The 229,183-nt window shown below is 67.8% G+C and carries 197 protein-coding genes, 4 tRNA genes and 7 pseudogenes (2 of these 208 cut by a window edge); 98 read left to right on the top strand and 110 right to left on the bottom strand.

Annotated features, from left to right (window positions below; genetic code table 11):
• From OVA30_RS21715 to OVA30_RS21700, 4 genes and pseudogenes are all read left to right on the top strand, one after another.
• A protein-coding gene (locus OVA30_RS21715; RefSeq protein WP_268176862.1) for a histidine phosphatase family protein crosses the window boundary here: on the top strand, positions 1-579 show its 3' portion. The gene continues 207 nt to the left of window position 1, outside the view; 579 of the gene's 786 nt are visible here — the last part of the coding sequence; the start codon falls outside the window, past its left edge; its stop codon occupies positions 577-579.
• The gene (locus tag OVA30_RS21710) at positions 576-1,364 is read left to right on the top strand and encodes a TIGR04290 family methyltransferase (RefSeq protein ID WP_268176861.1); all 789 of its coding nucleotides are present in this window, start codon (positions 576-578) and stop codon (positions 1,362-1,364) included. The genes OVA30_RS21715 and OVA30_RS21710 overlap by 4 nt, the downstream gene beginning before the upstream one ends.
• Positions 1,361-2,299, top strand: a complete 939-nt coding sequence (locus tag OVA30_RS21705; RefSeq protein ID WP_268176859.1) for a beta-xylosidase — start codon at positions 1,361-1,363, stop codon at positions 2,297-2,299. The genes OVA30_RS21710 and OVA30_RS21705 overlap by 4 nt, the downstream gene beginning before the upstream one ends.
• Positions 2,300-2,361: 62 nt before the next feature.
• Positions 2,362-2,490 (top strand): annotated as a pseudogene (locus tag OVA30_RS21700) (IS3 family transposase); the annotation flags it as partial.
• A gap of 113 nt (positions 2,491-2,603) precedes the next feature.
• On the opposite strand, the gene OVA30_RS21695 reads toward OVA30_RS21700, so the two are convergent.
• The gene (locus tag OVA30_RS21695) at positions 2,604-3,965 is read right to left on the bottom strand and encodes a TAXI family TRAP transporter solute-binding subunit (RefSeq protein ID WP_268176858.1); all 1,362 of its coding nucleotides are present in this window, start codon (positions 3,963-3,965) and stop codon (positions 2,604-2,606) included.
• A gap of 209 nt (positions 3,966-4,174) precedes the next feature.
• Here OVA30_RS21695 and OVA30_RS21690 point away from each other — a divergent pair, with 209 nt between their 5' ends.
• Positions 4,175-4,408, top strand: a complete 234-nt coding sequence (locus OVA30_RS21690; RefSeq protein WP_012778958.1) for a hypothetical protein — start codon at positions 4,175-4,177, stop codon at positions 4,406-4,408.
• A gap of 248 nt (positions 4,409-4,656) precedes the next feature.
• Here the strand turns inward: OVA30_RS21690 and OVA30_RS21685 are convergent, their stop codons facing one another.
• From OVA30_RS21685 to OVA30_RS21630, 11 genes and pseudogenes are all read right to left on the bottom strand, one after another.
• Positions 4,657-5,403, bottom strand: coding sequence for a response regulator (locus tag OVA30_RS21685; protein WP_268176856.1), 747 nt, complete (start codon positions 5,401-5,403; stop codon positions 4,657-4,659).
• Positions 5,400-8,117 (bottom strand): sensor histidine kinase, encoded by a 2,718-nt coding sequence (locus tag OVA30_RS21680; RefSeq protein WP_268176855.1) that lies wholly within the window; start codon positions 8,115-8,117, stop codon positions 5,400-5,402. Before OVA30_RS21680 ends, OVA30_RS21685 begins: the two co-directional genes overlap by 4 nt.
• Before the next feature lie 10 nt (positions 8,118-8,127).
• On the bottom strand, positions 8,128-8,733 hold the full coding sequence (locus OVA30_RS21675) for a K(+)-transporting ATPase subunit C (RefSeq protein WP_268176854.1): 606 nt from the start codon (positions 8,731-8,733) through the stop codon (positions 8,128-8,130).
• Between the two features lie 23 nt (positions 8,734-8,756).
• Positions 8,757-10,847: a potassium-transporting ATPase subunit KdpB gene (kdpB, locus tag OVA30_RS21670; RefSeq protein ID WP_268176853.1), complete on the bottom strand. Its 2,091-nt coding sequence runs from the start codon at positions 10,845-10,847 to the stop codon at positions 8,757-8,759.
• 59 nt (positions 10,848-10,906) lie between these two features.
• Positions 10,907-11,068 carry a hypothetical protein gene (locus OVA30_RS21665; RefSeq protein WP_442786120.1) on the bottom strand — a complete coding sequence of 54 codons (162 nt, stop codon included), beginning with the start codon at positions 11,066-11,068 and terminating at the stop codon, positions 10,907-10,909.
• A gap of 28 nt (positions 11,069-11,096) precedes the next feature.
• Entirely contained in the window at positions 11,097-12,812 is a 1,716-nt protein-coding gene (gene kdpA, locus OVA30_RS21660) for a potassium-transporting ATPase subunit KdpA (RefSeq protein WP_268176850.1), read from the bottom strand.
• 21 nt (positions 12,813-12,833) lie between these two features.
• Positions 12,834-12,923: a K(+)-transporting ATPase subunit F gene (locus OVA30_RS21655; RefSeq protein ID WP_012778951.1), complete on the bottom strand. Its 90-nt coding sequence runs from the start codon at positions 12,921-12,923 to the stop codon at positions 12,834-12,836.
• A gap of 486 nt (positions 12,924-13,409) precedes the next feature.
• The gene (locus tag OVA30_RS21645; protein ID WP_268176848.1) at positions 13,410-13,976 is read right to left on the bottom strand and encodes a cytochrome b; all 567 of its coding nucleotides are present in this window, start codon (positions 13,974-13,976) and stop codon (positions 13,410-13,412) included.
• Positions 13,973-15,085, bottom strand: a pseudogene (locus tag OVA30_RS21640) (catalase family peroxidase). Before OVA30_RS21640 ends, OVA30_RS21645 begins: the two are co-directional and overlap by 4 nt.
• Positions 15,086-15,092: 7 nt before the next feature.
• Positions 15,093-15,860, bottom strand: a complete 768-nt coding sequence (locus OVA30_RS21635; protein WP_268176847.1) for an anti-sigma factor family protein — start codon at positions 15,858-15,860, stop codon at positions 15,093-15,095.
• Between the two features lie 2 nt (positions 15,861-15,862).
• Complete coding sequence (locus OVA30_RS21630; protein ID WP_268176846.1) at positions 15,863-16,393, bottom strand: RNA polymerase sigma factor; 531 nt, start codon at positions 16,391-16,393, stop codon at positions 15,863-15,865.
• Between the two features lie 266 nt (positions 16,394-16,659).
• On the opposite strand from OVA30_RS21630, the gene OVA30_RS21625 reads away from it, so the two are divergent.
• Positions 16,660-16,944 carry a hypothetical protein gene (locus tag OVA30_RS21625; protein ID WP_268176845.1) on the top strand — a complete coding sequence of 95 codons (285 nt, stop codon included), beginning with the start codon at positions 16,660-16,662 and terminating at the stop codon, positions 16,942-16,944.
• 17 nt (positions 16,945-16,961) lie between these two features.
• Positions 16,962-17,271, top strand: a pseudogene (locus OVA30_RS21620) (IS3 family transposase); the annotation flags it as partial.
• 176 nt (positions 17,272-17,447) lie between these two features.
• On the opposite strand, the gene OVA30_RS21615 reads toward OVA30_RS21620, so the two are convergent.
• From OVA30_RS21615 to OVA30_RS21535, 17 genes and pseudogenes are all read right to left on the bottom strand, one after another.
• The gene (locus OVA30_RS21615) at positions 17,448-17,750 is read right to left on the bottom strand and encodes a cytochrome C oxidase subunit IV family protein (RefSeq protein WP_268176844.1); all 303 of its coding nucleotides are present in this window, start codon (positions 17,748-17,750) and stop codon (positions 17,448-17,450) included.
• Positions 17,747-18,436: a cytochrome c oxidase subunit 3 gene (locus tag OVA30_RS21610; RefSeq protein ID WP_268176841.1), complete on the bottom strand. Its 690-nt coding sequence runs from the start codon at positions 18,434-18,436 to the stop codon at positions 17,747-17,749. Before OVA30_RS21610 ends, OVA30_RS21615 begins: the two co-directional genes overlap by 4 nt.
• Positions 18,433-20,124: a cytochrome c oxidase subunit I gene (gene ctaD, locus OVA30_RS21605; RefSeq protein WP_268176839.1), complete on the bottom strand. Its 1,692-nt coding sequence runs from the start codon at positions 20,122-20,124 to the stop codon at positions 18,433-18,435. Before ctaD ends, OVA30_RS21610 begins: the two co-directional genes overlap by 4 nt.
• Positions 20,125-20,155: 31 nt before the next feature.
• Positions 20,156-21,244, bottom strand: a complete 1,089-nt coding sequence (gene coxB, locus OVA30_RS21600; RefSeq protein ID WP_268176837.1) for a cytochrome c oxidase subunit II — start codon at positions 21,242-21,244, stop codon at positions 20,156-20,158.
• Positions 21,244-21,765, bottom strand: coding sequence for a hypothetical protein (locus OVA30_RS21595; RefSeq protein WP_268176836.1), 522 nt, complete (start codon positions 21,763-21,765; stop codon positions 21,244-21,246). The genes coxB and OVA30_RS21595 overlap by 1 nt, the downstream gene beginning before the upstream one ends.
• The gene (locus OVA30_RS21590; protein WP_268176834.1) at positions 21,758-22,714 is read right to left on the bottom strand and encodes a hypothetical protein; all 957 of its coding nucleotides are present in this window, start codon (positions 22,712-22,714) and stop codon (positions 21,758-21,760) included. Before OVA30_RS21590 ends, OVA30_RS21595 begins: the two co-directional genes overlap by 8 nt.
• The gene (locus OVA30_RS21585) at positions 22,711-23,238 is read right to left on the bottom strand and encodes a c-type cytochrome (protein WP_268177524.1); all 528 of its coding nucleotides are present in this window, start codon (positions 23,236-23,238) and stop codon (positions 22,711-22,713) included. Before OVA30_RS21585 ends, OVA30_RS21590 begins: the two co-directional genes overlap by 4 nt.
• Positions 23,235-23,753 (bottom strand): DUF3341 domain-containing protein, encoded by a 519-nt coding sequence (locus OVA30_RS21580; protein WP_056114195.1) that lies wholly within the window; start codon positions 23,751-23,753, stop codon positions 23,235-23,237. The genes OVA30_RS21585 and OVA30_RS21580 overlap by 4 nt, the downstream gene beginning before the upstream one ends.
• A 4-nt stretch (positions 23,754-23,757) precedes the next feature.
• Positions 23,758-25,119, bottom strand: a pseudogene (gene nrfD, locus OVA30_RS21575) (NrfD/PsrC family molybdoenzyme membrane anchor subunit); the annotation flags it as partial.
• Positions 25,116-27,926 (bottom strand): 4Fe-4S dicluster domain-containing protein, encoded by a 2,811-nt coding sequence (locus OVA30_RS21570; protein WP_268176832.1) that lies wholly within the window; start codon positions 27,924-27,926, stop codon positions 25,116-25,118. The gene OVA30_RS21570 and the pseudogene nrfD, both read right to left, overlap by 4 nt.
• Entirely contained in the window at positions 27,914-28,573 is a 660-nt protein-coding gene (locus tag OVA30_RS21565; protein WP_147019315.1) for a cytochrome c3 family protein, read from the bottom strand. The genes OVA30_RS21570 and OVA30_RS21565 overlap by 13 nt, the downstream gene beginning before the upstream one ends.
• A 733-nt stretch (positions 28,574-29,306) precedes the next feature.
• Entirely contained in the window at positions 29,307-30,704 is a 1,398-nt protein-coding gene (locus tag OVA30_RS21560; RefSeq protein WP_268176830.1) for an FAD-binding oxidoreductase, read from the bottom strand.
• Between the two features lie 15 nt (positions 30,705-30,719).
• A complete protein-coding gene (gene serA / locus OVA30_RS21555; protein WP_003605631.1) occupies positions 30,720-31,970 on the bottom strand; it encodes a phosphoglycerate dehydrogenase in 1,251 nt (416 codons plus the stop codon).
• Positions 31,971-32,201: 231 nt separating this feature from the next.
• A complete protein-coding gene (locus OVA30_RS21550) occupies positions 32,202-33,209 on the bottom strand; it encodes an SLAC1 anion channel family protein (RefSeq protein WP_268176826.1) in 1,008 nt (335 codons plus the stop codon).
• A 10-nt stretch (positions 33,210-33,219) separates the two neighbouring features.
• The gene (locus OVA30_RS21545) at positions 33,220-35,478 is read right to left on the bottom strand and encodes a xanthine dehydrogenase family protein molybdopterin-binding subunit (protein WP_268176824.1); all 2,259 of its coding nucleotides are present in this window, start codon (positions 35,476-35,478) and stop codon (positions 33,220-33,222) included.
• Between the two features lie 10 nt (positions 35,479-35,488).
• Positions 35,489-35,935 carry a (2Fe-2S)-binding protein gene (locus OVA30_RS21540; RefSeq protein ID WP_003605635.1) on the bottom strand — a complete coding sequence of 149 codons (447 nt, stop codon included), beginning with the start codon at positions 35,933-35,935 and terminating at the stop codon, positions 35,489-35,491.
• Between the two features lie 193 nt (positions 35,936-36,128).
• Positions 36,129-36,917 carry an SDR family NAD(P)-dependent oxidoreductase gene (locus OVA30_RS21535; RefSeq protein WP_268176821.1) on the bottom strand — a complete coding sequence of 263 codons (789 nt, stop codon included), beginning with the start codon at positions 36,915-36,917 and terminating at the stop codon, positions 36,129-36,131.
• A gap of 127 nt (positions 36,918-37,044) precedes the next feature.
• Here OVA30_RS21535 and OVA30_RS21530 point away from each other — a divergent pair, with 127 nt between their 5' ends.
• Positions 37,045-38,001, top strand: coding sequence for a GlxA family transcriptional regulator (locus OVA30_RS21530; protein WP_056457848.1), 957 nt, complete (start codon positions 37,045-37,047; stop codon positions 37,999-38,001).
• Between the two features lie 41 nt (positions 38,002-38,042).
• On the opposite strand, the gene OVA30_RS21525 is transcribed toward OVA30_RS21530, so the two are convergent.
• The 8 genes from OVA30_RS21525 to OVA30_RS21490 all read right to left on the bottom strand — a co-directional run bounded on the left by OVA30_RS21525 (position 38,043) and on the right by OVA30_RS21490 (position 49,636).
• Entirely contained in the window at positions 38,043-40,739 is a 2,697-nt protein-coding gene (locus OVA30_RS21525) for an excinuclease ABC subunit UvrA (protein ID WP_268176818.1), read from the bottom strand.
• Between the two features lie 164 nt (positions 40,740-40,903).
• Entirely contained in the window at positions 40,904-42,013 is a 1,110-nt protein-coding gene (locus OVA30_RS21520) for an HD domain-containing phosphohydrolase (protein ID WP_012252022.1), read from the bottom strand.
• Positions 42,014-42,700: 687 nt separating this feature from the next.
• Positions 42,701-43,369 (bottom strand): class I SAM-dependent methyltransferase, encoded by a 669-nt coding sequence (locus tag OVA30_RS21515; RefSeq protein WP_268176817.1) that lies wholly within the window; start codon positions 43,367-43,369, stop codon positions 42,701-42,703.
• Positions 43,370-43,413: 44 nt separating this feature from the next.
• Positions 43,414-44,469 (bottom strand): glycosyltransferase family 4 protein, encoded by a 1,056-nt coding sequence (locus OVA30_RS21510; RefSeq protein WP_268176816.1) that lies wholly within the window; start codon positions 44,467-44,469, stop codon positions 43,414-43,416.
• Positions 44,466-45,407, bottom strand: coding sequence for a glycosyltransferase family 2 protein (locus tag OVA30_RS21505; RefSeq protein ID WP_268176814.1), 942 nt, complete (start codon positions 45,405-45,407; stop codon positions 44,466-44,468). The genes OVA30_RS21510 and OVA30_RS21505 overlap by 4 nt, the downstream gene beginning before the upstream one ends.
• A gap of 50 nt (positions 45,408-45,457) precedes the next feature.
• Positions 45,458-46,606: a glycosyltransferase gene (locus OVA30_RS21500; RefSeq protein WP_268176812.1), complete on the bottom strand. Its 1,149-nt coding sequence runs from the start codon at positions 46,604-46,606 to the stop codon at positions 45,458-45,460.
• A 63-nt stretch (positions 46,607-46,669) separates the two neighbouring features.
• Positions 46,670-47,524: a glycosyltransferase family 2 protein gene (locus OVA30_RS21495; protein WP_268176811.1), complete on the bottom strand. Its 855-nt coding sequence runs from the start codon at positions 47,522-47,524 to the stop codon at positions 46,670-46,672.
• A gap of 57 nt (positions 47,525-47,581) precedes the next feature.
• Complete coding sequence (locus OVA30_RS21490; protein ID WP_268176810.1) at positions 47,582-49,636, bottom strand: HAD-IIB family hydrolase; 2,055 nt, start codon at positions 49,634-49,636, stop codon at positions 47,582-47,584.
• Positions 49,637-49,693: 57 nt separating this feature from the next.
• On the opposite strand from OVA30_RS21490, the gene OVA30_RS21485 reads away from it, so the two are divergent.
• Both OVA30_RS21485 and OVA30_RS21480 read left to right on the top strand, forming a co-directional pair.
• On the top strand, positions 49,694-50,734 hold the full coding sequence (locus tag OVA30_RS21485) for a glycosyltransferase family 4 protein (RefSeq protein ID WP_326493638.1): 1,041 nt from the start codon (positions 49,694-49,696) through the stop codon (positions 50,732-50,734).
• Complete coding sequence (locus OVA30_RS21480; RefSeq protein WP_268176808.1) at positions 50,734-51,918, top strand: glycosyltransferase family 4 protein; 1,185 nt, start codon at positions 50,734-50,736, stop codon at positions 51,916-51,918. Before OVA30_RS21485 ends, OVA30_RS21480 begins: the two co-directional genes overlap by 1 nt.
• A gap of 19 nt (positions 51,919-51,937) precedes the next feature.
• On the opposite strand, the gene OVA30_RS21475 is transcribed toward OVA30_RS21480, so the two are convergent.
• Complete coding sequence (locus tag OVA30_RS21475) at positions 51,938-52,921, bottom strand: hypothetical protein (RefSeq protein WP_268177522.1); 984 nt, start codon at positions 52,919-52,921, stop codon at positions 51,938-51,940.
• Positions 52,922-53,027: 106 nt separating this feature from the next.
• Here OVA30_RS21475 and OVA30_RS21470 point away from each other — a divergent pair, with 106 nt between their 5' ends.
• The 4 genes from OVA30_RS21470 to OVA30_RS21455 all read left to right on the top strand — a co-directional run bounded on the left by OVA30_RS21470 (position 53,028) and on the right by OVA30_RS21455 (position 55,138).
• Entirely contained in the window at positions 53,028-53,663 is a 636-nt protein-coding gene (locus OVA30_RS21470; protein WP_268176807.1) for a hypothetical protein, read from the top strand.
• A gap of 10 nt (positions 53,664-53,673) precedes the next feature.
• Positions 53,674-54,318, top strand: coding sequence for a hypothetical protein (locus OVA30_RS21465; protein ID WP_268176806.1), 645 nt, complete (start codon positions 53,674-53,676; stop codon positions 54,316-54,318).
• Positions 54,319-54,532: 214 nt separating this feature from the next.
• Entirely contained in the window at positions 54,533-54,772 is a 240-nt protein-coding gene (locus tag OVA30_RS21460) for a hypothetical protein (protein WP_135300083.1), read from the top strand.
• A gap of 9 nt (positions 54,773-54,781) precedes the next feature.
• Positions 54,782-55,138 carry an MmcQ/YjbR family DNA-binding protein gene (locus OVA30_RS21455; RefSeq protein WP_268176805.1) on the top strand — a complete coding sequence of 119 codons (357 nt, stop codon included), beginning with the start codon at positions 54,782-54,784 and terminating at the stop codon, positions 55,136-55,138.
• A gap of 7 nt (positions 55,139-55,145) precedes the next feature.
• Here the strand turns inward: OVA30_RS21455 and OVA30_RS21450 are convergent, their stop codons facing one another.
• Positions 55,146-56,768, bottom strand: a complete 1,623-nt coding sequence (locus tag OVA30_RS21450; RefSeq protein ID WP_268176804.1) for an ABC-F family ATP-binding cassette domain-containing protein — start codon at positions 56,766-56,768, stop codon at positions 55,146-55,148.
• 382 nt (positions 56,769-57,150) lie between these two features.
• On the opposite strand from OVA30_RS21450, the gene OVA30_RS21445 reads away from it, so the two are divergent.
• Positions 57,151-58,848, top strand: a complete 1,698-nt coding sequence (locus OVA30_RS21445; protein ID WP_268176802.1) for a methyl-accepting chemotaxis protein — start codon at positions 57,151-57,153, stop codon at positions 58,846-58,848.
• A gap of 114 nt (positions 58,849-58,962) precedes the next feature.
• On the opposite strand, the gene OVA30_RS21440 is transcribed toward OVA30_RS21445, so the two are convergent.
• Positions 58,963-59,181, bottom strand: coding sequence for a hypothetical protein (locus OVA30_RS21440; RefSeq protein WP_003600683.1), 219 nt, complete (start codon positions 59,179-59,181; stop codon positions 58,963-58,965).
• Between the two features lie 327 nt (positions 59,182-59,508).
• Here OVA30_RS21440 and OVA30_RS21435 point away from each other — a divergent pair, with 327 nt between their 5' ends.
• Complete coding sequence (locus OVA30_RS21435; RefSeq protein ID WP_268176800.1) at positions 59,509-59,766, top strand: hypothetical protein; 258 nt, start codon at positions 59,509-59,511, stop codon at positions 59,764-59,766.
• A gap of 5 nt (positions 59,767-59,771) precedes the next feature.
• On the opposite strand, the gene OVA30_RS21430 is transcribed toward OVA30_RS21435, so the two are convergent.
• The 4 genes from OVA30_RS21430 to OVA30_RS21415 form a co-directional block, all read right to left on the bottom strand.
• Positions 59,772-60,386: a DNA-3-methyladenine glycosylase family protein gene (locus OVA30_RS21430; RefSeq protein ID WP_268176799.1), complete on the bottom strand. Its 615-nt coding sequence runs from the start codon at positions 60,384-60,386 to the stop codon at positions 59,772-59,774.
• Positions 60,387-60,493: 107 nt separating this feature from the next.
• On the bottom strand, positions 60,494-61,213 hold the full coding sequence (locus tag OVA30_RS21425) for a cytochrome c biogenesis CcdA family protein (protein WP_268176798.1): 720 nt from the start codon (positions 61,211-61,213) through the stop codon (positions 60,494-60,496).
• A 179-nt stretch (positions 61,214-61,392) separates the two neighbouring features.
• Positions 61,393-63,159 (bottom strand): monovalent cation:proton antiporter-2 (CPA2) family protein, encoded by a 1,767-nt coding sequence (locus tag OVA30_RS21420; protein ID WP_268176797.1) that lies wholly within the window; start codon positions 63,157-63,159, stop codon positions 61,393-61,395.
• A gap of 102 nt (positions 63,160-63,261) precedes the next feature.
• Positions 63,262-64,200 (bottom strand): pirin family protein, encoded by a 939-nt coding sequence (locus tag OVA30_RS21415; RefSeq protein WP_268176795.1) that lies wholly within the window; start codon positions 64,198-64,200, stop codon positions 63,262-63,264.
• A 739-nt stretch (positions 64,201-64,939) separates the two neighbouring features.
• On the opposite strand from OVA30_RS21415, the gene OVA30_RS21410 reads away from it, so the two are divergent.
• Complete coding sequence (locus OVA30_RS21410; RefSeq protein ID WP_238506209.1) at positions 64,940-65,080, top strand: hypothetical protein; 141 nt, start codon at positions 64,940-64,942, stop codon at positions 65,078-65,080.
• A 429-nt stretch (positions 65,081-65,509) separates the two neighbouring features.
• On the opposite strand, the gene OVA30_RS21400 is transcribed toward OVA30_RS21410, so the two are convergent.
• Positions 65,510-65,584: transfer RNA gene (locus tag OVA30_RS21400), tRNA-Glu, on the bottom strand.
• Between the two features lie 147 nt (positions 65,585-65,731).
• Here OVA30_RS21400 and rlmB point away from each other — a divergent pair.
• The 9 genes from rlmB to OVA30_RS21355 all read left to right on the top strand — a co-directional run bounded on the left by rlmB (position 65,732) and on the right by OVA30_RS21355 (position 74,468).
• Positions 65,732-66,538: a 23S rRNA (guanosine(2251)-2'-O)-methyltransferase RlmB gene (gene rlmB, locus OVA30_RS21395; RefSeq protein WP_268176794.1), complete on the top strand. Its 807-nt coding sequence runs from the start codon at positions 65,732-65,734 to the stop codon at positions 66,536-66,538.
• A gap of 414 nt (positions 66,539-66,952) precedes the next feature.
• The gene (gene rpsA, locus OVA30_RS21390) at positions 66,953-68,665 is read left to right on the top strand and encodes a 30S ribosomal protein S1 (protein ID WP_003600675.1); all 1,713 of its coding nucleotides are present in this window, start codon (positions 66,953-66,955) and stop codon (positions 68,663-68,665) included.
• Between the two features lie 92 nt (positions 68,666-68,757).
• Complete coding sequence (locus OVA30_RS21385; protein WP_268176793.1) at positions 68,758-70,083, top strand: putative sugar O-methyltransferase; 1,326 nt, start codon at positions 68,758-68,760, stop codon at positions 70,081-70,083.
• 260 nt (positions 70,084-70,343) lie between these two features.
• Positions 70,344-71,309, top strand: a complete 966-nt coding sequence (sppA, locus tag OVA30_RS21380) for a signal peptide peptidase SppA (protein WP_268176792.1) — start codon at positions 70,344-70,346, stop codon at positions 71,307-71,309.
• 41 nt (positions 71,310-71,350) lie between these two features.
• Entirely contained in the window at positions 71,351-71,659 is a 309-nt protein-coding gene (gene ihfB / locus OVA30_RS21375; RefSeq protein WP_012251998.1) for an integration host factor subunit beta, read from the top strand.
• A 225-nt stretch (positions 71,660-71,884) separates the two neighbouring features.
• On the top strand, positions 71,885-72,253 hold the full coding sequence (locus OVA30_RS21370; RefSeq protein WP_268176791.1) for a LapA family protein: 369 nt from the start codon (positions 71,885-71,887) through the stop codon (positions 72,251-72,253).
• Between the two features lie 23 nt (positions 72,254-72,276).
• The gene (locus OVA30_RS21365; protein WP_268176790.1) at positions 72,277-72,924 is read left to right on the top strand and encodes a phosphoribosylanthranilate isomerase; all 648 of its coding nucleotides are present in this window, start codon (positions 72,277-72,279) and stop codon (positions 72,922-72,924) included.
• Between the two features lie 122 nt (positions 72,925-73,046).
• A complete protein-coding gene (trpB, locus tag OVA30_RS21360) occupies positions 73,047-74,288 on the top strand; it encodes a tryptophan synthase subunit beta (protein ID WP_268176789.1) in 1,242 nt (413 codons plus the stop codon).
• A gap of 103 nt (positions 74,289-74,391) precedes the next feature.
• Positions 74,392-74,468: transfer RNA gene (locus tag OVA30_RS21355), tRNA-Met, on the top strand.
• A 140-nt stretch (positions 74,469-74,608) separates the two neighbouring features.
• Here OVA30_RS21355 and OVA30_RS21350 read toward each other — a convergent pair.
• From OVA30_RS21350 to OVA30_RS21340, 3 genes are read right to left on the bottom strand one after another with little or no spacing between them, the layout of a single operon-like run.
• The gene (locus OVA30_RS21350) at positions 74,609-75,109 is read right to left on the bottom strand and encodes a hypothetical protein (protein ID WP_268176788.1); all 501 of its coding nucleotides are present in this window, start codon (positions 75,107-75,109) and stop codon (positions 74,609-74,611) included.
• The gene (locus tag OVA30_RS21345) at positions 75,109-75,633 is read right to left on the bottom strand and encodes a GspMb/PilO family protein (RefSeq protein ID WP_268177521.1); all 525 of its coding nucleotides are present in this window, start codon (positions 75,631-75,633) and stop codon (positions 75,109-75,111) included. Before OVA30_RS21345 ends, OVA30_RS21350 begins: the two co-directional genes overlap by 1 nt.
• Positions 75,634-75,635: 2 nt before the next feature.
• Positions 75,636-76,727 (bottom strand): hypothetical protein, encoded by a 1,092-nt coding sequence (locus tag OVA30_RS21340; RefSeq protein ID WP_268176787.1) that lies wholly within the window; start codon positions 76,725-76,727, stop codon positions 75,636-75,638.
• Positions 76,728-76,918: 191 nt separating this feature from the next.
• On the opposite strand from OVA30_RS21340, the gene OVA30_RS21335 reads away from it, so the two are divergent.
• Genes OVA30_RS21335 through OVA30_RS21325 form a run of 3 tightly spaced genes read left to right on the top strand, consistent with a single transcriptional unit; the run spans position 76,919 to position 79,865 of the window.
• Complete coding sequence (locus OVA30_RS21335; protein ID WP_268176786.1) at positions 76,919-78,652, top strand: GspE/PulE family protein; 1,734 nt, start codon at positions 76,919-76,921, stop codon at positions 78,650-78,652.
• Complete coding sequence (locus tag OVA30_RS21330; protein ID WP_268176784.1) at positions 78,652-79,632, top strand: type II secretion system F family protein; 981 nt, start codon at positions 78,652-78,654, stop codon at positions 79,630-79,632. Before OVA30_RS21335 ends, OVA30_RS21330 begins: the two co-directional genes overlap by 1 nt.
• The gene (locus OVA30_RS21325; RefSeq protein ID WP_268177520.1) at positions 79,620-79,865 is read left to right on the top strand and encodes a type II secretion system F family protein; all 246 of its coding nucleotides are present in this window, start codon (positions 79,620-79,622) and stop codon (positions 79,863-79,865) included. Before OVA30_RS21330 ends, OVA30_RS21325 begins: the two co-directional genes overlap by 13 nt.
• 31 nt (positions 79,866-79,896) lie before the next feature.
• On the opposite strand, the gene OVA30_RS21320 is transcribed toward OVA30_RS21325, so the two are convergent.
• Both OVA30_RS21320 and OVA30_RS21315 read right to left on the bottom strand, forming a co-directional pair.
• Entirely contained in the window at positions 79,897-80,373 is a 477-nt protein-coding gene (locus OVA30_RS21320; RefSeq protein ID WP_268176782.1) for a prepilin peptidase, read from the bottom strand.
• The gene (locus tag OVA30_RS21315; RefSeq protein WP_268176780.1) at positions 80,363-81,259 is read right to left on the bottom strand and encodes a hypothetical protein; all 897 of its coding nucleotides are present in this window, start codon (positions 81,257-81,259) and stop codon (positions 80,363-80,365) included. The genes OVA30_RS21320 and OVA30_RS21315 overlap by 11 nt, the downstream gene beginning before the upstream one ends.
• A gap of 197 nt (positions 81,260-81,456) precedes the next feature.
• On the opposite strand from OVA30_RS21315, the gene gspG reads away from it, so the two are divergent.
• From gspG to gspD, 9 genes are all read left to right on the top strand, one after another.
• On the top strand, positions 81,457-81,900 hold the full coding sequence (gspG, locus tag OVA30_RS21310) for a type II secretion system major pseudopilin GspG (RefSeq protein ID WP_076641577.1): 444 nt from the start codon (positions 81,457-81,459) through the stop codon (positions 81,898-81,900).
• 487 nt (positions 81,901-82,387) lie between these two features.
• On the top strand, positions 82,388-86,260 hold the full coding sequence (locus tag OVA30_RS21305; protein ID WP_268176779.1) for an RICIN domain-containing protein: 3,873 nt from the start codon (positions 82,388-82,390) through the stop codon (positions 86,258-86,260).
• A gap of 225 nt (positions 86,261-86,485) precedes the next feature.
• Positions 86,486-86,755: a hypothetical protein gene (locus OVA30_RS21300; protein ID WP_268176777.1), complete on the top strand. Its 270-nt coding sequence runs from the start codon at positions 86,486-86,488 to the stop codon at positions 86,753-86,755.
• A gap of 107 nt (positions 86,756-86,862) precedes the next feature.
• Positions 86,863-87,507 (top strand): SCO family protein, encoded by a 645-nt coding sequence (locus OVA30_RS21295; RefSeq protein WP_268176776.1) that lies wholly within the window; start codon positions 86,863-86,865, stop codon positions 87,505-87,507.
• Entirely contained in the window at positions 87,504-87,977 is a 474-nt protein-coding gene (locus OVA30_RS21290) for a pilus assembly FimT family protein (protein WP_268176775.1), read from the top strand. Before OVA30_RS21295 ends, OVA30_RS21290 begins: the two co-directional genes overlap by 4 nt.
• A complete protein-coding gene (locus OVA30_RS21285) occupies positions 87,974-88,369 on the top strand; it encodes a type II secretion system protein (RefSeq protein WP_268176774.1) in 396 nt (131 codons plus the stop codon). The genes OVA30_RS21290 and OVA30_RS21285 overlap by 4 nt, the downstream gene beginning before the upstream one ends.
• A complete protein-coding gene (locus tag OVA30_RS21280; RefSeq protein WP_268176773.1) occupies positions 88,362-88,973 on the top strand; it encodes a prepilin-type N-terminal cleavage/methylation domain-containing protein in 612 nt (203 codons plus the stop codon). Before OVA30_RS21285 ends, OVA30_RS21280 begins: the two co-directional genes overlap by 8 nt.
• A gap of 14 nt (positions 88,974-88,987) precedes the next feature.
• Positions 88,988-89,860 carry a general secretion pathway protein GspK gene (locus OVA30_RS21275; RefSeq protein WP_268176771.1) on the top strand — a complete coding sequence of 291 codons (873 nt, stop codon included), beginning with the start codon at positions 88,988-88,990 and terminating at the stop codon, positions 89,858-89,860.
• A 91-nt stretch (positions 89,861-89,951) separates the two neighbouring features.
• Complete coding sequence (gene gspD, locus OVA30_RS21270; RefSeq protein ID WP_268176770.1) at positions 89,952-92,342, top strand: type II secretion system secretin GspD; 2,391 nt, start codon at positions 89,952-89,954, stop codon at positions 92,340-92,342.
• 137 nt (positions 92,343-92,479) lie between these two features.
• On the opposite strand, the gene OVA30_RS21265 is transcribed toward gspD, so the two are convergent.
• Genes OVA30_RS21265 through mdcA form a run of 7 tightly spaced genes read right to left on the bottom strand, consistent with a single transcriptional unit; the run spans position 92,480 to position 98,509 of the window.
• Complete coding sequence (locus OVA30_RS21265) at positions 92,480-93,403, bottom strand: acyltransferase domain-containing protein (RefSeq protein WP_268176768.1); 924 nt, start codon at positions 93,401-93,403, stop codon at positions 92,480-92,482.
• Positions 93,400-94,260, bottom strand: coding sequence for a triphosphoribosyl-dephospho-CoA synthase MdcB (gene mdcB, locus OVA30_RS21260; RefSeq protein WP_268176767.1), 861 nt, complete (start codon positions 94,258-94,260; stop codon positions 93,400-93,402). Before mdcB ends, OVA30_RS21265 begins: the two co-directional genes overlap by 4 nt.
• Positions 94,257-94,916, bottom strand: coding sequence for a malonate decarboxylase holo-[acyl-carrier-protein] synthase (gene mdcG, locus OVA30_RS21255; RefSeq protein ID WP_268176765.1), 660 nt, complete (start codon positions 94,914-94,916; stop codon positions 94,257-94,259). The genes mdcB and mdcG overlap by 4 nt, the downstream gene beginning before the upstream one ends.
• Positions 94,909-95,625 (bottom strand): biotin-independent malonate decarboxylase subunit gamma, encoded by a 717-nt coding sequence (gene mdcE, locus OVA30_RS21250; RefSeq protein WP_268176764.1) that lies wholly within the window; start codon positions 95,623-95,625, stop codon positions 94,909-94,911. The genes mdcG and mdcE overlap by 8 nt, the downstream gene beginning before the upstream one ends.
• Entirely contained in the window at positions 95,612-96,544 is a 933-nt protein-coding gene (locus tag OVA30_RS21245; protein ID WP_268176763.1) for a biotin-independent malonate decarboxylase subunit beta, read from the bottom strand. Before OVA30_RS21245 ends, mdcE begins: the two co-directional genes overlap by 14 nt.
• A 2-nt stretch (positions 96,545-96,546) precedes the next feature.
• Positions 96,547-96,855 carry a malonate decarboxylase acyl carrier protein gene (gene mdcC, locus OVA30_RS21240; RefSeq protein WP_268176762.1) on the bottom strand — a complete coding sequence of 103 codons (309 nt, stop codon included), beginning with the start codon at positions 96,853-96,855 and terminating at the stop codon, positions 96,547-96,549.
• A gap of 7 nt (positions 96,856-96,862) precedes the next feature.
• On the bottom strand, positions 96,863-98,509 hold the full coding sequence (mdcA, locus tag OVA30_RS21235; protein ID WP_268176761.1) for a malonate decarboxylase subunit alpha: 1,647 nt from the start codon (positions 98,507-98,509) through the stop codon (positions 96,863-96,865).
• Between the two features lie 353 nt (positions 98,510-98,862).
• On the opposite strand from mdcA, the pseudogene OVA30_RS21230 reads away from it, so the two are divergent.
• From OVA30_RS21230 to OVA30_RS21220, 3 genes and pseudogenes are all read left to right on the top strand, one after another.
• Positions 98,863-99,153: pseudogene (locus OVA30_RS21230) on the top strand (malonate transporter subunit MadM); the annotation flags it as partial.
• Between the two features lie 5 nt (positions 99,154-99,158).
• Positions 99,159-99,845 carry a GntR family transcriptional regulator gene (locus OVA30_RS21225; protein WP_076644374.1) on the top strand — a complete coding sequence of 229 codons (687 nt, stop codon included), beginning with the start codon at positions 99,159-99,161 and terminating at the stop codon, positions 99,843-99,845.
• 122 nt (positions 99,846-99,967) lie between these two features.
• Complete coding sequence (locus OVA30_RS21220) at positions 99,968-100,966, top strand: SDR family oxidoreductase (protein ID WP_268176759.1); 999 nt, start codon at positions 99,968-99,970, stop codon at positions 100,964-100,966.
• A gap of 30 nt (positions 100,967-100,996) precedes the next feature.
• Here the strand turns inward: OVA30_RS21220 and OVA30_RS21215 are convergent, their stop codons facing one another.
• Entirely contained in the window at positions 100,997-102,202 is a 1,206-nt protein-coding gene (locus OVA30_RS21215) for a DUF2252 family protein (RefSeq protein ID WP_268176758.1), read from the bottom strand.
• 385 nt (positions 102,203-102,587) lie between these two features.
• On the opposite strand from OVA30_RS21215, the gene OVA30_RS21210 reads away from it, so the two are divergent.
• The 3 genes from OVA30_RS21210 (at position 102,588) to OVA30_RS21200 (ending at position 107,353) form a co-directional block, all read left to right on the top strand.
• Positions 102,588-104,114 (top strand): ATPase domain-containing protein, encoded by a 1,527-nt coding sequence (locus OVA30_RS21210; RefSeq protein WP_042508595.1) that lies wholly within the window; start codon positions 102,588-102,590, stop codon positions 104,112-104,114.
• A complete protein-coding gene (locus tag OVA30_RS21205; RefSeq protein ID WP_056500332.1) occupies positions 104,114-106,159 on the top strand; it encodes a hybrid sensor histidine kinase/response regulator in 2,046 nt (681 codons plus the stop codon). The genes OVA30_RS21210 and OVA30_RS21205 overlap by 1 nt, the downstream gene beginning before the upstream one ends.
• Before the next feature lie 357 nt (positions 106,160-106,516).
• Positions 106,517-107,353, top strand: coding sequence for a hypothetical protein (locus OVA30_RS21200; RefSeq protein ID WP_268176757.1), 837 nt, complete (start codon positions 106,517-106,519; stop codon positions 107,351-107,353).
• A gap of 27 nt (positions 107,354-107,380) precedes the next feature.
• Here OVA30_RS21200 and OVA30_RS21195 read toward each other — a convergent pair whose 3' ends face one another.
• From OVA30_RS21195 to OVA30_RS21155, 9 genes are all read right to left on the bottom strand, one after another.
• The gene (locus OVA30_RS21195; RefSeq protein WP_003601032.1) at positions 107,381-107,596 is read right to left on the bottom strand and encodes a hypothetical protein; all 216 of its coding nucleotides are present in this window, start codon (positions 107,594-107,596) and stop codon (positions 107,381-107,383) included.
• A 185-nt stretch (positions 107,597-107,781) separates the two neighbouring features.
• Complete coding sequence (locus tag OVA30_RS21190) at positions 107,782-108,666, bottom strand: SMP-30/gluconolactonase/LRE family protein (RefSeq protein WP_268176756.1); 885 nt, start codon at positions 108,664-108,666, stop codon at positions 107,782-107,784.
• A 108-nt stretch (positions 108,667-108,774) separates the two neighbouring features.
• A complete protein-coding gene (locus OVA30_RS21185) occupies positions 108,775-109,677 on the bottom strand; it encodes an NAD(P)/FAD-dependent oxidoreductase (protein ID WP_268176754.1) in 903 nt (300 codons plus the stop codon).
• A gap of 72 nt (positions 109,678-109,749) precedes the next feature.
• Entirely contained in the window at positions 109,750-110,085 is a 336-nt protein-coding gene (grxD, locus tag OVA30_RS21180) for a Grx4 family monothiol glutaredoxin (protein ID WP_003601035.1), read from the bottom strand.
• Between the two features lie 73 nt (positions 110,086-110,158).
• Entirely contained in the window at positions 110,159-110,395 is a 237-nt protein-coding gene (locus tag OVA30_RS21175) for a BolA family protein (RefSeq protein WP_003601036.1), read from the bottom strand.
• 27 nt (positions 110,396-110,422) lie between these two features.
• Positions 110,423-112,648: a phosphoribosylformylglycinamidine synthase subunit PurL gene (purL, locus tag OVA30_RS21170; RefSeq protein ID WP_268176753.1), complete on the bottom strand. Its 2,226-nt coding sequence runs from the start codon at positions 112,646-112,648 to the stop codon at positions 110,423-110,425.
• 190 nt (positions 112,649-112,838) lie between these two features.
• On the bottom strand, positions 112,839-114,023 hold the full coding sequence (locus OVA30_RS21165) for a hydrolase (protein ID WP_268176752.1): 1,185 nt from the start codon (positions 114,021-114,023) through the stop codon (positions 112,839-112,841).
• A 143-nt stretch (positions 114,024-114,166) separates the two neighbouring features.
• Entirely contained in the window at positions 114,167-116,368 is a 2,202-nt protein-coding gene (gene recD2 / locus OVA30_RS21160; protein WP_268176751.1) for an SF1B family DNA helicase RecD2, read from the bottom strand.
• Between the two features lie 106 nt (positions 116,369-116,474).
• Complete coding sequence (locus OVA30_RS21155; RefSeq protein WP_003598308.1) at positions 116,475-117,161, bottom strand: hypothetical protein; 687 nt, start codon at positions 117,159-117,161, stop codon at positions 116,475-116,477.
• 315 nt (positions 117,162-117,476) lie between these two features.
• On the opposite strand from OVA30_RS21155, the gene OVA30_RS21150 reads away from it, so the two are divergent.
• Entirely contained in the window at positions 117,477-117,815 is a 339-nt protein-coding gene (locus tag OVA30_RS21150) for a hypothetical protein (protein ID WP_268176748.1), read from the top strand.
• A 55-nt stretch (positions 117,816-117,870) separates the two neighbouring features.
• Here OVA30_RS21150 and recQ read toward each other — a convergent pair whose 3' ends face one another.
• Positions 117,871-119,718: a DNA helicase RecQ gene (gene recQ / locus OVA30_RS21145; RefSeq protein ID WP_268176747.1), complete on the bottom strand. Its 1,848-nt coding sequence runs from the start codon at positions 119,716-119,718 to the stop codon at positions 117,871-117,873.
• Between the two features lie 96 nt (positions 119,719-119,814).
• Between recQ and OVA30_RS21140 the strand changes: the two genes are divergently transcribed.
• Complete coding sequence (locus tag OVA30_RS21140) at positions 119,815-120,054, top strand: type II toxin-antitoxin system VapB family antitoxin (RefSeq protein ID WP_268176746.1); 240 nt, start codon at positions 119,815-119,817, stop codon at positions 120,052-120,054.
• A complete protein-coding gene (locus OVA30_RS21135) occupies positions 120,054-120,458 on the top strand; it encodes a type II toxin-antitoxin system VapC family toxin (RefSeq protein WP_056115190.1) in 405 nt (134 codons plus the stop codon). The genes OVA30_RS21140 and OVA30_RS21135 overlap by 1 nt, the downstream gene beginning before the upstream one ends.
• 3 nt (positions 120,459-120,461) lie before the next feature.
• On the opposite strand, the gene recF is transcribed toward OVA30_RS21135, so the two are convergent.
• The 4 genes from recF to rpsT all read right to left on the bottom strand — a co-directional run bounded on the left by recF (position 120,462) and on the right by rpsT (position 125,683).
• Complete coding sequence (gene recF, locus OVA30_RS21130; protein ID WP_268176744.1) at positions 120,462-121,616, bottom strand: DNA replication/repair protein RecF; 1,155 nt, start codon at positions 121,614-121,616, stop codon at positions 120,462-120,464.
• A gap of 40 nt (positions 121,617-121,656) precedes the next feature.
• The gene (gene dnaN, locus OVA30_RS21125; protein WP_012251831.1) at positions 121,657-122,778 is read right to left on the bottom strand and encodes a DNA polymerase III subunit beta; all 1,122 of its coding nucleotides are present in this window, start codon (positions 122,776-122,778) and stop codon (positions 121,657-121,659) included.
• 321 nt (positions 122,779-123,099) lie between these two features.
• On the bottom strand, positions 123,100-124,605 hold the full coding sequence (gene dnaA / locus OVA30_RS21120) for a chromosomal replication initiator protein DnaA (protein WP_012251830.1): 1,506 nt from the start codon (positions 124,603-124,605) through the stop codon (positions 123,100-123,102).
• An 811-nt stretch (positions 124,606-125,416) separates the two neighbouring features.
• A complete protein-coding gene (gene rpsT / locus OVA30_RS21115) occupies positions 125,417-125,683 on the bottom strand; it encodes a 30S ribosomal protein S20 (protein ID WP_003598297.1) in 267 nt (88 codons plus the stop codon).
• A 282-nt stretch (positions 125,684-125,965) separates the two neighbouring features.
• Between rpsT and OVA30_RS21110 the strand changes: the two genes are divergently transcribed.
• The 3 genes from OVA30_RS21110 (at position 125,966) to OVA30_RS21100 (ending at position 130,389) form a co-directional block, all read left to right on the top strand.
• A tRNA-Thr gene (locus tag OVA30_RS21110) sits at positions 125,966-126,040 on the top strand.
• A gap of 80 nt (positions 126,041-126,120) precedes the next feature.
• Complete coding sequence (locus tag OVA30_RS21105; RefSeq protein WP_442786118.1) at positions 126,121-127,467, top strand: tyrosine-type recombinase/integrase; 1,347 nt, start codon at positions 126,121-126,123, stop codon at positions 127,465-127,467.
• Positions 127,468-127,869: 402 nt separating this feature from the next.
• Positions 127,870-130,389, top strand: coding sequence for a hypothetical protein (locus tag OVA30_RS21100; RefSeq protein WP_268176741.1), 2,520 nt, complete (start codon positions 127,870-127,872; stop codon positions 130,387-130,389).
• Positions 130,390-130,534: 145 nt separating this feature from the next.
• Here OVA30_RS21100 and OVA30_RS21095 read toward each other — a convergent pair whose 3' ends face one another.
• From OVA30_RS21095 to OVA30_RS26040, 4 genes are all read right to left on the bottom strand, one after another.
• Entirely contained in the window at positions 130,535-131,104 is a 570-nt protein-coding gene (locus OVA30_RS21095; protein ID WP_268176739.1) for a recombinase family protein, read from the bottom strand.
• 218 nt (positions 131,105-131,322) lie between these two features.
• Positions 131,323-133,380 carry a helicase HerA-like domain-containing protein gene (locus OVA30_RS21090; protein WP_268176738.1) on the bottom strand — a complete coding sequence of 686 codons (2,058 nt, stop codon included), beginning with the start codon at positions 133,378-133,380 and terminating at the stop codon, positions 131,323-131,325.
• Positions 133,377-134,612: an SIR2 family NAD-dependent protein deacylase gene (locus OVA30_RS21085; protein ID WP_268176737.1), complete on the bottom strand. Its 1,236-nt coding sequence runs from the start codon at positions 134,610-134,612 to the stop codon at positions 133,377-133,379. The genes OVA30_RS21090 and OVA30_RS21085 overlap by 4 nt, the downstream gene beginning before the upstream one ends.
• Positions 134,613-135,834: 1,222 nt before the next feature.
• Positions 135,835-136,083, bottom strand: coding sequence for a hypothetical protein (locus OVA30_RS26040; protein WP_442786117.1), 249 nt, complete (start codon positions 136,081-136,083; stop codon positions 135,835-135,837).
• A gap of 310 nt (positions 136,084-136,393) precedes the next feature.
• Between OVA30_RS26040 and OVA30_RS21075 the strand changes: the two genes are divergently transcribed.
• Together OVA30_RS21075 and OVA30_RS21070 are read left to right on the top strand one after the other, a co-directional pair.
• Positions 136,394-136,591: a hypothetical protein gene (locus OVA30_RS21075; RefSeq protein WP_012255907.1), complete on the top strand. Its 198-nt coding sequence runs from the start codon at positions 136,394-136,396 to the stop codon at positions 136,589-136,591.
• A gap of 326 nt (positions 136,592-136,917) precedes the next feature.
• Positions 136,918-137,091 carry a hypothetical protein gene (locus OVA30_RS21070; RefSeq protein ID WP_268176735.1) on the top strand — a complete coding sequence of 58 codons (174 nt, stop codon included), beginning with the start codon at positions 136,918-136,920 and terminating at the stop codon, positions 137,089-137,091.
• 125 nt (positions 137,092-137,216) lie between these two features.
• Here OVA30_RS21070 and OVA30_RS21065 read toward each other — a convergent pair whose 3' ends face one another.
• From OVA30_RS21065 to OVA30_RS21050, 3 genes are all read right to left on the bottom strand, one after another.
• Complete coding sequence (locus tag OVA30_RS21065) at positions 137,217-137,390, bottom strand: hypothetical protein (protein ID WP_268176734.1); 174 nt, start codon at positions 137,388-137,390, stop codon at positions 137,217-137,219.
• Positions 137,391-137,472: 82 nt separating this feature from the next.
• On the bottom strand, positions 137,473-138,579 hold the full coding sequence (locus OVA30_RS25960) for a hypothetical protein (RefSeq protein ID WP_326493623.1): 1,107 nt from the start codon (positions 138,577-138,579) through the stop codon (positions 137,473-137,475).
• 417 nt (positions 138,580-138,996) lie between these two features.
• Positions 138,997-139,590, bottom strand: coding sequence for a PAS domain-containing protein (locus OVA30_RS21050; protein ID WP_268176732.1), 594 nt, complete (start codon positions 139,588-139,590; stop codon positions 138,997-138,999).
• 103 nt (positions 139,591-139,693) lie between these two features.
• Between OVA30_RS21050 and OVA30_RS21045 the strand changes: the two genes are divergently transcribed.
• On the top strand, positions 139,694-140,029 hold the full coding sequence (locus OVA30_RS21045) for a hypothetical protein (protein WP_268176730.1): 336 nt from the start codon (positions 139,694-139,696) through the stop codon (positions 140,027-140,029).
• Between the two features lie 906 nt (positions 140,030-140,935).
• The gene (locus OVA30_RS21040; protein WP_268176729.1) at positions 140,936-142,867 is read left to right on the top strand and encodes a LuxR C-terminal-related transcriptional regulator; all 1,932 of its coding nucleotides are present in this window, start codon (positions 140,936-140,938) and stop codon (positions 142,865-142,867) included.
• 38 nt (positions 142,868-142,905) lie between these two features.
• Here OVA30_RS21040 and OVA30_RS21035 read toward each other — a convergent pair whose 3' ends face one another.
• The gene (locus OVA30_RS21035) at positions 142,906-143,778 is read right to left on the bottom strand and encodes a Crp/Fnr family transcriptional regulator (protein WP_268176727.1); all 873 of its coding nucleotides are present in this window, start codon (positions 143,776-143,778) and stop codon (positions 142,906-142,908) included.
• Positions 143,779-144,141: 363 nt separating this feature from the next.
• Here OVA30_RS21035 and OVA30_RS21030 point away from each other — a divergent pair, with 363 nt between their 5' ends.
• Genes OVA30_RS21030 through OVA30_RS21020 form a run of 3 tightly spaced genes read left to right on the top strand, consistent with a single transcriptional unit; the run spans position 144,142 to position 147,532 of the window.
• Positions 144,142-146,040, top strand: coding sequence for a sensor histidine kinase (locus tag OVA30_RS21030; RefSeq protein WP_268176726.1), 1,899 nt, complete (start codon positions 144,142-144,144; stop codon positions 146,038-146,040).
• Positions 146,041-146,042: 2 nt separating this feature from the next.
• Positions 146,043-146,489, top strand: a complete 447-nt coding sequence (locus OVA30_RS21025) for a response regulator (RefSeq protein WP_015952952.1) — start codon at positions 146,043-146,045, stop codon at positions 146,487-146,489.
• A complete protein-coding gene (locus OVA30_RS21020) occupies positions 146,486-147,532 on the top strand; it encodes a response regulator (protein ID WP_268176725.1) in 1,047 nt (348 codons plus the stop codon). The genes OVA30_RS21025 and OVA30_RS21020 overlap by 4 nt, the downstream gene beginning before the upstream one ends.
• 220 nt (positions 147,533-147,752) lie before the next feature.
• On the opposite strand, the gene OVA30_RS21015 is transcribed toward OVA30_RS21020, so the two are convergent.
• Both OVA30_RS21015 and OVA30_RS21010 read right to left on the bottom strand, forming a co-directional pair.
• On the bottom strand, positions 147,753-148,019 hold the full coding sequence (locus OVA30_RS21015) for a hypothetical protein (protein ID WP_003598276.1): 267 nt from the start codon (positions 148,017-148,019) through the stop codon (positions 147,753-147,755).
• Between the two features lie 154 nt (positions 148,020-148,173).
• Positions 148,174-150,135, bottom strand: a complete 1,962-nt coding sequence (locus OVA30_RS21010) for a cytochrome C oxidase Cbb3 (RefSeq protein ID WP_326493622.1) — start codon at positions 150,133-150,135, stop codon at positions 148,174-148,176.
• 287 nt (positions 150,136-150,422) lie between these two features.
• Between OVA30_RS21010 and OVA30_RS21005 the strand changes: the two genes are divergently transcribed.
• Positions 150,423-151,169: a sigma-70 family RNA polymerase sigma factor gene (locus tag OVA30_RS21005; protein WP_003598272.1), complete on the top strand. Its 747-nt coding sequence runs from the start codon at positions 150,423-150,425 to the stop codon at positions 151,167-151,169.
• 148 nt (positions 151,170-151,317) lie between these two features.
• Here OVA30_RS21005 and OVA30_RS21000 read toward each other — a convergent pair whose 3' ends face one another.
• The 4 genes from OVA30_RS21000 to ilvN all read right to left on the bottom strand — a co-directional run bounded on the left by OVA30_RS21000 (position 151,318) and on the right by ilvN (position 155,555).
• Positions 151,318-152,157 (bottom strand): class II glutamine amidotransferase, encoded by an 840-nt coding sequence (locus OVA30_RS21000; protein ID WP_012255895.1) that lies wholly within the window; start codon positions 152,155-152,157, stop codon positions 151,318-151,320.
• Between the two features lie 155 nt (positions 152,158-152,312).
• Positions 152,313-154,082, bottom strand: coding sequence for an N-acetylglutaminylglutamine amidotransferase (locus OVA30_RS20995; RefSeq protein ID WP_268176721.1), 1,770 nt, complete (start codon positions 154,080-154,082; stop codon positions 152,313-152,315).
• 223 nt (positions 154,083-154,305) lie between these two features.
• Positions 154,306-154,950, bottom strand: a complete 645-nt coding sequence (locus tag OVA30_RS20990; RefSeq protein WP_268176720.1) for a glutathione S-transferase family protein — start codon at positions 154,948-154,950, stop codon at positions 154,306-154,308.
• A 62-nt stretch (positions 154,951-155,012) separates the two neighbouring features.
• The gene (ilvN, locus tag OVA30_RS20985; RefSeq protein WP_003598264.1) at positions 155,013-155,555 is read right to left on the bottom strand and encodes an acetolactate synthase small subunit; all 543 of its coding nucleotides are present in this window, start codon (positions 155,553-155,555) and stop codon (positions 155,013-155,015) included.
• A gap of 106 nt (positions 155,556-155,661) precedes the next feature.
• On the opposite strand from ilvN, the gene OVA30_RS20980 reads away from it, so the two are divergent.
• A complete protein-coding gene (locus OVA30_RS20980; RefSeq protein ID WP_268176719.1) occupies positions 155,662-156,573 on the top strand; it encodes a methyltransferase domain-containing protein in 912 nt (303 codons plus the stop codon).
• Between the two features lie 60 nt (positions 156,574-156,633).
• Here the strand turns inward: OVA30_RS20980 and OVA30_RS20975 are convergent, their stop codons facing one another.
• From OVA30_RS20975 to OVA30_RS20965, 3 genes are all read right to left on the bottom strand, one after another.
• Entirely contained in the window at positions 156,634-158,409 is a 1,776-nt protein-coding gene (locus OVA30_RS20975) for an acetolactate synthase 3 large subunit (RefSeq protein WP_056464365.1), read from the bottom strand.
• Positions 158,410-159,073: 664 nt separating this feature from the next.
• A complete protein-coding gene (locus OVA30_RS20970; RefSeq protein WP_268176717.1) occupies positions 159,074-160,567 on the bottom strand; it encodes a protein adenylyltransferase SelO in 1,494 nt (497 codons plus the stop codon).
• A 188-nt stretch (positions 160,568-160,755) separates the two neighbouring features.
• On the bottom strand, positions 160,756-161,259 hold the full coding sequence (locus tag OVA30_RS20965) for a YciE/YciF ferroxidase family protein (RefSeq protein ID WP_268176715.1): 504 nt from the start codon (positions 161,257-161,259) through the stop codon (positions 160,756-160,758).
• Positions 161,260-161,539: 280 nt separating this feature from the next.
• Here OVA30_RS20965 and OVA30_RS20960 point away from each other — a divergent pair, with 280 nt between their 5' ends.
• Positions 161,540-162,874, top strand: a complete 1,335-nt coding sequence (locus OVA30_RS20960) for an MFS transporter (protein WP_268176713.1) — start codon at positions 161,540-161,542, stop codon at positions 162,872-162,874.
• A gap of 441 nt (positions 162,875-163,315) precedes the next feature.
• Positions 163,316-164,287, top strand: coding sequence for a PAS domain-containing protein (locus OVA30_RS20955; protein ID WP_245296477.1), 972 nt, complete (start codon positions 163,316-163,318; stop codon positions 164,285-164,287).
• 74 nt (positions 164,288-164,361) lie between these two features.
• On the opposite strand, the gene OVA30_RS20950 is transcribed toward OVA30_RS20955, so the two are convergent.
• Positions 164,362-164,742 carry a hypothetical protein gene (locus OVA30_RS20950; protein WP_268176711.1) on the bottom strand — a complete coding sequence of 127 codons (381 nt, stop codon included), beginning with the start codon at positions 164,740-164,742 and terminating at the stop codon, positions 164,362-164,364.
• Positions 164,743-165,692: 950 nt separating this feature from the next.
• On the opposite strand from OVA30_RS20950, the gene OVA30_RS20945 reads away from it, so the two are divergent.
• A complete protein-coding gene (locus OVA30_RS20945) occupies positions 165,693-166,148 on the top strand; it encodes a hypothetical protein (RefSeq protein ID WP_265223673.1) in 456 nt (151 codons plus the stop codon).
• Positions 166,149-166,574: 426 nt separating this feature from the next.
• Positions 166,575-167,276 carry a GntR family transcriptional regulator gene (locus OVA30_RS20940; protein ID WP_003598245.1) on the top strand — a complete coding sequence of 234 codons (702 nt, stop codon included), beginning with the start codon at positions 166,575-166,577 and terminating at the stop codon, positions 167,274-167,276.
• 4 nt (positions 167,277-167,280) lie between these two features.
• Here the strand turns inward: OVA30_RS20940 and OVA30_RS20935 are convergent, their stop codons facing one another.
• A complete protein-coding gene (locus OVA30_RS20935) occupies positions 167,281-167,691 on the bottom strand; it encodes a nuclear transport factor 2 family protein (RefSeq protein ID WP_268176709.1) in 411 nt (136 codons plus the stop codon).
• A gap of 210 nt (positions 167,692-167,901) precedes the next feature.
• Here OVA30_RS20935 and OVA30_RS20930 point away from each other — a divergent pair, with 210 nt between their 5' ends.
• The 5 genes from OVA30_RS20930 to ggt all read left to right on the top strand — a co-directional run bounded on the left by OVA30_RS20930 (position 167,902) and on the right by ggt (position 175,204).
• Complete coding sequence (locus tag OVA30_RS20930; RefSeq protein WP_268176708.1) at positions 167,902-169,092, top strand: ABC transporter substrate-binding protein; 1,191 nt, start codon at positions 167,902-167,904, stop codon at positions 169,090-169,092.
• A 46-nt stretch (positions 169,093-169,138) separates the two neighbouring features.
• Entirely contained in the window at positions 169,139-170,008 is an 870-nt protein-coding gene (locus tag OVA30_RS20925; protein ID WP_268176707.1) for a branched-chain amino acid ABC transporter permease, read from the top strand.
• A gap of 2 nt (positions 170,009-170,010) precedes the next feature.
• Positions 170,011-172,482 (top strand): branched-chain amino acid ABC transporter ATP-binding protein/permease, encoded by a 2,472-nt coding sequence (locus OVA30_RS20920; RefSeq protein WP_268176706.1) that lies wholly within the window; start codon positions 170,011-170,013, stop codon positions 172,480-172,482.
• Positions 172,479-173,417 carry a polysaccharide deacetylase family protein gene (locus OVA30_RS20915; RefSeq protein ID WP_268176705.1) on the top strand — a complete coding sequence of 313 codons (939 nt, stop codon included), beginning with the start codon at positions 172,479-172,481 and terminating at the stop codon, positions 173,415-173,417. Before OVA30_RS20920 ends, OVA30_RS20915 begins: the two co-directional genes overlap by 4 nt.
• A 170-nt stretch (positions 173,418-173,587) precedes the next feature.
• On the top strand, positions 173,588-175,204 hold the full coding sequence (gene ggt / locus OVA30_RS20910) for a gamma-glutamyltransferase (RefSeq protein WP_268176704.1): 1,617 nt from the start codon (positions 173,588-173,590) through the stop codon (positions 175,202-175,204).
• 307 nt (positions 175,205-175,511) lie between these two features.
• Here the strand turns inward: ggt and OVA30_RS20905 are convergent.
• Positions 175,512-175,587 (bottom strand) — tRNA-Lys (locus OVA30_RS20905).
• Positions 175,588-175,782: 195 nt separating this feature from the next.
• On the opposite strand from OVA30_RS20905, the gene hemC reads away from it, so the two are divergent.
• Positions 175,783-176,712 carry a hydroxymethylbilane synthase gene (gene hemC / locus OVA30_RS20900; protein WP_268176703.1) on the top strand — a complete coding sequence of 310 codons (930 nt, stop codon included), beginning with the start codon at positions 175,783-175,785 and terminating at the stop codon, positions 176,710-176,712.
• A 144-nt stretch (positions 176,713-176,856) separates the two neighbouring features.
• Here the strand turns inward: hemC and OVA30_RS20895 are convergent, their stop codons facing one another.
• Positions 176,857-177,918 carry a GSCFA domain-containing protein gene (locus OVA30_RS20895; RefSeq protein WP_268176702.1) on the bottom strand — a complete coding sequence of 354 codons (1,062 nt, stop codon included), beginning with the start codon at positions 177,916-177,918 and terminating at the stop codon, positions 176,857-176,859.
• A 47-nt stretch (positions 177,919-177,965) separates the two neighbouring features.
• On the opposite strand from OVA30_RS20895, the gene OVA30_RS20890 reads away from it, so the two are divergent.
• The gene (locus tag OVA30_RS20890; protein WP_268176701.1) at positions 177,966-178,988 is read left to right on the top strand and encodes a WcbI family polysaccharide biosynthesis putative acetyltransferase; all 1,023 of its coding nucleotides are present in this window, start codon (positions 177,966-177,968) and stop codon (positions 178,986-178,988) included.
• Positions 178,989-179,083: 95 nt separating this feature from the next.
• Here OVA30_RS20890 and OVA30_RS20885 read toward each other — a convergent pair whose 3' ends face one another.
• Positions 179,084-179,482 carry a response regulator gene (locus OVA30_RS20885; RefSeq protein ID WP_268176699.1) on the bottom strand — a complete coding sequence of 133 codons (399 nt, stop codon included), beginning with the start codon at positions 179,480-179,482 and terminating at the stop codon, positions 179,084-179,086.
• A 102-nt stretch (positions 179,483-179,584) separates the two neighbouring features.
• Here OVA30_RS20885 and OVA30_RS20880 point away from each other — a divergent pair, with 102 nt between their 5' ends.
• From OVA30_RS20880 to OVA30_RS20830, 11 genes are all read left to right on the top strand, one after another.
• A complete protein-coding gene (locus tag OVA30_RS20880; RefSeq protein WP_003601508.1) occupies positions 179,585-179,938 on the top strand; it encodes a hypothetical protein in 354 nt (117 codons plus the stop codon).
• A 383-nt stretch (positions 179,939-180,321) separates the two neighbouring features.
• Positions 180,322-180,834, top strand: a complete 513-nt coding sequence (pal, locus tag OVA30_RS20875; protein WP_056116883.1) for a peptidoglycan-associated lipoprotein Pal — start codon at positions 180,322-180,324, stop codon at positions 180,832-180,834.
• A gap of 173 nt (positions 180,835-181,007) precedes the next feature.
• The gene (gene ybgF, locus OVA30_RS20870) at positions 181,008-182,033 is read left to right on the top strand and encodes a tol-pal system protein YbgF (protein WP_268176696.1); all 1,026 of its coding nucleotides are present in this window, start codon (positions 181,008-181,010) and stop codon (positions 182,031-182,033) included.
• Complete coding sequence (tilS, locus tag OVA30_RS20865) at positions 182,030-183,058, top strand: tRNA lysidine(34) synthetase TilS (protein WP_268176695.1); 1,029 nt, start codon at positions 182,030-182,032, stop codon at positions 183,056-183,058. The genes ybgF and tilS overlap by 4 nt, the downstream gene beginning before the upstream one ends.
• A gap of 137 nt (positions 183,059-183,195) precedes the next feature.
• Positions 183,196-185,124 (top strand): ATP-dependent zinc metalloprotease FtsH, encoded by a 1,929-nt coding sequence (ftsH, locus tag OVA30_RS20860; protein ID WP_003601516.1) that lies wholly within the window; start codon positions 183,196-183,198, stop codon positions 185,122-185,124.
• A 112-nt stretch (positions 185,125-185,236) separates the two neighbouring features.
• Positions 185,237-185,986: a sulfite exporter TauE/SafE family protein gene (locus OVA30_RS20855; RefSeq protein ID WP_268176694.1), complete on the top strand. Its 750-nt coding sequence runs from the start codon at positions 185,237-185,239 to the stop codon at positions 185,984-185,986.
• 186 nt (positions 185,987-186,172) lie between these two features.
• Complete coding sequence (gene glmM, locus OVA30_RS20850) at positions 186,173-187,513, top strand: phosphoglucosamine mutase (RefSeq protein ID WP_003601519.1); 1,341 nt, start codon at positions 186,173-186,175, stop codon at positions 187,511-187,513.
• A 278-nt stretch (positions 187,514-187,791) separates the two neighbouring features.
• Positions 187,792-188,655 carry an outer membrane protein gene (locus tag OVA30_RS20845; protein WP_268176693.1) on the top strand — a complete coding sequence of 288 codons (864 nt, stop codon included), beginning with the start codon at positions 187,792-187,794 and terminating at the stop codon, positions 188,653-188,655.
• A gap of 180 nt (positions 188,656-188,835) precedes the next feature.
• A complete protein-coding gene (locus OVA30_RS20840) occupies positions 188,836-189,693 on the top strand; it encodes an outer membrane protein (protein ID WP_268176692.1) in 858 nt (285 codons plus the stop codon).
• Positions 189,694-189,930: 237 nt separating this feature from the next.
• Positions 189,931-190,830 (top strand): outer membrane protein, encoded by a 900-nt coding sequence (locus tag OVA30_RS20835; protein WP_268176691.1) that lies wholly within the window; start codon positions 189,931-189,933, stop codon positions 190,828-190,830.
• A 26-nt stretch (positions 190,831-190,856) separates the two neighbouring features.
• Positions 190,857-191,114, top strand: coding sequence for a hypothetical protein (locus tag OVA30_RS20830; RefSeq protein ID WP_268176690.1), 258 nt, complete (start codon positions 190,857-190,859; stop codon positions 191,112-191,114).
• Positions 191,115-191,121: 7 nt separating this feature from the next.
• On the opposite strand, the gene OVA30_RS20825 is transcribed toward OVA30_RS20830, so the two are convergent.
• Positions 191,122-191,670 carry an HNH endonuclease gene (locus OVA30_RS20825; RefSeq protein WP_003601528.1) on the bottom strand — a complete coding sequence of 183 codons (549 nt, stop codon included), beginning with the start codon at positions 191,668-191,670 and terminating at the stop codon, positions 191,122-191,124.
• A 712-nt stretch (positions 191,671-192,382) separates the two neighbouring features.
• Between OVA30_RS20825 and OVA30_RS20820 the strand changes: the two genes are divergently transcribed.
• Positions 192,383-195,112, top strand: coding sequence for a DUF3772 domain-containing protein (locus tag OVA30_RS20820; RefSeq protein ID WP_268176688.1), 2,730 nt, complete (start codon positions 192,383-192,385; stop codon positions 195,110-195,112).
• A 124-nt stretch (positions 195,113-195,236) separates the two neighbouring features.
• Positions 195,237-195,743, top strand: coding sequence for a CAP domain-containing protein (locus OVA30_RS20815; RefSeq protein ID WP_268176687.1), 507 nt, complete (start codon positions 195,237-195,239; stop codon positions 195,741-195,743).
• 21 nt (positions 195,744-195,764) lie between these two features.
• Here the strand turns inward: OVA30_RS20815 and OVA30_RS20810 are convergent, their stop codons facing one another.
• Together OVA30_RS20810 and OVA30_RS20805 are read right to left on the bottom strand one after the other, a co-directional pair.
• Positions 195,765-196,598, bottom strand: a complete 834-nt coding sequence (locus OVA30_RS20810; RefSeq protein WP_003603020.1) for an OmpA/MotB family protein — start codon at positions 196,596-196,598, stop codon at positions 195,765-195,767.
• A 14-nt stretch (positions 196,599-196,612) separates the two neighbouring features.
• Positions 196,613-197,386, bottom strand: coding sequence for a motility protein A (locus OVA30_RS20805; protein ID WP_003603019.1), 774 nt, complete (start codon positions 197,384-197,386; stop codon positions 196,613-196,615).
• Between the two features lie 270 nt (positions 197,387-197,656).
• On the opposite strand from OVA30_RS20805, the gene OVA30_RS20800 reads away from it, so the two are divergent.
• Entirely contained in the window at positions 197,657-199,429 is a 1,773-nt protein-coding gene (locus OVA30_RS20800) for a glucan ABC transporter ATP-binding protein/ permease (protein ID WP_265223692.1), read from the top strand.
• Positions 199,430-199,541: 112 nt separating this feature from the next.
• On the opposite strand, the gene OVA30_RS20795 is transcribed toward OVA30_RS20800, so the two are convergent.
• The 11 genes from OVA30_RS20795 to OVA30_RS20745 form a co-directional block, all read right to left on the bottom strand.
• On the bottom strand, positions 199,542-200,108 hold the full coding sequence (locus OVA30_RS20795; protein ID WP_268176685.1) for a hypothetical protein: 567 nt from the start codon (positions 200,106-200,108) through the stop codon (positions 199,542-199,544).
• A gap of 113 nt (positions 200,109-200,221) precedes the next feature.
• Positions 200,222-200,953, bottom strand: coding sequence for a 6-phosphogluconolactonase (gene pgl / locus OVA30_RS20790; RefSeq protein WP_268176684.1), 732 nt, complete (start codon positions 200,951-200,953; stop codon positions 200,222-200,224).
• Positions 200,950-201,942, bottom strand: coding sequence for a phosphogluconate dehydrogenase (NAD(+)-dependent, decarboxylating) (gene gnd, locus OVA30_RS20785; protein WP_015824827.1), 993 nt, complete (start codon positions 201,940-201,942; stop codon positions 200,950-200,952). The genes pgl and gnd overlap by 4 nt, the downstream gene beginning before the upstream one ends.
• A gap of 174 nt (positions 201,943-202,116) precedes the next feature.
• Positions 202,117-203,712, bottom strand: coding sequence for a c-type cytochrome (locus tag OVA30_RS20780; RefSeq protein WP_268176683.1), 1,596 nt, complete (start codon positions 203,710-203,712; stop codon positions 202,117-202,119).
• Between the two features lie 43 nt (positions 203,713-203,755).
• The gene (locus OVA30_RS20775; protein WP_268176682.1) at positions 203,756-204,121 is read right to left on the bottom strand and encodes a hypothetical protein; all 366 of its coding nucleotides are present in this window, start codon (positions 204,119-204,121) and stop codon (positions 203,756-203,758) included.
• A gap of 3 nt (positions 204,122-204,124) precedes the next feature.
• The gene (locus OVA30_RS20770) at positions 204,125-204,634 is read right to left on the bottom strand and encodes a TspO/MBR family protein (RefSeq protein WP_268176681.1); all 510 of its coding nucleotides are present in this window, start codon (positions 204,632-204,634) and stop codon (positions 204,125-204,127) included.
• Positions 204,631-205,824 carry a geranylgeranyl diphosphate reductase gene (locus OVA30_RS20765; protein ID WP_268176679.1) on the bottom strand — a complete coding sequence of 398 codons (1,194 nt, stop codon included), beginning with the start codon at positions 205,822-205,824 and terminating at the stop codon, positions 204,631-204,633. The genes OVA30_RS20770 and OVA30_RS20765 overlap by 4 nt, the downstream gene beginning before the upstream one ends.
• A 4-nt stretch (positions 205,825-205,828) precedes the next feature.
• Positions 205,829-207,208 carry a BCD family MFS transporter gene (locus OVA30_RS20760; RefSeq protein WP_268176678.1) on the bottom strand — a complete coding sequence of 460 codons (1,380 nt, stop codon included), beginning with the start codon at positions 207,206-207,208 and terminating at the stop codon, positions 205,829-205,831.
• A complete protein-coding gene (chlG, locus tag OVA30_RS20755) occupies positions 207,205-208,092 on the bottom strand; it encodes a chlorophyll synthase ChlG (RefSeq protein ID WP_268176677.1) in 888 nt (295 codons plus the stop codon). The genes OVA30_RS20760 and chlG overlap by 4 nt, the downstream gene beginning before the upstream one ends.
• A 122-nt stretch (positions 208,093-208,214) precedes the next feature.
• Positions 208,215-209,675 (bottom strand): transcriptional regulator PpsR, encoded by a 1,461-nt coding sequence (ppsR, locus tag OVA30_RS20750; protein ID WP_015824820.1) that lies wholly within the window; start codon positions 209,673-209,675, stop codon positions 208,215-208,217.
• Between the two features lie 27 nt (positions 209,676-209,702).
• Positions 209,703-210,590, bottom strand: coding sequence for a cobalamin B12-binding domain-containing protein (locus OVA30_RS20745; RefSeq protein WP_268176676.1), 888 nt, complete (start codon positions 210,588-210,590; stop codon positions 209,703-209,705).
• Between the two features lie 256 nt (positions 210,591-210,846).
• Between OVA30_RS20745 and bchF the strand changes: the two genes are divergently transcribed.
• The 14 genes and pseudogenes from bchF (at position 210,847) to hemA (ending at position 226,459) form a co-directional block, all read left to right on the top strand.
• Complete coding sequence (gene bchF, locus OVA30_RS20740; RefSeq protein WP_268176674.1) at positions 210,847-211,350, top strand: 2-vinyl bacteriochlorophyllide hydratase; 504 nt, start codon at positions 210,847-210,849, stop codon at positions 211,348-211,350.
• The gene (locus OVA30_RS20735; RefSeq protein WP_268176673.1) at positions 211,347-212,615 is read left to right on the top strand and encodes a ferredoxin:protochlorophyllide reductase (ATP-dependent) subunit N; all 1,269 of its coding nucleotides are present in this window, start codon (positions 211,347-211,349) and stop codon (positions 212,613-212,615) included. Before bchF ends, OVA30_RS20735 begins: the two co-directional genes overlap by 4 nt.
• Positions 212,616-212,620: 5 nt before the next feature.
• Positions 212,621-214,215, top strand: a pseudogene (gene bchB / locus OVA30_RS20730) (ferredoxin:protochlorophyllide reductase (ATP-dependent) subunit B).
• A complete protein-coding gene (locus OVA30_RS20725) occupies positions 214,190-217,906 on the top strand; it encodes a magnesium chelatase subunit H (RefSeq protein WP_268176672.1) in 3,717 nt (1,238 codons plus the stop codon). Before bchB ends, OVA30_RS20725 begins: the two are co-directional and overlap by 26 nt.
• Positions 217,903-218,796, top strand: a complete 894-nt coding sequence (gene bchL / locus OVA30_RS20720; protein WP_268176671.1) for a ferredoxin:protochlorophyllide reductase (ATP-dependent) iron-sulfur ATP-binding protein — start codon at positions 217,903-217,905, stop codon at positions 218,794-218,796. The genes OVA30_RS20725 and bchL overlap by 4 nt, the downstream gene beginning before the upstream one ends.
• Positions 218,796-219,527 carry a magnesium protoporphyrin IX methyltransferase gene (gene bchM / locus OVA30_RS20715; protein ID WP_268176670.1) on the top strand — a complete coding sequence of 244 codons (732 nt, stop codon included), beginning with the start codon at positions 218,796-218,798 and terminating at the stop codon, positions 219,525-219,527. Before bchL ends, bchM begins: the two co-directional genes overlap by 1 nt.
• Positions 219,524-220,969, top strand: a complete 1,446-nt coding sequence (locus tag OVA30_RS20710; protein ID WP_268176669.1) for a BCD family MFS transporter — start codon at positions 219,524-219,526, stop codon at positions 220,967-220,969. The genes bchM and OVA30_RS20710 overlap by 4 nt, the downstream gene beginning before the upstream one ends.
• Before the next feature lie 14 nt (positions 220,970-220,983).
• Positions 220,984-221,757, top strand: a complete 774-nt coding sequence (puhA, locus tag OVA30_RS20705) for a photosynthetic reaction center subunit H (RefSeq protein WP_268176668.1) — start codon at positions 220,984-220,986, stop codon at positions 221,755-221,757.
• 11 nt (positions 221,758-221,768) lie between these two features.
• Positions 221,769-222,473, top strand: coding sequence for a photosynthetic complex putative assembly protein PuhB (puhB, locus tag OVA30_RS20700; RefSeq protein ID WP_268176667.1), 705 nt, complete (start codon positions 221,769-221,771; stop codon positions 222,471-222,473).
• 15 nt (positions 222,474-222,488) lie between these two features.
• Entirely contained in the window at positions 222,489-222,959 is a 471-nt protein-coding gene (gene puhC, locus OVA30_RS20695) for a photosynthetic complex assembly protein PuhC (protein WP_268176666.1), read from the top strand.
• Positions 222,959-223,285, top strand: coding sequence for a hypothetical protein (locus OVA30_RS20690; protein WP_268176665.1), 327 nt, complete (start codon positions 222,959-222,961; stop codon positions 223,283-223,285). The genes puhC and OVA30_RS20690 overlap by 1 nt, the downstream gene beginning before the upstream one ends.
• Positions 223,282-224,376 carry a magnesium-protoporphyrin IX monomethyl ester (oxidative) cyclase gene (acsF, locus tag OVA30_RS20685; RefSeq protein ID WP_268176664.1) on the top strand — a complete coding sequence of 365 codons (1,095 nt, stop codon included), beginning with the start codon at positions 223,282-223,284 and terminating at the stop codon, positions 224,374-224,376. The genes OVA30_RS20690 and acsF overlap by 4 nt, the downstream gene beginning before the upstream one ends.
• A gap of 1 nt (position 224,377) precedes the next feature.
• Positions 224,378-225,186: pseudogene (puhE, locus tag OVA30_RS20680) on the top strand (putative photosynthetic complex assembly protein PuhE).
• A gap of 55 nt (positions 225,187-225,241) precedes the next feature.
• Positions 225,242-226,459, top strand: a complete 1,218-nt coding sequence (hemA, locus tag OVA30_RS20675; protein ID WP_268176663.1) for a 5-aminolevulinate synthase — start codon at positions 225,242-225,244, stop codon at positions 226,457-226,459.
• A 12-nt stretch (positions 226,460-226,471) separates the two neighbouring features.
• Here hemA and OVA30_RS20670 read toward each other — a convergent pair whose 3' ends face one another.
• Positions 226,472-226,744 (bottom strand): hypothetical protein, encoded by a 273-nt coding sequence (locus OVA30_RS20670; protein ID WP_015824806.1) that lies wholly within the window; start codon positions 226,742-226,744, stop codon positions 226,472-226,474.
• 135 nt (positions 226,745-226,879) lie between these two features.
• Positions 226,880-229,183, bottom strand: partial view of an ATP-dependent Clp protease ATP-binding subunit ClpA gene (gene clpA / locus OVA30_RS20665; protein ID WP_268176662.1) — the 3' portion only. It continues 180 nt past the right edge of the window; only the last 2,304 of its 2,484 coding nucleotides appear in the window; the start codon falls outside the window, past its right edge; its stop codon occupies positions 226,880-226,882.

Raw genomic sequence — 229,183 nt, 5'->3', positions numbered from 1 at the left:
TGGGAGGAGCCGGAGGTGGCTCAGGACGAGGCGCCCCGGTACCCACTGCCCGCCCCTGACTCGCCGGGAGGAGGGGAGCGCACGCGTCTCGCCCCGGTGAGCGATGGGGAACGAACGCCCCGAAGCGGCATCCGAGTCTTCTCGAGCCCGCAGACCCGCACGCAGGAAACCGCCGCGCCGCTCGCGCAAAAGCTCGGCGCCGCGATCGAGACCGCCGACGAGATCGACGAGATCGAGTTCGGCGCCTGGACCGCTCGCGCCTTTGCCGAGTTCGCCTCCGATCCCGCTTGGGTCGCCTGGAACGCGGAACGCGCCACCGCCCGCCCGCCGGGCGGCGAGAGCATGGGCGAGGTGCAGGCGCGCGCCCTTCGCCTGCTCGACCGCCTCGGCCGCGAGGAGGCCCCGCCCGCGATCCTCGTGAGCCACGCCGACACGATCCGCGCCGCCTTGCTCGGCGTGTTGGGGCTCAGCCTCGACGCCTATAACCGCCTCGTCGTCGCCCCGGCCTCGTGGAGCGAGCTCGCGCTGTGGCCCGGCGGCGGCCGGGTGGTCTCGATCAACGAGCGGGTGAGCCCATGACGCGTCTTGCGACGGATGCCGCCAGTTCCGAGGCATTACGCCGGGAGGCCGACGCCCTCGGGCCCTGGTTCCACAACATCGACCTCGGCGGGGTCTGGACGGCGCCCGATCACTTCCTTGGCGATTACCCAGGGCTGAAGTGGCGTCGGTTCGCGTCCGCGCTTCCCGCCGACCTCGCCGGCAAGTCCGTGCTCGATATTGGCTGCAACGGCGGCTTCTATTCGATCGAGATGAAACGTCGCGGTGCGTCCCGGGTGCTCGGCCTCGATTCCGACGAGCGCTACCTCGCGCAGGCCCGCTTCGCGGCCAGCCACCTTGGCCACGACATCGAGTTCCGCAATCTCTCGGTCTACGATGTCGGGGCTTTGGCCGAGCGCTTCGACGTAGTTCTCTTCATGGGGGTGCTCTACCACCTGCGCCACCCGCTGCTGGCCCTCGACCTAATCCACGAGCACGTGGCCGGTGATCTCCTGGTGTTCCAGTCGATGCTGCGCGGATCGTCTCAGGTCGAGCCGGTCGCGGACGATTACGACTTCTGGGACATGGATCAGTTCGAGCGGCCCGGTTACCCGCGGCTGCACTTCGTCGAGCATTCCTATGCCCATGACTGGACGAACTGGTGGATCCCCAACCGCGCGGGGATGGAGGCGATGCTGCGCGCGACCGGCTTTACGATCGAGAGCCGGCCGGAGGCGGAGGTTTATCTCTGTCGGCGGGCACCCGCACCGACTGGGGCAGAAGCCGTCTATCCGGCACGCGGGATCAACGGGAGGGAGGGCCGATGATCGAAGCGGTCATGCTCTGGAACGAGCCCAACAACAAGTCTCACTGGGATCCGGAGATCGACCCCGACTGGTTTCTGTTCGGCGAGATGGTGAAGGAGGCCTCCCGCGCGATCCGGGCGGAGGCGCCGGACCTGCCCCAGGTGCTCGGCGGCATCTCGCCGATCGATCCAGTGTTCATGCAGCACATGCAGGCCCGAGGCGTGCTCGATGGGCTCAATGCGGTGGCCGTGCATGGCTTCCCCCTCGACTGGAACCTGTGGCCGATCCACGACTGGCCCCAGAAGATCGCCGAGATCCGCGCGGTGACCCACCTACCGGTCTGGGTCTCGGAGGTTGGCGTGTCGAGTTTCGGCGCCGAGGAGGTCCAGGCCTGGGGCTGCCGCCGCACCGCGGAGCTGCTGCGGGGGCAGGCCCCACGTATCCACTGGTACAGCCTCTACGACCTGCCGCGGGAATGGGAGGCCACCACCCGCCACCGCGAGGCGGAGGGCTCCTCCTATTACCGCCACTTCCACATGGGCTTGCTGCGCCAGGACGGCACGCCGAAGCTCGCGCTGGAGGAATTCGTCCGCTGCACTCCCGATTTCGGGCTGTGCCAGTGGTTCCACTACCAAGATCATCGCTTGGACGAAGCGGTAGCCTGGATGAAGCGCCTTGGCGTCACCTACCTGCGCACCGGCCTGTCCTGGGCCGACAGCTTCCGCCCCGACGCCCTCGACTGGTTCGACCGGCAGATGACGGCTCTGCAGGACTTCAAAGTGACGGTGACCTTCTGCTTCACGCCCGAGCATCGCGGCATCGCCGCCCACCACACCAGCCCGCCGCTGGTTCGAGAAGAGTTCGCAGAGTTTTGCGCCGCGATGGTGCGTCGATACGCGGATCGCCAGCCCGTCCAAGTCGAGGCCTTGCCGGTGCCGGAGATGCCGTTTCTCTAGTGTAAGGAAATTTTCGCCGAATCGAGTAGCTTCGGACTCCATCAATCGACCTCGTTGTGTCGGCTGCGAGCTACGGCCGCGACGGCGATCGCAAGATCAGCGCTTGGCTGAAGGCGGTCGGCTGGCGGGTCAACGACAAGCGGGTCGAGCGGATCTGGCGGCGGGAAGGCCGGAAGGTGCCGGCCAAGCGAACCGTCGTGCAAAGACCGACCCTGTACTGACTTCGAAGTCGGACCACCGCGTGGGGACCGATCAGCAGAGCTTCATATTGGCGTCGCCGAACCTCGCTCGGTCGTCCGGGCGGTCAGCCGATTGGGCTACCCGCACCGCTGAGTGCCCGCTTGAGTGTCGAGCGTGCCGCGTCGATGGCGACGGTGGCAGCACTCAAGGTCCGCGGTTCGGTTGGCTTGTTCAGGGCGTGGCGTGCGATACTGCCCGCGAGGTCATCCACCTCGCCTGCCATCGCCTCCAGACGCTCGCGGTCGGTTTCGCGGCGGGCTTCGGAGCGCAGTTCCAGCAGGCGTGCGGTGGCGACCTCGATCCGCTCGCGGCGCTGGCGCCCGATGCGCTGCCGAAGCCAAGCTGCTGTGGAGCCCAAGCCGCCCCCCAGGATGGCCACGAGGTAGATCCAGCTCTCGTAGCGTTCGATCAAGGTCTCCTGCTCGCGCTCGTAGTAGTCGAGGGCGCCCGGATGAATGGGCAGGCGGGCGCTGGTCGCGTCGGCCGTGTCCTCGTAATCCGGGTGGCTGACGTCCTCCGCGGCGGGGACCGTCTCAGCCAGGGCCGCGCGCATCTCGAACAGGTGCTGCGTCACCTCCGCGGCCACGCTCCGCGACAGGTCGGCCCGCGCCATCAGGCGGTAGGACGAGCCTACGGTCGCGACGTCCTCGGCCGGCAGGCGGGGATTGCCGCCGTACAAGGCGGCCGGCACCGTCACCGGCTGCAGGCGCGGCCGCCGCGCCAGCACCGCCGCGGTATCCGGCAAACCGATCAGCGCGACGTCACCGCCATCGCTCGCCTCGCCCACCAGGGCGACCACCCGCCGCGCGGCCGGGGAACTGGGCGTCGTCACGAGAGCCATGGCATCGATGCGCCTGTCGCGGAGCGCCGTTGCGACATCGGCCTCCTCAATCGGGACCAGCACCACCGCGGTGTTGTTCACGGCCCCGGCCGGAGCATCGGTCAGGAGTTCGAACCCGTAGTGGCCGACGAGGTCGTGGAGCAGGGTCCGGTCGGCAGTCCGGCTCGCGAGCATACCCAGCCGTTTGCCCGCCAGATCCGGGATGTCCTTGGTGCCGGAGGCACCTGGCGCGGCGACGAAGGCGGCGAGGGTCCGCAGGACCGCCAAGGTCAGGCCGTTGCCCGGCATCGCCACGTCCGGCCGAACCACCGCAAGGTCGGCCTTGCCGGCCTTCAACGCCTCTGCGCTCTCGCGCACCCCGGCGAAGGATACGACCTTCAGCCGGATGCCGAGGTTCCGCCGGGCGAGCTCGTTGGCGTAGGCCCGCAACAGCGCCGGCTCGGTGCCGCCGTTGGGGGCGACCGCGATGGTCAGGGTTGTGGGACGCGTGAGATGGAACGCTGCGACGGCTCCGAGTACGAGCAGAAGCGCCAAGCCGAGGGGGAGAAATACCTCGCGAACACTCGAAAACCCCAACCGACGCACGCACGCCCCTCGCTTGCTCTGGGCTGGTTCGGCCCTGCTGCCCAGGTGGGCGACGCGCCGCCGGTTTTCGAGGGGATCGGCCTGCCCGCCACGCGGAATCCTAACGAGACGCTTATGGGATCGGCCCCGCGACCCGCTCGAACCCTTACGCACCTTGGTACAGCTTGAGAGCGCGGTCCCGTGAGGACTGCGTGAACCCCAGACATACGATGTCGCCCACACTCCAAGTCGCCGCCATCCACGCTGACGCTTCCGCCACGGACGCCGACCGGTTCATCGTCGGTCAGGACCCCGCGGGTCACTGGGTGGCGATCGAAATCCACGGGCGCGCCGGCGGCCTGTTCCGGAGCCGGAAGGACGCTGTCGACTACGCCGAGGACGAGACCGACCACCGGCCCGACGCCGTGCTCCTGTCCGGCGCCTGCATCGAGCTGCGCATCTGAGCCTGCGGGCGATGGTATGGGGCGGCCATGCCCGGTATCTAAATCCCCCCCTTCATCAGCCGTGGGGGTTTTCAGCATCCACCCGTTCCGTCCGAGCTGGCCGCTGGGCTCCGGATGCTGCATCGACTGATCACCTGCTCGGTCGGCGCACGGCCGTTCCGGTCCTCCCCAATGAGCGCGCGACCACTGCCGAATCGAGGAACGCGTCGAGGGACATCGTGCCGGTCGATGACGTTCGGAGATCGCCATCAAGGGCCTGCCTCCGTCACGGCCGGCTTGCCGTCCTTCGCCGCGCGCAGCTTGAGGTTCAGTTCGTCGTCCGGAGCCCGCAGGCGATAGCCGACGCCGGTCTCGGTGAGAAGGATGCGCGGCCGCTCCGGATCGGCCTCCAGCTTCTGCCGGAGCTGGCGCATGTAGACGCGCAGATACTGTGGGTCCGACGAGACCGAGACCTCATGCATGAGCTGGGCGTGGGTGAGCACCTTGCCGGCATGCAGCACCATGATGCGTAGGAAAGCGTATTCGCGCGGCGTCAGCTTCACCTCGACGTCGTCAACCTTCACGATGCGCCGGACGAGGTCGACCGAGAGCCCGTCGACCCGGAAGACCGGCCGCTCGCCGCGGGCGGCCAATTGGTGCCGGAGGGCCGCGCGCAGGCGCGCGAGCAGCTCCGCCATGCCGAAGGGCTTGGTGATGTAGTCGTCGGCGCCGAGATCGAGCGCCTCGACCTTACCGCCCTCGTCGTCCCGGCTCGACAGCACCACGACTGGAAGGCCGGGATGGCTCGCCCGGATCGCGCGGAGCAGGTCGTGCCCGCGCATATCGGGAAGCCCCAGGTCGAGGATGACGAGGTCCGGGCTGGCGCGGCCGAGCACCTCCAGGGCGGTGGCGGCGTTCGGCGCTTCCAGGATGGCGTAGCCCTGGGTGGCCAGCCCCATGCGCAGCAGCTTGCGGATCGGCGGCTCGTCGTCGATGACGAGGATGGTCGGGCTCATGCGGCGATATCCCTTGGCGTGGTCCGCGCCGGAACCGGGAGCGTCACGGTGAAGGCGGCCCCCAACCGGTCCCGGCGGTTGCCGGCGGTGACCGTGCCGCCCATGGCTTCGACGAAGCCGCGCGAGATGGCGAGGCCGAGTCCGGTCCCGGCCCGCACCCGGTCGCTCTTCCGGACGCGGTAGAACTTGTCGAACACGCGCTCGACGTCGGCCTCCGGGAGCCCGAACCCCTCGTCCAGAACTTCGATGCGCACGGTGCGGCTGTCCTGCCGAGCGCGCAAAGTGACGGTCGAGTCCTCGGGTGCGTACTTCGCGGCGTTGTCGAGCAGGTTGACCAGCACCTGCTCGAACAGGACCGGATCGAGCCTCAAGGTCGGCAGGTCGGGTGCGACCTCGACCGCGACCCGGTGGCCGGTAAGGATCTTCTGGGTCCGCCGCAGGGCGGTGTCGATGGTCTCGGCGACATCTTGGAGCCCCAGATTCGGTGCCACGGCTCCGGCCTCCAGCCGCGTCATGTCGAGCAAATTCACGATGAAGCGGTTCAATCGCTCCGATTCCTCGATGATGGTCGTCAACAACTCCGCCTTGGCCTCGAGGGGGAGGGCGCTGTCGAGGTCCCGCAATGTGCTGGCCGCGCCGAGCACGGAGGCGAGCGGTGTGCGCAAATCGTGGCTGATCGAGGTCAGCAGCGCCCGGGCGAGGCGGTCGGTCTCGGCGGCACGCTCGGCCCGGTCGAGATCCTCCACGAGGCGCACCCGCTCGAGGGCGAGCGCGCCCATATCAGCGAGCGCGTCGAGCAGGCGCCGACCTTCCGGCGTCAGGATCGGTCCCGTGCCGTCCGCATCAAGGCCGATCACCCCGATCGTGCCGCGCCCGGTGCGCATCGGCAGGAACAGGCGCTTGGCCCCGGGCAGAGTGTCGGCGCCGCGCCCGGCCGGGCGCTCGTTGTCGAAGGCCCACTGCGCCGCCGCCAGGTCGGCCTCGTCCAGCATATCCTCCGGCGGGTAGCCGGCACGGACGGCGACGGTCTGAGCATCCGGCAGGAGAAGGACGACGCGCACCCGCAGCATGGCCGCGACCTGCGCGGAGGTCGCCCAGAGCACGTCGTCGAGGGTCCCGCAGGCCGCGAGCTTGCGCGAGAATCCGAACAGCCGCTCCGTCGCCTTCGCGCGGCCCTGGCTGACCACCGCGCTCAGGCGGGCGCGGGCGGCGAGGTTCGAGACCAGCACCGCCACCAGCGTGAAGAGCAGGAAGGCCGCGACGTTGGTCGGGTCGGCGATGGTGAAGGTGTAGACCGGCGGCAGGAAGAAGAAGTTGTACGACAGCGAGGCCGCCACTACCGCGGCGAGCGAGGGCCCCAGGCCCCAGCGGACGGCCACCGCCACGACGGCGGTCAGCAGCATGAGGTCGGCGTTCTCGACGCCCGTCGACGGCTCCAGCAGCAGGGCGAGCCCGAGCCCGGCACCGGTCACGAGCAGCGCCAGGGCGTAGGACCGGGCATCGAAGGTGGCGGGCGGAGCGGCGGTGGCGACCGCGCGCCGGGACGCCGTCTCGGCCGGCGCGACCTCGCCCGGCACCACGTGGACGCTGATGTTGCCGCTGCGGCGGACGAGGTCGTGCACCACCGAGCCGTTCACCAGCTCGAAGATCCAGGAGCGTGTCGCCTTGCCCACCACGATGTGGTTCACGTTGGCGGAGCGTGCGTAGGCGAGGATGTCGTCGGCGATGCGCCGGCCGCCCGGCAGGGTGACGGCGTCGCCCCCGAGCCGGTCGGCGAGCCGCAGGGCCTCGGCCACCCGGTCACGCGCGGCCTCGCTGAGCGAGGCGGCGCGCGGTCCCTCGACCACCAGGGCGGTCCAGGGGGCGTGGAGGCGGTCTGCCAGCCGCTTGGCGTAGCGCACGAGGCCTGCCGAGCGCGGATCCTCGCTCACGCAGACGAGCACGCGCTCGCCCGCTGCCCAGGGGCCGGGAATCGCGTTCGCCCGCATGTGGCTCAGGAGTTCGTCATCGACCCGGTCGGCCGTCCGACGCAGGGCGAGTTCCCGCAGCGCCGTCAGATTGCCGCGCGAGAAGTAGTGCTTCAGTGCCCGCTCGGCGTTCGCCGGCACGTAGACTTTGCCCGCCTTCAGGCGCTCGATCAAATCGTCCGGGTTGAGGTCGACCACCTCGATGTCGTCGGCCCGGTCGAGGATGCTGTCCGGCACGGTTTCGCGCACGCGGATGCGGGTGATGGAGGCCACGACGTCGTTGAGGCTCTCGACGTGCTGGATGTTCAGCGTCGTCAGGACATCGATGCCGGCGTCGAGCAGTTCCTCGACGTCCTGGTACCGCTTCGGGTGGCGCGAGCCGGGCGCGTTGGTGTGGGCGAGCTCGTCGACCAGCGCCAGGGCCGGGCGGCGCGCCAGCAGTGCGTCGAGGTCCATCTCCTCCAGCACGGTGCCACGGTAGGGCACGGCCCGTCGGGGAATGGTCTCGAATCCGTCGAGCAGAGCCTCGGTCTCGGCCCGGCCATGGGTCTCGACAACGCCGACCACGACGTCGGCGCCGGCGGTGAGCCGGGCGCGCCCGATGGTGAGCATCTCGTAGGTCTTGCCGACGCCGGGGGCGGCGCCGAGGAAGACCTTGAGACGGCCGCGCGTCCGCTCCTCCCGGCGCGCCGCTTCGAGCAGCGCGTCGGGCGAGGGGCGGTTCGGGTCGCGGCCGGTTCCAGGCATGGTTTGCTCTTTAGCGCTTGGCGAGGTCGTCCAAGACAAGATTCAGCGCGAGCACGTTGACGCGCGGTTCGCCGAGCAGTCCGAGGGTACGGCCGTGGACCTGACCGGCGACGAGGTCGCGGAGCCGATCCTCGGGCAGATTGCGGGCCCGGGCGATACGCGGCACCTGGAACAGGGCGGCTTCAGGCGAGACGTCGGGGTCGAGACCTGAGCCGCTCGTGGTGACCAGGTCGATCGGCACAGGCCGGCCCGGGTTCTCGGCCTTCAGCGCGGCGAGGTCACCCTTCACGCGCTCGGCCAGCGCCGCGCTCGTGGGCCCGAGATTCGAGCCGGCGGAGTTGGCCGCGTTGTAGGGGGCCGGCACTGTCTTGGAAGCATCCGCCGGATCGGCGGCGGTGGTGGCCGAGGGCCGGCCATGGAAGTAGCCTTCGCCGGTGAAGCTCTGGCCGATCAGGCTGGAACCGACGATCCTGCCGTCGCGCTCGATCAGGCTTCCCGCGGCCTCGGCCGGAAAGAGCGCCCCGGCGACGCCGGTGACGGCGAGGGGGTAGGCGAGGCCCGTGACCGCCGTCAGCGCGACGAGCAGCACGAGGGCGGGACGAAGCTGGTTCAGCATGGAAGGTCTCCGGGACCTGTCGTTCAGGCGAGATGGAGGGCGGTGACGGCGAGGTCGATGGCCTTGATGGCCACGAAGGGCACGAGGATGCCGCCGAGGCCGTAGATCAGCAGGTTGCGCCGCAGGAGCGAGGCCGCGCCGACCGGGCGGTAGGTCACGCCGCGCAGGGCCAGCGGGATCAGCGCGACGATGACGAGGGCGTTGAAGATGATGGCGGAGAGGATCGCGCTCTGCGGCGAGGCCAGCCCCATGACGTTGAGTGCTTGAAGCTCCGGGTACAGCGTCAGGAACATCGCGGGGATGATGGCGAAATACTTGGCCACGTCGTTGGCGATGGAGAACGTCGTCAGGGCACCGCGGGTCATCAGCAACTGTTTGCCGATGCCGACGATTTCGATGAGCTTCGTCGGGTCGGAATCGAGGTCGACCATGTTGCCGGCCTCGCGCGCCGCCACCGTGCCGGTGTTCATGGCGACCCCGACATCGGCCTGAGCCAGCGCCGGCGCGTCGTTGGTGCCGTCGCCGCACATCGCCACGAGCTTGCCTTCGGCCTGCTCACGCCGGATCAGCGCCAGCTTGTCCTCGGGGGTCGCCTGGGCGAGAAAGTCGTCCACGCCCGCCTCCGCGGCGATGGCGGCTGCGGTCATGGGATTGTCGCCCGTGATCATCACCGTGCGGATACCCATGCGGCGCAGCTCCGCGAAGCGCTCGCGGATCCCGCCCTTCACGATGTCCTTCAGGGCAACGACGCCGAGCAGGCGTCCGTCCTTGGCCACCGCGAGCGGCGTGCCGCCGGCCTTGGCGATCTCCTCCGCGATGGCCCGGATTTCGGCCACCACCTCGGTCTCGGCGGCCGGGCGGTAGGCGAGCGCCACACTGGAGCCGCGGGTGGCCATCGGCGGCTCGGAGACCGAGGCGATGACGGCGTCGACCGCGCCCTTGCGGATCGACGAGCCTTCAAGGTCCACACCCGACATCCGCGACTGCGCGGTGAAGGGCACGAAGGCGGCGTTCAGCCCGACTATGTCACGGGCGCGAATGCCGTAGGTCTCCTTGGCGAGCACGACAATGGAGCGGCCTTCGGGCGTCTCGTCGGCCAGCGAGGCGAGCTGCGCCGCGTCGGCCAGATCCTGCTCGGTGACACCACGGACAGGGCGGAACGCGGTGGCCTGGCGGTTGCCGAGCGTGATCGTGCCGGTCTTGTCGAGGAGCAGCGTGTCGATGTCGCCGGCCGCCTCGACGGCGCGGCCCGACATGGCGAGCACGTTGAAGCGGACCAGACGATCCATGCCGGCAATGCCGATGGCGGACAGGAGCGCGCCGATGGTGGTCGGGATCAGGGTCACGAACAGCGCGACCAGCACGATCACGGGGATCGAGCCGCCGGCATAGCTGGCGAAGCTCGGGATGGTCGCCACCGCGAAGACGAAAACGATGGTCAGCCCGGCGAGCAGGATGTTGAGCGCGATCTCGTTTGGGGTCTTCTGGCGCGCGGCGCCCTCGACGAGGGCGATCACGCGGTCGACGAAGGTCGATCCGGCCGCGGCCGTGATGCGGACCTTGATCTCGTCCGAGAGCACCTGCGTGCCCCCCGTGACCGCCGAGCGGTCGCCGCCCGACTCGCGGATGACCGGGGCCGACTCCCCCGTGATGGCCGCTTCGTTCACCGAGGCCACACCCTTGATGACCTCGCCATCCGAGGGGATGAGGTCGCCGGCCTCGACGAGCACCACATCGCCGACCTTGAGGCTGGTGCCGGGCACGGTCTCGTAGGCCCGGCCCTGGCCGGTGAGCCGCTTGGCGGTCATCTCGGTGCGGGTACGCCGCAGGCTGTCGGCCTGGGCTTTGCCGCGGCCCTCGGCCAGCGCCTCGGCGAAGTTGGCGAAGATCAGGGTGAACCAGAGCCAGAGGATGATCTGGCCGGAGAAGAACAGGTCGCTGCCTCCAGTGACGAGGTCGCGGAGGAACAGCACCGTGGTTAGGGCCGCCACGACTTCGACCACGAACATGACCGGGTTGCGGATCATGGCGCGGGGGTCGAGCTTCCTGACGGAGCCGAGGAGCGCGGGCCCGACCAGGGCGGCGCTGAACAGCGATGAGGTCTTGCGGGACATGGGTTCGGGTGTCCGGAGAGGGCGAGGAGGCCCGGCGGGCGACGCCGGGCCTTGCCGGTTCAGGAGGCGGTCGCGCCGGCGGCCAGGGTGAAGGCCGCCGCGAGGACGAGGCCGCCGAGCAGCGCCACACCGAGGAGGGCCAGCACGAGGTCCGAGGTGCGCGCGGGCTTGGCCTCGGCGCCGTGGGACCGGTGGTGCGGCATCGGGTGATGGCGCGGCATACGCCGGTTCGGGACAGGGTGCGGCATCTCAGCCCCCGGTCGCGAAGGTCTGGCCGGCCGACCCGGCGAAGTGCTCGACCACCGGGCCCAGCGCCAGCGCCGGGAAGAAGGTCAGGCCGCCGATGATCAGCACCACGCCGACGAGGAGGCCGACGAACAGCCCGCCATGGGTCGGGAACGTGCCGGCGGAGGCCGGAAGCCGCTTCTTGGCGGCGAGCGAGCCGGCGATGGCCAGAACCGGAATCTTCACGAAGAAGCGGCCGACGAGCATGCCGATGGCCAGCGTGGTGTTGTAGAACAGCGTGTTGGCCGTCAGCCCGCCGAAGGCCGAGCCGTTGTTGGCGGCGGCCGAGGTGTAGGCGTAGAGGATCTCCGAGAAACCGTGCGGGCCGGCATTCGCGGGCCCGGCGAGACCGGCCGGCACCACCGTGGCAAAAGCCGTGAAGCCCAGCATCATCAGCGGCAGGCAGAGGATGCCGAGCATCGCCATCTTCACCTCGCGCGCCTCGATCTTCTTGCCGAGATACTCGGGAGTGCGTCCGACCATCAGGCCGGCCACGAAGATCGCGACCACGACGAAGACCAGCATGCCGTAGAGGCCCGCGCCGACGCCGCCGATGATGACCTCGCCGAGCTGCATGTTGAGTAGCGGAATCAGCCCGCCCAGCGCGGTAAAGCTGTCATGCATGGCGTTGACCGCACCGCAGGAGGCGGCTGTCGTGATCACCGCGAACAGCGCCGAAGCGGCGATGCCGAAGCGGACCTCCTTGCCTTCCATGTTGCCGCCGGTGAGGCTGAGGTTGGCGAGGACGCCGTGGGCGTTGGCCTCGGCCCAGTAGGTCACGGCCACGCCGGCGATGAAGAGCAGGCCCATCGCGGTGAGGATCGCCCAGCCTTGCCGCTCGTCCCCGACCATGCGGCCGAAGACGTTGGTGAGCGCGGCGCCGATCACGAAGATCGAGAGCATCTGCAGGAAGTTCGAGAGCGCGGTCGGGTTCTCGAAGGGGTGCGCGGCGTTGGCGTTGAAGAAGCCGCCGCCGTTGGTCCCCAGCATCTTGATGGCGACCTGGCTTGCCACCGGCCCGACCGCGATGGTCTGCTTCGCGCCCTCCAGCGTCGTCGCCTCGACGTAGGGCGAGAGCGTCTGCGGCATGCCCTGGGACACGTAGAACAGGGCCAGCACGGTGCAGAGCGGCAGCAACACGTAGAGGGTGGCGCGGGTCATATCGACCCAGAAGGAGCCCAGCGTCTTTGTCGAAGCCCTGGCGAAGCCGCGGATCAGCGCGACCGCCACCGCCATGCCCGACGCCGCCGAGACGAAGTTCTGGTGCGTCAGCCCCAGCATCTGGCTAAGGTAAGTCAGAGTGGTCTCGCCGCCGTAGGACTGCCAGTTGGTGTTAGTGACGAAGCTCGTCGCGGTGTTGAAGGCGAGGTCGGGCGCCACCGCGGCCTGCTCGGCTGAGTTGAGCGGCAACAGCGCCTGCAGGCGCAGGAGCGCGTAGAGCAGGACAAAGCCGGCGACATTGAACAGGACCATCGCCCCTGCGTAGCCGAGCCAAGTCTGCTCCTGGCGCGCGTCGATGCCGGAGACGCGATAGAGCCCGCGCTCGATCGGGGCGAGGGCGGGCGAGAGAAGCGTGCGCTCGCCGTCGAAGACGCGGGTCATGTACCCGCCGAGTGGCCGCACGAGCGCCAGCACGACCGCGCCGTACAGCGCGATCTGCATCCAGCCGTTGAGTGTCATGGAGGTTCGTCCTGGGGCCGCTCAGAACCGCTCGGGGCGGACGAGGGCGTAGGTGAGGTAGACGAGGAGCCCGGTCGTTACGAGGGCGCCAAGGGCGAGGTCGAGGGTCATGGCGGCTTGCCTTAGAGACGCTCGCAGAGCGCGGCATAGCCGGCGACCAGGCCGAAGAAAGCGAGGCCTCCGAGCAGGAAGACGATGTCGAGCATGGTGTTGTCCGTATCCGTTCGGTCCGCCGGCCGCGGGTGCCCCGCGGCTGGCCTGGGCCTATCCGGAATGTGGACGGGAACCGCGTTAGGGTTCGAGAGGGAAAGGAATGCGATCTTATAAGGATCGCATGAGGATCGGCCCGATTCCGGGTTCACCGCTCTTCTGCTGCGCGTGCCTGGCCGCCAGGCGGCCTGCCGCTCCTGGCAGGCGCCCGAGGCGCCGAGAAGCCTCGCCCTGGGACAGGCGGCGCTGCTGCTCACCTTCGTCGATCAGGGCGACACCGGCGAAAAGCCGGCCACGGCCGCGCGCAAGCACGGTATCGAGCTGGAGGTCATGAAGCAGCCCTCGGCCCGCCTTTGCGGGGCTGCGCAGCTTGAGACCGAGGCGCGATCAGGTCCCTGCTCGCGGCGCCGCAGGCGAGCGAACCCCTGACGGGAATGCCATGCTCGCGAAGACACCATCACGCCGGATCAGCGCATGCAGCAGCGCCGCTCCGATATGGGCGAGGATCGTGGCGAACAGCCCGTAGGCCAACACGGTGTGGAGCTCGCGTAACCAAGCGTAGACCATCGGGCTTTGCGGCAGGATCGGCGGCAGCACGAACGGTCCGACAAGCGTTACGGGGTAGCGGGCCGCCGACAGCATCGCCCAACCGACGAGCGGCATGGCCAGCATCAGCCCGTAGAGGACGATGTGTGAGGCATGTGCGGCCCGGCGCTGCCAGACCGGCAGATCCCGCGGCAAGGGCGGCGGTGGACGACGCCAGCGGTTCGCGAGCCGCAGGACGGCAAGGAGCAGGATCAAGAGGCCGAGCGGACGGTGCAGCGCGACCAGCGCGTGGTAGTCGGCGAGCGATGTCACCATCGCGACGCCGATCAGCAGCATGGTCAGGATCAGTGCCGCCATGCTCCAGTGGAGCAGGCGTGCCGGCAGATTGAAGCGGGTGCTGTCCGTCACAGTGAGGCTCCATCCGGTGATGTGCCGGCCACGGCGCTGGGCACCTTTTCCTCACCGGCGCGCCGGGTGAAGGATCGGGCATAGGCCGCCGAGCGGGCGCTCAGCAGCGGATCGTCGGAGGGTGCGATGCCGTCCGGCAGGACGAGCGGATCGAAGTTGATGTCCCGGCAAGTATCGGCTTCCTCCGGCGCTGTGCCGGTGAGGGTCAGCGTACCCACGTCCACACTCTCGCGGTCGGAGGGCTACGGGAGAGTCGCGTCGTCGGTGGCGTCACTCGCCTGACCCAGGGTCACGACAAGGTGCCAATGCAGCGGTTCCTGCCGAAGCTCGGCCGCGAGGGTGTCGAACAGGACATTCTTGGCGGCTTGCGCCTCCTGGGCGGCGGATCCCGGTTCCGGTCGCCGCTCCGGCACGAAAGCCCATCGCACCGGTGTCGTACGGCCATCGCTCGCCACGAACCGGAAGGCGTTCAGGCTCCGGAAGGTGCTGTCGGCAAAGCCGGCGGTGATCGTGCGCGCCTTGATCAAGGCTGCCGCCTTCGCACTCTCAGGATGCATGGCGAAGAACGCCTTCAGGCGCTCAGGGTCGGGCTTGCCGGTGGCCGGATCCGGCTTGGCGGCGAGCAACTGCTCGTAGAAGGCCTCCGGCGTGCGCACCGGGAAGACCGGGATGTTGTTCATGCCTGTGCGCCACTCCTCGCCCTCGGGCAGCCGGAAGCGCACGGCGAGGCTGCGCACTGTGGCTGCGGTATCGGCCGCGTAGGGCTGCCCGCCCGCGAGCGCGACCCGTCCCTCGACCGGCGTCACCCGCCCCGCCGAGAACACGCTGGCCTTCGAGAGACGGGCTCCTGCTCCGTTGCTGGCGAAGTCGCCGGCCACGCACAGGCCCTTGGCATGGTTGCGCCGGAAGCCGGGATGCGGACCGTTCACCTGCTCGAAGCGGTCGACGACGCGCGCCGGGGTCAGTGCGTCCGATGACAACCAGCCGCCCGCGTAGGTGAAGGCTCCGGCCGTTCCGGCGAGCACCGCGCCGATGCCAGCGAGGCGCAGCATCAGGGCGCGCGTGGTCATTCCGGGAGGAGCCCCGGTGAGGTGGTGCAGCAGGGTCATGGATGCCTCAGGTGTTCGTCGCGGTCGTGCGGCGAATCTCGTTGGCCAGGGGATGAAGGACGGCCGGATCGCGTGCGCCTACGAGGCTGTAGCCGAGCCCGTCCTGGGCCCAGGCGTAGCCGGCGGCGGACCCGGACCGGTGCTCACGCATGGGCGCATCGCCCGGCTGGGCCATGGGCCGCATCAGCATGACGAGGCGCGTGCCATGATGGTCGTCATACATCAGCAGACCTGCCGGACCGTGCGGCGTGGCAACCAGCCGTCCGCCCATCAGCCGGTAGCCGGAGGAAGTCAGGTCCGGCACGCCGACCCGGCGGTCGAGCCGGGCAGAGAACCAGCGGGCGAGTTCGTCACTGTCGCTCGCCGCGAGTTCGACCGGGCGCAGGCGGTCGGGGGCATAGACGGCGTAGTTCGCGCTCGCCTCCTGGGCCAAGGCATCGACCCCGGTCATCGGCGAAGACAGGGTTCCGCGAAGACCCCAGCCGCCCAAACCTCCGAGCGCGAGCAGGACGGCGGCGGCCGCAGCCTGCCAGGAGGGCAGACGCGGGCGCCGCCGTGCCTCGACGAGGTGTGCAAGGTTGAGCTGGGCCGGTACGGGTTCGGCGGCCACTGGGCCGAAGGCTCCGCGCAGGTCGTCACCGAGTGCGCGCATGCGCTCGACGCGTCGGCTGAGATCGGGATGGCGAGTGAGATAGGATTCGACCTCGGCTTTGCGCGCCGCTTCCAAGCGCTCGTCGACGAACGCCTGCAGGTCGTCCTCGGTAATCGGGCGCATGGTCACTTCACCCTCCTGAGCAGCGGACGCTTGACGGGAGCGGACGCGCTCTCACCGTCGATGAGCTGGATCATCCGGTCGCGCGCGCGCGACAGGCGCGACATCACGGTTCCGATGGGGATGGCGAGCACCTGCGCCGCCTCGGCGTAGGAGAGCCCCTCCACGCTCACGAGCAGCAGCACGCCGCGCTGCTCCTCCGGCAGAGCGTCGAGAGCCGCCGTCACGTCGCGCTGGAGCAGGCCATCGTCCTGGTTCGGGGCGACGGCCAAAGTCGCCTCCGGCGCATCCTCGACGGTCATGTACGAACCGCGGCGCGCGCGCTGGCGCATCTGGCTGACGGCGAGATTATGAAGAATGGCGTAGAGCCAAGTGCGCACGTCCCCGTCGGCCCGGCGCTGATGCCACCGGCCGATGGCGCGCTCCAGACAATCCTGAACGAGGTCGTCCGCATCGGTCGGGTTGTGCAGGAGCGCGCGGGCATAGCGGCGCAGGGCCGGAATGAGCGGCTCGATGAGGCGGATCATATCGCTCACGGCCATCCTCCTGACACGCGCGGACTTCGTTCGACCGCTCCGCCCGCGGCAAGCGCGCCCGGCGACGGTACGGGGACAGAGACGCCGTTCCCCGACGTTTATTCCGGAGCCAGCCTGATTTTTTTGGGTCGTATGTCCTGGCGGATGTCAGACGACGAAACCGCAATTTTTTGGGACCGAGCCCGGAATATTTCGCGGAAGATGGCGTCTGTCAGGTCGTTGCCGGTCCGATCGAAGTGTTCGGCAGCGAACCAGAGGAATCTGACATGTACAACATCAAGCACACCGCTCTCGTCCTGTTTGCCGCCGTCGGTGCTCTTGCCGCCGTCACCACGGGTGCAAGTGCAAAGGCCGTCGCGCCGGCTCAGGCCTGCTCAGGGAGCTGCACCTCGTCAATCGTCTCCGCCTGGACGGCCGGTGCAATGCCGGGCGACGAGTTCTTCGAGAGCGACACCGACTCCGCCAACGCCAACAACCCCGCCCTGCCGCCCTATGCCCGCGGCCGGGGCCAAGAGGCGGGTGGGCCCGCACGAGAGCTGATCCCGAACTGAACCGGCGCAAGCGTTCCCGCCTCTTGCAAATCCTGAGGTCGATCGAAGAGCACAGCCGGGCCTGCCTACGGCTGAAGGCGGCACGGCACATCAACAGCGTCGGCGTGATTAAGGCAGTAGCCGACGCCCTGTGCCTGCATGGCATTCCGGAACACATTTGCCGCGACAATGGCCTTCGGATGATCCCGAAGGCACGGCGCAAATGGGCCGCAAAAGCTGGTGCGCAGATCTATTACATCGCACCAGGATCGCGTTCGACTGCACTCGTCGCTCGGCGATCGGCCGCCCGCGCCGGTCACCTTCCCGGATCGGGCGTTCGGCACCCCATCGCGGCTACCATGCACCGGCCTCGCAACTGACTCGGTCCAAAATAAGGGGTCGGGTCAAGGTGATGATCATCATCAGGAACCGACAAAGCGGGGCCACACGAGGCACCGGCGCTGACGTCGCGGCGGGCGTCGTTCAAATGCGAGCGATCATCGCTAGCGCTGGCACACAAGATGTCAGGTGTTGGCGAGGCGGCTCAGCGTGTCGGTCAGCGTCAGGGCGAACAGGATCGCGAGCCAGAACAGGCCGCACGCGGCGGCGAGACGCACAAGGTGGTCGGCGCGGTTCAGGCGCATGAACAGCAGGGCGACCAAGCCGGCTTGTGTCGCGGCGAGGCCGAAATTCACGGCTGGAGCCCAGGGAGCATTGAGGTGGTAGGCGGCGAGCAGGCTTGCCGTCAGGAGCCCCAGCAGCAGAAGCCAGACGACGAGGCCGCGCAGCCAGATCGTGCCGGCCCTCGTCCGAAGACGCGCGCTCATGCGCTCCGCCCATCGAGGTAGAGCATCGGGTAGAGGAAGATCCAGACCATGTCGACGAAGCCCCAGTAGAGTGTCGCCACCTCCACCTGCGGGCTCGCAAGCAGGAAGCCCGGTGCGCGCCACTCCCGCCAGATGAGGCGGGCGATGAGGCCGACGCCGATCGACAGATGGATCGCGTGGACCGAGGTCGAGAGCCAGTAGAAGCCGAAGAAGAGCTGCGTGGCCGGCGCCTTGAGGGCGAAATCAGCGCCGGGCACGAGATGCTTCTCGATATCCTCGCGGTATTCGAGGCCTTTGACCACCAGGAAGGCAAGACCGAGCAGGACGGTCGTCGTAAGGCAGAACAGGGTGAGGCGGCGCAATCCGTCCTGCTCCGAGGCCTGCGCCGCGATGGCCGCGGTCAGCCCGCTGGTCAGCAGCAGCGCGGTGTTGAGGGTGCCGTAGACGATGCTGGTCTCGCGGGCCGCGGTCGCGAAGTCCGTCGCGTGCTCTAGGCGCAGCACCGTATAGAGCAGGAACAGCGCGCCGAAGAACAGCACTTCGCTGGCGAGGAAGACCCACATCCCGAAGGTGGCCCCGGCGCGCTGATACGCGAACGCGCCCGTCTCCGGCAGCCTGAGCCCGCCCCAGGGCTCGCGCAGATGGCGGCCGGCGGTTGGCGGCGTGATGTCACCGCCCGGGCTCACGTCAGCGCTCCTTGCTCGGCGATGCGATCGTCCTCGGCCGGCGCCGCGCTCTCGGGGTGATAATCGTAGGGGCGGCCGAGCACTTCCGGGTTGCCGAAGAAGTTCTGGCGCGGCGGCGGAGACGTCGTGCGCCATTCGAGCCCTGAGGCGTTCCACGGGTCGTTGAGGGCACGACTACCATAGAACAGCGACCAGGTGAGGTAGCCGAGCGGCATGAGGTAGGCCACCGCGAGCACGGCCGCGCCTGAAGACGACAGTACGTTCCAAACCTGGAACTCCGGAGGATAGGCGTAGTAGCGCCGCGGCATGCCGAGATAGCCGGCGATGAATTGCGGGAAGAAGGTCAGGTTGAAGCCGAAGAACATCAGCAGCGCGGCAAACCGCGCCCAGCTCTCCGGATACATCCGCCCCGTCACCTTCGGCCACCAGAAATGCAGGCCGGCGAAGTAGGCCGAGACCGAGGCGCCGACCATGATGTAGTGGAAATGCGCGACGACGAAGTAGGTGTCCTGCACGTGCACGTCGATCGGCACGGAAGCCAGGAACAGGCCGGTCAGGCCGCCCATGGTGAACAGGCCGAGGAAGCCAAGCGCGTAGAGCATCGGCGATTCAAAGCCGATCTGGCCGCGGTAGAGCGTGGCAGTCCAGTTGAACACTTTGATCGCCGAGGGCACCGCCACGATGAAGGACAGGAACGAGAAGACCAGGGCGGCAAACGGCGACATGCCCGAGGTGAACATGTGGTGGCCCCAGGTGAAGAAGCCGATCACCGCGATCGCCACCAGGGCGTAGACCATGAACGAGTAACCGAAGATGCGCCGCCGCGCGTAGCAGGTGATGACTTCCGAGATCACGCCCATCGCCGGCAGGATCATGATGTAGACGGCCGGGTGCGAGTAGAACCAGAACAGGTGCTGGAACAGGATCGGGTCGCCGCCCCGCGCCGGATCGAAGATCGGCAGGTTAAAGGTGCGCTCGGCGATGACGAGGACGAGCGTCAGGGCCAGCACCGGCGTGGCGAGCACAAAGATCAGGCTCGTCGTGTACATCGACCAGACGAAGAGCGGCAGCCGGAACCACGTCATGCCGGGCGCCCGCAGGTAATGCACCGTGGCGATGAAGTTGACGCCCGTGGCGATGGTCGAGAAGCCCGAGACGAACACGCCGAGCACGGCGAGCGTGACGAAGGTGTTCGAGAATACGGTCGAGTAGGGGACGTAGAAGGTCCAGCCGGTGTCGATACCCCCCGCCAGCACGGCGGCGAGCGTCAGCAGCCCGCCGGCCATGTTGAGATACCACGAGATCAGGTTGAGCTTGGGGAAGGCGAGGTCGCGCGCGCCGATCATCAGCGGCAGCAGGAAGTTCCCCATCGTCGTCGGGATCGACGGGATGAGGAAGAACCAGACCATGACGATGCCGTGCAGCGAGAACAGCTTGTTGTAGGTGTCGGCGCCGACGACGTCGCCCTGCGGCGTGAACAGCTCCAGCCGCACCAGCGTGGCGGCCGCGCCGCCGATGAAGAAGAAGAACGTGATCGACAGCACGTAGAGTATCGCGATGCGCTTGTGATCGGTGGTGAACAGCCAGGAGGCGACGGAATGGCCCTCGCCGAGATAGCTGACCGGCAGGCCGAGATCCAATTCGCGCGGATTGGCCAGCGTCGAGGCATCGGAAGAGGCGCCGCTCATCGGAGGCTTCCTGCGGAAGAGGGATGATGCGTCATTGCGGCGTCTCTCCCGAAGCGGGCGCGCCGGGCACCATGGCGGGGCTGCGCAGGGTCTGGTTCGCGGCGCCGTCCTGCGGGGTCTGGCCGGGCGCGCAGATGTTCTGCGCGGTCGCAAGGTTGAGCGAGCCGATCAGGTCGAACCGGTCGGTGCCGTGGCGGATATAGGCGGTGAGCGCCTGGATCTCGCCGTCGGAGAGCTTGCCCTCGTAGCTCGGCATGATCGGCTCGTAGCCGGCGACGACATCGCGCTGCGGCTGGAGGATCGAGTCGCGGATGTAGGCTTCATCCACGCTTGCCATGCGTCCGCCTTCCAGCGGCACCGACTGCCCCCAGATCCCGGCGAGCGAAGGCGCGTGCACCTTCGAACCGGCGTTATGGCAGCCGGAGCAGCCGCGCGCGGAGAAGAGCCGTTCGCCGAGTTCGGCGAGGCCGTCCCGCTCGGGCTGCCGTGTGAGCCACTGTGCGTAGTCCTGCGGCTCCATCACGATCACCCGGCCCAGCATGCGCGAGTGGTCGGTGCCGCAATACTCGGTGCAGAGCAGGTGATAGGTGCCGGTTTTGGTCGCCTGAAACCACGTCTCGGTCTGCTGGTAGGGCAGGGCGTCGCGCTTCAGGCGGAAGGCCGGGACGTAGAACGAGTGGATCACGTCCTGCGAGGTCAGTAGCAGGCGCACCGGCGCGCCGACCGGGACATGCAGCTCGTTGATCTCGCGCGTGCCGCTCGGCCCTTGCGTCTTCCACATCCATTGCTTGCCGACGACGTGGATCTCGATCGCATCCTTCGGCGGCGAGAAGGCGACGATCTCGACCGACGCCGCCCACCAGAAGATGAAGACGAAGATGAACAGTGTCGCGGCGGTCCAGCCGATCTCGAATTCGCGGGAAACGACGCTCGGCATCTCGCCGCGCTTGGCCGGGGAGCCGCGGCGGAACCGGATCGCGAAGGTCAGGACGAGCCCGACCACGAGCAGGACGATGGCCGAGGAGATCAGCAGGAGGCCGACGAAGATCGTATCGACCTTCGCCGCCTGAACGGAGGCCGATTCCGGTCGCAGGAACGCGGGGATCAGGGAATCGAGCATCAGCGCGCGCCTATCCCCGGACCGGTGCTCACGGGCGTGCTGACCGCGCCCGGCCCGGCGCCGGGCGAGAGCACGCGGCTCGACGCACCGCCGCGGCTGCCGAGCGCGGGCGTACGTTCCGGCTGGAGCGGGGCCGCGTAGGCCGCGTTGCCGCGCTCCGCGAGGCGTCGCATCGCCTCCTCGATCGGCATCCGGGCGATCCCGTTCGCGCGGTCGATCCAGGCGTAACCGTCGAGCTTGGCCCGCTGATCCCTGAGCATTGCCGCGAGGTCGGCCGCCGGGCTCTGTTGAAGCCGGGGCGCCGGAAACATCCGCGCCGTCTGAACCAGGGGGCCGAGGCCCTGGCGGTTATAGTAGTAGCGAAGCCCGCCGATGGTGACGGCGGTGAAGACGACGATGAACAGGCCGGTCAGCAGCAGCGGCTTGAGCCGGATATCGGGCGCCTCGGTGCCGGGCGGGGCATGGCCGACGACATCGTCGTGAACCCGCGTATGGAGTTGACCGCGCGCCGCGTCAGACATGACGGAGCCTCCCGGCACGCCGGATGATGAGCCGAGAGGCGAAGCGGGACAGGAGTACCAGCACGACGAGGGCGACCACGGCCGCCGCGGCGGCGGAGCCGGCCTCGTCGCCGTAAGCCGGGAGAACGAGCCAGGCGAAGTGAACCGCCACGCCGATCAGCACGAGCAGGCCAACGCCGCGCATCAGCGCCGGACTGTTCCGAACGGCGGAGAAGAGCAGGGCGAGGAAGGGTAGGATCCCGCCGAGGATCAGGCTCGCCACGAGGACGCCGCCCCAGGGGCTCGCGCCGCGCTTGAGATACCACGCCGCCTTGGGCGGAAGGTCGCCGTACCACGCCACAATGTAGGACATCAGCTCGAGGTAGATCACACCGAGGAGCGTCGCGAGCATCAGGCCGGCGAGGTCGGAGGCGCCGCGCGCGTCGAGGCTCGGCGGGCTGACCAGAGCGGCGAAAGCAAGTGCCGCGAGGATCTGATGGAGGGCGACGTCGGCGGGAAAGGCCGAGGCGTTGAAGCCGGGCTCGACCGAGAGGATCCAGTCGACGGAGACGAGGCTGATGCTCAGACCATAGAAGGTGAGACCGAGGGCGGCGGCGAGCGTGCCGGCGCGCCCGGACAGGAACAACGCTGCAAGCGCCGACCAGCCGAGCAGGGTTACGGCTGCACGGACGAGGAACAGCGTCGGATCGAGGTAGAGGCGCAGGACGTCCGGCTTGGCGCCAGTGCCTGCGGCCCAGGGATAGGCGGCGTGTAGCCCGAGGGCGACACCGAGGAAGGTGACGGCGGCGAGCGGCACGAGGGTGGTCGCCGGCCGCAGCACCGGAGCGAGAGCCTCGCCCCAGCGCCCGCCGGTCACCCTATGGATCATCACGAGGACGAGGGCACCGAAAGGCACCGCGCTCCACACGATCCAGGCCAGCAGCCAGCCGCGGGACAGGGCATCGCTCACGGCAGCTTCTCCGCGAGATCGGGCGCCTCGGCGACGCGGGCGCCCTGCGAGAGCTGCAACGCGCGGATATAGGCGGCGATCGCCCAGCGGTCGCGCGGCTCGACCCGGTTGGCGTAGGCGTACATCACACCGTAGCCGCGGGTGATGACATCGACGAAGTAGGCGGCCGGCGCCGCCCGCAGGCGGTCGTCGTGATAGGAAGGCGGGGCGGGAAAGCCGCGCTGCACCACCATGCCGTCGCCATGGCCGGTATAGCCGTGGCAGGGCGTGCAGATCGCGTCGTAGCGCTGGCGACCGCGCTCCAGCAGTGCCGCATCCACGGGCGGCGGCTCGCGCAGGGCGGTCTCGCGTTCGAGTGCGCCGATCGCGACCGTGCCCTCCGGCGGGCGGCGCGCCTCCGCGTGATCGGGGAAGAGCGGGGCCTTGCCATAAACCTCGTAACGCGCCTGCTGGCGCATCGACTGGTCCTCGCAGGCGCCAAGGGTGAACAGCAGCGGCAGCAGCAGGGGGAGGGCGCGCCTCACGGGTGCATCTCCGCGACGAGGAGGGCGCCGGCCCGCTCCAGGCTCTCGCGAAGCGCCGTCGCGTCGGTGTCCTTCGACGCGACGAGGAGCAGGAAGCGGTCCTGGCTCGCGCGCTCGAATTGCGGGATCGCGAAGAGCGGATGGTGCAGGCGCGGCAACCCGCAGGTCCAGAACAGGGCGATGAGGCCCGTGATCGCCGCGATCAGCACGCCGAATTCGAACGGCACCAGCAGGAAGACCGGCCAGGAATGCAGCGGACGCCCGCCGGTGTTCAATGGGTAATCGATCACGGAGGAGTACCATTGCAGGGCGTACATCGCCGCCGCCGCGCCGAAGCCTGTCAAAGCCATCACCGGCCGCACGAGGTTGCGCGGCGGCGCGAAAGCGTTCGTGAGATCCGGCACCGGGAAGGGCGTGAAGGCGTCGAGCGCGCGGTGGCCGTCGGCGGCGGCCAGCCGCATCGCCCGTACCAGCGCGTCGGGGTTGTCGAACTCGGCGAGCAGCGGGGCGCTCATGCCGTCCCCCTTGCGCCGCGCCCTCATCGTGGGCGAGCTGGCTGACCTCGTGGATGGAGACGATGGGGAAGATCCGCGCCAGCACGAGGAAGCCGAAGGCGAACAGCCCGAGCGGCGCGATTAGGATCACCACGTCGTAGAAGCTGACGTGATAGGTCCGCCACAGGCTCACGGCGTGGCCGTGCGAGAGCGTGTTCCAGACGATCAGAATGCGCTCGAGCCACATGCCGAGATTGATCACGATCGAGATGATCGCGAGCGCCCATAGGTTGAGGCGCACCCGGGCGAACCAGAGCGCCTGCGGCACGAGGCAGTTGCAGAACAACAGGCTGTAATAGAGCCAGCGATAGTCGCCGGTGAAGAAGTAGGCAATCACGGCGCGGTCGGCGTGATCGCCGCCATACCAGCCCATGAACCACTCCGTGGCGTAGGAGAAGGTCATGACGACCGAGGCGAACAGCATCACCTTCGCCATGGCGTCGAAATGGGCCGGGGTGATCACCGCCTGAAGGTTCAGGCCCCAGCGGATGATGATGGCCAGCACCACCACCATGGCGAAGCCCGAATACATCGCCCCGACGACGAAGTAGGGCGGGAAGATCGATTCCTGCCAGCCGGGCATCAGGCTCGCGGCAAAGTCGAGGCCGACGATGGAATGGACGGAGCAGACCAGCGGGACGGCCAAAGCCGCCATGGTCTTGTGGAAGGTCTCGTAGACCGCCCAGTGCCGGGCCGAGCCGCGCCAGCCGAGCGCCAGCGCGCCGTAGATCTTCCTGCCGAGGCGCGATTGCGCCCGGTCGCGCATGGTCGCGAGGTCGGGCAGCAGGCCAGTGAACCAGAAGATCAGGGAGAACAGGAGGTAGCTGAGGATCGCCCAGAAATCCCAGACCAGCGCCGAGCGCCATTGCGGCCAGAGATCCATGGTGTTGGGGTAGGGGGCGAGCCAATACGAATAGAGCGGCCGCCCGAGATGGATGATCGGGAAGATGCCGGCGATGGCGGCCGCGAACAGCGTCATCGCCTCGGCGAAGCGGTTGATCGAGGCGCGCCAATGCTGGCGCGTCAGCAGCAGCATCGAGGAGATCAGCGTTCCGGCATTGCCGATGCCGATCCACCAGACGTAGTTGGCGATCGAGAAGCCCCAGACCACCGTGGTGTTCACCCCCGAGAGGCCGATGCCGACGGTGAGCACCGCGCCGATGGCGATCACGGTGGCGAGCACCAGCGGCAGCACGCCGACGAAGGCGATGACCCAGGCCCGTCCCGGCCCGCGCCTCTGGATCGGATCGGCGACCGCGGCGCAGATCTCGCCATAGCCGAGACGCTCGCGGGCGATCCAGCGATGGGGCTGGGCATGCCCGCTCACGCGCGATCCTCCTTCAGATCCGGGTTCGGGGAGCGAAGGTTCGCGAGGTAGGTCGTGCGCGGGCGGGTGTTCAGCTCCTCCATCAGCGCGTAGTGGCGCGGGTCCTTGCGCAGTTCGGTGATGGCGTTGCCGGACTTTGCGAGGTCGCCGAACCGGATCGCCCGCGTCGGGCAAGCAGATTGGCAGGCGGTGACGACCGCGCCCATCTCGCGCCCGTCGCGCTCGGCCGCCTGCCGCTCGGTGGCGATGCGTTGGATGCAGTAGGTGCACTTCTCCATCACGCCGCGGGCGCGGACGGTGACGTTGGGGTTGCGCTGGGCCTTCATCGATTCCGCGCCGAGATTGGCATAGGGCTGGCCGTCGGCGTAGCCGAAGAAGTTGAACCGGCGGACCTTGTAAGGGCAGTTCGCCTCGCAGAAGCGGGTGCCGACGCAGCGATTGTAGACCTGAAGGTTCAGGCCCTCGCCGTCATGGACCGAGGCCGCGACGGGACACACCGGCTCGCAGGGCGCGTGCTCGCAATGCATGCAGGGCACGGGCTGGAACCCGGCGCGCGGCGCCTCCGGGCTGCCCTCGTCGTAGATATCGACCCGCAGCCAATGCATCATCCGGCCCCGCGCGATCTCTTCCGGCCCGACCACGGGCACGTTGTTCTCGGACTGGCAGGCAACGACGCAGGCGTTGCAGCCGATGCAGGCATCGGTGTCGATCACCATCGCCCAGGCATGGCCGTCGGCATCGCCCTTCCACGGATCGAGCAGGGACGGCTGATCCGCGCCGGCGCCCTTCGGCTCGGCACTTGCCAGCGCCGCGAGATCGATCTGCCGGAACAGCTTTTTAGTTTCGCCCTCGATCTCGACGTAGTTCTGCGTGCGCAGGATCGTTTCGGTTCGGTCGGACTTCGCGAGATCGACGCCGGTCACGAGCCAAGGCGACGCCTGCGTCACCAGCCCGTAGGCGTTTGCACCGATACCGTTGCCGATGGCGCCGGCCCGCTCGCGGCCGTAGCCGAGTGTCAGCACGCCGACACCCTCGGCGACGCCGGACTCGGTGATGACCGGCACCTCGATCGAGCGCCCGCCCGCGCTCGCGCGCACCACGTCGCCGGCCGCCAGCCCGCGCCGCCGGGCTTCCGCGCGTGAGAGCGCGAGCGCGTTGCCCCAGACCTGCTTCGAGATCGGCTTCGGGCATTCCTGAAGCCAAGCATTGTTGGCAAAGCGCCCGTCCCAGAGGCACGGGTCGGGACGCAGCTCGACCGTCAGCCCCTCGGCCTGGCGGGTCTCGGGAAGGGTCGGCAGGCGCGGCTCGCCGGGATCGACGATGGGCGCGGCGCTGTCCGCAACGATGCCGTCATGCAGGCAGCGGCGCCACCAGCCCTCGAAATCGGCGCCGCCGCGCTCCCGCCATGTCTCGCGCACGAGCGCATAGCCCGAGGTCGCGCTGCGGCCGGTGAACAGCGGGAGGATCTCGTGGAGCGAGCGCCCGTCGTAGAGCGGGCGCAGCAGCGGCTGTACGAGGCTGACCGTGCCATCCGTGGCGCGAAGATCCGACCAGCTCTCCAACTCGTGCGTCAGAGGCAGGTGCCAGTGGGTCGCTCCCGCGGTCTCGTCGCCGTGCAAGCCGGCATGGACGCTGAAGCGGGCGCGGGCGATGCGCCGGGCAAGATCGAGGTCGGCCGGTGCCGTCGCGACCGGATCGCCACCGAGGATGGCGAGGCAGATCACGCTGCCGCGGTCGAGCGCCTGGGCGAGATCGGCGAGCGTCGCCGGAGCACGACCCTCGATCCGGTCGGGCGGCGCGATGACATCGACCGGCGCGCGAAGTCGCGCGTTGATCCAGTGGGTCAGCGCGTGCCATTCCGGCGGGAGGGCGGGGCCGGCGAGCACTAGAGCGCGACCCTGATGCGCCGTCAGATCGGCGGCGGCCGCTTGTGCGAAGCGGCGGGCCGCCTCGGGCAGATCGGGCGCGGCCAAGCGGGCACCGAGCGCGTTGGCGACGCTCGTCAGGATCGCGGCCTGTTCGAGCGGCGTCACGGCGCGCCGCGCATCCGCCTTGACGCCCGTGAGCGTCAGCGCCGACTCGGCCACGTAGAGGCGCCCGAACCGGGCCGGATCGCGGCGGCGCTCGGCGAAGGCGCGCGCCAGGCGGATCTGGTCCGGCCCGGCCCCGAGCGGGTCTGCGCCGACGCACAGGATCGTCTCGGCCCGATCGAGCCGCGGCAGGGCCCGCAAGGGGCGGCCGAAGGCGAGTTCGGCTCCCCGCTCGGCATTCGCCTCGTCGATCGCCTCGTGAACATGCCAGACCGCCTCCGGCAGGGCTTGCAGCAGGGCCTCGATCTGGCGGGCGAGCGTCGGCGAGGTGACGCGGCCGGTCACGAGGTGCAGGCCACGTCCGCGCGCGCCGCGCACGGTGGAAAGCGGCCCGCTCAGAGCGCGCTCGAACATGTCCCAGGAGGCGATGCCGTTGACGCGCTCGGTCACCGTGCGCGAGCGGTCGGGATCGTAGAGGTCGAGGATCGCGGCCTCGGCGAACACGTCGGTCGCCCCCAGGCTGCTGGGATGGAGCGGATTGCCCTCGATCTTGATCGGCCGTCCGTCGACGGCGATGGCGTGGACGCCGCGGGCCCAGCCACTCAGGGACAGAGTCGTGGCGTAGCGCACCGGTACGCCGGGCAGAAGCTGCTCGGGCGCGCGGACATAGGGCACGATCTCGTCGACCGGCTTCGAACAGCCGCCCGCGGCGAGCGTGATGCCCGCTCCGAGAAGTCGCAGCGCCTCGCGCCGGGAGGGCGGGGTCAGCGGTGGCATATCGAGCACTCGCTCAGCCGCTCGGCTGACTTGATGTGGCGCTCTTCCATGAAGCGCGCGCCGATCGCCGCCTGATCGGCCGGCGGCTTCCAGTTCATATCGAACACCGCCTCATGCGGACGCAGGTTCGGCGCCGGATCGCGGTGGCAGTCGAGGCACCAGCCCATGGTGAGCGGCGCGGCCTGCCGCATCAGCTTCATGGTCTGGACTTCGCCGTGGCACGTCGAGCAACCAACGCCCTTAGCCACGTGCACGGAATGATTGAAGTAGACATAGGCCGGGAGGTTGTGAACGCGGTTCCACTGAAGCGGTCTCTCCTCGGCGAGGCTCTGGCGCACGGGCGCAAGCATCGGAGCGTTGGTCCATTCCTGCGAATGGCAGCTCATACAGGTCTCGGTCGGGGGAATGCCGGCGAAGGCCGCCTTCTCGACCGAGGTGTGGCAGTAGCGGCAATCGATCCCGAGCCCGCCGACATGGTGCTCGTGGCTGAAGGGAACGGGCTGCTCGCGGGTCACGTCCTGGGCCGTGGCGTAGGGCGAGCGCCAAAGCGCGTAGGCGAGCCCCACCGCCAGGACCGGCGCAGCGCCGATCGAGGCAAGAACGACGCGGGCGACCGTATCCGCTCCTGGATGAAATACCTGAACCATCCCGCGCGGGCAGCCTTCCGTCCGTCACCGTTCATATCTTCGGGGATTAAGGCTGGCCGATATTCGTTCTTTCCGCAAGAAAGCCGCTGAGATATCGACCTAAATTGTTTGTCATCGCCCTAATACAACGGTACCGACGCGTCTTATTATTCACGCCTTGCTTACAGGGCGTGCTCTTCTTCTTTCTCGGTGGCGATCAAAACGCGATGAGTTTTGCGCGCTCGCCTTCGCTGGATCTTCTCCGGCGGTCAGAACGGATGGGTGGCTCGTCTGTCGTGCATCCTCCCTCGCGACACGCCCGGCTCGGCGCCGTCGCATCGGTCACGCCTTGATGGCCGGGAAACCTCGGATGCCGGAGAAAGATCAATCGGAAATGTCGAGCTTCGTCGCTCCTCGTCACCGACGGACTCGACCGAATGGTCGACGCGTCGAAGGACGGGACGAGTTGTTTGTTGGTTGATCGACGTGTCGTGAACGAGAAGGCGTCTGATCCGGTGCAGCGGTACGCATACGGTAAACCGGAACGTCGAGCCGCCTGCGACGGACGCGAAGCCGGTCTCCCCGGACATTGGCTCGAAGAAATGTCAGCGATGGGGACGAACAGCGCAGCTGCTGCCTCGTCTGCCTCTTCAACGGGCGACGCTTCGTCCGCCGCCATGGCCTCAGGGTCGAACGCGTGGTGAACGACGACGCCTCGGCCTCGCCGAGGACAACCTCTCGAGCATCCGCAGGATCAGACCCGCAGAACCTTACCCGGGTTGAGCAGGCCGTCCGGGTCGAGCGCCCGCTTCAGGCGAAGCGCCAAAGCCATCTCCTCGGGCCGGCGGCGGCGCGCCAGCTCGTCGACGCGGTACTGGCCGATGCCGTGCTCGGCCGAGATGCTGCCGGCGAACCGATCGACCACGTCGTGCACGAGCCGGTTGATCGCGGCGCTGTCGTGCTCGGGCCCGATCAGCACGTTGTAGTGCAGGTTGCCGTCGCCCATGTGGCCGAACACGTTCGGGACGGTGCCGGGCGCGCCCTCGGCCAAGGCTCGGTCGGCGGCCTCAAGAAAGGCCGGGATCGCCGGGATCGGCACCGAGACGTCGTGCTTGACCGACTTGCCCTGGTGCGCCTCGCATTCGGTGATGCGCTCGCGCAAACCCCAGAGGCCGGCAGCCTGCGCTTCCGATTCGGCGAGCACGCCGTCCACGGCGTCGCCTCGCTCCAGAACTTCGCCCAGCGTGCCTTCAACCGCGTCCCGGAGGCCCGATAGGCTCGATCCCGCCTCCAGCAGGATGCACCAGGGGGAGGGCGGCAGCGGGCTCGGCAGGCCGGCATAGCGCTCCAGCAGGTCGAAGGAGCAACGCGAGATCAGCTCGAAGGCCTGAATGGTGTCGCCGAGGCCGTCCTGCGCGGCGGCCAGCACTCGGAGCGCCGCTTCCGGGTCGGGCACCGCCAGCAGGGCGGTCTCGGTGTGGCGCGGCCGGGGAACGAGGCGCAGCACCGCCGCGGTGACAATGCCGAGCGTCCCCTCGCTGCCGATAAAGAGCTGCTTCCAGTCGTAGCCCGCATTGTCCTTGCGCAAGGCGCGCAGGCCGTCGACGACGCCGCCGTCGGCGAGCACGACTTCGAGACCGAGCACGAGGTTGCGGGTCATGCCGTAGCGCAGCACGTTGATGCCGCCGGAATTGGTGGCGATCATGCCGCCGACCATGGCGGAGCCTTCCGCGCCGTAGCTCACCGGGAACAGCCGCCCGGCGGCCTCGGCCGCCGCTTGCACCGCCTGGACGACGCAGCCCGCCTCGACCTCCAGGGTGAGGCCGACCGGATCGATGGCGCGGACCGCGTTCATCCGCGCCAGCGAGAGCACGAGTTGGCGCCCCGAGGCGTCGGGGGTGGCCCCGCCCGCGAGCCCGGTATGGCCGCCCTGGGGCACCAGGGCGATGCCGGCCTCGCGGCAAAGGCCGACAACCGAAGCGACCTGCGCCGTGCTCGTTGGCCGCGCCACGGCAGCGGGCCGGCCCGGGAACAGGCGGCGCCAGTCGATGGCGAAGGGCGCGCAATCGGCATCGTCCGTCAGCAGGCCGCCCGGTCCCAGCAGACCGTCGAGACGGGCGAGAAGATCGGGGGGGAGACCGGTCGCGCTCATGGCTCGAAGGATTCCTTAGGCGATCCGCGCCTGGATCAGGCGGGTGCGCACGGTGCCGTCGATGGCGTCGAGCTCGGCGAGGATGCCGGCGCGATCGGCGGGCGCGGCGTCGGCTTCCACCACGACGTAGCCCAACTCGCCTTCGGTCTGAAGGTACTGCGACGCGATGTTGACGCCGCGCCGGGCGAAGGCTTGGTTGACGTGGCCGAGCACGCCGGGGACGTTCCGGTGCACGTGCAGGAAGCGCACGCCGCCGATGCGCGGCGGGATCTGCACCTGCGGGAAGTTGACGGCACCCAGCGTCGAACCGGTCTCGACGTAATCGACGAGCTTGCGCGCGACCTCCGAGCCGATGCGGTCCTGCGCTTCCTCGGTCGAGCCGCCGATATGCGGCGTGAGGATTACGTTCGGGATGCCCTGGAGCGGCGAGACGAAGCGCTCGTCGTTGGAGCGCGGCTCGACGGGGAACACGTCGACCGCCGCGCCGCGCAGGCGGCCCTCCTTGAGCGCGTCGGCGAGAGCGTCGAGATCGACCACGGTGCCGCGGCTGTTGTTGATGAGGTAGGCGCCGGGCTTCATCCGGCCGATGCGCTCGGCGCTCATGAGCCCGTGGGTGAGCGGCGTCTCCGGTACGTGCAGGCTCACCACGTCGCTGGCGGCGAGCAAGGCGTCGAGGCTGTCGGCCGGCTCCGTGTTGCCGTGGCGCAGTCGGTCGGTGAGATCGAAGAAGATCACCCGCATGCCCATCGCCTCGGCGAGGTTCGAGAGCTGCGCGCCGATATTGCCGTAGCCGACGATGCCGAGCGTCTTGCCGCGGACCTCGTAGGAATTCTCCGCCGACTTGTCCCAGCCGCCTTCATGCGCCGAGGCGGAGCGGGGCGTGATGCGGCGCAGCAGCATCACGATCTCGCCGATCGTCAGTTCGGCGACGCTGCGGGTGTTGGAGAAGGGCGCGTTGAAGACCGGGATGCCGCGGGCGCGGGCCGCTTCCAGATCGACCTGGTTGGTGCCGACGCTGAAGCAGCCGACCGCGACGAGGGCCGGAGCGGCGTCGAGCAGGCCGGTCGTCACCTGCGTGCGCGAGCGGATGCCGAGGACATGCGCCCCGGCGAGCACATCGGCATCCGCCGAGCCGATCGCGCGCGGCAGGCGCCGCACGTGGTGGAGGCTCGCCCGCGCGAGGACCTCGACCGCCGACGGCGCGATATTCTCGGCCAGGACGATGTTGACCTGATCCTGAAGGGTGAAGCTGTCCGTGCCCGGCATGGTCCTGCCTGCGCCTCTCGTCGTTGAGCGCCCGCCACATACACAAATGTTGCGGTGCGGCAATCGCCGGCGGCTCAGTGTGAGCGACGACTGGGGCGAATCGTGACGCGTTTCTCGCGCAAAGCCGGCCGGACCATGGCGTCCCGCCGATTCCCCGTCCTCGTCCTGGATCGCGACGAGAGAGCGCTTGCCTCCGTCGCGCGGTCGGCGGTTGCGCGAAGAAAGGTCGTGTCAGCCAGCAAGCCGGCGCAGCTCGCCGCGGGCGATGCCGACGAGGGTTCGAGTTGCGAGCGCGGCGATGCCGGCCGTGGCCAGGGCGAGCAGCGCCAGCGCCAGGACGTCGGCGGGGACCGCGCGGACGTGTTCGGCGTAGCGCAGGGCCGCCACCGCCATAGCAGCGAGCGGGAAGCTCACCGCCCACCACGAGACGCGGAACGGGCAGCAGCGCGGCAGGTCGCGCAGGCGGCCGAGGAGGACCACGAACATGAACAGGCCAACCAAGAACAGCGCCTCGGCGAAGGCGTCGATCCGCCCGAAGGTCGCCGTGTAGCTGGAAAAGCCGACGGCGAAGGGCGCGACCAGGATCATCAGCGTCGGCCGCTGGGCCGGCGGCAGCGGCTCTTCGAAGACGAGGCGGGCGAAGACCAGGGTGAAGAGCGGGCCGGCGAAGAACAGGCCGATGCTCAGCGCGGCCATCGCCAGCGTCTGCGTGTGGGGCAGGCCCAGTGCGGGAGCAGCGAGGGGGATGTCGAGGAGGCCGACCACCGGCACCATCCAGGCAGGCGTCGCGTGGGCGAGCTGCTGGCGGCTGCCCATCCAGCGGCTGACGATGAGGACGGCGAACAGGGCCATGCCACCCGTGCCGACGATCCAGGCCGCGGCCGCGAGCGCCGGGCTGAGGTCGTGCAGCACGAAGGGCAGGAGCAGCAGGCTGATCAGGACGGTGCCGAACAGGTTGCCGGCGATCGGATGGCGGAACTCGGCCGTCACCGCCGGCCAGGCCGTGACCGCCTTCGCGCCGTAGGCCAGCGCGAGGGCGAGGGAGGTGAGGACGGCGCCCCAGCCGATCGCATCGGCAACGAGGGCAGGCAGGCCGTACCGCGCCGCCGCGAGGCGCCACGCGACGCTCAGGCCCGTCAGCCCCATCACGGAGCCGAACAGGGCGACCGGAAGGTAATCGAACCGCGGCACCGGGACGGCGGGCGCCTCCGTCGCCGCCGGCGCCAGGGGAGCGGCCATACCGCCGCCGTCAGACACCGGACAGGCGCGTCTTGGCGAGCGGCAGGCTGCGCACCCGCTGCCCGGTGAGCACCGCGACCGCGTTGACCACCGCGGGCGGCACGCCGGGCAGGCCCGGTTCGCCGATGCCGCCCATCGGCGCCCCGCTCTCGACGATGGCCACGTGGACCCTCGGCATCCGCGTGCGGTCGAGGATCGGGTAGGTGTCGAAGTTCCGCGCCTGCCGCTGCCCGTTCTCGTAGACCACCTGTTCGAGAAGCGTGGAGGAGAGGCCGAGCGCCGCCGCGCTCTCGACCTGCCGCTTCACGATCGCCGGGTTGACGACACTGCCCGGATCGATGGCGATCCAGAGGTCGTGCACCCGCGCCTCGCCGTCCTCGAGCGAGACCTCGGCGATGGTGGCCGTCTCCGAGCCGAAGGGCGAGGCCATGGAGACGCCTCGCGCCCGGCGCGTGCCGTCCTCGGCCACGAAGGGTCCGCGCCGCCAGCCGCCTGCGAGTTCCGCCACTTTCCGCAGCAGGGTGGCGTGGCGCGGGCTGTTCGCCAGCAGTGCCATGCGCAGGTCGAACGGGTCCCGGCCCCCGGCTGCGGCGATTTCGTCGAGGAAGCTCTCGTAGAAGTAGTCGTTCATCGAGTGGCCGACCGAGCGCCAGAAGGCGATCGTGACGGGATGGGCCACCCGCACGTAGTCGAGGCGCCGGTTCGGGATGGCGTAGGGCTTCTTGTCGAGCCCCTCGACGACGGATGAATCGACGGGCGACGTGAACAATGCGCCGAACCAGCGGCTGATCGGGCCTTCGCCCACGGCGGTGGTCTGGAGCGCCACCGGCATCCCGTCGGGCCCGAGCGCGGCTCTGAAGCGGGCAAAGCTCAGGGGCCGCACGGCGTCCATGCCGAACTCCTCCTCGCGCGACCACAGCACCCGCACGGGCCGGCCGGTCGCCTTGGCGAGCAGGATCGCCTGCGGGAAGGGGTTGGCCGGGCCGTAGGCGAAGTGGCGCCCGAAGAAGCCCCCGAGCATCGGCGAATGGATGCGCACCTGCTCCGGGTCGAGCCCCGCGGTCTTCGCGGCGATCTGCTGGAACAGCTCCGGCATCTGGTTGGGCACCCACAGATCGAGGCTGCCATCCGCCGTGAACCGGGCGACCGCCGAGGGCGGTTCGAGCTGGGCGTGGGCGAGGTAGGGCGCGTCGTATTCCGCCTCGATCACCTTGGCGGCATTCGCGAAGGCCGCTCCCGGGTCGCCCTCCTGCTCGGCCGGGAGGCCGGGCTCGGTCGTGCTCTTCAGGGCCGCCAGCATCGCCGCCGAGGAGAAGGTGGCCGAGACCGTGGCGATGCCCTCCGGTGCGGGCTCGCTCCAGGTCACTTGAAGCGCCTCCGCACCCTTGCGCGCGCGCCACCACGAATCGGCGAGCACCGCCACGGCGCCGGGCAGGCGATGGACCGAGTGGACACCGGGCATCGCGCGGACCTCTGCCTCGTTGGCGACCGCTCGCGGCTCGGTGCCGAGATGCGGCGCGTGCTGCACGGCGGCGTGCAGCATCGCGTCGAGGCGTATGTCGATGGCGTAGGTCGCCCGGCCCGTCGCCTTGTCGCGCATATCGAGCCGGGCCACCGGCCGGCCGATCCAGCGGAAGTCTCTCGGGTTCTTCAGAGCAACGTCGTCGCGCGGCAGGAGCGCCAGGGCAGCCTGTGCCACCTCGCCATAGCCGAGGGTCCGGCCGGAGGCGGCGTGAATCACGCGCCCGTCATCGGTCGTCAGGCTGTCCTGCGGCACGGCGAGCCGGGCGGCGGCGGCGCGTAGCAGCATCTCGCGGGCGGTGGCGCCGAGACGGCGCATCGCCTCGAAGCTGGAGCGGGTCGAGAAGCTGCCTCCGGTCATCCGCAGGCCGTTGACGACGGCGTAGTCGGGGCCGGGCGGAGCGCATTCCACCGTGAAGCGGGCGGGGTCGAGGTCGAGTTCCTCGCCGATGGTCTGGGCGAGCCCGGTATTGATGCCCTGGCCGCCCTCGACGAAGGGGCTGAGCAGGCGCACGCCGCCATCCGGACGGATTTCGAGGAAGGCGGCCACGCGGGTGCCGGGCTTTGCCGCCACCGCCGCCGGACCTTCCGCGCGAGTCTGCGCCGCGGCGTCCTTCGACAGGTCGATGCCGAGCAGGAGGGCGCCCGAGGCGATCCCGAGGAAGCCGCGCCGCGAGAGGTTGCGCACCGGCTCCGATTGAGGCCGGGGGGCGATGCCGAGGCGGTGGTGGGGCGTGAGGTCGTTCATCCCCGCCTCCTCAGGCCGCGGCCTGCCGCACAGCGGCGGCGATGGCGTTGTAGGTGCCGCAACGGCACAGATTGGTCATGGCTGCGGCGATCGCGTCCTCGGACGGTTTCGGCGTTTCCTTCAGGAGCCCCGTCGCGGCCATGACCTGGCCCGACTGGCAGTAGCCGCATTGCGGCACCTCGATCCCGACCCAGGCCGCCACGACGCGGGCGCCGACCGGATCGGCCTCGATCGCCTCGATGGTGGTCACCGTTTGCGCACCGACGCTCTCGACCGGCATCTGGCAGGATCGGATCGCCTGCCCGTCGATGAGCACGGTGCAGGCACCGCATTGGCCGATGCCGCAACCGTATTTGGTGCCGGTGAGGCCAATCGTGTCACGCAGCACGAACAGAAGCGGCGTGTCCGGCTCTACATCGATCGAATGTTGATGGCCATTGATCGAAAGGCTTATCATCAACCGACTCCCTCGAGTCTTCGCGTTTCAATATCCATGCTCGTCGGCGGCTTGGCAATTGGCAACGCCGTAAACACGGCAATTCCGGCCATCGAGGCGCAAAGGTCCGTCCGACGCGCGGTCGGCGCGGGGGCGTTCGGGCTCCGCCCCGCCCCCGGAGAAGGACTTGATCCTTCCGAAACCCGACCGTGGCTCAAGCTGCGCGGTAGCGCGCGGCCGGGACGGCGCTCGACAGGTGCGGCAGCATGATCGCGCGTGCGGCCTCCCAGGCATCCCACTCGGCCGCGTCCTGAAGCGAGGGGATGGTGGCGAATTCGCCGCGGTCGAGGCCGGCCAGGGCTGCATCGACCAGATCTTCGGCCGACATCACCCACTCCTTCGGCAGGTTGCTCGCGGGCAGGCCGGCGACGTCCCAGAACTCGGTTCCGGTCGCGCCGGGCAGCACCACCTGCACCGCGACCCCGGTGCCCGCGAGCTCCTTGCGCAGGGCGTGGCTGAAGCTGAGGACGAACGACTTCGAGCCGCCATAGACGCCGTTCAGGACCTCCGGGCCGATGGCGACGATCGAGGCGATGTTGATGATCGTGCCCTGTCCGCGGCTCGTGAAAGCCGGCACCGCCGCGTAGGTCAGGCGCATCGGCGCGGTGACGTTGATGGCGATCATCCGCTCCATCTCATCGACCGAGGCCGAGGCGAGCGGCGCGGCGGAGCCAAAGCCGGCATTGTTGACGAGATGCGTGATGTCCGCCTCGTCCTTCAGGATCGCCTCGACCGCGGCGAGCTCCGCCCGGTCCGTCAGATCGGCCTCGACGGTCCGAACCGACACGCCGTGGCGGCGGGTGAGATCCTCGGCGACGGCGTCGAGCCGCGCCTTGTTGCGGGCGACGAGGATGAGGTCGTGGCCGCGCCCGGCGAAGCGGTCGGCGTAGACGGCGCCGATGCCGGAGGAGGCGCCGGTGATCAGCACGGTTCCCTGGGACATGATCGTGGGTCCTGTCGTGAAGCGCGACCGGACTGCCCGGCGCTGGCGATGGCATGACCCTACGCCTGGACGGCGATGTCCTGAATGACGTATAAACGTCAAAATAGGACATAGGGTGGAGAGCCGGATGCGGCAGGTCGGGTTCATCCTTGAGGACGGATTTCAGGTGATGGGGCTCGCCGCCCTGTCGGCGTTCGAGTTCGCCAATACGGATCTCGGCCGCGAGGCCTATGGGCTGCGCGTCATGTCGGAGCGGGGCGGCACCGTCCGCTCCTCGCTGCGCATCGGCATCGAGACCGTGCCTCTGGCCGATGCCCCCGACACGCTGATGGTCGTCGGCGAGTTGCAGCCGCGCCCGCTCTCGCCGGGCCTGCGCGCTTACATCGCCGAGGCCGGCCGGACCTCGCGGCGTGTCGCCGGGCTCTGTACGGGCGCGTTCGCGCTGGCCGAGGCCGGGCTGCTCGACGGCCGGGTGGCAACGACCCATTGGGCCCATGCCCGCGACATGCAGGCGCGCTTCCCCCTGATCCGCGTCGATGACGACCGCATCTTCGTGGCCGACGGGAATGTCTGGACCTCGGCGGGGATGAGTGCGGCGATCGACCTGACGCTGGCGCTGATCGAGGACGACCACGGCGCGGAACTCTCCCGCGCCATCGCCCGCAAGCTCGTCGTCTACCACCGCCGCCCCGGCGGTCAGTCACAATTCTCGGCCCTGCTCGAACTGGAGCCCCGCTCCGATCGAATCCGCCGTGCCCTCGTCTACGCCAAGGAGAACCTGCGCCGCCCTCTGACCGTCGAGGAGATGGCGGAGGCCGCGCGCGTCAGCCCGCGCCAGTTCAGCCGGGTGTTCCGCGAAGAGACGGGTCAATCCCCGGCCAAGGCCGTGGAGCGGCTGCGGCTCGAGGCCGCCAAGGCCATGCTCGAGGACGGCCGCCACTCGCTCGATGTGGTCGCGCGCGATACCGGCTTCACCGACCGCGACCGCATGCGCCGCGCTTTCCTGCGCGCCTTCGGCCACCCGCCGCAGAGCCTGCGCCGGAGCCTGCGCCTGATCGAGGGCGGCGACGAAGCGGCCGGGTGACGCCCGCGGCGCACCGAAACACGGCGCGGGCCGCCGGTCGCTCAGCCGGCAAGCCGTGGTGAAGACTCCTGGCCCGCATAGGCCATGAGTTCGTCCCGCAGATACGGTGCCGTGCGGCTTGCCCGTGCCCCGGCGACCGCTTCGGGAGGGCCAGCCGCGACGACAGTGCCGCCGAGGTTTCCGGCGCCGGGCCCCACATCGATGACGTGATCGGCCCCGGCGACGACGCGCATGTCGTGCTCGACCATGACGACCGCGTTGCCCGCATCGACGAGGCCGTTGAGCTGGAGCATGAGGCGGTCCACGTCGGTCGGGTGTAACCCCGTCGTCGGCTCGTCGAGGACGTAGAGCGTGCCCCCGCGCTGGCCCCTCTGAAGCTCCGTGGCGAGCTTGATGCGCTGGGCTTCGCCACCGGAGAGTTCGGTCGCCGGCTGGCCGAGGCGCAGGTAGCCGAGGCCGAGATCTCGCAGCACGGCCAGGGGTCGCAACACGGACGGCTCGTCCGCGAAGGCGTCGCAGGCGCGCTCGACGGTGAGCCCGAGCACGTCCGCGATGGTCAGCCCGTTCCAGGTGACCTCCAGCGTCTCGGGCGCGTAGCGGGTGCCGTGGCAGGTCGGGCAGGGGGCGTAGACGCTCGGCATGAACAGGAGTTCGACGCTGACGAAGCCTTCGCCCTCGCAGGCCGGGCAGCGGCCCTTCGCGACGTTGAAGGAGAAGCGGCCGGCGTCGTAGCGGCGCTTGCGTGCCTCGGGTGTGGCGGCGAACAGCTTGCGGACGGCGTCGAACAGGCCGGTATAGGTCGCGAGATTCGAGCGGGGCGTACGCCCGATCGGCTTCTGATCGACCTTCACCAGACGCCGGATCCCGTCCATGCCGCCGACGATGCGCCCCTCCGTCGGGCCCGGCGCGTCGTCGAGCGGGTCCTCCGGCTCGTCGTCGATCTCGACGGGCCGTCCGAGGCGGTCGCCGACGAGCTCCAGCAGGGCTTGGCTCACGAGACTCGATTTGCCGGAGCCAGAGATGCCCGTCACGGCGGTGAGACAACCCAGCGGGAACGCGGCCGAGACCCCGCTCAGGTTGTTGCGGACGATGCCCTCCAGGCGCAGCCATCCCGACGGCTCCCGTCGCGGGCGCTGCGGCGGCTCGGCCATGCCGAACAGGTGGAGGCGCGTGCGCGACGCCTCCACGTCGCGCAGGCCTTCCGGCGGCCCGCTATAGAGCACAGTGCCGCCGTGCTCGCCTGCGGCCGGTCCGACATCGACGAGCCAGTCGGCGCGGCGCATCGTGCCGATGTCGTGCTCGACGACGAACAGCGAATTGCCCGAGGCGAGCAGCCCGGCCAGCGCGTCGTGCATGGCATCGCCGTCGGCGGGGTGCAGCCCGGCCGTGGGCTCGTCGAGCACGTAGGCCACGCCGAAGAGTTGCGAGCGGAGCTGGGTGGCGAGGCGCAGCCGCTGCAGCTCGCCCGACGACAGGGTCGTGGTCACCCGGTCCAGCGACAGGTAGCCCAGACCCAGCTCCGTCAGCGTTCCGATGCGGTCGATGAGGTCGGCCGCAAGGCGCTGAGCGGCCAGCCGCTTCTCGATCGAGAGGTTGGGCGTCGCGCGCACGTCCGGCGCGCCCGCATGGGCCGACGCCCCGGACGCGGCGCGCCGGGCGCGATCCTGCCGGCCCGTGTCGCGGCCGAGGGTCTCCGGCGCGGTGCCGTCGGCATCGTCGGGCAGCAGGTCCTCGGCGGCCGGCCGCATCGCTTCGGCCAGGTCGGCGAGCGGCATGCGCGACAGCTCGCCGATATCCAGCCCCGCGAAGGTGACCGAGAGCGCTTCGGGCTTCAGGCGCTTGCCTTGGCAGACCGGGCAATCCTCGCTCACGAGGTAGCTCGCTGCCCGCCGGCGCATGAGGGCGCTTTGCGAGTTGGTGAAGGTGCCGAGCACGTGGCGGCGGGCGCTCGTGAACGTGCCCATGTAGCTCGGCTCCAGGCGACGCCGGCGGGCCAGCCGCGTCTGCTCCGGGGAGAGCCCGGCATAGACCGGCTCCTGCGGCTGGTCGTCCGTGAACAGAATCCAGTCGCGCAACGCCCTCGGCAGATCCTTCCACGGCGTGTCGACATCGACGCCCCGGCTCACCAGGATGTCCCGCAGGTTCTGCCCGCCCCAGGCTTGCGGCCAGGCCGCGACGGCGCGTTCGCGGATCGTCAGCGAGGGGTCGGGCACCATCGACGCTTCCGTCGCCTGATAGACCCGTCCGAGCCCGCCGCAGGAGGGGCAGGCGCCCTGGGGCGTGTTGGGCGAGAAGTCCTCCGCGTAGAGCATCGGCTGGCCCGGCGGGTAGGTGCCGGCGCGCGAATACATCATCCGCACTAGGCTCGACAGGGTGGTGACGCTGCCGACCGAGGAACGTGCGCTCGGCGTTCCGCGCTGCTGCTGGAGGGCGACCGCCGGGGGCAGGCCCTCGATGGAATCGACGTCGGGTACCCCGACCTGATCGATCATCCGGCGCGCGTAGGGTGCGACCGATTCGAAGTAGCGCCTTTGGGCCTCCGCGTAGAGCGTACCGAAGGCGAGCGAGGACTTGCCGGAGCCCGAGACGCCGGTGAACACCACGAGCGCGTCGCGCGGCACCTCGACGTCGACGTCGCGCAGGTTGTGCTCGCGGGCGCCCTTTACCGTGACGTAGCCTGGGCGTCCCGCGCCGGCCCGGGCGATCCTGACCCGTTCCTTGGGCTTGGCTTGGTCCATCGGCATCCCTCTCGGCGCCTCCACGCGGGGGCGCCGGACGCCCCCGCGCCGACTAGAGGTTCGAGCGCGCGGAAGCTACCCGTGTGAGGGAATGGTGATCGGCGGCGTTGCGTGGAGAAAAGCCGGTGGCCAGCTATCCATCCCGGCTTGCATCCGGGCTTGCATCAGGACTTGGCGATCTCGCGAAGCAACATCGGCACGCGCGCCCACGGTTCCGTTGCCTGCTGGTTGTGCAGACGACCGAGCGCATCGTTCTGCCCGCCGACGATGAGGATATCCGGCCACCGCGAGCAGAAGGCCTCGACGCAGGCGGGATCGAAATGCCGTCCGCTCTCGGCCCGAATGCAGTCCAAAGCGTCGTCGAACGACATGGCGCCCTTGTAGGGACGCTGCGTCGTGAGGGCATCGAACACGTCCGCCACGGCCACGATGCGAGCCGAGAGCGGAATATCGGTCCCCGCAAGCCCCTGCGGATAGCCGCTGCCGTCCCACTTCTCGTGGTGCGATTCCGCGATTTCGGCAGCGAGGCTGATCAGCTCGGAGGAACTGTCGCCGAGAATACGCTTGCCGATCGCGGCATGGGTCCTGACGAGCGAAAACTCCTCCGGATCGAGCCGACCCGGTTTCAACAGGACTCCGTCCGGAATCGCGACCTTGCCGACATCGTGCAGGGGTGCTGCGAGATAGAGGTTCCGGCAAACCTCCGGTGCAAGGTCGAGGGCCTCGGCCACGATCTGGCTGTAGCGCGCCACGCGCCACGTGTGATCACCGGTGTCGTTGTCACGATACTCGACGGCAAGCGACAGGCGGAAGATGATTTCCTCCTCGCGCTCGCGCAAATGGCGCAGGGCCATTTCCACCTCGCCGTCGAGCCACGTGGCCTGCTCCGCCAATTTCCGGACGGCTTGGGCCAACCGGATGAGGTTGCGCAGCCGGACGGTGAGTTCGATGCCGCGCATGGACTTGTCGATGAAGTCGGTCGCACCGGCATCGAGCGCGGCAAGACGCACCGAGTCGGAGACATCGCTCGTCACCATGACGATCGGGACAAGACTGTAGTGAGGGACCTTTCGCAAGCTTTGGATGAACTCGATCCCATCCATGGCCGGCATGTGATAATCGACCACGACAAGGTCGAAGGCGCGCATCGTCGCCTCCAACAGCCCCGCCGCCGGATCGGCATGGTCCGTCACCGCCACGTCGGGCTCGGCCTCCAGAAGGCCGCGTAGGCGCAAGCGCATGGTCGCGCTGTCATCGACCAGCAGTGCGTCCATCCTCGGATCTCCTAATCGGGGCGCGCGATTGCAGAGCTGGGGTGCAAAGCATCACGCACAGTTTTCATGTCGGCCGGCACGCACGGACCAACGCATAGCCATCAAATGGTAAATAATTTTGCCAAATTCGCCTGTTAGCGGTCGTCCGGCGAACGTTGTTCGCGGCAGTTGCACCCCGGTTTTTCGAGCATTACACAAATGATTTATCAGTAATGCGCAATTACTGTCTTTGATTACACATGTGAAATGAGGATAAACCGCGAAATCTGTATCAATTAGCACACTGACGCAGACTGAACCGGCCGGCGTCGTCCCCGCCTGCAGCCGGCTGGATGGCGGCCACGTGAGCGGCGCCAAGCATCGACGCGTCAGGGGCAGAGCATGTGTCAGGACCTCGGGAAACAGGCGCTGCCAGTCTCCGGGCTCGATCTCCGAATTGACCGGTGGGCCGTGCGCCAGGGCCTCGACGTCGGCAACGGGCTCGGTGCGGTCATCCGCAGCGACAACAATCCGCTTGCAATCGGCGACTACATCACTCTTCAAGGCGGGGCGGTGTGCCGGAACGGGTCATACGGAAGACCACGTAACGGTCGGCGATCCGTTCTTAGATCGGCTTTCCCGCCCTCGATTGGCACTCGAAAGCGCGATTCAGCGAGTTGATCGTTTCATAGCCCCGTAAAAATTCAATCAACCAAGCTTGATGAACTTGGCTTTGCCTTGGAACGACCAGGGCCCTTTCACGCCGAACTCGGTGCAGAAGGCGTCCACGGCGCGCGTAACGCCGGGAAAGCTGCCTCCGAGACGGTCGTAATCGTCGGCGATGAACAGGCCACCGGGCCGCAGCACCGGCCACCAGGCCCGGAGGTCGGCGGCGACGGATGCTTCTTCGTGGCCGGCATCGAGATGGATCACGTCGGCGGTCACACCGCGCAGGCGCATCAGCTCGGCGGCATTCACCGAGTCGAGCGGCAGCGGCACCACCCGGTCGGCAAGCCTTTCGTGCAGAACATTGGCGAGGAAGGTGCGGTAGAGGCTGGGAAAGCCGTGTTCGGTGGCGAGTTCGGTGAAAAGGCTCTCGTCCATCCAGTGATCGACGGCGCCGAGCCAGGTATCGACCGCGACGACGGTGCCGTCGATCCCGTGCTCGGCCATCGTGCGAGCGAGGTAGAGCGCGCTCGCCCCCTTCCAGGTGCCGATCTCGATGACCACGCCGGGGCGGTGCTGGATCACCGCCTCCTCCAGATAGGGATGAACGCTGCGCCAGCCCTGAAGGTCGAGGGGCCTCAGGGTGTCCGGGGGATCGGCGAAAGGATCGCGCCCGTGCCAGAGAGCGGCGATGATGTCCTGTCGGGTCATGTCTTCGGCTCGGGAGAAAGGCGGGGGATCAATAGGAGGCAGAGTCAGCCGGCACGGGCCCCTGCGTAGAGGGCCTCGCAGCGGTCGAGCCATAAGTCGCGGGTGAACAGGTGGCGGACGCGCGCATGCGGCGCCGTGCGGGGGATCATCAGCGCCGTGCTGATCGCCTGGGCGAGGGCGGCCTCGTCGTCAGGTGAAACGAGGCAGCCGGCCTCGCCGACGACCTCCGCAGCCGCGCCCCTGGCGAAGCCGGCCACCGGCAGGCCGCAGGCCATCGCCTCGACCGCCACCAGCCCGAACGGTTCGTCCCAGCACGGCGTGAACAGGAAGACGGAGGCGCGGCCGACCTCCTGCGCCAGCGCCGGGCCGCCGAGATGGCCGCCGTAACGGATCGGGCCGCCAATGAGCGGGGCGACCTGCGTCTCCCAGTAGTCAGGCTCCTCGATCGGGCCGAACAGGGTGAGGGGCAGGCCGGCCTGCCGCGCGGCTCGAACAGCGAGATGCGTCCCCTTGATCGGCGCGACGCGCCCGCACCAGACGGCGCTGCCGTCGCCGTGCGCTTGATAGGGCCAAAGCGCGGGATCGATCCCGTTATGCAGCACCGAGACCTCGGTCGGGGCCCCGTCCGGCCACCAAGCCTGGGCCTGCGCCTCCGAGGTCACGGTGATCCGGTGACCGGGGGTGACACTGTCGTGCACGCACCAGCGCAGGGCATCGTAGGGCGGGACGTGCAGCGAGGTCACCGTCGGAACGGCGGCCGTGCGGCGGCGCTCGAGCGGCAGCCGGCTGAGGCTGTTGTTGTGCAGCACGTCGAAGCCACCGGCCGCGATCCGGTCGCAGGCGGCGGCGTAGCCTGCATCGACATGCGCCTTCAGCCCCGGATCGCCCCGGTGCTCCAGCCCCGGAAAACTCCGCTCGTGATGAACCGGGATCACCGGGTCGATCGAAAAGCGCGGGTCGCTGTCGCCGGCGGCGAACAGCACGACCTCGTGGCCGCGCGCCGTCAGCCCCTCGGCGAGGTGCCAAGTATAGGCTTCCAGCCCACCGGCGAAGGGCGGAGCGATCGGGTGGCGCAGATGGGCGAGGAGCGCGATCCTCACGCCGTCACCGGCACGGAAGCCGGTGGCACGTTCCGTTCGCGTGCGCGCGCTTCCAGATGCCGGATGACCGAGGCGGAGTTGGTGTAGGGCTGGTGGCTCTGCTGCCCGGTCAGCGCGAGATCTTCGGCGTCGGGCCGGCGCAGGATGCGGATCGGCTGCTCGGGCGTGTCGTCGATCAGGCCCATCACCTTGAAGGCGTGAAGCCAGTGGCCCATGGTGCGGTAGCCCCACTTGGCCTCGAACAATTCGGCGTTGCGCACCACGCTGTCGAGGTGGTGGATCGGGGGCATGTGGTGCGGGTGGTACTGGTGATAGGCCAGCGCGCCCTTCATCCAAGCGATGGGTAGGCCGCACTGGTCGAGGATCTTGCCGAAATCGGTGTCCTCGCCGCCATAGCCTGTATACCGCTCGTCGAAGCCACCGACCGCCTGAAACGTCGCCCGCCGGATCGCGAAGTTGAGCGACCAGAAGCAGCGGTAATCGTTGCAGATCTCGATGCCCGCAGCCGGCGGACCGCGGCGGTCGGAATGCTTTTCCGCCACCGCTGCGAGGTCGGCGTAGCGCCAGTCGCCCGCGGTAGCGTGCTCGGGCAGGTGCAGAACCTCGCCCATCAACAGACCGTCGAGTTCGGACAGCGCCCGTGCATAGTCGGCCACGAGGTCGGGCGCCGGGATGCAATCGACGTCGAGGAAGACGATGTTCTCCCCGCTCGCCGCGGCCACGCCGCGGTTGCGCGCGGCCGCGAGCGGCAGTTCGGCGCCCGATACCAGGATCTGGCGGACCGGGAAGGCGGTCTCGGGCAGGTCGTAGGGCGCGTCCTGCATGACGGCGATGATGAATTCGGCGGGCGGCCGCGTCTGGCGTTCCAGCCCGAGGAGCACGTTGCGCAGATGGGCGGGCCGTCCTTTGGCCAGGGTGACGACGGAAACGGTGGACATGCGGGGGGACAGGCTCCGGCAATCGGGAATTGTGGATCGGGGCGGGTCGCTCAGCCGGCAACGACGCGCAGCGGGACGGCATCCAGCTCCTGCGCGGCCGATCCGCCCTGCCAGAGCGCGTCGGTCAGCCCTTCGAGCCAGCCGGCCGCGCGCGTGGCCGCGTCCGGTGCGTAGAGGCTGCGCAGGATGGTCCCGTCGAGGCTGCGGGCGCGGTCGAGAAGATCGCGCCATCCGTGAAAGTCGCCGGGCCAATGGGGCGCCTGCACGGCGGCGCCGAGGCGGATCAAAGCCTCGGCCTTGCGGGTCTGCTCGCCGAAATAGCGCCATTCCGGCATGACGATCAGGCGCCCCGCCACGCGCGCGACTTCGTGCACCGTGTTGTCGCCCGCTGAGGCGACCACGATGTCGGCCGCCGCGAGATAATCGGTGACCGACGGCACCCAGCCGAGTTCGCGCAGGTTGGCGAAGTCGGTCTCGTGGCCCTCGCGGTGGGTCGGACCCAGGGTCAGCCAGAGTGCGTCGGGCGCGGCGCGGGCGGCGACCGTCAGCGGCGCGTAGGGCGTGCCGCTTCCCCCGCCGCCGGTGACCGCGACGACGATCTCGCGCTGCGGGTCGAGGCCGAGCCGGGCCCGCGCCTCGGCGCGATCCGGCACGCGATCGACGCTGGTGCAGAGCCCGCCGCTATAGAACGTCTTTCCGCGCAGATGGGCCGGGTAGTCGTCCTGCTCCAGCCGCTCGTCGAAGGGGGCGAGCATTCCGACGCAGGCCTCGTAGGCGCCGATATGGGCGATGTCGTTGCGGTCGCCGTGCATGCGGATCTGGACGGCGGGGACGCTGGCGATGCGCGCGAGCATCGCGATCTCCGCCGACACATCGACCACGAACAGTCCGACCGCGCGCTCGTCGAGATGGTCGAGGATCTGGCGCATGGTCCGGCGCATTTCGGCGAGCCCCAGCGGCACGCAGTGCATCACCGGCGGCGTCGGCTCCGCGTAGAGGCGTGGGGTCGGCACCATCGCGCCGATCATGTTCGGCAGCGTCACGATCTCGATGTCGCGCGAAAATCCGTCGAACAGGTGCGGGCCGGCGGTCAGCACCGAGACCGGACGGTCGCGGGCGAACTCGGCAGCCACCGCCATGGTGCGGTTAGCATGGCCCCGGCCCTGATGATGGACAAAGAACGCGATCGGTTTCTTCATGGCGCGTGGTTTCGAGGCTCGGATATGGAGAAATTGAAGGCGAGGGGCAAAGCGACGGGACGATTAGGAGAAGAGGGCCTGGGGCCGCAGGGCGGCGGCGATCTCGGGCGCGCTCGGCTGGCGCAGAACGCGGATCGCCGCGGCCTCGGTATCCCAGGCGATCAATCCGGCCGCGCGGAACTGTTCGAGCCAGTACGTCATGCACCAGCGCCCGTGCCGCGCGTGGAAGCGCGTCGCGTTGGCGAGGATCGGCGCAAAGTGCTGGAGCGGCGGCACGTGGACCGGGTGGTGCTGGTGATAGGCCCGCGCGCCCGCAACCCAGAAGGTCGGTAGCCCGGACCCCGCGAGGCGCGCGGCAAGATCCGTCTCCTCGCCGCCATAGCCGACGTAACGCTCATCCATGCCGCCGACCGCGTGCCACGCCTCGGCGGGTAGGGCGAAGGACAGGCCCCAAAGCTGCCCCGCATCGGGCTCTCGCCGCAGCCCGGTCTCGGGCAGGGGAGGCCGGGCCGGATGAGCGCGGCCGAGGCGGTCGAGCGCGGCGGGATCGGGAGCCGGGCCGCCCGCGATGGCATCCGGCGGCAGGTAGAGGACTTCGCCGAGGAACAGGCCCCGCTCCGCAGCGTCAGCGTTCGCATAGGCGGCCACCAGGGTCGGACCCGGGATGCAATCCACGTCGAGAAAGACGAGGAGATCTCCGCAGGCCGCGGCCGCCGCCCGGTTGCGCGCGGCGGCGAGCGGCATCGGCTCGCCGGGCACGTGGAGGTGGCGCACCGGGCAGCCGGGATCAGGCAGATCGGGCGCCGGGTCCAGCTGCATCCAGGCGATCACCAGTTCGCGCGGGCGCAGGGTCTGGCGGGCGAGCCCACGCATCAGGTTGCGCAGGCGGTCGGCCCGGCCGCGGACCAGGGTGAGCACGCTCGGCGCTGGACGAGGAACCGCGTTGCCGGTCACGTGGACGCGCCGAAGCGGGGGCTACGACGCATAGGCCAGCGCCCGGCGGAAATGCAGGACGCCTTCGATGATGCCGCGGGCATGCGAAGTGCGTGCGACGTAGGAGTGCTTGAGCGCGGCGTTGCTGGCCAGCCCGTCGGAGTAGTTCGCGACGATGATCGCCTGCGTCCGGGCCCGCAGCATCTCGACGTCGTTCCCGGAATCACCGGCCACGAACACGGCCTGCTCGGGCAACCCGTAGAGGGCGCGGACGTGATCGACCGCCGTCCCCTTCGAAGCCGTCGCGGGCAGGACGTCGAGGTAGCGGCCGTGGCTGTGGATCACGTTCGCCGGGAGACCCGCCTGCACGAGGCGATCGCGCACCCGATGGGCCGTCGCCTCGTCGCCGAAGAAGCTGAGCTTGTGCGCGCGCTGCTCGAGGGGGCCCTGCGGGACGAGCCCGTCGAGTCGGCCCAAAGCCGCGCCGACCGCCCCCCGGTCCCAGGCGTCCGAGACCGCCTCGCGCCACGCGGCGTCGGCCGTATAGGTCACGCCGTTGGCATCGAGATGGTAGATCTCCGAGCCGACCGAGGTGATCATCACCTGCGGTCGCGGGCTCGCCTGCTGCTCCAGCACCGCCATCGCGCTGTGGAAGGAACGGCCGGTGGCGACGCCGAAGGCCAGTCCGGTCTGGCGGCTGCGCCAGCGCCGGAACGTCGCCAGCGCGGATTCACATCCCACGAGCGTGTTGTCGATATCGCAGATCAGCAGTTGGCGCGGGGTCCGCAGGGGCGGGTTTCGCGCGAGCAGCGCGCCGAGCAGGTCGTGATAGCGGGCGGCATGCCGGTCCCAATCATAGGCGGCCGCCGCGCGGGCGCCGCCGGCGACGCAGCGGGCGCGGAAGGGGGCATCCGTGAGGATGTGCAGGCAGGCGGCGGCGATCGTCGCGGGCGCACGCGGATCGACGAGCAGCCCGTTGCCGCAGGTCTCGACGATGTCGTTGGGGCCGCCGCTGTCGGTGGCCACCAGCGGCAGGCCGGCGGCGGACGCCTCCAGAAGCGTGAGGCCGAACGGCTCGTTGAGCGCCGGGTTGACGAAGACGCCGCCGCGCTCCCGCGCATAGGCGTAGATCGCCGGCACGTCCTCCGGGCGGTGCGTCTTCGGATAGGCGACGCGGCCGTAGAGGTCGTAACGGTCGATGAGCACGAGGAGGTCGCGCATGGTCGCCGCCATGTCGCCGTCGAGCCGGTCGATGTCATCGCGGGTGCCAGCGACGATTACGAGGTTGGCGCAAGCCTGGAGGTCCGGGCTCTCGCCATAGGCCTGAACCAGGGCTGCCAGATTCTTGCGTGCCACCGGCCGGGCCAGCGCCAGCACCGCCGGCTTGCCGGGATCGTGGAGGAACCGGTCGATCGCCGCGTCGATCCGGGGATGCGGGCGGCTCTGCGCGAAGCGGGCGAGATCGCTGCCCGGCGGCAGGACACGGGCGCGGCCGGGATCGTAGGCGGCATAGCCGGCATATTGCACCTCGGCCTCGTCGCGCGACGAAGCGATGACGAGGCTCGCCCGCGCCAGGGCCGCCTCCTCGGTGACGATCCGGCGCGACAGTTCGGGGTCGTTCGCGGCGCCGTCGCCGACCATGGCCGCCTTCACCCGCCCGAGCGAATGGGCCGTGAACACGAAAGGGATGCCGAGTCGGTCCTCGACGATCTCCGCGACCGCGGCGGCATCCGCGTAATGCGCGTGGATGATGTCGGGCGCACGGGGCTGGCGGCCGATCCAGGCGATGAGATTCTCGGCGTAGCTTTCGACCTCGCCGTGCATCGCCTCCTTCGAGCGGTAGCCCGGTGACGCGCTCGCGAGCCGCACGAGCGCGACCTTGTCGGAGATCCGCTCTTCGGGCACGGCGTAGTCGGGGCCGGGCGGGCCTTCGAACCGACGGGTCGCCATCACGATCCGCGCGATTCGCGAGTCTTGGGCCGAGGCGGCGACCAGATCGAGCAGGTATCGGATATGCCCGCCGGTGTCCGAGGTCAGGCCATACACGACGTCACGGCAGCGCAGGCAGCCTTGTAGAGCAATGTGCAGAACGAACATCAGGCGTTCGTCGTGCCGAGACGATCGAAGCCGGATGTATTGAGTAAGGTGCAACACGTGATCCGCGTCGCCCAAGTCGCTCCGAACATTTTCCCCGTTCCCCCCGAACACCATGGCGGCACCGAGAGGATCGTGCACGATCTGTCCGTGGCGCTGCGAAGCTTAGGTATAGACGTAACGCTGTTCGCCTCATCGGACAGTGCGACAGACTTGCCGCGCGTCGGCGATCATCCGAGCCTTGCGGCTCTGCAACATCGGAACCGGCAGGTCCCCCCCGGGGTTCCAGCGGCCCTCGATGCGTTGCAACTGGAAGCTTTGCGCCAGCGGCTCGACCAGTTCGACATCGTGCATTGTCATGGCGAGTTTGCCCACGCGGCCCTGCTGGGCCCGCGCCGGCGACAGAGCCTGACGACGGTGCATTGGCGGGTGGACGAACTCGACCGGGCGCTGTTCTTCGCAGGCTTCCCCGATCTGTCGGTCGCGGCGATCTCGGCGGCGCAGGAGGCCGGCATCCCGGCCTCGAACCGGGCGGGCGTTGTGCATCACGGGATCGCCAGGGACCGCTACACGTTCCGGCCCGAGCCCGGCGCGCATGTCGCCTTCGTCGGCCGGATGACCGACCAGAAACGCCCGGACACCGCGATCCGAGTCGCCCGCGCCGCCGGCCTGCCGATCCGGCTCGGCGGCACGATCGATGTCGGCAATCCGGACTATTTCGAGCGGAGCGTGCGCCCCTTGCTCGGGCCCGACGCGACCTATCTCGGGCCCGTAGATGATCGGGCGAAAGGCGATCTGCTCGGCGGCGCGCGGGCGCTGCTGTTCCCGATCGATTGGCCCGAGCCCTTCGGCCTCGTGATGATCGAGGCCATGGCCTGCGGCACGCCGGTGATCGCCTGGAATCGCGGTTCGGTGCCCGAGATCGTCGAGGACGGGGTGACGGGCTTCATCGTCACCTCGGAGGCCGAAGCGGTCGCGGCGCTGGCGCGGATCGGGCAGCTCGACCGTGCAATGGTGCGTCGCCGCTTCGAGGAGCGGTTCACCGCCGAGCGCATGGCGCGCGACTACATCGCCCTCTACCGCCGCCTACTCGCCGCCTGATGCGCACCGCTCTTCTGGCCTGGGACTATCCGCCTGCGCCGAGCGGCCTCTCGACGGCGGCGCGCGAGATTGCCGAAAGCCTCGCCGCGGCCGGCGCCGAGGTGACCGTCTTCACCCTCGACCGCTCCGGCCGCGAACGGGTCGGCGGCGTCACGGTCGAAGGGCTCGCCCTGCCGCCCGGCGGCGGCCTGGCGCGCCTGCGCCTGTGGGGCTCGGCCGGGCATCTGGCCGCGCCGCTCGCGTTCCGGCGGGCGGTCCTGGCCGCCCATGCTCGAACGCCCTTCGACGTCATCGAGGCAACGAACTGGTACGCGCCCGCCGTGCTGCTTGCCCGCCGTCGTGACCTGCCGCTGGTGACGCGCAGCTCGACCCCGGCCGCCTTCACCCGTGGGCCCGGCGCCACCCTGCGCGACCGCCTCGACGGACGCACGGCCGATGCGCTCGAGCGCGCTCAGGCACGGGGCAGCGCCGGCCTCATCGCCAACACGGCCGAGCACGGGGCGGTGATCGCGCGGGCCTATCGCCTTTCCGGGCGGCAACCCTCCGCCGTGATCGGCCTCAGCCTGCCGCCGGAGATTTTGAGCAGCGCCCGCGCCGCGCCCTATCCGGAGACGGATTCCCCTGTGCGCCTGCTCTTCGTCGGGCGGGCGGAGGCGCGCAAAGGGTTCGACGCGCTGCTCGACGCCGTCGCGATCCTCGCCGCGGAGCAGGAGGCCGGTGCCCTGCCGCCGTTCCGGCTCGATCTCGTCGGAGTGCCGCCCAACGACCTGCCGCCGGATCTGCCCGACGCCGCGCGGCAGCGCATCTCTGCCCGCGGCCGTGTCGATGCGGCGGCGCTGGCACAGGCCTATGCGGACGCCCACGCGGTGCTTGCGCCATCGCGCTACGAGAGCTTCGGCCTCGTCTACCAGGAGGCCATGGCCTATGGCCGGCCGGTGGTGGCCTGTGCGGAGGATGCGAGCGCCCGCGCCTTCGTCGGCGCGTCCGGGGCGGGGCCCCTGGCGCAAACCGCAACTGGGCCGGCGCTCGCGGATGCCCTGCGCCCGCTCCTCCTCGATCCCGGCCTGCGCCACGCCTACCGCATGCGGGCTCTAGCGGCGGCCGGGCGCTTTGATAGGACGAGCCTCGGGCGGGAAACCCTCGCGCTCTACGAGGCCGCGATCGCGGCGGCCCGACGCGGGTGATCGGCGGTGCCGACGAAATTCAGTCGCGGTACGGCCGCAGCAGCGCATCTTCCTCTTCCGGGCGGCCACGGCCGGGATCCAGGGCCTCGTAGCGGCGCGAGCGGGCCGCGACATGCGCACGGCTCAGGCGGTGCTCGATCCCGCCGTGGAGGCTGATGAAACTCTCGGGCCAGCCGCCCGCGAGCCGCGGCCGCTCGTGCACCCGGCCGGCATAGCGGACATCGCTGCGGTTCAACCGGTACTGCACGTCCGGGTACACATCCGAGAGAACGCCATCGACGCGGTTGAACCGCGCCAACCCGATCGAGCGGACGGTGCCGGCCTCGGCGAGCACTACGAGCGCGGGCAAGAGGCTGCCGGTGGCCGGATCGAGGGTCTCGTCGGCGTCGAGCTGGAGCATCCAGGCATGGCGAGCCAGAGCCTGGAGCGCGTTGCGCTGCGCGGCGAAATTGCCTTCCAACGGCCGGGCGGCCACGCGCACCGCCCCCGCCGGAAACCCGGCGACTGACACCGCTCCGGGCGGGGTGATGTCTGAATCGAGCTGGATCGTGATGTCATCGGACCAGCCTGCTTGCGCCGGCAGACTCGCGAGGACCGCATCGACCTCGGACGGACGGCAGAGCAGGCCGAGCGAGACGGGGCATTTGTCCGAACCATCGAGGGCGTAGAGGGCGGCACGCGCGGCGTGCCCGTCATGGGGATGGCGCAGGGCTGCGCGGCCCACGGCGTCGAGCGGGCGGATGCCGCGTCCGAGCCCTGTGGCGGCGGTGCGGAGGGTGTAGAGGTCGAGCCCGTAGGGCGCGTCCGGATCGGGTACGAAAACCTGCGCCGCGAGAGCCTCGGCCAGATGCGCGCGGCAGCGGGATGCGTCCGCCCCGCCTTCGAGCAGGACGCCGCAGGAGGCACAGGCGAACGGAAACAGGCGCCGACGCCCAACCGGGTAGATCAGGTGCCGTTCGCTCGGCGCGAGCATGTCGGCCGCGCAGACGAAGCATCGGCGCATGGTCATCACTCCGGCATCCTCGAATCGCGGCGAAGCTCTGGTTGCTCCGGGCCGGCGCCTTACCTTCGCTGTTCCGCGAGCTTCAAACCCCGAGCCCCTGCCGCAAGTGCCCGCCGACTTCGATCTTCCCGAAGCAGAACGCTTCGCTTTGCCCCCCGCCACGTCCCTGGCCATCGTCGGCAATGCGCCGGAAATCGGCGCGTCGGCGCGTGAGATCGATGAAGCGGACTGCGTCGTGCGCTTCAACAACGCGGAGGGTTTTGGGGGCCGCACCGGCTCGCGGGTCACCCATCTCGCCCTGGTGAATCGCGGCGGTCAGATGCGGGAATGGCTGGCGGACCGGGCCTTTCTCGAGCGGCCGGCGGTCCGGGCGGCGCAGGCCTTCATCCTGCCGTTCCCATTGCTGCCGGCGGAGGAGAACGGCCCCGAGCCGATCTGCTGGACCCGCGAAGCCTTGGCGCTGCTGCGCCCGACGGGCCGACCGATCCACATCCTGCCCGAAGATCTCCACGAGCGCGGACGTCGCTTGCTGGCGCCCCGCACGGCCGGGCGCCCGAACCCGAGCACCGGCTTCCTCGTAACGCTTGCGCTTCTGAACGACCGCCCTCTCGAAGCCGCTCCGGCGCAGGCCTACGGCTTCGGGTTCGCTGGCTGGCCCGGACATCCCTGGGCCGCCGAGCGCGCGTGGTTCGCGGAAGCCCAGGCCGCCGGGCGCGTGCGCCTGCACCCTCTCGCAGATTGATCCGCTCATCATGTCCACGCTGATCACGGTGCTGAAGAGCGGCGGCCGCTACAATGCGGTCTGGGTCGAGCGATTGGCCCGCGGCGTGCGCCGCCACGCACCGGCCTTCGACCGGATCCTCTGCCTCACCGACCTGCCGCTCGCCGTCGAGGGTGTGGAGCGCGTGCCCCTACGCCACGATTGGCCGGCTTGGTGGGCGAAGATGGAAGCATTCTGCCCCGGCCTCACCGAAGGCACGACGCTGCTCTGCGACCTCGACACCGTCTTCACCGGTCCGGCCGGCGCCCTGGCCGAGCCCGGCCTTGCGGCGATGGAGGACTACTTCCACAAGGGCCGCCTTTCCAGCGCGCTGCTGCGCTGGTCCGGGGACGAGCTCGCCGGGCTCTACGAGCGCTTCGCGGCCGAGCCCGAGCGCTGGATGACGGCTGGGTCCTGCGGCCCGGTCCCCAACGCCGTGCACGGCGATCAGGTCGTCATCGACCATCTGCTGCGCGAGGCGGGGTTACGCCCGAGCTTCTTCCAAGACATCGCACCGGACCTGCTCGACTTCTACGATCCCCGACGCGCCGCTCACGGCCCTGTCGTGATCTTCATCGGTGAATCCAAGCCGGACACCGTCCGCGGACCGGTCCACGCGGCCTGGGCCGGCGCTTGAGGCCCGCAGCTGAGTCCGAACGGCGCCCCGACCGGGGTGACAGCCGATTGGCGTCTGGCGAATGGTGATCCTTCTTCCATCATCAACAGCAGGCCGCCGAATGAGATTTGGACGCTCACCGTTCGGCCGGACCAGAATCCGGGGGACCCTCAATGATCCCTTCCGCCGCGCGGGCGTTGATCGGTTCGTGTGATGTGGCGGGAGGATACGAGCCATGACGAAGCTTTTCATCGCGCGGGTGCGCAACGCTGGCGGTGAGCGCCCGCTCGTGACCGTGCGGGCCGCGGCGGAGGGCGAGGCGCGCCTGTTCGTCGAGGCAGCCTACCCCGAGGACGAGATTGTCGAGATTGCCGAGCCCGGCGAATGGGTGAGCGACAGCGACACGGGTACGAAGAACGGCGATGTGCGCGAGCATCCGGGCACCGCGTGGCAGGCGCCGACGAGCCGGGCGTAGCGCGCAGCCATGTCCTGCCTGGCCGAGGATGTGCGCGCCCTCGCGCTGATGCTGCCGGAAACGGTCGAGGGCGCGCATCAGGGCCATCCGGATTACCGGGTCGGCGGGCGGATCTTCGCCACGCTCTGGACCGATGAGGCGCGGGTGGTCGTGCGGCTGACGCCCGAGGCGCAAGCCCTGTGGCTGGACGCCGAGCCGGACGCGTTCGAACCTGTGCCGGGCGCTTGGGGGGCGCGCGGCTGGACGAGCCTCGAACTCGATCTTGCCGAAGAGGAGACCTTGCGGGGCGCGCTTCTGACCGCTTGGCGGATCGTCGCGCCGCCCGGTCTCGTTGCCCGCTACGAAGGTCTCGCGCTCGATCCGTGAGTGCGGATCAGCTTCTCAGCCCCGGCGCTTCCTGACCGGTGCTCGCCACGTATTCCGAGTAGCCCCCGCCATACTGGCGGATCCCGTTCCCGGAGACTTCGAGCACGCGGTTCGAAAGGGCGGCCAGGAAGTGCCGGTCGTGGCTCACGAACAGCATCGTGCCCTCGAAGCCCGCCAACGCGTTGATCAGCATTTCCTTGGTGGCGATGTCGAGGTGGTTGGTCGGCTCGTCGAGGACGAGGAAGTTCGGCGGGTCGTAGAGCATCTTGGCCATCACCAGCCGCGCCTTCTCGCCGCCGGACAGCACGCGGCAGGGCTTTTCCACGTCGTCGCCGGAGAAGCCGAAGCAGCCGGCCAGCGCCCGCAGCGAGCCCTGGCCGGCCTGCGGGAAGGTGCTCTCCAGATCCTCGAACACGGTCAGGTCGCCATCGAGCAGATCCATGGCGTGCTGGGCGAAGTAGCCGAGCTTGACGCTGCCGCCGACGGCAACCGTGCCGGAATCGGGCTGCGCCGTGCCGGTGATGAGCTTCAGCAGCGTCGATTTCCCGGCGCCGTTGATGCCCATCACGCACCAGCGCTCCTTGCGGCGGATCGCGAAGTCGAGGCCCTCATAGATGATGCGGCTGCCGTAGCGCTTGTGCACGCCCTTGAGCATCGCGACGTCGTCGCCCGAGCGCGGCGCCGGCTGGAACTCGAAGGCGACGGTCTGCCGGCGGCGCGGCGGCTCGACCCGCTCGATCTTGTCGAGCTTCTTCACCCGGCTCTGGACCTGCGCGGCGTGGCTGGCGCGGGCCTTGAAGCGCTCGATGAACTTGATCTCCTTGGCGAGCATCGCCTGCTGGCGCTCGAACTGCGCCTGCTGATGCTGCTCGTTCAGCGCCCGCTGCTGCTCGTAGAAGCCGTAATCACCGGAATAGGTGGTGAGCGTGCCGCCATCGATCTCGATGACCTTGGAGACGATGCGGTTCATGAACTCGCGATCGTGTGAGGTCATCAGCAGCGCGCCGTCATAGCCTTTGAGGAAGGCTTCGAGCCAGATCAGGCTCTCGAGGTCGAGGTGGTTGCTCGGCTCGTCGAGCAGCATCACGTCGGGGCGCATCAGCAGGATGCGGGCGAGCGCGACGCGCATCTTCCAGCCGCCCGAAAGCCGGCCGACATCGCCGTCCATCATCTCCTGGGAGAAGCCGAGCCCGGCCAGAACCTCGTAGGCGCGGCCTTCGAGCGCGTAGCCGTCGAGTTCCTCGAAGCGGGCCTGCACCTCGCCGTAGCGCTCGATCAGCGCCTCCATCTCGTCGGCCCGGTCGGGATCCGCGAGACCGGCCTCCAGCTCCTTCAGCTCGGCCGCGACGACGCTGACCGGGCCGGCGCCGTCCATGACTTCCGCGACAACCGTGCGTCCGGCCATTTCGCCGACATCCTGGCTGAAATAGCCGATGGTGATGCCGCGCTCCGAGGAGACCTGCCCCTCGTCGGGCTGCTCCTGTCCGGTCATCATCCGGAACAGCGTGGTCTTGCCAGCGCCGTTCGGGCCGACGAGGCCCGCCTTCTCGCCCTTTTGAAGGGCGGCGGACGCCTCGATGAAGACGATCTGACGACCGTTCTGCTTGCCGATCTTGTCGAGGCGAATCATGCGTCCGCGAGGCCTGGTTGGTGGTCTGGGGGCGGTGTGCCGGGAAGGGAGCGCTCGCGCCTTACGCCAAGGGCGCGGCGAGCGGAAGCAGAGGGGCTTCAGGGCAGGTCCGCTTCAGGCGACCGCGAGGTTTTCGGTCGCCGGTGCCCGACAGACCAAGGAAGGCGGGCAAGCGACAGAATTTTTATCGGTGAGGCAAATCGAGTTCGATTAGTGGCTATCGAACCGAATTCAAAAAGACATCATATGTTGTAAGTGGTCATCGGCGCCAAATTATCCGTAGAGTTGCAGCTTATTAACCGTGCCTGCCTCACATGATTGTGATCCGATGCGACCGGGGCCGCGCGCGGATACTCTTTGACGGTCCCCGCGACGCGAACAGATGCGCTGGTTCACAAATCTCAAGCTGATCGGAAAACTCGCCATTCCGGTGGCCCTGGTCGCGCTGGTCGCGGCCGGCATCGTCGGTCTGGCGCGGAACACGCTCGGCCAGTTGCAGCGCGGGACACAGGACGTCGTCGATGTGCGCGCGGCGCGGGTCATTACCGCCTTGCAGACCGCGCTCGCCATCGACGAGGCCGTGATCAGCGAAAAGAACATCATCCTCGAGACCGACGCCTCGATCCTGTCGGCGCAGCACGAGCGGTTCGAGGCATCGCGGGCGCGGGCGCTTGCCGGCGCAGACCACTTGATCGCCATCGCGGACAGCGACGCGCGCCGGGCGATGCTGACCGAGGTCAAAGCGACGATTTCCGGCTTCTTCGCGACGGTCGAGCGTTCGATCGCCTTGGGACTGAAGAACCAGAAGGAGCAGGCGTTCAAGGTCTCTGCGGATGAGGTACGCCCGGTTCGGACAAAGGCGATCGAGGCGATCCAGAAGCGCATCGCGGCCAATATCAGCGATCTCGAAGATGCCAAGCGGGAGGCCGCCGAAATCGGCTCGTCCGCCGCTCTGACGCTGACGGTCATCGCGGTCGTCGGCCTGCTGCTGGCCTTCGGGCTGCTCGGGGTGATCGTGATCGTGGGGGTCGTGCGCCCCATCGGCCGGCTCGTGCGCGTGCTTCAGCGGATGGCCGAAGGCGCGATCGAGACCGAGATCGCCGAGGCGCGCCGCGGCGACGAGATCGGCGCCGTCGCCCGTGCCGTCGAGGCCATCAAGGCGCTCGTGGCGCGCAAGGCCGCCGAGCAGGCGGAAATGAAGCGCGTGGCGGATGAAGCCGCGGCGATCGAGCGCCGCCGCACCATGATCGAGTTGGCCGACGGCTTCGAGCGTGCCGTCGGCGGTGTCGTCGGGATGGTGTCGTCCTCCGCCACCGAGCTGCAGGCGACCGCCCAGCAGATGACGGCCACCGCGACCGAGACCGCCAGCCAATCGACCACCGTCGCGGCTGCGGCGGAGGAGGCGGCCTCCAATGTCGGCACCGTCGCCGCTGCCGCGGAGGAACTCGGTGCTTCGGTCCACGAGATCGGCCGGCAGGTCGGCGCGTCGGCGGACATGGCGCAGCGCGCCGTCGGCGAGGCGGACCACAGCGCCGCCCTCATTCATGAACTGAGCCAGGCCGCGGCGCGGATCGGCGACGTGGTGAACCTCATCGCCACCATCGCCAGCCAGACCAACCTGCTCGCGCTCAACGCCACCATCGAGGCGGCGCGGGCAGGCGAGGCGGGGCGTGGCTTTGCCGTGGTCGCGAGCGAGGTGAAGGAACTCGCCGCGCAAACCTCGCGGGCGACGGAGGAGATTTCCGGGCAGATCGCGCAGATCCAGGGCGCCACCGGTCAGGCGGTGACGGCGATCGGCGGCATCACCGGCCGCATCCGCGAGATCAACGCGGTGGCGACGACGATCGCCGCGGCCGTGGAAGAGCAGGGTGCTGCGACCCAGGAGATCGTGCGTAACGTCTCCCAGGCAGCCGTGGGCGCGGGCGAAGTCACCAGCAACATCGCGGGCGTGGCGCAGGCATCGGAGGAAACCGGAGCCGCCGCCACGCAGGTTCTGGCCTCGGCCTCGGAGCTGTCGCAGCAATCCGAGCATCTGCGGGCGGAAGTCGCGCGCTTTCTCGCGACGGTGCGCGCGGCCTGAACCAAGCCCCACGCGAATTGAAAAAGGGGACGCCTCACGGCGTCCCCTTTTTCGTTCGTAGAGCGGGTTTCGAAGGGGGTCACTGAGCGCCGGCAACCCCGATCGAACGGTGCCTTAGCCCGGTACCTTCTTATGGGTCACGGCGGCGGCCACTTCGTCGGGCCGGACCTCGTCGCCGGCCACCGCGCCGGAAAGCGCTGCGGCGTGGAGGGCCAGTACGGGCACGAAGACGAGCGCCATCATCAGCGCCACAACGAGCACCACGCTGCCGTTACCGCCGGATTTCGCCGCGCGAGAGCGCGCACGGCGGGAAATGACATTGGAGTCAGTCATGGCTCACCTTTTTGTCGGACCAGCCGCCAAGGCCGGTCGCGGGTGAGCCGGATCAGACGATCAGGCGCAGAACACGCGGGTGGCCGAAGGCGGCGTGGTCGATCGACTACTGTCGTCGGGCATTGGGGTCGGAAGTTCCTGTGGAGCCGCGCATCGCGCGCACGGCGACGATGAGCAGACAACGCGCGCTTGCAGGATCGGTTCGATCCCGTCAAGTCCGAACGTCGTTGCGCGCTGTGAATGTGGGCGGTCGTCGCGTTCCGACATCATCGGCGATCGGCGGCGGACCTGCGCGAACGTGTGCAGTGCAACTCGCGTTGGGACACCATGTCGAACGACACGATCATCTGGACGCAGGGTGGCATCGCCGAGGTGCCCCTGCAGCGCTTCACCGGCCGAATCGGCGCGATCGAGGTCGCCACCGTCGAGTATGACGGGTCGAACCGCCTCTGGACGTGGTGGAGCCCGCTCGCCGAGGACATCTGGGGCCATGCACAGGAGCCGGAGGGGGCCAAACAGGCCGCCGAACTCTGGCTGCGCGATTGGCTCGAGAATTTCCGGCCGTTCTTCGAGGCGGGCCGCTGAACGCATCAGGCGGCGACCGGCGCCGCGTCCCGGCTGCGCCACATGTAGCGGGCGAGGATCGAGCGGTACGGCGCGAACCGGGCGGCCACCGCGACTGTATCCTCAATCCCTGCGAGCCGCCGCAGGACGCCGACCGCGGCCACGTCGCCGACGGGCCAGATATCCGGATCGAGAAAGTGGAAGATGCCGGCCATGTCGGCCGTCCACGGCCCGACCCCGCGGATACGGCATAGAACGGCAGAGCGCTCGGCATGTGGTAGCGTCGCGAGTTCCGGGCCGAGCAGGCCGGCCTCCTCGGCCTCGCGGATGGCGTGGAGCGCCCGCACCTTGTTCGCCGAGACGCCGCAACTGCGCAAAAGAACCTCGGTGCCCGGAATGAACAGATCGCGCGGCGTCCCGTCCTGAGCCGCGGCAGCCGCCTCGATCCGCGTCCAGATCGAGAGGGCGGCCTTCGTCGAGAGCTGCTGGTTGACGACCTCGACGAACAGACGCTCGGCGAGGCTCGCATGCGCGGGCGGCGCGATCTCGATCCGGCCGATTGCCGCGATCGCGGCTCGCAACGGCTCCGCGACCGTGGCAGCCGTTTCGAGCATCCTTTCGTAGATCTCTGCGTCGAGCATCTTCTTCCTGGGGCGACGATGACCACCGCCGGGAAACGCCTGGCACCGTCCGCCGCTCCGCCTTCCCGCCTCCGCGTTTGACCCGCAGCGGCCGCGCAGCCCCTTGATCAGAAGCGCGTGGTGAGCGCGGTCAGCCAATCCGGCGAGGCGTCGACCAGCGTGGTTTCGAGCGCCCGATCATAGCCCGACAGGATCAGGGCGCCGGTGGCGACGAGGATCACGCCGAGCGCGAGCTTGAGCCCCTTGCCGACGCCCATCATCCGCGCGCGCCAGCGGATCAGCACCTCGCGCGATAGCATCCCGAGGGCGACGAGGGGGAGGGCGGCCCCGAGGCCGAACACCAGCATGGTGACCGCCACAGTGCCGAGGTCGCGCCCCTGGGCGGCGAGCAGGGAGGCTGCGCCGAGGGTCGGGCCGACGCAGGGGCTCCAGACGGCGCCGACGAGGAGGCCGACGGCGAACTGGCCCGCCAGCCCCGCGGTCGCGACTCCGCCGAATCGCTGCTCAGCCCAGTTGCTCAACGGCCCGGCCGCAACGGCGAACCGATTCTGCGCCGTCGGTACGATCAGGATGATGCCGAGCACCATCAGCAGCAAAGCCCCGATGGCGCGAAACCGGTCTCCATCGAGGCCGAGCGCGAACCCGATCGTCGCGATGAACAGGCCGATCGCAACGAAGGAGAGCGCCAGACCGGCGGCGAGCGCCACGGGCCCGAGGCGATGCTCCGCGACCGCCGCGCCCAGCACCAGCGGAAGCAGCGGCAGCACGCAGGGCGACAGCACCGAGAGGAGGCCGGCAAGGAAGGCGAGGCCGAGATGGCTGGCCATGGTGCGGCTCGAAACCCTTCGCCGAGACGTCCCCAGTCACCCGCCGGCCGGATCGCCTCGGCCGGGTGCCCTCGTCTCCCGGCTTTCTCTACAGGCGAACGCCGTGCCCCGCATCGGCCGGCCGCGTTCCCTTGGTGCCGCATCACCGGCGGCCCACTGTCTTCGCCGCCGTGCCCAGCTCACCCGTGCCCATGCGTCGGCATGGACGCGTTCCCCCGGATCAGCTCACGGCCGGCATAGAGGCCGCCGACGACCTGCAGGTCGAGGCGCTCCGCGTCGCGCCGACGGACCTCGGCCATGATCTCGCCGGCCGCGTCCGGATCGGCCCCGATCGTCACCAGCGCCTGCTCCCCCAGTGCAAAGGCCGATTCGAGCGTCTCGCGCATCTGGTAGGCGACGCCCGCCTCGATCAGCTCCACCGCGTGCTCGCGGTCACGGGCACGCGCCAGCACCGGAACCAGTGGAAACTCCGCCTTCGCCAGTTCCGCGATGCGCTTGGCCATGGCGCGGTCGTCGATGCAGATCAGGATCGCTCGCGCCGTCGCGGCGCCGGCCGCGCGCAGGATGTCGAGCCGGGCCCCATCGCCGTAATAGACCTTGAAGCCGAACCCCTCGGCGAGGCGGATGTTGTCGGCGTTGGTGTCGATGATCGAGACCGAGCACCCGCGCGAGATCAGCGGCTGGCTGACGATCTGCCCGAAGCGGCCGAACCCGATGATCAAGGCGCTGCCGACGAGATCCTCCGGCGCTTCGACGCCGTCCGTGGACGCGGTGGCCTTCGGCCCGAGGCGATCGAAGGCGATGACGGTCAGCGGCGTGATCGCCATCGACAGGATGACGGTGGCCGTCAGGATCGCGTTGGTCGTGCCGTCGATGATCCCCGCACTCGCCGCCGCCGCATAGAGCACGAAGGCGAATTCGCCGCCCTGCGCCATCAGGGCCGTCCGCTCCAGCGCCTCGGCATGTTTGGTCCGCAGGGCGCGGGCGACCCCGTAGATGACGAGACTCTTCACCGCCATGTAGGCGGCCACGCTCATGAGGATCAGACCCCAGTTCGCGGCGATCACCGCGAGATCGAGGGACATCCCGACGCCGAGAAAGAAAAGGCCGAGCAGGATGCCGCGGAACGGCTCGACATCGGCTTCCAGCTGGTGGCGGAAGCTCGATTCCGAGAGTAGCACGCCGGCAAGGAAGGCCCCCATCGCCATGGAGAGGCCGCCGAGCTGCATCGCCAGCGCCGAGCCGAGCACGACCAGCAGCGCCGCCGCAGTCATGACCTCCCGCGCCTTCGCCGCGGCGAGCAGGCGGAACAGCGGGTTGAGCAGCCAGCGGCCCGCGGCCACGAGCGCGGCGATGGAAACCAGGGCGATGGCGACGGCGATGGCGCGCTCGGTCCCACTCGTTTCGGCGCCACCGGGCGCGAGCAGCGCGACGGCGGCCAGAAGCGGCACGATGGCGAGATCTTCGAGCAGCAGGATGGCAACGATCCGCTGGCCTTTCGGCGTCGAGAGCGAGCCGCGTTCTTCGAGAAGCTGCATGACGATGGCGGTCGAAGTGAGCACGAAGCCGGTGCCGGCCACGAAGGCCACGACGACCGGAAACCCCATGGCGACGCCGACCAGCGTGAGGGCGGCGATGCAGGCGCCGACCTGGGCGAGACCGAGACCGAAGATTTCGCGGCGCATGCCCCAGAGCCGCGACGGCTCCATCTCCAATCCGATGATGAAGAGGAACATCACGACGCCGAGTTCGGCGACGTGAAGGATGGCGTGGGCATCGGTGAAGAGGCCGACGCCGAACGGCCCGATGGCCAACCCCGCCACGAGGTAGCCGAGGACCGAGCCGAGACCGAGCCGCTTGAACAACGGAACGGCGACGACGCCCGCGGCGAGGAGGGAGACGACCTGAACGAGTTCGCTCGCGGCCCCGGATGCTTCGATCGCCATGGCGTGGTGGGACCTCTGGACGGGTTGGAAAGCGCCGGTCGGGCGCGGGGCGGAGTGTGTGGAAAGGGGGCGCGCAGCCCTCGGTGAGCTGCGCGCCTTCGCTTACGGATAGCGGACGGGCGGGGGATCCTCGGGCAGCGGGATGAACTCGGCATCGTTCGGCACCGTGTCGAAGCGGCCCTGGCGCCAATCCTCCTTGGCCTGGGCGATCCGCTCCGGCCGCGAGGAGACGAAGTTCCACCAGAGGTGCCGAGGGCCGTCCATCGGCTCGCCGCCCAGAACCATGAACCGCGCGGCCTCCGTGGCGCGCACGCTGATGCGGTCGCCGGGCCGGAACACCAAGAGCTGGCCGGGACCGAAGCCGTCGCCGGCAATCTTGATGGCGCCCGCAACCGTATAGATCGCGCGCTCGTCGTAGGTCGGGTCCAGCGGCAGGACGGCGCCCGCTTCCAGCACCACATCGGCATAAACCATCGGGCTCGATGTCCGCACCGGCGAGCGCGCGCCGAAGGCTTCACCCGCGATCAGGCGAACGGTCTTGCCCTCGCCGGAGAGGACCGGAAGCGCCGAGGCATCATAGTGCTCGAAGGCCGGCGCGCTTTCCTCCTCCCGAGCCGACAGGGCGACCCAGCTCTGGATTCCGAACAGGCGGGAGCCGGTCTGGCGAAGGGTTGGGGCGGTGCGCTCCGAATGGGTGATGCCGCGTCCGGCCGTCATCCAATTCAGTTCGCCCGGCCGGATCGGCAGCTCGGTGCCGAGACTGTCGCGATGCATGATCTCGCCGTCGAACAGGTAGGTAACGGTCGAGAGGCCGATATGCGGGTGCGGACGGACATCCATTCCCTGACCGAGCAGGAACTCGGACGGTCCCATCTGGTCGAAGAAGATGAACGGGCCGACCATCCGGCACTCGGTCGAGGGGAGGGCGCGGCGCACGGCAAACGAGCCGAGATCGCGCGAGCGCGGCACGATCAGGGTCTGGATCGCGTCACAACTGAAATGGTCGCCCGGAATCGGATCATCCGCACTGTGCCAGCTCATCGCCCTTCTCCCTCTTCGGCCGAGACCGACAGCACGGCACGCCTCAAGAAGCGTGTCAGCCGCCGCGTCGCCCGCCACCCTGTGACGGCGTGTCGTCGAAAGCACTATGGAATGAGCGCGAGAGAACGAAAACGGAAACTAAGGAAACGTATCGTTTCCAGAAATGCCGTTCTTAGCTCGTCACGCCCCCGTTCGGTAGCCGCGTCATGCGCCCGCCCATCCGGCCCGACGTTCCCTGCCTCGCGGCCTATCCCTACGTCATCGTGCGCGTGGCCTGTCCTCATTGTCCGAACCGCACGGGCAGCTACCGGCTCGCCCGGTTGGCCGCTCGGCTTGCTCAGCGCGTCCGTAGCGGGCTTTCCACAGCTCCATGAGCGCCGCACCGGTGCTGGCAACGCACCGCGTTGGCCGCATGGCTACCTCAGCCGGATACCTCTGGGGTGCAGGCGGGTTTCCGTTGATGCAAGCCGATGGCGTGACGCCCGAACATGCGGCTCACCATCGGCCTCACGAGCAGGAGGGAGCTACCGCTATGGCAGACATTCGCTCACATGACCCGCTTGGCAGATCCGATGGCGGGCCAGCATCCGGCCGGGGCGGCTCATCGAGTGGCGGCGGGGCAGCGGATCAGGCGCGACAGGCGTTGCGCGATGCGACGGATAAAGCTTCTGACGCCTGGGACAGCGCCTCGGAGTACGGCTCGCGGTACTACCGTCAGGGAAGCCGAGCAGTCGGCAATGTGGATTCAACCACGATGACGGGCTTCCTCGTCGCGGGGGCTATCGGCTTCGGGCTCGGCTGGTTGGTGTTCGGCCAGCATTCCTATTCCGGGGATTACGTCGCGAGACGCATGAGCCGCAGCAGCGAGCGCGATTACTAGATCGGAGCTGCCGGCGACTGGCCAAGCCGAGCAAGGCACAGTCTGTCGTCGGCAACCTCCCTCCCATGCCTGGTATCTGCCTCGACCAGATCGCCCCCGTGGTTTTGGACGGTACGGTGGGCCGCGAGTTGACCATGATGCGCTGGGGCATCCCAGGGCCGAAGGCTTACGGCGAACAGCCCGTCACCAACGTCCAATGTTGGATGGGCGCATGAAGGAGGTGGCGCGTGGCGAGCGTCACGGCGGAGAGGCAACCCCATAGGAGGGTCGAAGCCTCGTGCGCCTTGTGATGCCGCGGCAGGGAACGGAAAGTCGCTAACCCGGCGGTGCCAAGCTGCAGTTCATATCGCCGCACTTTCGAGGTTCACGGCCGAAAACCATGAGCACTCAGGCATTGCGATGGAATGTGCTTTTTGAGCCAGAGGGGAATGGCGCGCCCTGCGGGAATCGAACCCGCCTTTTCAGCGTGAAAGGCTGACGTCCTAACCGATAGACGAAGGGCGCTGTCTGACGGCGACCGGTCTATAGTCGGGTTCGCCGCCGACGGCAACGGCTTTGCCGCATGATTCCGCGACTTGACGCGGACCGGTCCCATCGGCTTCTCGGACATCCGATACGCCGCGTCCCTTTCCTGCCCTGAAAGACCCGCCCATGACCCCGCCGCGCGACCGCCCGGCCAAGCCGTACGGCTTCCGGCCCCGCCCGCGAACCCAGCCTCCGGGACCGGCCGCGCGTGAGGGGAGGGACCATGTCGTGCTCTATGGCTGGCACCCCGTCTCGCAGGCCTTGGCCAATGCGGGCCGCCACTTTCATCGGCTGCTCGCCACCGAGAATGCGCTGGCGCGCCTGAAAGAGGCCGGCATCGAACTGCCGATCGAACCGGAGATGGTCCGCCCAAGCGCGATCGATCGCCTGCTCGGTCCGGACGCGGTGCATCAGGGCCTCTACGCGGAGGCCGAGCCGCTGGCCGCACCCGCACTCGACGCGATGCCGGACGACGCGCTGCTGCTCGCGCTGGATCAAATCACCGATCCGCACAATGTCGGCGCCATCGTCCGAACGGCGGCCGCGTTCGGCGTTACCGCCATCATCACCACTGCGCGCCACTCGCCGAATGCCACCGGCGTACTGGCGAAATCCGCATCCGGCGGCCTGGAGCACGTCCCGCTGATGATCGTCCGCAACCTCGCCGAGGCGCTGATCACGCTCGGCGAGCGCGGTTTCACCCGGATCGGTCTCGATTCGGATGCCGGCACCACCCTCGACGCGGTCGGCCCGCGCCGACCGGCGGTGCTCGTGCTCGGGGCCGAGGGCAAGGGCCTGCGCCAGCGCACCACCGAATGCTGCGACCTGCTAGTGCGCATCGACGCGACCGGTGCCATCCGCAGCCTCAACGTCTCGAACGCCGCGGCGATCACCCTCTACGCCCTGACGCGTTCGGCCGGGACGGCGGCCTGAAAGCTGATCCCGGCGCCGGATGGCGCCGGGTATCGTCTGAAGACCGATACGCTCCGGTCTGGTCGCGACAAGATCCCGGACGAATCGTATCCGCCTGAACTCAACTCTCGCGGCGGCGTTCGCGTCCGAGACTCCGGCATTCCAAGACGTTGCAAGACGTTGCGTCGCGCACGCGGATCCGGTATCGCTCGCACCGATTTCCTCATCGATACCGTCAGGATCCAGGCTTTCTCGCCCGGCGGACGCATCGCCGGGGGGATCGAGCCCTCGGCCATCGCTTTCAACATGCGTCGGCCCTCCGAAAGGAGGCGAGCCCGGCCGGATCGTCCATCCGGCGGGCGGCGGTGACGGGGGTCCTTTGCAACACGAGCCGCCGACGCAGGCCTCACGAAATGGGGCCATTCAGGAGAAAGAATGTCAGCTGGTCTGAACGTAAGCTCTTCGGCCCGCGAGGATTTCGCGGCCCTGCTCGAGGAATCCTTCCTCCAGCATGAGATCACCGAAGGTTCGGTCGTCAAGGGCACCGTCGTCGGCATCGAGAAAGATGTCGCCGTCATCGATATCGGTGCCAAGACCGAGGGGCGCGTCCCCCTCAAGGAATTCACCGGCCCGGGCCGCGAGGGCGAGCTCAAGGTTGGCGACGAGGTCGAGGTTTACGTCGACCGCATCGAGAACGCGCTGGGCGAGGCCGTCATCTCGCGCGACAAGGCGCGCCGCGAGGAGTCGTGGGTCAAGCTCGAGAAGGCCTTCGAGGCCAACGAGCGCGTCACCGGCACGATCTTCAACCAGGTCAAGGGCGGCTACACCGTCGATCTCGACGGCGCCGTGGCGTTCCTGCCGCGCTCCCAGGTCGATATCCGCCCGGTCCGCGACGTGACCCCGCTGCTCGGCACGCCCCAGCCGTTCCAGATCCTCAAGATGGATCGCCGCCGCGGCAACATCGTCGTGTCGCGCCGCACCGTGCTCGAAGAGAGCCGCGCCGAGCAGCGCTCGGAGCTGGTGGCCAACCTTGAGGAAGGTCAGGTCATCGACGGCGTCGTCAAGAACATCACCGAGTACGGCGCCTTCGTCGATCTCGGCGGGATCGACGGCCTGCTGCACGTCACCGACATGGCGTGGCGCCGCGTGAACCACCCGTCCGAGGTCGTGACCATCGGCCAGACGGTCAAGGTCAAGATCATCAAGATCAACCACGAGACGCACCGCATCTCGCTCGGCATCAAGCAGCTCCTGGCCGATCCGTGGGAGGGCATCGCCGCCCGTTACCCCGAGGAAGCCAAGCTCAAGGGCCGCGTGACCAACATCACCGACTACGGCGCCTTCGTGGAGCTGGAGCCAGGGATCGAGGGCCTGATCCACGTCTCCGAGATGAGCTGGACCAAGAAGAACGTCCATCCGGGCAAGATCGTCTCCACCTCTCAGGAGGTCGAGGTGCAGATCCTGGAAGTCGATTCGGTCAAGCGTCGTATCTCGCTCGGCCTCAAGCAGACCCTGCAGAACCCGTGGGATGCCTTCGCTGAGAAGCACCCGGTCGGTTCCGAGGTCGAGGGTGAGGTCAAGAACAAGACCGAGTTCGGCCTGTTCATCGGCCTCGAAGGCGATGTCGACGGCATGGTTCACCTGTCGGATCTCGACTGGAACCGTCCCGGCGAGCAGGTCATCGAGGAGTTCAAGAAGGGCGACATGGTGCGTGCCCAGGTTCTCGACGTCGATGTCGAGAAGGAGCGCATCTCGCTCGGCGTGAAGCAGCTCGGCGGCGATCCCTTCGCCGAAGCCGGCGAGGTCAAGAAGGGCCAGATCGTCACCTGCGAGGTCGTCGAGGTGAAGGATTCCGGCCTGGAGGTGAAGCTCGTCGACACCGACATGCAGACCTTCATCCGCCGCGCCGAACTCGCCCGTGACCGTGGCGACCAGCGTCCCGAGCGTTTCGCCGCCGGCGAGAAGTTCGACGCGCGCGTCATCCAGTTCGATCGCAAGGCCCGCCGCGTGCAGGTCTCGATCAAGGCTCTGGAAGTCGCCGAGGAGAAGGAGGCGATGGCCCAGTTCGGCTCCGCCGATTCGGGCGCCTCGCTCGGCGACATCCTCGGTGCCGCCTTCAACAAGAAGAAGGGTGGCGACGAGGAGTAAGCCTCGCTGCCTTCCGATAATTCCTCGGGGCCGGCTCTGCCGGCCCCGAACTTTTTCTGGTCCCGTTTTCGAATCGTCCCGAAGCGAGCGCGATGGCAAACCGCCTCTCGAGCTTAGGCGCCAGCCTGAGATGGTTGAGGGGCCAGCGCCCCGGACGCCGTTCCGACCCGCTCCCGTCCCATTTCGACTCCGAGCGCTATCTCGACCTCAATGCCGATGTGGCGATGGCGGTCGAAGCCGGTCTCGTTGCCTCGGCGGAAGAGCATTACCGCGTCTTCGGTCGCCACGAGGGGCGCCCGATCCAGGTCCCGTCGGCGACGGCCGAGCTCGGCGGCGGAATCGCCGGACAGTGGACCTACCGATATCCCTACCGCGCCTGGCCCGAACTGCCGGCCATCGCCTTCGCCGCGCCCCGACCCGGCCCTGAGGATGACGCCATCGCGCGACGCCTCATCGCCGCCTGGCAATCCGGTGCCGGACGCGCACCGGTCCAGGCCGACAGCGAGGGCATGTGGGCGGCCCGGAGCCAGGGCTTTCCCGATTTCCACCGTGCCCTGCAAGGCGGGGATGCCGGCGCGCTCGCCGGCCTGCTGAACAACCTGTTCCAGTCGCATCTCGCGCACGGCATCGCCATGGGGCGCACGATGGCGACGCTGGCCCGCCACGCGCCCACGCCGTTCGCTGCAAGCTGGTGCGACCGGCTGCTGCGGCTCTCGGAGGCGGTCGGCCTCGCCCCGATCCGCTCACCCGAGCAGGGCGATTACGCGGCCGCGCTCCCCGGCCCCCTTGCCCACCATGTCGCGCCTGCGCATCTCGAGGCCGAGCTCGGCTTCCCCCTGGCTTTCCCCGAGGTCGGCGCCCCGTTCGGTGTGCGTTACGGCGCCGGCATCCTGCCCGAGCACGCCTTGACCCACGCCTACGCCGCTTGGCGGGTCGGACAACTCGGCCGCTTCGACCGGGTGGTCGAGATCGGCGGCGGTTTCGGCGGGCTGGCTTGGTTCCTGCGCCACCCCGACCGGCGCTACACGATCCTCGATCTGCCCTTCACCAACGTGCTCCAGGGCTGGTTCCTGCTGAAAGCGGGCCTCGACGTGTCCCTGGCGGGCGAGCAGGACACCGCGATCCGGGTCCGTCCGTGGTGGGAGATCGAGCGGAACGAACACTACGATCTGGCGATCAACCAGGACTCGCTGCCGGAAATGCCGCCGGAGACGGCCGCCATGTACATCGCGCGGATCCGCGCCATCGCCCCATTGTTCTACTCGATCAACCAAGAGGCGGCGGCACCGAACACCGACGCATTCCGGCAGGCCGTCGTCGCCGATCTGGTTGCGCGGGACGGTGGCTACCGCAGGCTGGGCCGGCATCTGTTCTGGATGCGTGACGGCTACGTCGAAGAAATCTACGCTCGACGCTGAACCGGCTGCCTCCCGCGGACATGGCGTCCGACGACGACCGCTGCGGGTTGTACCGGCCCGGTCCGAACGGGCTCTTGCCCGCGCGCCTCGGGCGGCGCTAAACACGTGCGCGGACTCGGTCGCAGCAACCGAACCCAAGTCCATCAAGGGTTTGGCCAGCATCCGGATCGGACAGGGCCGTGCTCCCGCGGGGCATGGCGTGAACGGTCCCAAAGAAACGACGGCTGCACCGCGCCGCTTGGAGAGGAGTACATCGTCGGATGGCTGCAGACGCCGAGTTTCTCATCGACCGCCGCCGTCTGCGCCGCAAGCTCACGCTGTGGCGGATGCTCGGCATCGGTGCTGCCATCGTCGCCGTCGGTGCATTGGGCTACCGCGCGCGGGTCGGCGAGGGCCGGCTGTTCCCGGCCACCGAGAATCAGATCGCCCGGATCTCGATCGGCGGCTTCATCGCCGGCAGCGACTCGACCCGCAAACTGATCGAGCGCGTCGGCGAGTCGAACGCGGTCAAGGGTGTGGTGATCTCGATCTCGTCGCCGGGCGGCACGACGACCGGCTCGGAGGAGCTCTACCGCAACCTGCGCGCGCTGGCGGCGAAGAAGCCGATGGTCGCCTTCGTCGATGGCACGGCCGCCTCGGGCGCCTACATCACCGCGATCGCCGCCGACCACATCGTCGCCCGCGAGACCGCGCTCGTCGGCTCGATCGGCGTGCTGTTCCAGTATCCGGACGTATCCGGCCTGCTCGACAAGGTCGGCGTGAAGGTCGAGTCGGTCAAATCCTCGCCGCTCAAGGCGGAGCCCTCGGGCTTCAGCCCGACTTCGCCGGAGGCCCGCGCGGCCCTGTCGTCGATCGTCCTCGACACCTATGGCTGGTTCAAGGGCCTGGTGGCGGAGCGCCGCGGCATGGATGAGAGCCAGATTGCCGCCGTCGCCGATGGCCGCGTGTTCAGCGGTCGCCAGAGCCTGCCCCTCAAGCTCGTCGATGAGCTCGGCGGCGAGCGCCAGGCGGTAGAGTGGCTGGAGAAGGAGAATAAGGTCCCCGAGAAGCTTCCGGTCAAGGACTGGAAGCCGAAGGCCGACGGCGGGTTCAAGCTCTGGTCGACTCTGGGGCTCGGCGCCGATCTTCTCGGCCTCGATGGACTTGCCAGCCGTCTCCGTGCCGTCGAGGACGAAGCCGCCGGGCTCAGCGGCGGGCTCCTGGCCGTCTGGCGGCCGGCTCCCTGAGGTCTCGCGCCGCGCCAGCCCCGCATTCGGAAGAGAGCCGCATGATCAAGTCGGAACTCGTGCTCAAGATTGCTGAGCAGAACCCCCATCTCTACCAGCGCGACGTCGAGACCCTGGTGAACGCGATCCTCGACACGATCGCCGACGCCCTGGCGCAGGGCGACCGGGTGGAGCTGCGCGGCTTCGGCGCCTTCTCGGTCAAGCGCCGCGAGGCGCGCCGCGGGCGCAATCCGCGCACCGGCGAATCCGTGGCTGTGTCGGAGAAGGCGATCCCCGTCTTCAAGACCGGCAAGGAGATGCGCCTGCGCCTCAACCGCGCCGGCATCGGCGACGAGCAGCCGGGCGCCTGAACGCATCTGCTTTGAGACCCCGTCACGGGCGTGACACGAGGCGCGGTCTCGACAACTCGCTTCGCCGCGCCCATTTCGACGCCGCTTGCGCCGAACCAGCATCCCCTTCGGCGTGAAACGCTCTAGTTCTGCGGTCTGAGCCTCGAAAAGCCCCTCGCTCGAAAGCCCTTAGCGGCACCGGTGAGCCCCTCGCAGGCTTAACGCCGTCCGTCGGAGACCTCTTGCATGATTCGATTTCTGAAGGCGCTGATCCTGCTGCCGATCGCGGTGGTGGTTGTCCTGCTGGCCGTCGCCAATCGCGAGGCCGTGACCCTCTCCTTCGATCCGTTCTCGCCTGAGCCCGTGTTCAGCCTCGTCCTCCCGCTCTACGCCGTGGTGTTCGGCTCCGTGGCGCTCGGCATTCTCGTCGGCGGTATCGGAAGCTGGCTCGGGCAGAGCCGGACCCGCCAGCGCGCGCGCTATCACCGCCGTGAGGCAGACCGTCTCGCCAAGGAGGCGGCCGAGTTGAAGACCTTCGGTACGCCGGGTGTCGAGCCGGGTTACAGCAGCGCCGGCACCTACACCGCCCTGCCGGCCCCGGCAGCGGCGCGCTGACGGCTGAGAGCGTCGTCCCGCCCATGGTAGACATCTGCGTCAAGATCTGCGGCCTCAGCACCGAGCCGACGCTCGACGCGGCCCTAGACGCGGGCGCCGACCTCGTTGGCTTCGTCCACTTCCCCAAGAGCCCGCGCCACGTCACCCTGGAACAGGGCCGAGGCCTGGCACAGCGGGTGCGGGGGAGGGCGCAGCGCGTGGTGCTGCTGGTCGATCCGGACGACGCGCTGCTCGCCGCCGCGATCGAGGCGCTCGATCCCGACCTGATCCAGCTTCACGGCCAGGAGACGCCGCAGCGCGTCGCGGAGATCCGTGCCGGGACCGGCCGGCCGGTCATGAAGGCCATCGGCATCGCCGCGGTCGCCGATCTTCGCACGCTCCCGGCCTATGCCGTCGTCGCGGACCGGCTTCTGCTCGACGCCAAGCCTCCCCCCGGCGCCGATCTGCCAGGCGGGAATGGACGCCGCTTCGACTGGGACATCCTGAACGGGGCCGAGCTACCGGCGGGCACGATGCTGTCGGGCGGCCTCGATAGCGGGAATGTCGGCACGGCGCTCGCGCGCACGGGGCTCGTCGCCGTCGATGTCTCGTCGGGTGTCGAGATTCGGCCGGGCGAGAAAGATCCGGACAGGATCGCGGCCTTCGTCGCCGCCGCTCGTCGCAGAGCCTGATCATCGAGGGCAGTGCCCAGCGGTTGCTTCAGCGCGTTTGTCCGGCTGTGCCGCATTGCGGCGACCCGCGCATGGGTCTAGCACGCGAGGCAACGATCAGATCTTCGCGAAGGACCGTCCCCGTGACGCTGAACCCCGCTCCCAATTCCTTCCGCACCGGGCCGGATGAGCGCGGTCGCTTCGGCATCTTCGGCGGCCGCTTCGTGGCCGAGACGCTGATGCCGCTGATTCTCGATCTCGAGAAGGCCTATGCCGACGCCAAGGCCGACCCGTCGTTCAAGGCGGATATGGAATCCTACGGCACCCACTACATCGGCCGGCCGAGCCCCCTCTACTTTGCTGAGCGGCTGACCGAGCACCTGCGCGCGAAAGCTCCGGCGGGGCAGGGGGCGAAGATCTTCTTCAAGCGCGAGGAGCTGAATCACACCGGCTCGCACAAGGTGAACAACGTCCTCGGCCAGATCCTGCTCGCCCGCCGCATGGGCAAGCCGCGGATCATCGCCGAGACCGGCGCGGGCCAGCACGGCGTCGCGACGGCGACGCTCTGCGCCCGCTTCGGCCTGAAATGCGTGGTCTACATGGGCGCCGTCGATGTCGAGCGGCAGGCCCCGAACGTGTTCCGCATGAAGATGCTGGGCGCCGAGGTGATCCCGGTGCAATCCGGCACGCGCACGCTCAAGGACGCGATGAACGAGGCCCTGCGCGACTGGGTCACCAACGTCTCCGACACCTTCTACTGCATCGGCACCGTGGCCGGACCCCATCCCTATCCGGCGATGGTGCGCGATTTCCAATCGGTGATCGGCATCGAGACGAAGCAGCAGATGCTGGAGATGGAGGGCCGCCTGCCGGACTCGCTCATCGCCTGCATCGGCGGCGGCTCGAACGCCATGGGCCTGTTCCACCCCTTCCTCGATGACCGCGACGTCGAGATTTACGGCGTCGAGGCGGCCGGACACGGCGTGCAGAGCGGCCTCCATGCCGCCTCGCTCACGGGCGGCCGCCCGGGCGTGCTGCACGGCAACCGGACCTACCTGCTGATGAACGAGGACGGCCAGATCGCAGACGCCCACTCGATCTCGGCGGGCCTCGATTATCCCGGCATCGGCCCCGAACACGCATGGCTGCACGAGATGGGCCGGGTCACCTACCTGTCGGCGACCGATGCGGAGACGCTGGAGGCGTTCAAGCTCTGCTCGATGCTGGAGGGCATCATCCCGGCTCTGGAGCCCGCACACGCGCTGTCGAAGGTGATGGAACTCGCGCCGACCAAGCCGGCGGAGCACCTGATGGTGCTGAACCTCTCCGGCCGCGGCGACAAGGACATCCCGCAGGTGGCGCAGATCTTCGGTCAGACGCTCTGAGGGGGAGAACCTGCGCGGGGGCCGCAACAGACCGTTGACACCCTCGCGCCCTTCTCCCTATATCCCGCCCATCGGACGCCGCGTCAGCGCCGTCCGTGACAGTGGCGGGGTAGCTCAGCTGGTTAGAGCAGAGGAATCATAATCCTTGTGTCGGGGGTTCAAATCCCTCCCTCGCTACCAAATCACCTTCAACTAGAACGCCGAGACGCCGAGCCCTGGACATCCGTCCGGGGCTTTTTGTTTCTATGGGCTGCCCTTCGGAACTCAGGTGCTTGAGCCGGGTGAAGATTGCGCAATCACCCGCTCTCCTGAACCTCGCCTCAGTTCCGAAGCGCCGGCTCGAGCGGGAGCGGTCGCAGCGTGACCGGCTGGCCCATGAACGCAGCGGTGAACGAGCGGCCGTTCTGGTCGAGTGTGACGCTGTCGGGGGCGATGGCGGTGATGTGCCAGTTGTCCCGTCCTTCGCCGTGGCCGAGCCAGCTCTCGTCGCCGCTGCCGTCGTCGATCAGCACACGGGCTCTGCCGCCATCGACGACGATTCCGCGCACCGTCAGTACCGGGCGGCGCGGCTCGCCTTCGAGGATCGCGGCCCGGCTTCCCCGCGCGGTCCAGTCCTGTCGGCCGGGATCGAACAGGGGCCGGCGCCACGCCGCGCCGCTCGACGCGGCACCGGGTTGCGGGCCGAGCGGCTGTGCGGGGGCCTCCGGCGCCGGCTCTACCCCAATGGGCCAAGCGAAGGCTGCCAACGCCGCGGCACAGGCGAGCCCGAAGACCGCGCGCGGCAGCGGGCGGGTCGCGCGGAGGGCACGCCGGACGCCCATCACGGCGCCGTTCCCGGCGCCGGAGGCGGGATCAGGACGCCGCGGGCGGTCAGGGTCGCCCGCATCACCGTTGGCCGGCCGGTCTCGCGATCCGCCGCGCGCTCAATGCCGAGTTCGGCCTCTTCGACAGCGACGAGCGGCGATTCCGTCTCGAGCGCGTGCAGCAGCCCGTGCAGCCCCTCCGCCGTGCCCCGGACCGAGGCGCGCAGGCGCGGCAGGGTGGGTCGGTCGGGATCGGCTTCGAGGTCGGCGCGCTCGACCACCGCCGCCCGTGCGCCGGCCAGGCTCTCGAGACGCGCGCGGAAGACCGCGAGCAGCGCCTCTTCACTTGAACCGGCAAGCGGGATCGGCAGCGGCGGACGCGACGCGGCGGCGCGCGCGCGGTCGAGCCGCTCGCGGCCCGATTCGATCTGCGCGGCGGCTTCGACCGCCTCGCCGATCGGGCCGGCGACGAGCGCGAGGATCAGGCCGACAGCGAGCACGCCGAACAGGATCGGCCAGGCTTGGCCCTCCACGAGCGGCATTCTCACGGCCGGGCTCCTCGGCCGGCGCGGGGCAGCTCGATGAGGAGCCGCAACCGTCCATCCGCATCGAGTTGGGACAAGCGCAAGGTCGGGGCCGCGAAGCCCGGCAGATGCGCCAGCGCGGCGAGCGGAGTGGCCTCGTCCGGGGCCGTCAGGGTGAGGTAGGCGCCCTCCGCGTCGAGGCGCAGCGACGTCGCCGCGATTGTGTCGGGCAGGGCATGCGCCACCGCATCCCAGGTCTCGGCGACCGGCGGCGCGCGTCCGGCCAGGATCGCGGCGGCCCCCGCCCGGAGGGGCGCCTGGACCGCCGAACCGGACGCCCGCCGCGCCTCGGCGAAGGCGGCGTCCAGGGCGGCGAGCGTTGCCTCTTGATGCCTGCGGAAGCCGCAGAAGGCACCGAGCAGGAGCAGGAGCGCGCCGGCGATCAGCGCGAGGTCGCCTCCACGTCCGCCGCCCGTGAAACCCTGGAGGGCCCGGTGTCCCCCGGTGAGAAGATCGAGCGGCAGGCTTCGCGCCTCGTCCCTACCAACCGTCACCGGACCAGCGGCGATGCCGGCCTGCGCGAGGGCGGCGAGGAGCGGATCGAGCCGCGTCCGCTTGAGCACGACGTGGCGCACGCGGATCGTGCGCGCCTGCGCATCCTCGCCCTCGACGTACCAATCGCTGTGCACGGTCTCCGCCCGGAACGGTGTCGCCGCCTCCAATTCCTGCGCCAGCACCGCGCGCATCCGCGGCAGCACGGCGCTCGGAAGGTTCAGGGTGCGCACGAAACAATAGGCCGGATCGACGAGGATCTTGGCCCTCACGCCGGCCTGTCCGCCGCGGATCGCCGCCAGCCGTTCACCGAAGTCGTCGGCCGCCGGATCGAGCCGGTGGGAGCGGGCCTCCCCGGCACGGCGGTCGATCAGGATCAGCCCGGTTTCCGCGGGCGCCCCGAGGCGGATCGTCAAGACAGCAGGAGCGCGGTCGCGCCGCGTGTCACTCAGGCCGAGCCAATGGGCTGCCGTATCGAGACCGTCGCGCAGGGCCGCCCGAGCGCTTGCTCGGAGCGAGGAAAGCGCGCGCCCGGACGCGGCGGTTTCGGTGGCACTCACGGGGGCAGCGCTCCCTGAACGGCGCGGTCGCCGGAGAGGAGTTGTTAAGCGTGGCGGCGTTTATGTCAGCTTAATGCGCCGGCCCGCGACGCCGACGACTGGTTACGCGGTGCGGTCCCGGCGCCGTGGATTGGAGCAGCCCGCCTGCGCCGACAGGGCGATTACGAAAGACCTGCCTTGGAGGCCGGACAATGTTGAGCGTCTGGGGATCGAAGAGCCGTCCGCGGCGGATCCTGCAGGACCGACGCGGACGAGACCGGCACGGGTGCGGCGCCGCGGAGGCCTTCGTCGAAACGCTCGCCGCGTCGGAGGTTCTCGACGCCGCCGGCCGTGAGCGCGCGCTGGCCGCTCTCGATCGGCCCGGCCGTCGGCCGCTGCCGGTGCTGCTCACCGAACTCGGCCTCATCCATGAGGCGGCCCTCGTCGCCGCTCTCTCGGACGCGACCGGTCTTGCCATCCTGAGGGAAGAGGACTGGCCCGCCACGCCCGTCCTGCCGGAGCTGGTCGGCGCCGATTACTGCGCCCGCGCACGCGTGTTGCCCGTCGCCGAGGCGCCCGGCCGCCTCGTCGTCGCCGTGGTCGATGCCTTCGACCCCGAAATCCCGGCAGCACTCGAACACCTGACCGACCGGTCCATCGAATGCCGCCTCGTCGGCCCCGGCAGCTTCGAGCGGGCGCACCGGGCCGTCTACGGCGACGCCGCCTCCGACGACGAGGCCGGGGCGGGCGACGACGATCTCGCCCGGCTCGCCGACGTCGCGAGCCAAGCGCCGATCGTGCGGCTTGCCGCGCGCCTCGTGCGCAAGGCCTTCGAACTCTCCGCCTCCGACATCCACTTGGAGGCGGAAGAGGCGGATATGCGGGTCCGCTACCGCGTCGACGGCGTTCTGGTCGAGGCCGAGCGGCTGGCGAAATCGGTGCAACTCGCCCTCACCACCCGCATCAAGATCCTGGCCGGGCTCAACATCGCCGAGCGCCGCCTGCCGCAGGACGGGCGCATGCGCGCGCCCGACCGCGGCCAGGAGGTCGATATCCGCGTCTCGACGCTGCCGACCGCCCACGGCGAGAGCGTGGTGCTGCGCGTTCTCGACGGCTCGCGCCGGATCGAGGATTTCGCCTCGCTCGGCTTCGATGCGCCGGCCATCGCCCGGGTCGAGGCGATGACGAACCGGCCCAACGGTCTCGTCCTCGTCACCGGCCCGACCGGCTCGGGCAAGACGACGACGCTCTACGCCGCTTTGCGGCGCATCAGCGGGCCGCATCTCAAGGTCGTCACCGTCGAGGACCCGGTCGAGTACCGGATGGCGGGCGTCAACCAAGTGCAGGCCCATCCCGGCATCGGCCTCGACTTCGCCGCCGCCCTGCGCTCGATCCTGCGCCAGGACCCGGACGTGGTCATGGTCGGCGAGATCCGCGACGCCGAGACCGCGCGCATCGCGGTGCAGGCCTCGCTCACCGGCCACCTCGTCGTCTCGACCCTGCACACCAACTCCGCCCCCGCCACGGTGACGCGGCTGATGGATATGGGCGTCGAGCCCTATCTCATCGCCGCGACCCTCAACGGCGTGGTCGCCCAGCGCCTCGTGCGCCGGCTCTGCGCCGCCTGCGCCGTGCCGGAGCCCGCTGACGACCGGGAGCGCCTGCGCCTCGGCGTGGCTCCGGGCACGCCGCTGCGCCTCAAGCGGGCCTGCGGTTGCGCCGCCTGCAACGGCACCGGCTATCGCGGGCGGATGGTGGTGTCCGAGATCATGCCGCTCGACGCGGATCTGCGCAGCCTCATCGCCGACGGCGCGGGCGAGCAAGCCATCGCCGCCAGGGCCCGCGCCGCCGGGATGGTGAGCCTGGTCGAGACCGGCCGGGCACGGGTGATCGCCGGGGATACCACCCTCGACGAGATCGGCCGCGTGCTGGAGGGGCAGGTCTGATGCCGCGCTACGCCTACCAGGCCTACGCCGCGGACGGGCGCGCCCGCTCGGGCCGGATCGAGGCCGAGAGCCGCCAGCGGGCGGTGGCGCAGTTGCGGGCCGACGGGCTCCAGGTCTTCGCCATTGAGCCCGCCGCGAGCGGCGCGGCGCCGTTCTGGAGCCGCGACCTGTTCGGGCGCGACCGGGTCAACGATGCGGCGCGGCTCGCCTTCCTGCGGGAATTCGGCACGTTGGTCGGCGCCGGGCTGACGGTGGACCGCGCGTTGCGTCTGGTCGAGCGGCAGGCTTCCGCCGCGCTCAAGCCGGTGCTCGCCGACATCCTGGAGCGGGTCGTGGCCGGCGCCTCCCTGTCGCGGGCGATGGCGGCCCACCCGCAGGCCTTCCCCCCGGACATGGTCGATATCGTCCGGGCCGGGGAGGCGACCGGCACGCTCGTCGCGGTGCTCGGTTCGCTGACCGGCTCGATCGAGCGCCGCGACGCGGTGCGCCGCCACCTCACCTCGGCCATGATCTACCCGGCGCTGCTGGTGCTGATGGCGGTCGGCACGCTGGTGATGATCGTCGTCGTGCTGGTGCCGGCGCTGGCGCCGCTGTTCGAGGGCAGCGGTCGCGCCCCGCCGCTGACGATCCGCGTTGCTGCCGCTCTCGGCGATTGGGTCGGCGCGTTCTGGCCCTGGCTCCTCGGCGGGGTGGCCGTGATCGTCCTCGGCCTGGTCCGATCCTGGCGCGAACCGGGCTTCGCCGCCGCACGCGGGCGACTGGCGTTGCGCCTGCCGCTGGTGCGGGAGATCGTGACCGGGATCGAGCTCGGCCGCATCTGCCGGGTGCTCGGCACGCTTCTCTGCGCCGAGGTGCCGATCCCGGATGCGGTGGCCGCCACGCGACCGCTCGCCGGCAACCGGGTGTTTCGCGCGGCCCTCGAAGAGGCGGGCCGCCGGCTCACCGAGGGGGGAGCCTCGCGGCCGGTCTGTCGAGCCTGAAGCCGCACGCGCCCTCGACCCTCAACCTCATCGCCAGCGGCGAGCAGGTGAACCGCCTCGGCCCGGTGCTGCTCCATGCCGCTGAGATGCACGAGACGCAGACGCGCCAGCGCATCGACCGCCTGCTCGCCCTACTCACGCCGCTGGTGACCGTGACCATCGGCGGCTTGATCGGCGGCCTGATCATCTCGGTGATGGGCGCGATCATGAGCGTCGGCCAACTGGCGCAGTGATCCGTCGCGGCCGGCTTGCAACGACGCGGGATCAGGCGACGTGTCCGGCCAGGAGCGCGACGTGCAGCCCGAGGGCCAGGAAGGGGGCGAACGGCAGACGGGACGCCCCGTCCAGCCGCCGCCCGGCCAAAACGGCGACCCCGAATGCGGCAAGCGCGCTCAGGCTGGCGACGAGGATCATCAGCGGCACGCCGGCGAGCCCGGTCCAGGCGGCGGCGGCACCCATGAACTTCACGTCGCCCAGGCCGAGCCCGGTCCGGCCGCGCAGCCGCGCATAGGCCGCCCGCAGGCTCCACGCCAGCAGGAACGCGGCGGCGGAAGAGGCGAGGCTCGCACCGATCTGCGGCAGCGCCGGACCGCGCAGCGCGCTTGCTCCCACACCGAGGACGAGCAGGGTGAGGTTCACTTGGTCGGGAATGATGCGACGGCGCAGATCGATCGTGGCCGCCGCGAGGGTGAGCGGCAGCGGCAGCAGCGCGAGGACGAGATCGGTCAGGTCAGGCGGCACGGTCGTTCGCCCGTCTCGGCCATCGCCACGCCGGGAAGCCCGCCATGCGGCTCGCCGGGGCGCAGCTCAGCCCCAGCGGAATCGCCCGCATCGGATGGGGCGGGACAGCGAGCGCGGCGTCATGGTCGCGCGGGCGCAGGTCGACGACCGGGTACAGTGGAAGCGCTGCGTCGCGGGCACGCTGGCGGCACAGGAACTGCCAGAAGGCGTAGGCCGCAAGCGCGGCCGCGACGACCGCCGTGAACCACAGCGCCAGAAGCAGGCCAGCGGCGACGCGGCCGTTCAGCTCGCGCAGGATGCCGAGCGCGAAGGCGGCGTACCACGAGACGCCGGAGACGGCCCCCGAGATCAGGAAGATGCCGGTACGACCGCGCGAAACGCCCTCGAACATCGGCCGGCTCACGTCGCGCAGCACGCCCGGCAGGACGAGGGCGTGGATCAGCCATCCGTTGAGGGTCAGCACCGCGACGACCGTGAGCTTGGCCGCAATCTTCGGATTGGCGAGCTTCTCGGGCGCTTCGACGGCATAGACCGCCAGAAAGCCGAGACCGGACAGCCAGAGCAGCCCGAGCCCGACCGACACGACCTTACTGACGAACAGAAAGGTGCGCGCGATCTCCACCGGCAAGCCGCCCCAGCGCATCCAACGGATGATCCAGAAATCGAGCATCGTCGCCCCGCCGAGCCCGAAGCACAGCCCGAGAAGATGCAGGCCGACGAGAAGGGTGAGCACGCGGACCGGTGGAAGCGGTGGCGGCAGCGGAACGCTCAGGACGGCATCTGGGCCTGCCGACGCCAGGGCGGGGGTCGCCAGACCGACCGCAAGTGCGGCCACGACGAGCGGCGTTGCGCGCCGGGAAGCCGTGATTGCGGCACACCGAAGCATGGGCGTCTCCGTGGCCGTCGCGGGCTCCGCCCGCCGCCTCTTCCCCGGCTGACGATGCCAGGAAGAAAATAACAAAGATCAAAAATTCAGGTGGATACCCGCTCAGGGCGCACTCGTCGCGGCAGCGCCCGCAGGGGTTCATTAGGCTTCGGCCACCATCCTCGATGCCACTTCTCAACGGTGGTCGGACGGCGACGATGGTGGTCAAGGCAAAGCGGGATCGCGCGCATGCCCGTTCGGGCGAGGCCGGATTTTCGCTGGTCGAACTTCTCGTCGTCCTGGCCATCATCGGCATGATCGCGACCATGGTCACGCCGCAGGTGCTCGGCTATCTCGGCCGTGCCAAGGGCGAGACGGCGCGGATCCAAGTGAAGAACATCGCGCAGGCGGTCGAACTCTACTATCTCGACCTCGGCACCTATCCGACGAGCCAGCAGGGCCTTCAGGCTCTGGTCCAGCCGACCGGACCGGCTTGGCGCGGCCCTTATGTCCGCGACAGCCGCGGCCTGAACGATCCGTGGGGTCAGCCCTATCTCTACCGCGCGCCCGGCGCCGGCGGGAAGCCGTACGAGGTCTACTCGCTGGGCAGCGACACCAAGCCCGGCGGAAGCGACGACGCGGCCGACGTCACGAGCAACTGACCCCTCCGCCGCCAGGGGATCGCATCGGCATGGTCTGCTCCGTCCGGAAGAGCCGCTCATGCCACGCAAGACGTGATCCGTCCGTCGGAGCCGTCGGACGGTGTTCCCACGGGCGATCCCCCGTCTTCCGGAAGGCCGATGCGCCACGGGCCTGCTCGGCGTCGTCATGGCGGCGTGTTCCAAGCACGCCCCGGAACGCAGACTTTCAGACGCGACAGCGCGATGCTTCAGGGCGTTTACTCTCTTAGTTCAATTGTCAAAGTGAATGCAATTTAATTAAAACCGGTCTAACAATCGATAGACAGTCTACCCACACCGCATTGCCTACTTAAGCAACCAGATTTAGTGGAAATTTAATCGAGACCGTGACAAACCCGCCCGGCCATCGACAGTTCCGAGATGGAATGACGGCATTCGCTGAGACCAGCGGCGTCGTTCCCCGAGGCATGCATTCGAAAGGCGATTCGATCCTCGTCAAGGACTGGATATGCGGCCGATCAAGACAATCCAGACCGGGGTAGCGCGCAGCTTGCGCGGTGGGTGGCTGCTCGCCCCGCTCGCGCTGATGCTGCTGTCGGCCCCCGCATCCGCGGAGATCGACTTCGGCACCCGCACCGGTTCGGGCGCGATCCGGGTCTCCCATTCGGGGATGTGCCTGGCCGTCCCCGGCGCGAACCCGGCCGAGACCGTCCAGATCGAGCAGCAGCCCTGTAGCGGCGCCCCCGAACAGACCTGGCGGGCCCAGCCTTCCGGCAACGGGTTCAACCTCGTCAATCAGGCGACTGGCCTCTGCCTGGATTCGCAGGCACGGCGGGACAACGGCAGCGCGGTCTGGCAGATCCGCTGCCAGACGGCGACGCAGCAGACGTGGTCGGCCCAACCGCAGAGCGACGGCACGCGCCTCGTGGCCGCCTTTTCCGGCAAATGCCTCGACGTCTTCGCCGTCTCCCGCGATCCGGGCGCGAAGCTGATCCAGTGGGATTGCTGGGGCGGCGCCAACCAAGCCTTCTCCGCCGTCGCATCGCCGGCCGGTCCGGCTCCGGTGGCCGGCACCACGGTGACGCTGACGCCGACCGAGATCAACGGCTGGTACGCCAAGGAGATCTTCCTGTTCGTCCGCGACGGCAGCGGGGCGATCACCCGCCAGACGACGGTCGCCTCGTACAATTCCGGCTTCACCACCGCCGGCCTCAACACGCCTTCGCCGCCGGTCTCGGTGCCGGCCGGCTCGAGCTGGGGCGTGGGCATGCGAGTCTGGGCCAACGCCGACAAGTCGCGCCGCGGCACGCCGATCCTGTACTACAGCGACACGCCGGGCCAGCGGGCGCTTCAGAGCACGGGCGATTGCGCCACCGGCGGCCGGCGGCAGGATGCGTGGGGCGACGCGGGCAATGCAGGCCGCAACGTCCTGTACACGCTGGCCTGCACGGCGGCGACCGGACCCGACACGAGCGGCACCGGGACCGGTGGCGGAACGGGCGGCGGCACGGATACCGGCGGTGAGACGGGGGCGGGCGGAGGCACCGCGGGTGGAAACGGCACCGGCGGGACGGGCGGCGGGACCGGAACGGGCGGTGGCACCGGGCCGGGCGGCACCACGCCTCCGGCTGCCGCGGCCACGAAGGTTTCGATCACGCTGACGGCCGCCAATGGCTGGTACGCCAAGGAGCTGTTCCTGTTCGCCCGCGACGCCAGGGGCGCGATCGTCTCGCAGACGAACCTCGTGAGCTACAATTTCGGGGTCGCGACGGCGGGGCTGAACACGCCCTCGCAGCCGCTCACCCTTCCGGCCGAGGCGACGAGTTGGAGCTTCGGCCTGCGTGTCTGGGGCAACGGCGACAAGTCACGCAGCGGCACACCAGTTCTCTATTACGGCGACACGCCGGGCCAGCGCGCGCTCCAGACCGCGGGCGATTGCCGGATGGGGAGCCGGCGCGACCAATGGGGCGACGCCGGCAGCCCCGGCCAGAACATCGTCTACGCCGTCACCTGCACGACGGGCACGACCGGCACCGAGCCGACTGGCCCGACCGCCGGCACGAGCCTGTCGGTCACACTGACGCCGACGCTGATCGACGGCTGGTACGCCAAGGATCTGTTTCTGTTCACCCGCAACGCGGACGGCTCGGTCGGCACCGAGATGCCGGTCCTGTCCTACAACTGGAACACGATGCCGGCCGGAATGAACGTTCCCTCGCAGCCCCTCGGCGTGCCGGCGGGCGCGCGCTGGGCCGTCGGCATGCGGGTCTGGGCCAACCCGGACAAGTCACGCGGCGGCACGCCGCTCGTCTACTACAGCGACACCGTCGGTGAGCGGGCGCTCCAGACATCGGGCGATTGCGCCGCCGGCGGTCGCCAGGATGCCTGGGGCGATTCCGGGGCTCCGGGCCGCAACGTGGTCTACACCCTGCGCTGCACCAGCAGCGGCACGGGCGGCGGAGCCGACACCGGAGGCGGCACCGGCGGCGGCAATGCCGGCGGCGAGGGCGCCGGCACGGCCGGCCCCACGCCCGGCGAGAGCGCGCCGAGCGGCACCTTGGTGCTGATCAACCGGCGCTCCGGCAACTGCATCGATTCCGCGGGCGGCGTCACCCAGCAGATCTGCCGCGACCTGCCGAGCCAGAACTGGACCTTCGTGCCGGCCGCGGGCGGCTACCAGATCCGCAGCGGCACCACCGGCCAATGCCTCGCCGTCGAGAACGGCAGCATGGGCAACGGCGCCCGGCTGGTGCAGCAGGGCTGCTCGGGCGCGGCCAACGCCCTGTTCCGCCTGCGCAAGCTGGAGAAGTGGACGGAGGTTGTCGCCAACCACTCGAACCGCTGCATCAGCCCGACGGGTGCCAACGACAACCGCAATTCCGGCAGCGCCATCGTGCAGTGGGACTGCGACGGCGCCGACCCGCAGCGCTGGACGATCCTCGGGCCGGAGGGGCGTGCGCCGTCCGCCTGGACCGCGCCGCGCGAGATCGGCATCGTCCCGGTCTCCGGGGCGGTGCTGCCCAACGGCAAGCTCCTGTTCTGGGCGGCCGAGCAGCGCAGCGCCTTCCAGACCGGCGCCACCGACGGAACCTGGACGACGCTCTACGATCCGGCCACCGACCGGGCGGTCGACACCTACATCCGCAACACCGGCCACAACATGTTCTGCCCCGGCACGAACGTGCTGCCGGACGGCCGCATCCTGATCACCGGCGGCATCGCGGCGGGCGCCTCGACGATCTACGATCCCGAGGCGAACACGTGGACGCGCGCGGCGAACATGAACATCACCCGCGGCTACAACGCCAACGCCACGCTCTCGAACGGCGATTCCTTCACCCTCGGCGGCTCGTGGTCCGGCGGGCAGGGCGGCAAGGATGGAGAGGTCTGGTCGCAGGCGTCGAACCGCTGGCGCGTCCTGCGTAACGTCAAGGGCAATGCGACCGCCGACCCGAGCGTCTCGATCCTCTACGGCGACAACCACTATTGGCTGTTTGCCGGCGCCAACGGCTCGGTGTTCCAGGCCGGCCCGACGAGCGAGATGTACTGGATCGACACCAACGGCGACGGCAACGTCCGCTCCGTAGGCCGGCGCGGCAGCGACCGCTTCGCGGTCAACGGCACCGCCAACATGTACGATGTCGGCAAGATCTATAAGGCCGGCGGGGCGCCCGCCTATACCGGTGTGCCCTCGCTCGACACCGCCTACACGATCGACATCAGCGCCGGCCCCAACGGTCCCGTCACCGTGACCGAGGCGGCGCCGCTGCTGTTCCCCCGCACTTACATGAACAGCGTCGTCCTGCCCGATGGCGATGTGGTGACGGCAGGCGGCCAGATCGTGGCGGCGCAGTTCACCGACAATCTGCCGGTGATGACGCCGGAGATCTGGTCGCCGAAGACCGGCAAGGTCCGGCGGATGGCGCCGATGGCGGTGCCGCGCAACTATCACAGCATCGGCATGCTGCTGCTCGACGGGCGCGTGCTGTTCGGCGGCGGCGGGCTGTGCGGCGGATGCGGCGGTGCGGACCATCTCAACTTCGAGATCCTGACCCCGCCCTACCTGCTCGACGCCCAGGGCCGGGCGGGGAACCGGCCGGGCATCACCGCGGCGCCGGCCTCCGCCCCCGTAGGCGGCACGCTCAGCGTCACCACCGACCGGGCCGTGGCGACCTTCTCGCTGGTGCGGCTCAGCAGCGTCACCCACTCCACCAACACCGACCAGCGCCGGGTGCCGCTGGCCGTGGCCGGCAGCAGCGGCACAACCTATCGCCTGACGCTGCCCAACGATCCCGGCATCCTGCTTCCGGGCACCTGGATGCTGTTCGCGATGGACGAGGCCGGCGTGCCGAGCGTCGCGAAGGTGGTGCGGATCCGCTAGAGCCGTATCCGACCTGATTGCATCAGGCCGGCGTCTCTAGCTCTTTGTTTTGACGCGCTTTCTTTCGTCGAACCGGCGTCCACTTCGTCGGAAAGCGCTTGAGCGGCCTTCCCGATCGGACTGCGATCGAGAAAGCCTCCAAACCCCTATCCCGAATAGTTCTTTTGCGCCGAGTGAATGGTTTCCTCCGGCGCAACGACGTCTCGAAGAAGCGGAGACCGCATCATGACGAAAACCACGGGCCTCGCCGGGGCGGCTCTCCTCGTCGTTCCCCTGCTGGCGCCGCTCGCGGTGTCCGCCCAGGTCGCCGCGCCCCAGGGCGGGACTGCGACGCGCCAGGATCAGCCCGCCCCGGCGCTGCCGAAGGGCGCTTGCCGCGTGACGGACCGGCTCGGCGGTCGCTCCTGCACCGGCGACGTGCCCGAGAGCGCCTGCGCCGCGATCGCCAAGGAGGCGAAGGGCGAATACGCCTGGACGCAGGACGAGTGCCCCTGAGACCAGGGACGGATGCGCCTGCGCCCGCAAGGTCGGGGAAACCCGCTGCGCCTATCCTCACGCCGCTCGCCCGAATCGGGCGCGGCCGATTCCGGATTGCACCGAAGATGACGCCCCCGCCGCGCCACCGATCCGTTCGCCGCCTCCGTCCGAGCCGGGCACGCACCGCATCCCTGCTCGCGCTCCTCCTCCTGCCGCTCGCGGCGCCGGGCCTGCGGGCCGAACCATCGGCCCGGCCCGGTCCCGCCGCCGCGGGCGCCGGCCTTCTCGCCGGGCATTTCCGGCTGGTCGATCCCGCCGGCCGCACGGTCGATTCGGACATGCTGGCGGGCAAGCCCTATGGCGTGTTCTTCGGCTTCACGCATTGTCCCGACATCTGCCCGACGACGCTAGCGCAGTTGAGCACGGCCCTGCGCGGGATCGCCGATCCGGATCTGCGGATCTACTTCGTCACCCTCGACCCGGAGCGCGACACCCCCGCCGCGCTCGCTTCCTACATGCAGAGCTTCGACCCGCGCATCGTTGCCCTCGGGAGCGAGCGCGCAGCCATCGACGAGGCGGTGGCGATCTTCGGCGTCGTCGCCGAGCGCACCGCTCTGCCTGAGGGCCGCTACACCTACGCGCACACCGCCGCCGTGCTTGTGGTGGACGAGAACGGCCTGATCGCCGACCGGGTCTCGGCGGACATCGAGCCCACGGCCCTGGCCGCGCGCCTCGCCCCGCTCGCGCGGCTCCCCGAGGCCGCACGGTGACCGGTGCGCCGGCCCGCCCCGGAACAGCGGGCTTCAGCCTCGTCGAAATGCTCGTCGTGCTGGCAGTGCTCGGCCTCGTGGCGAGCCTCGCGGTGCCGGCGCTCGGCAACCTGCTGCCCGGCCGGCGGCTCGACGGCACGGCGACTGCCATTGCCGGCGAACTGACCCACCTGCGGGCCCAGGCGCGCCGCACCGGCGCCCCGGCGAGCCTGACCTACGACCCCGCCCGCGCCCTCTTCGTCAGCAGTCGCCCCGGAGCGGCGCCGATTGCCGCCGCCGATCTCGCCGTCACCGTGCTGCGGAGCGAGGCGAGCCGGGCCGGACCGGGCGAGATCCGCTTCCTCGCCGATGGCGGCTCGACCGGCGGCGCGATCCGCCTCGACGGACGTGCCGGCGCGCGGCTCCTGTCGGTCAGCAGCCTCACCGGTCGGGTCACCGAGCGGGTCACCGAGGAAGAGGCGCCGCGATGACGCCGCACCGTCCCCTCCACGAGGGCGCCGAGGACGGCTTCACCCTCGTCGAGATGCTGGTCGCCTTCGCGATCGTCGCCCTGTGCACCGTCACGGCGCTTCAGATCTCCGCGTCGCTGACGCGGCAGGGCTCCGGGGTGGAGGCGGCCCTGCGCGCCTCCGACGAGGCCCAGGGCATCGTCTGGCTGCGCTTCGCCCTCGGCAGCCTTCGGGCCGGCCAAGAGACCGGCCGTTTCTCCGACGGCAGTCCGTGGGTGCTCACCGTCTCCGACGTCGCCCCCGTTCTCGGCTGGCGCGACGTGCCCCCGGTCTGGCATCTGCGCCTGACCCGCGACGGCCCGCGCGGCGCGATCGTCTACGAGACCGTCCTGGCGGCGGGCCTCGGTGGTTGAGGCCGGTGCCGGCGCGGCGGCCGGGCCCGGCGAAGCCGGCTTCTCGCTGGTCGAGATGCTGGTCTCGCTCGCGCTGATGTCGCTCGTCGCCCTGCTGCTGCTGCAGGCGATCGGCACGGCCGGCCTGCTGTCGCGGTTCGGCGGACGGCTCGCGGCCGAGACCGACCTCGATATCGTCCGCGACCACCTGCGCACCTCCCTGAGCCGCCTCGTGGGGCGCGGCACCGACGGGCGGCGCCCGCCGTTCCGGGGCGAGCCGGAGCGCTTCTCCGGCATGGTGCTGGCCAGCCGCGATGCCGAGCGGGGCGGCGCCGTGCGGCAGACGGTGTGGGCGGTGCGCCGCGGCGACGGCACGATCGATCTCGTGGAAGCCCGCAGCCTCGGCGAGGACGGGGCCAGCCCGCCGGAAGTGCTGGTGAGCCGGGCGGCGGCCCTGCGCCTGCGCTACTTCGGCAGCGACCATACCGATCCGCAGCCGCGCTGGCAGCCGGCCTGGGCTCGCCGCGACCGGCCGCCGACCCTGATCGAGATCGGCCTCGATTTCCCCCCCGGCGACCGGCGGCGCTGGTCGCCGCTGCTCGTGCCGCTCGGCGTCGGCCAGTGAGGCCGCGCCGATCCGTGGCATCGGGCGAGCAGGGCTTCGTCCTGCCCGCGGTGCTCGCGGTGATGATCGTCGTGTCCGCCGCCGCGCTCATCGCCACCGACCGTCACCGAACCCGCACGGCGGTGGCCGAAAGCCAGACCCGCGGCCTGCGCCTTCAGGGTCTGGCCGACGGTGCCGCCCGGCTCGCGGCCACGGGGATCGTGCTGGAGCGGACCCGCGGGATGCCGGGGCTCGGCCTGCCGCGCAATGGGGCCGCCATCGCCTGCGGCCTGCCTGAGGGGCGGCGCCTCGTGCTGGCGCTTCAGGATCAAGCAGGCCTGATCGATCTCAACGCCGCCCCGCGCCCGCTGCTCGAAGCAGCCTTCCGCGCGCTCGGCATCGGCGATGCCGACGCTCTGCGGCTCGCGGCCGAGGTGATGGATTACCGCGACGCGGACGACGACCCGGAGCCCGGTGGCGGTGCGGAGCGCCCGCAATACGCCGCGCGGGGTCTCAGCCACGGTCCGCGCAACGCATCCTTCACCAGCATCGACGAGATCGAACGTCTTCCCTCGATGACGCCGGAGCGCGCGGCGCTCCTGCGCGGGGCCCTGACCATCTACAATCCCGACGGCGGTCTCGACCCCGGCCTCGCGCCGGTCCGCGCCCTGGCGGAGGGCGTCGCCGGCGACCGGCTGCGCCCGCACGCGGCCCTGTCCTCCGGCCAGTATGTCGAGATCCGCGCCGCCGTCTCGGACGGACGGGGACGCGCCCTGCGCAGCGCGATCATCTCCGCGAGCGGCACCGGCACACCGGTCCTGTCCTGGCAGCCGGACGGGCCGGATCTGGTGGGCGGCGTGGCCCACCCCGCCTGCGGGCCGCTCTCCGCCGCGCTGATCCGGCCCTGAGCCAAACTTATCAAATATCAATCGGTCGTTAACCATAAGTAGGTAGCGTCACGGCCACCAGCAACCAGCGGCATCGAGGTCGAGCGGAGGCATGGCGATTCGTGCACATGTCCTCGCGCTGACGTTCGGGCTGGCTCTCGGCCCATCCGGCGCAGCCTTCGCCGCCGAGCCGTTGTCAGGGCCCGGCTACAGCCCGCGGCCCTCGGGTGGATTCATCCTTCGCGGGAACGACCGGTTCATCGCCGGGGAGGCTCCCGCCGCGCAGGCGCTCCCAGGCGGCCTCGTCAGCCTCAACCTCGTCGAGGCCCCGCTGCCGAATGCCGCAAAGGCGGTGCTCGCCGACACGCTGGGCCTTGGCTACACCCTCGATCCGCAGGCCACCGGCACCGTCACGCTCCAGACCGGCGGTGCGGTCACCCGCGAGGCGCTGCTGCAGATGTTCGAGGCGGCACTCGCGAGCCGCGGTCTCGTGCTGCGCCGCCGCGGACGCATCGCCCAGATCGCCCCCGCCGCCACCGACCCGAACGCCGTGCGCGCGGTGCGCGGCCCGGCCGCGGAAGCCGGCGCCGTCGCCGTACCCCTGCGCTGGGTCTCAGCGGTCGAGATGCAGGCGATCCTGACGTCGGTCGCACCCCGCGACGTGGTGCTGCGGGCCGACCGGGCGCGCAATCTGCTGATCCTCAACGGCGACGCGACCCAGATCCGCGCCCTGCGCCAGACCATCGAGATGTTCGACGTCGATTGGATGCGCGGCATGTCCACGGCGATGCTGCCGGTGCGCAGCGCCAGCCCCGTCACGCTCGCCCGCGACATGACGCAGATGTTCGGGGGCGAGGCCGCCGGCACCGGGGACGTGATCCGCTTCATTCCCAACGAGGCGCTGAGCGCCATCCTCGTGGTGAGCTCGCGCGCCGTCTATCTCGACCGCGCCCGCGTGATGCTGGAGCAGATGGAGGTGCTCGCGGCCGAGCGCGAGCGACAGCTCTTCGTCTACCGCATCCAGAATCGCTCGGCCCGGGAACTCGCGGCGGTGCTCCAGGGTGTGGTCGCGGCGGAAACCGGCGCCCCCGTGAACGTCTCGTCGGGCTCCGGCGCCGCGCAGGCCGGCCTCGGCGGCGGCTTCGCCCAGGGCGCGGGCGCGATGCCGGGCGGACTCGCAGCCGGATATGGCGGCCTCGGCGGCTCGGGATATGGCGGCTTGGGCGGCTCGGCGGGACAGTCCGGTGCGGGTACCCCTTACGGCGCCGGCTACGGGACTGACGCCGCGGTGGGCGGTGCCGGAGGCATGGGCGCCTACGGAAGCACCGGGTCCATGTCCGGCACAGGATCCGCGGGGGGCATGTCCCCTATGGGCGGCATGGACGGAACCGGGGGCCTGACCGCAGCCTACGGCGCCGCGCCGGCCGCCTATGGTGGCGGCTACGGAAACGGGTACGGTGCGGAGACTGGCATGGCGGGGGGGTATGGCGGGGCCTACGGCGCCCGCCGCGATGCCATCGGCGTCGTCGCCGACGAGGCCAACAACAGCCTCGTGATCTCGGCCACCCGCAACCAGTACGACAAGATTCTGCGCATCCTCGGCCGGCTCGACGCAATGCCGACGCAGGTTCTGCTCGAGACCGTGATCGCGGAGGTGACGCTCAACAACGAGCTTCAGTTCGGCGTGCAGTGGTTCCTCAAGAACAGTGGTTCGCGCTTCAACCTGGCCCAGGCGGACACCAACCGCAGCGTCGCCCAGGGCACGAGCGGCACGGACGCGCTGATCAAGGCCGCCGTGCGGGGCGTGCCGGGCTTCAACTACCTGCTCAACGCCTCCGACTTCAACGTCGTGCTCAACGCCCTGCAGGGCGTGACGCGTGTCAACGTCATCTCCTCGCCCAACATCACCGTGCTCGATAACCGCACCGCCAAGCTCCAGGTCGGCGATCAGGTGCCGATCGTGCGGCAGAGCGGCCAGAGCGCGTTCGCGGCGGGTGCGCCGATCCTCAACCAGATCGAGATGAAGGATACCGGCGTGATCCTGTCGGTGACGCCGCGGGTGAACAAGAACGGCCTCGTGGTGCTCGACATCAACCAAGAGGTCAGCGACGTCGTGAAGACGACGACCTCGGAGATCAACTCGCCGACCATCCGCCAGCGCCGGGTCGCGACCAGCGTGGCGGTGAATGACGGCCACAGCCTCGCCATCGGCGGCATGGTGCAGGAGAAGGCACAGATCACCAACGAGAGCGTGCCCGTGCTGGGCGATTTGCCGATCGTCGGCCCCGCCTTCCGCAACCGCATCGACGGGCGCGTGCGCACGGAGTTGATCGTGTTCATCCGGCCGAAGGTGATCCGCGGCACCGTCGAGGCCGACCGCATCGCCGAGGATTTCCGCCAGCAGTTCCGCGCGATGATGCCGATCCGCCCGGTGCCGGCGCCCCTGCCGATGGCCGCCATGCCGATCGGGCCGGACGGCGTGCTGCGCCGGATGATCGACTGATACGGTCAGGAGTTCGGCCCGCCCATGCTTTGGACGACCACGCGCTTTAAAACCGCCCGGCCTACGGCCTCAGAGCCCCCGACCGGTGAAGGATCACGCGTGCGGAAGCCGGAACGCGCCCGCAGTTCACATCGCTCTTATCGTCCCCCGATCCATTCGGTGACGCCGGAGGCCGAGCGGAATTCGTCGAGGGCATGGACCCGCGCCTCGGGGATCGCATTGCGGGCCATGGTCGCGAGGGCATGGCCGGGGCCGAGTTCCAGCACGGTGTCGCAGCCGTATTCCCGGCAGGCGTCCAGGCAGGCGGCCCAATCGATGGTGTGCGAGATCTGGCGCGCGAGCTTCGAGAGCCCCGCTCGGACGTCAAAGACGGGCGCGCCGTCCAGACCGCTGATCAGCCGAGGAGCGCCCGGTTGGGGCCGCATTGGTTGCATTCCCGCGAGAGCCGCCTCGAAGCGCTGGCTGGCCTCGCGCAGCAGCGGCGTATGCGAAGGGGTGCGCACCGGCAGAACCACGGCGCGCAGCGCACCGGCCGCCAGCGCCTCGACACAGAGCGTTTCGAGCGCCGGGCTCGGGCCGCCGATGACGGCGCTGTCGCTGGCGTTGCGGATGGCGAGTTCGCAGCCCCGCGCCGCCGCCAAGGTCTCGATCGCCGCGATCGGCAACCCGCGAATGCCGGCGAGGCCGGCGCCGTCGCCGGCGGCCGCATCCATAGCCTCGGCGCGCATCGCGGCCAGGCGCAGGATCGTCTCGGCGTCGAAGCGGCCGGCGCAGCCCCAGGCGGCAAGATCGCCGATGCTGTAGCCGGCAACGATCGTGCGGGCGGGGTGCGCCGCCTGCACAAGGGTCCAGCCCGCCAGCGCGGCGACACAGCAGAGGATCTGCCCGGTGCGGTTGCCGTGCAGGTCCGCCCCCGGAGCGCGGACGAAGGCCCGCGGGTCTTGCCCGAGGACGCGTTCGGCCGCCGCGAAGACCGGCGCGGCGGGGGTCCAATCCGCGGTGAGGTCGAACATCCCCGGATGCTGGCCGCCCTGGCCGGAGAGGAGCACCGCGAGCGTCACGCGGACGCCTCGACGCTTTCCACGAACAGCGTCATCGCGAGCAGGTCGGCGGCGCCGCCGGGGCTGAGGTTGCGGGTGACGAACGCGCGATGCATCGCCTCGGCGCGGGCGCGCCATCGGGGCTGCGCCACACCGCCCTCAATGAGGAACCGCGCGGCCTCGCCACGCGCGAAGGCAAAGCCCTCAGGCCCGCCACGATGCAGCAGGTTCGTATCCTCGACATGCGCGATCAGGGCGAGGCAGGCTTCGACCCGCGCAGCCTCCGCATCACCCGGATTACATTGCCGGCCGCGGCGCAGGGCCGGCAGGGCGACCCGGTAAAGGCTCGGAAAGCCGGCGGCGGCCTCGGCCGGCGCGCCGCCGACGCCGTGCTGGCGGCGTGCCCGCGCGCCGGGCGCATGGAGCAGCACCGGTCCGTCGAGGATCGCCGAACCGTAGCGGTCGCGGACGAGGGCGCCGAGCGCTCCGGCCCCCGGCCGCTTCAGGGCGCCGGCCGCGGCACAGAGCAAGCCGAGCCCGAAAATCGCACCGCGATGCGTGTTCACGCCGCCGGTCGCCGCCCGCATCGCCGCCTCCGCCTCAAGGCCGATGCGGCGCAGAGCCGGCATCGGCGCACCCGCCGCACCGGCGAGTGCAAAGGCACGGAAGAAGGGCGTGATCGCCGCCGTGCTCGCCCGGAAGGTGTCCGCATCCATGTCGGCATGGCTGCCGCGATCGACATGGCTGACGAGGCCCGGCTTCGGGTAGGTTTCGAGTTCGAGCCGCAACGCCGTCGCCGCGGACCGCGCGATCGCGTCCGCCGCCGGGCACCGATCATCCCTGGGGGAAAGCGCTCGAAGCGCAGCGAGCGGGCTCATTCGGGATCTCCCGCGAGAAGGGCGGCGGCGTCGCGGAGGGCGAGGCGGTCACGGTGCTTGACCAGCACCGTTCCGCCGGGGCCAGCGCCGTGCAGTTCGCGCCAGTTCACGCCGCCCCCGTCGGACAGCAGGATCTCACCATCGAGGCGCATCGGCGCCCTCGCCTCGATCGCCGCGATGCCCTCCATGAGTCGAGAGGGAACCGCGCCGGGAACCGGCCAGAGCAGATCGAGGTCCGACCGCTCGGAGAGGTAGGGGAGGCCGGTCAGTCTTTGCCAGAGCAGGCTTCCGAAAGGACGCGGCGCGAGGCCATGGCGCTCGCCGAGGGCGATCAGCGCTTCGAGCGTCGCCGCCCAAGAAGGCGGGCATGCAGCGCGTGCCTCGGACAGGAGCACGGGCGCGCGTGGCCGGACCGCGTCCGGCGGGAGGGCGAGGCCGATGCGGCGCTTGCCGTCGCGGGGCGGCAGGGGCAGGCCGACCGGCACGCGGCCCGCATCCTCTCCCGGATGCGAGCGGCGCAGAATGACCGGCCGGCCGTCATCCACCCACGCCGCGACGTGCGGCACCCCTGCAAGATCCAGCCGCCCGGCCACAGCAGCGGCCCAGGCCTCTGGCTCGACCTCGAGGAGGTCATGGCGCCGGTGCGCCTCAGCCAAAAGCGGCCTCCCGCACCACCTGCGCGGCGATCGCCTCGGCCACTGGTCGTCCGCCGCGTTCGCGCCCGGCGCGGTCGCGGGTATCGTCCGCCGGCAGCGCGTCGATCACGGCGGCGATCTGCTCCGCCAGCGGCTGGCCCGGATCGAGCACCGCCTGCACCGCGCCGGTGCGCACCATGTTGTCGAGGCCCGGCGCGAAGACGGGCGTGTCCTTCGCCATCGCCTCCAGCCGGTCGAGGGGCAGCTTCGTCACGCGCGCGACGGAGGGCAGGTCCATCACGCTCGGGTTCGCCCCCGGCAGGCCGACGAGGACGCGGGTGGCGAGCGCCGTGGCGATGAAGGCGCCCGCCGCCGAGTGGCCGTAGATCAGGCCGACGGTGGGGTGACCCTGCGCGTCGGCGAGCAGCAGCGTCTTGGCGAGGTGAGCGAGGTACTCGTTGAGGCCAAGCAATTCGTCGCGCCGGCTCATGCGCTGGCTGTCGGAATCGATTGCCACAAGGATCGGCGTGGCGCCGCCCCGGCGCACCACGTCGAGGACGTGGCCAGCGAGCCGGCAGGCGCCGTCGACGCCGAGCGCCGTGTCGCCGTCGATGCCGATCACCGCCAGCCGGCCGCCGCGGAACGGGCCCTCGCCGTTCACGAGCCCCTCCGCGACGGTCACGGAATGACCCTCGGGAAACAGCGAGGTCAGGATCTCAGCGAGCGTCATGGGTCGTCTCTCCCAGGCTGGCGAGCAGGGCGTCGAATGCGGCCGTGGTCAGAGCCGGCACCGCCTCCGGATCGTTCACCCCGAGCCGCGCCCAGATCTCGGTCCCGTCGCGGCAATCGCCGAAGCGCGTGAGGCGCTGTTCCAACCGCGCCTGTTCCGCCTCCAGCGTGGCGAGGTCGAAGGCCGGGGCGCGCCCGATCTGGTCCAGGGCCGCTTGGCGGAAGGCCGCGACGGTGTCGTCGGCATAGGCGTCGGCGCCGCCGATGAGGCGGCGGTGCTTGCCGCCCATGGTGCGCCAGACGAGAGCACGGTCGCGGGAATCGAATTCCTCCGCCCCCTTATTCGTCTCGATCACCTCCGGCCCCGAGACCGAGATTCGCCCGCCCTCAGAGACGACAAGCCGCGAGCACGTGCCCGCGATGAGGCCGCCGCCGCCATAGGCACCGGCCCGGCCGCCGATCAGCCCGATCACCGGTACGCCGGCCGCGCGCAGTTGCACGATCGCGCGCATCACCTCGGCGATCGCGGTCTCGCCGGCATTGGCCTCCTGCAGGCGCACGCCGCCCGTATCGAACAGGATCAGCACGGCGTCCGGCTTCAGCGCCAGGGCGGCGCGCAACAGGCCGACCAGCTTGGCGCCGTGCACTTCGCCGAAGGCGCCGCCCATGAAGCGGCCCTCCTGCGCGGCGACGAGGACGGGTTTGCCGTCGAGGCGGCCCGAGCCGACGATCATGCCGTCATCGAAGGCGCGCGGCAGGTCGAACAGCGGCAGGTGCGGGCTCATCCGGCGCTGCTCGGGGCCGATGACCTCACGAAAACTGCCCGCATCCAGCAGGCCGTCGAGCCGTGCGCGGGCGCTCGCCTCGTACCAGCTCGTCGCCCAGCCCTTGGCGGCCGGGTCGATGATCCGTTCGCTCATCGTCAGACCTCCATCAGCCGGGCGCCCTGGAGCAGGCGCAGGGACACGGTGTCGGGGCGCGCGCCGCCGTCATTGATCGTGATGCGCAGGCCGCCGGGCTGGGCGCGGGCGACGAAGTCGGCGACCACCGCCGCCCAGACCTCGCCGTAGCCGCGGATCGGCGTCTCGATCTCGACGGTGCACTCGGTCGCAGGCAGGGCGCGTTCCAGCAGCACTTCGAGGTTGCCGGAGGCGACGACGCCGGTGATGGCCTGGGCCTTCGCGCCGGCCAGGGCCCGCTGCGTCGTGTGTCGGAAGCTCAGCTTTTCCATCGCGGCCTCACCAGTTCCGGAACTTCGCCGGCGGCTCGTAGAGCCCGCCGGACCAGTGCACGAGATCCTTGATCGACCGCGCCGCGAGCAGGGAGCGGTCGGCGTCGAGGGGTTCGATGCCGAGATCTTCCGGACGGCGCACGATGCCGCGCTGGCGCAGACGCTCGACCATGGCCCGGTCGCGCCCGCGGCCGATTTCGGTGTAGCCGGCCACCCCGCGGATGGCCTGTTCGCGCTCGTCGGCGGTGCGGCACAGCAGGAGGTTGGCGATGCCTTCCTCGGTGACGATGTGGGTGACGTCGTCGGCGTAGACCATCACCGGAGCCAGCTCCAAGCCGATCTTACGTGCCAGTTCGAGCGCGTCGAGTTGCTCGACGAAGGCCGGCACCAACCCCTCGCCGAAGGTCTCGACGATCTGCACCACGAGCTTGCGCCCGCGCATCAGGGCGGGATCGCCGGTGACCTGCGCCTCGCGCCCCGCTTTCATCCAGGTGTCGGAGGGGTGGCGCCGCCCGTGCGGGTCCGAGCCCATGTTCGGCGCACCACCAAAGCCCGCCACGCGGTTCTGGGTCACCGTCGAGGAATGACCGGCGAGGTCGATCTGCAGGGTCGAGCCGATGAACAGGTCGCAGGCATAGAGTCCGGCCGTCTGGCAGAAGGCCCGGTTCGAGCGCAGCGAACCGTCGGCGCCGGTGAAGAAGATGTCGGAGCGCTCGCGGATGTAGCGGTCCATGCCGACTTCGGAGCCGAAGCAGTGAACCTGCTTCACCCAGCCCGATTCGATCGCCGGGATCAGGGTCGGATGCGGGTTGAGCGCCCAGTGGGTGGCGATCTGACCCTTCAGGCCGAGCCGCTCGGCATAGGTCGGCAGCAGCAATTCGATCGCCGCCGTGCCGAAGCCGATGCCGTGGTTGAGCCGACGGATGCCGTACTCCGCGTAGATCCCCTTGATCGCCATCATGGCCATCAGGATCTGCGTTTCCGTCATCGCCGCCGGATCACGGGTGAAGAGCGGCTCGACGTAGAACGGCCTGTCGGCCTCGACCACGAAGTCGATCCGGTCGCCGGGGATGTCGACGCGGGGCACGCGATCGACGATCTCGTTGACCTGCGCCACCACGACACCGTTCTTGAAGGCGGTCGCCTCCACCACGGTCGGCGTGTCCTCGGTGTTCGGCCCGGTATAGAGGTTGCCGTCCCGGTCGGCCGAGACGCCGGCGATCAGTGCCACGTTCGGGGTGAGATCGACGAAGTAGCGGGCGAACAGCTCGAGATAGGTGTGCACCGCCCCGAGCTCGATCTGCCCGCCATAGAGCATGCGGGCGATGCGCCCGCCCTGCGGCCCGGAATAGGAATAGTCGAGGCGCTTCGCGATCCCCTGCTCGAAGATATCGAGATGTTCGGGCAGCACGATCCCCGACTGGACCATGTGCAGGTCGTGCACGCGGGCGGGGTCGCACTGGCTCAAGCCCCGCGCGAGGCAATCCGCCTGCTTCTGGTTGTCGCCCTCCAGACAGACCCGGTCGCCGGGCTGAAGGATCGCCTCCAGGAGAGCGACCACGTCGGCCGCCGTCACGACCTTGCCCGCGGCATGGGCCCGACCCGCCTCGATCCGCGCATCGCGGGCCGCCCGTTCTCGACCCCAACCGCTCATCCGGTCCGCTCCCTGTGATGGCCTGGCTGCGCATACGCCGGCCGGTGCACCGACCGTCACCGTATATTGAGAGCCGCCGCAATGCGGTTCTTTGTATTCCGGCTTGCGCCCTTGTCAATAAATTGCATACGGTAGGGCAACAAAAACATAGCCCTGAATACAGGAAGGAACCGCCGGGTGATCGCTGCATGCCGTAGGAGCGCGAGAAGCCTGATACGGGGATCGAAGCCGGTCGAACCGTCGGCGGTTTCGCGGGGGGAGGGCGCCCGATCCTGAGGGGCGGGGCGATGCTGCGGGACTTCACCATCGTCGCCACCGCCTTCGAGGTGGACGTGATCGAGGCGCGCCTCCGCGGCGCCGCCTCGACCGTCATGGCGCTCTCGATCGCCACGGGTGTCACCAAGGCGGTGAGGGTGATGGTGGGGACACTCCTTGTCGCGCGCCTGATCGGCCTCGACAACCTGCGCTCGGCGATGGCCTATGGCGGGCTGATGGGGACGGTCAGCGGCCTTGCCGACGGGCTCGCGGCCACCGATCCGAAGCTCGTGCCCTATGGCGCGTTGACCGCGACTTTCCACACCGGGATCGGCTGCCTCGTCGGTCCGTCGCTGCTGTTCCTGATCGTGCGGGCTTTGGTGGGGTGATGCGGATGGGAGAGGGTGGCGCGATGGACGGCATGGCCGAGGGACGCGGCCTCCTCTCCGACCAGATCCGCAATGCCCTGACGGACGAGATCGCCTCCGGTGTCCTCGCGGCGGGCATCGCGCTGGACGAGCAGGATCTCGCCGACCGCTTCGGCGCCTCGCGCACCCCCGTCCGCGAAGCCCTGCGCCAGCTCGCCTCCAGCGGTCTGGTCGAGATGCGCCCCCGGCGCGGCGTCGTCGTGACCCGCATGACGCCAGAGCGGATCATGGAGATGTTCGAGACAACGGCCGAGTTCGAGGCCCTGTGCGTGCGGCTCGCCACCTACCGGATGACGCCGCTCGAACTCAGCGCGCTGATGGACCTGCACGAGCAATCGGCCGAGCCGGTGACGGCACAGGACTACGACACCTACGACGCCCTTAACCGCGCCTTCCACGAAGCCCTATACCGCGGGACCCATAACGGCTTCATGGCCGAGCAGGCGCTCGCGATCCGCTCGCGCCTGTCGGCTTTCCGCCGGACACAACTGCGCCAGGGCGAGCGCATCCTGCGATCCCGCGCCGAGCACGGCGAGATCCTTCAAGCCATTGCCGAAGGCGACGGCGATGCCGCGGCGCGGCGGATGCGGGCCCACATGCTCAATGCGGCGAGCGCACTCGGCCGCTACGTGGCCGACCACGCGAGCGATTGAGCGCCGGGACGTTTCCCGACGCCTTAAGCCTGCGCGGTTTGCGCGCGGGCCGAAACAGTTCGTCCCGTCGCGCGTACCCCCATGGCTGCCGCATCGAAGCGACAGGATGGGAGACAATCGGAATGGGTCACAAGCCGCTGAACGAACAGGTCATCGTGATCACCGGCGCGTCCAGCGGCATCGGGCTCGCGACGGCGCGCATGGCCGCGCGGCGCGGCGCCCGCGTCGTGCTCGCCGCCCGCAGCGAGGATGTGCTGGCGGACATCGCCGCGGAGTTTGGGACACGCGCCACTTACGTGGTCGCCGATGTCGGCCGGCGGGAGGAGGTTCAGGCCATCGCCGACCATGCGGTCGCCACGTTCGGTGGCTTCGACACCTGGGTCAACGTGGCCGGTCTCACCGTCTACGGGCCGCTTCGCAAGATCGCCCTCGAGGACCACGAGCGGCTGATTCAAACCAACCTGTGGGGGACGGTGTACGGCTCGCTGATCGCCGCCGAGCATCTGCGCGGCCGCGGCGGCGCCATCGTCAATGTCGGTAGCATCGCCTCCGACCTCGCCTTCCCGTTCCAGGGCCTCTACGCCACGTCGAAACACGCGGTGAAGGGCTTCACCGACACGCTCCGCATGGAGCTGATCGCCGAGGGTGCGCCGGTTTCGGTGACGCTGGTGAAGCCCGCCTCCATCGACACGCCGCTGCCGAACCGAGCCCGCAACTACATGGATCGCGAGCCGACGCTGCCGCCGCCGATCTATCCCCCGAAGGAGGTCGCCAACGCGATCCTGCACGCCGCGGTCCATCCGCAGCGGGACATCTTCGTCGGCGGCGGCGGCAAGCTCTTCGTCATGGGCAAGGAGTTCGCGCCGGGGGCCTATGACGAGCTCGCATCGGCCATCATCGCCCAGCAGAAGCGGACCGAACCGCCGAGGAACCCGAAGGGGGCGCTGCACGCGCCGCAGGGGGCCGGCCGTGAACGGGGCGATCCGCCGATCTACGTCATGCGCCGCAGCGCCTATACCCGTGCGACCCTGCACCCGCTCGCGACAGCCGGGCTCGCTGCAGGCTTGGCGGCAACAGCAGCGCTGGTGCTGGGAGGAAAGAGCGCCCGGCGCCGACCCTGAGATCGGGCGCCGGGACGCCCCGTCCCGGCGTCAGGCCGCCTCCTGGCCGGCGTAGCGGCGGCAATGCTGCAGGTATCCGACCTCGTGGCGTCCGGCGAGTTCGACCACGCTGGACCAGAGCCAGGAGGGCGCCCCCTCGTCCACGCCACCGCCGCGCGTGATCTCGGTCCGCCAGGCCGCGCGGGTCTCGGCGTCCATCTGCCGGCCATGCGCCTTTCCGACGACATGGGCGAGGTAATGCGCGGCGCGGACCGCCTCCTCGCGGCCGAACTGATCGACGTCGAGCTTCAGATCCTGCGGCGCGAGTTCGCGCATCACGGCCGACTTGCCCAGCAGCCGAACCGGCAGCATGCGTTCGCCCAGATTCGGCGACAGGGCCCGCGCGCCGGCCACCACCCGCTCCGCCGGCTCGGAGGGCATCGCCACACCGGGAGCGGTCGGCGCGGCCGGCGCGACCGCCTCCTTCAAGTCCACCAGCGCGAGCCGGCGCTTGTTCCCAGGCTCGGTGATGCCGACGAGCGCGGCGTAGCGCAGGAAGCCGAGCGAGCTGCATCCCTTCATCCAGTAGGCTGCGTCGATCAGGCGGATCTCGGCCTCGTCGCTGCGCCCATTCAGGGCCAGCACGAGGTGGCGCACCGCGTCTTCCTGAAAGACCCCATCGAGGGCCTTCCGCTCCTCCGTGTCGAGCTTCCAGAACTTGCGCCCGAGCGGAATCGCCGGCTCCACGCCCTTCAGGCGCTCCCGCGCGAGGTGCTTCCAGTGACGCCCGAGGGCCCGGCGGCGGACCGAGCGCACCGCGTCCGGTTCGGAGGGCTCCCGGTTCGTCTCGTTCTGTCCCAGCCCCGCGGCGTAGCCCAGAAGCATCTGTTCCAGCATTCGCGCCGTCACCACACCGGGGAGGTCGGAGCCGCGTGCGGCGCTGGCGAGCGACAGCCCGAGGCGCACGAGGTCATGCGTCGGGTTGCCGATGACGGTCTGGTCGAGATCGCGGATCTGGATGTCGACGCGGCCGTCGGCATCGGCCAGGGGCCCGAGATTTCCGAGATGGCAATCACCGCAGATCCAGACCGGCGGTCCCTCCGGCAGGGTGCCGCGGGTGAGACCCTCGAGCCACTCGTAGAACTTCAGGGTATTGCCCCGGACATACGCGTGGGCCGATTGGGCCATTTTGAGGGTGCGTTGCCGCTCCAGCACCAAAGCACGTTCCTCAGGACCATAGGCTCCGTTCACGAGCATCAATCACCTTCATTCGATCGTTCGGCGCTCAGCGCCCGCTTTCAGCGTCAACGCGCTCACGGCGGTGAGCGGAGCGCGGCTCATCGTCTCCGCTGTGGATTACCGTCGCACCTAAAACGTGCCAGCACGCCGAGCCGAGCATGGGCGAACCGGTCGAAGCTCTGGAAAAGCAATTTCGATAGCATTCGAGAGGGAGACGCCGACGGACAAACGGGTTTGAATGGCTGCGACAGGGGTCGTTGGAAGAGTAGCGCCCGACACGCTAAGGAAGTGATCGGAACGCGCCGCCCGTGCGTTATCCCCGGCGCTGACGCAGGTTTGTGGGGCGCTCGGTGGGCGCCCATGCGAGATGGGCCATAACAGTACAGGAGCGGCGTCCGAGCCGATGAACGAGGCGATGAGCACGACAAGCACCCGATCCGGTTCCGAGACCAGGATCTCGACCGGCATATCGGGCTTGGACGAGGTTCTCTGCGGCGGCCTGACGCCGGATCGGCTCTACCTTCTGGAAGGGACGCCCGGCACCGGAAAGACGACACTCGCACTGCAATTCCTGCTCGAAGGCGCGGCCCGGAAGGGGCGCAGCCTCTACGTGACGCTGTCGGAAACGGCGGACGAGCTGCGCGCCGCGGCCCTGAGCCACGGCTGGTCGCTCGACGGCATCGAACTCTACGAGCTCGTCAACGAGATGGGGCTCGACCCCGACAGCGAGCAATCGATCCTGCACCCGTCCGAGATCGAACTCGGCGAGACGGTCAGGGAGGTCATGGCGCGGGTCGAGAGTCTTAAGCCCGAACGCGTGGTGTTCGACAGCCTCTCGGAACTGCGCCTGCTGGCCCAGAACCCGCTGCGCTACCGGCGCCAGATCCTCGCGCTGAAGCAGTTCTTCGCCAAGCGCGCCTGCACCGTGCTGATGCTCGATGACCGCACCTCGGAGGCGGGCGACCTCCAGCTCCACAGTATCGCGCACGGGGTAATCTCCCTCGACCAGAATCCGCGCGAGTTCGGCTCCGAGCGCCGACGCCTGCGGATCGTGAAGATGCGCGGCATCAAGTTCCGGGGCGGCTACCACGACTTCGTGCTGGAGACCGGCGGCGTCCAGGTCTTCCCACGTCTCATTGCGGCCGAGCATCGCGCGACCTTCGATCCGACGGCGCAATCGACGGGCTCGGATGAACTGGACCTGCTGCTGGGCGGCGGCCTCGTGCCCGGCACCAACACGCTCCTGCTTGGCCCCTCCGGTGTGGGCAAGACCACGACCGGATTGCGCTGCATGCTGGCCGCGCTCGAACGGGGCGAGACGGCGACCTACTACCTGTTCGACGAAGGGCTCGCGACGATGATCGCCCGGGCCACCCTGCTCGGCATGGATCTGCGGCCGCATCTCGGGACCGGGCGGCTGACCATCATGCAGATCGACCCGGCGGAGCTCTCGCCGGGAGAGTTCGCCGCGATCGTCCGACAGGCCGTCGAGGAGCGCGGCTCCACCTTCGTCGCCGTCGATAGCTTGAACGCTTACCTGCACGCGATGCCGGGTGAAGAGCACCTCATCCTGCAGATGCACGAACTCCTGAGCTATCTGAACCAGAAGGGTGTCACCACGCTCCTCGTGCTCGGGCAGCACGGTGTGATCGGCGAGGTTCGGACCGACATCGACCTGAGCTACCTCAGCGACTGCATCCTGCTGTTCCGGTTCTTCGAAGCGAGCGGCGAGATCCGCACGGCGCTGTCGGTGGTGAAGAGCCGCGTCAATCCGCACGAGCGGACGATCCGTGAGTTGAGGCTCTCGACCGACGGGCTTCGGGTCGGCGAGGCGTTGAGCGATTTCGAGGGCGTGCTCACCGGTCTGCCGGCCTATCGCGGGCGAGTCGAGATGCTGAAGGGGCCGCGTGAGACCGGGGACGGCGCTTGATGTCGTCCACCGAGGAGCGCGTCCTGATCCTGACACCACGGGGGCGCGATGCCGCGGTGATCGAGGGGGTGCTGGACCGCTCGGGCATTCACGCCACGGTCTGCGCGAACGTCGCCGCGTGGTTGACGGGGCTGCGCGAGGGGGCCGGAACCGCTCTTGTGACCGAGGAAGCTCTGGCCGACGGCGACACGGCGGACGTGTTCGCTTGGCTCGATGCGCAACAGCCCTGGTCGGACTTCCCCTTCATCGTGCTGGCGACGCGCCAAGCCGGCCGCCGCACCCAGAGTGCGGCGGAACTGCTGCGGCGGCTCGGCAACGTGGTTCTGCTGGAACGCCCGATCAACGCCGAGACGCTGACCAGCGCCGTCGTCTCGTCCCTGCGTGCGCGCCGCCGCCAATACCAGGCCCGGCAACATCTGCTGGAACGGGAGCGTGCGCAGGAGCAACTCCGGCTGGCGAACGAGGAGTTGGAGCGGCGTGTCGCCGAGCGGACGCGGGAGGTCGAGACCGCCCACGAGACCCTCGCCTTCGCCCTCGATGCGGCCGGCATGAGTTCGTGGGACATCGACTACGTCGCCGGAACCCATCGCCGCTCGCCCCGCTTCGATGCCGTCTTCGGCTACGCGGGCACAGGACAGTCCTGGGACCGTGAGACGTTCCTGGCCCATGTCGTCGACGAAGACCGCGAGACGGCCGAGGACGCGTTCGCGAACGTCCCTAAGACGGGCCGACTCGATCTCGAATGCCGCATCCGGCGCGCGGACGGAGCGGTGCGCTGGATTGCGATGCGGGGGCGGGTCAAATCCGGCGAGGCCGATAGGCCGGAGCGGATCGCCGGCATCTTGATGGACCGCACGGATCAGCACGTCACGGAGGAGGCGCTGCGCCAAGCCCAGAAGATGGAGGCGATCGGCCAGCTCACGGGCGGTGTGGCGCACGATTTCAACAACCTGCTCACCGTCATCGTCGGCGGCCTCGACATGATGTTGCGCCGCCCCGACCAACCCGACCGCGTGAAGCGGCTGGCCGAAGCGGCCATGGGTGCGGCGCGGCGCGGCGAGCAGCTCACGCAGCAGCTCCTCGCCTTCTCGCGCCGCCAGATGCTGCGGCCGCAGACGCTCAATCCGAACCGGCTGCTGCTGGACTTCCGGCCGCTCGCCGAGCGCGCGGCGACCGGTGCCGTCGAGCTGGCCTTCGATCTCGACCCGGCCCTCGACCCGATCCGCATCGATCCCGCCCAGTTCGAGTCGGCCGTGCTGAACCTGATCGTGAATGCGCGCGACGCCCTGGAGGGCAGGGGGGGCCACGCCCGCATCGCGGTCACGAGCCGCAACGTCCGGCTCGGTACGGCGGCGGTCGCGGACCGGGGCGTTCCGCCGGGCCCTTACGTCGTCATCTCGGTCACGGATACCGGAAGCGGCATCCCGCCCGACAAGCTTCAGCGCGTCTTCGAGCCGTTCTTCACCACCAAGGAGGTCGGCAAGGGCACCGGCCTCGGGCTCAGCCAAGTCTACGGCTTCACCCGTAGCGCCAAGGGGTTCGCACAGATCGAATCGGAGGTCGGCAAAGGCACGACGGTCAGCCTGTACTTCCCGCGCTCGACCGACCCGGCCGGCGAAGAGATCGGGCCCGGACCGGTCGGCGCCATCCCGCTGCGCCGAGCCGGGGAGGGCGAGACGGTGCTGCTGGTCGAGGACGACGAGCAGGTGCTCGGCATGGCCGTCGAAAGCCTGGAAGAGCTTCGTTATCGAGTTATCGTCACCCGCAATGCGGCCGAGGCGCTGGAGCATCTGCACGGCGTCGAGCGGATCGACATCCTGTTCTCGGACGTCGTCATGCCCGGCGGCATGAATGGCTCGCAACTCGCCGTCGAGGCGCGGCGGGTGCGCCCGGACATCAAGATCCTGCTGACCTCGGGCTATGTGGCAAATCTCGATGAGGGGCAGGTGATCGGCCAGGGCGAGCTTCCGGTGCTCAACAAGCCCTACCGGCGCGACGAACTCGCCCGGTCGCTCCGCCTCGTGCTCGGCGGCGAAAGGGCCTGACGGTTCCGGGTTCGTCGCCCGGACCTATCAGCGCCAAGCAGGACGGGCCCGCCAGCGCCCTCAAGTTTTCGACAGTCGAACGAGGTCGGAAATCCAGGATTGCGTCAGGCTCCAAGACTTGAGCGAATCCGCGCCGGTAACCTTTCGGTAAACAAACATCCTTAACAGAATTCTTGAATGGCCGACTGGATGTGGTTCGGGCGATTGTTTCCGCCCCGTCTCGTGTCCAGCGGTGCGCTTCTCGGGGAAGCATGCCGGGCGCGCGGCGAAGTCTCGACGACGCCGATCGTTTTGGGCCAGCGTCCTTATGGATCACCGGTCGAGGTCTGCCGACCGCGTCGTTGGAAAGCCTATGCCATGCCGGAGACGATCGAACCTCGCAAAGGCGCAACCGGTCAGCCGATCGCGCAGCCCTCGCCCGTCGAGATGCTGAAGCAGGCCGTCGCCGGTGGCCCGAAAGCCGCGGCAAAGGCGACGCCGCCCGCAGCCGCGCCGACGCGGAAGGCGTTCCACCTCGGAGCCAACGGTCGGCTTGCCGCAGCGAGCGTGGCCGCCTTGGTTGGTGGCGTGTGCCTCGGCTTGGTGGCAGCCCCTCAAGAGCGATCCGGCGCGGCGCTTGCGCAGGTCCAGGCCGAATTGTCGGCCGGGCGCTCGGAAGCGGCCAGGTTCGCACAGGAGATCGACCGGCTCGCCCGTACGGTGACCGCCCTGCGTGACGCGAGCGAAGCAGCACGCGGTGAGACCAAAGCGCTCGGCCACACCCTGACGGATCGGCTCAGCCGTACCGAGCAAACGCTGGATAAGCGACTGGCGAACCTGTCCGAAACGGTGGCCCGCGTCGAGCGTGATCAGACTGAGCGCATGACGAGCGCGATCGCGCAATGGGAGAAGAAGCTGCAACCGGTTGCCGCCGCCGCTCCCGCAAAATCCGAGGCGAAGCCCGAGGCGCGCGCGGCGGAGCCGACACAGACCGGAAGTCTGCCGGACAAGCCGAAATCCGACACCCTCGAAGGCTGGGCGCTGCGCGACGTCTATGACGGCGTCGCGGTGCTTGAGGATCGTCGCCGCCGGCTCGTCGAAGTCGGACGGGGCGACGCGGTGCCGGGTATCGGCCGGGTCGAGGCAATCGAGCGCCGGGGTCGACAGTGGGTCGTGGTCACCCGTCAGGGCATCATCACGCCCCAAGCGTGGTAGCGCCGATTCGGCAGTGTGACCGTTCTGTCAGTCCACCGGTAGGATATCGGCGCGCTTGACGGCAGCGAGCGTCGTGCCCGGCACGGCGGGTGCCAACTCGGCCAGCATGGTCGCCCGCTCAAGGCGCATCCGACCGCGCTCAAGCGCCTCCTCCCGAGCCTTCGGCGTCGGGCGGAGAATCATGGCGAGAAGCGCTTCGCTTTCGCCATGCTCGGTCAGATACTTCCCGTCGAAGACTGGCATGACCTGTTCCAACCCTCGGTGAGGGCATGCGGCTTACGAGCAAAAGCTCGACCGTGCGTGAAGAACCAACAAAACGGGGATAAGTTCCGCCAGTTCTTCAATCTTCACTGCGTCTTCATATTTGCGCCGCAGCAGACCTTACGGCGGTGCGAAGCCGCACACCAGACTGACAATAGTCGTACAACTCAGGTTTGCGGCAGCGCCAAAAGATTAGCCGGGAAGCCACGAAAGCCCGTTTCGACTTTGTAGAGGTGCCCCGCCATCGGCTCGAGCGTCGGATCGCGGCCGCGAAGACAGGTCGTGACGTAGAGCGTCGAGAGGTCGTCACCGCCGAACGCGCATTTCGTGACGAGCGGTGTCGGCATCGGCACGACGTACGCGACGCGGCCGTCCGGGTCGAAACGGGTGATGCGACCCGCGCCGTAATGGCAGATCCAGAGGTGATCCTCGGCATCGAGCGTCAGGCCGTCCGGCTTGCCCCAGCCCTCTTCGAAACGGATCAACGGTCGCGCTTCGCCGATGCGCCCGTCCTCGAGCGCGTGAACCTGCACGAGGCCGTTCGCCGTATCGATCGTGTAGACGCGCCGTCCGTCCGGGCTGACGACCGGACCGTTGGTCACGGCGGCACGGCTGCCGAATGTCTCGACCCGCGAACCGTCCCAGCGGTGGAAGCCACCGGTCTCCGCTTCCTCCGCGTCGTCCATGCTGCCGAAATAGAGCCAGCCATCGGGCCCGGCATTACCGCTGTTGAGCCGATTGCCCGCGGGATAGTTGTCCGGACGAACGAGCGGCGTCCGTGATCCGTCCGAGAGCCGCAAGGCAGCGACACCGGACTTGAACCCCGCGACGACGCGGTCCGGATCGGGCGTCAGAACGGCGAAACCGATCTTCTCGTCGAGCGGGAGCCGCACGGTCTCGCCCGTAGTAGGCCAGTGCCGCCAGATCGCCGGGTTCTCGATATCGACCCATAGCAACGACCCGTCACGGGCATCCCAGACGACCTCCTCACCGAGGGTGCAGCCGCAGGCGACCGCAACGCGCGGCGTGTGGGGATGGACGGGTGGGGTCATCGAGGCTCCGGCACGCTGAAGGGCGGGATCTTCGAATCCCGCCTCGATCAACGCGCCCCGCCCGCGCTTTTTCCCTCATCGGATGGGGCCGGCTCGAAACCTGCGGTTCTAACGGGTCGCTTCCGCGACGAACTCGGCATTGATGGCGAAGGCGGCCATCGCGCCCTCCGCGGCGGCCACGACGGCGAATTGCACGCGGCGCGACGCGTCACCCGCCACGTAGAGACCGGGCACGTTGGTCTTCTCGTATTCGCGGGTCGGAACCACGCTGCGGGTCTCGTCGAGTTCGCAGCCGAGTTGGGTGATGAGCGGGGAGGGGCTGCAGGCGAACGGCATCAGGAAGAGCGCCGTGCAGGCGGTCTGGCTTCCGTCGCGGAAGCGGAGGCAAGTGGGCCGCGATCCGTCCCCTTCCAGCCGTTCGATCTCCGCCTCGATCACCCGCACGCCGTTGCGGGCGAGCCGATCACGGTCCTTGTCGGACAGATCGCGATCGTGACCGCTCGTGCAGAGGGTGACGTCCTGGCTCCAGCCGGTCAGTTCCAGCGCCAGCCCGCAGCCACCATGCCCGCGGCCGTAGACGACGAGCGGGCGGTCGCGAACCTCGAAGCCGTCGCAATAGGGGCAGGAATGCACACCCGTGCCCCAGTAGGTCTCGAAGCCCTCGATCTCGGGGATGTCCTGCGCCAGGCCCGTCGCCAGGATCAGACGGCGCGCCCGCTCAACGATGCCGTCGGCCTGGATGATGGTAAAGCCGTCGGCGTCACGCGCAGCTTCCGTTACCGCGACGTCGCGGCACTCGACGGTCTCGTAGCGGTCGAGGTCGGCCCGGCCCTTTGCGCGCAGATCGAAGGGCGGGGTGCCGTCGCGGGTAAACAGCCCCCAGGTGAGGGGCGTCGCGGCGTTGCGGGGCTGGCTCGCATCGCAGAGCAGAACCGTGCGACGGGCCCGGCCGAGGATCAGGGCGGCGTTGAGCCCGGCAGGGCCGCCGCCCACGATGATGACGTCGTGCATGCTGATCTCCCGGCGAACCCGCCGGGGATCAAGCCTCGTGATCGCGAAAGAGTTTCGCGAAAGTGCCGCCGCTTAGGCGGCGCTCTTCACCGGCACGCCCTTCTCGGACAGGAACTGCTGCAGCTCACCCGACTGGAACATCTCGCGGGCGATATCGCAGCCGCCGACGAATTCGCCCTTCACGTAAATCTGCGGAATCGTCGGCCAGTTCGAGAAGGCCTTGATGCCCTCGCGCACCGCCATGTCGTCGAGGACGTTCACGCCCTTGAACGGGACGCCGAGGTAGTTGAGGATCTGGACGACCTGACCCGAGAAGCCGCACATCGGGAATTGCGGCGTGCCCTTCATGAACACGACCACGTCCTGCGAATCGATCTCGTTCTTGATGGTGGAGTTGACGTCGGTCATCGCACGGTCCTCGTTGTCGCTTCGTCTCGGTCGGGTGTCAGATCAGACCTGACCGTCTAATTTCAAGGTCGGCTCAATCCTGCGGGACACCCGTGGTCAGCGCAAGAGCGTGGAGCACGCCCCCCATCCGTCCCTGGAGCGCGCCGTAGACCATCTGATGCTGGGCGACGCGGGTCTTGCCCTTGAAGGCGGCGGAGATGACGGTCGCCGCGTAGTGGTCGCCGTCGCCCGCCAGATCCTTGATCTCGACGTGCGCGTCGGGCAGCGCCTCGCGGATCATCGACTCGATCTCGCGCGCATCCATCGGCATGGGGGCTCTCCGCTCGCTTTCGTCTCGTTACGCCGCAGGTGCGGCCGGCTGGCTCGCCATGTAGGCGGGGAACCAGCCTTCATGCGCGGCCTTCAGCTCGGCCACGGATATGGTCTCTTCGCCCGGCAGCACCAAGCTGTCGCCCGTGACGATGCCGACGGTCGAGGCGTCGATGGCCTGCGCCGAGGCGCTGTAGAGAAGGTCGGCGGCCTGCTCCGCCGGCACGGCGATCAGGTAGCGGCCCTGATCCTCGCCGAACAGGTAGGCATGAACCGGCACGCCTTCCGGCGCCGCCGGCAGGGCCGCGCCAATCCCGCCGGCCATCGCCATCTCGGCCAGAGCCACGGCGAGGCCGCCGTCGGAGAGGTCGTGCACCGTGTCGGCGATGCCGGAGACGATGAGGCTGCGCACGAAGTCGCCGTTGCGTCGCTCGATCGCCAGATCGACCGGCGGCGGTGCGCCCTCCTCGCGGCCGGCGATCTCGGAGAGGTAAAGCGACTGGCCAAGCCAGCCCTCGGTGCGCCCGATCAGCACCAGCACATCGCCCTCGCGCTTGAGCGCGACCGTGGCATGGCACTCGACATCATCGATGACGCCGACGCCGCCGATGGTCGGGGTCGGAAGGATGCCGACTCCGTTGGTCTCGTTGTAGAGCGAGACGTTGCCGGACACGACAGGGAAGTCGAGGGCGAGACAGGCTTCGCCGATGCCCTTCAGGCAGCCGACGAGCTGGCCCATCACCTCGGGCTTCTCCGGGTTTCCGAAGTTGAGGTTGTCGGTGATCGCGAGCGGGCGCGCGCCGACGGCCGTGATGTTGCGCCACGCTTCCGCAACCGCTTGGCGTCCGCCCTCGACCGGATCGGCTTCGCAGTAGCGCGGCGTCACATCGGTGGAGATCGCCAGACCCTTCGGTCCGTCCTCGACTCGGACGATGGCGGCGTCGCCGCCGGGCTTCTGCACGGTGTTGCCGAGAATGAAGTGGTCGTACTGCTCGTAGACCCAGCGCTTCGAGGCGAGTTCGGGCGAGCCGACCAGACGCTTGAGCGCCTCCGCATTCGGCACGCTCGCCTCGACGCTTGCCGCAGCGATCACCGGCTGGTGCGTGTTGGCGATGTGCGGGCGGTCGTAGAGCGGCGCCTCGTCGCCGAGTTCCTTGATCGGCAGGTCGGCGACGGTCTCGCCGTTGTGCTTGATCACGAAGCGCAGCGTATCGGTGGTGTGGCCGATGACCGCGAAGTCGAGGCCCCACTTCACGAAGATGGCCTGCGCCTCGGCTTCCATGCCGGGCTTGAGCACCATGAGCATCCGCTCCTGGCTCTCCGAAAGCATCATCTCGTAGGGGGTCATGCCCTCTTCGCGGGTCGGCACCTTTTCGAGATGCAGCTCCACGCCGAGATCGCCCTTAGCGCCCATCTCGACCGCCGAGCACGTGAGGCCGGCCGCGCCCATGTCCTGAATCGCGATGACGGCGCCGGACGCCATCAGTTCCAGGCAGGCTTCGAGCAGGAGCTTCTCGGCGAAGGGATCACCGACCTGCACGGTCGGGCGCTTCGACTCGCTCGACTCGTCGAACTCGGCCGAGGCCATGGTGGCGCCGTGGATGCCGTCGCGGCCGGTCTTCGAGCCGAGATAGACGATCGGGTTTCCGACGCCCGTGGCGGCCGCGTAGAAGATCGCGTCAGTGCGGGCGAGGCCCACCGCCATGGCGTTGACGAGGATGTTGCCGTCGTAGCGCCGATGGAAGCCGACGAGCCCGCCCACCGTCGGCACGCCGAAGGAATTACCGTAGCCGCCCACGCCCGCGACGACACCCGAGACGAGGTGGCGGGTGCGCGGATGGTCGGGCGAGCCGAAGCGGAGCGCGTTGAGCGCCGCGATCGGCCGCGCACCCATGGTGAACACGTCGCGCAGGATGCCGCCGACACCGGTCGCCGCGCCCTGGTAGGGCTCGATGAAGCTCGGGTGGTTGTGGCTCTCCATCTTGAAGACGCAGGCGAGGCCATCGCCGATATCGATCACGCCGGCATTCTCGCCCGGCCCCTGGATCACGTGCGGACCGGAGGTCGGCAGGCCGCGCAGGTGCTTGCGCGAGGACTTGTACGAGCAGTGCTCGTTCCACATCGCCGAGACGATGCCGAGTTCGGTCAGCGTCGGCTCGCGGCCGACGAGGGCGCGGAAGCGCTCGTACTCGTCGGGTGTCAGGCCGTGCTGGCGCACCAGCTCGGGTGTGATCGGAACATCGTTGCGAAACATCCGAAGGCCCTGTCCCAAACCGTTGCCGCAGATCGATCCGATCCCTCAACCGGAACCGGTCAATGGCAAGCCGAACGGGCTTGCTGCGACGAAAATGACTTCGCGCATCGCTCTAGAGCGGATCAGGACCGGCTGCAAAGGGCGCGCACAGCCATGGTCGGATTGCGCACAAGCCGTCTACGCCTTTTCCCTACGTAAATTCGGCGCTGGCCGTCACAGGCCGCTGCGTCCGGCACCGTTCCACCGCCGCGTGGACGGGCTCCGGCCCGGCAACGAAGGCGACGTAATCGAAGGCCTTCTGCTCGCGGCTCGACATCAGGAGCTGGAAATGCATGCGAAACAGGTTCCAGCGCCGCCGCGCCACGAGCGCCGGCTCGATCAGATCCTCGATCTCGACCCGCATCACCGCGAAGCGGCCGGGAGGCGGCGCGGGCAGGCCCGAGGCGCTGACCGGGTCGCGCAGGTGAATCGAGAGCCAGTCCCAGCTCGCTCGGATGTCGAGCCAGCCGATCGCCGTGTCGCCACCGATCCGGCCGAGGGAGCCCCGCGCCTCCTCGGCCAGCGGGTCGAGGGTGAGCCAGGGAATGACGCTGCCGATGGTCACGAGCGTCACCGGCGTGCCGCGACGGCCGAATTCGGGATCGGCCTTCAGGATACGGTCGAGGCACTCGAAGGCGAGGAAGCTCGACGAGGAATGGCCGATCACCACGATCTCGGAGGCTCGCCCCTCCGCCGCGCGGATGCGCTCCGCCCAGGGCTTCAGGCGCTCGCGCATCGCCGTTTCGCGCCCCGAGGCGTGATCGTGGGTGAAGGCGGTGTCATCGACGAGATGCGTGACGTAGAGCGGCTTTCCCCGGGTCAGATGAGTCACCAAGGCCAGGATCGCGTAGGCGAGCAGCGGGACGAGGGCGATGCCGGCGAGCGTCGGCAGGGCGGCCAGCGGTGTCAGCGTCACCACCGCAACGGCGAGGGCGAGGCTCGCGAGAACGAAGACCAGATAGAACTGGTGGACGCTGACGATGACCCGATAGAAGCGCCGCGCCTCGCGCTGGAACTTCCGCAGGTAACCGGAGCGCCACAGCCGACACCACAGACCCGGCAGGCTCACGAGCCGGCGCAGGTTGGAGCGGGGAAACCGGTCGCGGACGATGTCGTCCCAGCGCAGGAGGCTGTAGCGCACCCGCGTCGCTTCCCCCTCGACCTGGCTGTCCACGTCCCAATCGAGGCTGATGCCGTCAGCGGCCCGCACCGGGTCGCCGACCGCGATCGCCATGCCGCGCCGTTCGGCCGTGATGCGGCTCTCGCGGCGGAACAGACCCCAATAGGTCTCGGGTTCGCGGGGATCGAAGCCGGGCAGGTAGAACACCTGCCGCACCGGATGCGCGTCTTCGGATTCAGGAATGGCGGACCGCCGTTTGTCTCGACTGAAAGCGGGGCGTGCGGACGACGCGCCCCCTCATGCGCTGCCTACACGATGCGGCGGGGCCGGGGCGAGGGCAAAACGCCGACAGCCCGGCCTCAGGCCGCGTCCAGCCACTCCCGCAGCTTGGTCCAACGCCGCCGCGAGGTCCCTTCGCGGACCGCCATCGCAAGGGCCCGGCGCTGGCCGATCAGCACAACGAGGCGGCGCCCGCGGGTGACGCCGGTATAGAGCAGGTTGCGCGCGAGCATCGTGCGATGCTGGGTCACCACCGGGATCACCACAGCCGGATATTCCGAGCCTTGCGCCTTGTGGATCGTCGTGGCGAAGGCCGGGACCAACGTGTCGAGTTCGTTGAACGGGTAGATCACCGCGCGACCGTCGAAATCGACCACGAGCGCCTCGTCCTCCGCGTCGATGGCGCTGATCGTACCGAGGTCGCCGTTGAACACGTCGCGGTCGTAGTCGTTGCGGGTCTCCATCACCCGGTCGCCGGGCGCAAAGCGCCAGCCGAAGCGTTCGACCTCCGCCGAGGGCGACGGATTCAACACGCGCTGAAGGGCGTTGTTGAGGTTGCGGCTGCCGAGCGAGCCGCGGATCATCGGCGTCAACACTTGGATGTCGCGGATGGGATCGAGGCCGAAGCGGCGGGGGATGCGGCGGGTAACGAGTTCGATCAGCGTCTCCACGCCCTCGTCCGCGTGCTCGATCTCGACGAGGTAGAAGTCGCTGTCCTCGCCCTTGGCAGGCGCGGCCGGCATCCGCCCGGTGTTGATGCTGTGGGCGTTGACGACGATCCGGCTCTGCGCCGCTTGGCGAAAAATCTCGGTGAGGCGCGCCACCGGCACGGTTCCGGAGGCAATCACGTCGGCCAGCACCTGTCCGGGTCCGACCGAGGGAAGCTGATCGACATCGCCGACGAGGATCAGGCCCGCTCGCTCCGGCACCGCCTTGAGGAGGGCATGCATCAGCGGCACGTCGACCATCGAAGTCTCGTCGATGACGAGGAGATCGCAATCCAGCGGGTTTTCCTCGTTGCGCTGAAAGCCGCCGTTGCGCGGGTCGATCTCCAGCACGCGATGGAGCGTGCGTGCTTCCAGCCCGGTCTGCTCGGCCATGCGCTTGGCCGCGCGGCCGGTGGGGGCGGCGAGCAGCACGCGCACGCCCTTGGCGGTGAGGATGCGCAGGATCGCGTCGAGGGTGCTAGTCTTGCCGACGCCGGGCCCGCCGGTGAGAACGCAGAGCTTCGAGCGGAGCACCAGCCCGACCGCCTCGGCCTGCGAGGCGGACAGCGTCTTTCCGGTCTTCGCCTCGACCCAGGGCCTCGCCAGAGCGAAGTCGATCGCGGCCCAGGGTGGCGGGCCGGCGGCGCGCTCGGCCAGCCGCATCGCGATGACGCGCTCGGCGCCGTGCAGGCCCTTGAGGAACAGGCAGGGCTCGCCGCGCAGCGTATCCGCGACGACCTCGCGGCCCTCGCGCAGGACGAGTGCCGCGGCGAGCCGGACGAGATCGGGCGCGACGTCGAGAAGCTCGGCGGCGAGGCGTACCAGCCGCTCGACGGGCAGGCCGCAATGGCCCTCATCCATCGCCGTCTGGAGGGCGTAGGAGACACCGGCAGCGAGCCGCTGCGGCGCGTCGCGGGCGAGGCCGAGGCGCAGGGCGATGGCGTCCGCCGTGCGGAAGCCGATGCCGCGGATGTCGCGGGCGAGCCGATAGGGATCCTCGGCCATCACCTTCAGGGAATCCCCGCCATAGGTGCGGAAGATCCGGGTCGCCCGCGCGGTACCGACGCCGTGGGCGTGCAGGAAGATCATGATCTCCCGCACGGCCTTCTGCTCGGCCCAGCCCTTGACGATGCGCGCGGCGCGCTTGCGGCCGATCCCCTCGACCTCGGTGAGGCGAGCGGGCTCGGCCTCGATGATCTCGAATACCGCCTCGCCGAAGCGGGCGACAATGCGCTTGGCCATCATCGGGCCGATGCCGCGCATCTGCCCGGAGGCGAGGTAGCGCTCGATGCCCTCGATCCCGGTCGGCGGTGTCACCTGGAGCGTGTCGGCGCGGAACTGGAGGCCGTGCTCACGGTCCGTGACCCATCGCCCGGAAGCCGTCAGCCACTCGCCCGCGGCGATGGCGGGGGCATGGCCTACCACCGGCACGAGGTCGCGCCGGCCGCGGGCATGGATCTTGAGGACGCAGAAGCCGGTCTCGACGCTGTGGAACGTCACCCGCTCGACCGAGCCGGCGAGCATGTCGAGGGGCGTACCGCCATCGAGGTCGCCGGGACGGACTGAGGTGTTCATCGGCTCGATCCGTCATGGTTCCGAAAGGACAAGTCCTTTCGCGGGTCCAGGGCAGAGCCCTGGGATGCTCCGCCCCCCGCCGAAGGGCTCGCCGTTCGGAATCCCCTTACGCAGCGCGGCTGCCGCGTCCGCCCTTCTTGGCCGGCGGCCAGCCGAGCGCCCGGAGGCGGGCCTTGGCGTAGTCGCGCACCTCCTCGCGGGTACCATGCGGCATGGCGTTGAGGATGCCCTGCGTGCGCTCGTCGAGCATCAGGTCGGTCACCGCGTTGATCGATTCAGCCTCGTCGATCAGGCGCTTGAGGTCGGCTTCCTGCTCGGTCACCTCGTCGAAGGCCGGCGGCGCGTCGAAATCCTCGTCCACCGCGCGGATCGCCATCGGCTGGTTCTGGCGGAACTCGTCCGCCTCCTCCTCGGAATAGACGAGGCCGTGCAGCTCGATCAGCTTGAGGATCACCCGGTCCTTCGCCCGCTTCTCGGCCATGGCGTAGACATAGGCCGCCTGCCGGCCGGAGACGCGATAGTTCACGTTGACCAGCGCCTCGCCGATCGACCACTCGACCCGCTCCTCGCCGGCCTTCTCGCCGGGCATGTGACCGGTGACGAGGATCACCGCCTCGTCGCGCTCGCTGCGCAGCAAGGTCGGCGGATCGAAGCGGATCTTCGTGTGAGCGGCGATCCGCTCCAGGGTCTTGTGGTAGATCACGGCGGTGCCCTGCACGCGCCAGACGTTGCCCGCGAAGGGCTCGCCAAAGCGCACGAGGATGTCGGCAATCTGCTTGTCGGCTGTTCTCATGGTGCGTCCCCAGACTGTGGACAGGGCCCGTGAGTGGGAGTACGCCGCTCTCTGCGACGGCGGATGTTCGCGATATGTTCTCTTTGTGGATAATATGTGGATAACTTTTCCCGATGCAAACCGTGGGGCCTGCGGCGGGAGGTCGCGACACCGCGATGCTATTCGATCAGACGGCATTCAATGAAGGTGTAGCGCCGCTGCGCCGAGCCCAATCAAATTTTGGGACGCTTCGTCAATCCGCAGTCGTTTCATCAATTTACGGCTCGATACGAATATGACTTTATCGTTTGATCGAGTCTAAAAACTGGATCTAAAATGATTAAGTCTATCTTCGCTATTGCTTTAGCCGGACTAGTTGCCTTACCTTCCCTAGCGATGGCGAGTGACTATGCCTTCAAGCTACACAATCGTGCGGAAGGCTATTCGATTGCCGGGTTCTATACGTACCAGAATGGACGCTGGAGCCGGAATTGGATCGGCGGATCGATCAATCCCGGACAGTCGGCATCGCTGGACTGGAATAGCAACGATGGCGACTGCGTCGTGCCGTTCCGCGTGAAATGGCGTGACTATGGCGCGGACGATTTCAAGCTCGATTGGTGCAAGGGCGTGTCCAACGTCTACATGAAGGACAAGGGCTTCACCTACGATTGATCCCTGCTTGTACGAGGGCAACTAAGGGCGCAACGCGCCATCGCGCTGCCCCCGGTCAGCCGGCGCGCTTCGCGTCGGCCAGGAATTCACGGATCGTGTCGGTGAAACGCTCGCCATAGGCCTCGCGCTTGCGCTCGCCGACGCCATGGACGGTTCGGAGCGCCCAGAGATCGACGGGTTTTGCGCGCGCCATCTCGATCAGGGTGCGGTCGGGGAACACCATGAAGGCGGCGATGCCTTCCGCCCGCGCGATGGTGGCGCGAAGGCCCCGCAGGTGCTGGAACAGCGCCTCGTCCGCCTCGCTCAGCGCATTCGCCTCGTCGTCGCGCGGCGTGGCGCGGCGGCTCCTCGGCTCGGCCTTCTTCGGCTCAGGATCGGGCCTGACCTCGATCGTCTCGCGGCCGAACAGGATGGCCTCGCCCTTCTCGGTCATCACGAGGCCGCCATAGCCGTCGGTGTTCTCCGCCACCGCTCCGGCTGCGAAGAGCTGGCGCAGCAGGGCGCGCCACGCCGCCACCGGCTTATCATTGCCGACGCCGAAGGTTTTGAGCGCGGCATGGCCGTTACGGCGGATGGATTCGCTCTCCTTGCCATGCACCACGTCGCAGACATAAGCCGCGCCGAAGCGCTGCCCGGTGCGGACGATGGCGGAGAGCAGCTTCTGGGCCGCCACCGTCCCGTCGATGAGGGAGATGCCGCCGCGGCAGAGATCGCAGCGCCCGCAGCGCTCGCTCGCCTCGCCGAAATAGCCGAGCAGCGACTGGCGGCGGCAGGCAGCGCCCTCGCACAGGGCGATCATCGCCTCGAGCTTGCGCCGCTCGACCCGGCGACGCTCCTCCGAGATTTCCTTCTCGTCGATCTGGCGGCGTCGCAGCGCCATGTCATCGAGGCCGTAGAGGGTCAGGGTATCCGAGGGCAGCCCGTCGCGGCCGGCGCGGCCGATCTCCTGATAGTAGCCCTCGATGTTGGTCGGCATGTCGGAGTGGCAGACGTAGCGCACATCCGGCTTGTTGATGCCCATGCCGAAGGCGATCGTGGCGGTCATCACCACGCCGTCCTCCTGCAGGAAGGTGTCCTGGTTCCTCGCCCGCGTGCCCTGATCGAGCCCGGCATGGTAGGGCAGGGCGTTGAAGCCGTCCCCCTTGAGCGTGTCGGCGAGCTGCTCCACCCGCTTGCGCGAGGAGCAGTAGATGATGCCGCTCTCCGCGCGGCGGTCGCGCAGGAAGCGCTCCAACTGGCGGGTCGGGTTGTCCTTGGGCTGGAAGGTCAGCCGGATATTGGGCCGGTCGAAGGAGTGGACGAAGGTTCTCGGGGGCCGTCCCGCCGGGAACAGCCGCTCGGCGATCTCGGCACGGGTCGCGGCATCGGCGGTGGCGGTGAGCGCCAGGGTCTGCACGTTGCCGAGCGCCTCGCGGGCGCGGGCGATCTCGCGGTATTCGGGGCGGAAATCGTGGCCCCATTGCGAGACGCAATGCGCCTCGTCCACCGCGAGCCGCCGCACGCCGGCCCCGCGCAGGGCCTCCATGCAGCCGTCCATCAGCAGACGTTCCGGCGAGACGAACAGCAGCCGCAGCTCGCCGGAGCGGATCTTGCGCCACGTCTCCCGTGATGCCGTCTCCGCGATCGTCGAGTTGAGGGTCGCCGCCTCGATGCCGAAGGCGTGCATCTGCTGCACCTGATCGTGCATCAGCGCGATCAGCGGCGAGACCACGACGGTGAGCCCGGCATCGACCAGGGCCGGCAACTGATAGGTCATCGACTTGCCCGAGCCCGTCGGCATCACCGCGAACACGTCCGTGCCGTCGAGCACGGCGCCGATCACCTCGTCCTGGCCGGGACGGAAATCGTCGTAGCCGAAGGTTTTTTTCAGCGCGGCGCGGGCCTCGTCGAGGCGAGCTGTCATTGGGTCTCTTGCCAAAGGCTAGGAACGGAGCGCGACTCGGCTTGCCGAGCAGGCGTGTAGGCGATAATGTGTGGCTGTCTACACAGTGAGGCTGCCATGCCCTTGAACATCCGCAGCGAGGAGGTAAACCGCCTCGCCGAGAAGCTGGCATCGCAGGCTCGGGTGAGCAAGACCGAGGCGGTGCGTATCGCACTGGTCAACGAGTTGGAACGGCAGGAGCGCCACATCCCGCTGGAAGAGCGGTTGCGCCCGCTTCTCAACCGCCTTGATGCTGTGCCCGATACCGGTCTGCCGGCTGACAAGGCGTTTTTCGACGAGTTGAACGGAGAGCCGTGATGTTCGTCGACGCCTCCGCCATGGTCGCGATCCTGATCGGCGAGCCGCAACGCAGCCCGCTGCTCAAGTGTCTCGATGGCGCCGCCGCTCCGATCACCTCCGCCCTGGCCGTGTTTGAAACCGTCGCGGCGGTGACGAGGAGGCGCGCTCAGTCCGCCGAGGCATCGGAGATGCAGGTTCATGAATTTCTGAGGTCCGCCAGCATCACCATCGTGCCGATTGCGGAGGCAGAGGGGCAGGCAGCGCTCACCGCTTTTGCCCGTTTCGGCAAAGGCCAGGGCCACCCGGCGCAATTGAACATGGGCGACTGCTTCGCCTATGCCTGTGCCCGAACGCGCAACGTTCCGCTTCTCTTCGTCGGCAACGACTTCTCGCAGACCGACATCGCCAACGCGACGGGCTGAGCCTTACGCCCCCGCCGGAACAAGGCGGCCATCCGCGACGCCAATCAGATCGGCCCGGCCTTCCAGCTCGGCGAAGAGGGCCGGGTCGGCGCCCGTCATCCAGACCTGTCCCTCCAAGGCTTCGAGCGCATCGAACAGCCCGCCGCGGCGGCGCGGATCGAGATGCGCGGCGACCTCGTCGAGGAGGATGAGCGGCGCAAGCCCGCTCATCGCGCGCACCAGGCGGGCATGGGCGAGCACGAGGCCAATCAGCAGGGCCTTCTGCTCGCCGGTCGAAGCGGTGGCGGCAGGCACGTCCTTGGGGCCGTGGCGCACGACGAGATCGGTGGTCTGCGGCCCAATCAGGGTGCGGCCGGCGGCGCGGTCGCGGTGGCGGCCCTGCATCAATGCCCGGCGAAAGCGATCCTCCGCCTCCAAAGCGGGCCAGACCGCGACGAGATCGTCGAGGTCGCCCTCCAGCCGGAGCGAGGCCCAGGGGAAGGGCGCCGCATCGTCCCGCGTCTCGGCGATGAGCCGATCGAGGCGCTCCACCGTCTCACGCCGGGCCAGCGCCACGGCGACGCCGAGTTCGGCCACCTCGCGCTCGACCGCATCGAGCCAGCGGCCGTCATCCAGCCGCTCGTCGAGCAGGCGGTTGCGCGAGCGCAGGGCCCGCTCCATCGCCGAGACGCGGGCACCGTGGCCGGCATCGACGGCGAGCACGAGCCGGTCGAGGAAGCGGCGCCGGTCACCGGCCGCGCCGCGGAACAGCCCGTCGAAGTCCGGCGTCAGCCAGACGATCCGCAGGAATTCGGAGAAGGCGACGGGGGAGGGGGCGTTCGCGCCATCGATCCGGCAGACCCGCGTGCCGCGCCCGTCATAGCCCGGCGGCTCGTAGCCGGACCCGAACCGGTGCTCGGCCTCCGAGGCTTCGAGCGTCGCCGACACGGCGAATCCGCCCGGTCCGCCGACCCGCGCCATGGTCGCGAGATCGGCCCGGCGCAGGCCGCGACCGGGGCAGAACAGCGAGACCGCTTCGAGAATGTTCGTCTTGCCCGCCCCGTTCTCGCCGACCAGCGCCACGAAGCGGCGGGTGGTGGCAAGATCGAGATCGACGTGGTTGCGGAAGTCGCGGGCGATCAGGCGGGTGAGGCGGGGGCCTCCCGGCAGTATGTCCATGTGAGCGATATATCCGATCCGGCCGCGGCCGGAAGCGGACTCACACGCGCATCGGCATCAACACATAAAGCGCCGGGGCGCCGTCGCGGTCCTGGATCAGCGTCGGCGAGCCAGGATCGGCGAGCTTGAACAGGGCTGTATCGCCCTGGAGCTGCGCGGTGATGTCGAGCAGGTAGCGGGCATTGAAGCCGATATCGAGGGCGGAGGCCTCGTAATCGACATCGAGCTCCTCGGTCGCCGAGCCGGCATCTGGATTGGTCACGGACAAAGCGAGGCGCCCCTCGCTCACAGCGAGCTTCACGGCGCGGCCGCGCTCGGAGGAAATGGTCGAGACGCGATCCACCGCCTTGGCGAAGGCGTCGCGCTCGACCGTCAGGCGCTTGTCGTTGCCGGTGGGAATCACCCGCTGATAGTCGGGGAAGGTGCCGTCGATCAGCTTCGAGATCAGGATCACGCCGCCCGCAAACGTCAGGCGGATCTTGGCCGGGGACAGCTCGACCTGCACGCTCTCGCCGCCATCGTCGACGAGCTTCTGGATCTCGGCGACGGCTTTGCGCGGGACGATGATGCCCGGCATCCCGCGGCTGCCCTCGGGCGCATCGGTCTCGACGCGTGCGAGCCGGTGCCCGTCGGTCGCCACCGCGCGCAGCTTCAGGGCACCCTCGACTTCGAGAGTGTGGAAGTAGATGCCGTTGAGGTAGTAGCGCGTCTCCTCGGTGGAGATCGCGAACTGCGTCTTCTCGATGAGCTGCTTCAGCTCCGCCGCCGGAATGGCGAACGAATGCGGCAGCTCACCCGCGGCGAGATCGGGGAAATCGCCCTCCGGCAGGGCGCCCAGCGCGAAGCGTGAGCGGCCGGAACGGATCGTCATCTGACCCGTCTCACCGGAGGTCTCCAGCGAGACCTGCGCGCCCTCGGGCAGCTTGCGAACGATATCGTAGATGACATGGGCCGGCACCGTGGTGGCGCCGGCATCGAGCACGTCGGCGGCCACGGTTTCGGTCACCTCGATATCGAGGTCGGTCGCCTTCAGCTGAAGGCCGTTCTCGCCGGTGCGCAGCAGAACGTTGGAGAGGATCGGAATCGTGTTGCGCCGCTCCACCACCCGGTGCACGTGGCCGAGCGATTTCAGGAGGGCCGCGCGCTCGACTGTGACTCTCATCGGAAAACCCGTCGTCTCTTGAACAATCGGCCCGCCCGCGGTCGATCAGGCCGGATAAGGATATCGCCCGCCCAACGCCCGTGCGACCATCGCGACCGGAGAAACGGTCGGCGACCGGACGTTTCGCAAGGCACTCCGAAGCGGAACGGGGCCGGCAGCTTGGCGAAGCGCCCCCACGAAGGCAAGGGCGGCCTTCGCACTGTCCCGCCCCGCGACGGCGCACGGCCCGGGAGGGCGCCCGGACCGGACAGGATCCGCGGCCGGGATAAAACGTCCTCAAGGCGAGACCGGGACGCACCCGACCCCGCCCAGAGCCGTCTCTCAGTCTTGCAGCATGCGCTTCAGCAGCTCGACCTCATCGCCGAGCACCGCATCCTCACCGATCTGCTTCTCGATCTTGCGCACCGCGTGCAGCACGGTGGTGTGATCGCGCCCGCCGAAGCGACGGCCGATCTCGGGCAGGGAGCGCAGGGTCAGCACCTTCGACAGATACATCGCGATCTGGCGCGGTTTCACCACGGCGGCGGTGCGGCGCTCGGACAGGATGTCGGAACGCGAGACGTTGTAGCGCGAGGCCACCAGCTTCTGGATGTCCTCGATCTTCACCCGCTTGGGCTCGCGGTTCTTTACGAGGTCGCGGATCGCGGTCTCGGCCGTCTCGACCGTGACCGGCGCGCCGGTCAGGGTCGCGTGGGCCAGGAGCCGGTTCACCGCCCCTTCGAGGTCGCGGCCATTGGCCGTGATCGCCCGGGCGACATAGGCCGAGACGGCCGGGGAGACCTCGAAATTCGGGTGGCTCTGGCGCACGGCATCGAGCCGGGCGGAGAGGATCGAGGCACGAAGCCCCTCGTCGAGCCCGCCGATCTCGACGACCAGACCACCGGCGAGGCGCGAGCGCACGCGCTCGTCGAGCGCTTCCAGCTCCGTCGGCGGCCGGTCGGAGGCGACCACCACCTGACGCCCCGAATCGATCAGCGCGTTGAGGGTGTGACCGAACTCGGTCTGGATCGACTTGCCCTGGATGAACTGCACGTCGTCGAGGATGAGCAGATCGATCGCCCGCAGGCGCTCCTTGAAGGCCAGCGCGTTCTGCGTCTTCAGGGCGTTGACGAAGCCGTACATGAAGCGGTCGGCGGTGAGATAGATCACCCGGCGGCCGGCCTCGCGGGCGGCATGGCCGGCCGCGTGAAGCAGGTGCGTCTTGCCGAGGCCCACGCCGGCATGGACGTAGAGCGGGTTGTAGAGCGCGCCGTCGCTGTCGCTGCGGGCGATTCGCTCAGCCGCGGCATGGGCCAGCGCGTTGGAGCGGCCCACCACGAAGTTCGCGAAAGAGAGCCGCGCATCGAGCGGCGCGCCGTTGAGATCGACCGAGGCCGAATCGCCCCGGGGCGAGGCGATCTCGGTCTCGATCATCGGGCCGGGCCCCTGGAGAGCCGCGGGCGTCGCGATCGCGTGGAGACGGTTCAGCGGCCCGCTCGTCGCGTTCGGCTTCGCCGGCACGCCGGCACTCGGCCGGGCCGGGCCGGAGGGGCCGCGTACGCCGACCTCGATGCGGCTGACGCCATCGGCTTCGGCGCGGAAGGTCGTCAGCACCCGGTCGATGTAATGCGATTCGATCCAGCTCTTGAGAAACCGGGTCGGAACGGTGAGGCGGGCGACCCCCCCGTCCACAGTCTCCAGTTCGAGGCGGGCGAACCAGCTTGCGAAGACGTCCTCGCCAAGCTCCGCCCGCAGCCGCCGCTTCACCCGCGTCCAGGCGGCGGGAAGATCGACGCTTCCTCTGCCGTTTCCGCCATCGCCGTCCGACATGCTGCCGTCGAGGTGCATCACCGTGTCTCCTCGCATCCTCAGCCGGCGGACCGGAGGGGACGCGTACGCATACGCCACACGAGAGGAGGCGCCGCCCGATCGGGGCGGCACCGAGAGTGGCCGCGGCGCTGTCAAGAGCGGCGTCGCGGCCCATCGCTAAAGATGGCTGTGTATCAACAATCCTCTATCGTTCTCCTAACAGCGGGACGATCGGGGAAAACATCTTCGCGCCCGCAGAGTCGTCAGGCCGGGACCGAAGAGTCGAAGGCCTGCCCGCAACTTGGGGACGACTCTGGGGGTGCCGGTGCTGAACTTGTCGAGCCGCTCAACCGGCAACGTTTTGTTAAGCTACACGGCCGGTGCAGCACGACGCAATGGAGAGCACTTTCCGCATGGTTAACGAAACCTTCACGGGCCCCTGAACAGGCAGGTGCAAGCGTCGATTCGGGATAACCCGGCGCGAACTGTGGAGAAGCATCACGGGTCGGTGCACAACCGCGACCGATCGAATTTCAGCGTGGCGCCTGATCCGGAGCACGGCGAGGCCCGCTTGGCTGAGCGTTTCTCACCGCCTCTTCGCTGCACGGCCATCCCTAGCGTGGAGACGATGGGCGATCGGGGGCTTCTAAGCACGGATGGTGGCGGCACCGTGCGGGGGAGGGGGCAATTCCGCCGCGCAGCCATAACCGGCTGGGGCCGTGCTCGACGATTCGCGCGGCGCACGGGCACAAAAAAGCCCGGCCTGAGCGGCCGGGCTGAATGCAGCATCATATCGAGCGGGGCCCCCTAAAGCCTTCCATTCGGAAGGCCGGGAGCCGTCGCAGTCCGATTAGGCAGCGATGGCCTTCACGCGGGCGGCCAGGCGGGAAACCTTCCGCGAAGCATTGTTCTTGTGAACGATGCCGTTCTGGGCAGCGCGCATGATCTCCGGCTCGGCGGCGCGGAGGGCGGTGAGGGCCTGGCCCTGATCGCCGGACGCAATCGCCTCCTCGACCTTGCGGACGAAGGTACGCATCCGCGAACGGCGCGAGCGGTTGATCGCCGTACGCTTGGCGATCTTGCGGGTCATCTTCTTGGCCGACACGGTGTTGGCCATGGGGCATCCTCGTCTGGTCGTGGCGGCAAGAACTCGGCCCGGAGCATCCGGTGTCGGTCAGCGCAGCCTGATGATAAGCAAAGGCGAAAAGACCGGGCGCAATGCTGCGGCCGGACGTGGTGGCTGCTCTATAGCGACACCCCCATGGTCCGTCAACAAATCGTCACGCCATCGCTCGATCTTGCCGCTCACGCATTTTGTGCGACGGAAGAGCGTTGCCAAGCGAAATTCGATCGGCTAATGCCCCTCCAGTCCGGCGGCGGCACCGCCCCCCGGCACCGCGCTGCGGTAGCTCAGTGGTAGAGCACCTCATTGGTAATGAGGAGGTCGAGAGTTCAATCCTCTCTCGCAGCACCATTCTTCCCCTAACGATATCAGTAGGTTAGGGCGAACGACACGCTGAGGATGACCGCACTCTCACACAGCGGTCTCACACATTGTCACTCAGAATAGCGCGACCGTGGAAAAACCCTAGGACGGGCGTTTTCCATCTACGGCAGCGAACGCCTCTCGATCTTGTCGGACGCTTGCAGGGACAGTCCGTCACTCTCCCCATCGGCGATACGTGGGCGTCCATCACCGTCGGTCCGATCGTCCAAGCATCATTGCGAACCAAAGAACCGCGCGAAGCTCGTCACCGTCATTCGATTGCGGATGGCGCGCTAAAGCGATTCTGGCACGAACAGCGGTTCGGGACGCTTCCTGACCTTGGATTTCAGAGGTCCGACTCAGCACAGGCAAACGAGACGCCGACACCGTCCCCACCGGTAGAAGCGCTCACGCGTGTCGAAGCGATTTCATGCGCCACAGGGCTCAACCCCACGTCCCTGTCCTCACAACAACTGTTCGAGCGATGGGCGACCTACAGCGCTGATAAGCGGGCTCGCAACACGATCAAGCGCTATCGAGCGACCTTCCGATCCCTTACCGCGTTCTTTAAAGAGCGCGACGTTCGATGCCTGTCGTCCGACGACCTTTACGAATGGGCAGAATGGCGACGCGATCATGCCGGCGTCAGCGCACGGTCAATAAACAGGGTCGATTTAGTCGCAGTCAGTTCGATTTTCCGATGGGCCGGCAACAGGTCTGGCGGAAGGCTCCTATCCTCTAATCCGGCAAGAGGCATTTTCCTTGATGAGCCACGCCTTATCGTCGAGCGTGAGCGGACATTCCGGGAAGCTGAGATCGCCAGAATCCTTGACGCAGCGTCGGCGGTGGTGCGCGATCAGCTTCATCCAACACGTTCAGCGGCGCGACGTTGGTGTCCCTGGCTCGCCGCTTACTCAGGCGCCCGCATCGGCGAACTGACAAGCTTGGAAAAACGGGACATTCGATTAGAGGCGGGCATCTCAGTGATGGACCTGCGCATAACAAAAACCGGTGAACCGCGTACTGTTCCCTTGCACGCCCATCTATTAGAACAGGGCTTTGTGGAATTCGTAAACGCCAGATCACCCGGACCTCTATTCTACGATCGAGTTCGCTTTAGGCCCAACTCAGAAACATCACCGGCTGAGCAACAAGCAAAGAAGATCAGCCAGTGGCTTCGCTTGACGGTGAAGCTCGATCCCGGTGTGGACCCGAACCACGGCTGGCGGCACACATGGAAGACGCGTGCCCTTGCTGCAGGGATCGAAGAACGGTTGCGAGATGCCATTACCGGCCATCGGGTCGCATCGGTGGGACGAAGGTACGAAACACCATCCCTACCGATGCTCAGCCGTGCAATAGCTCAGTTTCCGCACTACGAAGTCAATCCGAGCCTCGCAATCAAACCATTCTAGCCGCGGATGCCTGACGAATATGGATCGTACGGCAACGCCTTATGTGGCGCTCAAGCCGTCTGGAATCGCAAATTATCTTCGCAAATATTCTCGGCATTTTTCGAACGCAGAATGAAGGCTGACTGTCCGCGCCATTCGCTTAGCGACCAGTTACGAAAAGTTTTATCGCCGGCTGCCTGCATCGGCGCACGACGGCACGTTCATCGCCTTCCGACCATTGACTAGCGTTCAATAGTTGCTCTCGCATCGCGATAAGGCCAGCACTGACTGATCAACTTCCAAGCCAAGAGATCAGTCGGGGACGGTACAATAGCTAGCGTTTCTGGCAGTGGTAGGGGCAAGCCCTCACGCGATGCATAGCTATGACCTGATTGATTCATGGCTATCGAAAGATGATACGAAGTGTACAACGAACACCATGACCATTTCTCCGACGCGCCAAGCCATTATGAAAAGGCACGCTCGATTGACGGAAGCGAAGATTCGAATGGGCCTATAATCTTCTATGATGCACGCAGGGCAGGCGGCGGGAAGACTTATGACATCGTGACTGCAGCTTGTCAGAACGCTGAAAGAGGACTGAAGTGCCTCATTGTCCAACCGACCACCCTTCTAATCGATGAGACGTTCGGCGAACTGAAATCACGGTTCCCATCTGTCACCGCTCACAAATTCCATTCTGACGACGGATACGCTGGCAATGTAAGCGCGCGGGCGATGGCGTACTTCAACAATGCTGATCTTGGTGGTGTGGTCGTACTCATAACACACAAAACTCTCATCAACCTGCCGTTCTTCTATGGCAAGGATCGATGGTCGGCATACTTTGATGAATGCCCCAACGCATTCGAGTCGTTCGAGGATCGCCTTCCGAACAATCATTCGCTTGTGACTGATCACATTCGGATTGCAGACGCTGCAAGTGCATATAGTCGCCTTGATGTTACAAAACGATCAACACTAAGCATGATCGCTCAGAACAATGGACAAGACTCAGTCCTCAAGCAGGTGCAGGACATAGCAAAAATGTTGCTGTCGCCCAACTATGATACTTTTGTTAACATCGCGAAGTTCCAAGCTCTAAAGACCAAGACGAACACTGATGGCGTCCTCTCAATGTTCTCCATTTTGAGGCCGGATTTTCTGCTTGGATTCAAGAGTGTCACGATATGCGCTGCCTTGTTCGAGGACACATTCGCTTACCATCATTGGTCTCGCTTGGGTGTCGCGTGGAGAAAGACACAACAGTTATCACGTGACGATGCTTCCAACACTCATCCTTACAACCCAAGCGTATCGATCTACTACGGGTATGAGGCGCGCTATTCGAAGTACTTGCGCAACGGTTTAGGTGGGGACAACACGCCCATAATCGCCGCAGCCGCAAAGAAACTCGGCAACAGTGTTTATGTGAGGGTAGAGAATAACGATGTCAAGCTAACTAGTCCAATGAATAAGCTGAAGGGAGACAATCTGATCCCTGGCATCTCACACGGCCTGAACAGCTACAAGGATGTCCATAACGCAGTAGTGATTATAGCCGCAAACCAATCACCCGAAGCAAGCAGGTTCTTGAGGGAATACTGTGCCTTCGATGATGACATGCAATTCAACGCGTTCACCAATCACAGCGTCTATCAAGCGATCTGCCGTACATCTATCCGTGGGAATGAACTAGCCCATGACAAGATTTGGATAGTTGCTTCGAAAGATACTGCCGATTGGTTGAGCGGCATCTTCCCTGGCTCACGTGTCGAATCACTCGGGCTGATTCAACCTGAGAAGCAGAAAGTCGGCAGGAAGCGTACTTATAAAAGTGACAATGAGCGGAAAAATGCATCAAAGAACCGTTCACGAGCCGAGCTTTCTCTCGCCTCGGGCCTCACCCATAATCTGACTTCTTCATTTCTGGACGGAGTCAATTATCTCAATGGCGACGAATTAGCTATTAAAGATATAAGTCATTTCGTCGCCCGATTCAGAGCTTCCTACTTCAAGAACTACTTCTCGACTGATCCATTCGTCATATCGAAAACAGAATCCCAATTCATCACCTATCTCAGGAAACATTCTAAGAACATGTACAAGGCAAAAAACGAAATACCATGTGTTAGCAGTGCATTGTTCGACGTCGACAAGTCAGATGAAACCAATAGGGGCAACGATAACGTTGAGTTGGTTCGGGGAATGTGGATTGATATCGAGAAAGGAACAATGACGCATCAGGACTTCGCTGGACAATTCCCACTTCTTCACATGGTTGTCTTTAATACTTTCCATCACAAAAAAAACAGGCCGCGCATTCGTGTATACATTCCGACGAACAGAGTAATGAGAGACATTGAGTACAGGATGATCCATAGAGAGATTGTTTATGTGCTGGAACGAAACGGGTATCGGTCAGAGAAGCTGTCCGACAACAATTGTCAGGATGGGCTCCAAGGTAAGTATCACGGCATTGATTCCATCCCTCACCCTTGTGCCGTCTTCACTCTACCGTGTCAGGCTCAAAGGCGATCAGACAGCTTCTTCAAGGAATACAAAGGCGATCTTCGCGAACCGCTTGACGTTGATAGCTGGCTTCAAAACCGCATTGCTCCTAATGATGACAGTATCCAACCGGTCCCGTACAGAACGGACGTGGGCAGCGACGCGCCAATCAGCCTGGAGCAGCAATCAGGTATCGATGCGTCAATGAGTGAATGGTACCGTATCGGCGCGCTCCCGGGGGAAGGTCATGATGCGATCTTCACCCTGTATCGGTCCCTATGTGCTTTGAAGCTGCATCCTCAGATCATCTCTGAACGGCTGTACGAAGCAGCACTATCCGCCCGCTCACCGATTCACCGGAAGAAGCAGGTTGATCGATTGGTAATAGGACTTAGGCGCTGGCATCAGTCACGTCACTGTCCCATTCTGTAAGACTGAGGGATGTCACGAACAATAAGGGTGTCGTGACATCCCTAAATGTTGCCTGCATTTCGGCCATGGGTCGCCCTCAATCATACGGAAGGACCAATCAGGACGCCCACAACAGTTGTCGAGAACGGCTCGGCGCCTTGCACAGTCAGGCCGCCGCAACAACTGTTTTTCGATCTGTCCCGAGCAGCCGGTAGACCGAAGCGCGGCTGACACCGAGTTCCTTGGCGATTGCGGTTCCGCCCATACCCGACGCTGCCAGTTCCCTCACACGCGCAACGTCGATGGATGGTTTGCGGCCCTTGTATGCTCCCTCAGCCTTCGCCTTGGCGATACCCAAAAGCTGCCGTTCCCGACATATCTCGGTTTCAAATTCCGCGAACACACCGAGCATCTGTAGGAAGCAGCGGCCGGCAGGCGTGGACGTCTCGATAGGTTGCTCGATCGCTACGAGGACGATCCCTGCGGTCTCCATCCGCCTTACGATGGCGCACAGATCAATGATGGAGCGCGCGAGACGGTCGATCCGGGTGACGACGATTCGATCACCGGCCCTAGCGAACTGCAGAAGCGTTTCAAGCTCCGTCCGCCCTTCAACCTTGGTCCCGGTGTGCGTCTCTGACCGGATGATCTCACACCCATACGCCTTCAGGGCTTCCTGTTGGATCGTCAGGGACAGTGAGGCCGAACTGACCCTTGCATATCCATAGGTCGCCATGGCGTGATTGTCTCTTATGGGTTTAGACCCTCACACCATGCCGTCTCATAATGAGGATGTCGATGCTAAAAAGACACCCGCACCAGATCAGCGGGTGTCTTGGGGCGGCGACTCGTAAGGGTTCACCCATATGACGCAAGCTGATTTAGATTGGCATGCCCGCCATCGAGCCAATTTTCAATCGGAACGCGGTTCGAGATCCAAGACAGAGCCCAATTTCAGCCGACTCTTGAATAAGGATATGCGTTCTTCAAGTAGGTATTTAGAAACTGCCCCTTAGATGGCGCCTCCATGAGTTGTTGATAGAGATCGCTCCCAACATTATAGTACTGATAGATTGTTCCGTTGGCGAATTCAACCTCAAGGGTTTGCGCTCCTTCGTCATAGCCAATCGAAACCAAGTTTGTTGAAGCGACGGCAATACGCTGCATGTTAGCTTCTTGCTCCACAACACCTGCAGCATCAATAGCGCTGCGCTGAATAGTTATTTGGTTGGCGACAGCAGTTGTGCGCTGTGCACGCCACGAAGCAACAACTCGATCGTATCCCTCCGACACTCGCCGCTGGGACCAAGTTTGCGAGACAATTGGGTCCTCGCTTCGAGGTTGCCGGCCCGGAGGTGGCGTCGTAACTCTACATCGGACTGGAAGACGTGCCGCTTCGCCGGTTATGATCGCCTCGCCAGTTCTTAGAACAGGCAGGAGGTCCATCAATCCGGCCAAGTTATCAGGAAGCGTACCTTTGACGCGCGCGCGGTCTACAGGGTTCGATAAACGGAGCGCGACAAGCGTTCCACATTGTGACAAAACCGTTTCATCGACTTCAGCGGGGCGTTGGGAGACAATCATCGCTCCAACGCCATACTTTCTGCCCTCTTTAGCTATCCTTTTCACGATGTCGGCAGCAACAACTCCACTATCTGGGCCCAAATAGCGGTGCGCCTCTTCCATCACAACGAGTAGTGTCCTTAAAATGCCACCTTCTGATTTTTCTCTGCTCCAGTATAAAGCCTCATAGATCGTTCTAAGTATACAGCCAATCAAGCGGACAAGTACGTTGCTGGGCACGCCGGACAGATCAAAAATAGTGATAGGTCGATCATGGCCTAACCAACCTTGCAGTAGTACATCTAAATCAACATCGATTTCGCCGTTCAATGATGGTTCCCAAGGACCGGGATGTAGGATGAAATCAAACCGCTTATCGAGTAGCCGCGACCGCATAAGGTTCAGTTGCCGACGAATACCACGGGCAGCGGTATTCATATATGGTCCGGCCGCTCCCATTGCGTGCGGGGTATACCTTGGCGGCGTCAGAGTTTCTGCGCTTCCAAGATCCTCAACACACGGGACATCACGCTGAGGCCCTCGGTACGTAGTAATCTCAAAATTGATTAAGTCATACCACAGCTGATGTAAGCTGAATGGGATTGGTGTGTCGACCGTGAGAGACGTTGGGTCTATACCGGCAAAATGATTCGCCTGCACAGCGGCAAGCTTCATGTCCTGAATTTTGTCGGTGAAAGCGATTTCTTGGTTCTCGCTTACGCCACCAACAAGCAAATCAAGAAGTTCCCCTGCTTCGAGAGCCCAAAATGGAACATATAATGGCTCCTCGGTTGGCTGAGGATTCGCACTGAATACCCTTGCCAATTCGCCGAATGCATGGGAGTACTCCCCGTGAACATCCAGCAATAATATCCTTGCAGCAGGTGCCCCGTCGCCCGTTGCAGACGGGGCGACTATCGATCGCAACAGGCTAGCAACTGTTGTTGACTTTCCAGCCCCTGTGGACCCTAGGATCGCCGAATGCCTTGTTACTAGAGAGTCAAGCGATAGTCGAACTTCGATATTTTCAGCGCTAGATAACGAGCCTATTACGACGCTGTCCGATGATCTTCCACCGTATATTCGCTTGAGATCGCGTTCGGTGACGATATGAACGGTATCGTTGATGTTCGGATGCTGGCTTAATCCTCTTTCGAAGTGTGTGCCGACCGTTTCTCCAACAAGTTCGACACGCATCCATCGCCCCGACTCGTCTTTCTTAAGATTTGATGCATCGGGAGCAACCGCTGATCCAACTTCACAGACAACTCCATATAGATCCTGATAGCCTTGTGGTATGCGAACGAAGCTTCCGACCTGCCCAACGCGGTAGGTATGGCCGTTTATAATCGACAATCCCGACGCCAATGACTCCGATAGCTTTACGGTTACAGATGCACCGGAGACGGATTTCACGCATCCTAGGAAGGTTGGATCGCTATTGCTCATACTAGCGCCTCCATCGCCACTTCTGCGCGACCTTCCGTAGATGCCTCAACAACGATTGTTTGTGGTTGCTGAAACACGTCTCCCGCTTGCGCTAGGGCGCAAAATCTAGCGAGTCTTTGAAAGTCGCCTAGCAGAAATTGCGGTTCACTTCCGTGCCAACGTGATCCCCAAAAACTCGCACGGATATCGTCCCAATTCTTCGGGAGTTCTCCCAACCGCCAGTTTCCCTTGATGCCGTTGATAACTGCGCCGTCTGCGGCATATACAGAAATGTTAGGCCTCGTGTACGCTAGAGCACAGGCAGGTTCTTCTGAAGCGAGAGATTGAAACTGAAAAGCAAAGATGGCACTGTTCGCGTTTCCTGCTAGAGCCTCGTCTAATACCGCATTGATGTGAGCATCACGGTAGGAAAAACCGGTTGTTATGAGAAGTGTGTCAGGTGTTAACAAAAACTGTTTGAGACGTTCAAATAGGGAGCTATATGGCTGCTTCTGCGTCAGATCGTATTTTAGGTGATCAGGGTAGACGAGTTCTGTTGTCGTGCGCCCTCGGCCACGAACTACAGCATTTCCTTCTAGGGCCCAGCCCAGTGAGCCATGCAGTTTCCAAAGCCGGCTCCACCGTGGCGGAAGATCATCGCAAGCTACTGAAACGGGATCGAAGAAAGGAGTATGCCCGCCGCTGAAACCGTCGAAGTATGGCGCTCGAACTTGCTCAAAGGAGTCTTCAAATAACAAATCGTAGTTTGTCGTAAAGATCTCGATCGGATGCGCCCGCTGTGTTCCACTGATCCATCCAATCAGCTCGTTGTAGCCGCAACGATCCAGGGGCAATTGTGGCCCAACGACACGACCTATGCTGCTGCATATTACTTTCGCCAGCTCTGCATAGCCGGCTCCATCGAAACCACCCATTTTTTCGGAGCCAAGGGCGCGCTCCATTAACCTAAGCTGGGATAGGATGTTCTCGATCGTCGGGTTGCCGCCGATTCTTTCCTTTAATAGATCAACAGCTTTTCTTTGTTCAGGCGACAAGTCTGCGAGAGCTATGGACGTAAGTTCTTCAATGCCTGGAATAAGAGGCTTACCCTCAGCGTGCAGCCTCCGATCGTTGTTTATCCTTATGGACATTGGCGCTCCAGCACCAACAAGGAATCCAATGCGTTTCCGGCCTTGCGACAGTATCTGACGCAGATCTGCCATAAAGCGGTCGGGATTATGGGTGCTGTTCATTTGCGCTTGATAAGATGATTGTGTCTGAGATTTTCGAGAAAGATTACTTCGCTAAGACAACTATTGTTGGGGCGGCATTGACGCTCTAAGCCTGAGCCCGAATCTTTTTGGGCAGAGTGTTAAGCAAAAGAACTGCATCATATGTTATGATCTCAACTCTATGTACCAGCTTCGGAAATTTATCTCTCTTACAACCGTTGTTGTCGAGAGCAAGGATGCAACACGTAGGATCGAGCTTTCATTCACTCGGTGGCCTGGATCGGCAGCTTCAACGATGCCGAGCTTGTTAAGTTTTCGCTAGCGTCATTTACAAACATATTACTATATATCAATAAAAACCAAATATATCATTTGCTTCATCAACGATCAACATTGATGATTCGAATTTTGGTGTGACACTGAGAATCAGAGTGGTCGATCGCTTTAGGCGGAGGACTGATTCAGCACGTTACCTGAGGAAACGGTCTCCAACATTTATAGTTAGCATGGGATCGGGCGGGCGTAGTTGATCAGTAATTTGGCCTTTGATGATTCTCTGCCATGTCGGTGGCAAATTCAGACCGGCGATGTTGGCGTTTTACTCAAAATTGGCTCTAGATTCGGCCAATTCAGAAAACCGTCGTGCGCAACCTCGAAAAGACGATGCGATAAATTCGCTTGTCGGGTACTTCGAACTCTCGCACAGCCCGGTTCGTTAGGTCATCCTTTTAGTTTCAGACCGGCAGTATAATGATGGTTCGCTTCCTCTTAGCCGAGCCTCCGTCTCTCCTTCGCATAGTTACGAGGCGTCACAAATCACCGCTGAGTGAGCATGGCCGGTCTTTCTTGCCCGATTGATCCGCGCTTGCTGTTGAAGTAGATTGGCCCTGTAACTCGCTGATCATAAACGGATTGTGAAGCGGGATGGTTGCCTAACCCTTTGAGGAAGCTCAGTTTAGCGTCCCTCCGAAGGCAACAGTCATTGTGTGAGGACGGCTCTAAGCACTCCGGCCGGGTGATCAGCTTTTCCATCAAACTAAGCGGTCCTATGCCGGCGGATGGTGTGAGGCGAAACGTCACATACCGTTGACGTGATCTGTTGCTTGGCAATCCTTCCGAACGATGTGCCGTCAGCATCATGAGGACGATGCGTTAGGTCCGCTTGACGGATGGACACCACTCTCACACAATACGGTCGATTAGGTTGTCCTCTGCACTGTTGTCTTGAGGTATTCGTTAGAGTTCAATCCTCTCTCGCAGCACCATTCCTCTCGATGACATCGCTGTGGTTTTTGGAGTGCTCTAAGGTTCTCAGGAACCTGAGCACCCAGGCCCGAACCCGTGCACGGGTTTGCAACATGTCGAATCCCCCACCGTCGCCGACGAGCAGGTGAACGTGGCGGTCGATGCGTACCTCGCCGATTCTGGCATCACCGCTGACTCGAACGCCGACGGCTACGGTCTCCACCTCGCCGCGGCCGTCGCCGGGCATGGCTGGGCGAGTTCGGTCATAGCCAGTCCCAAGAGCAGTCCAAGCTTGACGCGCGGGGCGATCCTACTCGTACGGGCGCAGAAGGCGTGACCGACCCTGACGCCAGGGTCCGGCGATACACCTTCGAGCCCGGCCCTGACTTCTCGCTATCGATCCGCGAAGAGAGCATCGGCCAAGCCTCGTTCTCGCGCGATGGCTGGTAGACACGGCGCGAGAAGATTTCGCCACTTCCACAGCGCGTAGAACGCTTTTGTCCCGCTCCACGTTGAGGAGGGCTCAGCGCCCAAGCCAGTATCTTCGGGAGCCAACGATGACTGAAGCCGAGCGAGAGCACGAGTGGAACCGGGATCGATTGCTGGTCGAGATTGCAGAGGCTGTCGAAAGAATGCTGGAGCTGACACGGCACACGCATCCTTCCGGGTCAATGCTTACGCTCGGCGCAACTCAACAGCAGGATAGGCTGGAAGCGGCTCGAGAACGGTTCGTGGGTTCGATGGAGAAGCAGTAGCAGCCGCGCCAGAGCTGTCCCTTCCACGGGAAGCCTGCGGGCTTGAGAACCGCGCCGTGGCATGAACGCGACGGGTCGGTAAGCCTGATGCAACCGGGCGCCTCTATGCCGTCGGCACCGCCATCAGCCGGCAGCCAGGATACTCCCTCCCGAACTCACGCCGAGCGCGCTTCCGCCCCAAGCAGTCGAGTGGCGCAAAGCCGTCGGCGCCCTGCGCCCCAGCTCCTCGCCATGGCGATATCTCGGCACACTGCCTGAGCGAACACCCACGAGGCCTGCACCGACGTCATTGAACGCCTTCGGCGCCAGGGCCGTAGGTGTGGACCGTGCCACAGGTCTTCGGAGTCCATCCCGAGCACGGCATGTTGCGTGTCGGCTGGTCTGAGGTGAAGATCACTGGCGGGAACCAGGCGATCGGCATCGCGCCGAACCGGATCCTGTTCGGCCATGTGAGCGGATGCCGGAACACGCCCGGCGCACCTGTTGGCGTCCCGGCTTGAAAGTTCGCCACACAAGCGGCCGGACAATAGAATCGAATGCGAGACACGTCCGGCGACCTTCCAGCTCCGGACGCACCAAGCAGGATCCGCTAAATAGCGAACTCGCTATCAGACGCGACGGGTTTTCAGTTCGCGTCGAATGCGGCGTCCTCTTGAGGCGCTGCATTTACTGTCAGGCTGTAAGTGTCGATGGAAGAGACGGGCCGAGCTTCGGTCACAGGCGGCGCCGTGAGCATTGTGATCGTGAAAGCTGCGGCGGCCAGAGCGAATGCTGCTGCGAACGTGAATGCTTTGCTCATGCATGCCTCCCGGCAGGCTGACGCGCCGTTCACTGGAGAGCGAAGGCGTCGTGCATAGAAAAATCCTTACTTTTTGGTCGAGTCAATACAATAATCGCGAATCGACAAATGTTAGAAGGATGATATTCGGATCGCAGGACTGATCTCTGATGGTCGCCAATATTGAGATTACACGCCCATCAGCATGATATTTTCCGCAACATTTGATTGCGGGCCGGTTCATAGCGCGCGAGCAGCAAACACCGAAGCTTCGTCGCCGCTGGCGAGGCTGAAGTACGAAACGGCCAGCCGTGCGCGACCGGCTATTCATCCACCTGATTCGTGTAGCGCGGCGTGCGCTTTTCGAACGTCGTCCAAGGCCGCCGCTGCGGCGCGAGACCCGCCCGGGCCGGCACGACGCTGCCGCGTCCGAAGCGGGCATGGCAGGAGGCCATCGCGCCCACGAGCCACGGCGGACGCTGGCGATCGAGCCGACGGATGAGCGGCCGGCGCGCTCTTCCGTTCGAGCCGGGCATGCGCGCCTCCTGCTGATCGCCGGGGTCATCTTGTCCGTGCGACGCAGCTCGTGGGCAGCCACCGTGCCCGCGCCGACCTGCTCCTGAGCCGGGAAGAGCTCGGTTGCCTCGCCGGCGCGGTCGTCGAGGTCGAGCCTGCGGAAGATCCGGGCTGCAATGCCATCAGCACCGCCGGCCGCCTTGATGACCACGGGCGGCACGGTGTCGATGACGTACTGCGTGCCCTTGGCGATGACCGGCACCGCGACGGTGACCGAAAGCGTCTTTCCTTTAGCCGGACCGTTCAATGCTTTGCGGCTGAAGCCGACAGCCTGCTCGAGCCTCATCTCGACCCGACGCTGCGACTGGAACAGGGCCGCCCACGGGTAGACCTTGCGGACGGCCCGGGCGATCGAGGCCGTGATGATCGGCAGGAGGATCGTCAGGACTGGATCGCACAGCGACACGGCCGGCGCGTCGAGCCAGTCGCCCCAGGGCAGGATGAAAGCCTTATCGGCGACGGTGGCGACCTCGGTGGTGAGAGCGGGAGATGTAACCCAGGCAAGCGCCCGCGCCGCGAGCATAAGCATGCGGATCATGGTGGTGATCCTGATGGTGGCATGCGCGGCGGGCCCGGCCGGCTTGGGATCGAAAAATTCGCCAGTGGTGCCGAGAAAAGCTTGAGCGCCGAGCAAATGCAGGGCATGGAGCCTGACCGCCGCGTCGATCTCGTCTGACCAGCGTGTACGACCGCTGCGCTGACCTTGTCTGGCCAGCGGTCGGCAAATTGCCTCTCAATCAGCCCAGTCCAAAAGACCAGTCAGGTCACATCCTCCCGCGCAGGAAGCGCGTACGAGGGCGGCTCAGCGTCAGGGACGGTTATTGAACGCGATGACCGGCGATGTGTCCGCCCGTTCTGAGCGAATCGCGATCATCAACACGGAGCTAGAACTACGCGGCGTTGCCGGATCGTGGCTTCGGTCGCGCCGGTCCCGCTTCGAATGGCGACGAACTCAGCGAGCAAGCGGTGACTGATCTCGTCGAAAGGAACCTCTCTGAGGAGGTGGCCCAACGCTTCGATTAGTAGATGACCGCGAGGTGTCAGTAAATATTTAAAAACGGCTACGTTTGGCAAGTGCACGCCCGACCGCCCAAAGTAGACCGTCGATGGCCGACCGCAGAGCTGGCCCATCATGCCCTGCAACGTCATCAACTGCACGGCGTGCTTGAAGGGCATAGGTCGCGATCTGATCGAGCGGCGGTTCGTTCCGGTTTGGTAGGACGAAGAGTGCGCGATCTTCCGCCTGCCCGTTCAGTTTACCTTCGGTAATGTCGACGACAATGCCTCGTCCGAGAACTTTTCCAGTTTGAGTATTGCGCTTGTAGTGCCCCCGAGCCAAGACCCAACGAATGCCACGTTCGACGGAGCGCACGCGATACTCAACAACGAACAATCCGCCTTGCTCACAGACGCGATCGATGTTGGAAAAAAACTCGTCCTGGTCGGCAGGAAGAATCGCTTTCGTGTAAGCCGCCAGAGGCAATCCTATTGCGGCCTGCACTGGATCGAGACCGAACAACGCAGCGGTGATGGAGTCAGCAACGGTGCGATCGTTTGCAAAATCCGTTTCCCAAATGCCGACCTGAGACGCAATCAAGGCATCCGGCAGAAATCCAAGCCAGTATCGCTTTGTATCATACGGCATACTGTGACACCCAAGCGACGCTTAAAATATGTAGACGACTAAAGGAAAAACCTCCGTCAATTTCCATACTGTTAGTTCTGGCAGCGAGGGGAAGTCGTAGGGCATGAGCACAGATTCTCTCCCGCGCTGTAATCAGCTGACTTCCATGACAGATTCGATGCGCCTGCGAGAACTCGCGGATGCGCTTGGCGTTCCAGTAGCTGCGTTCGAGGTTTCAAAAGAGTTTCAGCCCCTCAATGCAGACGCAGACGGCAATCACTGGTTGTTGATGCTCGACATACAGGGCAAACCGGTCATCCACCGGATCGGAGAAGATGCTGGTCAGAACACAATGGAGGAAAGAGTTTCGGTCTTTCTGCGACGCGAAGAAGAAAGTCCCGCGCGTGATGCACTCACCGCACTCATTGACCAGCTTCTCGTGGCGCATCTTACGGATTGATACCGGCTGCTTCCCACCCTCGACCTATCTGCGCATCCGGTATTATCGACGCAACGTTACGCCCCTCGTCTGGTTCGGAGCGACCCGTCGTCAAACTCTGCACCGCGTTCCGGGCAAACCATCCAGGTCGGGACTTCGCGATCGTCTCGAACCGTGTCGCCATGATGGACGAGACGACGGTTCATAGAACGAGTCCAGCTTCGAACGACCTGATTGAACGCAACATCCTCCCGTCAACGTCGCTCACGACTCCGGCCGTGTACGAGAAGATGCGGATACTCCGCGTCCGGACCGGACGGCCTGATCTTATAAAGCTGCGCCGCGCGGCCGTGTCCAAGCAGTCGGCGGGCAGAAATCTCCGCCTCCCTTCGGTCCAGAGGCAAGTTCTGATTCCGTGTGGGCCGAGCCTCGATCCAAGGCGATTCCTGCGGCATCCGACACGCGCGTCGTTCAACCCAGCCCCATCCCGGGCTGTTCCTACGCGCGCCGACCCGTCAATCGACCCGATTCGCATTATACCCGTTTCCTCGTGGGATAAGTTGGCACGATTTCTCACGTGACGCGTTTTCGTCCAAGCACGCTGGACTTGGACTGCAACGACCCCTTCCATGGAGGAAGTCGACGGCAATAAGAACCAAGTCAATTCCGACAAAGCTTAAGCCGTTCCAGCGGTGTTCCCGCGAACATTTAATATGACCACAATTCAAAATGTTTAGCAGAATGAAATTGCGACATGATTATCAACAGAGACGTTTTAGTTATCTATCGTCGACACTATGAGCTTACTGATTCACTTCGTGCCAGGCCTATTTGGATAAGGCCCGAGATATCCATCAGCAGCCTCTATTTACGCATGCCTCGTTCGAAGTCGCATGCCGTAAGGGGAACGGGGCGGGAGTTCACCCAATGAACTCCTCCGAGATGGGTCCGGACGCCAAATCCGGCCGATCGCCTGATGTCTCTGCAGCGAAGCGGATCGCGGCGATCCCGACCATGCTCGAGATCGTCTGTCGCTCCACGGGCCTGGGCTTTGCAGCCGTGGCGCAGGTGACGAACGCGACGTGGCTGGCTTGCCGAGTCAGGGATGACGCCGGTTTCGGCCTTCAGGCGGACACCGTGCTTCGCGCGGACGCGATGCCCTGCCGGGAAGTGCGGCGGCATCGACAGCCGGTCGTCATCGACGATGTTGGCCCGGATACGGCGGTGCTTGGACTTTCGAGTTCCGGATCTTTCGGCTTTCGCAGCTACATCTCCTTTCCGATTACGATGCCGGATGGGGAGATCTTCGGAACACTTTGCGCCATCGGAAAGGAGCCCGCCGCTCTGGATCGCCCAGAGATCACGGGCCTGTTCCAGCAATTTTCCGAACTGATCGGGCTTCTCCTCGACGCGCAGCGGCAGCCCTCAGTCCCTCGCCCTCGGCTTGAGGAGGCGGAGTTCGCATCTTGGGAGCGGAACGAGTCTTTGAGAGCTCTGATCGATCATCTGCCGGTCGGGGCTGGGCTGTTCGGGTCCGACGGTCAGGCCCTCGTCGCAAATGCCATCCTGCAGCCTCTTCTGTCACAGGGCCGCGTGCCCGGTGCCGATCTCGATGCGGCCCCGCATTGGACCGGCTATGCGGGGGACGGCACCGTCCTCGATCCGCGCGATCATCCGTTTGCACGGGCTTTGCGTGGCGATCGCGTCCTAGGCACGCGCTTCCATCACCGCGGGGATGACGGAACCGGGCGGTGGACACGGATCAGCGGGGTGCCTCTGCCGGGGACGACCGACAACGCACGCACCCAAAACGGAAAGGAGCCGGCCGTACTCCTCTTCGTCGAGGAAGAGCGCGAGGTGGAAGGAGCCCGGCGCGCGAGCGACGAGCGCTTCCGGCGGTTTGCCGAACATTCGACCAACGTCTTGTGGTTCGCCGACTTGGAGAGCCGCCGCCTGACTTACCTCAATCATGCCCTCCGGCGCGTCTGGGGCGTCGCGCCGGAGCGGCTGCCCTCCCTCGAAAGCTGGCTTGAAACGATCCATTCGGACGACCGCGACAGCGTTGAGCGCACGCTCGAACGGGTCTGGGATGGTGAGGCCGTCGTCCAAGAGTACCGCATCCTGCGCCCGTCGGACGGCGCTGTGAGGCGGATCCGCGAGACAGTCTTCCCGATCGCCAGGGCGGATGGCCGCGTTCGCCAATTGGGTGGCATCGCCGAAGATGTCGCGGGTCACACCGGCGCACGGATCTACCTCGTGGACGAGGATGCGCCCGCACGACGGGCGCTGCTCGGGCTGCTGCAACGCGCTGGCTACGAGGTACAGGTCTTCGCGAAGGCCGCAGCGCTGGCGGAGGTCGCAAGCGCCCTGCAGCCAGGTTGCGTCGTTCTCGACATCGAGACCGCCGGACCTGCGAGCCTCACGGTGGCGAAAGCGCTCAGGGCCGGCCGGCTCGCCCTGCCCGTGCTCGTGATCGGGCGCAGCCAGGGCGATGTCGGTTTCGGTGTGCGCGCTATGAAGGCCGACGCCGTCGATTACCTCGAAAAGCCGTGCGAGCCGGCGGTGCTACTCACCGCCGTCTCGGCCGCGTTGGCCGAACTGCGCACCGACACCGAGCGCAGCCACGCACATGACGACGCCAAGCTTCGCATCGCGGCCCTTTCACCCCGAGAACGGGAAGTGCTGGAGGGGCTGCTGGCAGGCGGCACGAACAAGTCGATCGGCCGGGCACTCGGCCTCAGCCCGCGCACCGTGGAGATCCACCGAGCCCGCGTGATGGAAGCGCTAGGCGCGCGCACCCTGCCGGAGGCGGTGCTGACGGCGGCCAGGGCCGGGGTGCAGCCCACCGAAGGTCAATGAGGGACGAGGGGGAGCCGCCGCTTCGGCGCCGAACGTCGTCAGGCAGTGAGTTTGTCGATGGCGGAGGGCCTCAGCGGGACCGCGGCCGGCTCAAGATAGGACGCGTCGTATTCGGCCAGCAGCCTGAGCCCCTCGGGCTTCAGGATCGTGAGCCTGCGGCCGGAAAGCTCAATCAGGCCGTCGCGACGCAGCTTCTGCAGGACGCGATTGATGTGAACGCACGACATGCCGAGTGTGTCGGCGAGATCGGCCTGTGTGATGGGGAAGCTGTACTGGTTGCCGGGGGCGAGACCGGCCGTCCGCAGGCGCAGCAGCATCTCGCAGAGGAAGTGCGCCAGCCGCTCAGGGCCGGACCGGGAGCCGAGATTGGTGATCCATTCGCGCAGGGTCGCTGCTTCGGTCAGTCGAACCATCTGCAGGGCGCGGGCGATCCGCGGACGTCGCCCGATGAGATCTTCGTAGTCGCCACGCGGAATGAAAGCGAGCTGGCAGGCGGTCAGCGTTCCGACCGCGCAGTCGAGCGGCAGGCGGAAGTCGAGATCGAGTTCGAACAGGTCCCCCGGTAGGAGGTAGGCCGTGATCTGCCGGCGCCCGTTCGTGAGGAACTTGTAGCGGCAGGCAAAGCCATCGAGCACCAGGATGGCGCTCTCCGGGACGTCGGACTGGTGCAAGAGTGGTGTCTGCGCGGCGAAGCGGCGGCCGTTTGCAGCCCATTCTTCGAGGTCCAGCAAATCGCTAGGGGTCAGATCCACATAGGTCGCAAGCTTGCGTGCCAAGGGATCACGCAACGGCTGCTCCATCCGCGCGCTCTGGACCGTCTCCGAAAAGACAGGTCCGAAGGTTTGAGACGCGACCGTCCCCACCTCGTCGCGGGGCGCTCGACCGGATGCGGCCACGAGCGGCGAGGTCATGAGGCAATCCGATCGCTTCTGCCGCATTTGGTTCTGGTACTCAGCCTGACTAGTTCGCCACCCATACGACATTCCGCGCATGGCCGCATCTGTTTCCTACCTAAGGTAGTTACCGAAGCAAGCGGGTTGCAGGCCTTTTCCGATCTAAAACGCTCGCATCACTTTCCACGGCACGGGGCGGGGCGGGGCGGGGCACGATCTCAGTGGTGGGCCGCGATAGCGTCAGACGCGCCGGCACGATAACTTAGGCGGGTCTCGGGCAGCAGTGCCGCGCCCGGCTCGCGTCGTCGCGGTTCGTAGAGCCGACCCGACGGCGCTCGTGGCGCAAGAACGTATCGACAGCCTACGAGATTCGGCACGACGATGGTTTCCACCGGCTACAATCCGGCTCTCGTGGCGCTGTCCCTCGCCATCGCCGTGCTCGCTTCCTACACGGCGCTCGATCTCGGCGGCCGCGTGCGGGCCGCCGCATCCGGACTGGGCTGGGCTTGGCTTCTAGGTGCCGCCCTGGCGATGGGGGGCGGCATCTGGTCGATGCACTTCGTCGGGATGCTGGCCTTCGAGATCGGCCTGCCCGCCGCCTACGACCTCGGCCACACCCTCCTGTCCCTGCTCATCGCGGTCGGGACGACCGGCGCGGCCCTGGCCTGGGTCGGCCGTCGGCGGGCCGGCCGCTGGGATGTCCTCGTCGCTGGCCCCGTGATGGGGATCGGCGTGGCGGCGATGCACTATACCGGGATGGCCGCGATGCGGATGCCCGGCCATCTCGCCTACAGCGTGCCGGTCGTCGCGCTCTCGGTCGGGATCGCCATCACCGCGGCGACCATCGCCCTGTGGCTGACCTTTCGGCCGACGAGCGTCTGGCAGCGCTTCGCCGCCGCCCTGATCATGGGCGTGGCCGTGGCCGGGATGCACTATACTGGCATGGCGGCCGCGACGATCACCGCCGAGGAAGCCGGCGCCCATTCCGCTCATCTCGCCGCGACGAGCGTGGATCAGCAGAATCTCGCCCTCTACGTCGCCGGCGTGACCTTCGTGATCCTGTTTCTCGCGATGCTCGCCTCCGCTTTCGATCAGCAGCGGATCCAGGGTGAGTTGCGGGCGAGCGAGGAGCGTTTCCGGGCCGCCGTACAGGCCGTGCGCGGCGTGCTGTGGACCAACGACCCACAGGGGCGGATGACGGGCGAACAACCCGGCTGGACCGCCCTCACGGGGCAAACCCGCGCCGAGTACGAGGGCTTCGGCTGGGCCGACGCCGTGCATCCGGAGGACCGGCAAGCGAGCGTCGAGGCATGGAATGCGACCGTCGCCGCCCGCAGCACCTTTCTGCACGAGCATCGGGTGCGCGCCCGGGACGGCCTGTGGCGACATTTCTCGATCCGCGCGATCCCCGTGCTCGACCCGCACGGCGCCATCCGCGAATGGGTCGGCGTCCATACCGACATCACGGAGCAGCGCGAGGCCGAAGCCGAATTGCGGGAGTCGAACGAGGAAATCCAGCGCTACGCCTACATCGTCAGCCACGATCTGCGCGCGCCGCTCGTCAACGTCATGGGTTTCACGAGCGAGTTGGAGGCGGTGCACCACGAATTGCGCACAGTCCTGCGCGACCATCCGCAGGGCGCGCGGATCGATGAGGACATCACCGAGGCGCTGAGCTTCATCCAGGCGGCGATCGTCAAGATGGAGCGCTTAATCGCAGCCATCCTGAAGCTCTCGCGGGAGGGACGGCGCCGGTTCAGCCCGGAGCCGCTCGCGATGACGCCCGTCATCCGCGGCATCGCCGACGCGCAGCGTCATCAGGCCGGGCGCAAGGGTGTGACGGTGACGGTGGCCGACGATCTTCCCTCAATCGTCGCCGACCGGCTCGCCGTGGAGCAGGTCTTCGGCAACCTGATCGACAACGCTCTCAAATATCTCGATCCGGCCCGCCCCGGAACGATCGAGGTCATGGCCCGGCCTGCACCCGGCAACCGGATCCGTTTTGACGTCTCCGACACCGGGCGAGGTATCGCACCGCAGGATCATGGCCGCATCTTCGAGCTGTTCCGGCGGTCCGGCACGCAGGATCAGCCGGGGGAAGGGATCGGGCTCGCCAGCGTGAAAGCTTTGGTGCGCGCGCTCGGCGGTCGGATCGAGGTTTCGTCACAACCCGGTGTCGGCACAACCTTTATCGTGACGCTGCCGCGCGAGCCGGTTACAGGCCGAGGCGGGGCCGCGACACTCGATCCTCCCGATACGATAAGCCTGGCCGCGGAGTAGCGATGCAGCCCCCTTTTCATACCGTCAGCATCGTGATGATCGAGGATGACGAGGGTCATGCTCGGCTGATCGAGCGCAACATCCGGCGCGCGGGGGTCAACAACGAGATTCTGCCGTTTCGCGACGGGACCTCGGCCCTCGAATTCCTGTTCGGGGCCGACGGCACCGGCGAGGTGAGCGGGCGGCGCCACCTCCTGATCCTGCTCGATCTCAACTTGCCCGACATGACCGGCATCGACATCCTGGAGCGGATCAAGGCCAATCCGCACACCAAGCGTTCGCCGGTCGTCGTCCTCACGACCACCGACGACAGCCGCGAGATCCAGCGCTGCTACGATCTCGGGGCGAACGTCTACATCACCAAACCCGTGAACTACGAGGGCTTCTCCAACGCCATCCGTCAGCTCGGGCTGTTCTTCTCGGTCATTCAGGTTCCCGAGAACTCATGAGCGACGCGCCCCCCGCCTCCTGCCGCATCCTCTATATCGACGACGATCCCGGCCTCGGGCGCCTCGTTCAGCGCTCGCTCCAGGCACGGGGGCACCATGTCGAACTGGCGGCGAGCGGCACGGACGGGCTGGCGCGGGCGCAGGCGGGCAAGATCGACCTCATCGCCCTCGACCATCACATGCCGGACCGGACCGGGCTCGAATTGCTGCCGCTGCTCCGGGCTCTGCCCGACGCGCCGCCGGTGATCTACGTGACCGGCTCCGAGGATAGCCGGGTTGCGGTCGCCGCCCTCAAAGCGGGCGCGGTCGATTACGTGTGGAAGGACGTGCAGGGCCAGTTCCGGGAATTGCTCGGCGAGGCGGTCGATACCGCCCTGCGCCAGGAGGCTCTGCGGCGCGACAAGGAGCGGGCGGAAGCCGCCGTCCGCGAGGCGCGCGACCGAGCAGAGCTGCTGCTGCGCGAGGTGAACCACCGTGTCGCCAATTCCCTGACCCTCGTCGCGGCCCTCGCCCGGATGCAGACCAACGCGGTGACGGACCCGGCGGCCAAGGACGCGTTGGAAGAGATGCAGGCCCGCATCTCGGCCATCGCCGGCATCCACCGCCGGCTCTACACGTCGGAGGATGTCGAAGCCGTGGAGCTCGATGCCTACTTGACCGGGCTCGTCGAGGAGCTGCAGCTCGCGATGAAGGCGTCCGGGCGCGACCATGCCATCCGGCTGCGCGCGGAGCCGATCCGGCTGGCCACCGACAAGGCGGTCTCGCTCGGCGTCGTCGTCACCGAACTCGTCACCAACGCCTACAAGTATGCCTATCCCGCCGAGACACAGGGCGAGATCCGCGTCCAGGTGATGCGCGAGGGCCCCGACACGCTCTCGCTTGCCGTCGAGGATGACGGGATCGGCTGGACAGGGGAGGGGGAGGCGAAGGGCACCGGCCTCGGTTCGCGCATCATCCGGGCCATGGCTTCCAACCTGCGCTCGGTGCTGACCTACGTTCCCGGCTCAAGCGGAACCCGCGCCGTCTTGTCGTTCCAAGCCTGACTCGGAGTGATGGACCTGGAAGCGGCGCCTAAAGCGCAAGGCTGCAGGGCACTTTCTCGATTCAATGGATGAACCGCGCCCGACGAAGCCGGTTACCCGCTCAACAGGTCTCCTGCCTGTTTCTCCGAGACTTCGACCCGCCCGGCTCGGCCGGTGCGGGCTTTTTTGTGGGGTCTCGCGATCCGAAACGAAGAGTCCGGCTTCAGCGAAACCCGGCTGTTCAGAATCGGCGGCAACGAACCGCGTCGTCGGCCGGCGAGGCGTGTACGACCTGCCCGCCCGCCGCTTCGCAGGTCGAGCGGAACGAACGCTCGGAACGATGGAAGCCCCAGATGGCGACCATCGGCGCGACCATGATGAACACGGTCATGCCCATGATGAAGGCGGGAAACCAATCCGGCATCCGCGGAGGCGATGGCGGCTCCGGCCGGATCGGCGGCATCGGTGCCAGGAAGGCCAGGAGCGGGAGCACGTCCAAAACGCTCATGGTTCGGGCTCATTCGCTGGGGTGGCTCACGCCGTGGGAGAGCCACGGTTGCCGGATCGATCGAAGATAACCAGCCGCAGCCGTGTCGGATCACCGCGAAACGCAATTCGGGCGATGCGTCGCAGCGGCGGCCCGGACCGAGGGAGGGTCGCGGTCATGGCACCGGCACAGGTTCGGTCAGGAGGTTGACCGAGAGAAGATAGGCGACGAGATCCGCCTGCTCCTCGCCTGAAACTCCGGCCTCGGCATCGGCCCAGTAGGCGTGCCCCTCGCCCGTGACGCGCGCGGTGCGTGCCTTTGCTGAAGCCTTGTTCGCCGAAACGACCTTTGCGCGGAGGTTGCGATCGACCAGCGCCCGCAAGCTGTTGGCCGGATCAGGCGGGATGCCCGCATCGAGCGTTCCTGGAACGCCGAGCTGCGCGTCAGCGTCGGCACCGACCGCGACGCCGGAATCGTGGAGATAAGGTGCGCTCCAGGCGAGGCCGACGAGGTTCGGCACCTTGTAGCCGCCCCCGGTGCCGGCATGGGCCCAGGCAAGCTGCACCTGCTTGAGCGCGTCGCCCTCTAGGGGGATCGGCACGAGTTTGGGATCGGGCGGAAGCGGAAAGGGCGTGTCGGTGGCAAAGATCGCCGGCGGGGCGAGGCGCGCCTCCATCCGCACGGTCGAGTGCGCGCGGCTCGGCTGCGTGCCGATCTCCGCCACGGGGATAACCCGATGGTTGGTGAGCGCAGGCCCGGTATGGCAACCGGCGCAGCCAGCGCGCTCGAACACTGCCCGCCCGCTCTTCACCCGCTCGGCATCGAGGGAAGGCTCGGGCGCGCGCAACAGGTTCTGGAAAGCCGACATGGCGTTGTTGGCGTAGTTGGCCGGCTCCCCGGGGACCGAGGCCAGCAGGCCGTTGTCAGTCATGTAGTTGGTAGCGGGGAACGACGGCAGCACGGCGTAGCTGTTGAGGCCGGGCGCCCCCGGAGTCGGGTCGGCCGCCTCCAGTACATCCGTCGGGCGCTTACCCGATGCCGGATCGTAGCGCAGGGCCGCGACCGCCGCGCCCTGCAGAACCGTGCCGAGATAGACCTGCGGATCGAGCCCGAACAGCGTCTTGGCAGCTTTCGTCTGCTGGGTCGTGTCGGAATTGGCCGCGTGCACGTTGTTGTTCAGCGCCGACAGCCCCTTGAATGGTCCGATCCCGGCCCGTCCGCTCCAGCTATAGGGCTCGCCGTAGGCCGAGAAGCTCGACGGGATCGAGGTCGGATTGGTCTCGCGGTCGGCAGAGGAATCGAAGCTGCCAGCGGGCCAGCTCGCGACCTCCACCTTGGCCGCAGCCTCGAACCGGGCGGGATCGGGGAGGGCGGTCTTCGCACCGTCCTCGGTGATGACGCTGCGCGCCGCATCGCCGGGATGGGCAGACGGGTCGGCGCTGCCGTGCATGAAGTAGGCGGTCGCGTTGCTGGCGAGCGCCATCAGCAGACCGGCATTGAGATCGGTGTTGGGCGCGCCCTCCACCACCTTGCCCGATTGCGGATCGACGGCCGTGTGACAGAGCGCGCAGGTGATGCCCATGCGCAGATGTCCGCGGTCGTAGAAGGTACGGATGCCGAGGATGAAGGGGGAGCCGCGCGGCACGTCGAGGCCCGTCGGGACGAGTTCGCCCGTCTTCCAGACCCGATCGCCCACGGTGACGTCGCGGGCCATGCGGACCTTCAGGTTGGTGGTGCCGGCGCCGCCGAGCATGAGGATGGCGCGCGCCACCTCAAAGGGCGTCAGCCCCCCGTCGAGCATGCCCATCACGTCGGAGAGAAACACCTCGTTGCCGAACGTCTCGCGATAGAACGCCTCGCGGCCCCGCCTCACCAGCGCGTCGTCGATCGCCACGGCGCCGCTCTCCGGCGACAGGGCAGCACGTCCCTCCGGCGTGGCTTTCAGCCGCTCCGCCTCGTCCCGTGCGATGCGGCGGCCGAGGACGTCGAACGCAGTCTCGACCGGGGAGCGTTCGGGATTGAGAAGGTCGCCTGCCTCCGGCATCGGCGCGTAACTGAAGCGGGCCAGGGAGCCGGCGACGAGAACGGTGCCGATGGCGGCCGCGGAAATCACGATTACCCGAAGTGGCCGACCCATTACGATGCACGATCCCCCTCACGACGCGGTCGCGAAACTGCGCAGTTTCAACCGTGATCGCCGCCGCTCGTTCGACGCGACTGGAAAAAAAGAACGTGAGGCTGGCTTTCACACGGGTTCGACCGCGAGCGCCGTTGGATTTGGACCGCCTGCCTATTCGTCTGTACGCCGATACGCTCTTTCGAGCCCTGATAATCTATGTTGGCGCAGGGGACGGCAAATCGCGAGACAAGTCCGGCGTTGGGGCACGAACCCACGCGCGCGTCCGTGACCAGCCACAGGACCTGATGCCAAAGACGACCCTCGACGACCTCGCCTTGCACCCCGATGACGAGGTGCCGACGCTCCCTGCTGCTGTCCAGCAACGCCTCGGAGCGCTTCTCGCCGATGCCTATGCGCAGATGCCGGGGAATCCGGGTGTCGAAGCCGGTCGCTTCGACGCCTTGCTGGCCAGGTTGGAAACCGTCCTCGTCGCCCAGGAAGGGAAGGACGAGGAATCGTTCCGGTCCGCCATCATCGAGATGACGCCGCGCCTCTACAACTTCGCCATGTCGCTGACGAAGAACCCGTCGGCCGCCGACGACCTCGTGCAGGATACGTTCCTGCGGGCGTGGCGCAGCCGTGCGCGTTTCACCGTCGGCACCAATCTCGGCGCGTGGCTGTTCACGATCATGCGCAACGCCTTCTACTCGCGCCACCGCAAGGAGGTGCGCGAGGTCGCTGACAGCGACGGCGATTACGCCGAGCGCCTCGCCGCGGCACCCGAGCAGTCGGGCCATGTCGATCTGATGGACGCGCAGACCGCGCTCGCCAAGCTTCCCCTGCCGATGCGGCAGGCTTTGATCCTCGTGGCGATCGAGAACCTCAGCTACGAGGAGGCGGCGACCGTCATGAACTGCCGCATCGGCACGGTGAAGAGCCGGGTCTGGCGTGCCCGGGAGCAGCTCGCGCAGATCCTCGGTTACAGCGCCGCCGATGTCGGCTCCGACAGCATGACGCTGTCCGCCGTCAGCGGCTCGACCTGGATGGCCTGAAGCGCGGCCCGGCGAAGCGGCTACCGCTTCGTCAAAGAATACGCGGCAATACAAGGACCGAGGGGCGCCGGCCTGAGTCAATCAGGTCGGGTAGGGCTCTAGGCCCTCAGGGTCGACGGCGCCGAGCGCGGCTCGGCGCCGTGCCCGGTCACGCGCTCATCTGCATCTGCAGTTGCGGCAGGCGGGACGTCCGGGCGAGGCCGAACTCCTTCAGCGATACGACCTCGACCAGCGCGTCCTTACGAGCGATCACGACGCTGTTGTCCGGCACCGGGGTCCAGGTCGCGTGCTCCTTGTCCAACGGCTCCGAGACCACGACGACGCCATCCGCCGATTGGCGGTAATACATGCTGTTGGCCGCATCGTTGGCGGCGTAGCGGAAGGCGTAGAGGTCGCGTCCATCGGCGAGCGCCGCGGTGAAGCGGAACGGGTGCCCGCCCTCGATGCCGCCGACCAGTTCCGTCACCGCAGCAAGCGCCCGCGTCGTGGCGGTGATCGGGTCGCGCTTCACCTCCGAGGCCATCAAACCCTGGCCGAGGATCGCCAGGAACAGCGCCTCCGAATCGGTCGTGCCGTTGCGCGAGGGATAGAGTTCGTCGGGAATCAGGGCCTCGATCGGCCGGCGCAGCCGCGCCCAGTCGCCGATATAGCCGTTATGCATGAACAGCCACGGCCCGCAGGCAAAGGGGTGGCAGTTCGGCCGGGTGATCGGCGTGCCGGTCGCCGCCCGCACATGGGCGAAGAACAGGTGCGAATGCAGGTGGCGGCAGATGTAGCGCAGGTTCTCGTCGGACCATGCCGGCTGCACCTCGCGGAAGCGGCCGGGTTCGGGGTGGTCGCCATACCAGCCGAGGCCGAAACCGTCGCCGTTGGTGCTCGCGGTCGATTCGAGCGCCTTGATGCTCTGCGAGACCAGCGAATGCGCCGGCTCGGTCACGTAATGCTCGAGCGGGATCGTGCGGCCTCGATAAGCGATCCAGCGACACATCGTTTGGGGTCTCCCGCAGCGTTCCAGCGCAGTGCGCATCGGCCAAGATCGTGGAGAATCCAAGATCGTGGTGGATCAACGTCACTGTGAGTGATGCCGCCCGCGCCGGCGAATTTCGGCGCGGCGGTTCATGCGGGCAACGCAGGAGTGGCGGATCAGATGCCGTGCGATTGCAGCCACGCTTCGAGCAGCGCGACCTGCCAGAGCTTGGAATTGCCCTTCGGCGTCAGCGTCCCGTCGGGATCCGCGAGCAGGCGATCGACGTAAGCCCGGTTGAAGATACCGCGCTCGCGGGCGGCCGGTCGGTCGAGAACGTCGCGCACGAACTCCATGAACGGCCCGCGGATGTGCTTCAGGGCCGGGACCGGAAAGTAGCCCTTCGGCCGGTCGATCACCTCGGCCGGGACCACGGCGCGGGCGGCCTCCTTGAGGATGTACTTGCCGCCGTCGCGCACCTTCAGTTCGGCGGGGATGCGAGCGGCGAGTTCGACCAGTTCGTGATCGAGGAAGGGGACACGTGCCTCGAGCCCCCAGGCCATGGTCATGTTGTCGACCCGCTTGACCGGATCGTCCACGAGCATGATTCGCTGATCGAGGTCGAGGGTCTTGTCGATGGCGCTCGCGCTCTGCGACTCGGCAAAGAAGCGGGCGATGAAGTCGCGGCTGTAATCCTCGTCCACGAAATCGGGTGTGAGCGCCTCGCGCATCTCCGCGTGGTCGCGGTCGAAATAGGCGTTGGCGTAATCCGTCGTCGGGTCGGTCGATCCCATCAGCTTCGGATACCAATGGTAACCGCCGAACACCTCGTCGGCGCCCTGACCGCTCTGGATCACCTTCACGTGCTTGGCGACTTCCTGCGAAAGCAGAAGGAAGGCCACCGCGTCGTGGCTCATCTGCGGCTCGGCCATGGCATGGATCGCCGCCGGCAGGGCCTCCAGCGTGCGCGAGCCGTCCACGATGAGCTTGGCGTGGTCGGTCTCGAACCGCTCGGCGATGATGTCGGAGTACTTGAACTCGTCGCCCTCGACGCCGTTCACCGCGTCGAAGCCGACCGAAAAGGTCTTGAGGCCGCTCTGACCGCTCTTGGCCAGCAGGGCGACGATCACCGACGAATCGAGCCCGCCTGACAGCAGCACGCCGGTCGGCACGTCGGCGATCTGACGGCGCGCGACCGCCGTGGTGAGCGAGGCGAGCACCGCTGCACGCCAATCCGCCTCGGTCCTGTGGCGGTCCTCCTCGCGCGGACCGACCACAAGCGACCAGTAGGTCTCTTCGCGTCGCGAGCCATCGGGCTCGAACGTCAGCGTCGTGGCCGGGTGGACCTTCCGCACGCCCTTGAGGATCGTCAGCGGTGCCGGCACGCCCGCGTGCCAGCTCATGTAGTGGTGGAGCGCCACCTTATCGATCGTGGTGTCGACGTCGCCCGCTGCGAGCAGGGCCGGCAGCGAGGAGGCGAAGCGGAAGCGCTTGCCGGTTTCGGCGTAGTAGAGCGGCTTGATGCCGAGCCGGTCGCGGGCGAGCGTGACCCGGCCCGTATCGCGTTCGTGGACGGCGAAGACGAACATGCCGAGGAAGCGCTTCACGCAGTCCCGGCCCCAGGCGTGAAACGCCTTGAGCACCACCTCGGTGTCGCTGGTCGAGAAGAAGCGGTAGCCCTTGCCGACGAGCTCCTCGCGCAGGTCCTTGTAGTTGTAGATGCAGCCGTTGAAGACGACTGAGAGCCCGAGCTCGGCATCGACCATCGGCTGCTGGCCGGCTTCCGACAAGTCGATGATCTTCAGACGGCAATGGCCGAACAGGACGCCGCCCTGGCCATGGAGCCCGCCGGCATCAGGACCGCGGGGGCGCAGAACCTCCATCATCGCCCGCACGGCGTTCGGATCGGCTGTCCCGCCGAAATTGATCTCTCCGCAGATCCCGCACATCGCCGCCAGCCGCCCTCGTCTCGTCCTCGGTCATTGAACCTGAGCGACAGAACCGAGTCGCGCCCGGCGCGTTCCATGCCGCCCGCGAAACCCTCACCTTTGTTCGATTCCACACGGTGAGGTCGCTTCCGGTGTCGCGGCCAAGCGATTCCCGCGCCACGTGCCGCGCTTTCGCCTGCTACACGCTAACGCGGGGTTGAACGGCGGACCGCGTGCCGAAGTCTCAGGCCGGCAGAGCCAGCCCCTCGCGGGCGAAGACGGCGCGCACCGCGGCGCGCTCGGCCATGCGGCGGGCATGCGCCGTCCAGGCCGGGAAGAGCGCAGGCATATCAAAGCCGATCGTCGGGCCGCGGGCCCAGACCCAGAACACCAGGAGATAGGCATCGACGACGCTGTAGCGCTCGCCGAGCGCCCAGCCGCCGTTGGAAAGCCGCACCTCGGTCATGGTGCAGAGATCGCCGAACGTGTCGGCACCCTTCGCCCGAATCTCCGGGAAGGCGGCCTCGTCGGTGCTGTAGCGTTCGGGCCGGCGGACATGGGCGTAGGCGATGTGATGCCCGGTCGAGAGCCACGCCATCCACTCGTCGGCCACCGCCTGCCCGCGCAGATCCTCCGGCAGCAAGCCGGCCTCCGGATGGGAGCGGGCGAGGTGGCGAAGGATCGCGGCGTTCTCGGTGAGCACCCAGCCCTCCTCGTAGAGGGCCGGTACGCGTCCGCGCTCGTTGATTGCGAGATATTCCGGCGCCCGCTGGTCGCCCTTGGCGAGGTCGAGGCGAATGGTCTCGTAGGGCGCGCCGATCTCCTCCAGCACGATGTGGGAGGCGAGCGAGCAGGCGCCGGGGGCGTAGTAGAGGGTGCGGGCGGTCATGGGCTTCTTATCGCTGCGGACGACGCCTCCCGAAGGATAGCGCCGTCCGCGGGAACGCCCAGTTACAGCGGCTCCGCGCCGCGCCCCATCGCGGCGATGCCGGTGCGGGAGATCTCCACGAGGCCGATCACGCTGAGCAGGCGGATGAAGCGGTCGATTTCCTCCGTCGAGCCGGTCAGCTCGAACACGAAGGAGTTCAGCGTCGCGTCGAGGGTGCGGGCGCCGAAGGCGGAGGCGAGGCGTAGAGCCTCACTCCGGTGCTCGCCGGTGCCGGCCACCTTCACGAGGCACAGCTCGCGTTCCAGCGCCTGCCCCTGAAGCGTCAGATCGACGACGCGGTGCACCGGCACGAGGCGGTCGAGCTGCGCCTTGATCTGGTCGATCACGGCGTTGGTGCCGGTGGTGACGATGGTGATGCGTGAGAGGTGGCGCGCCTCTTCCGTCTCGGAGACCGTCAGGCTCTCGATGTTGTAGCCGCGGCCGGAGAACAGGCCGGCGATGCGGGCCAGCGCACCGGGCTCGTTGTCCACGACCACCGCGAGGGTATGGCGGTTGACGCTCTCGATCCGCGTGGGCTCGGGGTAGTGGGTGTTCATCGCATTCATTTCGTCGCGTCCCTCAACTTGATCTTCTTACGATCTCACCTGCGCCACCTCAGGTCGGCACTCGAGTGCTGGACCCGCCTGCCGATGGCATGATACCGGCCGCGCCATGGATCGGCGTCAGCGTGTTTTGAATCTCGTCCGGCCGCAGGGCCGAACCGGCGTCGAGCTTGGGCCGCTCACTCGCCCAATCCTCCTCAAGAGCGACGGCAACGTCCTCTATGCCGATCACCTCTCGACCGAGGGGCTGCGCCACCAGTACCGCGACCACCCGACCCTCGGCCCCGCCGGCATCGAGGGGATCGTTCCCGTCGATGTCGTGCTCGGAGAAGGCGGGCTTCCGCGGGCGCTCGGCTCGCGCGGTCCGGTCGATTACATCGTCGCCTCGCACGTCGTCGAGCACGTTCCCGACTGCATCGGTTGGCTGCGGGAATGCGGCGACGCCCTGAACGAGGGCGGCGTGTTCTGCCTGATGGTGCCGGACAAGCGCTTCACCTTCGACCATTTCCGCACGCCGAGCAGCGTCGGCGCGCTCGTCGCCGCCCATCTGCTGCGGCTGCGCACGCCACCGCCCGAGGCCGTCTACGAACATTTCGCCAGGGCCAGCGAGATCGACGTGCGCGCCACGTGGCGCGGCAAGCCAGCTCCGGACAGGCCGATCGTCGGCGGCCCGCCGGCGGCTCTCGATGCCACCGCGACCGCCATCGCGAGCGGCGTGCACATCGACGTCCACTGCACAGTGTTCACGCCGTACAGCTTCGCCCGCGCCCTTACGGAACTGCTCGCCCTCGACCTGCTCCCGTACGAATGCGCGACCCTGGAGCCGACCCGTCCGTACGAGACCGAGTTCTTCGTGCTGCTGCGCAAGCGCAGCGACCTCACCGCCGCGGAGCGCGCCGCCACAGTGCCCCAGCTGGACCCGCGCCGGCACGACGCCCTTCCACCGCCCGCGGGTTGGCCGAAGCGAACCCGCGCGGCAGCGGGCCGATGGGTCAGGCGCCTCCGCGGACGGAGGTCCTGACCGATCGAAACGGGCGACGCTGGGCATGGCGATCCGGGCGTTCGCGCGATGCGGGGCCGATCAGACCAGCATCTTGCCCTCGGCCGAGATGACGTCGCCGATCTCCACCCCGGTCTCACCGAGATAGTCGGACAGCAGCATCTCGTTGTGTGCCTTGCCCGACGGGATCATCGGGAAGCAATTTTCCTTCTTGTCGACGATGCAGTCGAAGATGACCGGACCGTCATAGTCCAGCATCTCCTGGATCGCCGCGTCGAGCTCACCGGGCTTCTCGCAACGGATACCCTTGGCGCCGTAGGCCTCGGCCAGCTTCACGAAGTCCGGCAGGCTCTCCGAGTAGCTCTGCGAGTAGCGCGAGCCGTGCAGCAGCTCCTGCCACTGGCGCACCATACCCATATACTCGTTGTTCAGGATGAAGATCTTGACCGGCAGCCGGTACTGCACCGCCGTCGACATCTCCTGCATGTTCATCAGGATCGAGGCTTCGCCCGCGATGTCGATGACGAGGCCGTCCGGGTTGGCGAGCTGGGTGCCGATCGCCGCCGGCAGGCCGTAGCCCATGGTGCCGAGGCCGCCCGAGGTCATCCAGCGGTTCGGCTCATCGAACTTGAAGTACTGCGCAGCCCACATCTGGTGCTGGCCGACCTCGGTCGTGACGAAGGTCTTGCGATCCTTGCACGCCTCGTAGAGCCGCTGCACCGCGTATTGCGGCTTGATGATCGTGCCCGAGGGCCAGTAGGCGAGGCAGTCGCGCGACTTCCAGCGGCTGATCTTGTTGAACCAGTCCTCCATCCGATCCTTGTCGGGCTGCTTCGGCAGCGCGCGCCACTGGGCGAGCATCTCCTCCAGCACCGCGGCGCAATCGCCGAGGATGCCGACATCGACCTTCACGACCTTGTTGATCGAGGAAGCGTCGACATCGACGTGGATCTTCTTCGAGAACGGCGCGAAGGCGTCGAGGCGGCCGGTGATGCGGTCATCGAAGCGCGCGCCGATGTTGATCATCACGTCGCAGTCATGCATCGCGAGGTTGGCCTCGTAGGTACCGTGCATGCCCAGCATTCCGAGGAACTTGTCATCGGAAGCCGGGAAGGCACCGAGGCCCATCAGCGTGGACGTGACCGGGAAGCCGGTCTCGGCGACCAGCTCGCGCAGCAGCCGCGAGGCTTCCGGGCCCGAATTGATGACGCCGCCGCCGGTGTAGAAGACCGGGCGCCGCGCGCCGGCCATCAGCTCGACCGCTGCGCGGATCTTCTCGGAATCACCCTTCACCGGCGGGTTGTAGGTCTTGTGGCCGTCCTGCGCCGGGCGGGAGTAGACGCCGCTCGCGAACTGGATGTCCTTCGGCAGGTCGATCACGACCGGGCCGGGGCGCCCATGGCTGGCGACGTAGAACGCCTCGTGCAGGATACGCGGCAGGTCCTCGATCGATTTGACGAGGTAATTGTGCTTCGTGCAGTGCCGGGTGATGCCGACCGTGTCGCATTCCTGGAACGCGTCGGAGCCGATCAGGTGCGTCGGAACCTGACCCGTCACCGCGACGAGCGGGATCGAGTCCAGCATCGCATCGGTGAGGCCGGTGACGATGTTGGTGGCACCGGGGCCGGACGTGACGAGGACGACGCCGACCTTGCCCGACGAACGGGCATAGCCCTCGGCCGCGTGGACCGCGCCCTGCTCATGGCGCACCAGCACGTGCTGGATCTTGGTCTCGTTGAAGAGCGCGTCGTAGATCGGCAGCACCGCGCCGCCCGGATAGCCGAACAGGGTATCCACGCCCTGATCCTGGAACGCCCGGATGACCATCTGGGCCCCGGTCATGACCTCGCCGCTCATCGATTCCTCCATCAATCCGTTCTTCGTCTTCCGATCCGCATGCCGGCCCGCTGGATTTCGCGCAATAAAAAAGGGCCCCGAGGGACCCTGCATGCGCCACCGACCGGGCCTGTCAGGCTTGAGATCAAGCCCGCCCCGTCTGTGGCGCTTCCACTACGATAAGAACCGTGCGCATCGTCGATCCGTTCACCGCTGACCCGCCGAGTTTCGGCGAGCGCCCTGCACGTGACATCCTGCAGGTGAGGGGCGCGGAGTAAGCGATGCGCACCCTCCCGTCAATCCGCATATCCCGTATTTGCGGCGACAAAGCTTGTATTCAATACGCGTCCCGCCGCTCCACCGTGTCAGGCCGCCCGCACCGCCCATGGGCAGTGCGTCACCTCGGCGCGGAGACCCTCCGATTGCCGCGACAGTTCGGATGCCGACCAGCGCATCCCGGCCAGCGGGCGTCAGTCGAACCGTCCGGGGTGAGCGGACGGTTTGCGCCATGATGAGCCCTTCGACCACATCGCAGAGGATGATAGATCGAGGAGGGCAATTAGAGGCGCACCAATATCGAGTAATTCGCCTCTATTGTATTTTTCAGAAGCATTCAAAGCTGAATGCATGACACCTGCATTCTATGATTATTGCGAGTTACATACTGAATTGAAAAAATTCTTTCTCAGGTTCCGCAGAAGGTGCGATATCCGCGCCCGCCGCCTTCCGGAGGCTCGGCATACTCAGCGAAATCCGGCTGGTCGTCGTAGGGGCGTGCGAGGACGGTCAACAGCGTCTCGAAGGGTGCAAAATCCTGCCGTTCAACCGCGGCCGTGATCATCTCCTCGACGCGGTGGTTGCGTGGGATGAAAGCGGGATTGGCGGCCCTCATCATCTGCCGCCGGGCGGCGGCATCGCCGGCCTCGTCCTTGAGCCGCCTGCGCCAGCCTTCGGCCCAGCGATCGTAGGCGGTCGGATCGATGAACAGGCTCCGCACGGCTTCGACAGCGGCCGGATCCGGTTCGCCATCGGGTCCCGGCACAGCCTCGCCGAGGCGCCGGAAGGTGAGGGTGAAGTCGGCCTCGTTCTCGGCCATGGTTTTCAGCAGGTCGCCCGCAAGCGCGGGATCGCCGTCGCGCGTCGTGGCGAGACCGAGCTTGCGGTTCAATCCGCCGTGATAGGCGGCCTCGAACTGACCGGCAAAGCCGGTCAGCGCCGCCTCGGCCTCGGCAACGGCCTGCGTCTCGTCCTCGGAGAGAAGGGGCAGCAGCGCCTCCGCGAGCCGGGTGAGGTTCCAGAGGGCGATGCGCGGTTGGTTGCCGTAGGCGTAGCGCCCATTGCGGTCGATGGAGCTGAAGGCGGTTGCCGGGTCGTAGGTGTCGAGAAAAGCGCAGGGACCGTAATCGATGGTCTCGCCGGCAATCGACATGTTGTCGGTGTTCATCACGCCGTGGATGAAGCCGACGGTGAGCCAACGCGCGACCAGCGCGGCCTGCCGGCGGATTACGCCATCGAGCAGGGCGCGGTAGGGATTGTCGGCCCGCGCCGCCTCAGGATCGTGGCGCGCAATGGCGTGGTCGGCGAGCGCGCGCAGACCTTCGACGTCGCCGCGGGCGGCAAAGAATTGGAACGACCCGACCCGGATATGGCTCGATGCGACCCGGGTCAGCACCGCGCCCGGCAGCACCGTCTCGCGGATCACCCGCTCGCCGGTGGTCACCGCCGCGAGCGCGCGGGTGGTCGGAATGCCGAGGGCGTGCATCGCCTCGCTGACGAGATACTCGCGCAGCACCGGCCCGAGGGCGGCGCGCCCGTCGCCCCGGCGGGAAAACGGGGTCGGGCCAGAACCTTTGAGTTGGATATCGCGGCGCCCGTCGCGACCGACGACCTCGCCCAGCAGGATCGCACGCCCGTCGCCGAGTTGTGGCACGAATTGCCCGAACTGGTGCCCGGCATAGGCCGCCGCCAGCGGCTCCGCGCCCTCCGGAACCCGCCGTCCGGCCAGGACTTCGATGCCCTCCGGGCTTTCGAGCCGATCGGGATCGAGGCCGAGATCCACGGCGAGCGCCCGATTCAGCCGGATCAGCCGGGGCGCCTCGACCGCCGTCGGCGCGACCCGGCCGAAGAAGTGGCTGGGCAAGCGCGCGTAGCTGTTGTCGAACGGAAAGAGGGCGGTCATCGGCGGTACCGGTGTGAAGGCGGCTCGGTGTGAGACGCGGACAGAGCAAATGGAACGGCCGGGCCGAGCGCAAGGGCCCCGCGCCGGAAGGCGCGAGGACTGCGACGTCCGGCACGAGAGGATCGTCGGGTTGCCGATCCGATCAGAGCCGACCGGTGACGGAACTGCGGCGGTCCTCTCGTCGGGGGTCAGGCCGCCTTCTGGTTCACCCGGCTCTCAGCCAGAGCCGTGAGCTTCTGGTCAGTCGCCTTTTCCTCGTCGAGCGTCTGCTGGAGGACCGCCGCGCAATCGTCGCGGCCGAGCCGCTTGGCCCAGGCGACGAGGGTGCCGTAGCGGGCGATCTCGTAATGCTCGACCGCCTGCGCCGCCGCGAGCAGGGCGGCATCCAGCACTTCCTTATCGGCGACCTCGCCGGCGGTTTCGTTGGCTTCCTTGATGATCCCGTCGATGGCGGGGCAGTTGACCGCCTTCGGCTTGTGGCCGTGCATTTCGAACACCTGTTCGAGGCGTTTGATCTGCCCTTCCGTCTCGCGCAGATGCGTCTCGAACCCTTGGCGAAGCTGCGCGTTCGTCGCCTTCCCGATCATCGTCGGCAAAGCTTTGGAGATCTGGTTCTCGGCGTAATAGACGTCCTGCAACGTGTGCACGAAGAGGTCGTCCAGCGATTTGATGTCCTTCGTGAACAGACCCATGGCGTCCTCCTGTAATAGTCTCGGGCCCATGCCTGAGCACGTCCCATCACAGGGGAATCCCAACGGCGCTGCGGCGGTTCCGATATGCCGGCCAGAGGGCCTGATATCGCCAACGGCTTCGCTTCACGTTTGGGACAACATAGTTCTATTTTCCCATTCCTGCCTCGCCCTGCGGTCACAGCCGTCGCGGGGCCTGAAACGCGTCTATCCGGCCCTCGGCAAGTCCGTTACGAGATCCCCGCGCACGGCATGCGGCAAGGCGATCGGACGGGGTGACGGCATGGCGGATGCGCTCACGAGCAAGGTGGCGCGGCGCCTGCTGCCCTTCCTGATGCTGTGCTACTTCTTCGCCTATCTCGACCGGGTGAATGTCGGCTTCGCCGCACTCACCATGAACCGGGATCTCGGCCTGTCGGCGACGGCCTACGGGTTCGGGGCGGGTCTGTTCTTTCTCGGCTACGTCGCCTTCGAGGTGCCGAGCAACCTGATCCTGGAGCGGGTCGGGGCGCGGCTCTGGATCGCGCGGATCATGGTGACGTGGTCGCTGGTTTCGGCCTCGACCGCGCTCGTCGTCGGCGAATGGTCGTTCTACCTCGTGCGCATCGGGCTCGGGCTCGCCGAGGCCGGCTTCTTCCCCGGCATCATCCTGTATCTCACCTACTGGTTTCCCGCCCGACAGCGCGCCGGCATCGTCGGCACCTTCATGATGGCGGTGCCGCTCTCGGCGGCGATCGGTGCGCCGCTCTCGGGCCTCGTCATGAGCCTGACCGACGGCTGGCTTGGGCTCGCGGGCTGGCAGTGGCTCTACCTGCTGGAAGCCGCACCCAGCCTGTTTCTCGGCATCGCGACCCTGTTCGTGCTGACCGACCGGCCGGAACGCGCCTCGTGGCTGACCGCCGAGGAGCGGGCGAGCCTCGTGGCGCGGATGGCCGAGGATCGCCGGCTCAGCCCGAACCGGACGGCGCATCTGGGTGCAGCCCTGCTCGACCCGCGGGTGCTCGGGCTCGGGCTGGTCTATTTCGGGCTCAGCACCGGACTTTACGCCGTCGGCCTGTGGTTGCCGCAGATCGTAAGCGGCTTCGGCTTCACGACGACGGCAACGGGGTTCGTGACCGCCGTGCCCTACATCGTCTCGGCTGCGGGCATGCTGGTCTGGACGCGCCATTCCGACCGCACGGGTGAGCGCACCCGCCATGTCGCGATCCCGACCGTGGCCGCCGGCCTCGCTCTCTTCGCCGCGAGCCGGGCCGGCACACCGCTCCTGACCATTGCCGCGCTCAGTGCGGCGGCGCTCGGCGTTTTCGCGGCTCTGCCGACCTTCTGGACATTGCCCACCCGCCTCCTCACCGGCAGCGCGGCCGCGGGCGGCATCGCTCTGATCAACGCGCTCGGAAGTCTCGGCGGATTTGCCGGACCCGCCCTCATGGGCTGGATCCGCGATGCGACCGGCCGCTTCGACGACGCGTTGGCAGCGGTTGCCGCCGTGCTGGTTCTGGCAGGGCTCGCGGTTCTCCGCCTCGGCCGGGACATCGCGCGGGATACGGGCGCGAGCGCGGATGCCGGACCGGCCCGAAACCCCGACGGAGCCCCTCGACTGGCGCCAAATCAACAATGATACCGACGGATACCGCGCGGCGATCTGCCAGATAGGCGTCGAGCCCCCAAAGGGTGGCGGACAGGCGGCGCTGACCCTGTCGCCGAGGACCGAACCGAAAAAACGGAAGTCAGCGCGTTGCCGGATCAGGGGCGGCAAGCTTTCCCTCAGCCATCTCTCAGCAGAATGGCCCGTATCCAGGACACCGGTTGGTGGATGAGAATGCGGCGATCGTTATCGCGCCGCATCTTGGAGCGAGTCCTTTCACACCTTCTCCCGGAAGGAAAAGCTGAATTGCAAATGCGTCAATATATGTTGGGTCCGCTGTCAGCGCTCCTCTGCTATCGAGGTCACAACTGGAGCGCCAGCGCACAATCTGGTCGCAAGAACGCATTCGCTCGTTAGAGAAACCGGGATATGCCCGCGGCCGTGTCCCCGATCATGCCCCACGAAATCCTTCGCATGGTCGAAGGCTTCGGCCTGACCGGAACGTGGTCGTGGACCTTCGCCACCGATCGGCACGTCTGGTCGCCGGGTCTGTTTCGCATTCTCGGCCTCGAACCGACGTCAGCCCGAGCGGAATACGGCCTGCTCTTCGCCCTCGTCCATCCGGAGGACCGGGACAGCATCACCTCGACGTCGGAGTTGCTTCAGACCGGCCACATGATCCAGCAGACCTTCCGGATCATCCGCCCGGATGGAACGCTGCGCACGGTGATGAGCCGCGGCGAGGTGGTCATGGCGGCGGACGGGCGCCCGCTTCAGGCCATGGGTGTGCTGATCGATGTGAGCGACCGTGAGATGCTGGCGCGCGCGCAGGCCGCGGACCGTCGGCGCAAGAGAGCCCTCTTCGAGCAGACCAGGGCGTTCACCTCCGTCACCGCCGTCTACCCCTACACCGACTTTTCCCCCGAGTGGCTGGAGCTGGTCGGGTTGCCGAGACAGGCCCTGCTCGAGGAGCCGACGCTGCCCGTCCTGAAGGAGGAACGTGCGCGTTGGCGCGACCACGGTCGAGAACTCTACCTCACGCGGCAGGTCGTCCACACGCGTCCGCGTCTCATTCTGGCAAGCGGCGAGATCGTACCCTATCGCATGGTGATGGTGCCGATGCGGAACGCGAGCGGCGCCGACGAGGGTTGGGTGAACTACATCGCGCCGCTCCATCTCGACGGGGCCGTGCCCGGTGTCATGCGCGAGAGCCTGGAGCAGCTTGTCCGCGGCATCCATTTGCGGGCGGGTCGCGCTCTGCTCGACTGGTCGATGCAGCAACTCGCCGAAGCGGCCGGACTCTCGTTCTCGACCGTCCGCCGGCTCGAGGACGAGGACGTGAGTGCCTCCCGGCGCGCGTTGCAGGCCGCGATGAGGGCCTTGCGGACGCACGGGATCGTCTTCTCGTTCATGGATGACGGGACGATCGCCCTCGGGAAAGTCTGAGCCGTCCCGCTCGCCTCGCGCGCAGACGGAATGCTGCCCCGATCCCCGGCCCGACGCCGATCCAGCCTGCGCGATCAGGTCGTCGACGGCGACCGGGCAACCCGTGAGCGGGGCAGGACCGAGGAGGCCAGCATCGGGCTTGTTGGGCGTATCAGGCGAACTTTGCGGTGGAGTGCGGCATGGACATCGCCCGGCACCGCAGCAACGGGAAGGCTGGCTTCGCTCCCGTGCGTCGTGTCCGTCGGGTGCGCTGGCTCCACGGCGACCGCTTTCTTTGCAATCGCCGGCGCCGGCTTACGGTACAGGACGAGCCGGGTCGCTCCGAAGAAAATGAGACCGACGAAGCCCCAGCCCACCGAAGCGATGTTCGGCTCACCAGCCAACATCATCACCAGCAAGCCGCCGAGAGCGGCGGCCACACCCAGGAGTCGGAGCTCGGCGGCAAGTGAACCCATGGCTGCGTTCTACGAAGCCGCGGTTGCGAGGGTGTATACGTGACTGGTCGCATTTGAAGAATTGACTTCGGGTACACGCAGAGGGCGCGCGACGGTCCACAGGTCGCGCAGCAACCACGACCGCGGCGCCGCCGGACAGATGCAATCGGTCCAAGATCACGAAATAGTCAGCGCCCATCGGCGAAGCTTGACAACAGGAGAAAGTATCATTTGAATTGTTTGGCTGCGCCGATACTGTCAGGCCGGCGGCTGGTGGGTCGGCATCTTCATCGTTGTCGGCCCACCAATCTCACGCCTTGGCTGTGGTATGGCGCGCGAATACGATCACGGGTGTATATTTCGTTGCCGTAACTCGGCATTGTATTGACCGCCGGATCGAGAAATTTTTTGCGGCTGGCGGGACGAGCGTGCCGTTCCGGACGCTTGGGTCGTCAGCTCCCTCGGCTGCGGTCACACCCAGTTGCCATGAATGGCGCGCGGTGAACGCCAAGACCGCAAGCCTTCGAACGGTGGGCGTATCATGCCCGCGGCGAACGTCGCGATGATCGCGCCTTCGACCCTGCTCCGCCCTGTATGGCGCCTGGCGGCCGGATCAGTCCGTTCCAGATTATCTTTCAGCAGCGAGGAGCCGAGCGCTGCGCCCAGCCGGTTTCCGTTGCAGACACTTCACCGAAGGGCAGGGCAGGCCAGACTCGGGAGAGGCATGGGACCGTTCCAAGCCCCCCGAACAGGCTCAATCTCGATAGGACGCGCCCTCGTGCGGGGAAGATGATTCAAAAATCGGAGGCCAGCGGATTGTTCGAAATCCGCCACCCTGGGCGTGCCAATCGCGTTTACGGACAACGACAAGCGGGCGCGGTACGCGCATCCATCGGATTGTGACGGGGCCGGAATGCCGATCTTGTCTGCCGGGGGGAGAAAAGGCGAAACGGATGCATGGAAGGCCGCCCATGACCGCTTCTGTTCCCGGGTTATCGCGCAAGGCGCTGGCAGACCGCCTCTCGAAAGAGATGGCCGAGGCCGAGCGCCAGGGCTTCGGAACATCGACGGTCTGGCTCACCCGTGAAGAGACCGACCTGATCTGTGCAGCCCTCGAAGCGGCCTCCACGGACGATGGTAGGCGCCTCGATTTCCTCGACCGGTGCGTGGCCGCCATGACCGCACGAGACGGATCGGACCGCGGGTGGCGGATGTCCATCGACCAGGACCACTTGATGCTCGGCACGACGGCCGACGCGCACGGCCTCCCGTCCTGCCGTGACGCCATCGATGAAAGGACAGCCGAGTTGCAACGTGCCCAAGCGATGGCAACCGGAGAAAAGCATCGAGAGGAGCCATTGCCGACCCGCCCCGACGGCCCCCATGATTTTACGCCCCGCCCCTACGCACGTGGCGGCAAAGCATAGCGCATCGCGACTGTATTAGGTGCGCCTTGTGTCGATCTGCACATCAAATATTATATTTCCGAAAACTGAACAACTTTCCATCCTGGACGAAACGAATAAACAAAAGTGCTTCCGGCGGCTTTCTCTGATTTATTTGATGTGGAAGACCGTGAATGCACGGCGCTCTCCACCCGCAGTTCGATTGGGCGGCACCCGGAGGTGCTGACCTTCGCGTTTAACTCACCGACGCGCCCGATAAGGGGCAGGGGCCGACCGCAAGGGCCGTCTCATCCACCCGTTGCGCCCGTTCATCGAGCTGGGCAAACGGGGCTGAGGCGCTCCGGCGCCATTTGTGCATCTGCTGCGAACCGGCGTTCAGGCGGCTCGAAGCGGACACGCGCGGTCGAGAACGTTTGCCCTCTGTCAAAAGGTTGATGCACGTCCGCGATGAGACAGGGTGAGACGAACTCCCCGACCGACCGTGTCGGAACGATCTGCCGATCCCTACGGCGGGCGATCGTGGAGCGGGCCTTGACCCCGGGAGACCGACTGCCGGAGGACGCGCTCGGCGAGCGGTTCAGCGTCAGCCGGACCATCGCGCGGCAGGCGCTCGGCCAACTCGCGGGCGAAGGCTTGGTTGAACTGCGCCGGAACCGCATCGCCGTGGTCGCGAGCCCAAGCTGGGAGGAGGCGCGCGATACCTTCGACGTGCGCATCAGTCTGGAGCGCCTCGTGGTCCAGCGCCTTGCCGGTCGTCTGAGCGCCGAGCAGCGGGCCGTGCTGGAGGCACATATCGCGGGCGAGGAGCAGGCGAGCGGCGGGCCGGAGGCGGCCTCGATCCGGCTCGCCACCGAGTTTCACCTGCTGCTCGCCGAGATGACTGGGAGTCCGGTTCTGCGCCGCTACGTCGCCGAACTGGGCTACCGCTGCGCCCTGATCCTGTCGCTCTACAGCCGGCCGCACTCGTCGGACTGCGCGGTGAGCGAGCACCGGGAGATCGTGGCGGCGCTCGTCGCAGGCGATGCCGGGCGCGCAACCACCCTGATGGATCACCATCTCGACGCGGTGGCCGAGCGGGCGCGCATCCTGAAGGAGCCCAGGCGCGAGCGCGACCTCATCCGCCTGCTCGCGCCCTACATCGACGGCTGACGGGTCAGGCCGATCCGCCCTGCCGTTCGAGCAGGCGCTCGGCGCTGTCGTTCCACACCTCCATCGAGACGATCAGACCGTCCCGCACGGTGAAGCGGTCGACGTAGCGGTTGCCCTCGAACGCGGTGCCGTCCGGCCACGCGCCGTAGAGGGTGCCGAGGCTGTACACTGTGGTGAAGCCCTCGCCCGGCACCACGTCGAGCCGCTCCATCCGCTTCTTCACCCAGGCGTATCGCCCGGCGTTGAACGCCGTCACCTCGCGCGGATGGTGGAACACCCGGCCGCCGGTGAAGACGATCGCGATGCCGGGCGCCATGTAGCGCGCGGCCGTCTCGGGATCGGGCACCATCGACGCTTCCAGATAGGCCGTCACCGCCGCTGCATCGCGCGCGCTCTCCGTTTCCTTCGCGTCCATACCGCAATCTCCTTGGTCTCGGCCGTGGTGCCCTGAACATGCTGCCGCCGGGGCACGCGTGCATGCAGAAAGTGTATGCACTTTGCCGCGACTTTGTGCACAATTGGTGGGCGGCGGGCTCCGGGCGGGAAAATGCAAGAAGAAACGAGCACGTTTCATCTGGCACGCCCGTTGCGGTCCTTGGTCGACCGCATACGGAGCCGGATCGCCATGCCCCAACGCCTCAAGCCCGCCCGCTCCCTCGCACGGCGTTTCGTCCTCGGCGCCCTTTTGGCGGGGGTCACGAGCATCGGTGCCGTCCGGGCCGCAGAGCCGGTGAAGATCGGTCTCGTCACCGCGCTTAGCGGCCAGTCGGCCAAATCCGGCGAGGCGATCTCCCGCGGGATCGGGCTGGCGATCGAAGAGATCAACCGCAACGGCGGCGTCCTCGGCCGCCCGCTGGAACTCGTCGCCCGCGACGACGAGGCCAACCCGTCCAAGGGCGTGCTCGCCGCCCGCGAGCTGATCCAGCGTGCCGGTGTCGTCGCGCTGATCGGCGGCCTCGACACGCCGGTCTCGATGGCGATCGTGCCGATCGTCAACCAGATGAAGGTGCCCTTCGTCGGGCCCTGGGCGGCCGGCACCGGCATCACCCGCAACGGCGCGGCCGACAACTACGTCTTCCGGGTCTCCGCGGTCGACGCGCTCGTGGACGAGGCCCTTGTCGCCTACGCGGTCAAGACCTACGGCGCCAAGAAGCCCGGCGCGATCCTCGTCAACAACGCCTGGGGCGAGTCGAACCAGCAGGGACTGGTGGCGGCGCTGAAGGCCGCGGGTCTCCCCAGCGCCGGCATCGAGAAGTACGAGGCCAACGACATCGACATGGTCCCGCAGCTTTCGCGCCTGCGGGAGGCCGGGGCCGACGCGCTGTTCCTCGTCGGCAATGTCGGCCCCTCGGCCCAGGTGGTGAAGTCCCTCGATCGGATGGGCTGGACCGTGCCGGTGATCTCCCATTGGGGGCCGGCGGGCGGGCGCTTCGATGAACTCGCCGGGCCGGGTGCGGCACGGGTGCACTTCGTTCAGACCTTCACCTTCGCGGGCAACGACAGCCCGAAGGCGAAGGCGGTGCTCGACGCGCTCAAGGCGAAGTACCCGGCGATCAAGTCCATGGCCGACGTCACGCCCGCCGTCGGCATCGCCAACGCCTACGACGCCACGCATTTGATCGCCCTGGCGATCCAGGCGGCGGGCGCCACCGAGGGGCCGAAGGTGCGCGACGGCTTCTACAAGGTCGCGCCCTATGCCGGCCTGATCAAGACCTACGAGGCCCCCTTCGCACCGGGCCAGCACGACGCCCTGAAACCGGACGACTACATCTTCGCAAGCTTCAAGAACGGCGAGATCGTCGCGGTGTCCAAGTGAACGGCGTCCGGAGCCGCCTTCCCGGAAGAGGGCAGGGGATGTCACCATGCTGACCAGCACCCTCGTCAGCGGGCTCGGACTCGGCAGCATGTACGGGCTGGTGGCGCTCGGCTTCCAAATCACCTTCGCGGTCTCCGGCACGGTGAACTTCGCGCAAGGCAGCGCCGTCACCCTCGGGGCGGTGCTGGGCTACACCTTCGCGGTTCAGCTCGGCTGGCCGATGCCGCTGGCGATCGCCGCGGCTCTGGCCGGCTGCGCAGGGCTCGGCCTCGCCGTCGAGCGGCTGCTGGTGCGCCCCTTCGTGGTGCGCGGCTCCGATGCATGGCTCCTGGCAACCGTGGCCGGCGGCATCATCCTCGACAACGTCCTGCTGTTCACCTTCGGCAAGGAACCGCGCAGCCTGCCCTCGGCGCTGGTCGCGGCGCCCGTGCAGGTTCTGGGCGCGGGCGTCTACCCGCTCCAGCTCCTGATCCCGGTGGTCGGCGTTGCGGCGGCCGTTGCAATCCGCGCCGTGTTCCGCGGCACGGAACTCGGCCGGGTGCTGCTGGCAGTGGCGCAGAATTCCGAAGCCGCGCGGCTGATGGGCATCGACGTCGCCCGCACCGTGGCCTGTGCCTTCGCGCTCTCGGCCGTGCTCGCGGGCGCCGCCGGCCTACTCATCGCGCCGCTCTTTTCCGTCTCGGCCGAGATGGGCGCGCTGTTCGGGATCAAGGCCTTCGCCGTGGCGATTCTCGGCGGCATCGGCTCGGCCACCGGGGTCGTGCTGGCGGGCCTTCTCTACGGCCTCGTCGAGGCCGGCGTCACCGCCACGCTGGGCTCGGGCGCGACCCAGATCGTCGTGTTCTCGGTCATCATCCTCGCGCTCGCGCTCCGCCCGAACGGCCTGCTCGGCCGCGCCGCCGTCAACAAGGTCTGACCATGCGCTCGCTTCTCCGGGCGCCGGCCGCGATGCCCCTCGCCATCCTGGCCCTGACGCTCGCGGGCCTCGGCCTCGTCGCCGCGACGAGCGGCTACAGCCAATTCGTCATCGCCCTCGTGGCACTCACGGTGGTGGCCGGAACCGGGCTCAACGTCCTGCTCGGGCTCGCGGGGCTGATCTCGTTCGGCCATGCCGGTTTCTACGCGCTCGGCGCCTATGCGAGCGCAATCCTGACCCTCAAGGGCGTAAGCTTCTGGCTGGCGCTTCCGGCCGCGGCCGGGCTCTCCGCCCTCGTCGGCGCGGCGCTCGCCGTGCCGGCGATGCGGGTGCGCGGGCCCTACCTCGCCATGGTAACGATCGCCTTCGGCTTCCTCGTCGAGCACGCGCTGATCGAGGGCGGGGAACTCACCGGCGGGCAGAACGGCCTCGTGGTCGCCACCGGCCCGAGCCTGTTCGGCGTCTCCCTCGGCGAGCGCGAACTCGCATGGCTTGCGGTGATCGGCGCGGGCCTCAGCCTCTACGGCTTTCACCGGCTGCGCCATGCCCGTCTCGGCCAGGCTTTGCGCGCCGTGCGCGACGCCGATGTCGCCGCCGCCTCGCTCGGCTTCGATCCGGTCCGGGTGAAAACCGCCGCCTTCGCGATCTCCGCGGCGCTGACCGGGCTCGCGGGCGCGGTACTGCCGCCGCTGATGCTGTTCATCGCGCCGAGTTCGTTCCCCTTCACGCAGTCGATCCTGTTCGTCCTCGCGGTCGTGGTCGGCGGGGCCGGCACCGTGCTCGGGCCCCTGTTCGGCGCCCTAGTGACGGTGCTCCTGCCCGAGGCGTTGGCGGGGCTGGCCGAGTACCGGCTGCTGTTCTTCGGCCTCACCACCCTCGTGGTGCTCTGGCTCGTGCCGGCGGGAATCGTCGGCAGCCTTGCCCGGCTTCTACCGCGGGGTGGCGGGGAGCGCTCGGAGCCGGGAGCCGAGGCACCGAATTTCCTGCACCGGACCGGCGGCGCGCCGCTCGCCGTCGAGGGACTCGGCATCGCCTTCGGCGGGATCCGGGCAGCGGACGGCGTCGCCTTCGAGGCGCGCCCCGGTGCCATCACCAGCGTGATCGGCCCGAACGGCGCCGGCAAGACCACCGTCCTCAACATGATCTCGGGATTTTACCGCCCGAGCGCCGGCACGATCCGCCTCGGAGCGCTTGAACTAGGCGGACGGCCAGCGCACGCCATCGCCCGCGCCGGCGTCGCCCGCACCTACCAGACGACCCGGCTGTTCGGCTCGCTCAGCGTCGTCGAGAACGTGATCCTCGCCCGTGCTCCCGGACGCCTGCTGCGCCGGGCGCAAGCGCAGGATCGCCAAGACGCGGCGGCCCTGCTCGCCTTCGTCGGCTATGCCGGCGCCCTCGACCGTCCGGCCTCCGAACTGCCCCATGTCGACCGGCGGCTGGTGGAGATCGCCCGCGCGCTGGCGGGGTCCCCGAAAGTGCTGCTCCTCGACGAGCCGGCCGCCGGCCTCGCCCGGGCCGAAACCGACCGCCTCGGTGCGCTGCTGCGTCGGATCGCGGCCTGCGGCATCGCGGTGATCCTCGTCGAGCACGACATGCCGCTGGTAATGGGCGCGTCCGACCGCATCCTCGTCATGGACGCCGGCCGGCCCATCGCCCGCGGCACGCCGGCCGAGGTGCGCCGTGACCCCGCCGTGCTGCGAGCCTATCTCGGCGCCGCCGAGACCCCGGCCCGGCCGCGGTCCACGCCCTGGAGCGGTCCGGCCGACGCAGTCCTCTCCGCCCACGGCCTGCGCGCAGGCTACGGCGCCGCGCCCGTCCTCGACGGCATCGCCCTCGCGGTGCGGCCGGGCGAGACCGTGGCTTTGCTGGGCTCGAACGGGGCCGGCAAATCGACGGTGATGCGCTCGCTCGCGGGCCTGCTACGTCCAGTCGAGGGCTCGGTGGTGCTGGCGGACACGCCCGTCGCGGCGCTGCCGGCGCACAAGATCGCGCGGCTCGGCCTCGCTTTGGTGCCGGAAGGGCGCCAGGTCTTTCCCGAACTCACCGTCGTCGAGAACATCCGCCTCGGCGCCTGGAGCCGCGGCGGCCGGGTCGATCCGGCCGAGGTCGAGGCCCTGCTCGACCGCTTCCCGCGCCTGCGCGAACGGGCGGGCAGCCGCGCCGGCCTGCTCTCGGGCGGGGAGCAGCAGATGCTGGCGATCGCCCGCGGGATGATGGCGCATCCGCGCATCCTCCTGCTCGACGAGCCCTCCCTCGGGCTCGCCCCGGCGATCATCAACAGCCTCTACGCGACCGTGGCCGAGCTGCGCGACCAGGGCACGACGATCCTCATCGTTGATCAGATGGCCGCGCTGGCGCTGACCGTGGCCGACCGCGGCTACGTCCTGGAGCAGGGGCGCGTCGCTGCAGAGGGCACAGCAGCGGAGCTCAAGGCGGACGAGGCCCTTGAGGCGGCCTATCTCGGGGCGGCGTGACGGTGCACGCGCCCCACATCAACAGGATCGAGACCATCCCCGTGACGACATCGGCGCCGCCCCCTGCCGGCCATGGCCGCTACGCCTATTCCGCCCTGCCGGACCGCCCGGTCTACGACTGGCCGGGTGGAAAACGCCTCGCGGTCTACCTCGCGCTCAACCTCGAAACCTTCGCGTTCGGTGACGGCCTCGGCGCCGAGCTGGCGCCGGGCGGGCCGCAGCCGGACGTCCTCAATTATGCCTGGCGCGATTGGGGCAACCGGGTCGGCGCATGGCGCATCCGCGACATGCTCGACGACCTGCGGATGCCGGCCAGCATCCTCGTCAACAGCCGGATCTACCGGGACTGTCCGGGCTTGATCGAAGCCTTCCGCGCCCGCGGCGACGAGATCGTCGGGCATGGCCGCAGCAATTCCGAGCGGCAGGGCACCCTCTCGGAATCTGAGGAGCGCGCCCTCATCGCCGAGGCCACCGCCGTGCTGACGCGGGAGGAGGGCAGGGCGCCCGCGGGCTGGCTCGGCCCCTGGATCTCGCAATCGCCGTTCACGCCGGACCTGCTGGCCGAGGCGGGCTACCGCTACCTGCTCGACTGGTGCCACGACGACCAGCCAACGTGGTTCGCGACGCGGAACGGCGGGCGCATCCTCTCCGTGCCCTATCCGCAGGAACTCAACGACATCCCCGCGATCGTCGCCCGCAAGGACACGGGACGCGCCTTCGCCGAGGCCATCACCGACGCCTTCGAGGAGATGCTGGAGCAGTCGCGCCGCGCGCCGCTGGTCATGGGCATCGCGCTCCACCCCTACATCGTCGGCCAGCCGCACCGCTTACGCCCCTTGCGGCAGGCGCTCGAACGGATCGCCGGGCATCGCGACACGGTCTGGCTCACCACGGCCGGCGCGATCGCGGCACACGCTGCCGAGTTGGTGAAGTAGCGGCGCCGTGCGGCCGGCCTCAGGCATCCCCAGGCGGTCTCTCGATCGGCCCAAGCGGACGCCCTGGAGACCCGGTCATGGATCATAGCGAAAGCCCTCACCATTCCGCGTCGGCCGGTTCGCGGCGTGCGCTTCTCCTGACCTCTGCGGCTGCCCTGGGGGCGACGACCATGCCGAGCCGTCTCTTCGCCGAAGCGAGCGCCCCCCGCGGCGCTCTCGCCCAGTCCCGCCAGGGCATGGTGACGAGCCCGCACGAACTCGCCAGCGAAGCCGGGCGGGAGGTGCTGCGGGGGGGCGGCAACGCGATCGAGGCGGCGATCGCCATCAACGCCACCCTCTGCGTGACCTACCCGCATTTCTGCGGTTTGGGCGGTGACGCGTTCATGATCGTCAGCGATCGCAACGGCGCCAGCTTCACCCTGTCCGGCATCGGGCAGGCGGCGTCGAAGCTGCCGCAGGACGGCCAGCCGATCCCGCTGCGCGGACCCGGCTCGGCGATCACCGCCGCGGCCGCCGTCGATACCTGGGAGCAAGCCTTCACCTACAGCCAGCGGGCCTGGGGCGGGCGGCAATCCTGGAAGGGGCTGTTCCAGCGCGCGATCACCTATGCGGCAGAGGGCTTTCCCCTGACGCCCTCGCAACACTTCTGGGCGAACTTCCGCGCCAAGGAGCTCGGCAACTGGCCCGATATCGTGCGCGTGTTCACCGCCGAAGGCCGCATCCCGGAGGCCGGGGAGACGTTTCGGCAGCCCGACCTCGCGCGCACACTGACGACGCTCGCGGAGAATGGCGGCCGCGACTTCTACGAGGGCGAGTTGGCCCAGCGGATCGCGCGGGGGCTGGAGCAGGCGGGCTCGCCCCTGACGGCGGACGACCTCGCCCGCTGCCGGGCGCGCAACGAGAGCGCGCTGCGCGTGCCCTACCGGGGCGGGGAGCTCATCAGCCTGCGCCCGCCGACACAGGGCCTCACCACCCTTGAGATCATGGGTGTTCTCGACCGCTTCGACGTGGCTTCCCTTCCCGAGGGCAGCGCCGATTACTACCACCTCCTCGTCGAAGCGGTGAAGCTGGCCTTCATCGACCGCAACCGCTTCATCGCCGATCCCGATTTCGTCGATGTGCCCGTCGAGCGGCTGCTATCGGCCTCGCACCTCGACGCGCAGGCCCGGAGCATCGATCCGCGCAAAGCTGCGCCCTGGCCCCATGTCTTCAAGACGGGGGATACCGTCTTCATCGGAGCGGCCGACCGGGACGGCAATTGCGTCAGCCTGTTGCAGACGGTCTATTTCGATTGGGGCAGCGGCGTCGTCGCGGGCGATACCGGCATCCTCTGGCACAATCGCGGCGCGTCCTTCAGCGTAGACGCTGACAGCATCAACGTGCTGCGCCCCGGAAAGCGTCCGTTCCACACGCTCAATCCCGGCATGTACTTCAAGAACGGCCGTCCGAACTTGTTGTACGGCACGCAGGGCGCGGATGGGCAACCACAGACCCTGTCGGCGGTGCTGACGCGCCTGATCGATTACGGGATGGATCCGCTCACCGCCCTCGCGCGCCCTCGGTTCCTTCTGGGCAAGACCTTCTCGGACAGCCGCGACAGCCTGAAGCTCGAACTCGATGCAGGTCAGGCCGTGTTCGAAGAGCTGAAGGCGCGAGGGCACGAGATCAGTCCCATCCCCGCCCAAAGCCCCCTGGCCGGCCATCCCGGCGCAATCCGCATCGAGGATGACGGCCGCTTCGTCGGCGCCCACGATCCGCGCAGTGATGGCTTGGCTCTCGGCCTTTGACCAGAATGCTGGTTGCGTCGACGGCGGCGCGTCAACGAGTACAGGCGACATTTGGGATGGCGCTGGATGGAGTACGATCAACTAGTGCCGGGTGGAAGACGACACGCTTGTCACCGGGAAATCAATGGTGTGCAGCGGGACGTGTCGTAGCATGTCACCGCAGAGATTTATGCCAGGACCAGAATCGATGATTCCAGGCTCAAACGCATGAAGATGTCGAAGGAGAAAAACGGCTCACCAATCTTGCTGTCGCTTACACCGTCACCGGTCCAGTGAGCATTCGATTGGCTGAGTGTCTGGGGGAGTTTGGTGGGCGCACTAGGGTTCGAACCTAGGACCCGCTGATTAAGAGTCAGCTGCTCTACCAACTGAGCTATGCGCCCGAAGCCTCGGTGAGGAGGCTGGACCGCCGGGCCACCAATCCCGTTCGGTGGCGGCGGATTAGCAACGGGCGGACGGCCTGTCCAGCCCCTTCCGAAAAGTTTTCCGACAAAGTGCCGCCGGGATCGCTCATCCCGTGCGGCCCCACAGGCGTGCCAGCGCGTGACGGGCGGCATCGTCTCGGCTAAAGCGCGGGGATGAGCCTTTCGCGCGCCTTGAGAATCGGAACCCGCGGCAGCCCGATGGCGCTGGCCCAGACCGGCATGGTCCGCGATCGGATCGTCGCGGCCAATCCGGGATTGGAGACGGAGATCGTCGTCGTCTCGACCGTGGCCGACCGCGTGCTTGATCGGCCGCTCTCCGAGATCGGCGGCAAGGGCCTGTTCACCAAGGAACTCGAACAGGCCCTGTTTGCTGACGAGATCGATGTCGCCGTCCACTCGATGAAGGACGTGGAGACGTGGCTGCCCGACGGGCTCGCCATCGCCTGCATCCTCGAACGCGATGACCCGCGCGACGCTTTCCTCAGCGCGAACGGGGCCAACGGCTTGGCCGACTTGCCCCCCGGTGCCCGGGTCGGCACCTCTTCGCTCAGGCGGGGGGCGCAGGTGCTGATGCACCGGCCCGATCTCACCATCGTGCCCCTGCGCGGCAATGCCAACACCCGGATGCGCAAGCTGGAGGCGGGGGAGTGCGACGCCACGCTGCTGGCGCTCGCCGGCCTGCAGCGCCTCGGGATGGCCGATGTCGCCCGCAGCGTGCTGTCGGTGGAAGAGATGCTCCCGGCCGTGGCGCAGGGTGCACTCGGCATCGAGTGCCGGGGCGGGGACGACGCGATCCGAGCGCTGCTGGCGCCCGTCGCCTGCGCCACCACGACGACGGCGCTCGACGCGGAGCGCGGGCTGCTTGCCGAACTCGACGGCTCGTGCCGCACCCCCATCGCGGCGCTCGCGCAGGTGAGGGGGGATCGCATCAGCCTCGACGGGTTGCTGTTCCTGCCGGATGGCAGCCGCCACTGGGCGGTCCATCGCGAGGGACTGGCCGCGGATGCCGACGCGATCGGCCGCGAGGCCGGGGCCGAGCTGAAGCGGGCGGCGGGCGACGTCTACTTCGCCCACCTCAAGTAGTCTTCTACCATTCCAAACCCGGTTGATCCCCTTGGGATCACGGATTTGGGCCTGGGCGGGATCGCGTCGTGTCAGCACGTTGGGTCGCCCTCGCGCCGCGCGGGCTGAGCGCTCGCTTCCCGCTCGGATCGAGCGGAACGCCGATCAGGCGAGGCTGTGCTCGATCGCCTCCTCGTCGCAGATGACGCCCGCGGTGCCGGCGAATTCCGCTTCGCTGTCGTGGGAGGGCTGCGGCTCCGGTTTCTCGGCGGAACCGGGGGCGAAGCTCGCCATGAAAGCGCGCATCACGTGGGCGACGCCGGCCTCGGCGATGCCGCGCTGGTCTTCCTCGTAGTAGCGCCCGCCATTGGTGTGGCTCGTGATGATCTCGTAGGACGGGAAGTAGACGAGGCGCGGATCGTTGCGTTCGCAGACCTCCCCGGCGGCGGCCCGCAGCACCGCCTTCGAGTGTGCGTTGGCGACGAGCACGTGCTGGTCGCGATAGGTCGCGATCAGCGGCACCGGCGAGACGGTGAGGATGACCCGTGCCGCCGCATTCACGCTCCAGAGCCGATCGAGGAACCCGTTGACGTCGGCGATCACCTCGGCCGTGCCCGCATTGACGAAGGCGACCTCCTGCGGATCGAATTGCCCACCCGCGACCCCCGGCGCGAGGGAGAGTGCCGCCCCGTCAGCGCGGCAACGCCAGCCCTCGGTGAGGCCGAGCGTCACGACCAGCACGTCGAGGCTCTCGAAAAGGTCGCGCACCCGGCCGAGATGGGTTTCGCGGGCTTCGATCACTGCAGCCTCGTCGGCGAAGCCATCAGGTTCGATGGTCGGGCGGAACGGATCGACGAGGCGTCCATCCTCGCGCTGCCACGTCTTGAGCTGCGGATCGAAGGCACCGAAGGCCCGGTCGAAGAGCTGCACGAACTGGCGCGGGCCGTAGAGATTGCCGTAACGCGCCGAGAAGGTGCCGAACTGACGCGCGGTCGCCTCGGCCTCGCTCAACCCATCGGGCGCGGTTTCCGTGACGTGGTAGCGGAATCCGCCGCGGGCCAGCGCCTGCGAGACGCGCTGCGCGAAGCAGGAGCCGGCGGTCGCGACGCGGTCGGTGCGGGCGATGCGAAAGGTCTCGCGCGGACCCGGATCGAGGGCGAAGGGCGGCACGCCCGCCACCGCCTTGCGCCAGAAGCGCTCGGCCGGTAGATCGCGGTAAGGGTTCATCGCCTGATCCGATCCTGCACGCATGCCCGCGAGAGGCCGCGCGCCGCTTGGCCCCGCTCCCCGCCCTTTTCAAACCGCTCGCCCCGGCCGTCCGGGCCTTCGCGGCGCAGCCGTTCTCCCCGCGATCCTGGGCGAGACCGTGGCAGCGGCCGGTTGGCCGCCCGCGGATCGTGGTGATCGGCAATTGCCAGGCAGGCGGCGTCGCGCAGACCCTTCGCCTGTTGCTGCCGGGAGCCGCGGTCGAGACGCTCCTCGTCGCCGGGCTCGGCCGACGGTTCGGGCATCTCGATCGGCTGGCACACCATCTCCGGGACGCCGACCACGTCTTCTCGCATTTCTTTCCCACGGGCTTCGTCGCGGGCGGCAACGTCCACGGGCTCGCGGAACGCGTGCCGGGGCTGCGGCTGTTTCCGACGATCCTGTTTTCCGGCTTCCATCCCGATCTCATCCATGTCGGCGACGAAGCGAGCCTGAGGCTGTCCCGTCTCGTCGCCTCGCCGATCGGGCCGTATCACTCGGCAATCGCGCTCCACGGTTTTCGCCATGGGCTGAGCGTCGAGGCGACCCTGCGGCTCTATACCGGTGCCGTCTTCGAACGGCTCGGCTATTTCGACCTGTGGCAGGCGAGCGCGGACTACCTGCTGCGCACCGCCCGCGACGTCGGGTTCGGCCTGGACCGGGAATTCGCGTTGTGGAGCCGCGGCGGCGTGTTCATGCACGTCATCAACCACCCGCACCTGCACGTTTTGGGCGACATCGCCCGGCGCCTCGCCCGCGAGACCGGCTACGACCCGCTCGACATCCCGGTCGAGACCTACGCCCCCGATGCGCTGACGTTCGAGCCGGTCTGGCCGGTCCTGCCGGGAATCGCGGAGCGCTACGGCGTGCCGGGCTCGACCTTGTTCAAGAGCGACGGCCGCCGCGCCGCACCGCGCCTGCTCGATCTGCCGGATTTTGTGGCCGAGAGCTTTGCCCTCTACGCGCGGCAGCGATCGGAGGATCTCACCAATGCGCGGGTCGAGGCCTGGGAGAAGGATCCGGAGATCGGCGCGCTCTTCGGTGCAGCGTAGACCCCTTCGTCACGCAAGGGTGTCAGCCGGCGGCCCGAGGCACCCCGCTTCCGCTTTCGGCACAACGGCGAAGCAGTGAGCTTGTCGGAACCCACTCAGCCGGCGATACGACGGCCGTCTCCGAGGCTGTGCGACGCAGCCATCACGCTCGCCAGTTCCACGATCTCCCGGGCCTGGAACGGCTTCCGGATATAGATGCTACCGGGAACCGTGCGGCTCTCGATCTGCGCCGCGGTCGAGGCGTAGACGACCGGCCGCCTCGGGTGACGCTCGCGATAGGCGGCGGCCACGGCCCAGCCGTCGATCAGACCAGGCAGGAGAATGTCGGTGAGCAGCCAATCGATGGCCTCACCCCCGTCCCGCAACGTCGTCAGCGCCGCCTCGCCGCTCGACGCGGCAAGCACGCGCATGCCTTCACGCTCGCACAGCCGCGTCAGCATCTCGAGTAGCAGGTAATTGTCCTCGACGATGAGCACGGTCGGCGCGGAAGGCATGGCCCTTGTCCAGTTTGCGGCGCGCCCATCACATGGCGGAACAGTTAATGCATCATTAACTTGACCGCCGCATAGCAAGTTTTCGCAAAGCTGAGCAATGGAATGAATGAGCCTGACGCGCAGCGTCCCGTCCAGGCGCCAGCCTTCGATGCCGACGCGCTGGCGGAGTTGGCGGATCTGTTCGGCCGCCCCCGCCTGATGGAGCTGCTCGGAGTCCTGGACCACGAGATCGCAATCCGCCTCGATCCGCCCGCCAGCGAAGCGGCGCGCCTTGCCAGCGACGCCCACATCCTCGTCTCGTCGAGCGGTGCGCTCTCCTTCCACCGTCTGTCGGGCGCCTGTGCCGCCCTGGAGCAGGCCTGCCTGAGCGGCGCGGAAATCGCGGCGCCGCTGGGCGCCGCGGTTCACGCCGCCCGTCAGGCCCGGAACGCGATCGCGACGTTGCGCGGCGTGTGATGCGGCGCGTGTTGCCGCACCGCAACATCGCAGGGCAAAGCGGCGCCGTTTCTTCTCCCGCCCACGGCGCGCCGCAATCTTGGACAGAACACTGACGTCGCTGCGGTCGAGCTTGGATCGGTCGCCGGTCGGTACGGTCGCGGCAGCGCGAACCGCCGTCCGGCCCGTCTCGCAGACAGACAGCGGTGCGGGTGCTTGCGTGAGAGACACTTAACCATCCGCGGCTACACCGTTCGGGACGAAACGCTCAGGGCCGACACGGATCCGCGTCCGGTCATCGGGAGCGCCTTCAAACCGAGATTCGGAGCCGGCCCCGATCGCCAGATGATCGGAGCGGGCGCCGGCAGGACAACCGGCACGGCTCGGCCGTGAGGAGAGAGACGATGTCGACACCCGCGCGTTTCCGTGGGCTTTCCCTGACGCTGGCGCTTTGCGCCGCACTCGGCCTCGGCGCCTGCAGCAAGGACAGCGATCTTGCCGACGCGTCCGGCTTCGGTGCCGGCGGCGCCGGAGGCGCGGCCCGCCCCGGCAGCGCCCAGGATTTCGTGGTGAATATCGGCGACCGGGTGTTCTTCGAATCCGACTCGACCGATCTCACCCCGACCGCGACCGCCACCCTCGACAAGCAGGCATCGTGGCTCCAGCGCTACCCGCGCTACAGCTTCCTCATCGAGGGTCATGCCGACGAGCGCGGCACGCGGGAATACAATTACTCCCTCGGCGCCCGCCGTGCACAGACCGTGCAGGATTACCTCGCCTCCCGCGGCATCTCGGCCTCGCGGATGCGGACGGTCTCCTATGGCAAGGAGCGCCCGGTGGCGGTCTGCAACGACATCTCCTGCTGGTCGCAGAACCGGCGCTCCGTCAGCGTTCTGGACGGCGGCGCCGGCTCCTGAGACGGGTGCGGGCCCGGTTTTGCGGCCGACCGGGCCATCTGCTATCGGGTAAGTGTGCCTCATCGAACCGCCGGTCGTCGACCGTCGCCGCTCCGGCCGCGACGGCGCAGCGGAGGGTTCGGGGAGGACACGACGTCGGCCGCGAACCAGAAGACCGATCGGTGCCAGCCGCCATGTTCCGCCGCCTCCTCCTGACCCTCGGACTCGGTTTCGCGATCGCGCCAGCAGTGCTCTGCGGCGCGCGGGCGCAGGATGCGTCGGAACTCGTGGTGCGTCTCAACCGCCTCGAGAACGTGTCCCGGCAGCTCTCGGGACAGATCGAGACGCTCCAGTACGAAAACCGGCAGCTCAAGGAACAGCTTCGGAAGTTCCAGGAGGATGTCGAGTTCCGCTTCCAGGAAGGGAAGGGGAGCGCCGCCGCGCCGGCCCGCAAGGCACCGGCGCCCGCCGCGGCACCGCCCTCGGCCGCTCCCTATGGCACCAATCCCGGTGAGGGCCGGCCCGGCAAGCGCAGCGATGCCTTCGATCCCGAGCAGAACCCGAATGCGCCGGGCGCCCCGAAGCCACTCGGGACGACGCCGCCCTCGCTGCCCTTGCCGACCGGCGCCATCGCCGAGGCCGAGACACCCCTGCGCCGCTCCGTTCCCCCGACGGTGGTGGAGGCCGATGCCGATGCGTCCGAGGACGGCGATCTGCCGCCGCCCGGCTTCGGCGGTCCGGTGGATCTCTCGCCGCCGCCCTCGCGCACCGGGTCGATTGCGCCGGTCGAAGCACCCGTCGGGAGCGCCAGCATCGCCGCCACCGGCAGCGGCGACGCGCAGGCCGATTTCGAGGCCGCTTACGCTCTCATTCGCGAGCGCCAGTACGAGCAGGCCGAGATGAGCCTGCGTCAGTTCATCCAATCGCATCCGCGCGACCGGCTGGTGCCGAAGGCGACCTACTGGCTCGGTGAGAGCTACCTCCAGCGCAGCCGCTCGCGCGAGGCCGCCGAGCAGTTCCTGAAGGTATCGACCGACTACGCGAATTCGCCCGTCGCCCCCGAGGCGATGCTGAAGCTCGGCACCTCTCTGCATGCGCTCGGCGCTAAGGCCCAGGCCTGCGCCACGCTGGCCGAGGTCGAGCGCAAGTTTCCGAGCGCCGGCGCCATCGTGCGCCAGGGCGTCGAGCGCGAGCAGAAGCGCGCCCGCTGCGCCGCTTGAGCGCAGCGCCCGCGTCCCTCGACGACCGGCTCGCCAGCGCCCTCGCACCATTCCTCGAAGAACCAACTCGCCCAACCCTGCTCGCCGTCTCGGGGGGACCCGATTCCACGGCGCTGATGCACGCGGCCGCCCAAGCGGGGCGGGACCTTTTCCGCGTCGCGACGGTGGATCACGCCCTCCGGCCGGGTTCGGCCGATGAGGCGCTCGGGGTCGGGCGCCTTGCCGTCGAACTCGGCCTTGTCCACACGATTCTGACCTGGGACGCGCCGCGACATGGCAGCCGGATCCAGGCGTCGGCGCGCGGCGCCCGCTACAGGCTTCTGGCCGACCATGCCGCACGGATCGGCGCGGGCCTCATTCTCACCGCGCACACGCTGGACGATCAGGCCGAAACCGTGCTGATGCGGCTCATCGCCGGAAGCGGGCCCTCCGGGCTCGCCGGGATGCGGGACGAGCGCCCCCTGGCACCGGGCATCCGGCTGGTACGCCCCTTCTTGAGCCTCTCGAAGGCCGACCTCGTGGCCTATTGCGAGATGCACCGCCTCCCGTTCCTGCGCGATCCCTCCAACACGGATGAGCGCTTCACCCGAGCCCGGTTGCGTCGCCTTCTGCCGCTCCTGGCGGAGGAAGGCCTGAATGCGGCGCGGCTGGCCCGCCTTGCTGTTCGCGCCGGTCGGGACGACGCGGCGCTGAGGCAGCGTGCCGAGGTCGTCCTGGCGGAGATCACGCGCACGGATGAGGAAGGGCTGCGTCTCGACGGGCAACGCCTGCGTCGCGAACCGTGCGCCATCGTCTTGCGCGTCGTCGATGCGGCTCTCGACACGGTCGCGCCGACTCACGAAGCCCCCGTTCCGAAGCGCCTGGAACGGCTCGAAGCGCTCGTTCTCGATGCGCTGCTGCCGGCTCTGGCCGAGGGGAGGGCGTTGCGCCGCACCCTCCGCGGCGTCCTGATCGAGGCGGACGGGGCGGGGACGATCCGCCTTGTCGCGGCGCCGCCGCGCAGGGCGCCGGACCGCCGCCGCTAACGTTACGCGGTCGCCCTCGACGCAGGGGCAGCCGATTTACTTGGCAACCGGTGGGGCGCCGCCTACATTGGCCTGGAGTGCGTGGGGTATGCCGCGACATTGCGGGACGACGCTCGCACGCCTCCCAGGACCGATCGATGAACCCGAATTTCCGCAATTTCGCCCTGTGGGTCGTCATCTTCCTGCTGGTGCTCGCCCTCGTGACCCTGTTCCAGAACCCGGGTCACCGTGGCGGCGGCAGCGAGATCGCCTACAGCCAGCTCCTGAATGATGCCGACGCCGGCAAGATTCAGTCCGTCACGATCTCCGGCCAGGACGTGAGCGGCACCTATGTAGGCGGCGGCAACTTCTCGAGCTACGCACCGAACGACCCGGGCCTGGTCTCGAAGCTACAGGGCAAGGGCGTGCAGATCACGGCGCGCCCGCCTTCCGACAACACGCCCTGGTTCATCCAGCTTCTCGTGAGCTGGCTGCCGATCCTCGTGTTCATCGGCGCCTGGATCTTCCTCTCGCGCCAGATGCAGTCCGGCGCCGGACGCGCCATGGGCTTCGGCAAGTCGAAGGCCAAGCTCCTCAACGAAGCGCATGGGCGCGTCTCGTTCGACGACGTGGCCGGCGTCGAGGAGGCCAAGGAGGACCTTCAGGAGATCGTCGAGTTCCTGCGCGATCCCCAGAAGTTCCAGCGCCTCGGCGGCCGCATCCCGCGCGGCGTGCTGCTCGTCGGCCCGCCCGGCACCGGTAAGACCCTGATCGCCCGCGCGGTCGCAGGTGAAGCCAACGTGCCCTTCTTCACGATCTCCGGTTCGGACTTCGTCGAAATGTTCGTCGGCGTCGGCGCGTCCCGCGTGCGTGACATGTTCGAGCAGGCGAAGAAGAACGCGCCCTGCATCATCTTCATCGACGAGATCGACGCGGTCGGCCGTCACCGCGGCGCCGGCCTCGGCGGCGGCAACGACGAGCGCGAGCAGACCCTCAACCAGCTCCTCGTGGAGATGGACGGGTTCGAGGCCAACGAGGGCGTCATCATCATCGCGGCGACCAACCGCCCCGACGTGCTCGATCCGGCCCTGCTGCGTCCCGGCCGGTTCGACCGCCAGATCATGGTGCCGAACCCGGACGTCACCGGTCGCGAGCGCATCCTGCGCGTTCACGTCCGCAAGGTGCCGCTGGCGCCGGATGTCGATCTGAAGACCATCGCCCGCGGTACCCCCGGCTTCTCCGGCGCGGATCTGATGAACCTCGTCAACGAGTCGGCGCTGCTGGCGGCGCGCCGTGGCAAGCGCATCGTCACGATGCACGAGTTCGAGGACGCCAAGGACAAGGTGATGATGGGCGCTGAGCGGCGTACCCTGGTCATGACCGAGGACGAGAAGCGCCTCACCGCCTACCACGAGGGCGGCCACGCCATCGTCGCGTTGAACGTGCCGGCGACCGACCCGGTCCACAAAGCGACGATCATTCCCCGTGGCCGGGCGCTCGGCATGGTCATGCAGTTGCCCGAACGCGACAAGCTGTCGATGTCGTTCGAGCAGATGACCTCGCGGCTGGCGATCATGATGGGCGGCCGCATCGCCGAGGAGATGATCTTCGGCAAGGACAAGGTGACGTCGGGCGCCCAATCCGACATCGAGCAGGCGACGCGGCTGGCCAAGATGATGGTCACCCGCTGGGGCTTCTCGCCGGAACTCGGCACCGTGGCCTACGGCGACAACAACGACGAGGTCTTCCTCGGCATGTCGATGGGCCGTCAGCAGACGGTCTCTGAGGCAACCGCCCAGAAGATCGACGCAGAGGTGCGCCGTCTCGTCGAGGCCGGCCTGGAAGAGGCGCGTCGCATCCTCGGGGAGCGCAAGGACGATCTCGAGGCGCTGGCGCAGGGCCTGCTCGAATACGAGACCCTGTCCGGCGACGAGATCCGCAAGCTGCTCCAGGGCGAGCCGCCGGTGCGCGACTCGGGCGACGTTCCGCCGACCCCGGCCCGCGGCTCGCCGGTGCCATCGACCGGCCGTGGCCGCCCGCGCGGCAGTGACGGCGGGTTGGAGCCGAGCCCGCAGCCGCAGGGCTGAACGGCCGATCAAGGTTGGAAAAGGGGCGCCGTGAGGCGCCCTTTTTCGTGGCCATTGCGCGCCACCGCACCGGCAGGCCCTGCCTCAAGACGAGGGTGAAAAAACCCGGCGCATGTCGAGCTCGGTCTATCTCATCGTCGCCTTCGGCGCGGCCATCGCCGGCTTCGTACAAGGGCTGTCGGGCTTCGCGTTCGGCCTCGTCGCCATGTCGGTCTGGGCCTGGGTGATCGACCCGCAGCTTGCAGCGGCACTCGCGGTGACCGGTGCGCTCACGGGGCAGATCATCGCTGCGCTCACGATGCGCCGGGGCTTCGATCTCCGGCTACTGGCGCCGTTCGTGCTCGGCGGCCTTGCCGGTGTCCCGCTCGGGACGCTCCTGCTGCCGCATCTCGACATGCACTGGTTCAAGACGATCCTCGGCGCCATTCTCGTGCTCTGGTGCCCCGCGATGCTCCTGTCGAAGGATTGGCCGCGCATCACCGTCGGCGGCCGTCTCGCCGACGCTGCCGTCGGCCTTGGCGGCGGCATCCTTGGCGGTCTCGGCGGGTTCACGGGCACGCTGCCGACGCTCTGGTGCACGCTCCGCGGCTACGAGCGTGACGTGCAGCGCGCCGTCATCCAGAACTTCAATCTGTCCATGCTCGCCGTCACGCTGACCATCTACGTCGCGTCCGGGATCGTCACACGAAGCATGTTGCCGATGATCCTCGTGGTCCTGCCGGCCATGCTGATCCCGACCATCATCGGCACGCGTGCCTATATCGGCTTGAGCGAGACCGGGTTTCGCCGGCTCGTTCTCGGCCTCCTGACCGTCTCAGGCATCGCCCTGCTTCTCTCGGGCCTGCCGCAACTTCTTCGATAGAGCAGACTCCGGCCCTCGGGGAAAAAGACGAAGCACCCCCTGCTCGCCGATCCGGCTGGGCCGCCCCATTTCGAACGCCTTTATCCCGGAGCAACCGATTCACGATACCCGAGATCCGTTCTGCCGGTCGGGTGCCATTCTGATAATCTGGTCTGTGCGAACCACGCCGAGCGCGGAGAAGCGACGTTGCGCAAACACTTCGGAACCGACGGCATCCGTGGACGGGCCAACGTCGTCATCACGCCGGAACTTGCTCTCAAGGTCGGGCAGGCCGCGGGCGTGATCTTCCAACGCGGCGACCACCGCCACCGCGTCGTGATCGGCAAGGATACCCGGCTCTCGGGATACATGATCGAGACCGCGCTCGTCGCCGGCTTCACCTCCGTCGGCATGGACGTGCTGCTGCTCGGGCCGATGCCGACCCCCGCCGTCGCCATGCTGACCCGCTCGATGCGCGCCGATATCGGCGTGATGATCTCGGCCTCGCACAACCCATACGAGGATAACGGCATCAAACTCTTCGGCCCCGATGGCTTCAAGCTCAACGACGATCTCGAACTCGAGATCGAAAGCCTGATCGACGGCGACATGCGCAACCGCCTCTCCGCTTCGCGCGACCTCGGTCGCGCCAAGCGGATCGAGAGCGTGCATGCCCGCTACATCGAGTTCGCCAAGCGTACCCTGCCGCGCCACGTCACCCTGGACGGTCTGCGGGTCGTCGTCGACTGCGCCAACGGCGCAGCCTACCGCGTCGCGCCGGAAACCCTTTGGGAACTGGGCGCCGAAGTGATTTCCATCGGCGTCGAGCCGGACGGGTTCAACATCAACCACGATGTCGGCTCGACCGCGCCCGAGACCCTCGTGCAGAAGGTGCGGGAGTTGCGGGCCGATGTCGGGATCGCCCTCGATGGCGACGCCGACCGTGTGCTGATCGTCGACGAGAAGGGCCAGAAGGTCGATGGCGACCAGCTCATGGCGGCCGTGGCCCGCTCGTGGCAGGAGGACGAGCGCCTGACCCAGCCGGGACTGGTCGCGACGATCATGTCGAATCTCGGACTCGAACGCTACATCAACAGCATCGGTCTCACGCTCGCCCGCACGGCCGTCGGCGATCGCTACGTGCTCGAACATATGCGCCAGCACGGCTACAATCTCGGCGGGGAACAGTCCGGCCACATCATTATGTCGGATTACGCGACCACGGGCGACGGGCTGGTGGCCGCGCTTCAGCTCCTCAGCGTCGTCAAGCGCCGCAACCTACCCGTGAGCGAGGTGTGCCACTGCTTCGAGCCGCTGCCGCAGATCCTCAAGAACGTCCGCTTCCGCTCCGGTGAGCCCCTGCGCGCGGATTCGGTCGTCACCGCCATCGCCCATGCCAAGGACCGGCTCGGCCAGTCGGGCCGCCTGGTGATCCGCCCCTCCGGCACCGAGCCCGTGATCCGGGTGATGGCCGAGGGGGACGACCGTGATCTCGTCGCCGAGGTCGTGGACGAAGTCGTGGATGCCGTCACCCGCGCAGCGGCCTGAAGACGCCGGCCTGATGCAATGGGGTCGGGAACGGCTCCAGACCGGGCATCGGTTCGGCAACGCGAAGGGCGGAGCCGATCCGCTGCCGGGGCCGTCGCCGGCGGAAAGCACAAGCAGCGATGGTACTGATTTTCCGGCAGCTTTGCCAATCACGGCAACAGATCGGCAAGGCTAACTTTTTACGTTAAGGCCGACTTAACCTTCCTCGATCATCCTTGCATTCGCATCTCGGGCCGGCCTTCAATTTTCGGCGCGCTCGATGGGTCAAGGAAATCGTAATGCGCCGCCGCACCAAAATTCTCGCATTGGCGCGCTCCCTCACGCTCCTTGCGAGCGTCGGGGTGCCCTGCCTCGCACAAGCCGCCGACCTGCTGCCGCCGCCGCCCATGCCCGAGCCGCTGCCCGAGCCGGAAGTGTTCGCGGGCGGGTGGTATCTTCGCGTCGATGGCGGCTACGGATCGCTCGACCTGCGCAAGAGCATTGCCGAGGACGTCTCGCATCCGCCCAAGCCGTACGACTACGCCGTCGTGCAGGACAAAGTCTCCAACCAGTACTTCATCGGCGGCGGCGTCGGCTATCAGATCAATCCGTGGCTGCGCGTCGATGCGACCGGTGAGTACCGCTTCCGCAGCAAGTGGACGTTCGTGGCCGAGGACAAGACCTTCGGCGATACCGGCGGCTACAACGTCACGAGCGGGAAGTTCGATTCCATCGTCGGCCTTGCCAACGGCTATGTCGATCTCGGTACGTGGTACGGCGTGACGCCGTTCGTCGGTGCCGGCGTCGGTGTCGCCCACCACAGCTTCGGCGGCGTGACCGACAAGGGCTTCGGCGCGTATGAGGGGGGCTACGGCATCGGCCGCCACAACGAGCGGACGAACTTTGCCTGGGCGCTTCATGCCGGTCTCGGCTACGCCGTGACGCAGAACATCAGGTTCGAGGTGGCCTACCGCTACCTCAACATGGGCGAGGCCACCACCGGCGTCGTGACCTGCGCTCCGGACTGCCCGAAGACCGTCTACCGCGTGAAGGAACTGGAAGCCCACGACGTCAAGGTCGGTCTGCGCTACCTGTTCGGCGCTCCGGTCGCCGTTGCCGCGGTCGATTACGCGCCGCCGCCCCCGCTGGTGCGCAAGTACTGATCTTCCCGAACCTTCGATTGTATTGTGACGGCGCGGACACTCTCCGCGCCGTCTTTGTTTTCAAGCGGCTAAATCTCTGGTTCCCTGCCGGTTAAGGTTAAGCCGATCATAACCTTTATCGGTAAATCTGCCGGTCAATCGAGGCGCGGGCATCTCCTGCTGCCTCAGACGAGGCTTCCCATGATCGCATCGCATCGTCTGGCGCTGGCGGCCACGCTCGCGACTGGCACCCTCCTCGGGGTGCTGACCGGCTCCTTCGCGTCCCCTGCCGCCGCGGCGGATCTGCTTCCGCCGCCCCCGCCGCCGCCCGTGCAGGTCGAGCCGGTGACCATCGGCAGCGGCTGGTATCTGCGCGGCGACTTCACGCAGAGCTGGTACGACCACCCGCGCGACGACGCCATTCTCGATCCGAACGATCCCGGCATGCCGCCGCTCGTCGGGCTGCGCCTGAGTTCTGAGACCGGTTACGGCGGCGGCGTCGGCTACCAGATCAATCCGTGGCTGCGCGTCGATGCCACCATCGACCAGCGCGCCCCCTCTTCCTTCCGCGGCTACTCCTCGCGCTCGGTGTTCGAGACCGGCTACAATCTCGAAGCCGGCAAGGTCGATGTGCTGACCGGCCTCGTCAACGTCTACGCCGATATCGGAACGTGGTACGGCTTCACGCCTTACGTCGGCGCGGGCGTCGGCTTCGCCGACAAGCGCATGAGCCGCAACTACACCCAGACCACCTGCCTGATCGACGGCTGCGACGGGTCTGCGGGCACGGGACCGCGCAACGCCGCCTTCCGCGCCAACCACTCGGTCATGACCTTCGCCTGGGCTCTGACGGCCGGCTTGTCCTACGATATCGGCGCCGGCTTCAGCGTCGACGCGGCCTACCGCTACATCGATCTCGGCCGGATCCGCAGCGGACTGGACGAGTTCGGCGGCCTCACCCGCGTCAAGGATCTGACGGCCAGCGAATTCCGGGTCGGCCTTCGCTACCGCTTCGCCGACGGCCTGCTCGCCTCTCCGGTTCGGAACTTCGGCAACTGAATCGACCAACACGGTTTCAGAACCGCACGGCGTCCGGGCTTGCCCCCGGGCGCCGTTCTCGTTTGGGCCGTCGCACAGAACGCTCGCGTCTCGCGCCGAAAACGATAGGTGAGGGCATGATCCCGCGATCTCGGAACGCCATCCAATGTTGGTCCGGCACGAAAAATTAAGGTTACTGAACTAGTACGAAAGGGTCAGCCCGGCGCAGCAACGGCCCGGTGCGTGAGGACGACGACGATGCGTATCGCGACCCTGGCTCTACTGACGACCGTTCTGGTTTCACCCGCTCTCGCTGCCGATCTCGATTACGGCGTGCTGCGCGGCTACGACGATGATTACCCGGCACCGGCTCCGATCATCGACTGGAGCGGGTTCTATGTCGGTGGGCATGGCGGATACTCGTCAGCGGCCCTCGGTTTCGGCAACGCCTTTCAGCCGATCGTGGCAAACGCGCTCCGGTATACCGTCGCGGAGGCGGAGATGAACGCATCTCATCTTCTCGCGGCACGCGCTACCCATTCTGGCGGGGCGAGCTACGGCGTGTTTGCCGGCGTCAACTACCAGTTCGAAGATGTCGTCGTGGGCTTCGAGGCCGATTATACGTACTTTGGTCAGAGTGGAACCACTTCCGATCAAATCGCCCGCTACATGATCACGAAGGACAACTTTCTTAGTACTGTCAATCTAAGCGGCCAAGCCAGCACAAAAATACAAGACTATGGGACGATCAGAGGCCGACTTGGCTACGCCTTTGGCAATTTCCTTCCCTTCGTTACGGGCGGCTTGGCACTCGGCCGGGCGACTGTCCGCGACACGGTTACAATTCAGGATTACGGCTACAATAATACAACTTACGCCACCAATCAGACGGGCACTACGAAATCATACATCGACAACGATGGCTACTCGGTCTTCTTCCAGAATAATCCGCCCGGCAGCATCCCGGCGCCCGGTACAGTTCACGGAACCACGAAGAAGGTCACCGTAGCCGGCATCGCCGTCGGTGGTGGCCTCGAATACGCCATCACGCCGAACTTCCTGCTCCGCGGCGAGTATCAATACGTCCTGTTCAACGACTTTCAGGGCCATAAGGCCGAGTTGAACACTGTGCGTGGCGGCGCCGCCATCAAGTTCTGACGCGGGACCGAGACCGGAGAGCCGCCATGCGCCATCTGCTTCTGCTCACGGCCGCGACGCTCGTCGGCTTCTCTGCCGCGATGACGCATGCGCAAGCCGAGAGCCGCAATCGGCATCTCAGGACACGCCCCACCGTCACGGCACTCCCCCCAGAAATGCCCTATCGCGATCCGCGCCCGCGCTTTCGCGCGTCGCCGCCGGTCGAGCGGTTCGCCGTCCGGGCCTACGTGCCGCGGCCGACCAATCAGCCGATGTTCAATGAGCCCCCGCAGCCGTTGCGTTGACCCGCGGTCAACTGTCGAGCTCGCTGTCCCAGTAGAGGTAGTCGAGCCAAGTGTGGTGATACTGGCGGTGGTCGAACTCCGGTTGGCGGCGGTGCAGCTCGTGCCGCGTCGGCCGGTGCGGCTCGTTGAGCAGAGGCATCTCAGCCTCGTGCGGCGTGCGATTGGCCTTGCGCAGATTGCAGGGTGAGCAGGCCGCCACGACGTTCTCCCAGGTGGAGAGGCCGCCGCGTGAGCGGGGCACGACGTGATCGAAGGTCAGCCCGCCCGAGGGGAGACGCAGACCGCAATACTGGCAGGAGAAGGTGTCGCGCAGGTAGATGTTGTAGCGGGTGAAGGCTGGGCTGCGGGCCAGCGCGACGTAGCTCTTGAGGGCGACCACGCTCGGCACCTTGAGGGACCGGCTGGGACTGTGCGCCTCGACATCGTAGTTCGCGACCAAAGTGACGCGATCGAGGAACAGCGCCGTGAATGCGTCCTTCCAGGACCACAACGAGAGCGGGTTGTAGGAAAGCGGCCTGTAATCCGCGTTGAGCACCAGGGTTTGCAGATCGATCATCGACGCCACTCACTGCTCGTGACGGCGCCCCTCGGGCGCCTCGGCCTCGGACGCCGAAGGTCCGAAGGGCCATGCCGTACCCGCGACAACCGGAGCCCAGGGGGCGCCTCGGAACCGTGCCGGAGGGCATGACGCCCCGACACGGCCGCGAGTCCGCAGGCTGTCGCGCGCGCTCGCGCCAAACCCATGGCCTCAGCGCGTCGCGCTCGGGCGGGTTGGCGGGAATCGAAAGGTTGGGAGGGATCTTGACGCCAACAGCTTCCCCGACCGGCGAATCCTGCCGGTTCGAACCGAAGCGTGGCGGGGCGGACGATCAGCGCCGCCTCCTCGCTGCGTGAGGATATGGCCAAGTCCATCGCGGCTTAGTGTAATATCAGCGTGACAAGCTTGTGAAGGCGAACCGACCGTCCGTGACGTCGCGGCCAATGATTTTCCTTTGAATTGGCGTCGATCGCTCCGTTCCGCACGCTTTTGCCCCATTACGCGGGCAGACAGGCCGGGCCGACGCGCCGTTGTGCGTTGCAAAAAGTTTGGCGGCGCGCCCCTCGGCAAGTCACGCCGTGCCCCTAGCTCAAGGGCTGTGCTGGATACCGAGCCCCATGAGCGCGGCGCAGACGGCTGTGGTCGCGCGCGACACCATCCGCGAACTGGCCGGCCAGGCTGCCCTGGCGCCGATCACCCGACGCGATCCCGTTCCCCGCGAAGGACGACGATGTTACGACACTCCCTTCTCACCCGTGTCCGCCACATGATGCGCAGCAAGGCCCTGATCGCGGCATTGACCGCGGCGGCTCTGCTGCCGAATGCGGCCGTGGGGCAGGGGACTCCGCCTGGCGCGCCAGCGCCGGCCGCTCAGTCGGCACCGACCCCGAAGCACCAGACGGCGGCGCCACCGGCGAACGGTCAACCGCCTGCAACGGACGGGCAGGCCGCGCCGGCTGCCAAGCCGGCCGCGCCCAAGGTGCCCGTCTCGGAGGCGCTGCAAACGCTCCGCGACCGGCTCGACGCCATCAAGGCGGATCTCGAATCGCGGGAAAAGGCGATTTCCGGACAGAATGTCGGGGCGGGCGACCTGACCCGCGCGCGCGACGGGCTCGACCCGCTCGCCGACCGGCTGCGGTCGGTGATCGAGCTGCTCGGGCCGCGGCTGGAAGCCGCGCGCGAGCGGCTGACGCAAATCGGCCCGAAGCCGAAGGAGGGCGAGGAGGGCGAGGAGGTCGCGCGTGAGCGGGCCGAGCGCGAGCAGGCGGTCAACGACATCGACGGCACCCAGCGCCTGGCCAAGTCGCTGCTGGTGCAGAGCGACCAGATCGTCGATCAGATCTCGAATCGCCGTCGCGCCGCCTTCACCCGCGGCCTGTTCGAGCGCAGTTCCTCGCTGCTCAGCCCCGACCTGTGGATGCGGGTCGCCGCCGACATTCCGCGGGACCTCAGCTCGCTGCGCAGCGGTGTCGACGACACCGTCTCTCTGTTCCGCCGCAACGGCACCCTGTGGAACCTGCTGGTTCTCGGCCTTGCCTTCGGCCTGTCCTTCGCCCTGTATTTCGGGCGCCGCAACATCGCTCCGGCGCTTGGCCGCCGGGACATCAACGTCACCACGCCGTCGAAGCGTGCCAAGCTTTTGGGTGCATGGCGCGTGCTCCTGCTCGGCACGCTACCGGCGCTGGCGGGCAGCTACGCGGTCTATTACGCCCTCGACGTCACCGAGTTGCTGCCCGCTCGGTTCCTGCCGGTCGCCAGCATCATTCTCGGCGGCATCGCCTTCATCGCCTTCGTCGAGGCGACCGCCGACGCGCTGCTCGCCGTCAACAAGCCGGCTTGGCGTCCGGCGCCGGTCTCGGACGCCGCGGCATGGCGAATCAACGCGCTCGCCGTCAGCATCGCCGTGGTCATCACGGTGTCGAAATCGACCGAGGCGCTGAACTCGGCGATCTACGCCGCGCTGCCGATTTCCATCGCCACCCGCGGCATCGGGGCCGTCACGGCCGCGTTGTTGCTCGCCATTGGCCTCCATCGCTTCGCCGACACCGCGGAGAAGGAGGAAGAGTGCTTCGGCCCCTATGTCGGCACCGATACCTCGGCCAATATCGGCGGGCCGCTGCGGTTGCTCGGCTGGGTCGCGGTCGCGGTGATCGCGGTGGCCCCCTTCGTGGGCTACGTCGCGCTCTCGGCCTTCCTCGTCGATCAGTTGATCTGGAGCGCGAGCGTCCTCGTCCTGCTCTGGCTCCTCATCATGAGCGTCGATGTGCTGATCGGCGGCTCGCTGTGCGAGGAGACCCGCCTCGCCACGACGCTCCAGGCCAATACCGGGCTGCGCAAGCGCTCGCTCAACCAGATCGCGGTGCTGGTGACGGGCTTCGGCCGGGTCGTGCTGATCGCCGTCGCGGCACTTCTGACACTCGCGCCCTGGGGGCTCGATTCGACGGACGTGTTCTCCTCGATCCGCACGGCCTTCTTCGGCTTCAAGGTCGGCGACGTCACGATCTCGCTGTCCTCCATCGCCTACGGCATCGGCATCCTCGGGGTCGGCGTGTTCATCACCCGCGGCGTGCAGCGCTGGCTGGAGAACACCTACCTGCCGGCGACCGACCTCGATGCCGGCCTGCGCAACTCGATCTCGACGGTCGCGGGCTATGTCGGCTTCCTGGTCGCCCTGGCGCTGTCCTTCTCGTATCTGGGCCTCAGCCTCGAGAAGCTCACCATCGTCGCCGGCGCGCTCTCGGTCGGTATCGGTTTCGGTCTTCAGTCGATCGTCAACAACTTCGTCTCGGGCCTGCTGCTGCTCTGGGAGCGTCCGATCCGGGTCGGCGATCAGGTGCTGATCGGCGACAGCGAGGGCATCGTGAAGCGGATCTCGGTGCGCTCCACCGAAATCCAGACCTTCGACCGCTCGGCCGTGATCGTGCCGAACTCGAACCTGATCTCCGGCATCGTGAAGAACCGCGTGCGCGGCGACCGAACCGGGCGAGTCATCCTCTCCGTCAGCGTCCTGCGCAGCAAGGATCCGGTCCAGGCCGCCGAGATGATGGTCGCCTGCGCCAAGGCCCATCCGGACGTGCTCAAGGAGCCGCCGCCGCGGGTGGTGTTCAAGAAGATCGGCGATCCCTTCCTCGAGTTCGAGCTGGTCGCCATGGTGGTCGACGTCAACCTCGGCCAGAAGGTGCAGAGCGACCTCAATTTCTCGGTGTTCAAGACCCTGGCGGATGCCGAGTTCATCCCGCCGATGGGCCCGGCTTCGAGTTTCATCACCGTCCAGGGTCTGGAACCGGTCCGCGACGCGCTCGGACAGATCGCTCACGCGGTCGGCAGCTCGGCCACGCAGGTGATCGCACCCGCGGCCTCTGGAGCGGGCGATGCCAGGAAGAGTTCGGAGCCGGAGGAAACCGCTCCCCGCAGCCCGGCGAACGAATCGCAGGATGTGAACCGTCGGCGCCACGGATAGGCACGAGCGGCCTTCGGAAAAACGCCGCCGGGCCTGAGGATATCGGGGCCGGCGGCACCGATACACTTGAGTTTACCGGGCGCAGGGGCCACCTCATTCCCCTGTTCACCGGAAAGCCGTTGTCGTGCTCGGACTTCAGACCCTCCTTGCCGCGCCTGCGGTCCTCGCTCTCGTCGCCCTGCTTCAGGGTTGTGCGGGGAAGATGACGCCCGACACCACTGGGCTGCCGAGCATGTATCTGCCGCTCACCACGGGCAGCACCGCGGTGGATACGGCGGCGGCCCGGGACATGATCTCGGCCTATCGCAGCAACAACGGCGCCGCCCCGCTCGTCATCGATCCCGAATTGCAGCGGCTCGCCGAGACCGAGGCCGCCGCCATGGCCGCTTCGGACCGTCCGAGTAAGAGCCAAACGGTGCGCGCGGCTGTGACCCGGCTCGGCTATGACGGGGCGGATGCCAACCTCTCGGCGGGCTACCACACGCTGGCAGAGGCGTTCTCGGGCTGGCGCGACAGCCCTCCGCACCGGGCGGTCATGCTGTCTCCGGAGGCGACGCGAATGGGCATCGCCACCGCTTACGCGCCGGGCTCCAAATACAAGGTCTACTGGGCCTTGCTGGTCGCCAAGTAACCGCGAGCGGCGCAGACGCCCTCAGGGTACGGCTTTGCCGTTCGGCGTCGGCGGCGGCTCGGCGAGAAGCGTGACCGTGACCCGGCGGTTGGCCGCGAGATAGGGGTTGTCGGGAAACATCGGCTCGGTGTCAGCCTTGCCCGTGACCGAGGCGAAGCGGTCGTCCGGCAGGCCGGCGCCGGCCAGGACGTCGCGCACGCTCAGCGCGCGGTTGGCCGAGAGTTCCCAAGGCGGAGCGGTGTCGCGGGTGCCGGGACGGGTGGTCGCGGTGAAGCCGGTCACGGCGATGCGGTTCGGCAGCTTCATCAGCGTCGGCGCCAGTCGTTCGAGCAGCCGGCGGGTGCGGTCGTTGGGGCGGCTCGATCCTTCGGGGAACATCGAGCGGCCGTCCTGATCGACGATGGAGACGTCGAGCCCCTTCCGGTTCGGCGCGATGATGACGTTCTTCGACAATTCCGCCACTTCCGGCATGTCCTGCATCGCCTGCCGCAGGGAGGCGGCGGCCTGGCCGAAGGCGTCGGGATAGCCGCGGTCGGGAATGCCGTCGTCGAGGCCGCTATCGATCTGCGGCGGCGTCGTGCGATCGGTGGCGCGCTCGGGGGGCACGTCGCGCAGGTGCTTGAACTTGTCCGCGGTCGGAATTCCTTCGCTCTCCAGGATACCGGCGAACTTCGATTCCTTGTTCACGCCGAAGGCGTCGCGCATCGAGCCGGCGACGACCTGGAGTTTCTTCTGGTCCTGCGTCGAGTAGGCGGCGATCATGACGAAGAAGCTCATCAGGAGCGCCATCAGGTCGGCGAAGGTCACGAACCAGCCGTGACCGCCATGGGCGCCGCCGCGCTTCTTCTTGGCCACCGCTCAAACCCCCGTTACGCCGCTTCCGCAGCGAGTTCTTCGCGGTGGTTGGCCGGCAGGTAGGCAATGAGCATCTCGCGCACCAGCGAGGGGCTCTTCTGATCGCGGATCAGCAGGATGCCGTCGATGATGAGGGAGCGCGAGACGTCCTCCTCCTCGAGCTTGACGTGCAGCTTGTCGGCGATCGGCAGGGTGATCATGTTGGCGATCAGCGCGCCGTAGAGCGTCGCAAGCAGCGCGGTCGCCATGGCGGGGCCGAGCTTCGAGGGATCGGACATGTTGGCGAACATCGTCACCATGCCGAGGATGGTGCCGATCATGCCCCAGGCTGGGGCGCAGTCGCCGAAGGCGCGGTAGATCTTCGAGCCCTCGTCGAGATGCATCAGGAAGTTGTCGCGGTCGCGTTCCATCGTGTCGCGAATGAAGTCGCGATCGTAGCCGTCGGCGATATAGCGCGCGCCCTGGGCCAGGAACGGATCGGAAATCTCCATGTTTTCCAGGGCGATCGGGCCGGACTTGCGCACGACGTCGGCAATCTTGGTGATCTCTTCGATCAGCTCGTGCGGCTTCACCGAGCGCATGGTGAAGGCGTAGCGCAGGCCCATCGGCAGGCCGTGCAGCATGGTCGAGAAGGGAAAGCGGATCATCGTCGCGGCGATCGCGCCGCCGAAGATGACGATCACGGCGTGTTTGTCGAAGTAGGCCGCGAAGTTGCCGCCGTCGATCATGATCAGCGTGAACACCACGCCGACCCCGCCGACAAGCCCGATACCGGTTGCGAGATCCATGACGCCGATGTCCGAAGCCCGGCCAATCGTGCAGGCCGTCCCCAACTTCTAAAAAAACAGGCTGAAGGAACGGTAAAGGGGCTTGGAGGAAGCGACCGTTCCCCGTCATGTGCCGTTCAGGGGCGGACAGCCATAAGTCCCCGTGCCGATTGACCGAGTGGCCCTGCGCGGAGAACCGCAGGCTCTCGGTGGGGCGGCGCCGGGACGTTCCGGTTCCAACGTTGAGATCCCCACGGCTTGTGGCCGGACGGGGCGGGGAGCGAAAGCACGATGTCGATGATTCGCCTCTATGCGCGGGTGCTCGGCCTGCTGGGAGCGGAAAAGCGGCTGGCCGCCGGCTTGATCGCGGCCAATGTCGCGCTCGCGGTGGCAGCCTTTGCCGAGCCGCTGATCATGGGCCGCATCATCGACGGCCTGACCCATCTCTCCAAGGACGCGCCCGCGACCACGCTCGCGCCCTGGATCGTCGCATGGGTCGTGTTCGGCCTGTTCACCATCGGGGCGGGCGTCGCGATCGCCCTGCATTCCGACCGACTCGCCCACCGCAACCGGCTCTCGACCATGGCGAACTTCTTCGAGCACGTGCTCGAACTGCCGATCGCCTTCCATTCGTCCAACCATTCCGGCCGCGTCCTGAAGGCGATGCTGGAAGGCACGAATGCCATGGCCTGGGTCTGGCTCAACTTCTTCCGCGAGCACTTCTCCGCGCTGCTCTCGGTCGGCGTGCTCCTGCCGCTGACGCTGTTCGTGAACTGGCGTCTCGGCGCGATCCTCGTCGTGCTGGTTCTCGCCTTCACGGCGCTCGCCAGCTACGTCCTGCGCCGGACCGAGACGCTCCAGGGCGAGGTCGAGGAGTTCCAGTCGGGGCTGGCCGCCCACGCCTCCGACGCGCTCGGCAACGTCGCGGTGATCCAGTCCTTCACCCGTGCGCGCGCCGAGAAGGAGGCGATGCGCACCATCATCCAGGACCTGCTCCGCGTGCAGATCCCGGTCCTGTCGTGGTGGGCGCTGGCCAACGTCGCCACCCGCGCCTCCGGCACGCTGACCATGACCGCGATCTTCATCACCGGCATCGCCCTGCACCAGAAGGGTGCGGCCACGGTCGGCGAGATCGTCGCCTTCATGAGCCTCGCCACCATGCTCGTGACCAAGCTCGACCACGTCGTGACCTTCGTGAACGGCGTGTTCATGCAGGCCCCGAAGATGCGCGAGTTCTTCGAGGTGTTCGACACCGTGCCGACCGTCCGCGACCGGCCGCATGCCAAGCATGTCGCCCGGTTCGAGGGCGAGGTGACCTTCGACGAGGTTGCCTTCTCCTATGACGGCCGCCGCAGCGCTCTGGACGGCGTGTCCTTCGCCGCCCGCCCCGGCGAGACGGTGGCGCTCGTCGGCACCACGGGTTCGGGCAAGTCCACTACGCTGGGCCTGCTGCACCGGACCTTCGATCCCGATGCCGGCGCCATCCGCATCGACGGCATCGACATCCGCGACATCGGCCTGTCGAGCCTGCGCCACAACATCGGCGTCGTCTTCCAGGAGCCGATGCTGTTCAATCGCTCGATCCGCGAGAACCTCCAGGTCGGCCGCCCCGACGCGACCGATGCCGAGATGCTCGACGCCCTCGATCGGGCACAGGCCAGCGAGTTCATGGCGCGCCAGCCCGATGGACTCGACACGATCATCGGCGAGCGCGGCCGGTCGCTGTCCGGTGGCGAGCGCCAGCGCCTCTCCATCGCGCGGGCGTTGCTGAAGAACCCGCCGATGCTGATCCTCGACGAGGCGACCAGCGCCCTCGACGCGGCGACCGAGCGCAAGCTGCAGCAGGCGCTGGAGACGGTGATGGAGGGACGCACGACCTTCGTGATCGCCCACCGCCTCGCCACGATCCGCAACGCCGACCGCATCCTCGTGTTCGAGAACGGCAAAATCGTCGAGGCCGGCAATTTCGACGAACTCGTCGCCCTCAACCAGCGCTTCGCCACGCTCGCCCGGGCTCAGTTCATGGCGGCCGAGGCCGAGGACGACATGCCGCTGGCCGCCTGAGGCAAGCCAGACCCAAACGAAAGATCCGGCGCGGTCGAAGCGCCTGACACCACACACAAATTCGCCCCCGCTCGCGTCGCGATCGGGGGCGTCATTGTTTCGGACTCTGGATTTACGGCCTTGCGGGAGTCCGCGTGAAGGTGCGGGAGCGGTTCTCCGGAGCCGGAGCCTGCATCGCGTCGAACGTCGTCTCGTCGAGTTCCAGAACCGGCAGGGTGCCGAGTTCGGCCGGAAGCGCAGCCACGGGCTTCGGAGCCGGAGCCGGTGCAGCCGCCAGAGAGGCAGCCGGTGGCCGTTCCTCGGAAGCCTCGACGGCGGGCAACGCCGGGGACGGCGTCTCGACCGCAATCGGCAGTTCGGGCGCCGGCGTGACCTGCGGTGCGAGCGCGGCGCCGACGATGCGGGCAGGCTGCGAGGCGTCCGAAAGCGACTCGGCGACCGGCGCAGCGGTGATGTGAGGCGCGTCGGCGGGGCTCGAATGGATCTGCGATGCGATCGCCCAGGTCGCGACGAGCGAAAGGCCGATCACGCCGAGACTCGTGCCCCAGACCGGCCTGTGGCTGCGCCGTTCGAGCGACTTCAGCGGCCCCGGCAGGATACGGCTACGCCGCGGAACGGGGCGTGGCTGACGGAGCTGCGGCCAGGAATCCCGCATGGCGGCGTCTTCGGCTCCTACCATCGGAGTACTCCGGTTGAACGAGGATCGGCCGTTCATACACGGGTAAGACCGACGTCGGAAATGAGGCGTAAGCGCCGATCGCAGAGGGCGTATCGCGGCTGTTCGGCAGTCGGTCAGGCTGCGGCCGCGTCGCGATCGACATACCACGTCACGCGCCCGGCACTCTCGACATGGCGCGCCGGCAGATCTTCGCCGTCGGCGAGCCGTTGCAGTGGCTCGCGCTTGCTCGCACCGTTGACGAGAAACAGCACCGAGCGCGACGAGGCCAGAGCCGGAAAGGTCAGGGTGATGCGCGGCACGAACGGCTCCAATCCCGCTTCCGGAACCGGCGCGACCCAGGCCGTGCGTTCGGAAAGAGCCGGCTTGCCCGGAAACAGCGAGGCCGTATGGCCATCGCTGCCGAGGCCGAGCAGCACGAGGTCGAACAACGGTCGTTCGGGATCGAGCTCTCCAGCCCCGTAGTAGTCGCGCAAAGTCTTCTCGTAGGCGCGGGCGCCGGCCTCGGCTCCATGATCGGAGGGGATGAAGTACAGATGCGTCGCCGGCACCGGCGCGGCATGGCCGAACGCCTCCCGGACCATGCGGACGTTGCTCAACGCATCGTCCCACGGCACCACCCGGTCGTCGCCGAAGAACCAGTGGATGCGTGCCCACGGCACCCGCTCGACAAAGCCGGGGGAGGCCAACAGCTTGTAGAGCCGCTTCGGGGTCGAGCCGCCAGAGAGGCAGATCGCGATGCGCTCGCCCTCCGCACCCTCGGCCATCGCCAGCAGATGCTCGGCCGCCGCACGGGCCGTCGCCTCGGCATCCGCCATCAGCTCGGTGTTCGGGGGAAGCGAGATCATGGCGCGGGCCCCCGGCGCGGCGGCTCCTTGTGGCCGCCGAAGCCCTGGCGCATCGCCGAGAGCAGCTTGTCGGCGTAGCTCTCATCCTCGCGGGACCGGAAGCGGCGGTAGAGGGCGCTGGAGAGAACGGTGGCCGGCACGGCCTCCTCGATCGCCGCATTGATGGTCCAGCGGCCCTCGCCGGAATCCTCGACGTAACCGGAGAAGCCTTCAAGACGCTCGTCGCCCGCCAGGGCGGCGGCCGTCAGATCGAGGAGCCAGGAGGAGACCACGCTGCCCCGCCGCCAGACCTCGGCGATGTCGCCGAGATTGAGATCGAACCGGCGCGCCTCCGGAATATCGGGGGCGTTGGCGTGGCGGAGGATGTCGAAGCCCTCGGCATAGGCCTGCATCAGGCCGTACTCGATGCCGTTGTGGATCATCTTCACGAAGTGACCGGCCCCGCTCGGGCCGGCATGAATGTAGCCCTGCTCGGCGCGCGGATCGCGCGCCTCGCGGCCGGGCGTGCGCGGGATCTCGCCGAGGCCCGGCGCCAGGGTGCGGAAGATCGGATCGAGCCGATCCACAGCCTCTTTGTGGCCGCCGATCATCATGCAGTAGCCGCGCTCCAGGCCCCACACGCCGCCGGACGTGCCGACATCGATGTAATGGATACCCTTGGCGTCGAGATCACGAGCCCGGCGGACATCGTCCTGATAGAACGAGTTGCCGCCGTCGATGATGCAGTCGTCGGCACTCAGGAGACCGCCGAGCGCGGTCACCGTCTCCTCGGTGATATGGCCGGCTGGCAGCATCACCCAGGCGGTGCGTGGCGCTTCGAGCTTGGCGGCGAGATCCTCCAGGCTGGAGGCGGGTGTCGCACCCTCGGCAGCCAAGGCTTCGACCGCTTTCGGATCGCGGTCGTAGACCACGGCCGTGTGGCCGTCGCGCAGGAGGCGGCGGACGATGTTGCCGCCCATCCGGCCGAGGCCGATCATGCCGAGTTGCATAGGCTCGCACTCCCATCGAGGCTTTTGCTTTTGCATCATCTTTTTCCGAAAGCCGGCAACCACCTTTCGGGACGATGCTCGATCAGGATCCGTCGTGCGATCCCTCGCGGCTCACCGTCCGCGCGTTACGGAACGGTGACCGCACCTGCCAATGGTAGGGCGTAAAAACCGGAATCAAGGCTTAGGCGGTGTCGACCCCGAGGCCGGCGGCTGGCCGGGGCTCGCTTCCGCCCGCTTCTCCGGGTTCTTGACCTGGCTGTAGGCGATGTTGCCGAACGTACCGATGGTCACCGACCAGGGCAGGGGCTCCGCATCCTGGTCGCTGCGATTCGCCATGCAGAAGGACGAGAGCAGCCCGTTGACCACGGCGTCGTCGCCGGCCCCGGGCGCAGCGGCCTTCACCTTCGGTGCAATGCGAGCGAGGACCGGAACGAAGTCGTTCGGCTTCAGCCCCTTCAGCGCGTCGCCGCCGGTGGCCTCTTCGATGCTGGCCTTGAGCCGTTCGTTCTCGATGGTCGAGCAGGGCGCGTTGCCGGCCATCATCGTCTTGATCTTCCCACGCGCGGTCGCGACGACCCCGGATTCCGACACGACCGGAGCCTTGTTGCCCCAGGAATTGCGGATGTAGTCGGTGACGTCCTTGATCTGCTGGTCGGTCATCTCCTGGCCGATGGCCGGCATCGGTGCGTAGCCGCTCTGGGCGGCAAGACCGCCGACGATCACGTTGATGATGGTCTCGGGGCCGCCGGACTGGATCGAGGTGTTCCCGGCCAGTGCCGGAATCGCACCCTCGACGCCCTTGCCGTCCGGCCGGTGACAGGAGGAGCAATAGGTGAGGTAGGTGTCGGCGCCCGGCGCGCCCGGCTGGTTGAAGGACTGAAGATCCTTCTCCTTATAGGTCTGCTTGGCGGGAATCGTGCGCAGATAGGCGACCATCGCCTTCAGGTCGGCGTCGGTCATCTTGGAAAGCGATTCCTCGATGGTCTGGCGCATCGGGCCGGCGGCCACGCCCGGCCGGTTGCCGGGGGCCGTGCCGGTCTTGAGGTAGCTGACGACCTCCTCGTCGCTCCAGGCGCCGATGCCCTGATGCCCGTCTGGGGTGATGTTGGGCGCGTACCAGCCGTCGATGACGCCGCCGCCGAACCGACCGGCCAGGCTCGAATTGCCGACGAGCTTCCGCTCGTTGTGGCACATGCCGCAATGGCCAAGGCCTTCGACCAAGTACCCGCCGCGGTTCACCTCCGCGCTGGCCTTCGGATCGGGCTCGAAACGCCCTTCGGTAAAGAAGGCGATGCGCCACGTGATCAGAGCAGTGCGGACATTAAACGGGAAGGGGATCTCGTTGTCCTCCCGCTTCTCTTTCACCGGCGTGAGAGACTTGAGGTAGGCGAAGATCGCTTTCGTGTCGTCGTCCGAAACCTTGGTGTACCAAGAGAAGGGGAAGGCCGGGTAGAGATACTCACCCTCGTCGCCGATGCCGTGACGGAACGCCTTTTCGAAGGTCTCGTAGCTCCACTTGCCGATGCCGGTCTCGTCATCCGGCGTGAGGTTGGGGGTCTTGATCGCCCCGATCGGCGTATCAAGCTTGAAATTGCCGGCCATGTACTTGCCGCCAGTCTTGGTGTGGCAGGCGGTGCAATCGCCCGCCGTCGCCAGATATTCGCCGCGCTTGATCAGGTCTGCATCCGCCTCCTGCGCGTGAGCCGTGCCGACCGAGAGGAGCGCGGCGACGGCGAGCCAACCGGAGCCCAGGGCATTGAGGCGTGTCATGAACTCGATCTCCAGATGTCGAGGGCCTCGATAAAGTATCGTTCTAGGTCATCGGCGGACGCGCACCGAACGTTCGCCACTTCTGGTTGTTCTCGGCCAGCTTGTCACAGTCCGGCGACGCCGCCGCTCCGTCACGACGAAAGCGGATCACCATCTCGGCGAGATGCGTGGCGAGCGCCGCGGCCAGCCAAACCGCGATGCCAGGCCACGCTGTGCCGGTGAGCGCCGCCCGCAGGGCCAGCATCAGCGCCGCACCGGAGGCGAGGTTGCTCAGCAGCGCCCCCGGTGCCGGGCCGCGGCCCCAGCGGGCGCGCATACCGAGCAGCACTAGCGCCTCGAGGACCACCAGCACGAGGATGGCGTCGACGATCCGCCCGGAGGCGAAGAGCGGGGCGAAGAGCTCGTCCACGGATCACGCGCTCCCGAAGCGCGGCCCGAAGCGCGGATTCAGCCGGACGACGGTGAGGTTCAGGCAGGCGGCGGTGCTGACCCAGGCGAGGTAGGGAAGGTTGAGCAGGGCAGCAGGCGTCGAGACTTGGCCGACGATGACCATCACGGCGAGGATGGAGAGCCACAGCAGCAGCACCTCGGCGAAGGCCCAATCGGGCCGACGCAGCCGGAAGAAGATCACGCTCCAGGCGATGTTGAGCACGCCGTTGACGGCGAGGACCGCGACGAGCCGGCCCCGCGCGGCCGGGTCCGGATCGGCGTTCCAGGCGATGATCGCGGAGGCGGTGGTGAGGATGAAGATCACGGTCCAGATCGGCCCGAAAGCCCAGTCCGGCGGCTTCCAGCCGGGGACGCGTAGGCGGCGATACCAGGCGTCCGTCCGGGTCGCGACCCCGCCCGCCGCCGCGACGGCGAGCGCCACGAGGGCGGCGACGACGGGCGGTCCCCAGCCGCCGGCCAGCAGGCCGCTCACGGCGAGACCCAGCGGAACAGGTGCGCGAGATCCTTGAAGAAGATCCGTGCATGCGCGGCCGGTTTGGCGCGCACCAGTTCCTTGTTCATGTAGGCGTCCCAGGTGAGCTGCTGGACATCCTTGTCCTTGCAGATCGAGACGAAGCGCTCCCGCAGGGTGTCGCTGCGATACCAGACCCACTGCATCATCCCGAGGATCCAGAAGACGCGTCCGTGCAGCCGCATGAACCGCTTCCGCGCCTGGGCGAGGGCGCGGGCATCGCCGGTGGCGAGGAAGGCGCCCGCCGCCTCCGCAGCAAGGCGACCGCCGAGCATCGCGTAGTAGATGCCCTCTCCGGAAGCCGGCGCGACGACGCCCGCCGCGTCGCCCGCGAGCAGCACGTCGCGTCCGTTGTCCCAGCGCCGCAACGGCTTGAGGGGAAGCGGGGCGCCCTCCCGGCGAATCGTCTCGCAGGCATCGAGGCCGGTATCGGCGCGCAGATCGCGGATCGCTGATCGCAGGGAGAAGCCCTTTCGGGCGCTGCCGGTGCCGACGCTGACGGTCTCGCCATGCGGAAAGATCCAGGCGTAGAAATCCGGCGAGAGGCGACCCTGGTAGTAGACGTCGCAGCGCGCGCCGTCGTGCCCGGTCTCCGCAGGGCGCCGGACGATCTCGTGATAGGCGAAGACCTGTCGCATCCGGGCATGCCCCGGAATCTCGGCGCGTCCGACCGCGGAGGTCGCACCGTCGGCGCCGATGACGAGGCGGGCCTGCACCCAGTGTTCCTCGCCGCCTTTGCCGGAGCGGTAATGCACCGTGGCGAGACCCGCGCTTTCGCGGGTGATGCGTTCGAACAGGCCGTCGCGCAGGTCCGCCCCGGCGAGCGCTGCCCGCTCGCGCAGATACGGATCGAAATGCTCGCGATCGACCATGCCGACGAAGCCGTCGCCGACCGGCATGTCGACCGAGCGGGCGCTCGGCGCCACCATCCGGGCACACCGGATACGGGCGACGAGGAGCGCGTCGGGAATCGCGAAGTCGCGGATCAGCCGCGGCGGGATCGCGCCGCCGCAGGGCTTGATCCGCCCCGCCTTGTCGAGGAGCAGCACCCGCCGCCCGGAGGCGGCGAGGTCGGCGGCCGCGATCGCCCCCGCGGGACCGCCCCCCACCACCACGACGTCGAAGGTTTCGGAAGCGTCGTGGTGTGTCATGGCGTTACCGCGCCTCGAAGCCGGAATTGAGCTGGAAGGAGGCCGTCTCGGTCAGCAGGTTGTGCCGCCGGCCGACGGTGACGTGCTCGACGCGCAGGCTGATGAGCAGGGCGACGAGGAACAGCACACCTTCCGCCGCGAACACCGCCGCGTAGGCGTAGACGGGTTCGGAGGCGACGAGGCGGGCGAGATCAACCGCGAGTGTGCCGAGGAAGCCGCCGGCACCGAAGGCCACGCCCTGGGCCGCGCCCCAGACGCCCATGCGGGTGCCGCGCTCGGCCTCGCCGCCGCGCCCGGCCAGCGCCATCATCGAACCGATCGCCGCCACGGCGTAGACGCCGTTGCCGAAGCCGAGGCCGGCCACCGCCGCGCGCAAGGGAAAGTCGGGCCCGATCGGCCCGCCGGCAGCGATCGTCCCGAGCGCCAAAGCGGAGAGGCCGCAGCCGATGGCCGTCCAGAGCTTCAGCGAACCCAGAACCGGTCCGCCGATGAACACGGTGACGCCGGCCACGAACAGCATGCCGGCGAGCACGCCGCCGTGCTGAAGCCCGGCGAGCTTGGTCGTCGCTCCCGGCGTCATCGCGAAGACGAGGCCGGCATAGGGCTCAAGAATCAGCTCCTGCGCGCTGTAGGCGAGCATCGAGACGAAGATGAACAGGGTGAAGCGCCGGGCCGCGGGCTCGGCCAGCACCTGCGCCAGCACCGCGCGGAACGGCGGCTTCGTCTCGGCCCGGCCGGCGGCGGCTTCGGGGCGGCGCGGTTCGATGCCGGCCACCGCCAGCACAGCCACGGCGAAGGCGATGAGGGAGACGGTGCCCGACACGGCGACGAGCCGCGCGCCCGAGAACGGATCAAGGAAGTGGCCGGCCAGCGGCGCGGTAACGGCGAAGCCGGCGATCATCATCACCCAGACGATGGTCGCCGCCGCGCCCCGGCGCCCGGCTTCCACCCCGGTCGCGAGCAGGACGAGGAGCGAGGTACCCGCCGCGCCTGCGCCCATGCCGACGAGCAGGAAGGACAGGACGGCGAGCCCAAGGCCGGCGGCGAGGTGGCTCGCCGCGAGCGCGGTCGCGGCCGCCGCGCCGAAACCGCCGAGGCAGAGCGCGGCCATGCCGCCGACGATCCACGGCGTCCGCCGCCCCCCGATATCGGAGCCGTAGCCCCATCGCGGACGCAGCACCTGCGTGGCGTAGTGCAGGGCGACGAGGGCGCCGGGCACGATCGCGGGCAGCGCCAGCTCCACCACCATCACCCGGTTGATGGTCGATGTCATCAACACCACGACCGCCCCGAGCGCGGTCTGGACGAGGCCGAGCCGAACGATCTGGAGCCACGAGAACGATCGAGGGAAGGGTCGAGCGATGGCGGCGGGCATGTCGGTCATGGCGCCAGCCCTTGCACGAGCGGACGCAGCGCAAAAGCCGAGGCCAACATGCCGAAGACGTAAAGCGTCGTGCCGGTGCCGTTGTACCAAGCGGCGCGGGCGCGGGGCGCCTTCAGGAAATGCGTCATCAGGACGAGCTGCCCCACGAGCAGGGCGCCGATCAGCGTGGCATGCCAGGGGCGCTCCCAATGGAGGAGGAGCGCGACCACCACCATCTGCGGCAAGGCCATGACGAGGCAGGCGAAGCGCGCCGCGCGATCCGAGCCGAGCTGCACCGGCAGCGAGCGCAGTCCCATAGCCCGGTCCCCCTCTACCGACTTGAAGTCGTTGAGGGTCATGATGCCGTGCGCACCGACCGAGTAGAGCAGGGCGACGAGAAGCACCCGCCGGTCGGGCATCGAGGCGGCCATCACCGCGGCGCCGGTGAACCAGGGCAGCCCCTCGTAGCAGAGCGCCACCGCCGAATTGCCCCACCAGCCGTTCTGCTTCAGCCGAAATGGAGGCGCCGAGTAGATCCAGGCAAGCACGAGGCCGAACAGGGCGGCACCGAGGATCCAGGGTCCGAGCATCGCGGCGACGGCCAGCGACAGGACCGTCCAGCCGGCCGCGAGATAAAGGCCCCACCGACCGGGAATGCGTCCCGAGGGGATCGGCCGGTCAGGCTCGTTGATGGCATCGACATGGCGATCGAACCAGTCGTTGGCGGCCTGGCTCGTGGCGCAGACCAGCGGCCCGGCGAGCAGCACGCCCGCGGCGATGACCAGCCACTGCCCGGACGGCGTCTGACCGGAGGAAACGACCCCGCAGCCGAACGCCCACATCGGTGCGAACCACGTGATGGGCTTGAGAAGCTCGACGATGGCGCTCGGCGCGGGCGTTGCCATGCTCGAAAGCTACTGGCGCCCGGCCACATGTGTCAATCAAGCTTTACACATGACCACAAATAAGATCGCGATGTCACTCGTTTTTGATCGATGCATTATAGCGCCGATCGCCGTGAAAAGGCCTAAGAGGTCAACTCAGGGTCGTTGCCGTCGAGGTCGCCGATGCCGTAGCGACGCATCTTCGCGTAGAGACCCTGACGGCTCAGGCCAAGCATCTCCGCCGCCGAGGCGCGGTTGTCGCGCGTGATTCGGAGGGCCGCCTCGATGCACAGCTTTTCGATGAGGTCGGTCGTCTCGCGCACCAGGGCCTTCATGGAGACGCGCCCCACGAGTTCGGTCATCTGCTCGACCGAGCGGGGCAGGTCGTGCCCGCCGCCGGCATGAACCGGGGCCGCCCGCCGCGGCGTCGCGCGAACGGTAAAGCCGAAACAGGGCTGATCGGCGTGAGAGGTGGAGACGGCGGCAACCTCCACCTCCTCCATCGAGCCGTACTGGCCGCGCATCGCCGTCGAGAAATGGCGTACCGAGCCGTGATCGCGCAGCATCGCGAACAGCGCGAGTGCGTCCGTTTCCCCACGGCCGAGCCACGTGTCGAGGGTTCGGCCGCGGACCTGTTCCTCGGTGGCATGCTGGGTGAGATCGAGGAAGGCGGTGTTGGCAGTGAGGATACGGCGCGCGGCGTCGGTGACGACGAAGCCCTCCGGCATCCGCTGGATGATGTCGAGCGCGCCATGTCCGAACTCGACGCGCTCCGGCGCCGCCGGAACCAGCGTGGCGAGGCGCAACAGCACCGAGGTCGTGCCCTCGCCACGAAACAGGGAGGCGGAGACCCGGACGTCGCCCCGGCCGCCGGCCAGTGGCGCGACGAGATCCGTCGCCTGCCCGGTGACGCGCAGGCCGGCAAACAAGCTCTGCAAGTCCCGCAGGCTGCCCGCGTCGAACAGGTCGGCCGCATCCTGGCCGATCACGCGTTTCTGCGGCCGCCCGAGCAACCGCATCGCCGCCGGGTTGATCTCCGTCACCCGCCGCGTGCCGGCATCGACCACCAGAACCGGCTCACCGGAGAGTTGGAACAGCAGCTTGTAGCGGGTCTCGGCGGTGCGCAGGCGGTCGTAATCCCGCTCCAGCGCCTGCTGCGTCTCGGCCAGACGGCGCTGAAGCGCAGCGATCGTCCGCAGATCCTGCCCGACCACGATGATCGGCCCATCCTTCTGCGGACGGAGTGTGGCGTAGCGAATCGGTAGGTCCGTGCCGGTAGGAGAGGGATGGTTGACCTGCCGCCAGCGGGTCATCGTACCGGGCGCCGCATCGCGCAGCAGCGCATCGATCTTCGGACGGCTCTCGACGGTGACCGTGTCGATCCAGGGCTTCCCGAGCCAGGATTCGATGCCCTGTCCCTCAAGATCGGCCCGGCCGGCCATGGTATCGCGGATGATACCGTGATGATCGACCACCAGGGAGAGATCGGAGGTGGCAGCAATCAGCAGCCCGGCCGCCTCTCCATCGAGGAGACCGGCTGCCTGTTGCAGCGCCGGGGTGGGGCGCCGAGGAGAAGGGCTCGCCAAGCTGCTCAAGGTCAACACTTTGTGATGGCGCTGGAAGCGCCCTTATCAACAGGCTCGCGTCCGCATTTCAAGCAAGCTTTCCGCAATGAGCGGTGCAAGACGCCCATCTTCCGCTGTGCCATCCGCGCCAACAAGGCGGACGTGATCAGGATTCCGGGCGAAATAGGGGCCGCCGACCAAGACTTTGATGCGCGTGTTGCACGAAGCGGCGCGCAGGGCACGGATTCGATCCGTGAGGGCGGGCAGGAAAACATCGCAGGACAGCGTCAGCCCGAGGATGTCGAACCATTCCATGCGGACGAGGTCCGCCGCGTCGAGGCTCGACTGAGCGCCTGTGGTGGTCACGTCCCACCCCGATTCGCGGAAGATCGTGGCAACCAGCGACAGACAGAAAACATGCGCCTCGCCCGGACCGGGTAGCAGGAGGATGCTGCGCCCTGCGGGATCGACCCCATCGTTCTCGAGCCGCGCGCACAGGTCGCGCGTCGCGGCCTGGAGGCGCCCGAGGGCCACGGTTACGTCGACGAAATCGCAGGCATCCTCCTCCCAGAGCCACCCGAGATGCCGCGCCACCGGCGCCAGCAGATCGACCAACATCCCTTCGAGGGTCAGCCCCTCGTCGAGGATGCTTAGGAGATGGGGCGCGAGATCGGTGTCGGTGCGGGCGAGCAGCAGGTCGCTGAGGCGCTGGACTTCGTCCGGTGTCGGCCGGTGCCCAACGGAAGGGGGCCGCGGCGCCGCCCGATCGCGGTGAGCCAGCATCAGCCGTGGCAGAATCTCCGCCTCGACCACGCTGGCCAACTGTCGTCGCATCCCGTGTCCGTCGGGCTGCTGCTCGAACGCCGAGGGGACAAGCGGCTCGGCCACGACACCGCATTCCGGTGACACAGCAGGAAACTCGAGACGCTCGCCGAAATGCCTCCAGTCGCCCATGGGCGTCTCCCTGAGGATGCGGCTCGGTGGATGCAGCGTGCAATTTAATGCGCTGATCGGCACCAGGGCAACGGACGCGTGTATCCCAACGATACGCTTCCGCTCACGATTGGCAATCCCCGGCCCCGCCGACCCCGACGGAAATGTAATCTTCAATGAGCGTCAACTTCAGTTGACACTTTTGGGCAGCCAGGCCTAGGTTCAGGGCGTCGAGGCCTCCGAAGACGGGGCCGAAGGGCGAGCGAGGGCGGACGCCATGCGTCAGCACCAGGGCCGGCAACAACCGCTCTACACGAGCGCTCAGCGTCAGCGGCGCGACGCGTCGCGCTGGACGCTGGTGCAGGGGGTTCTGGCTCCGCTGCAGTTTCTCGTCTTCGCGGTGAGTCTCGGTCTCGTCCTGCGCACCCTCACCACGGGTGAGGGGGCCGCGGCGGCCAACGCCTCCGTCGTCGCCAAGACCCTCGTTCTCTACGCGATCATGGTCACGGGCTCGATCTGGGAGAAGGTCGTGTTCGGCCGCTACCTGTTCGCGCCGGCCTTCTACTGGGAGGACGTGTTCAGCATGCTCGTGCTGGCGCTGCACACGGCCTATCTCGCCGCACTCGGCCTCGGCTGGCTCGATACGGAAGGGTTGCTGGTCCTCGCGCTCGCCGCCTACGCCGCCTACCTCATCAATGCCGGCCAGTTCCTTCTGAAGCTGCGGGCGGCGCGGCTCGAAGCGCCGGCCTCCCTCACCCTCGCCGGGGAGGTGGCCCGGTGAACGCGCACGCGCCCCTTCCCGCCAGCGAGTGCGACGTCACCGTCCGCGCCGAGCACGGCCAGCGGGCGGTGTTCTGCGGCCTCACCGGAATCGTCTGGCTCCACCGCAAGATTCAGGACGCGTTCTTCCTCGTCGTCGGCTCCCGCACCTGCGCCCACCTGATCCAGTCGGCAGCGGGCGTGATGATCTTCGCCGAGCCGCGCTTTGCCACCGCCATCATCGACGAGCGCGATCTCGCTGGCCTTGCCGATATGAACCAGGAACTCGACCGGGTGGTGACGCGGCTGATCGAGCGGCGTCCCGATATCCGGCTGTTGTTCCTCGTCGGCTCCTGCCCCTCGGAGGTGATCAAGCTCGACCTGTCGCGGGCGGCCCAGCGGCTGTCGCGGCGGCTCGCCCCGGACGTGCGGGTGCTGAACTATTCGGGCTCCGGCATCGAGACGACCTTCACGCAGGGCGAGGATGCCTGCCTCGCCTCGCTCGTGCCGGAACTGCCCGAGGCGGCGGCGACGGACGAACTCCTTGTCGTCGGCGCACTCGCCGACGTGGTCGAGGACCAGTTCGCTCGGCTGTTCTCCGATCTCGGGATCGCCGCCCGCTTCCTGCCGGCCCGACGGGCGGGCCAGATGCCCGCGGTCGGACGCGGGACGCGCTTTCTCCTGGCCCAGCCCTTCCTCGCGGACACCGCGCGCGCCCTGGAAGAGCGTGGAGGCCAGCGCATCGCCGCCCCGTTTCCGCTGGGTGCGGAAGGCACGACCGAGTGGCTTCGCGCGGCGGCCGAAGCCTTCGGCGTCGATGTCGCCCGCTTCGAGGCGGTGACGGCACCGGGCCTGCGCCGCTCCCGTCAGGCTCTGGCCGCGTATGCCAAAAAGCTCGCCGGCAAGCGGGTGTTCTTCTTCCCCGATTCACAGCTCGAAGTGCCGCTCGCCCGCTTCCTGTCGCGGGAGATGGGCGCCGAGCTGATCGAGGTCGGCACGCCGTATCTGCATCGCGGACACCTCGCCGCCGAACTCGAATGGCTGCCCAGCGGCACCGCCGTGGTGGAGGGCCAGAGCCTCGACGACGGGCTCGACCGCTGCCGCGCGGCCCGGCCCGATCTGACCGTGTGCGGCCTCGGCCTCGCCAACCCGCTGGAAGCCGAGGGGCTGACCACGAAATGGTCGATCGAGCTGCTGTTCACGCCGATCCAGGGCTACGAGCAGGCGGGCGACCTCGCCGAATTGTTTGCGCGTCCGCTCGACCGGCGCGCCCGGCTGGAGGTGTAGCGGCCATGCAGCTCACCGTCTGGACCTATGAGGGACCGCCGCATATCGGCGCCATGCGGGTCGCCACCGCGATGGAGGGGCTGCACTACGTGCTGCACGCTCCCCAGGGCGACACCTACGCCGACCTTCTCTTCACGATGATCGAGCGGCGCGCCAAGCGCCCGCCGGTCACCTACACCACCTTTCAGGCCCAGGATCTCGGCCGCGACACCGCCGCGATCTTCAAGGATGCGGTCGCCGCCGCCTACGCGCGCTTCCGGCCCCAGGCGATGATCGTCGGCGCCTCCTGCACGGCGGAGCTGATCCAGGACGATCCGGGCGGGCTGGCCAAGGCGCTCGCTCTGCCGATCCCGGTGATCCCACTGGAGCTGCCGGCCTATCAGAAGAAGGAGAACTGGGGCGCCTCCGAGACCTTCTACCGGCTGGTGCGCGCCCTGGCCGGATCGCCGGCCGAGCGTTCGCCCCGCGACGGGCGGCGCCCCGCCTGCAACATCCTCGGCCCCACCGCCCTCGGCTTCCGCCACCGCGACGACCTGATCGAGGTCCGACGCCTTCTCGACGGCCTCGGGATCGCGGTGAACGTGGTCGCGCCGCTTGGCGCGACGCCGGCCGATCTCGTCCGGCTCGGCGAGGCCGATTTCAACATCGTGCTCTATCCCGAGGTGGCGCGCAGCGCCGCGCAGTACCTCGAAAAGACGTACCAGCAGCCCTTCGTCGATGTGGTGCCGATCGGAGTCGGGGCGACGACCCGCTTCGTGGAGGCGGTGGCGGCCCTGGCCGGCGTCGATCCCGCCCCCGTCCTCGCCGACGCGCCCTCGCGCCTGCCCTGGTACAGCCGGTCGGTCGATTCGACCTATCTCACGGGCAAACGCGTCTTCGTGTTCGGAGACGCCACCCACGCGCTGGCTCTCGCCCGCGTCGCCGCGCACGAACTCGGCTTCAAGCTCGTCGGGCTCGGCACCTACACCCGCGAATTCGCCCGCGAGGTCCGGGCGGAAGCCGCGCTCCACGGGATCGAGGCGACGATCACCGACGACTACCTCGACGTCGAGGCGGCGATCCAGGCGGCCGCCCCCGAACTCGTGCTCGGCACGCAGATGGAGCGCCACATCGCCAAGCGGCTCGGCATCCCCTGCGCGGTGATCTCGGCGCCGATCCACGTCCAGGATTTTCCCGCCCGCCACTCGCCGCAGATGGGGTTCGAGGGCGCCAACGTCCTGTTCGACACCCTCGTGCACCCCCTGATGATGGGGCTGGAGGAACATCTCCTCGGGATGTTCCGCGAAGATCCCGAATTCCACGATGGCGCCGCCCCGTCTCATCTCGGCCGCGGGCCGAGCGGGACGGCGGACGCCGTGGAACGGGCGCCGAAGACTCCCCCCTCGCGTCGGCGCCCGTTCCACCCCCCATCCAGATCCAGGGCGCCGACGCGGTCCGCACCGCGCCGTGGGCACCCGATGCCGAGAAGGAGCTGAAGAAGATCCCGTTCTTCGTGCGCGGGAAGGCCCGCGCCAACACCGAGCGATTCGCCCGAGAGCGGCAGCTCCCGCTCATCACTCTCGAGACCCTTTACGATGCCAAGGCGCATTTCGGCCGATAGGCCCACCATCCGCGTCGCCATCGTCACGCTCGACAATCACTTGGCGAGCGCGGTGGAACGGGCGCGCCTGCGGCTCGCGGCCGAGATGCCGGGGCTCGCCCTGAGCTTTCACGCCGCCGCGGAGTGGGAGACCGACAAGGCCGCGCTCCGGGCCTGCGAGGCGGAGATCGCGCGGGCCGACATCGTCCTCTCGGCGATGCTGTTCCTCGACGAGCACGTCCGGGCGATCCTGCCGGCGATCCAGGCACGCCGCGCGAGCTGCGACGCGATGATCGGCTGCCTCTCGGCCTCCGAGATCGTGCGGACGACCAAGCTCAATCGCTTCGACATGAGCGGGACCAAGCGCTCGGCCCTCGACTTCCTGAAGCGGCTGCGCGGCAAGCCGGGCGCAGAGGGCAACGCCGCCCGGCAGATGGCGCTGGTGCGCAAGCTGCCGAAGATCCTGCGCTTCATCCCCGGCTCGGCGCAGGACGTGCGCGCCTATTTCCTCACCCTGCAATACTGGCTCGCGGGCTCGGACGAGAACGTGGCGAGCCTCGTGCGCTTCCTCGTGCAGCGCTACGCTGCCGGGCCCCGCGCCATGTGGCGTGAGATCGCCGCGGCACCCGCGCCTCAGCACTATCCCGAGACCGGCCTCTACCATCCGCGCATGGCCGACCGCGTCGGCGAGAGCCTGTCCGCCCTGCCGACCGTGCCGGGCGCCCGCGGCCGCGTCGGCCTGCTGCTGATGCGCTCCTACGTTCTGGCCGGTAACACGGCGCATTACGACGGCGTCATCGCCGCCCTGGAAGCCAAGGGTCTGTGCGTGGTGCCGGCCTTCGCCGCCGGCCTCGACAACCGCCCCGCGGTGGACGCCTACTTCACGGTGAACGGCCGGCCGGCGATCGACGCGCTGGTCTCGCTCACCGGGTTCTCGCTGGTCGGCGGCCCGGCCTATAACGACGCGGCGGCGGCCGAGGCGACGCTGGCGCGGCTCGACGTGCCTTATCTCGCCGCCCACGCGCTGGAATTCCAAACGATCGAGCAATGGGAGGCGGGCAGCCGCGGCCTGTCGCCGGTCGAGGCGACCATGATGGTCGCGATCCCCGAACTCGACGGCGCCACCGCACCGGTGGTGTTCGGCGGCCGTTCCTCGGCCTCCGGCCTCGGCAATGCCCGCGACATGCGCGTGCATCCCGAGCGCGCCGAGCGGCTCGCCGCCCGGATCGATCGGCTTGTTGCCCTGCGGCGGCGTCCGAAGCGCGAGCGGCGCCTGGCCGTCATCCTGTTCAACTTCCCGCCCAATGCCGGCGCCACCGGCACGGCCGCCTTCCTCTCGGTCTACGCCTCGCTGCTGAACACCCTGCGCGGCCTCAAGGCCGAGGGCTACGACGTCGCGGTGCCCGACAGCGTCGATGCGTTGCGCGAAAAGATACTCGGCGGCAACGCCACCCGCTACGGCACGCCGGCCAACGTCCACGCCCGCATTCCGGCCGAGGATCACGTCCGCCGCGAGACCTACCTGGCCGAGATCGAGGCGCAGTGGGGCCCGGCCCCCGGCCGCCACCAGAGCAACGGCGCCGACATCCTCGTGCTCGGCGCGCAGTTCGGCAACGTCTTCGTCGGGGTGCAGCCCGCCTTCGGCTACGAGGGCGACCCGATGCGGCTGCTGTTCGAGCAGGGCTTCGCGCCGACCCACGCCTTCAGCGCCTTCTACCGCTGGCTGCGCGAGGATTTCTCGGCCGACGCCGTGTTGCATTTCGGCACCCACGGCGCGCTCGAATTCATGCCCGGCAAGCAGGCCGGATTGTCGGAAGCCTGCTGGCCCGAGCGGCTGATCGGTGCGCTGCCCAACATCTACCTCTACGCCGCCAACAACCCGTCCGAGGGCACGCTGGCCAAGCGCCGCTCCGCCGCGACGCTCGTGAGCTACCTCACACCAAGCCTCGCCGCCGCCGGGCTCTATCGCGGCTTGAGCAACCTCAAGGCCTCGGTCGAGCGCTGGCGCGGTCTCGAACCGGAAGCGACGGCCGAGCGGACGGCGCTCGCCGTAGTCATCCAGGCGCAGGGCGCGGCCGTCGATCTGGTCCCGGCCGAGCCTGCCTGGGAGGGCAATCCCGCCCCGCACGTCACCGCGCTCGCCGCCGCTTTGTTCGAACTCGAGCAGACGCTGATCCCGCACGGCCTGCACGTGATCGGCCAGGGGATGGTCTGCGAGGAACGTGTCGATCTGCTGCTCGCCCTGGCGGAGGCCTCGCACGGGCTGAAGCCCGCCCGCACCGGGATCGAACTCCTGATCGAGGGCGCGTCCCTCAACGAGGCGCTGGCCGCCGCGGGTCTGCCCGCCGACGAGACCCACCGGGCCGCCTTCGCCGACCTCGCCCGGATCGATGCCGACCTCGCCCGCGACAGCGAGCTGCCCGCGCTGATGCGGGCCCTCGACGGGCGCTTCGTGGCCCCGGTCGCGGGCGGCGACCTGCTGCGCAATCCCGGTATCCTGCCCACGGGGCGCAACCTGCACGGCTTCGACCCCTACCGCCTGCCCACGGCCTTCGCGCTGGCCGACGGAGCCCGCCAAGTGGCGCGGGTGCTGGAGCGTTACCTCGAGGAAGGCCGGGCCCTGCCGGAGAGCGTCGCGCTCGTCCTGTGGGGCACCGACAACCTGAAGAGCGAGGGCGGCCCCATCGCCCAGGCGCTGGCGCTGATCGGTGCGGCGCCCCGCTTCGACGGCTACGGTCGCCTCGCCGGGGCCGAGCTGATCCCGCTCGAACAACTCGGCCGCCCGCGCATCGATGCGGTGGTCACGCTCTCCGGCATTTTTCGCGATCTTCTGCCGTTGCAGACCAAGCTGCTCGCGGAAGCGAGCTTTCTCGCTGCCAGCGCCGAAGAGCCGATCGAGCGGAACTTCGTGCGCAAGCACGCGCTGGCGATCCAGGCCGAGCAGGGCTGCGACTTCGAGACGGCGGCCCTGCGAGTCTTCTCCAATGCGGAGGGGGCCTACGGCGCCAACGTCAACCATCTCGTCGAGTCCGGCCGCTGGGACGACGAGGACGAACTCTGCGAGACATTCTCGCGCCGGAAGAGCTTCGCCTACGGCCGCACCGGCCGCCCCGCGCCGCAGCGCGACCTGATGAAGGCGGTGCTGGCCCGGGTCGATCTCGCCTACCAAAACCTCGATTCTGTCGAACTCGGCGTCACGAGCGTCGATCACTACTTCGACGGGCTCGGCGGCATGGGCCGGGCGGTGGCCCGCGCCCGCGGCGGGGCGGTGCCGATCTACATCAGCGACCAAACCCGCGGAGAGGGGCGCGTGCGCTCGCTCGACGAGCAGGTGGCGCTGGAAACCCGCACCCGTATGCTCAACCCGAAATGGTACGAGGGCCTGCTCGGCCACGGCTATGAGGGCGTGCGCCAGATCGAGGCGACGCTGACCAACACCGTCGGCTGGTCCGCCACCGCCGGCGCGGTGCAGCCCTGGATCTACGAGCGCATCACCGAGACGTTCGTGCTCGACGACGCCATGCGCGACCGGATGGCGACGCTCAACCCCACGGCCTGCGCCAAGGTCGCCAGCCGCCTGATCGAGGCTCACCGCCGCGGCTTCTGGACTCCCGACCCGGCGATGCGCGACGCGCTCGACCGTGCCGAGGAGGAACTGGAGGACCGGCTGGAGGGCGTGACACCCGGCATCACCGCAGGAGTCGCGGCATGAACATCGCCATCCGAAATCCGGTCCCCGTCCGCCGCGAGGAGGGCAGCCTTCAGGTCAGGCTCGACCCGAACGACCGGATCGAGACCGCCAAGGTCTTCGCCGTCTACGGCAAGGGCGGCATCGGCAAGTCGACCACCTCCTCGAACCTCTCGGTCGCCTTCTCGAAGCTGGGCAAGCGCGTCCTGCAGATCGGCTGCGATCCGAAGCACGACTCGACCTTCACCCTCACCAAGCGCCTCGCGCCGACCGTCATCGACGCCTTGGAGGCCGTGAACTTCCACTCGGAGGAGCTGCGGGCCGAGGATTTCGTGGTCGAGGGCTATAACGGCGTGAAATGCGTCGAGGCCGGCGGACCGCCCGCCGGCACCGGCTGCGGCGGCTACGTCGTCGGGCAGACGGTGAAGCTCCTCAAGGAGCACCACCTTCTGGAGGATACCGACGTCGTCGTGTTCGACGTGCTCGGCGACGTGGTCTGCGGCGGCTTCGCCTCGCCGCTCCAGCACGCCGACCGCGCGCTGATCGTCACCGCCAACGACTTCGACTCGATCTTCGCGATGAACCGCATCGTCGCGGCGATCCACACCAAGTCGAAGAACTACGGCGTCCGGCTCGGCGGCGTCATCGCCAACCGCTCGGCTAGGACCGACGAGATCGACCGCTTCAACGCGGCGGTGGGCCTGCGCCGCCTTGCGCACTTCCCCGACCTCGACGTGGTGCGGCGCTCGCGCCTGAAGAAATCGACGCTGTTCGAGATGGAGCCGACGCCGGAGCTGAAGGCCGTCACCGACGAGTACATGCAACTCGCCGAGACGCTCTGGGCCGGCGCCGACCCCTGCGAGGCGGTGCCGATGAAGGACCGCGACCTGTTCGAATTCCTCGGATTCGATTGATGAGCACGCCCTACCTCACCCGCCGCTCCCAGTTGGAGACCTACTTCGACCGCACCGCGGTCGAGGCGTGGTCGCGCCTCACCTCCGATGCGCCGGTCTCTAAGATCCGCGCCACGGTGCGGGCCGGGCGTGACACCATGCGCGCCAACCTCCTCGGCTGGCTGCCGGCGGATCTGACCGGCCTGCGCCTGCTGGATGCCGGCTGCGGCACCGGGGCGCTCGCGGTCGAGGCCGCACGCCGGGGCGCGGCGGTGGTGGCGATTGATGTCTCGCCGACGCTGATCGGGCTCGCCCGCGAGCGGCTTCCTGTCATCGACGGCCCCGGCTCGGTCGAATTCCGGGTCGGCGATATGCTCGATCCCTGGCTCGGCCGCTTCGACCATGTCGTCGCGATGGATTCGCTGATCCATTATCAGGCGCCGGACATCGTCCGGGCGCTGGCCGAACTGTCGCTGCGCACCGATGGCAGCCTGCTTTTCACCGTCGCCCCGCGCACCGCGCTGCTGACGCTGATGCACGCGGCCGGCAAGCTGTTCCCAAAGACTGATCGGGCTCCGGCCATCGTTCCGATCACGGAGAGCGGCCTGCGGCGGCGCATCGCCGGGGAGCGGGCACTAGCCCGTTTCGCCGTCGCGCGGACGCAGCGGGTGAACAGCGGGTTCTACCTCTCGAACGCGATCGAGCTGCGCAAGACGGTATCGCCCGCGATCGAGACCGGGGCCGCTCGATGAAATCCGGCCTCGCCATCACCCAGGCGCTGCTCCGCCTTGGCCCGGCGATCCTTCCGTTCGCCGACGCGGCGACGAAGGAGCTGCCGCTCGGGCGCCTGATGCGGCTCGCGCTGTTCCAAGTCACGGTCGGCATGGCCGCCGTGCTGCTGATCGGCACGCTCAACCGGGTGATGATCGTCGAGCTGTCGGTGCCGGCCTGGATCGTCGCCGTGATGCTGTCGCTGCCGCTCCTGTTCGCGCCCCTGCGGGCGCTGGTCGGCTTCCGCTCGGACACGCACCGCTCGGTGCTCGGCTGGCGGCGCGTCCCCTACATCTGGTTCGGCACGCTGCTGCAATTCGGCGGGCTGGCGATCATGCCGTTCGCCCTGCTGATCCTGTCGGGCGACACCACCGGTCCGCTCTGGGTGGGTCATGTCGCGGCCGCGCTCGCCTTCCTGCTCGTCGGCGCGGGGCTCCACACCACGCAGACCGTCGGACTGGCGCTGGCCACCGACCTCGCCCCTGCGCATGCCCGCCCGAAGGTGGTGGCGCTCCTCTGCGCCATGCTGCTCGCTGGCATGATGGGCAGCGCCGTTCTGTTCGGGCTGGCGCTGGCGAATTTCTCGGCGGTCCGCCTGATCCAAGTGATCCAGGGCGCGGCGCTGGTCACGATCGTGCTCAACGGCGTCGCCCTGTGGAAGCAGGAGCCGCGCGATCCGCACCGCACCGACCGAGCGGCGCCGCGCCCGAGCTTTTCCCAATCCTGGCGCGGCTATGCCGGGGAGGGCACCGCACGTCGGCGGCTCGCGGCGATCGCGCTCGGCACCGCGGCCTTCTCGATGCAGGACATCCTGCTCGAACCCTATGGCGGCCAGATCCTCGGCCTCACGGTGGCGCAGACCACGGCGCTCACCGCGATGCTTGCGGCCGGCGGCGGGCTGGGGCTGATTGCAGCGGCGCGCTGGCTCAACCGCGGCGGCGACCCCTACCGGGTCGCGGCGACGGGCGCGGTGATCGGCATCGCCGCCTTCTCGGCGGTGATCTTCGCTGCACCGCTCGCCTCGGCCCGGCTGTTTGCGGCGGGCGTCACGCTGATCGGCATCGGCGGCGGCTTGTTCGCCCACGGCACGCTCACCGCCTCCATGGCCAAGGCCGGGCCCGAGGATACCGGCCTTGCGCTGGGCGCCTGGGGCGCGGCGCAGGCCACCGCCGCCGGCCTTGCCATCGCCGCGAGCGGCATCCTGCGCGATCTCGGCGCCGCAGTGGCGCAATCGGGGGCGCTCGGCGAGGGCATGAACGAGCCGGCCATCGGCTACCTCATCGTCTACCACGTCGAGATCGCGCTGCTGTTCGCCACGCTGGTCGCGCTCGGCCCGCTCGTGCGCGCGGACGCCGCCGGTTCCATCCGTCCGGATGAGCGGCGTTCCGGTCCGTTCGACCCCCTCGTCAATCGTCCCACCTGATCGGGAGGCCTGCCATGCCCAGAGGCGAGATCACCGGTTACATCGATGTCGCGCAGGTCACGCTCTACGCGTTCTGGATCTTCTTCGCGGGCTTGGTCTTCTACCTGCGCCGGGAAGATCGCCGCGAGGGCTATCCGCTGGAGAACGAGGCGGCCGGCCGGCTGAAGAGCCCGGACCCGATCCTGATCCCGACGCCGAAGGCCTTCCACCTGTCGAGCGGCCACACGATGTATGCGCCGCAGACCAACATCGCCTACGATACCGATGTGCCGAGCGCCCGCCGCGAGGTCTTCCCCGGCGCGCCCTACTTCCGCACCGACACGTCGCTGCAGGCCGGCGTCGGGCCCGGCTCCTGGGTTCCGCGCCATGACGAGCACGACCGGACCTGGGACAACGAGTACCGCATCGTCCCCTTACGCGTCGCCGATGCCTTCGTGGTCCACGAGGACGGACCGAACCCGATCGGCATGCCGGTCTTCGGCGCCGACCGGCAGGTCGCTGGCACCGTCGTCGATCTCTGGCTCGATCGCGGCGAATCCTTCGTGCGCTACTACGAGGTCGAACTCGGTGCGGGCGGGCGCCGGGTGCTGATGCCGGTGACCTTCTGCACCACGGGCCGCTTCTCCCGCACGGTAAAGACCGAGGCGCTGCTGGCGGCGCAGTTCGCCGACATCCCCGGCATCAAGGATCCGGATTCCGTCACCTTGCGGGAGGAGGAGCGGATCATGGCGTATTTCGGCGCCGGCACCCTCTACGCCTCGCCCGCCCGCCAAGAACCCATTCTCTGAGGGGCGATCCGATGAGCGACTCCGACTTCCTGCCCGAAGGGACGCTGCGGGGCCTGCCCGGCCCGTTGCCGCCGGGCGAGCGCATCCTGTGGCGCGGCGCCCCGACCCTCTCCGGCGTGTTGCTGCGCGCCTTCCACGCCCGGCTCGTCATGGTGTGGTTCGCCGGCACCGCCACGGTGCTGGCGATCGGCGCCGCCGCGAGCGGGGGGCCGGCGCGGGCGCTCGCCGTCGCGGGCCCGACCTTGCTGATCGGCCTCGCGGCGCTCGGGCTGCTGAGCTTCCTCGCCTGGCTCGTCCACCGCACCACGGTCTACACGCTCACCGACCGGCGCATGGTGCTGCATGTCGGCATCGCCCTGCCGATCACCCTCAACCTGCCGCTCACTCGGATCGAGTCGGCCGACCTGCGCCTGTTTTCCGACGGCACCGGCGACATCCCCCTGCGCCTGCCGCCGGGCGAGCGGGTCGCCTACCTGCATCTCTGGCCGCATGCCCGGCCCTGGCGGGTGAGCCGGCCGGAGCCGATGCTGCGCTCGGTGCCCGAAGCCCGGAGCGTGGTGGCCCTGCTCGCCCCCGCGCTCGCGGCGCAGGCCGAAGGTTCGGCCGGGGCGGCCGCCGAAAGTGTTGCCAAAGGTCCGGCGCGCGCTTTGGAAACCGCCGCGACGGGGCGTGCGAGCGCTGCCCCCGGCCGCCTCGCGACCGCCGGGGCCCGATAGCGGAGAGTGAGACCGATGCCCGTCGAGCTGAACTTCCGCCGCCCGCCGCAGAAGCCGCGATCCCAGCGGCCGGCGCTTCTGGCCGTCGCGGCCCTGCTCTCGGTGGCGATTGTCGCCGTCGCCCTCGGCCGCGGCCAGGAGACGGAGCCGCAGATACCGGCCGCCCACGCAGTTCAGACGCTCGCCTTCCACGCCGAGGACCAGCCGGACGGCGCCATCGACCTGCGCGCGGCGGAGAGCGGAACGCTGGTCGCCCGGATCGAGCCGGGACAGGACGGCTTCATCCGCGGCACGCTGCGCGGGCTCGCCCAGGCTCGGCAGCGGGAAGGCCTGAGCCGCGAGCCTCCGTTCACCCTCGCGCGATTCGACAACGGCACGTTGTCGTTGGAGGATGGCGCCACCGGGCGGAACGTGCCGCTGCTGGCCTTCGGCCCTTCGAACGCGAAGGCCTTCGCCCGCCTGTTGCCCGGCACGGAGCTGCGGTGATGGCTGCAGCGGACAGAAGGGAGGCGGACATGGCCTGGATCGGCAAGACGGTCGTCGAGGTGCCCTGCACCGTCGAGATCGAGCAGACGCCAGAGAGCCTGCACGCGCATGTGACGCTCGATGGCGGGTTTGAGATCGAGCCCGGCGACGAGGTTCAGGTCCACGACGCGCCGACCGAGGTGCCCTACGGCGAGCGCCTCACCGTACGCCGCACCGCCACCGTCACCCGCGCAGGCCGGCTGGAGCGGGCCTGGACCAAGCTGATCGCCCATCTCGAGCTGACCGAGCTCTACGAGGTGAGCTTTTCCGAACGGAGGAAGCTGTGAACGCCAACGTCCAGCCCCAACCGGCGACGGGAGCTCCGTTCCCGCGCCAGCCGCTCAACGACTCGACCAAGAGCGCGCAGCAGACGACGTTTCTGAGCCCGCGCTTCTACACCACCGATTTCGACGAGCTCGACCGCACCGATGTCGAGCCCGTGCGCCGCGAATGGGACATCCTGATCGAGGAGCTGCGCTCGGACCCGAACAAGCGCCACTTCGTGCGCAACGAGGAGTTCGACTGCGACCTCGCCGAGATGGACCCGGAGCTGCGCAAGGAATTCCTCGACTTCCTCGTCTCCTCGATCACCGCCGAGTTCTCGGGCTGCGTGCTCTACGCGGAAATGCGCAAGCGCGCCAAGAACAAGGACATCAAGGAGCTGTTCGGCTTCATGAGCCGCGACGAGGCGCGCCATGCCGGCTTCATCAACGACACGCTGAAGGACTTCGGTGTCGGCGTCGATCTCGGCTTCCTGACCAAGGCGAAGAAGTACACCTTCTTCAAGCCGAAGTTCATTTTCTACGCGACCTACCTTTCGGAGAAGATCGGCTACGCCCGCTACATCACGATCTACCGCGAGTTGGAGCGGCATCCGGAGCGGCGCATCCACCCGATCTTCAAATGGTTCGAGAAGTGGTGCAACGACGAGTTCCGCCACGGCGAGGCGTTCGCGCTGCTCATGCGGGCCAACCCGAAGCTGACGACCGGGGTCAACCGCTACTGGATCCGCTTCTTCCTGCTGGCGGTGTTCGCGACGATGTATGTCCGCGACCATTGCCGCCCGGCCTTCCACAAGGCGCTCGGGGTCGATCCGACCGACTACGATTTCAAGGTCTTCCGGATCACCTCCGAGATCTCGAAACAGACCTTCCCGATCACCCTCAATCTCGACGATCCGCGCTTCAAGGCGGGGCTCGACCGGCTGCTGGTCTGCGCCGACAAGATCGCCGCCGCCAAGGCGGAAGGCGGCCTGTCGGGCAAGCTCAAGCACGGTGCCCAGACCCTGGTCGCGGCGGCGACCTTCGCGCGGCTCTACCTCTTGCCGGTGAAGCAGAACGCGATGCCGGCCGACATCCGCCTCGATCCGGTCTGGTAGCATGGGCGTCTACGCCGTTCCGGCGCTCTACGCCGTCCTGCTGTGGTGGTCGGCCACCGGGCTGGTGCTGGTGCTCCAGCACCTGCCGCGGCGGACGCATGCCCGCAGCATGGTTGCAGCGAGCGCCGTCCTGGCCGGCGCGCTCTGGACCATCCGCGCGGTCGCGGATGACGACACGGAGACGGGCGCCTATCTCGGCTTCACCGCCGCGGTCATCGTCTGGGGCTGGCAGGAGATGAGCTACTATATGGGCTTCGTCTCCGGCCCGAAGCCCGCCGCGTGCCCGCCGAATCTGCGCGGGTTCGACCGCTTCTTCGCGGCGCTCGCCACCAGCCTGTGGCACGAATTCGCGATCCTGATCGGCGGGCTCGCCATCCTCTGCCTTACCTGGGGGAGGGGAACCGGGTCGCGCTCTGGACCTACGCCCTGCTCACATTGATGAACGCCTCGGCGCGGCTCAACCTGTTCCTCGGCGTGCGCAACCTCCACGCCGAGTTCCTGCCGCCGCATCTCGGCTATCTCGCCTGCTACCTCAGCCGGCGGCCGATGAACCCACTGTTTCCACTCTCGGTGACGCTGGGCACCGCCGCGACGGTTCTGCTCGCCCGCGGCGCGCTCGGGGATGCGGCCGCGCCGCAGACAGTGACGGGTTTTGCCCTGCTCGCGACGCTCGCGGCACTCGCCACCCTTGAGCATTGGTTCCTGATGCTGCCGCTGCCCTCGGCGGCGCTGTGGAACTGGAGCCTGCCCGGCCGCGCCGCACCCAGAGCGGCCGAGATGCCCGAAACCCGGGCAGTGCAGCGCGAATGAGGCGAGGCGGACGCAAGATCTGCCCACCGGCATCATCTTCTTCGGGGAGGACGGCATGGATTACGAAGCGTTCTTCGGCAATGCGATCACCGGACTCCACCGGGAGGGGCGCTATCGCGTCTTTACCGATCTGGAGCGGCAGGCGGGGCGATTTCCCTACGCGACGCATCACAACCCCGGCGGCGCGCGCGAGGTCACCGTCTGGTGCTCCAACGACTATCTCGGCATGGGCCAGCACCCGTCGGTGCTGCAAGCGATGCACGAGGCGATCGATCGATGTGGAGCCGGCGCGGGCGGCACCCGCAACATCTCCGGCACCAACCATTATCACGTGCTCTTGGAGCAGGAACTCGCCGACCTCCACGGAAAGGAAGCGGCGCTGATCTTCTCCTCCGGCTACGTCTCGAACTGGGCGGCGCTCGGCACACTCGCCTCGAAGCTGCCGGGCTGCGTCGTCTTCTCCGACGAGGGCAACCACGCCTCGATGATCGAGGGCATCCGTTCGAGCCGGGCCGAACGCCAGATCTTCCGCCACAACGATCCGGAGGATCTGGACCGCAAGCTCGGGCTGATCGAGCCGGGCCGGGCCAAGCTCGTCGCCTTCGAGTCGGTCTATTCGATGGATGGCGACATCGCCCCGATCGACGAGATCTGCGACGTGGCCGAGGCGCACGGGGCGCTCACCTATCTCGACGAGGTGCACGCGGTCGGCCTCTACGGCGCGCGGGGCGGCGGCATCTCGGAGCGGATGGGGCTCGCCCACCGGCTCGACGTGATCGAGGGAACGCTCGGCAAGGCGTTCGCCGTCCATGGCGGCTACATCACCGGCTCGACCCAGCTCTGCGACTTCGTGCGCAGCTTCGCCTCGGGCTTCATCTTCACTACCTCGCTGCCGCCCGCGGTCGCGGCCGGCGCGGCGGCGAGCATCCGCCACCTCAAGGCGAGCAGTGTCGAGCGGGCGCGGCATCAGGAGCGGGTGGCACGGGTCCGGCAGGCGCTGGATGCGGCGGGCATCCCGACTTTGGCCAACCGCAGCCACATCGTGCCGGTGATGGTTTGCGACCCCGTGCTGTGCAAGGCGATTAGCGATACCCTGCTCGACGAGTTCGGCATCTACGTGCAGCCGATCAACTACCCGACCGTGCCGCGCGGGACGGAGCGCCTACGGATCACGCCCTCGCCGCTGCATTCGAATGCCGACATCGACCATTTGGTGAACGCGCTGAGCACGATCTGGCGGCGGATCGGGCTGAGCAAGGCGGCGGCGGAGTAGGGCGCCCGCGCCCTACATCTTCTTTTCGAGCGCGGCCTTCACCTGCATCAGCTGATCCCACACCACGCCGGGGCTCGTGCCCATCGCCTCGAGGACCGCGTTCACGCCCCAGAACAGGCCGAACAGGATCACCGGCACCAGGATCCAGCCGAGAATCTCCTCGCCGCGATGGCGCGACTTGCGGCGGCGGCGGCGTCTCTCGCGGGACGTCAACGGCTTCGGCCGCGCCGGAGCCGGCTGTGGCGCGACAGGCGTGAGGGGCTCCTCCTGCGCGTCGCTCGTCATGCTACCCCCATTGCTGGCCGATGCCGGCCCCTCTGGCAGAGCGCGGCGCCGCCCATATCCGGGAGCCGGCGCAGGAACGCAACCCGCGCCGGCCTCGAAGGCCGCTCACTCCTGCGAATGAGCGGCCACGCACTGTCAGACTTTCAGCGGAACCTTCGGCACGGTGCGGACGGAGCCGCCACCGGAGGATCCGCCGCCGGACGGACCACCATCACGCTTGGCCGCCCTCTTGCGCGGCACCGAACGCGGCTTCGAGCGCTTACGCTTGGCCGCATTGGCAACGTCCGTCTCCGGCTTCGGGGTGACCGGTCCGGCGGGGAACTCGAAACCGAGTTCCGCCTTGCCCTTGCCGTCCTCGGCCTCCGGCTTCTTCAGCACCACCTTAACGGCACCGCCGTCCTTGAGGCGGCCGAACAGCACCTCGTCGGCGAGCGGCGTCTTGATCGTGGACTGGATCAGACGGGCCATGGGGCGCGCGCCCATCGCGTCGTCGTATCCGTTCTCCACGAGCCACTCGCGGGCCTCGTCCGACAGCTCGATCGTGACGTTGCGGTCGGCGAGCTGTGCTTCGAGCTGGAGCACGAACTTGTCGACGACCTTGGCCACGACCTCCTTCGGCAGGTGGCCGAACGAGATGATCGCGTCGAGGCGGTTGCGGAATTCCGGCGCGAACAGCCGGTTGATCGCCTCGACGTCGTCGCCCGTGCGCTTCGATTGCGTGAAGCCGTAGGCCGACTTCGCCAGATCGGAGGCGCCAGCATTCGACGTCATGATGATGATGACGTTACGGAAATCGACCTGCTTGCCGTTGTGGTCGGTCAGCTTGCCGTGATCCATCACCTGCAACAGGATGTTGAACAGGTCCGGATGCGCCTTCTCGATCTCGTCGAGCAGGAGCACACAGTGCGGGTGCTGGTCGATCCCGTCGGTGAGCAGTCCGCCCTGATCGAAGCCGACATAGCCGGGCGGGGCACCGATCAACCGCGAGACCGTGTGGCGCTCCATGTACTCCGACATGTCGAACCGCAGCATCTCGACGCCGAGGCTGGCGGCAAGCTGCTTGGCCGCTTCGGTCTTGCCGACGCCGGTCGGGCCGGCGAACAGGTAGGAGCCGATCGGCTTGTCGGGATCGCGCAGGCCAGCACGGGCGAGCTTGATCGCCGAGGTCAGCGCCTCGATGGCGTTGGTCTGGCCGTAGACGACCCGCTTCAGGTTCTCGGTGAGGTTCTTCAGAACCACCGCATCGTCCTTCGACACGGTCTTGGGCGGGATGCGCGCCATCGTCGCGATGGTGGTCTCGATCTCCTTGACGCCGATGGTGCGCTTGCGGCGCGCCTCCGGGACCAACATCTGCGAGGCGCCGGTCTCGTCGATCACGTCGATCGCCTTGTCGGGCAGCTTGCGGTCGTTGATGTAGCGGGCCGACAGCTCCACCGCCGCCTTCACGGCCTCGGTGGTGTATTTGAGCTTGTGGAACTCCTCGAAATACGGCTTCAGCCCCTTGAGGATCTCGATCGTGTCCGGGATCGACGGCTCGTTGACGTCGATCTTCTGGAAGCGGCGCACCAGGGCGCGATCCTTCTCGAAGTACTGGCGGTACTCCTTGTAGGTGGTCGAGCCGATGCAGCGCAGGGCACCTGAGGCCAGAGCGGGCTTCAAGAGGTTCGAGGCGTCCATCGCACCGCCCGAGGTCGCACCCGCACCGATCACGGTGTGGATCTCGTCGATGAACATGATGGCGTTGGGATGCGCCTCGATCTCCTTCATCACCTGCTTGAGGCGCTCCTCGAAGTCGCCGCGATAGCGGGTGCCGGCCAGCAGCGTGCCCATGTCGAGGGAGAACACCGTCGCGTCGGCCAGAACTTCCGGCACCTCGTGCTGGATGATCTTGCGCGCGAGCCCTTCCGCGATCGCCGTCTTGCCGACGCCGGGGTCGCCCACCAGCAGCGGATTGTTCTTTTGGCGGCGGCAGAGCACCTGAATCGTGCGCTCGACCTCGGAATGGCGGCCGATCAGCGGGTCGATCTTGCCGTCGCGCGCCTTCTTGTTGAGGTTGACGCAGTAGGCATCGAGCGCATCGCCCTTCTTCTTGGGTCGCGCTTCGGTCTCCTCGCCGCCCGGACGCTCGGACGCGGCCTCCTCCTCGGCGCCGCGCACAGGCTTGGCCTCGGACGCGCCGGGCCGCTTGGCGATGCCGTGGCTGATGTAGTTCACCGCGTCGTAGCGGGTCATGTCCTGCTCTTGCAGGAAGTAGGCGGCGTGGCTCTCGCGCTCGGCGAAGATCGCGACGAGCACGTTGGCCCCGGTCACCTCCTCGCGACCCGAGGACTGGACGTGAATCACCGCACGCTGGATGACCCGCTGGAAGCCAGCGGTCGGCTTGGCGTCCTGGCGCCCGTCGCCCGTCAGATTCGAGAGTTCGGTGTCGACGTATTCGAC

This window comes from Methylorubrum sp. SL192 (assembly GCF_026672325.1).
GTDB classification, from domain to species: domain Bacteria; phylum Pseudomonadota; class Alphaproteobacteria; order Rhizobiales; family Beijerinckiaceae; genus Methylobacterium; species Methylobacterium extorquens.
The sequence above is the reverse complement of the archived record's forward strand: the minus strand, read 5'-3'. Positions and strand labels throughout refer to the sequence as shown.

Excerpts from the sequence above, each read along its gene's own strand:
- OVA30_RS21480 (WP_268176808.1), top strand. The coding sequence starts at position 50,734 with ATGCGCACCGCTCTTCTGGCCTGGGACTATCCGCCTGCGCCGAGCGGC.
- OVA30_RS20955 (WP_245296477.1), top strand. The coding sequence starts at position 163,316 with ATGGTCGAAGGCTTCGGCCTGACCGGAACGTGGTCGTGGACCTTCGCC.
- OVA30_RS21535 (WP_268176821.1), bottom strand. The coding sequence starts at position 36,917 with ATGTCCCAGGGAACCGTGCTGATCACCGGCGCCTCCTCCGGCATCGGC.
- OVA30_RS21285 (WP_268176774.1), top strand. The coding sequence starts at position 87,974 with ATGACGCCGCACCGTCCCCTCCACGAGGGCGCCGAGGACGGCTTCACC.
- OVA30_RS21665 (WP_442786120.1), bottom strand. The coding sequence starts at position 11,068 with ATGCCGCGCCATCACCCGATGCCGCACCACCGGTCCCACGGCGCCGAG.
- ftsH (WP_003601516.1), top strand. The coding sequence starts at position 183,196 with ATGAACCCGAATTTCCGCAATTTCGCCCTGTGGGTCGTCATCTTCCTG.
- OVA30_RS20935 (WP_268176709.1), bottom strand. The coding sequence starts at position 167,691 with ATGGACGCGAAGGAAACGGAGAGCGCGCGCGATGCAGCGGCGGTGACG.
- OVA30_RS21020 (WP_268176725.1), top strand. The coding sequence starts at position 146,486 with ATGAGCGACGCGCCCCCCGCCTCCTGCCGCATCCTCTATATCGACGAC.
- OVA30_RS20805 (WP_003603019.1), bottom strand. The coding sequence starts at position 197,386 with ATGGATCTCGCAACCGGTATCGGGCTTGTCGGCGGGGTCGGCGTGGTG.
- OVA30_RS20980 (WP_268176719.1), top strand. The coding sequence starts at position 155,662 with ATGGATCGGCGTCAGCGTGTTTTGAATCTCGTCCGGCCGCAGGGCCGA.
- OVA30_RS20830 (WP_268176690.1), top strand. The coding sequence starts at position 190,857 with ATGCGCCATCTGCTTCTGCTCACGGCCGCGACGCTCGTCGGCTTCTCT.
- OVA30_RS21065 (WP_268176734.1), bottom strand. The coding sequence starts at position 137,390 with ATGAGCAAAGCATTCACGTTCGCAGCAGCATTCGCTCTGGCCGCCGCA.
- OVA30_RS21520 (WP_012252022.1), bottom strand. The coding sequence starts at position 42,013 with ATGGACGCACTGCTGGTCGATGACAGCGCGACCATGCGCTTGCGCCTA.
- mdcC (WP_268176762.1), bottom strand. The coding sequence starts at position 96,855 with ATGGAAAAGCTGAGCTTCCGACACACGACGCAGCGGGCCCTGGCCGGC.
- OVA30_RS21330 (WP_268176784.1), top strand. The coding sequence starts at position 78,652 with ATGCCGCGCTACGCCTACCAGGCCTACGCCGCGGACGGGCGCGCCCGC.
- OVA30_RS21315 (WP_268176780.1), bottom strand. The coding sequence starts at position 81,259 with ATGCTTCGGTGTGCCGCAATCACGGCTTCCCGGCGCGCAACGCCGCTC.
- OVA30_RS21515 (WP_268176817.1), bottom strand. The coding sequence starts at position 43,369 with ATGACCCGACAGGACATCATCGCCGCTCTCTGGCACGGGCGCGATCCT.
- OVA30_RS21570 (WP_268176832.1), bottom strand. The coding sequence starts at position 27,926 with ATGCCACCGCTGACCCCGCCCTCCCGGCGCGAGGCGCTGCGACTTCTC.
- OVA30_RS20920 (WP_268176706.1), top strand. The coding sequence starts at position 170,011 with ATGCGCTCGCTTCTCCGGGCGCCGGCCGCGATGCCCCTCGCCATCCTG.
- OVA30_RS21150 (WP_268176748.1), top strand. The coding sequence starts at position 117,477 with ATGATTAAGTCTATCTTCGCTATTGCTTTAGCCGGACTAGTTGCCTTA.
- OVA30_RS20710 (WP_268176669.1), top strand. The coding sequence starts at position 219,524 with ATGAAATCCGGCCTCGCCATCACCCAGGCGCTGCTCCGCCTTGGCCCG.
- OVA30_RS21220 (WP_268176759.1), top strand. The coding sequence starts at position 99,968 with ATGGGTCACAAGCCGCTGAACGAACAGGTCATCGTGATCACCGGCGCG.
- puhB (WP_268176667.1), top strand. The coding sequence starts at position 221,769 with ATGAGCGACTCCGACTTCCTGCCCGAAGGGACGCTGCGGGGCCTGCCC.
- OVA30_RS20930 (WP_268176708.1), top strand. The coding sequence starts at position 167,902 with ATGCCCCAACGCCTCAAGCCCGCCCGCTCCCTCGCACGGCGTTTCGTC.
- mdcE (WP_268176764.1), bottom strand. The coding sequence starts at position 95,625 with ATGACGCTCGCTGAGATCCTGACCTCGCTGTTTCCCGAGGGTCATTCC.
- chlG (WP_268176677.1), bottom strand. The coding sequence starts at position 208,092 with ATGGCAACGCCCGCGCCGAGCGCCATCGTCGAGCTTCTCAAGCCCATC.
- OVA30_RS21370 (WP_268176791.1), top strand. The coding sequence starts at position 71,885 with ATGATTCGATTTCTGAAGGCGCTGATCCTGCTGCCGATCGCGGTGGTG.
- OVA30_RS21035 (WP_268176727.1), bottom strand. The coding sequence starts at position 143,778 with ATGACCTCGCCGCTCGTGGCCGCATCCGGTCGAGCGCCCCGCGACGAG.
- OVA30_RS20965 (WP_268176715.1), bottom strand. The coding sequence starts at position 161,259 with ATGGGTCTGTTCACGAAGGACATCAAATCGCTGGACGACCTCTTCGTG.
- OVA30_RS21190 (WP_268176756.1), bottom strand. The coding sequence starts at position 108,666 with ATGACCCCACCCGTCCATCCCCACACGCCGCGCGTTGCGGTCGCCTGC.
- OVA30_RS21420 (WP_268176797.1), bottom strand. The coding sequence starts at position 63,159 with ATGGCGATCGAAGCATCCGGGGCCGCGAGCGAACTCGTTCAGGTCGTC.
- serA (WP_003605631.1), bottom strand. The coding sequence starts at position 31,970 with ATGCCGGGCACGGACAGCTTCACCCTTCAGGATCAGGTCAACATCGTC.
- OVA30_RS20845 (WP_268176693.1), top strand. The coding sequence starts at position 187,792 with ATGCGCCGCCGCACCAAAATTCTCGCATTGGCGCGCTCCCTCACGCTC.
- OVA30_RS21050 (WP_268176732.1), bottom strand. The coding sequence starts at position 139,590 with ATGCCGTATGATACAAAGCGATACTGGCTTGGATTTCTGCCGGATGCC.
- OVA30_RS21010 (WP_326493622.1), bottom strand. The coding sequence starts at position 150,135 with ATGGGTCGGCCACTTCGGGTAATCGTGATTTCCGCGGCCGCCATCGGC.
- OVA30_RS21680 (WP_268176855.1), bottom strand. The coding sequence starts at position 8,117 with ATGCCTGGAACCGGCCGCGACCCGAACCGCCCCTCGCCCGACGCGCTG.
- OVA30_RS21305 (WP_268176779.1), top strand. The coding sequence starts at position 82,388 with ATGCGGCCGATCAAGACAATCCAGACCGGGGTAGCGCGCAGCTTGCGC.
- OVA30_RS20800 (WP_265223692.1), top strand. The coding sequence starts at position 197,657 with ATGTCGATGATTCGCCTCTATGCGCGGGTGCTCGGCCTGCTGGGAGCG.
- OVA30_RS21710 (WP_268176861.1), top strand. The coding sequence starts at position 576 with ATGACGCGTCTTGCGACGGATGCCGCCAGTTCCGAGGCATTACGCCGG.
- OVA30_RS21185 (WP_268176754.1), bottom strand. The coding sequence starts at position 109,677 with ATGCACGACGTCATCATCGTGGGCGGCGGCCCTGCCGGGCTCAACGCC.
- OVA30_RS21445 (WP_268176802.1), top strand. The coding sequence starts at position 57,151 with ATGCGCTGGTTCACAAATCTCAAGCTGATCGGAAAACTCGCCATTCCG.
- OVA30_RS21450 (WP_268176804.1), bottom strand. The coding sequence starts at position 56,768 with ATGATTCGCCTCGACAAGATCGGCAAGCAGAACGGTCGTCAGATCGTC.
- recD2 (WP_268176751.1), bottom strand. The coding sequence starts at position 116,368 with ATGAACACCTCAGTCCGTCCCGGCGACCTCGATGGCGGTACGCCCCTC.
- ggt (WP_268176704.1), top strand. The coding sequence starts at position 173,588 with ATGCCGAGCCGTCTCTTCGCCGAAGCGAGCGCCCCCCGCGGCGCTCTC.
- OVA30_RS21345 (WP_268177521.1), bottom strand. The coding sequence starts at position 75,633 with ATGCCGCTCGTGGAGGGCCAAGCCTGGCCGATCCTGTTCGGCGTGCTC.
- OVA30_RS21195 (WP_003601032.1), bottom strand. The coding sequence starts at position 107,596 with ATGCCAGTCTTCGACGGGAAGTATCTGACCGAGCATGGCGAAAGCGAA.
- kdpB (WP_268176853.1), bottom strand. The coding sequence starts at position 10,847 with ATGTCCCGCAAGACCTCATCGCTGTTCAGCGCCGCCCTGGTCGGGCCC.
- OVA30_RS21205 (WP_056500332.1), top strand. The coding sequence starts at position 104,114 with ATGTCGTCCACCGAGGAGCGCGTCCTGATCCTGACACCACGGGGGCGC.
- OVA30_RS20885 (WP_268176699.1), bottom strand. The coding sequence starts at position 179,482 with ATGCCTTCCGCGCCGACCGTGCTCATCGTCGAGGACAATTACCTGCTA.
- OVA30_RS20745 (WP_268176676.1), bottom strand. The coding sequence starts at position 210,590 with ATGGGCGACTGGAGGCATTTCGGCGAGCGTCTCGAGTTTCCTGCTGTG.
- OVA30_RS20970 (WP_268176717.1), bottom strand. The coding sequence starts at position 160,567 with ATGACCGCCCTCTTTCCGTTCGACAACAGCTACGCGCGCTTGCCCAGC.
- OVA30_RS21200 (WP_268176757.1), top strand. The coding sequence starts at position 106,517 with ATGCCGGAGACGATCGAACCTCGCAAAGGCGCAACCGGTCAGCCGATC.
- rlmB (WP_268176794.1), top strand. The coding sequence starts at position 65,732 with ATGACCCCGCCGCGCGACCGCCCGGCCAAGCCGTACGGCTTCCGGCCC.
- OVA30_RS20765 (WP_268176679.1), bottom strand. The coding sequence starts at position 205,824 with ATGACACACCACGACGCTTCCGAAACCTTCGACGTCGTGGTGGTGGGG.
- OVA30_RS21440 (WP_003600683.1), bottom strand. The coding sequence starts at position 59,181 with ATGACTGACTCCAATGTCATTTCCCGCCGTGCGCGCTCTCGCGCGGCG.
- dnaN (WP_012251831.1), bottom strand. The coding sequence starts at position 122,778 with ATGAGAGTCACAGTCGAGCGCGCGGCCCTCCTGAAATCGCTCGGCCAC.
- dnaA (WP_012251830.1), bottom strand. The coding sequence starts at position 124,605 with ATGCACCTCGACGGCAGCATGTCGGACGGCGATGGCGGAAACGGCAGA.
- OVA30_RS21335 (WP_268176786.1), top strand. The coding sequence starts at position 76,919 with ATGTTGAGCGTCTGGGGATCGAAGAGCCGTCCGCGGCGGATCCTGCAG.
- OVA30_RS21615 (WP_268176844.1), bottom strand. The coding sequence starts at position 17,750 with ATGAGCGCGCGTCTTCGGACGAGGGCCGGCACGATCTGGCTGCGCGGC.
- puhA (WP_268176668.1), top strand. The coding sequence starts at position 220,984 with ATGCCCAGAGGCGAGATCACCGGTTACATCGATGTCGCGCAGGTCACG.
- OVA30_RS20880 (WP_003601508.1), top strand. The coding sequence starts at position 179,585 with ATGAATGAGCCTGACGCGCAGCGTCCCGTCCAGGCGCCAGCCTTCGAT.
- OVA30_RS21295 (WP_268176776.1), top strand. The coding sequence starts at position 86,863 with ATGACGCCCCCGCCGCGCCACCGATCCGTTCGCCGCCTCCGTCCGAGC.
- pgl (WP_268176684.1), bottom strand. The coding sequence starts at position 200,953 with ATGATCTCGCTTCCCCCGAACACCGAGCTGATGGCGGATGCCGAGGCG.
- OVA30_RS21215 (WP_268176758.1), bottom strand. The coding sequence starts at position 102,202 with ATGCTCGTGAACGGAGCCTATGGTCCTGAGGAACGTGCTTTGGTGCTG.
- OVA30_RS21025 (WP_015952952.1), top strand. The coding sequence starts at position 146,043 with ATGCAGCCCCCTTTTCATACCGTCAGCATCGTGATGATCGAGGATGAC.
- OVA30_RS20960 (WP_268176713.1), top strand. The coding sequence starts at position 161,540 with ATGGCGGATGCGCTCACGAGCAAGGTGGCGCGGCGCCTGCTGCCCTTC.
- bchF (WP_268176674.1), top strand. The coding sequence starts at position 210,847 with ATGCGTCAGCACCAGGGCCGGCAACAACCGCTCTACACGAGCGCTCAG.
- hemA (WP_268176663.1), top strand. The coding sequence starts at position 225,242 with ATGGATTACGAAGCGTTCTTCGGCAATGCGATCACCGGACTCCACCGG.
- OVA30_RS21545 (WP_268176824.1), bottom strand. The coding sequence starts at position 35,478 with ATGAACGACCTCACGCCCCACCACCGCCTCGGCATCGCCCCCCGGCCT.
- OVA30_RS21465 (WP_268176806.1), top strand. The coding sequence starts at position 53,674 with ATGTCCACGCTGATCACGGTGCTGAAGAGCGGCGGCCGCTACAATGCG.
- OVA30_RS21095 (WP_268176739.1), bottom strand. The coding sequence starts at position 131,104 with ATGGCGACCTATGGATATGCAAGGGTCAGTTCGGCCTCACTGTCCCTG.
- OVA30_RS21595 (WP_268176836.1), bottom strand. The coding sequence starts at position 21,765 with ATGTCTGACGCGGCGCGCGGTCAACTCCATACGCGGGTTCACGACGAT.
- kdpA (WP_268176850.1), bottom strand. The coding sequence starts at position 12,812 with ATGACACTCAACGGCTGGATGCAGATCGCGCTGTACGGCGCGGTCGTG.
- mdcA (WP_268176761.1), bottom strand. The coding sequence starts at position 98,509 with ATGAGCGGTTGGGGTCGAGAACGGGCGGCCCGCGATGCGCGGATCGAG.
- bchL (WP_268176671.1), top strand. The coding sequence starts at position 217,903 with ATGAACATCGCCATCCGAAATCCGGTCCCCGTCCGCCGCGAGGAGGGC.
- recF (WP_268176744.1), bottom strand. The coding sequence starts at position 121,616 with ATGGACATACTGCCGGGAGGCCCCCGCCTCACCCGCCTGATCGCCCGC.
- purL (WP_268176753.1), bottom strand. The coding sequence starts at position 112,648 with ATGTTTCGCAACGATGTTCCGATCACACCCGAGCTGGTGCGCCAGCAC.
- OVA30_RS21040 (WP_268176729.1), top strand. The coding sequence starts at position 140,936 with ATGAACTCCTCCGAGATGGGTCCGGACGCCAAATCCGGCCGATCGCCT.
- OVA30_RS21500 (WP_268176812.1), bottom strand. The coding sequence starts at position 46,606 with ATGAAGAAACCGATCGCGTTCTTTGTCCATCATCAGGGCCGGGGCCAT.
- OVA30_RS21525 (WP_268176818.1), bottom strand. The coding sequence starts at position 40,739 with ATGGACCAAGCCAAGCCCAAGGAACGGGTCAGGATCGCCCGGGCCGGC.
- OVA30_RS21580 (WP_056114195.1), bottom strand. The coding sequence starts at position 23,753 with ATGAGCGCCCCGCTGCTCGCCGAGTTCGACAACCCCGACGCGCTGGTA.
- OVA30_RS21075 (WP_012255907.1), top strand. The coding sequence starts at position 136,394 with ATGACTGAAGCCGAGCGAGAGCACGAGTGGAACCGGGATCGATTGCTG.
- ybgF (WP_268176696.1), top strand. The coding sequence starts at position 181,008 with ATGTTCCGCCGCCTCCTCCTGACCCTCGGACTCGGTTTCGCGATCGCG.
- OVA30_RS21415 (WP_268176795.1), bottom strand. The coding sequence starts at position 64,200 with ATGAGCTGGCACAGTGCGGATGATCCGATTCCGGGCGACCATTTCAGT.
- mdcB (WP_268176767.1), bottom strand. The coding sequence starts at position 94,260 with ATGAGCCCGCTCGCTGCGCTTCGAGCGCTTTCCCCCAGGGATGATCGG.
- OVA30_RS21225 (WP_076644374.1), top strand. The coding sequence starts at position 99,159 with ATGGGAGAGGGTGGCGCGATGGACGGCATGGCCGAGGGACGCGGCCTC.
- pal (WP_056116883.1), top strand. The coding sequence starts at position 180,322 with ATGTCGACACCCGCGCGTTTCCGTGGGCTTTCCCTGACGCTGGCGCTT.
- OVA30_RS21015 (WP_003598276.1), bottom strand. The coding sequence starts at position 148,019 with ATGAGCGTTTTGGACGTGCTCCCGCTCCTGGCCTTCCTGGCACCGATG.
- OVA30_RS21245 (WP_268176763.1), bottom strand. The coding sequence starts at position 96,544 with ATGAGCGAACGGATCATCGACCCGGCCGCCAAGGGCTGGGCGACGAGC.
- OVA30_RS21210 (WP_042508595.1), top strand. The coding sequence starts at position 102,588 with ATGAACGAGGCGATGAGCACGACAAGCACCCGATCCGGTTCCGAGACC.
- OVA30_RS20925 (WP_268176707.1), top strand. The coding sequence starts at position 169,139 with ATGCTGACCAGCACCCTCGTCAGCGGGCTCGGACTCGGCAGCATGTAC.
- OVA30_RS20945 (WP_265223673.1), top strand. The coding sequence starts at position 165,693 with ATGACCGCTTCTGTTCCCGGGTTATCGCGCAAGGCGCTGGCAGACCGC.
- OVA30_RS21475 (WP_268177522.1), bottom strand. The coding sequence starts at position 52,921 with ATGCGCCGATGCTTCGTCTGCGCGGCCGACATGCTCGCGCCGAGCGAA.
- OVA30_RS21425 (WP_268176798.1), bottom strand. The coding sequence starts at position 61,213 with ATGGCCAGCCATCTCGGCCTCGCCTTCCTTGCCGGCCTCCTCTCGGTG.
- puhC (WP_268176666.1), top strand. The coding sequence starts at position 222,489 with ATGCCCGTCGAGCTGAACTTCCGCCGCCCGCCGCAGAAGCCGCGATCC.
- OVA30_RS21435 (WP_268176800.1), top strand. The coding sequence starts at position 59,509 with ATGTCGAACGACACGATCATCTGGACGCAGGGTGGCATCGCCGAGGTG.
- OVA30_RS21000 (WP_012255895.1), bottom strand. The coding sequence starts at position 152,157 with ATGTGTCGCTGGATCGCTTATCGAGGCCGCACGATCCCGCTCGAGCAT.
- OVA30_RS20725 (WP_268176672.1), top strand. The coding sequence starts at position 214,190 with ATGCCAAGGCGCATTTCGGCCGATAGGCCCACCATCCGCGTCGCCATC.
- gspG (WP_076641577.1), top strand. The coding sequence starts at position 81,457 with ATGGTGGTCAAGGCAAAGCGGGATCGCGCGCATGCCCGTTCGGGCGAG.
- OVA30_RS20895 (WP_268176702.1), bottom strand. The coding sequence starts at position 177,918 with ATGAACCCTTACCGCGATCTACCGGCCGAGCGCTTCTGGCGCAAGGCG.
- OVA30_RS21385 (WP_268176793.1), top strand. The coding sequence starts at position 68,758 with ATGGCAAACCGCCTCTCGAGCTTAGGCGCCAGCCTGAGATGGTTGAGG.
- OVA30_RS21365 (WP_268176790.1), top strand. The coding sequence starts at position 72,277 with ATGGTAGACATCTGCGTCAAGATCTGCGGCCTCAGCACCGAGCCGACG.
- OVA30_RS21565 (WP_147019315.1), bottom strand. The coding sequence starts at position 28,573 with ATGGTTCAGGTATTTCATCCAGGAGCGGATACGGTCGCCCGCGTCGTT.
- OVA30_RS21005 (WP_003598272.1), top strand. The coding sequence starts at position 150,423 with ATGCCAAAGACGACCCTCGACGACCTCGCCTTGCACCCCGATGACGAG.
- OVA30_RS21625 (WP_268176845.1), top strand. The coding sequence starts at position 16,660 with ATGTACAACATCAAGCACACCGCTCTCGTCCTGTTTGCCGCCGTCGGT.
- OVA30_RS20940 (WP_003598245.1), top strand. The coding sequence starts at position 166,575 with ATGAGACAGGGTGAGACGAACTCCCCGACCGACCGTGTCGGAACGATC.
- OVA30_RS21540 (WP_003605635.1), bottom strand. The coding sequence starts at position 35,935 with ATGATAAGCCTTTCGATCAATGGCCATCAACATTCGATCGATGTAGAG.
- OVA30_RS21460 (WP_135300083.1), top strand. The coding sequence starts at position 54,533 with ATGACGAAGCTTTTCATCGCGCGGGTGCGCAACGCTGGCGGTGAGCGC.
- OVA30_RS21685 (WP_268176856.1), bottom strand. The coding sequence starts at position 5,403 with ATGAGCCCGACCATCCTCGTCATCGACGACGAGCCGCCGATCCGCAAG.
- OVA30_RS20990 (WP_268176720.1), bottom strand. The coding sequence starts at position 154,950 with ATGACCGCCCGCACCCTCTACTACGCCCCCGGCGCCTGCTCGCTCGCC.
- OVA30_RS21030 (WP_268176726.1), top strand. The coding sequence starts at position 144,142 with ATGGTTTCCACCGGCTACAATCCGGCTCTCGTGGCGCTGTCCCTCGCC.
- OVA30_RS20795 (WP_268176685.1), bottom strand. The coding sequence starts at position 200,108 with ATGGTAGGAGCCGAAGACGCCGCCATGCGGGATTCCTGGCCGCAGCTC.
- OVA30_RS21045 (WP_268176730.1), top strand. The coding sequence starts at position 139,694 with ATGAGCACAGATTCTCTCCCGCGCTGTAATCAGCTGACTTCCATGACA.
- sppA (WP_268176792.1), top strand. The coding sequence starts at position 70,344 with ATGGCTGCAGACGCCGAGTTTCTCATCGACCGCCGCCGTCTGCGCCGC.
- OVA30_RS21175 (WP_003601036.1), bottom strand. The coding sequence starts at position 110,395 with ATGCCGATGGATGCGCGCGAGATCGAGTCGATGATCCGCGAGGCGCTG.
- OVA30_RS21135 (WP_056115190.1), top strand. The coding sequence starts at position 120,054 with ATGTTCGTCGACGCCTCCGCCATGGTCGCGATCCTGATCGGCGAGCCG.
- coxB (WP_268176837.1), bottom strand. The coding sequence starts at position 21,244 with ATGCTCGATTCCCTGATCCCCGCGTTCCTGCGACCGGAATCGGCCTCC.
- OVA30_RS21430 (WP_268176799.1), bottom strand. The coding sequence starts at position 60,386 with ATGCTCGACGCAGAGATCTACGAAAGGATGCTCGAAACGGCTGCCACG.
- recQ (WP_268176747.1), bottom strand. The coding sequence starts at position 119,718 with ATGACAGCTCGCCTCGACGAGGCCCGCGCCGCGCTGAAAAAAACCTTC.
- OVA30_RS21505 (WP_268176814.1), bottom strand. The coding sequence starts at position 45,407 with ATGTCCACCGTTTCCGTCGTCACCCTGGCCAAAGGACGGCCCGCCCAT.
- OVA30_RS21350 (WP_268176788.1), bottom strand. The coding sequence starts at position 75,109 with ATGGGCGTCCGGCGTGCCCTCCGCGCGACCCGCCCGCTGCCGCGCGCG.
- OVA30_RS20825 (WP_003601528.1), bottom strand. The coding sequence starts at position 191,670 with ATGATCGATCTGCAAACCCTGGTGCTCAACGCGGATTACAGGCCGCTT.
- gspD (WP_268176770.1), top strand. The coding sequence starts at position 89,952 with ATGGCGATTCGTGCACATGTCCTCGCGCTGACGTTCGGGCTGGCTCTC.
- OVA30_RS21490 (WP_268176810.1), bottom strand. The coding sequence starts at position 49,636 with ATGTTCGTTCTGCACATTGCTCTACAAGGCTGCCTGCGCTGCCGTGAC.
- grxD (WP_003601035.1), bottom strand. The coding sequence starts at position 110,085 with ATGACCGACGTCAACTCCACCATCAAGAACGAGATCGATTCGCAGGAC.
- OVA30_RS21300 (WP_268176777.1), top strand. The coding sequence starts at position 86,486 with ATGACGAAAACCACGGGCCTCGCCGGGGCGGCTCTCCTCGTCGTTCCC.
- gnd (WP_015824827.1), bottom strand. The coding sequence starts at position 201,942 with ATGCAACTCGGCATGATCGGCCTCGGCCGGATGGGCGGCAACATCGTC.
- OVA30_RS20855 (WP_268176694.1), top strand. The coding sequence starts at position 185,237 with ATGTCGAGCTCGGTCTATCTCATCGTCGCCTTCGGCGCGGCCATCGCC.
- OVA30_RS20995 (WP_268176721.1), bottom strand. The coding sequence starts at position 154,082 with ATGTGCGGGATCTGCGGAGAGATCAATTTCGGCGGGACAGCCGATCCG.
- OVA30_RS21140 (WP_268176746.1), top strand. The coding sequence starts at position 119,815 with ATGCCCTTGAACATCCGCAGCGAGGAGGTAAACCGCCTCGCCGAGAAG.
- OVA30_RS21705 (WP_268176859.1), top strand. The coding sequence starts at position 1,361 with ATGATCGAAGCGGTCATGCTCTGGAACGAGCCCAACAACAAGTCTCAC.
- OVA30_RS20835 (WP_268176691.1), top strand. The coding sequence starts at position 189,931 with ATGCGTATCGCGACCCTGGCTCTACTGACGACCGTTCTGGTTTCACCC.
- OVA30_RS21690 (WP_012778958.1), top strand. The coding sequence starts at position 4,175 with ATGTCGCCCACACTCCAAGTCGCCGCCATCCACGCTGACGCTTCCGCC.
- OVA30_RS20950 (WP_268176711.1), bottom strand. The coding sequence starts at position 164,742 with ATGGGTTCACTTGCCGCCGAGCTCCGACTCCTGGGTGTGGCCGCCGCT.
- OVA30_RS21455 (WP_268176805.1), top strand. The coding sequence starts at position 54,782 with ATGTCCTGCCTGGCCGAGGATGTGCGCGCCCTCGCGCTGATGCTGCCG.
- hemC (WP_268176703.1), top strand. The coding sequence starts at position 175,783 with ATGAGCCTTTCGCGCGCCTTGAGAATCGGAACCCGCGGCAGCCCGATG.
- OVA30_RS21550 (WP_268176826.1), bottom strand. The coding sequence starts at position 33,209 with ATGGCCGCTCCCCTGGCGCCGGCGGCGACGGAGGCGCCCGCCGTCCCG.
- OVA30_RS21675 (WP_268176854.1), bottom strand. The coding sequence starts at position 8,733 with ATGCTGAACCAGCTTCGTCCCGCCCTCGTGCTGCTCGTCGCGCTGACG.
- rpsT (WP_003598297.1), bottom strand. The coding sequence starts at position 125,683 with ATGGCCAACACCGTGTCGGCCAAGAAGATGACCCGCAAGATCGCCAAG.
- OVA30_RS21530 (WP_056457848.1), top strand. The coding sequence starts at position 37,045 with ATGCGGCAGGTCGGGTTCATCCTTGAGGACGGATTTCAGGTGATGGGG.
- OVA30_RS21655 (WP_012778951.1), bottom strand. The coding sequence starts at position 12,923 with ATGACCCTCGACCTCGCCCTTGGCGCCCTCGTAACGACCGGGCTCCTC.
- OVA30_RS21635 (WP_268176847.1), bottom strand. The coding sequence starts at position 15,860 with ATGCGCCCGATTACCGAGGACGACCTGCAGGCGTTCGTCGACGAGCGC.
- rpsA (WP_003600675.1), top strand. The coding sequence starts at position 66,953 with ATGTCAGCTGGTCTGAACGTAAGCTCTTCGGCCCGCGAGGATTTCGCG.
- OVA30_RS26040 (WP_442786117.1), bottom strand. The coding sequence starts at position 136,083 with ATGCCCGGCGACGGCCGCGGCGAGGTGGAGACCGTAGCCGTCGGCGTT.
- OVA30_RS21090 (WP_268176738.1), bottom strand. The coding sequence starts at position 133,380 with ATGAGCAATAGCGATCCAACCTTCCTAGGATGCGTGAAATCCGTCTCC.
- ilvN (WP_003598264.1), bottom strand. The coding sequence starts at position 155,555 with ATGAATGCGATGAACACCCACTACCCCGAGCCCACGCGGATCGAGAGC.
- OVA30_RS21085 (WP_268176737.1), bottom strand. The coding sequence starts at position 134,612 with ATGAACAGCACCCATAATCCCGACCGCTTTATGGCAGATCTGCGTCAG.
- OVA30_RS20840 (WP_268176692.1), top strand. The coding sequence starts at position 188,836 with ATGATCGCATCGCATCGTCTGGCGCTGGCGGCCACGCTCGCGACTGGC.
- OVA30_RS21155 (WP_003598308.1), bottom strand. The coding sequence starts at position 117,161 with ATGAGAACAGCCGACAAGCAGATTGCCGACATCCTCGTGCGCTTTGGC.
- ctaD (WP_268176839.1), bottom strand. The coding sequence starts at position 20,124 with ATGAGCGGCGCCTCTTCCGATGCCTCGACGCTGGCCAATCCGCGCGAA.
- ihfB (WP_012251998.1), top strand. The coding sequence starts at position 71,351 with ATGATCAAGTCGGAACTCGTGCTCAAGATTGCTGAGCAGAACCCCCAT.
- OVA30_RS21560 (WP_268176830.1), bottom strand. The coding sequence starts at position 30,704 with ATGAGCGCGACCGGTCTCCCCCCCGATCTTCTCGCCCGTCTCGACGGT.
- OVA30_RS20820 (WP_268176688.1), top strand. The coding sequence starts at position 192,383 with ATGTTACGACACTCCCTTCTCACCCGTGTCCGCCACATGATGCGCAGC.
- bchM (WP_268176670.1), top strand. The coding sequence starts at position 218,796 with ATGAGCACGCCCTACCTCACCCGCCGCTCCCAGTTGGAGACCTACTTC.
- OVA30_RS20780 (WP_268176683.1), bottom strand. The coding sequence starts at position 203,712 with ATGACACGCCTCAATGCCCTGGGCTCCGGTTGGCTCGCCGTCGCCGCG.
- OVA30_RS20670 (WP_015824806.1), bottom strand. The coding sequence starts at position 226,744 with ATGACGAGCGACGCGCAGGAGGAGCCCCTCACGCCTGTCGCGCCACAG.
- OVA30_RS20975 (WP_056464365.1), bottom strand. The coding sequence starts at position 158,409 with ATGAGCGGCGAGGTCATGACCGGGGCCCAGATGGTCATCCGGGCGTTC.
- OVA30_RS20760 (WP_268176678.1), bottom strand. The coding sequence starts at position 207,208 with ATGACCGACATGCCCGCCGCCATCGCTCGACCCTTCCCTCGATCGTTC.
- OVA30_RS20690 (WP_268176665.1), top strand. The coding sequence starts at position 222,959 with ATGGCTGCAGCGGACAGAAGGGAGGCGGACATGGCCTGGATCGGCAAG.